A 226428-nucleotide genomic window follows, 5' to 3' on the forward strand; every position below is an offset into this window, starting at 1 on the left:
GCTTTCTCAGGTGGGAACGGTGTTTCGCGGCTCGGTCATCCAATGCTTTTACCCCAAGGTTGCCGGTTACCTCGAAAGCGTTGATGCGCTGCCGGTGCAGCCAGAGGTTCATCGCTGCCGGGTGTCCTCGACGAAGCACTGCTCCTCCGGGGAACGTAGGATGTGAGAACCGAAAGTATCTTCCCTGAAGTTGGGTGAAATTCAACATGGCCAGGTCGTTCAGTCTGTTGATGCCAATCTTCCTGAGCTCCGGCGAGGCCAAGGTAACCTCGACGCGCGCTCGCTTGTCTGTTTCCTCCAATGCCAGGAAAGTGCCGGCTCCTCGGTTCTGTTCGTCGATTGTCTTGTCCATCACTCTCCATCGGACTTCGGCATTCTTGGCGCCGAACTCGACTGTTCCATCGGAGAAGGGAGCTTGGACTGCTACCCCGAAACCGTCTAGCAGATGCAATACCTTGGGTCGCTGCCCCCAGACAGTTCTCGGTCGGTCAAGTGGATGCGCCAACAGATCCCGGCTCACAAGAAGATGGTTCGACAAAACACGAACCATGCGAGCGCGGGCTATGTGATCGGGAGTTCTGGGCGTGAAGTCCACACTGATCTCGATCCCGGCCACGCCAGGTTGTTCCGCGAAACCATATTTTGTCTCGATCGCGGCGACCGCCTTCAGAACCGCTGGTATGTCCGGCTCCTGTATGGTTATTCGGAAGCGTGACGAAGCATCGTTCTGCATGGGTAGGCAGTTGTGAATGCCGGGCAGACGGTCGAAATAGGCCTCAATATCGCGTTGGATCCACTGGAATTGCGTTGACCGATTTAGCTGCACCTCAACCATCAGCCAGTCGATAACCGCGCGTGTCGTGAATGTGCCGAGGTCTATCTCCGGTTCCAGGGACCACCGACCGGTAAATCGCTTCTGCGTCCTCGACAGATCCACCCATTGGTATTCCAGCGTTCCAAGAATACCCGGCACAGGCGTCTTTATCGTCCTCAGGGGCACCGAAAGCGCCGGCCGTGTGATGCTCATTTGTCATGTGTCCGCTCAAGAGACCGAATCAGGATGGCGCTCGCGGCCGACCCTCATCCCGGCCACTTACAGCTAGGTGATCCAGATGCAACCGCTAAACCTGAACGACATCACCAATGGATGGTGCATCATTGACTCGAGGATTCGCGCTGGCGCGATCCGTGGCAGGTTTGACGTAATGATAGTCTCCGGCAGGCGGCGCCTGCCTGTGGTCATCGCTGTCTGTTTTCGGCAGAGGAGGATAGGTCCTGGGGACGCTGCCGACACAAAGGGCATCCCCATGACGCCGTCCCGATTATTCTAGGACTTCACTGTCCCGGCGGAGAGCACTGTAATCAGCCGGGACTGATCATCCACCCCATACAGGAGGATCTGCGGCACCAACTCGGCGTGAACATAATGTAGGCGCGCTGGAAACGACCGTCCTCGGCGAGCGCGACAGTGGAGATATGCAGCATTGGTTCACCCGGCTCGGCAATCCCACCTCGTCGTATCGCCTCTATCGTGCCCGCCGGATTAGAACCGTGGCGCGATTGCAGATGATGCGCGGATATGTTTCCGCCGCTGGGAAGCAAGGGGTCCGACTCGAGATCTCCGCGAGGGGCACCTGTTCAGGCTGACTATCCAGGGTAATTGTGAACTGGCTGAGACCTTGGCCCGCATAGCCAGTGTTCCCACAACCTGCGCGGGTCTCAATAAGTTTACATCGGGAGAAAAAAGCGCTCAACCCGCCAAAAACGTAAACATCTGGGAAACTTAATGTTACGTTTCGGCAGAAATCCGCAACCATTTCGGATTTTATGACAACATTGGCGCAACCAAAGATGGTGATTTCGGCGCTTTTTAAGGTCAAAAGTTTACCTCTCTGTGCGGCAGGTAAACTTCGTCAACCACTATGTAAACATCCACCAATCGAAATGCTGCCAGGTGAATACGCGTGGAGCCCTTTCGCGTCTTTGGTTCATGTCCATTGAGGTGCAAGCTTCGCTGACGGAAATGAAATCCAGCCGGTCGATTGCGCGACCGATATGCACCTGCTTCAAACCGAGGCTCATCGTGCTGAGGCTACCGATAGGTGAGCTGCCGGGCATCTCTACCTCGGACGATTGAAGAGGCAGTATTGGCGCGAGCGGCAAGAATCAGGTCTCCGTTGAACAGCGTAGTCCCAAACCACTGCGCACTGGCGAGGCAGTAGCACCAGTAGACGACCTTCTGCTTTCCCGGCCGCGGTCTCTGCGTCTCCACAACTGCAGCGCTATAAAGAAAGCACACACACGCTGATGCAGGAGTTTCTAATATGAGCAATTTGTCGATCCAGGAATTTGTATCTGAGAGAGCGTTGATGATCGGCTTGAAGCCTGATGACATTGATGGAGAGGCAGGCTCCATTGCAAGGGTCCTGAGGTGGGTCCTCGATGGCAAGGCCAAGCTTCCGCTCGATCGAGTTGTCGATGCCGCGGATGCGCTGGCTTGTGATCCGAGGCAGTTGTTTCAGCATGCCCTGAAGCAGTTCTTCAACGACGAAGCGATCGACCTGTTCGAAAACATGATGGGTAGTGCATTGAGCACCGATGAGCTGGCGTGGCTGGCGGTCATCCGCAAGGCCGCCGGTGCTCGTATGAAGCCGCCGAGCTGGGTTGCTCAAGGTGTCATCCAGGCATTGCTTGCCGGTGGAACGCTTGTCGTCCCATCGGCAGAGAATCCGACGGCTGCGAATAGATAGCTGTCAAATCGCCTTTGGACGCTCCCCCTACTGACGCGTCAATGTGTGCCTCAGTAGGGACAATTCTACGCAATCGCTCAAAAAGGAAAAGTGCAGGTCGCCACCCGGATGCGGCGCTAAGTGTCGATACCGGTCTCACGATGCCGTTCCAACTGACTTAGGAAGCCTCGAATAAGACGATACAAAGTCTGCTGCCCCGCATCGGCCTGGTCGAGGCCCGCTCCGATCATCTGGAGTGCCGCGTAAAGCTCGCTCCAACTCATAACATTCAAAGTAAGACGATCGACAACCGATCGAACCGCAGCGCGTTCTTGAACAAACAAATGCTCGATCGATTTGGGCAAACCCTTTCGCCACTCGCGGTCGAGCCAAGTGCTTTCTATTACGGGGCCGTTGAGACCACATTTTTTCCAGTGACCTGCGATCGCGTTCTGTGGAACGATAAACATGAGCCCAAGATTGTCTTTTTCTCCGAACGCCAACTCCTCCCAAGCCAAGATTGCAGCGTATTTCGCAATCTGCTCGGGCCAGCTCGAAGACCGCAACTTGAGTTCGATCGCAACAGCTGAGCGTTCGCTGATGAATAGGCCGTCGTGTTGAGTGATATTTTCTGACTTGCCCCATCCGTAGCGGGCAGCAGTTTCTCTGCCTATACTCTCGAAGCTACCGGTGTCCTCAAATCCCAGCGGCTGCAGGAAGAGATCTCGAATGAGTGCGTCCGGCGCAATCGAAAATGTCAAATCGAATAAATGATTGAGTATTTCCTCGCTGCCCAGCAAATAGTCGCGAAGTTCATCCGCTTTTCGTTCGCGAGAATAGAGGGGTCCCGACGGATTTACCATTTCTTCTGGAATAGATACCCTTCCGCTCTCTCTGATCCAGTGACGTTGACTGATAGATCGATAGCCAGAGTAACGCGGCCACCAATATATCTGATCCAATATGTCCCAATATTTAGTATCCCACGCCATCATATACCTCCGGTCAGATCCAGGGTGTGGTCGCGCACGATCTGAAGCGTGACGTCGCCCAACTGCGCGGCAACCGAGCGCGAGAAGCTGTTATAGATCGGAGCAAGCGCTATTAGCCGCTGTATCTGGTCGGCGTTCTTGGTCTGACGTCCCAGATGCCGCAGGTGCTCCCCCGTCAAAAAAAATCCCCCGCAATGAAATCGCTGGGGCCATCGCAAACCTCCAATTTACACCAGAGATTCAGATTCATCACGTTTTGGGAAGCCCGTTAAGCGAATTCGCTGAGGGGCCGGTTAAGCTCTCGGCCCCGTGCTTCAATCCGGAACGCTCATTTGTGCTTGCCCGCTTCCCCTGCGTTTTCCGATATCCCGCAGAACTTATTGCATGAATTGAAGATCCTGCGTGGGATGTCCCGCAAGGGCGTCAGGAGTATCCGGCGCAACCAAAGAGCCAGTTAACTGCAATCAAAAGTAGGTCACGTGTGACCATCAAGCAGCTTGCTCCTCCTGAGCCAATATAGTTTGATGAACTTGGGTAAGGGGAAGTGTTCATGAGTATGAGATTTCAAGCTGTTGTCACCAGCGCTCTTTTGTCGCTCATTTTGGCTTGGAGTGCGTTGGCCGGCGAGAAAGTATTTGGGCCTTTCATTGTCGATGATGATAACGCTGGGGTCATCGCACTGAACGGCGAGATTGACATCAATTCCGGGTTGAGCTTTCGCCGCGCGCTTCAAGCGGCACCAAATGCCAGGTTGGTTACACTCAACAGCCCAGGTGGCAATGTGCAGATGGGCCTCCTGATAGCAGACGATATCCATCAGCGTAAGCTTGCCACATATATCCCGAAGGGCAGCAGATGCCACTCTGCGTGCTCTTTCGTTTTCCTAGCGGGCAACGAACGTAAAGTCGACGGCGAACTGGGCGTCCACCAGATATCCTCGGACTCGCCGGATCTTATTGGAGCGCAGCTGGCTATTTCGGACATAATCGAAGTTCTGAACCGGTTCGGAACTCCGATGGATGTGATGCACGTCATGTTCAAGACGCCGCCGGACGACATGCATGTCTTCACCCCTGAGGAAATCGAGCGGTATCAACTGAATCGTGCAGCAGATGAGCCTGGCGGCGCAACAGTGGTAAACGTCCCGGGACCGTCCGTGGCCGCGTCCAACTCTTCCACTGCGCCGGTCAACGCACCTATCGCGTCGGCTGAAATGCCACTGACTGCAGATCGTGCGCCAGTAACCAAGTTGTCTCCGCTCGAGGAGTTCACAAAACGACCGAACCGCATAGCGGTCTATGCCGGGCTGGATCTGTTTGGCGACGACATATCCTCGCTGCGCGTTGACGACGCTGGAGCGTGTGCAAACAGCTGTCTGGTCATGGATGGCCAGTGCAAAGCGTTCACCTTCAATGCAAACCCCAAGATAAAGAGGGGGCCGAACTGCTTCCTGAAATCCAGCACTGGACGTGCCGATGGCAATAGCGTCGCCTTCTCGGGTCGCTTCCTCAGTGCAGCCGAGGAAGACCCATCAAGCCTGACGCTCGGAACAATCGATCCTCAGTCGGCTCTCTACGACGATATCGACCTACCCGGTGGTGATCTGTCACGCCGGCCGGAACGCTCGGCGAGGACGCCCCTAGACTGTCGACTTGCTTGTATCGATGAGAAGAGCTGCGTCGCCTTCACTTACATCAAGCCAAAAAAGGAATGCTGGTTGAAAGGTGCGATCGGCACGCCGATGGTTGGTAGGGGCATGGTTTCAGGATTGAAAAAGCTGGAAACGTTCGCGCCAGCAAAAATCATCAGTCTGGATCAACAATGAAAAGTGGTAACATGAACGGTGGGTGGGAACGGCCGACGCTGACCCAGGTCCAGATAATCCAGTCGCTCGCTGAAGCGCTCTCCTGGTTTGAAAAGGAAATCGGATGGGGTGTTCGCCCAAGTGAGCTCAATCATTTGACCGGGCGTATTGGCGAACTTTAACGCGATGACAGAGAAATGACGCTTGCAGCGCTTGGCTTTGCACATATTTGTGACAAGTATGCTTCGAACTCGATAAATTTCCTACGATCTTCGCTCGAATTGTGAGGCGGCAGCCATGAATTTTTCAAGCCGCGCGCCAAAGCGATCGCCAAAGTCGTGAGCAAGCACACGCAAATCCCCACCCAGCGGGCCTAGGCCGGTCAGATGACACTCGGCAGTTTCTTCCGCCGACGGCCGAATTTCTTTTGCGCCGTGTTGCCACAAATACGCGTCGATCACTCGTTCACCGCTTAAAAGATGAAATGGAGCCGGAGCGTCTGAAAGCCAGTGGTTGACGTCGGTTGCCAGTGTTTCAAAACCTGCAAATTGCAGCCTTTTATAGAAATCAATCCCACGCTGCTTGGTGGAAAAAGGAACTGTTTGATGTCCTGTCGCACTGTTTTTTGTCTTGACGGCCCTTGCTGCATAACTATCAAACATAGTCCAGTGACGAGGGCTAACGAACCAAACCAGCTTTGTGACGCCTGAAACAAAATCGTTGTGAGTTACCGCTTCTTCTATTCGTTCTGGCGGGTTTAGTTCACTAACGATATTTAGGCATATCTCGAATTTCGATGAAAGATTTCCAGTGAAGTCACCCATATCAGAGTGGTGATTGATCAATGCTGCAATTCTTTCTGCAGCTAAATTATCGTAATTCCCGTGAGCGTCTTTACCAGAGCTTCGGATCCCTCGCGCAACGCCATAGTTCTTCGCAATAGATCGGACGCAGGCGCCGCTGAGCCTGTTGGCTTGCCGTGTCACCCGGCTGATATGCAGTAAGTCATAACTCAGCCACCAGCGGTGATATTGAACGAGTGCAAGCGCGGCCTTCGACAAAGACGTAGACTCCAAACTATCCCCCTTTACACTTTATCTGAGTGCCCCCGATCAAGGTCTCGGGAGAGTTTCGAATTTTCAATCACGCAATACTTGGCTTGACTACAAGTGCCTGTCCGCAGCTCGACCGCAAATTGTGTCGCAAATTTCTATTCGCTTTATTGCATTTGTCCAGATAATTTGCCGGCGCGCGGCGATTTGGTAAGATCGGCCTGCGGCTGATGCAAGGGATGAGCATAAATGACAACGTTGAGCTTGGCGCAGCTGGAAACCCATCTCTGGCGGGCGGCGGATATCCTGCGGGGATCGATCGATTCGGGCGATTACAAGCACTACATTTTCGGTCTTCTATTCTTCAAGCGCCTCTCGGATGTCTGGGAGGAAGAGTATGAGGAGCGGCTGGCGCGTTATCACGATGCCGATCTGGCGGCTGATCCCGATGAGCACCGCTTCGATATTCCCAAGGGCCATTTCTGGAAGGATGTGCGCAAGCACACGACCGATATCGGCACCCATCTGAACGCTGCCTTCCGCGCCATTGAAGACGCGAACATGAAGCTGCGCGGCGTCTTCCAGGATGTCGATTTCAACAACAAGGAGCGCTTTCCGGATGCCATGCTGGAAAAGCTGCTGCAGCATTTCGAGACCTACCGGTTGCGCAATGCCGATGTCGAGCCGGATGTTCTGGGCCAGGCCTATGAATATCTGATCGCGCAGTTTGCCGATGACGCCGGCAAGAAGGGCGGCGAGTTCTATACGCCGAAGATGGTCGTGCGGCTGATCGTCGAATGCCTGAAGCCGGACGAAGGCATGTCAATCTATGACCCGACCTGCGGTTCGGGCGGCATGCTCCTGGAGGCGGTGCATCATCTGGAGCGGCAGGGCAAGAACCCCAAAAGCCTGTCGCTGTTCGGCCAGGAGCGGAACCTTAACACCTGGGCCATCTGCCAGATGAACCTGTTCCTGCATGATATCGATGATGCGCAAGTGGCACGCGGCGACACGTTGCTGGAGCCGAAACACCTGACGGGCGACAGCGTGAAGGCCATCCGCACTTTTGACCGGGTGCTGGCCAATCCGCCGTTTTCGCTGAAAAGCTGGGGCCATGATGTCTGGTCGAAGGGCGATGTTTTTGGCCGCGACCGTTATGGCTGCCCGCCGAAATCCTATGGCGACCTTGCCTTCGTGCAGCATATGGTAGCGAGCCTCAAGGAAGACGGCATCTGCGGCGTGGTGCTGCCGCATGGCGTGCTGTTTCGCGGCGGGGCCGAGGGCAAGATCCGCGAGGGGCTGATCAAGGATGACCTGATCGAGGCCGTCATCGGCCTGGCACCCAACCTGTTCTACGGCGCGAGCATTCCGGCCTGTATCCTGATCTTGCGAAAACAGAAGCCGCTGCCACGGAAGGGCCAGATCCTGGTCGTCAACGGCGCCGCGCAGTTCGTCGAAGGCAAGGCGCAGAACTATCTGTCGGAGGCCAATGTCGCGACGCTGGCCAAGGCTTTTGGCGATTTTGCTGATGCCGAGCGGCTGGCGCGGCTGGTGCCGGTGAGCGAAATCGAAGCGAATGATTTCAACCTCAATATCAGCCGCTATGTGCATCTGGGCGAAGAGGCGGAGGAGGTCGATGTCGCGGCGGAAGTGGAAAAGCTGGTTGAGCTCCAGGCCGAGCGAGATGCGGCAGAAGCGCGAATGATGGGCTTTCTGCGGGAGCTTGGCTATGTCGCATGAGGTTCCGAGCGGGTGGATCGAAACTGAGCTTTCAAGCCGTTTGGATGTTAACTGGGGCGATACCTCGATCACAAAAGCGGCCTATACGGATGATGGTTATCTCACATTCAGTGCCAGCGGAGCCGATGGCAGGCTACCGTTTTTCCACTTTGATTCTGAGGCGGTCGTGGTGAGTGCAATCGGCGCTAACAGCGGTCGATGCTTTTTCGCGCGAGGAAAATGGAGCGCAATTAAGAACACCATAACCGTTATTGACGATGGACGAAGTGATAGCGACATCCTTTTCGCTTACTACCTGCTGAACAACAAAGACTCTTGGCCTGTCGACGGGGGCGCCCAACCTTTCATTGGATTGAAAAAGGCCCGTCAGATGAGGCACTTGTGGCCCCCACTCCACGAACAGCGACGGATCGCCGAAATCCTGTCCAGCGTCGATGAGGCCATTGCGGTAACGCGCGCGGTGGTCGAGCAGACCAGAAAGGTCAAACAGGGCGTGCTGGAACGCCTGCTCACCAAAGGCATCGGCCACACGCGTTTCAAGCAGACGCAGGTCGGGGAGATCCCGGAGGGATGGGACGTCGTTGAACTGCAAGGTGTTGCGTCAGTTCGCACTGGACTTGCCAAAAACAAGAAGGAGATCCCCGACGCAGTCGAGTTACCATATTTGCGGGTCGCCAACGTGCAGGACGGGTATGTTGATCTTTCCGATCTACAGACCATCTCCGTCAGCCGTGGCCAATTCGAGCGTTACAGCCTTCGTAAGGGCGACGTTCTGATGACTGAGGGCGGTGACTACGACAAACTGGGGCGGGGCGATGTCTGGGACGGCTCCGTCGAGCCGTGCCTGCATCAGAATCATGTGTTCGCGGTTCGCGCTGACCAGGAGCGACTTATCCCAGAGTTTTTGGCAACACTAACCGCGTCTCGAAGCGGTAAAGCCTATTTCCAGTCGTGCTCCAAGCGAAGCACCAACCTAGCCTCAATCAATTCGACACAGGTGAAGCAGTTTCCAGTCAGACTACCAGACCTCAGCGAGCAGTCCGAAATCGTTAGGATTTCAAAGTCGTTCGACGCCGCGATTTCGGTTGCGACCTCGAGGCTTAGCCAGCAGTTGCAGTTGAAATCCGCGCTCATGTCTGACCTCCTCACCGGCCGCAAGCGTGTCACCGACGCTCTTCCCATGGCAGCGGAGTAAGCGCCCCATGAGCCACGGCCCCGAATGGCATTTTGCCGAGCGTCCGACGATCGAGCATCTGAAGGCCATGGGCTATGGCTTCGTGGCACCGGCAGAGCACGCCACTCTTCGCGACGGCGAAAACCAGGTTCTGTTTCGCCCGCAGCTGATTGAGGCGCTGATGCGCATCAACGGGATCGACCGCACCTCGGCTGAGGCCGCCTATGGGGAGCTTGCGGCGATCAGCGACAACGAGGCTTGGCTGAAGGTGCTGCGCGGCGATTATGCCCGCAAGGTGACCGGCCAAGAGACGCGCCAGACGCTGCGGGTGATCGATTTTCTCGACACGGCCAACAACCGGTTTTGCGTGACGCATCAGTTGCGGGTGAAGGCGGAGAACACTCGCAAGCCTGATGTCGTCATTTATGTGAACGGCATTCCGCTTGTTGTGATCGAGGCGAAAAGCCCGCTCAACATCAAGGACAAGACCGGCGAGGCGTTCGAGCAGATCAGGCAATATGAGCAGGACATTCCGCGCCTGTTCTTCTCCAATGTCTTCAACATTGTGACCGATGGCGCCCTGGTGCTTTATGGCGCGACCGGATCCGGCTCGAAATACTACGCCTGTTGGCGCGATCCCTGGCCTAAGGTGGAGGGTGATTTCCCCGACACGCTCGCCAAGGGCCTCTGGTGCCTGCTGGAGCCGAACCGTCTGCTCGACCTGATCGCGCATTACGTCGTCTTCGAAAAGACCGAGACCGGCACGATCAAGAAGATTTGCCGCTACCAGCAGTTCCGCGCCGTCAACCGTATCGTCGAGCGCGTGATTGAGGGCAAGCATCGGCAGGGGCTGATCTGGCACACCCAGGGCAGCGGTAAATCGCTGACCATGGTTTTTGCCGCGCTGAAGCTGAAGACGCACAGGACGATCCAGTCCGAGGCGCTGACCAACCCGAACATTCTGGTGCTGACCGACCGGGTGGACCTGCACAGCCAGATCAGCGGCACCTTTGTCGCCTGCGGCCTGCCAAACCCGACGGCGATCGAGAGCATTAGGGATCTGCACGCGCTGATCCGCAGCGGCAAGGACGGACACACCGCGCTTTCCACCATCTTCAAATTTCAGGGCTCGAAGGAGGCGATTGCTAACTCGGAAAACTGGATCGTGATGGTGGACGAGGCGCACCGCACCCAGGAAAAGGATCTCGGCGCTTATCTGCGCGCGACGCTGCCCAACGCCCACTTCTTTGGCTTCACCGGGACGCCGGTGAAGAAGGACGACAAGAACACCTACGAGAACTTCGGCGTGCAAGGCGAAGGCTATCTCGACAAATATGGCATCGATGACGCCGTGGCCGACGGCGCGACCGTGCCGATCTACTACACCGGGCGCAAGACCGACTGGCATATTGATGAGGCCAAGATCGACATCCTGTTCGACACCTGGTTTGCCGAGCTGGACGACGACAAGCTCAACGAGATCAAGAAGCGCGGCGTGCAGATCGAAGATCTGGTCAAGCATCCGCGCCGCATTGAACTGATCGCCTACGACATCTGGACGCATTTCAAGCAATATGCCCAGCCTGACGGCTTCAAGGCGCAGATCGTAGCCATCGATCGCGAGGCGGTGATCCTCTACAAGCAGGCGCTGACCAAGGTCATCGCCGAAGACCTCAAGGCCGAGGGCATGGAGCCCGCCGAGTCGCTCGCCCGCGCCGATGCCATGTCGGCCTGCGTCTATTCGATCAACCAGGAAGACAGCAAGCCGAGCGAGGATGCGCACAAGCAGGCGATCCGCACTGAGCTGAAGGCGCATTATCTGGATGCCGAGGCCGAAAAGCTGGCGAAGAAGGCCTTTGGCCGCCAGGGCGACGATCCGCAGTTCCTGATCGTCTGCGACAAGCTGCTGACCGGCTTCGACTGCCCGATCGAGAGCGTAATGTATCTCGATAAGCCGCTCAAGGAACACGGCCTGCTGCAGGCGATTGCCCGCACCAATCGCGTCTCTGACGCCAGGAAGCGCAACGGGCTGATCGTTGATTACATCGGCGTCTCCGGCCATTTGGAGGAGGCGCTTTCCTCCTACCGCGCCGATGACGTGAAGAACGCCATGCGCGACCTAGACGATCTGCGCAACCAGCTGCGGGCAGCGCATTCCGCCGTCGCCGCGCTGATGAAGTCTGTGAAACGCAAGGCGAGCGACAAGGACGGACTGAAGGCGGAATATGATGCCTTCGTGAAGCTGCTCGGCACCGAGGACAAGTGGTTCGACTTCAAGGCTAAGGCGCGCAGCTTCATAGCGCTCTATGAAACGCTGAGCCCGGACCCGAGCGTTCTCGAGTTCACCACCGATCTGAAATGGGTCGCCAATTTCCTGCTCTATGGCACGCAGCACTTCGAAAAGCGTCAGGCCTTCGACCAGATGAACTACAGCGAGAAGATCCGCGAGATGCTGGAAAAGCATCTGGAAGCGACGGGTCTGAGCGTCACCGTGAAGCTGCGCCACATCACCGATCCGGAATTCTGGGAGGATTTCGATCCTGAGGGCAAGACCGAGGAAGACTTGATGACCGCAGCGATCCGTAAGACGACGGAGTTGCGCAAGACCGTCACCGAGCGGATTGACGACAGCCCGCACCAATACGGCAAGTTCTCCGAGCGCTTGCGCCAGCTTCTGGAAAAGCTCGAAAGCGCGCAGATCTCCTGGTCGGAGAAGTTGAAGGCAGCGGAAGAGGTGGCGAAGGACATCACCGCTGAGGACGCCGCGCATGTCGAAGCAGGCCTCTCTCCCGGCGCCTATGGCATCCTGCAGATCCTCAACGGCTTCACCTCGGGGCCGGAGGGTGAGGATTTGGCAATCCGATTGGAGGGGCTCTACACCAATCAGGTGACGGCACCGTTCGGCTGGTGGGAGAAGGATGGTTTGCGCCGGAGCTTGCGGCAGCAGGTGCGCTCCATGGCGCATGAGGCCGGCCTGACACAGCTCAGGGCGATCCCGGAAGAGGTCGAGGCCTACGCGCTCAAGCATTTCGCGGGGCAGTGACATGGCCGTCTATCGCATCGGCAGCCAAGAGATCGAATACACTCTGCGGCGATCGCCCAGGGCGCGCAAAGCGAGCCTCAGCGTCACGCCAAAATCCTTCGAGCTCCTGGTGCCGGAAGGCGCGACCGACGAGCAGATCGGCGCCGTGCTGAACCGTCGGCGCGCATGGATCATCGAAACCGTGCAGCACATGGCAGAACGCGCCAAGGCGCAGACACGCGTCTACCAGTTCGTGACCGGCGCCAAGATCCCCTATCGCGGCCGCATGACAAGGCTCACCATCGAACCCTTCGACGGCTCCCTGGTCGAGGTGAGTTACCGCAACGGTTTCCAGATCCGCAAGCCCGCCCACCTCTCGCCGGAGTCATCCGACACCATCATCGAGAGCGCGCTCCGTCTCTGGCTGAAACGCCGCGTGCGCGACGACGCCCGCGATTTTGTGCGCAAGCATGGCGAACGCCATGGGCTGAAGCCGCGCGGCGTGCAGGTCAAGGACCAGAAGCACATGTGGGGCAGCTGCGGCCAGGACCGGCAGATCAACCTCAACTGGCACCTGATCTTTGCACCGAAGCCTGTGCTGGAATACGCCGTGGTCCACGAGATGTGCCATCTGAAGCACCGCAACCACGAGCCGGAATTCTGGGACCTCGTCGGGCGCGTGCTGCCGGACTGGCAGGAGCGCAAGGCCTGGCTGGATAAGAACGAGCATATGCTGGGTTGGGAGAAGGTGGAGACGACGACGTAGTTCGATCGGCTGCAGGTGGTCGAGGTCCGATAGCATCCACGCAATTTAAATGGCCCGCAGTCTTCGCTGCGGACCTATGCATCGATTTGGCTTGGTCGTTCACGCGTTCTGCATGGCCTGCTTAAACTTCTCAAAATCAACCTTCAGGATGATTTCACGAAACTCGTCGAACTTGTCGGCAAGCCGCTTCTTGAGGATCGTTGCGGCCTTTGTCGCAAATGTCTCCATTTCCTGCTGCCGCTGCATCAGCTCTTCGGCAGCCCGCTGACTCCTTTGCGCCCTGGTCTTCTCTTCGTCGGCCAGCTTTTCACGCTTGCGATCCTTGCGGGCCTTCTTTGCGTTCCAACGATTTCTTTCTGCCGTGATGTCCTCATCGGATCTCCCTGCAGCCTGCAACTCTCTTTCGCGGGCACTCCAAGCCTTCGCTTCTTCCTGTTCTGCGCGCACCTGATCCCGCTTCTTCCGTTCTTCTCCCTTCGCGGATGCGAGGCGAGCTTCGATTTCCTTCTGCGAAGGTGTGGCGCCGGCTGCGATTTGATTTACGACGGACTGCCGCACCTCCAGCGGCGCGCCCTTTGCGGCAAGCTTGTAGACGGTGGCTGGTGGCAAGAGATCAACAACCTTGGGAGTATCGGCGAATGCTGCGGCCGCGTTCATGAAATTTTGCGCTGTTCGCTCGGACATATTGAAATGGAACGTCAGCCACGCGCCGAACTTGCCATGTCGGAGTTTCTCTTTAATTGCGATCAGGTCGCTTCCCGTGTCGATAATGCTCCCCCGCAGCCGGTCGCGGATCTTTCGCGCAGCTTCCTCTGCTTCTGCGGCAACAGCCTCCGACACACCGGAGTAGTCAAACCTGGTCTCCAACGTGTCCCTGGGCTCCGTCGCCTCGTCAGCTTTGGGGGCTGGTTCGATAGGCGCCAGCGCTATTTCCATCTCGATCACCGGGTTATTTCCGGAGAGATCAAAATCGTTGAGTGCAAGATCTTGAAGGTCGTAGCTGGTCATGTTCTGTGTTCCTGATTGTCGGGTAGAATTTGATAACCGCAATGGTTGCGGATTCGAGAAAAGGGTAGGCGTTCCCGTGCCAGAACCGAGGCGGTGGTCTGGTTGAAACTGGACACGCGAATAGGTTGGTCGAGTGTCGACCGCATGCTCAGGGTATTTGAGTAAGGAACCCGGCGTTCCCGGCGGGCGTTTCTAAGCGGGCGTCAATCCGCACCAACATTCCATTTTGGAAATGTCCATCGCACCTGAGTGTCGAGTTCAGTCAGCATCTTTTGAAGTTTTATGATTTGAGCAACTGCGCTTTTTCGCGCAGTTGCTTCCGAAAGGTCGGATTCCTCGATCTCGCGGATCCTGCTTTGAATCTCTGCGCGCTTATAGTCGTTGAGATCCTGGGTGAGGGTGCTGACCACGTCGCCGAGCAGATCGATAACCATTTCGGCTTTCCCGAGCGAGTTGGAGGCGAGCCGCTTCTGCCCTTCTTCGAGAGCATCGTCAGCGAGCGGCAGGAGCGGACCATCGTTGGAGAAATCCCACCAATTGTCGCCGAGCATCAAAAAGTGATCGCCAAATCCAGATCTATTCGTTTCACTAAAAAAGTCGGAAAGGGGTTTTACATACGTCGCCGCCGCCAGAGCATTCTCCGCAGCCTTTTTTGCTTGCTTCTTGCGTGCCCGCAGCTCGCGCATTCGTTCGGTCGATGTCTTTGTCATAGTGCGTCTCCTATAGCGTCACCATAGGGTGACAGTGACGGCGACGTCAATGGGCGAGCTGATTTTTTTATTCTCATCGAACGTGCATGAGTTTTTCCCAGGGATCCCATCAGCTTCAGCCTTTCCCCCTGACGGCTCAGTGCGTCTCCATGCGAGCGTTGATGCCTCGGTTCTGGCGCGCGGAATTTCCAGTCCACACGATGCAGAATCGCTGACCGCATCTGGGCCTGTGCGCCAGTCTGGCGCCTGGGCCAAGCGCATACCTAAACGGCAAAGAACGGCAGCCTATCAATGGCTTTCTTCTTGGCAATCACGGTGACGTCACCGTAGTCTTCCCCAGCAGTTCTCGATGCGTGACCAGCAATGGCATCCAGGATTCGGCTGTCTATCTCGACCTCCCGGCCGGTCGTCTTGAAGGCGTGACGCCATCCATGGTTCGGCGAAACTTCGTCAGGGATAATGCCTTCCTTCTGCAGCCAGTTTGAGATGCGCCCAGATACCGTTTGGGCCGGATCTGCCTTCCGTTTGCCGGCCATAACTGGATAGAAAAGTGGCCCAGATGGCGAGGTCTCTACAAATTCTAGAAATCCCTTATCAATGATTTGCTTGTGAAGTGGAACGTCCCGATACTGCCGTGTCTTTACCTTGCCAGCCTCGGGCGTGATCCGCATGACCGCAGTATCACCTTCCATCCGTATATCTTCTTTGCGCAGCTGCGTAATTTCAGAAATCCGGGCACCCGAAAAGGCGCAAAGGAGCGGAGCCCAGTTCTTCGCTGCACTCGTCTGCGGCTTTTCTTGTGTCTGGGGATTGCTCGATGGTTTCGGTTGGTAGGCGAGGGAGAACTTCAGGATCCGGGTAGCTTCGTCTCGCGTGAAGCCTTTGGGGCGGTTCAGCACCTTGGGCGCAACCTTTAGCTTTATGGTTGAGGCAGGGTTCTCGTCCAGTAGGTCGTTCGAGATGGCCCAGTTGAAGACCGCGTTCACGGCCGTCAGATAGACGTCTTTGACGGTGCGTGGAGATAGCGTCTTTATCTTGGTGTCTTTCCAGGCAACCAACGTCTTCTTATTTATCTTCCGCGCGTCCTTTGTTTTCGCGAAGGCAATGAGGTCTTCAATCACGGGCCTCCAGCGTTTCTCGGCCTCGGTCCCTTTGCCGTTTGCCTTCAATTCCGTGATGTAGCGATCGAACAGATTCCTCAATTCGACAGGCGGCAACTCGTCCACTTGGATCTCCGCCGCTACAAGCATCGGGCTGTTTGGTTGTCCGGTATAGTCTCCTTCATCGCGCTCGGCGGCGCGCGCAAGCGCCTCGAGCTCCGACCCACAAAGAGCCATTGCCAGCCCGCGCCATTCGGGTGTGCCCTGGCTTGCCGTTGTGTTTCCAAGTTGCGTGTATCGAGTAATACGTTGCCCAACGAGTGTCTCAAGCACACTGTCCGTAAGTCTGCCTGCTGCACCTTCGCGCAGCATTGCTACCAGTCGATCATCGATCCCGACGCTGGCATAGGCATGGCTCGTCTGACGAAGCTCGGAGTCGAAGGCCAATCGTTCATGGTAGTTTCTCAAGGCGATCTGATCGACCGGCAGTGGATACCGCCCATACTCCACTGGCTTGCCTTGCTGCAAGGCTGCTTTCTCTGCAGCTTGCAAGATCTTGAATCGCAACTGGGCTACTGCTGAGTAGAGCTTGGAAATGGCAATCTTGCGATCAGGACCTAACGGTTCGCGCAATTCGGTCCGATCGTTAAGGTAGGGTCTCAACGCATTCGGGATAACCAGTCGCGCAAAATAGCGACCGTCTCGATTCAACAAATGGCGTAGCTGGCGGGCCATTGAACTCTTCCATTCTGTAACGTCGTTTGTAACGGAAGAATGAGCATAATGCCCTGGAATGCAAGGGCTTCAATGATTTCAATGGGATGGAATGGTGCTGCTAGAGAGATTTGAACTCTCGGCCTCTCCCTTACCAAGGGAGTGCTCTACCCCTGAGCTATAGCAGCATCCGGCGAAGCGGACAGTCGTCGCTTCGGAACGAGGGGCCTATTGCCATAGCTTGATGGCGAGTGCAAGCCGCAAATCGAAATAGGTCTGCAAGATTTGTGTTTTGCACCGCTCAGCTTGCGAAGTCTCTGGCCAGGGATGCGGTTTTTCGCTATCAGGGCGGCATGAGCGATGATCAGAAAATCCCGGAAAACCAAGGTTTTTCCACCGCGGCCGCGAAAACCCCGCAAGGGGCGGCGGAAAACGGCGGCAAGCCGCAGCAACTGACCGAGGCCGATCATCGTCGTCTGCGGGCGGCCAAGAAGCTCAAGGAAAATCTCCAGCGTCGCAAACAGCAGCAGCGCGCGCGCCGCGCCGGCGAGGCCGATGATACCGATGGCCTGCCTGCCGCAAATTCGTCCAAACCTGCTGATTAAAGGCGAGTGTATGCGGCGAATTGAACCGCTGCCGCTTTTCGTCTAAACACCCATCCTCGCCATCTGGCGTCATCCCTTATTGTTCAGGAAAGGCGGGCTCTGCCCGTATCGTAGGCTTACATGGATCGCATCAGGATTGTCGGTGGCAATGAGCTCAACGGGATCATCCCGATTTCCGGCGCCAAGAATGCGGCCCTGCCGCTGATGATCGCCTCGCTTCTGACGTCCGATACACTGACGCTGGAAAACGTCCCGCATCTGGCCGACGTCGAAAATCTTCTGCGCATCCTCGGCAATCACGGTGTCGACGTCTCGGTCAACGGCCGCCGCGAACACCAGGACGGCTCCTATTCGCGCACGGTGCATTTCACCTGCCGCACGATCGCCGAGACCACCGCTCCTTACGAGCTGGTGTCGAAGATGCGCGCCAGTTTCTGGGTCATCGGACCGCTGCTCGCCCGCGAAGGCAGAGCGCGCGTCTCGCTGCCGGGCGGTTGCGCCATCGGCACGCGTCCGGTCGACCTCTTCCTCGAAGGCCTGGCTGCGCTCGGCGCCGAGCTTGAAATCGACAGCGGCTATATCAATGCAACCGCGCCGAAGGGCGGCCTGATCGGCGCCAACTACACCTTCCCGAAGGTTTCGGTCGGCGCAACCCATGTCATGCTGATGGCGGCCTCGCTTGCCCGCGGCACCACCGTGATCGGCAATGCCGCCCGCGAGCCGGAAGTGGTCGATCTCGCCAACTGCCTGATCGCCATGGGCGCCAAGATCACCGGCGCCGGCACCTCGACCATTACCATCGAAGGCGTGACCAGCCTGTCGGGCGCCCGCCACCGCGTCCTGCCGGACCGCATCGAGACCGGCACCTATGCCATGGCGGTCGCCATGACCGGCGGTGACGTGACGCTGGCCGGCACCGATATCACGCTGCTGGATACCGCCGTCGAGGCGATCCGCCGCGCCGGCGCCGAGCTGATCGCGGTCGACAACGGCATCCGCGTCATTGGCCATGGCAATGTCATCCGCCCGGTCGACATCGTCACCGAGCCTTTCCCCGGTTTCCCGACCGACCTGCAGGCGCAGTTCATGGGCCTGATGACCCGCGCCCAGGGTGTGTCGCATGTCACCGAGACGATCTTCGAAAACCGCTTCATGCATGTGCAGGAACTGGCCCGCCTCGGCGCCAAGATCACCCTGTCTGGCCAGACGGCGCGCATCGAGGGCGTGACGCGCCTGCGTGGCGCTCCGGTCATGGCAACCGACCTGCGCGCCTCGGTGTCGCTGGTCATTGCCGGCCTGGCCGCCGAAGGCGAAACCATGGTCAGCCGTGTCTACCATCTTGATCGCGGCTTCGAGCGCCTGGAAGAGAAACTCACCCGTTGCGGCGCCGTGGTCGAACGCATCAGCGATTGATCGGCCCCCAAGTCTTTTTGCCCCATTGCCCGGTTGCCACTGGACAAGCGGCAACCTATGTCAAAAGGATGTGAGGCAGTCGCAGGACGGACGCGGTCGCAAAGATCCGCCGCCTGGGGCTGCCGTTGATACGGGCAGGATGACATGACGGATTTGAAGCTTCTGGCGCTTGATACGGATGATCTCTCGATCATCTCCGCCCATATGCAGGATGCGGTGTTCAAGACCGGCGATCTGGCCTTTGCCCCGCGTCCCGGCCTGTTTTCCCTGACGGTCAATCGTTTCGTCTGGGAAAAGGCCGATGCTTCGGCCCGGGGATTGGTGAAGGGGGCCGACAAGGGTTATGAGCGCCATCGTGCGGTGCTTGGCTTCAAGCGCGTTTCGGCCGTGCGCTCGATCGGCTTTGACCGCAGCGGCGCCGACGAGGTCCTGTCGCTGCTGGCCATCCGCTTTGTCGCCAAGGGCGAGGGACCTGATGGCGTCATCGAACTGGTCCTGTCCGGTTCTGGCATGATCGCGCTTGATGTGGAATGCATCGAGGCACAGCTGACCGATACCGGCGGCGCCTGGGGCACGGGGTCCAGACCGGACCACAAGGCCGACTGACACGGATTTGACGGACGCGCCGGTTGGGATCTGGTGACGGGTCGCACGACATATTGAGAAGGAAGAGTGGGGACGTGGCAATCTGGCTGGATCAGGCATCAGGCGATTTCGAGACGCGCTTTGCCGCATTTCTGACGACCAAGCGCGAAGTCTCCGACGACGTCAATGATGTGGTGCGCAAGATCATCGACGACGTGCGCGCCCGTGGCGATGCGGCGCTCGCCGATTATTCGCTGAAGTTCGACGGCATCGATTTCGCTCAGGTGGCGATGCGTGTCACCGAGGCCGAGATCGCCGAGGCGACCGCCGGCATCGCGCCGGAACTGCTCGATGCCCTGACGCTCGCCGCCGAGCGCATCGAGCGCCATCATGCCCGCCAGATGCCGAAGGACGATATCTACGAGGACGCCATCGGCGTCGGCCTCGGCTCGCGCTGGACGGCGATCGATGCTGTCGGGCTTTATGTGCCGGGCGGCACGGCCAGCTATCCGAGTTCGGTGCTGATGAATGCCCTGCCGGCCAAGGTTGCCGGCGTGCCGCGTGTCGTCATGGTCGTGCCGGCCTCCGGCGGCACCATCAACCCGACGGTGCTGGCCGCTGCCCAGATCGCCGGCGTCACCGAGATCTACCGCATCGGTGGTGCGCAGGCGGTGGCAGCCCTTGCCTACGGCACCGAGACGATCGCGCCGGTCGCCAAGATCGTCGGCCCGGGCAATGCCTATGTGGCGGCCGCCAAGCGCCAGGTCTTCGGTACGGTCGGCATCGACATGATCGCCGGTCCTTCCGAAGTGCTGGTGATTGCCGACAGCGACAACAATCCCGACTGGCTGGCCGCCGATCTTCTCGCCCAGGCCGAACATGATCCGGGCGCCCAGTCGATCCTGATGACCGATGATGCCGACTTCGGCAAGGCGGTCGAAGACGCCGTCGAACGTCAGCTGAAGTCGCTGAGCCGCGCCGAAACGGCAGCGGCCAGCTGGCGTGACTTCGGTGCGGTGATCAAGGTGGACAGCATTGACGCCTCCGTGCCGCTCGCCAACCGCATTGCCGCCGAACATCTGGAACTGGCCGTGGCCGATCCCGAGCCGCTGATCAAGGCGATCCGCAATGCCGGTGCGATCTTTGTCGGCCGCCATACGCCGGAAGTGATCGGCGATTATGTCGGCGGATCGAACCATGTGCTGCCGACCGCCCGTTCGGCCCGGTTCTCCTCGGGTCTTTCGGTGCTCGATTATGTCAAGCGCACCTCGATCCTGAGGCTCGGTGCCGAACAATTGCGCCAGCTGGCACCGGCGGCCATTGCGCTGGCAAAATCGGAAGGCCTCGACGCCCATGCGCGTTCGGTGGCGATCCGCCTCAATCTCGAAGGGTGAGCCATGGCCGACGGCGTCTTCCGGCTCTGCGATGTTGTGCTGGACGAGACCATCGGCCGGTCGACCCCTGACGTCGAGCATGAGCGTGCGGTGGCGATCTTCGACCTGATCGAGGAGAATTCGTTCGAGCCGGCCGGCCATGCCGGCGGCCCCTACAAGCTTATGCTGTCGCTGGTCGACAGCAAGCTGGTCCTGTCGATCAAGACCGAGGCGGGTGCCGATGTCGCCACCCATATCCTGTCGCTGACGCCCTTCCGGCGGATCATCAAGGACTATTTCATGATCTGCGAAAGCTATTACGAGGCGATCCGCTCCTCGACGCCGTCACAGATCGAGGCCATCGACATGGGCCGCCGCGGCATCCACAATGACGGCTCGCAGACGCTGATGGATCGCCTGTCCGGCAAGATCAAGATCGATTTCGACACCGCGCGGCGCCTGTTCACGCTGGTTTGCGTGCTCTACTGGCGTGGCTGACGGCATGGCGCCGGACATGCAGGACGCGCCGACCGGGCCGGATCGACTGGACACGCCGGAGCATCGCCGGCCGGGCGCCATACTCTTTGTCTGCGGCATGAATGCCATTCGCTCGCCGATCGCCGAAGCGCTGGCCCGCGCGCTGTTGCCATCTGGCATCTATATCGCGTCTGCTGGCGTCAAGCGCGGCGAGCGCGATACTTTCGTCGATGCGGTGCTCGACGAAGAGGGCCTGAGCCTCGGTCGCCGCCAGCCGCAGACGCTCGACGACCTCGAGGACGATTATTTCGACCTCGTGGTGACGCTGTCGCCGGAAGCCCATCATGCAGCCCTGGAACTGACCCGCTCAAGCGCCGTCGAGGTGGTCTACTGGCCGACGCCGGATCCGACCGGAACAACGGGCACGCGCGAGCAGATCCTCGACGCCTACCGCGACGTGCGCGACCGGCTGAAACGCCATATCATCGACCGCTTCGTCGCCCGCTAGCGACAGTCGGGGGCCGGGCATCGAACGCGCGGCCGGCGCGCCTGCGCCAGTGATGACACGCAAAGCGCAAAGCATGGCTTCCCTTTGCCGGCCGATCGCACTAAAAGCCCTCAACGGCTGCGCGCGAAACAAATTCCAAAAGCCTGATCGACTAGGTTCACAAAGCCCCGGCGATTGTGTAGTTTCCGCGCACATTTTTAAGGGGGCTTGTGCCCCCAAGCTAAACTCAAGGAAGACAACCGCTCAATGGCTAAAGAAGAAGTCCTCGAATTTCCAGGCGTCGTCACGGAACTCCTGCCGAACGCAACGTTCCGGGTGAAGCTCGAAAACGAGCACGAGATCATCGCCCACACTGCCGGCCGGATGCGCAAGAACCGTATCCGTGTTCTCGCCGGCGACAAGGTGCTGGTCGAAATGACACCCTATGACCTGACCAAGGGCCGTATCACCTATCGCTTCAAGTAAGGCGTGACGGTCGGTCGCGAGGGGCCATGGAACTGAGACAGAAGCTGATACTGGCCTCCGGGTCGCCGCGCCGTCTGGACCTGCTCAAACAGGCCGGCATCGAACCTGCGCGCCTGATGCCGATGGATCTCGACGAGACCCCGCAGAAATCAGAGCATCCGCGTTCGCTGGCCCGCAGGCTTTCGGCCGACAAGGCGAAAGCCGCCCATGAGGTGACCCGACAGGATCTCGCCTGGAAGGACGGCTATATCCTCGCCGCCGATACGGTCGTGGCCGTCGGCCGGCGCATTCTGCCCAAGGCGGAATATATGGAAGAGGCATCGTCTGCCCTGCATCTGCTCTCCGGCCGCAGCCACTGGGTGTTTACCGGCGTCTGCCTGATCGCGCCCGATGGCAAGCTGCGCCAGAAGATCGTCGAGACCAAGGTCCGTTTCAAGCGGCTCTCCGGCTACGACATCGAGTGTTATCTCGCCTCCGGCCAGTGGCGCGGCAAGGCGGGTGCCTATGCGATCCAGGGCATTGCCGGCACCTTCGTGCAGAAACTCGTCGGTTCCTATACCAATGTCGTTGGCCTGCCGCTGTTCGAGACCATGCAGATGCTGGCCGGCGAGGGATATGACGTGCATGCCGGCTGGACGGAGGGTTGATCCATGAGCGATGACCAGACCCCGCGCATGGCCAAGGTCGAGCCGCTGCGCAAGGCGCTGCCATGCCCGGAATGCAAGCGCCCGTCTGCGCGCGAACACTATCCGTTCTGCTCGGACCGTTGCCGCAATCTCGATCTGTCGCGCTGGCTGAAAGGCTCCTACGCCATTCCGGTGGCCGAGGACGAATCCAAGGCGGACGAGGACGACTATCGCTGATCGCGATTTGCGCTACCCGCGCCCTTGTCGTGATCTCCTTGTTTGAATTGAATTTTCTGCGTTTTTCACATCTTCTTCAAAAAAGTGCCGCAAGGCGCTGGACATGGCCGAACAAGATGTTATAACCCCGCTCGCTCCCGGGGAAATACCCCGGCGGTTTCGACCAGAAACCGGCAGGCTTTGCCAAAAAGCCGAGATGCCCGGATAGCTCAGTTGGTAGAGCAGCGGATTGAAAATCCGCGTGTCGGTGGTTCAAATCCGCCTCCGGGCACCATTAAGTCTTTAAAATCATTGAATTTCTGAAAAGCTCTTTGAGCCCGCATGTGCTGGAAATACGCTAGCACACTCCGCAAAATTGCTCTTTTTCTTCGAGGCCCGTCGTGCCTTCTGCGGTTGCAGGTTGGCGCAGCTTTAAAGCAGGCGTGCTAGCAACGTAACCGATTTCGGAGAGCATCATGTTGCAGCGTGCGACGCAGCCTAAGCAGCCCTTTACCCTCTTTCAGCGCCCTGGTGGCACCCTCTGGTCAGTGCGGTTTTCCGCAGGCGGCAAGCAGGTTAGGAAAAGTCTCGAAACCGACAACCAAGATGAAGCGCATCATCGCGCATATCAGATATGGAGCGAGGCAAACTAACGGGTGAAGAACGGCCTCGCCGCGGTCGTACGCCCGTTTGAGCAGGTCGCTGAGGAGTTCATCAAGCTTGTCATCGCGGAAAGCGAGCGCGATGACCGCAGCGAATACCATCCGCGAGACTGGCCGTCAGTCGTTCGACGCTATCTCGTCTGCTTCTTCGGTAACAAGCCCATCGACACGATCCGCGAGCCGGATATCGAACGCTACGTGGAATGGCGGCGAACATACTGGACCACAGGGCCAGGCAAAGAGATCCAGTATATTCACTATGAACGCGGCGGAAAAATCCTGCGGCGTTCAGCAAAGCATGAAATCCCGTCGATCAGCCGCCAAAGGGGTGAGCTGACAATCGTGCGCGCTCTTTTCAAGCAGGCTCTGAAATGGGGGTATTGCCACGGGAATAGCCTGCCTAGATCTAGCATGAACGGCTTGCAAAGATTGAACACGCGTGCAAATATGCACGCGTGTTCAAAATGATATGATGGTGGTCCGGTGGAAAACTTGCATTATGCCGATACGCTTCAGGCTCGCGCCGACCTCTGCCGTGCGGTCATCCGCTCGGCCGGAGAACTGGTGCTGAAGGGCTTCTACGGCGACGCAGAGCGCAGCATGTCCATGAAGGGGCCGCAGGATTTCCTCACCGTGACGGACGCGGCTTCCGAAGCGCATATCCGTCGCATGATCGAACAACATTTTCCGCAAGACACATTCTTTGGCGAGGAGGGCGGTGGAGAGATCGGCGCCAGGGTCTGGGTCGTGGATCCGGTCGACGGCACGGCGAACTTCGCGCGAGGGATCCCGCATTTCTGCATCTCGATTGCCTATGTCGAGAATGGCCGGACTGAAATCGGCGCGATCTATAGTCCGGCCCTCGACGAACTCTATTTCGCGCGCCGTGGTGACGGCGCGACGTTGAACGGCAAGCCGATCCTGGTTGCTGGAACGCAGCGCTTCGATGCCGCATCGATCGAAATGGGCTGGTCGACACGGGTCGCGAACGAAACCTATCTCGGCGTCGTCAAAAATCTGCTCGATATGGGCACAAATGTGCGTCGCGCTGGTTCAGGCGCGCTCGCGCTTGCCTATGTCGCCGATGGACGTTCGGATGGTTACATCGAACTGCACATGAACTCGTGGGATTGCCTGGCCGGGCTGTTGCTGGTCAGCGAAGCCGGTGGCAATGTCTGCCCATTTTTCGAGATCGGCAGTCTAAGGGATGGGGGAGCTGTTCTGGCTGCAGCCCCGGGCGTTGCCGCCGGGGTCAGCAAAGCCTCTGCTATTCCTCTGGCCATTCTCGATGCGGCGGGTGAGCGGAAGGCCTCTTCGGTTGCATAGGCATGATTTGCAGGGAAACGGATGACGGTACGCAACTGCCGTGTGGAGGAATGGAATATGGATGGACCGGTTTACGCGCGACCCGCAATCAGCAAGATTGCCGAGGGGCTCGGACCGCATGATGCAACGCTTTACATCGGTGGCAGCGATGGGGCGCGGGACATTGGGCTGCTGCGCCGACACGGCATCACCACGGTCGTCAACTGCGCCGTCAATCTCGACATCAATCTGGTGCGGGATGCCGCCGAGGACGGCGATCTTTGCGCAACCGGCTATGGCGAGATCCGTTACTACAAGCTCGGCCTGATCGATGGCGAGGGTAGCCCCGATACGATGATGCTGGGGGCCTATTATATTCTGGATGGGGCGCTGCGGCAGACCATGCCGAAACGTGCGACTTATCCGTTTCCGGATGGTGGCAATGTCCTGGTCAATTGCCGCAGCGGCCGCAGCCGCTCGGTTTCGCTGGTGGCCCTGTACCTGCACAAGCAGCAGCCCGACCGCTATCCGACGCTCGATGAAGCCGTCGCTGTCATCCGCGAACGGCGCGAATTGCGTCCGGACGAGTGGTTCGAGACCCCGAAGCCGAGCCTTTACGAAGCCGCAAGGCGGGCCTCCGACTGGATCGACATGATCGAAGGCCGAAAGAAGTCCTGATCATGGCGCCACGAAGCTTTCCAGCCGTTGCCGTAATTGCTGATGCTCACTTCCATGATACCGGCGCCGATTTTGGTTTTGCCGGCATCAAGGTAGGCGGACACCACATCACCATGCGAAGCTGGTCCGATACGCGCCAGTCGACCCGCGTTTTCAACGAGAGCGCCGACGCGCTTCGTGCTGCGCTGGATCAGGTGGCGCGGCGCGGAATCCGCCATGTGGTGCTGCTTGGCGATTATACAGACGATGGCCAGCGGGCGACGACGGAAACGCTCAGAGGCTTGCTGCAAGCCCATTCGGATAGTCACGGAACCGCGTTTTATGCGCTGCCCGGCAATCATGATATCTTCGGCCCGGCAGGCCGTCATCATACGAAAGAATTTCTCGGCGAGGGAGCGATCAGCCTCTCGGTCACCAGCGACGCCGCCATAGCTGGTGAAAACATCATCGTCAGCGAAAACATGTATTGCGAGGGCTATCCACGCGGGCTGAACCCTATGGCGGCTTTCGGCTATTTTCGCCAGCCGGAATACCGGCATTGGGAAACGCCCTTCGGCGCAAGCGATGCGGTCGAGGACCGCATCTACACGGTCACGTCGCCCGATGGCCGCAATGCCTATAGCCTCATGGACGCTTCCTATCTCGTCGAGCCGGAGCCGGGTCTATGGCTGTTGATGATCGATGCCAATGTCTTCGAGCCACGTGACGGTAGCTTCGAACTGGGCGAGGAAGCGGCCTTCATCGACAGCACGGCCGCCGGCTGGAATGGCATGCTGCGCAGCAAGCGGTTCATTTTTGACTGGATCACCGGTGTCAGCCTGCGGGCGCGGAAACTGGGAAAGACGTTGCTTGCATTTTCCCACTACCCGGCGCTCGATCCATTCGATGGTGCGACCGGTGCCGAGGGCGTGCTCTTCGGCGAGACCAATGTCGTGCGTCGGACCCCGGTCAAGGCGGTCGGGGATGCCTTGATTGCGGCCGGGGTGACGGTTCATTTCAGCGGACATCTGCATGTGGAGGGCGTGACGCGTCGAGGGTCGTCCGACCGCTCTGTGACCAATATCGCGGTTCCCTCGCTCGTTGCCTTTCCACCTGCATTTAAGGTGGTTCAGGCGTCACAGCAGGAAATCAAGGTCGAAACCGTCGAGTTGTCCGCCTTGCCGGTCAATGAGCGGTTGTGTGAAGGATACTGTCGGGAAACCGAGGTCAGCCGGGAAAAGGCCGATCCGGCTTTCTCTGCCGGCGATTACGGTACCTTCCTGCGGCAGCACAAGCGAGCGCTCGTTCGCCACCGTTATTTTGTCAAGGAATGGCCGGCGGGCATCGTCAGGGCGATTGGCGACAAGAGCGTGGTCGAGATGATCGCGCCGCTCGTTGGCTCGAGCGGTGGAGTTGCAGCCGAGTTTGACGGCGCAGCGGACCTGCCGATGTTCGAGTTGATCGCCGATTGGTACTGCCTGCGACAGGGCGCGTCGCTGGCTTTGGCACATATCGAGCCGGAGAGATTGATCCTCTACCGCTCGCTGGCCTTGAGGCTTGGGCATGAACCGAGCACGCACGATGGTTCGCTTCCAAGCTTTCTCGGGATATTCTTCGGCGCACTCGGACTGTTTCTCGATCGTGCCGAAGGCGGTTCGGAATGCCTGACGCTTCCCTTCCCAGTGCTCGGGGATGTGGTGCCTGCATAATTGTCGACGTGAGGTAAGTGCATGCAATCGGCCATCGTAAGCATCAATCTGTTCGGCGCCGTCGCCTTGCTGCTCTTCGGCCTGCGCCAGATCAAGGACGGCATGTCGCGTGCGCTCGGTGCCAGGCTTCGGACCGGCCTTGCTGCTGGGACGCGCAGCGGGCCTCGCTCATTCGCCGCCGGTTTCCTCGCCACCGTCGCTTTACAGAGCTCGACTGCCACCGCCTTGATGGTTGCCTCCTTCGTCGAAAAGGACATGGTCGTGCCGGCCATGGCCCAGATCGTCATGCTCGGCGCCAATATCGGCACCGCTGCCACGGCCTGGATTGTTGCGCTGGGGCTCGGCTGGCTGTCGCCGCTTCTGATCCTGGCCGGCGTGGCATTGATGCGCATGGCCTCGGCTGCAAAGCAGGGAGCCGGAACCGCCCTTGTCGGTGTCGGTCTCATGCTCCTGTCTCTGCATCTCCTGTCTGCGGCAACCGATCCGATCCGCCAGTCTCCGGCACTCAATCTGTTCATTACCATGCTCGGCAATGCCTGGCCGGTTGCCTTGCTGTTTTCCGCAGCGCTCGCCGTACTTGCGTCCTCCAGCCTTGCCGTTGTCGTGTTGATCCTGTCGCTGGCGGCAAGCGGCGGCATCGAATCGAGCCTGGTGATCGTGCTCGTGCTGGGTGCCAATCTTGGCGGCGCGGTGCCGCCGGTTCTGGCCACGATGAAGGCCATGCCTGCGGCGCGGCGCGTAACGCTCGGCAATCTCATCATTCGGGCGATCGGCTGTGCCGCTGCCATGCCGCTTGCTAACTACGGTGCGCAGCTCCTCGATCTTCCATATTTCTCGCATCAGCAACTGGCCGTCGATGCGCATCTGATCTTCAATATTGCAGTAGCGCTGATCGCCTGGCCTCTGTCGCCCTACGTTCTCAAGCTGACGACGGCAATCCTGCCAGAGCAAAAATCGGCGGATGCCCAGCGCAGTTTCCTCGATGGTCATGACCTCGACGAGCCGGTCGCTGCCCTTGCCGGAGCCAGCCGGGAAGTTCTGCTGGTGGGTGACCTAATCGAGCGCATGTTACATCAGGCATCCGAGGCAATGCGCCGCAATGATCTGTCGCAGTTGAGCGAGATCAGCGCACTGGAAGGTCGCGTCGATCGTATCCAGCATGAAATCAAGGTCTTCGTTTCCAGGGTCGGACAGGGGCAACTGAGCGACCAGGACTATCGGCGATCAATGGATATCGTTGAGTATGCAATCAATCTCGAGCATATCGGCGACATCATCGAGAAAGGCATCCGCCCCGAGATCGCCAAGAAGGTGAGCCTCGGCCTGAGGTTTTCCGAGGACGGCCATGAAGAACTTGCACGTCTCTTCACCATCACGCTGGACAACCTGCGCATGGCGCAGACGGTCTTTTCCACCAAGAACTCCGACCTTGCCCGTCGGCTGGTCGAGGTGAAGGAAGAGGTGCGGCGGCTGGAGAAGCAATCATCGGCCCGGCATCTCCAGCGCCTGCGCGATGGCCTCACCGACAGCATTCAGACGAGTTCCCTGCATCTCGACATGCTGCGCGACCTGAAGAGGATCAACGCGCATATCGTCTCTGTGGCGCTGCCGATCCTTGACGAAAGCGGCCTTCTCAACGAAAGCCGCATCCGCCAGGTGGGCTAACGGGCTGTGGTCCGCTCCACCATGCTGACCGGTACGACCTGCAAGCGGGTTTCCGGTTCGTCGCTATCGAGCGCGATCAGCACCTTCTCCGTCAGCGCCTCGAACGATTGGGCAATCGTGGTCAACTGGTAGCTTTTCCAGCCGGCCTGGGGAATGTCATCGAAGCCGACGACCGAAAGATCCTGTGGCACGCGGCGCTTCATTTCCAGCCTCGCCGCGTCGAGAAAGCCGAGCGCCAGAAGATCGGTGACGCAGAAGGCGCCATCGATATCCTTGTCCTTCAACAGCTCGCAGCCGGCCTGGTATCCGCTCTCATAGCTCGTCGTTCCATTGGACCAGGCGACGACCTCTATGCCTTCTGTGTTCATGCGCTTGGTGAACGCATTGGCGCGACGGAGCTGTGCCGGCGTCTGGCTGCCGCTGGTCACGACGGCAACCTTCTTGCATTTTGCCGCCCGCAACCTGAGAGCGGCGAGGTCGGCGCCGTGAGAATCGTCGCTGAGGACGACATTGGTATCGGTGCGATCCACGCTCTGGTTGATCAGGATCAGACGCACGCCATTGGCAATGCATTCGTCGACGATCGAGGCGGGGGGTTCACCGGACAGGACGACGATCGCCTGGGCACGGAATTCGAACAAAAGCTCGATCAACGGCGCGATATCCTTGCGGGCATCGGCGGCATTGAGCAGAAGGCATTGGGACCCGCGCCGCAGCAGACCGAGGCTCAGCACATCGAGCTGCTTGGCAATGAAAGGCGAACTCAGATTGGCGCCGACCACACCGATCAGGTTGGAACGGTCATTGTTCAATCCCTGCGCCAGCCGATTGACGCGGTAGCCCAGCTCTTGTGCTGCCTTCAGCACCTTTTTGCGCACCGCCTTCGAAACACTGCCGCCGGCGGTGAAAGTCCGGGATACGGCCGAGCGTGACACGCCCGCACGCTTTGCGACTTCTTCCGCGGTAACAAATCCTCGGGCCATCAACTCCCCCTTATAATTCTTGTCCCATCACAGGCCACAAAGCTTGGATTTTTCCAATCCCCAAAATGTCGAAACAGGGTCGGGGCCGGTGAAAATTTCTGCAGCCGTTCGGTGAGCACCGTGCGCGCCGCGCTGCTTGTCACCCGGTGGTTCTCGCGTGAGCGACGGCATTTTCATACGGTCTGAGAACCGGTTGACCGCGCGTGCACAAAAATCGTAAGTCACGGCAAGAATAACATATGAAAATCATATGCTTATAATAATGACCGCGTGTGCATTTTTGCGATTGACAAAATGGACGTCACGATTGATCATCCATGTCATAGCCGGGTGAGATAGGGGTCTGATCCCGTTGAATTCGGTATTCACAGACGTCCTGACCGGGCGTTTTTGACGAGGCTGACGGGTCGGGAGTCCCGTCGGGAGGATTGAAGAAATTGCTGGTGTCTGATGGCGCTCAAGTCCGCTTTGCTGCGGCCTGGGCAAACGGCATTCGTGCGCCCTCAATCGAGCGGCGTCCGGCGTGGCAATGAATGGCCCGGGGAGGAATGATGGCTCTTCTAAGTGAAACTACAAATGCCGACACGCCGGCGCGTGGCGCCTCAAGCGCGCCATCGGCGTGGCAGACCTGGCGATACCGGCTGAAAATCGCGCTTCGTGAGCCGACGACATTGATCGGCGTCCTGACGGCTGTGCTGTTCACCTATCTGATCGTGGTACCGATCATCTCGATCGTTCTGGATTCGGTCAGGGTTCAGTTCGGCCATGAGCGTCGTCTGGGCAAGGACGTCGGCGATCTTACGGTCTACTATCTTGACCGGGCCTTCTTCTCGCCTGTCGCGACGGATCTGTTCTGGCGACCGCTGCTCAACACCCTCACTGTCGCGCTCGGCGCGATTTCGTTGTCTTTGGTGATCGGCACCGTCCTGGCCTGGCTGATCAGCCGAACCGACATGTTCGGCCGCCGCTGGTTCGCGACCGCGCTGATCGTGCCCTATATGCTGCCGGCCTGGACGTTTGCGCTCGCCTGGACAACGCTGTTCAAGAACCGCACCGTCGGTGGCCAGCCCGGCTGGTTCGAGGCCATCGGCCTGACGCCGCCGGATTGGGTCGCCTATGGGCGTTTCCCGATAACGATCATCCTGGCTTTGCACTACACGCCCTTTGTCATCCTGCTCTTCGGTTCTGCCTTGCGCCGTTTCGATTCCCAGCTGGAGGATTCGGCCCGCATTCTAGGTGCGCGCCGGTATCAGGTTGCCATCCAGATCATCATGCCGTTGATGCGGCCGGCGCTTCTGTCGTCCATGGTGCTGATCTTCGCGAAATGCCTGGGTGAATTCGGAGTTCCCTATGTTCTCGGCTTGCCGGTGAAGTTTGAGGTGCTTTCGACCTCGCTGTTCCGCAGCATCGCTTCGCGGCAGACGGGTGTTGCAGGCGTGGTGGCGGCCTCGATCATGCTGATCGGTATCATCACCCTGATGATCGATGCGCGATTGGTTCGCGAAGCCCGCCGGTTCGTCACGATCGGGTCCAAGGGTTCGATGAACCGTCAAAACCGTCTCGGCAAGTTGCGCCTGCCGGCAACCGGCTTTGCCGCTGCAGTGTTCATCGTCAGCGTCGCTATGCCACTGCTTACCCTCGTTCTTTCGACAGTCATGAAGGTGCCTGCGCGGTTTACGCTCGACAATTTCACCCTCGACTACTGGATCGGAACCGACCTGCACACGGTTGCCCTGCAGACGGGTATCCTGCTTAGTCCTGACCTCTGGGCTGCGGCCAAGAACACGATGATGATTGTCGGTCTTGCGTCGCTGGTCTCGGGTGTACTCGGCCTGCTGGTCGGCTATGTGGTCATCCGCACGCCGGTCCGCAGCCTGTCGATCTATCTCCGTCAAGTGACGTTCCTGCCATATCTCGTGCCGGGCATCGCCTTCGCAGCCGCTTATCTCTCGCTGTTTGCGGTCCCGCGCGGCCCCATGCCCGCACTCTACGGCACGGTGACGATCCTGATATTGGCGCTGATCGCCGACCAGATGCCCTATGCGTCGCGGGCCGGTATTTCCGCCATGACGCAGCTTGGCAAGGATCCGGAGGAAGCGGCCCAGATCGCCGGCGCCGGCTGGTTCCGTCGGATGATTTACATCGTGATCCCAATCCAGAAGGGCTCCCTGGTCACCGGCGTGCTGCTGCCGTTCATCTCGGGCATCAAAGGCCTCAGCCTTTTCGTGATCCTGGCGGTGCCGAGCACGGATGTCCTGACGACCTTTTCCCTGCGACTGGTCGACTACCATTACACCCAGGCTGCCAATGCCGTGGTGCTGATCATCGCCGCCATTGCCTATTTCGGCACGCTGTTGGCCCAGAAGCTGACACGCACAAATCTTGCAGAAGGACTTGGAAGCTGATGCCTACGATCAACCTACGTGGTGCACAAAAGAACTATGGCGTGAATGCTGCCAACGCGGTCGCCGATCTCGATCTGGAAATTCGCGATGGCGAGTTCATGTGCCTGCTTGGCCCCTCAGGCTGCGGTAAGACCACAACGTTGCGCATGATCGCCGGTCTGGAGAACCTGTCCGGCGGCGAGATCCAGGTGGGCGAGCGAGTCGTTGATTCGGTGCAGCAGGGCATCTTCGTGCCGCCCGAAAAGCGGGAGATGGGTCTGGTGTTCCAGAGTTACGCGCTCTGGCCTCACCTGACCATCGAGCGCAACACCGATTTTGGTCTGCGGTTGCGTAATCTGCCCAAGGCGGAGCGCGAGGCACGGGTCGAGCGTGTCATGCAGGCACTCGATATCGCCAAGTATCGCGACCGCTATCCCTCGCAGCTGTCAGGCGGCCAGCAGCAGCGGGTGGCGCTTGCCCGCATGCTGGCGGTCAATCCGGGTGTGCTTCTGCTCGACGAACCATTGTCTAATCTGGATGCGCGGCTGCGTCTGGAAATGCGTGCCGAGCTCAAGCGTCTGCACAACGAGTTCAAGACGACGATCGTCTTCGTCACGCACGACCAGTGGGAGGCCATGACACTGGCGACGACAATTGCGGTGATGAACGAAGGCACGTTGCAGCAGATGGGTACGCCAAACGATATCTATGATCGCCCGGCCAACCGCTTCGTCGCGGAATTCGTCGGTAGCCCGCCGATCAACATCCTGACCTTTGGCAAGCCGGGTATTTCCGACATTGCCGACAAGGCCGAAACCTATTTCTCGAAGAACTACCCGAAACTGCGCGGTATCGGCTCGATCGGCCTGCGCCCGGAAGCCATGGGTTATGTTGCTAAGCAAAAGTCCGTGCCCGAAGACAGTTTCAGCGCCGAGATGACGGTTACCGGGGTGTTGCCGACCGGTGGAAGCTGGATCCTCGAACTGAGGAGCAAGAACCATACGCTCTTCCTTACAACGCACGCATTGCCGCGCATCGACAGTGGCGAGCGGGTCTTCGTCCATGCGCCGCCGGAAGCCATGCATGTCTTTGACGTGCAGGGTCGGCGGATCAGTGAGGCGGACACGGTCCTGAGGAAGAATACCTACAACTAAAATCGACGAGTTCTGGACGCTTACTGAAGGAGGAGCAGTATGACGCGTGAAATGAAGGGTTGCATGGGCCGACTTTTGATGACGGCCGCGGTTCTGACGACGCTTGGAGGCGCGGTGAAGGCGCAGGAGCAGTTCAATCTCGATGCACTGGTCGAGGCCGCCAGGAAGGAAAAACCGATCACTGTCTATGACAGCACCGGCAAGATCGTCGAAATGGCGCAGAACTTCGCCAAGAAATACGGACTTTCCGCCGAGGGCTCGAAGGTCAAGGCGACCGCACAGCTCGAGATGATCATCCGTGAGGCGCGCGCCAACAACATCCAGGGTGACGTATCGATCATCAGCGATGCACCGGCTGCGATGGCCCAGCTCATCCCGCAGGGTTTCGCTGAAAGCTGGCTACCGCCGGATCTCGCCGACAAGATCCCGGCTGAATATCAGGCACCGCTGACGGTGGTGAACAGCGCCAATGTCTGGGCCTACAATACCGAGCTTTTCGAAAAGTGCCCGGTCAGCAACATCTGGGAACTGACCGAGCCGAAGTGGAAGGGCAAGGTCGCCATGCAGGACCCGCTCGGTAAGGCCTCCTATGTCGACTGGTTCAACCAGATGGCCAAGCACGGCGATGACAAGGTCGCCGCCGCCTACAAGGACCTCTACGGCAAGGATCTTGAGACCGGCGAGCAAAGTGCCACCGCGGCCTGGATCAAGGCGTTGGCGGCCAATGCGCCGCTCCTGACCGATGCCGATGCGGCGGCGGCGGAAGCCGTGGGTGCGCCTGGCCAGTCGGAGCCCTTCATGGGTCTGATCAGCTCGGCCAAGTTTCGCGACAACGCCGACAAGGGCATGAAGCTTGGCCTCTGCAAGGAGCTGAAGCCCTGGCTTGGCTGGCTCTATCCCGGCGTCGGGCTGATCACCAAGGGGACCGACAGTCCGAACGCGGCCAGGCTCTTCATCCACTACGTCATGACGGAAGAAGGCATCGCGCCGCAGGCGGCGGACGGGAAGATGTCTACCAACAGCGACGTCAAACTGCCGGCCAATGAGCCTTCCGGCATTGGCTCGGCCCTTGATCAGGTCCTGCCCTACAGCATGGCGACCGCCCTTGAAGACTGGGACGCGCGCGAAGACTGGCAGGATTTCTGGCGGATGAACTATCAAAAATGAAAAAGCAATCGGGAGCAAACACCATGACCAAAACCAAGCGGACGAAAACGGGCCGGCCTATCACAGCTGCTTGCGCTCTTGCTCTTGCCGTCACAGCGGGCTTTGCGGGCAGCGTCCATGCCGAGGAGGCGTTCAACCTCGATGCCTTGATCGAGGCTGCAAGGAAGGAGCCGCCGATCACGGTTTATGCCGTCACCGGCAAGATCGTCGATACAGCTCAGGCTTTCGCGGACAAGTACGGCGTAAAGGCCAGCGGCAAGAAGGTGAACGAGGCCGCTCAGATCGAGCTGATGATCCGCGAATATCAGGCTGACAACATCGTCGGTGATGTCAGCGTCGCGACCGACGTCGCCTCCGCCATGGGCGAACTCATCCCCCAAGGCATTGTTACCAGTTGGACGCCACCGGATCTCACAGGGGATATAGGCGAAAAACTTCGCGATCCGCTCGTTGTGGTCTCCGACCCGCATGTCTGGACCTACAACACCGAGAAATACGACAAGTGCCCGGTTACCAACATCTGGCAGCTGGCGGAGCCGCAGTGGAAGGGCAAGCTTGCCATGCTCGACCTGTTCGACAAGCCGCTCTATGCCGACTGGTTCAATCAGATCGAGACCCACCACGATGCTGAGGTGGCAAAGGCCTATGAGGCGCTCTACGGCAAACCGCTCGATATCAGCACTCAGACGGCGACCGCTGCGTGGGTCAAGGCATTTGCGGAAAATGCGCCTTTGCTCTCAGATTCCTCGACAGTTGCCGAAGCCGCCGGCGCGCCGGGGCAGGCCGATCCATTCTTCGTCATCACCTCGACGGCGAAATACCGCGACAATGAATCCAAAGGCCTGAAGCTCGGCCTCTGCTCGGGTGTACAGCCCTTCACCGGCTTTCTGTATCCGGGTTTTGGGCTGATCGCGGCGAAGACCAAGAGCCCGAATGCGGCGAAACTCTTCGTTCGTTACCTGATGACGGAGGAGGGCATCGCGCCGCAGACAGCGGATGGCAAGATTTCGGGCAATTCCAAGATCGGGCTTCCTGCAGATGAACCGTCGGGCATCGCCAAACATCTCGATGAACTGATGGCCTTCGACGCGACGACTGCTGCCGAGGACCTCGACAAGCGTGAGAGCTGGCAGGATTTCTGGCGGGTCAACTACAAGAAGTGAAGTCAGGGGCAGGTGGAGGCCTGCCCCTTTTTTTTCCTTGGGAGGGGAAGTCATGAATAACGGAAAACATCTACTCACAGTATTGATGGCTGCCGGCCTGCTGGCCAGCGCATCGGCCGGTGCCTTGCGCGCCGAAGAGGCTTTCGATCTCGACGCCCTGGTTGCCGCGGCAAAGGCGGAAAAACCGATCAACATCTATGACAGCACCGGCAAGATCGTCGAGATGGCCGAAAACTTCAGTGCGAAATACGGGTTGAAGGCAACGGGCATGAAGGTCTCGGCCAACAGCCAGCTCGAAATGATCATTCGCGAAAGCCAGTCGAGCAATGTGCAGGGCGATGTCGTGCTGATCACCGACGCGCCGGCCGCCTTGGCACAGCTCCTGCCGGAGGGCTTCGTCGAAAACTATCTGCCCGCCGACATGGCTGCGAAAATTCCAGCCGATCTCCAGGATCCGCTGGCAATTTCGACCAACGCCAATGTCTGGGCCTACAATACCGAGGCCTACGACAAATGCCCCGTCAGCAATATCTGGGAGCTGACCGAGCCCAAGTGGAAAGGCAAGGTCGCGCTTGTCGATCCGCTGACCAAGGGCAGCTACACGGACTGGTTTAACCAGCTGGAAACACATGGCAACGACCAGGTCGCGGCCGCTTACAAGGCGCATTTCGGCAAGGATATCAAGACGACGGAGAAAAGTGCCGCTGCTGCCTGGATCAAGGCACTGGCGCAAAATGCGCCGCTTGCCACGGATGGCGACGACCCGATTTCGGAAGCCGTGGGCGTCGCAGGGCAGAAGGAGCCCTTCTTCGGCCTGCTGAGCTCGGCCAAGTTCCGCGACAATGAGGACAAGGGATACAAGCTCGGCATCTGTGCCGACCTCAAGCCTTGGGTCGGCTGGACCTATATCAAGCTCGGCTTGATCGCGTCGAAGACACAGAGCCCCAACACGGCAAAGCTGTTCGTTCATTACATCCTGACGGAAGAGGGGATCGCGCCGCAGATGAAGGACGGCAAGGTTCCGACCAATACGGATATCAAGATGCCGGAGAACGAGCCGTCGGGGCTTGCCAAGATTTCCGACCGGCTTTTTGGCTACAGCTCGGCGACTGGCCTTGACGACTTCGATCGGCGTGAAGAGTGGCAAGACTTCTGGCGCGTCAACTATTCCAAATAAAACGCACCGGCGCGGTTTCGGTCGCGCCGGTCTCTTCATCGCTGTGAGGTAAGGAATTCCATGTCGACCGAAAAGTCCCCCGCCAGTTCGCAAGCCGTTTTTGAGCCTGCGCATGCCCGATCCCGGCGATTGATGGATCTGGCACAATCTGCGGCTCTCGCCGTTCGCGAACCACTGCTGGATGCCTTTCGCTCGGCCATGGTGGTGGATTACAAAGTGGACCTACATGATATCGTAACGGTTCATGACAAGCATGCTGAGGCTACGATCCGTGCTTTCATTCTCGAGCATGAACCCAATTCGGCAATCATGGGTGAGGAGGGGGGGCAGATTGGCGCCGGCGATATCCAATGGTATGTCGATCCAATCGACGGAACGGCAAATTTTGCCAGGGGACTGGCTTTCTGGTGTGTCTCGATTGCCGCCGTCGTCGACGAAGAAGTCGTTGCAGGCGCCATCTATGACCCCGTCGCAGACCTGATGTTTTCTGCCGATCTTGATACGGCCTATCTCAACGGCAAGCCAATACGCTCTCACGCGGTTGCTGATGAGACACAAGCCACCCTGATTACCGGCTATCCGGTCTCTCGCGACTTTCGTCTCGATGGGAGAGAGGTGGCACTTGCCAATATGGGGAAACTGGTCGAGACCTTCTCGACGTTGCGACGCCCGGGCAGTGCCGCGCTCAGCATTGCCCATGTGGCGGCGGGCTGGGCCGATGCTGCAGCGGGTTTCGGTGTCAACGCCTGGGACGTGGCGGCGGCAATACTGATCCTCAAGAAGGCCGGAGGCCGCTACGAGCCATTGACGCTTGGCAAGGTCGCTCCCGGCTCCCTGGACTATCTCTGCCCCGGATATATTGCGACTGGCGAGGGAGCAAATTATCCGCGGCTCGACCATGTCGCGCGCTCGATCTCCGAGAACCGCATCGCAAAGGCAGCCGACAGAAGGGTTCGCGATCTATGACTGGATCTGGTTCAGAACGGTTAGCTCCGGCCGAAAAAAATAGGCAGGAATTGCAAACGAATAGTCCGCAGGCGCCGGAAGATAGCCAACTGCCCAAGCTCAGTCTCATCTATGAGCGTCACCCCACCTATGGGGTGGATCTCTATATTTCCGGGAAGGAGGGGGCGGCCGACCTCGAATTGCTTCACAGTAACGGCATCACGACTGTCATCAACTGCGCCGTCAATCTCGACTTTAACTATGTGCGTCAGCCACAGGTCGTGTCCGATCATCAGGGCAGTGTCTATGGCCCGGGCGAGATCCGCTACTATAAGATTGGCCTGATCGACGGCGCGGGCAATCCCGAAACGCAGATGGTGGCCGCGCACTATATCCTGCGGGCTGCACTTGAGCAGGTCCTGCCGGACAAGCCGTCCTATCCGAGGCGCGAGCGGGGCAATGTTCTCATCAACTGTCGTGGCGGCCGCTCACGCTCCGTTGCGGTGGTGGCACTTTTCTTACACCTGACATTGCCGGACGAGTTCGCAACGCTCGACGCCGCTATTGCCCACGTCCGAAAGCACCGCGAGTTGCCGGAAAACGAGTGGTTCAAAGCGCCAAAACCGGTTCTTGCTGATGCTGCGCGCCGCGCTGCCGACTGGATCTGTATGGTTGACTCCGTTGCTCGCCCAAGCTGATTGGCTCGGTAAACGATGGTGTCATTTTCATGTTAATCCGCCGATCACAATAACAGGGCAATCCCTGAAAATGGGAAAAGCCAGTGCGCTGATTGCCCACTGGCTTTTTTCGTAAATTTTGGAAGTTATCGGGCGCTGGAAAGGTAGGTGACCTCTTCGTCGTCGCGCTGACGACCACCCAAGGCCGCTGCGGCCGAGGCGATGAATGCGCCGACCAGAAGCGACAGTGCTCCGAGCATCGCGGTTGTTGCACCAATCTGGCGCGCATCATCCGCAGTCTGCTGAGCCTTTACCTTGGCGTCGTTGATCTGAGCCAGCGTAGCATCGACGCGAGCGCGAGCCTCCTCAGGCGTCAGACCTGCACGCGACGCAACGATGGCGGCCATGTAAGCCTTGTCGGCTTCCGGCACTTCGCCTGCCGCTGCGCCGTTCACAAGGATGCGCGAGATCTCTGCAGCGGCCGAGCCGTCATCCGACTGGGCATTGACGCGGATTTCCTGCAGACGGAGCAGGGTATCGGTGAAGTAGCCCATGCTGCCCGCGCTATCGCCGTCGTCACTGGCCGCGGCAGCTGCAACGGTGGCTGTGGATGCAGCCGAGCCGACGGCTTGTGCGCCGGCACCGACCAGCGACGTAAATGCGGAACCCGCAAGACCCGCGACCACGACTGTGGCCAGAGCCCAGCTCATGAAGCCGTGGGCGGTATCACGGAAGAAAACCTCATCCGTGTGGATGCCGACCCATTTGGTGCGAAGCCGTCCGGTCAGATAGCCGCCGAGTGCCGAAGACAGCCACTGGACAACGACGAACCAGATTGCAGCGGTGACGCTGACTGCGGTGAAGGAGGCGCTTTCACCAGCCCATGGCGAGACCATGGTGAAGCCCACGCCCGCGCCCAACAGCAAGAGCAGCATTGTGGTTGCCGAGGCTGCGACCGCGCCGCCGATCACAGGACCCCATGCCAGAGCAGGGGAAGTGGATTCGATACCGATGTCTGAAGTGCCCGAACGATATGTTGCCATTTTAATCACCTCAGCGGAGGAAGAGCACAAGAAGGATTACGATGGGGAGTGGAATCCCCAAGAGCCAAAGAAGAATGCCGCGTCCCATATTTCTCTCCATTTTCCATGCAGTGTTGGTCGCCAGATAACAAACCTCTGACTGGAATGTTCCTCCATGTTTCATGGATTGAGTTCGGGTCATGGGGGAAAGGAACGTGGCAGATCCGAGAGGGGTCGGGTTCACCGAATTCGGATTCTGGACTTCTCGTCATCACTTCGGTGTCGAGCAGTCTCCGCCTGAAGACCCGGATTAAAGTTGGGCAGACTGCCGAGTGATGTGCTTCTGGCGACGGATGCATCTTGCCGATCCGGCCGTGATGAACCTCGCGTGCGTCTCGGTCATCCGGCTACCATCCCTTGCGATTGACGATCCGCCTTTGCTCCTCTTGGCGGATCGTCACCGTCATGCTTGCTCAAGCGTCTGGATAAGCATGCTATCGATCTGGGCAAGGGCAAACGCATACTTGCCCCAGGAGGCAGGATCGATCCGGTCTCTCTGATAAACGCGCCGGAGGACGTTGATGCCTTTTCGTGACCAGCAGCAGGCCTAGGTCCGGCTGCTCATGCGCCGTCTTGCAATCGCGCTAGAGGCATGTTTTCCGCCGCGAGGGCAGCCCCGGCCGAAAAGCTTCGATCTTGCCTTGAACGGCGCCCGTAAAATTGTCAGTAGCCCGCGAGGCACTGTTCGAACCATGGGCTGCATGTGGACATAAAAACCCCCGAGGCTGGCCCCCGAGGCTGGATGTCCAGCTATCGGGGGCCAGTGTAGTCATCTCGGCGACTATGCACCGTGATGATTTACTTGAGACGATCGATTACTCCGCGGCGAGTTGCTCCGGTCGCAAACGCAGGGCTGCTGCGCGGCGGTGGCCTTCCAGCTGTTCAGTGGCGCTCTGACGAACAGCGGCCGGACCGACTGCTGCGACACCGCGCTCGTCCAGCCACTGGTGCGTGGCGATCTTGACATAGGAGCCCACCCAAAGGCCCCCCGTATACCGACCGGCTGCCATCGTTGGCAGGGTGTGGTTCGTGCCGCAGCACTTGTCCGAGTAAACAACGCTTGCCAGTTCACCGATGAAGATCGAGCCGTAGTTGCGCAGTTTTTTCGCCGTTGCATGCGGGTCTCGCGTGTGGACCTGCAGATGCTCTGTTGCGATGAAATCCGAATAGGCGATCATGGTCGCTTCATCTTCGACGACAGTGACTTCGCCGTAATCCTTCCATGCGACACCAGCGACAGCGGCAGTTGAAAGCGTCTCAAGCTGCTTTTCGACTTCCTTGATGGTGTCTTCAGCAAGCTTGCGGTCGGTCGTGACAAGTCCAACGCGGGTACGGACGTCATGTTCGGCCTGGGCCAACATGTCCGTGGCAACAGTGGCCGGGTTTGCAGTTTCGTCGGCAACGATAAAGATTTCGCTCGGCCCTGCCAACTGGTCGATGCCGACCTGCCCGAAGACCTGGCGCTTGGCTTCGTTGACAAAAGCATTGCCCGGACCGACGATCTTATCGACTGCAGGAATGGTTTCGGTGCCGTAGGCCATGGCAGCAATGGCCTGGGCGCCACCGACGCGGAAGATGCGGTCTGCGCCTGCAAGGTGGCAGCCTGCGATCATCGCAGGGTGAGCATTCGGCGGAAGGCAGGCAATGACCTGGTCACATCCCGCGACCTTGGCCGGGACAATCGTCATGACCGGTGCCGATAGGAGGGGGTAGCGACCACCCGGGACATAACATCCGACGATTTCGATCGGGATGACGCGGTGGCCAAGGTGCAGGCCCGGGAGAGCCTCAATTTCCAGCGGAAGGATCGTGCCCAGCTGCGCTTCAGCGAAACGGCGTACGTTCGCGATGGCAAACTCGGTGTCTTTACGGGTTTGCGGGTCGAGATCGGCAACCGCCTTGAGCTTCTCTTCCTTGGTAACCTCGAAGTCCGAAACGTCGGCCTTGTCAAACGCGATGGAATATTCGCGGACTGCGGCATCGCCACGCTGACGGACATTCGCAATGATGTCCTTTACGGTCTTTTCGACCGGAGCCGTATCGGAGACGGCGTCCCGGGTCGGTTCCTTGATCTGGATAAACTTGCCTTTCAGCGCATCGAGACGCGACGTCATCAAAACCTCCTATGTGGGATGATCAGGGGGCAGCATCTTCCAACGGGCGCTGGCGGGCAATTGCCCACAAACCACCTGTTCATTATATTCACCATCGGGACTGGTGTTCTGCAGCGTCAGGTATGCCGGTGCAATTTCCGGTGCCATTGTCAGGCGACGAGATTAATTGGGGGAACTGACCGATGCCAAAGATTGGGAGCAAGCTTCGCGAACTTCGCCGACGTCGGGATCTGGGTGTTCGAGAGTTGGCAGCTCGCTCTGGCATATCGCATTCTACGATTTCACTAATGGAGCGCGACAAGATGAGTCCATCCGTCGACACGCTTGGAGCGGTCCTGGACGCGTTGGGAACAACTCTCCCTGGATTCTTTTCCGACCTGCAGTCGAGCCTTCCGTATTCTCCTTTTTATGCCGCAGGAGATCTTGTTGAGATTGGAAAGGTTGACACAATCTCCTACCGCGTGGTCGGGCTCGATCACCCGAATCGACAACTCTTGATGTTGCATGAGCGCTACGCTCCCGGCGCAGACACCGGGGAAGAGTTCTCCCATGCGGCTCAGGAGGCTGGCATGGTGCTTTCCGGTTTGGTTGAGATCACCGTCGGCAACCAAAAGAAAGTTCTGAAACCTGGAGACGGCTATTATTTTGATAGCCGACTGCCACATCGCTTCCGCAACGTCCACGACGGGCAAAGCGAAATTTTGAGTGCAATCACCCCGCCCACCTATTGAGGGCATGCAGCCGATCACCACTGGTGAGTATAGTGACCATGCCGGTTAACACCGCTTCCCAAAGTTTCGAAACGTGCTTTCCTAACGGTCGGTTGACAACACACAAGGGGAGCATCCGATGAATATCTTTAAAGCGACGATCATTGCATCCACCGTCCTGATGGCGGGCGGCTTCAGTGCGCAGGCACGTGATCTGACAGTTGTGTCCTGGGGAGGAAATTTCCAGGACGCACAGCGAAAAATCTTCTTTGAACCTTTCGCGGCTGAAACCAACAAGCCCGTTCTGGATGAGAGCTGGGATGGTGGCTATGGTGTTCTTCAGGCGAAGGTGAAGGCCGGCGTCCCGAACTGGGATGTTGTGGAAGTCGAGGCAGAAGAGCTGGCTCTCGGCTGCGCTGACGGCATCTACGAAAAGCTGGATTGGGACAAGCTCGGCGGCAAGGATGCCTATCTCCCGGCTGCCGTGAGTGAATGCGGCATTGGCAACATCGTCTGGTCCACGGGCCTGTCCTATGACGGCGAAAAACTGGCCGAAGGCCCGAAGACATGGGCCGACTTCTGGGACACCAAGACGTTTCCTGGCAAGCGTGGCCTTCGCAAGGGACCGAAATACGCTCTCGAATTTGCCTTGATGGCTGACGGCGTTCCCGTCGGCGAGGTGTATGACGTTCTGAGCAGTGAGGGCGGCGTGGATCGTGCCTTCAAGAAGCTCGACGAGCTGAAGGCTGATATCATCTGGTGGGATGCGGGTGCACAGCCACTGCAGCTACTCTCTTCTGGCCAGGTTGTCATGACCTCTGCCTACAACGGCCGTATCAGCGGTATCAACCGCACCGAGGGCAAGAAGTTTGCCTTCGTTTTCCCGGGTAGTGTCTATGCGATCGACAGCTGGGTCGTCCTGAAGGATAGCCCGAACAAGGACGCGGCCATGGACTTCATCGCTTACGCCAGCAAGGCTGAAAACCAGGCTAAGCTGCCGGAGTTCATTGCCTACGGCCTCCCGAACCTCGGCGCGACGAAGCTGGTGCCGGAACAGTTCCAGAAAGAACTTCCGACCACCGACGAGAACATCAGCGGTGCTACCGCGCTCGATGTTGACTTCTGGACCGACAATTCGGAAGAGCTGACGCAGCGCTTCAACGCCTGGCTCGCTCAGTAAGCACCGGTCCTTTCACGCCCGATATCCGTTGCCCATCTTGGGCAACGGAACATCCCCCGGATGTGTGTAGGTTGCGCCATTCAAACGAACGTAGGTCATGATGAGCGACGCGTTTATACATTTCGACAAGGTCAGCAAGGCGTTCGGCATCATGACCGTCGTCGACAATCTTGACCTGTCCATTGCCAAGGGGGAGTTCGTCAGCATGTTGGGCCCGTCCGGGTCCGGCAAAACGACACTTCTGATGATGCTGGCAGGCTTTGAAAGCCCCACCAGTGGTGCAATTTCGGTCGGTGGCAAGCGCGTGGACGCGTTGCCGCCCCATAAACGGAACATGGGTGTGGTATTCCAGAACTACGCACTGTTTCCCCATATGTCCGTCGTGGACAACGTCGCGTTTCCGCTCAAGATGCGCGGCGCTTCCAGGAGCGAAATTGTTGAGCGGGTGACGAAGGCTCTCGATATGGTTCAACTCGGCGCTTTCCATGAGCGCCGGCCAATCCAGTTGTCCGGTGGGCAGCAGCAGCGTGTTGCCTTGGCTCGCGCCCTTGTCTTCGAACCGGAAGTCGTCCTGATGGACGAGCCGCTGGGTGCTCTTGACAAGAAGCTACGCGAGCAGATGCAGATGGACATCCGAGACCTCCATCATCGCCTGGGTCTTACCATCGTTTTCGTCACTCATGACCAGACCGAAGCCCTGACGATGTCCGACCGGATTGCCATCTTCAATCACGGCAAGATCGAGCAGATCGGCGGCCCGTCCGAAATTTATGATCGTCCCAAGACACAGTTTGTCGCTGAATTTATCGGCGAGACCAATTTGCTTGGCGGCAAGGTGACCTCATTTTCCGGCGGTATGCTGAACGTCACGCTGGATGGCGGTCAGGCGATAAGGGTCGCCTCCGTCAACGGCCAGCAGCCGGGAAAGCACGTAAAAGTGTCTGTCCGACCAGAACGGATCGAGCTTGGTCCTTCCGGAGAGGGGCAGAACGAACTGAAGGTAAGGGTCACCGACATCGTGTACCACGGTGATCACCTTCAAGTTCGCGTGGATGGCGGAAGTCGCTCGTTTGTGGTCAGGGCCACGCGCAAGGCAATGGCTCCGGAAGTAGGGCAGGAGATCGTTGCGTCGTTCAGCCCCGAACAATGCTGGATCGTTGCATGACCCAGAATATGTGGCTCACCAAACGCGTCAAGTCCTTCGCGCTGATCGCGCCACTCGCAATTTTCCTCGTTTTCTTTTTCCTGGCTCCACTTGTCACGATGATGAAGACAGCGGTCTCCGATCCGGTCGCGGCGAGCGCTCTCCCGACGGTGTCGGCGGCATTGCAGGATTGGGATCGCGCAAGCATCCCGCCGGCTGAAGCACAAGAGGCTTTCGCGAGCGATATCCGGAATATCACCGATGACCAGCTTTTCGGTGATTTGGTGCGCCGCTTGAACAGTGCGAAGTCCGGTTTCCGCACGTTGATGACGAAGACGCGTAGTGCCGTTGCGGAAAGCCCGGAGCTTGCCGATCTGGTATCGGTCGATAAGCGGTGGAGCGATCCCGCTTTCTGGATAGCGATCCAGGATGCGGCCGGTGCCTCTCTCACGGACAGAAATCTCTTGGCGGCGGTTGATCTGGAGCGCGATGCGGGCGGCCACATCGTCAACGCGCCTGAAGGGACTTCGGCCAACCGTACCACGCTCATTCGCACCATGATCATGGCAGGCGTGGTGACCCTGTGCTGTATCGCTATCGGTCTTCCGTTTGCGATGGTTGCCGCGTCAACGACGGGTTGGAAGCGCCAACTGCTTCTGGGAGCCGTGCTTCTCCCACTCTGGACATCGCTCCTGGTCCGCACCGCTGCGTGGTACATCATTCTGCAGGACAATGGCCTGATCAACCTGACGCTGCAGACGCTTGGTTTGACCGATGGTCCCGTGCCCCTGATCTTCAATCGGCTCGGCGTGGTGATTGCCATGACCCATGTGTTGCTTCCGTTCATGGTACTGCCGATCTTTAGTGTCCTCATCGGCATTCCGAAAAATCTGATGCCTGCTGCTGCTTCGCTCGGCGCACCGCCGATCAGGGCGTTCCTTCTGGTACTGCTTCCGCTGAGCCTTCGCGGTGTCGTCTCCGGAGCGTTGCTCGTCTTCATGAGCGCCCTCGGCTACTACATCACGCCTGCACTCATTGGTGGCGCCAAAGACCAGATGATCAGCTCCGTCATCGCCTACTATGCGACCGGGGCCGCAAATTGGGGTATGGCCGGAGCTCTCGGGATCGTCCTTCTGGCCGCCACCATGATGCTCTATGTCGTTTACCTTCGCCTCTCCTCTGAGGAGGCGCGCCCATGAGAACGCTTCCCATCAGCAAGGCAGTGTTTGGAACAGCAGTCGTCATCTTTCTCATGGCTCCGCTGTTCGCGATCCTTCCGCTGGCTTTCACAGACAGTGTCTTCCTGAACTACCCGATCCCGGACTATTCATTCCGCTGGTTCCGCGAGCTGTTCACCGCCAACGCCTGGCGTCGGTCGATCATCAACAGCCTGTTGATTGGAACTGGAACCACAGTGCTTGCAACCATTCTTGGTACGGTTGCTGCTCTGGGATTGCGCGGCAATTCCGTCTCGCTCGTGTTCAGCCTGGTTCGAACTGTATTCCTGTTGCCGATGGTCGTCCCGGCGGTGGTGCTCGGGGTCGGTATGCAACTGATGTTCGCCCAGTATGGTCTCGCCAACACCTATCTGGGTGTCATCATCGCACATACAGTGATTGCGATCCCATTCGTGCTGGTGAACGTTACCGCTGCACTACAGGGAATTGACCGGCGCCTGGAAAACGCTGCGGCAAGTCTCGGCGCTTCTCCGACCGTCGTCTTGCGGCAGGTGACACTGCCGTTGGCCATGCCCGGCATCGTATCGGGTGCAGTTTTCGCATTCGCCACATCGTTGGATGAAGTCGTTCTAACACTGTTCGTCGCAGGACCAAACCAGCGGACGGTTGCCCGCCAGATGTTCTCGACGATCAGGGAAAACATCAGTCCCGCCATCGCTGCTGCTGCGTTCCTGTTCATCGTTGGAACGGTCGTCATCGCAGGCCTGGTCTTGCTGGCTCAAAAAAAGAGCCGGCGGGCATAGACATAGGTCGGTACGGACAATTTTTCCGACGGCTAGGCGCGATAAAATGTGCTCAATGATGGCGGGATTAGCCCGGCTGCCTGAAGGGGCGACCCTGGTCAGCCTATTGGGGCCAGCTCAACTACAGCGCAAGTGGTTGGGGCCTTTGTTTGAAGAACCATTATCAGTGGTGATTTAGAAGCGGTTTCAGAAATGCACTGTCCAAAAGCACTTGTGTGCCTATGCGGTGGTGTTCGATGAAGCCTGACGACGCGATGTCTTCCCGTTGCAACAAGGTGAGCAAGGTGGCTGCATAGCCAGTGGCAACCGACGTCAGGGCGTTGAAAGCGCCGTTTTTCTTATCCGGCGAAAAGCGATGACAGACCGTGCATTCTGTCGGCTGACGACCACGACTGCCACGCGCAGTGACCATCACCAGCAGAATGTCGTCATCGATGATCGGGAGGCCATTGCAAAGCAGCGATCGCATCATGTCCCGGCGGTTGCGAAGTCCGAGATCGTCAAGGAGGAAGCGCATGTAGTCGAGGTGGCCAGGATAGCGGATCGTTTTGACTGTGATGTTACCGGGCGAGAACTCGGAAAAGATCGAGAGGTCCTCAATTCCGCCTGCGGTGATGAATTCTTCATAGGCGACGCCATCGATGCTCAGAGTCCGGTAATCTTCGAGCGGTGACAAGGTGACGGCCTTTCCGTCGCGTATCGCGGCAGTCGGCCGCGTATACTCATCTATAAGACCGTCGACATTCCAGATCTGGCCGTAGCCAAGACGATTTGTGGGACAACGGGGAACGGCGCCGACACGAATGACCAAATCCGTGATCGCCGAACCTCTTTCCATAAGACCCCAGGCGATGTTCCCGACCAGACCCGGCGAAACACCGCATCCGTTGAAAATCGCACGACGGGTGGAGAGCGCTTGGAGAATGGCTTGTGTTTCGGGTCGAGCACCAGTGAAGTCCAGGTAGTGCACATCTGCCTGCGCGGCCGCATTCGCGACGGCCTTCAAGGCGCTTTCCGGGACAGCCGCGACGGCGACATCGCGCCCGGATAGCATCGCGCGCAATTCGTCGTTGTGACGGAACCGGCGCAACGCAACATCGATTTTCATGGCACGAAGCCCATCAAGCGCCTCTTCAGAGCGATCGATGACATCGACACGGAAGGCCGGGTTCCCTGCCAATGTGATGGCCAGTGCCGTACCGATACGGCCGGCGCCGAATATTGTCACTTTCAGTGGCGTCATCATGGTTCTCAGCTCTTAAAGCGTGTGACGAAACCTTGGAGCCGCGGATTTTGCGGATTGAGGATCACGTCTTCCGCGGTACCTGTTTCGGCGATGACGCCCTGATCGAGAAAAAGGATACGGCTTGCAACGTCTGCAGCGAATGCCATTTCGTGCGTGACGATCGCCATCGTCATACCCTTGTCGGCAAGTCCCCGAATGACGCTCAGAACCTCGCCCACGAGCTCTGGGTCGAGTGCACTCGTCACCTCGTCCAGTAGGAGCACTTCTGGTTCCATCGCCAGAGCTCTGGCAATCGCCACACGCTGCTTCTGCCCGCCGGACAAATGGTTCGGATAGGCAGCGTGTTTTTCGGCGAGGCCGACCTGCGCGAGCAGATCCATGGCCAGTTCCTCAGCCTCCCGTTTCGGGCGACCGCAGACGATGATTGGACCTTCTGTCACGTTCTGCAGCACAGTCTTATGGGGGAAGAGATTGAAATGCTGGAATACCATGCCAACATGTCGACGCAGCGTTCCAATCCCAATGTCCTCGCCCCTGTCACGAAACCGGTCGCCGACAGCTTTCTGGCGAAAGCGGATTGTGCCGCCGGTGGGGATTTCCATCATATTGAGGCAGCGGATGAAGGTGGACTTGCCCGATCCCGATGGACCGATCAGCGCGACCACTTCACCGCGTTCCAGGCTGAGGTTAAGCCCCTTGAGGACTTCCAGTGTACCGTAGCTCTTGCGCAGATCCAGCGCCTCGATGACGGGTGGGTTTGTCTTGGAGTTCTGTGTCATGTCCGTGCATCCGTTCCGTTTAGTCGCTGACTCTGAGACGTCGTTCGATCCAGTCTGCGGCTTGGGTGAGCGGCAGCAGCATCGCGATGTAAAGGCCGGCCATGAGAGTGTAGGATTCGAGCGGCCGGTACGTCTGCCCATTCACCACCGCCGCCATGTAGGCGAGATCTGCGACCGATATGACGGAAACCAGAGAGGTATTCTTGAACTGGATGACCGACTGGTTGATGAACGATGGCAGCACCCGCTTCATCGCCTGCGGCAGGATGATGCGATACATCGACTGCCACGGACTCATGCCGATGGCCGCGGCGGCTTCACGCTGTCCCCTGTCGATCGAAACGATCCCGCCGCGGAAGATCTCCGCGTAAAAGGCGCCGACATAGAGCGAGAGCGTCAGCATGGCCGCGAGACGGTTATCGATCGAGCCACCGACCAGCAGCGGAAAGGCATAATAGAACCAAAGCAGTTGTACGAGGAGCGGCGTACAGCGGAAGATTTCCTGGTAGACCCGGACGATACCGGACAGGATCCGCCAGCCGGAAAGCCTTGCAGCGCAGGTGAGAAAGCCGATCAGAACGCCGAAGAAGATCGAGCCGAAGGTGTATACCACGGTGATCCACAGACCCCACAGAAAGAGGTCCCAGTATTGCCATACGGAATGGAAGTCCCAGCTGTAGCTCATCGCCCACCTCCTGCGAGCATGGTCGCCCGGCTGGATGGGTGATGCCTGCTCCGGGGACACCGGTCTTCGTCAGTCCTGTTTGTCATTCTTGTTCCCCTAGTCTTGCGTCGGCCGCCGAACGAGGCCGAAGGCCGACGATGGATAGTCCTACGTCCGTTCGCCACGGACAATGCAAAGCTGATGCCGCCGCTTACCGCATTTCTTGGAAGGCGGACGAGGCTGAGCTGAAGCGGCTGAGAATGCCGGCGATCCGTTCGCGGTTGGCCGCCGATACCTGCACCATAGGCAGGCGCATTTCCGGTCCTGCGAGGTTGGAGAGCGCCAGCGCCGCCTTGACCGGTCCAGGATTGGATTCGATGAACATACCGTCGGTGAGCTCTGCGATCAGTTCATGCAGTGCAAGCGCCCGAGCCGTATCGCCGGCCTTCCAGGCTTCCACCAGTTGCACCATCTCGCGCGGCGCGACATTGGCTACGACACTGGTGACGCCGACAGCGCCGAGCGACAGGAAGGGCAGGGTAAGTCCGTCATCGCCGGAATGGATAATCAGGCGTTCGCCGCAGGCGGCACGCAACTGGGTAACGCGGCCGGCTGATCCACCGGCTTCCTTGATTGCGATGATGTTGTCGTGGCGCTCGAGCAGCTGTGCGCAGGTCTCCGACGCGATTTCCACGCCGCAGCGCCCGGGGACCGAATAAAGCATGACTGGCAGCGATGTCGCCTCAGCTGCTGCGCCGTAGTGCGCGGCGAGGCCCGCCTGGGTTGGCTTGTTGTAGTAGGGCGTGACGATCAGTACGGCGTCTGCGCCGGCCTGTTCTGCCCGTCTCACCTTGTCGATTGTCTTTTTCGTGTCGTTGGCGCCGGCGCCGGCCATTACCAGGGCGCGTCCGCCTGCCAGCGTCACAGTGCGGGCGATCAGCGCATCGGCCTCCTCGTCGGAAAGCGTCGCCGCCTCACCGGTCGTGCCGACCGGAACGAGGCCTGCTACACCGGCTTCGATCTGGCGTTCAACCAGCGCGTCATAGGCGGCCGTATCGACGACCCCGTCCTTGAAAGGCGTGATGAGGGCGGTGAATACGCCGTTGAAGCATTTGTGAAGATCCTGCATTGTCATGTTCCTCTCTAGTATCATCAATCGTTTAGGCTGTCCGCCAGGCAGTAGCGGCCTGCAGGACGAGGTCGGGAAATCAGCCATTGCGCGGCAGTGAGCGCTCCTTCGGCATAGGCTGCGAGTGTGTGCACGCGGTAGGTGAACACGCCCTTGGCCGAGCCCATGTCGAACCGGATCTCGTTCATGCCGGCCGTGTCTCCCTCGCGGCTGACGACGATCGCCGGTTCCGGCGCGGCAAAGCCCATGACCCGGCTTCGTGCTTCGAACACCTGGCGTGCCAGCTGGCGTGAGGTACCGGACGGTTCTGCCTTTTTGCGGGCATGGTAGGTCTCGCCGATGATCGCCTCGGCGTCCGGCATGCGCCGGGCGAAGTCCAATGCCGCCAATCGAAAGGCTTCGAAGCCATGGGCAAAGTTGGCGCTGACCAGCATCGGGCGATGGGCACAAGACACAGTCAGCCGCTTATCCTCCTCAGGTGTGAAACCCGTGGTGCCGATCACCATCGGGATTGCCGTGGTGCCGATTTCTTCCTGCAAGGCGAGGCTTGCGGCCGGGGTAGAAAAATCGATCATCACGTCGCAATGGCTCTTCATCGCCGCATCGGCCGGGCGGTATTCAATGCTGCCGCCGGCGACCGGGGTACCGACAAGGCGCGATCCGGGCGACACCAGTGCCGCCGCCAGTTCCAATCCCGGATTGGCGAGGATCAATTCGACCAGCCGGGTTCCGACCCTGCCCGATGCTCCCATGATGGCGACACGCATGACCACTCTCCTCAGTCGATCACGACTTTGGTCTCCGACATTTCCCGTAGCGCGATGCGAACACCCTCGCGGCCGAGGCCGGAGCGCTTGACGCCACCGAAGGGCACGTGTTCGGCGCGGAAATCCGGGCCTTCGTTGATCATCACGCCGCCGACGATCAGGTCGCGCGAGAATGTCTTGATCAGTGCATGGTCATTGGTGAACACGCCGGCCTGCAAGCCGTAGGCACCGGCATTGACCTCGGCGATCGCCGTCCTTGGGTCCGTGAAACTGCGGATTGCTATGATTGGGCCGAAGGTCTCGTCGGCGATGACAGGCGCGTCGACGGCAACCTCTGAGATGACGGTCGGGGCAAAGACCGTGCCGTCATGGGTGCCGCCGGTCAGCAGCTTGCCGCCATGGCCTGAAATGCTGGCATTGACGCGCGCGGCCACGGCCTCGGCCGCATCAAGATCGATGACCGTACCCATGTCGGTGTCGTCGCTCGATGGATCGCCGAACTCGACGGCGTCGACGGCGGCGAGAAGCTTCTCGGTGAAGACCTTCTCGATGTCCCGATGCAGGTAGAGCTTCTTGACCGCCGCACAGCTCTGTCCGGCGATCTCGAAGCGGTGGCCGATGGTGGTCGCTACGGCCTTGTCCAGGTCTGCGTCGGGAAGCACGAACAGCGGATCGTTGCCGCCCAGCTCCATCAGGCAGCGAATGAGCCCGCTGGCATTCTTGAGAGCAAGGCCCGCACCTGGCCCGCCGGTGAACGACAGAAGGTCGATCGGCGAGCGGGCCAGCGACAGGGCAGCATCTGCCGCGCCGTGCACGATCTGGAACAGGTCGGCCGGCCAGCCGGCTTTCAGCGCCAGTTCGCGCAAACGTGCTGCGGCAAGCGGTGCCTTGGGAGACGGTTTCGCAACCACGGCATTGCCTGCGGCAATCGCAGGCCCGAGCTTATGGCAAAGCAGGTTGAGCGGATAGTTGAAGGGTGTGATCGCTCCCACCACGCCGACGGGTTCGTAGGTTATCGTCGCCAGCCGGTCCGCGCCACCCTCGACGATCGCGCAGTGCAACGCTTCGCCGTCGAGGAAGGTGCCGGCATCGCCGGAGAGCTTCAGTGTGTTCTGGGCGCGGCGCACCTCGTTGCGCGCCTCTCGAATCGTCTTGCCCATCTCGCTGGAGATGATGCGCGCCAGGCTTTCGGCGTCTGCGGCAATCTCTGCTGCGAGCGCGTTCAGCAAGGCGCGGCGGACCGCCGGTGTCGATCGGCGGAATTCCCACTGAGCCGCCTTGGCGCGGATGACGGCGGCGGTGATCTCGGCGGTCGAGCTCACGGCAATTTCGCCGACCGGGGAACCGTCAAAGGGATTGCGGACCAGGATCGCATTGGGTGTATCAAGAGCCAGGCGCTGGGCTTGCGTCATGTCGGTAAACCTCGTCATTTGTTTTCTGTGTTTGTGGGGATGGCGCCGGTCAGCGCTGCGATGGAAACGGGACGCACCGGCCAGCGGCGACCGGTCAGGTCCTCGGGCGACGGCCCGGGCTTGCCTGGTTTCAATTCGGCCATCAGCGCGGCCGTATTGGCGGCGCAGAAACGCCCCTGGCAGGCGCCCATGGCAAAGCGGCCATTGTGCTTGACCTCTCGGCCGCTCAACCGATCCGGCTGGTTGCAGAGCCGCCGTAAGTCGCCGACGGTCTTTCCTTCGCAGCGGCAAAGGAGGGTTTCGTCCGGCAGGGATGAAAGCTGTGGTACGCCGTGGATCGGCGCAAAGAGAGCCGCCAGGGTCGCTTGCGCCATGCGGGCGCGTTTGATTTCTCGGCCAAGCTCTGCGCCGTCGCGGTTGCCCGACAAAAGGTCCGCGACGCTGCGGCCCGCGTGCCGTCCGTCCACCTCTGCGGCGAAGGCACCGAGCGCCTCGCGGCAATCCCCGGCCCTGACGATCAAAGGTCCTGACGTCGTGTCTGTCTTCTCTGTCGGCAGGCCGAAATCGTTCGGGCGAATGCCGTCATGCAGTCCGATCCGGTCCACTGTGATTTGATGTTGACTGCCATCGCGCCGTTGCAATACCGCCTGAAGGTTCTCGCCATGCCGATCGATCGCGACCAACTGTGTGCCGCGCATCCAGACGATGCGGCGGAGATACACGTCAGAAAGGTAGCCGACTGCCTCGCGCAGCAGGGCGACATGGCCGAGCATGGCAAATCCCGGTCCCATCCGCCGCAGGGGATCACCCGCCTCGACGAGCGCAACCGGCGGATTGCCGAGCCGTGTCATCTGCGCCGCGACCGCGATCAACAGCGGGCCACTACCCGCAAGCAGGATGCGACCTTGCGGCACCCGCCCGGTTTCCTTCATCATCACCTGCAGTGCGCCGGCCGTTGAGACCCCGGCTATCTGCCAGCCGGGCCGCGGATATACCTTTTCGACGGCGCCCGTAGCGAGGATCACAGCCTTGGGGCGCAATTGCTCGATCAGGCCGGTCCGGCGGTTCTCGATCAGCACCAGTCCGTCGCCGTCGACGCCGAGGAAAACCGAAGCGTGACGCACCGGGATGCGCGCCGCTGAAAAAGCGTCCGCAAGTGCCAGCCAGCGGGCCTTTGGCCCGGCGGCCTGGCTGATGGGGACGACACCCTCGATCGGCTGGCGATGGATAGCGCCACCAAGGCTTTCGCGCTGTTCGACGACTTCGGCCCTGTAACCGGAGCGAGCCACTTCAATCGCCGCCGCAAGTCCAGCCGGACCGCCGCCGATGACAACCACATCGGGCTCAGTCATGGTGTGCCTCCAGGGTTTCGGCTTGCATTCCTGCTTTAGCTGGCGTGATGCAGGCTTCGCGGACGATGCCGTCGACCCGCACGAGACAGCACTGGCAGGCGCCGATGCCGCAGAAATAGCGCGTCTCCTGGCCGAGCGTGTCGGGTCCGAAGGTGCGGATGCCGGCGGCGTCGAGTGCGGCCGCAATACTCTCTCCCACGCGGAAGGATATGCGACGTCCCATCCAGTCGAAGGTCTGCCCGGTCATGCGGCCGCTCCCTGGTTTGCGAACCGGGCCGGCGCGAAGCATGAAAGATCGAGATCAGGCTCCTCGCCGCAGAGCATCTGGACGATTGACTTTCCGGTGACGGGGCCAAGGCAGATGCCGTCGCCCTCGAAGCCGGTCGCCACATAGCCGTTCTCCAGGCCAGCGATCCGCCCGACCAAGGGCAGGCCATCGATAACGGCCGTGCGAACCCCGGCGAAGCTCCTCAGCAGCCTGACGCCGGCTAGGCCGGGTACGAGTGCAACGGCATCGCTTAGAATGCGCGACACCGCATCGATGTCGTTGGTCTCCCGACTGCCGAAATCCTCGCGTGTGCCGCCGATCAGGAACTGGCCTGTGAGGAGCGGGTCGATCACAAGGCCCAGCCCACGCGGCGGCGGCGCATGCCCGGCCTTCTGACTTCCCTTGCTGAGCAGGTAGCGTCCCGACATGATCGCGCCGCGCATGGACGCGTTGAGCATCGGTGCCCTTTCGGTCACCAGCAATTGACCCTTTCGCGGCGTGAGCACGCCGGTAAGACCGAGAAGTCGGGCCGATCCATTGCCGGCGGCGATCACGACCACATCGGCTGAGAGCGAGCCGCGGTTGGTTGCGATACCAGTAATGCGCCGCCCACCTTCTTCCAACAGAAGAGCTTCGACCCGCGTATCGCGGTCTACGGTAATGCCGGATGCGGTCAACAGCCGGTGGACAATCTGGTAGCCGATCGCATGGCCCTCGCCGTGTACCTCGACCGCCATCTTCGCTTGTGGCGAGAGGGCAGGGAAGTTCTGGCGCAGGTCGCCTTCGCCCAGCCTCTCCACCCGGACACCGGCACTGGCAAGAGCTACCGAATGGGCGTCCAGCACCGCGCATTCCTCGTCTGATGCCGCAACGATGAAGGTCGAACGGCGCTTGAAAGCGCCGGCAAACAGTCCTTCGTCAGCCAGTTCCCTGTAGAGTTTGACCCCCTTGAGCGCCGCGGCCATCATCGGACCCGGCCGCTTGCTGGCCACCGAGACGGCACCGTCGGCAGCCCCGGTGGCTTCCGCCGCTGGAGCCGACGCGTCGATCAGCCGGACGGCGATACCACGCCTCGCCAGGAAATAGGCTGTTGCGGCCCCGACGATGCCGGAACCGACGACAATGGCGCTGGATAGGGGACGGGATTGCATGATTTCGAGCCGGCCTTGTTGGTTGTCGACCAATATTGGCGTCGGCAGGGCTTGACCGTCGATACAAGATGACGGCCTTGCTTGTTCACGAAATTTGTATCCGCTGGAAAGTACCGACCCCTTAACAAAGAAGGAGGGGGACCCGCTTCATGGCCAAGATTAGCCTCACACTCATCCAGACCTTCTACCAGGTAGCACGTCACGGCTCGTTTTCCGGAGCGGCGCGGGATCTCAACCTGAGCTACCAGTCGGCCGCCAATCATGTGCGGCGGCTAGAGCAGATCCTGCAGGGGAAGCTTATCGATTCCGAGCAGGGGGCAAAGCGCATCTCGCTCACCCCACGCGGACGTGCGCTCTACAGCCTGCTCCATCCCGAACTGGACATCATGCTTGAGAGGTTGACCAAGCTGATCGAAAACCAGCGGTCATCGCTGCGTGTCGGCATGCCCCAGGCGATCTTCTTCTATCTGTTCCCAAGGGTGCTTTCCCGGTTTCGCGAGGCTTTTCCCGAAATGGAATTTGCCGTCTACGAGCGCGACACCGTTCTGGCCGAACTGGTCAAGAATGGCAGTCTCGACGTCTGCATTTCGGAACGCTACTTCGGCGACCCCGTCGTGCCGCAACGGCTGCTCGGAAGCTACAGGTTGAGCCTGGTCTATCCGCAAGCCTGGGGCGAGCCGCCCGAGCAGCAGGACATTCCCCTCTGGGCGGAAGGCCGTCCATTCATCACCTACGAGCCAGGCCAGACGCTGCGCAACCTGGCGGTCGACTTCCTTGGCCGAGACGGGGCGGTGGTCCAGCCGGCGGTATCCACATCCGGAAGTTCGAGCGTTAAGCGCTGCGTCGAGGAAGGTCTCGGCTTCTCGATTATTCCCTCCTGGTGCATTGGCCCGGAGGATGTATCAATCCGCAGCACCAAGCTAAGCAACCTGCCGGAAGTGCGCGTCTATTTCGGCAATGCCGGCTTCCTGCAGAAGCATCCCATGGTGCAACAGTTGTTCGAGGACTGCCGCCGCGAACTGGTCGGTCCGGTGCTTGATCCACCGCGCAGCAGTGAACTCGCGCTACCGCCTCTCTGACTGCGACATATAAAAAAGCCGATAAGTGGCTCGGACTCTCTAGCATTGTTCCTGCTCAATTCGCGGATAGGCTGATTTTCGGCCGGCAAAGCCCGCGCACGAGATGCTCGTTGCGCCGGGACACGGACAGCAAAGAATACCGGGGAACAAAGGAGAACCAGACCATGAAACTGCTTTCTAAGATCTGTGGCGCAGCAGCGATGGCGCTGTCGCTGCTGGGCGGCACGGCGGCCTCGGCCGGCACCATCGACGAGATCCGCGCCCGCGGTGTGCTGCGCATTCCCGCGATCCTCAACGAAACACCCTACTTCAATAAGGATCCTCGCACCGGCGAATGGCAGGGCTTCGTCATCGATATGGCAAACGACATCGCGAAGACGCTCGACGTCAAGCTCGAAGTGGTGGAATCCAGTTGGGCCAATGCCATCCTCGATGTCCAGAGCGGCAAGGTCGACATGGCCTTTGCTGTGACTGCCACGCCAGTTCGCGCCATGTCCGTTTCCTTCTCCGACCCGACCTATTACAACAGTTTCGTGCTCTTATCCGCCAAGGAGGAGTTGACGGGCAAGACTTGGACCGAACTCAATGATCCAAAGTTCACGTTCGCCGTCGACCTCGGTTCCGCGCAGGATCTGATCGCCCAGCAATATCTTCCCAAAGCCAACATCCTGCGCTTCAAAACGCGGGACGAGGCGATCGTTGCTGTCACGACCGGCAAGGCAGACGGGCTGGTCAACACGATGTTGAATGGCTTGGTCATTTCCAAGAAGGCCCCGACCGTCGGTGTAGTCAAGGTTCCAACGCCCATCCTGTCGACGCCATCCGTCATCGCATTGAATTACGGTGCGGATGAAACGTTCAAGAGCTTCGTATCCGCCTGGGCCGAATATAATCGGCGCATCGGCAACAACCAGACATGGATCGTGAAGAGTCTGGAAACCTTCGGCATTACACTGGAAGACATGCCGGTCGGCTTCGGTTTCGGCGGCTGATGATCCTGTCTGCGGCGTGATCAACCCTGAGCACGTGGAGAGCTCCGCCGACATTTGTCGAGACTGAAACAATAGAGTGGGCCGGAAATTGTTGCCGGCCCGCTTCGCATATCCGGGAAGGGAGTGACTGTCGCTCTTTTTGAAGTCGGGCGGCGGACCGAAGCTCGCATATTTGTTAAAAGGCCAAATGCGCTGGCTACGCAAAAGTCAGTTCTAGCTGACTGGCGCACGCGGGGGGCATGCTTCAGTGGCGGAGAAGGCAATATCATGCAAGGCAAATTCGCCTTAGGTCCTTTTGACAAGGTATGGCAGCCATATCTTCGCGGCTGCCAGAGCGAGGAATGCCGAGAAGGATTTTCGGGTCTTTTCGTATCGGGTCGCAACGCGACGGAACTGCTTGAGGCGGTTGAACATCCGCTCGATGCGGTTTCGATCCTTGTATGCCCGGAAGTCGCAGGGAGGTGGTTCTTCCGGTTGGCCCTCGGCGGAATGACTGGCCTGATCCGGTGGATCAGCAGTTCTTCGCGCAGGAAATCGCCGTCATAGCCTTTGTCGGCAAGGAACAGCCTCGGTTTGCCGACCGGTATCGCCAGCAGGTCAGGAACGGCGTCACTCACTCACGGTAAGGGGCGTTGTTCACATTGAGTGCTTTGGAAAGGCCCTCTAGAAGATCCAGTCCCGCTGGAAGAGAGACGCTCCGCTTGTTGATGTACACCCCATAATTGTCCAGAAATGTATGCACCGTGTCGTCGAAGAATGCGGCGGTTGTGTCTTGCGAGCAGATGGATTTTTTCAGACAAATGTCCAGCCATTTGAAGAAGTAAACCACATCCCTCACGCGTCCTATATTGGCGGGGTCCGCATCCACGCGGCGCGCGAAATTCTCCTGCAGGCGTATCTTGAGATCCGGGTTTTTAGCTGCGGCCTCAAGTTGGGCTCCCGGTACGTCCTGCATGAAAAGAAGGACGTTGCTGGCGAGGTCGTCGTAGCTTTTGCGGTAGCCTTCCTCCTGCCAAAAGGCCACCAGTTCGAGCGTGTATTTCTGCCGGTCTGCTTCCTTCTGGATGTTGTATTGCCAGATCGCCCACCCCGCTCCGACAATCCCGGCCAGTGTGAATATGCTGGACAGCATGCTCCAGATTGGTGCGGTCCGCCTTGCAAACGTGTTCAGGCTCAAGGTGCGCATTCCTTGATGAGGTCAAACGGCTTTCCAGGCGAAAGCTTGCCCGATAAAGGTACCACCAGTTTTTGCAGGCAAAGCAGGCTTCTCTCGTCCATGATGTAGACGGTTCTGAGGGGAGCTGACGCAGACGGATTTGGTTGCGCATCCGGCTCCAGCACAGGCATTTTCACGATGCCGCGATTTTCGCTGCCGTCGGTCCCCACACAATGCGAAAGATCGACGCTGGAATACTGGTCGCTCGATTGTCGAACCTCAGTGAGATACCGGCTGAAGTCTCTCAGGAAACACGCGGCAAGAGCGTTGTCGAGCTCTACGACCTCGTCGCAAACGTAGCATGCTGCATCGACCTCGCGCACGCCGTTCTGGATGATCAGAAATGCCAATGCCACCGAGAGCCTGAGTCTCGTCCGTCTAGAAAATTGCATAGTCTCCCACCACTCTGCTTCTCGTCATCCATGGAGTCTGCGTGCCGTCGGTCGCGTCGACGACGATGGATTTCACGCCGCGATAAAGTTCTGAGGCCTCGATCCGGCCATTCCTGTCCGTGTCGTAGTTGTGGCGATCCTCGCCAATCACCCTCACAACGGCGTTGGTAAACAGCCCGCCGGTCTCCCGGCGGGCAATCGATTCCTGCCTGCCCTTGGCAGCCGCAACGACCGTCACGTTCGAACCTAATTGCGTGAACCCCTTTGCAAGCTCGTCGTTTGTCGCGTTCGCATTCCCGCCAGCAGCACCCGAGTGACATGCGTCCAGCAACAGGGTGATGGATGCACGCGATGTCTTGAGCGCGCTCTGCAGCGCCTCGAAAGACAATGCAGTCTCTGCAAGCCTTTGAGGATCCGTCCCGGACGTTGCGAAGTAGAAGCGTCCGTTAGCATCCCGCAGCCCATGCCCAGCGAGGAAAAGCACGGCATGATCACCGTTCTCAAGGTCGGCGGTCAGTGCCAGAGCGGCAGAAAGGATCGCTTCCGGCGTTGCCGCACGATCCTTCGGTCCTTGCAGGAGCTCGAAGGGTGGGCTTGGTCCCTCTTTCTTGGTCAAGGCAGAAATGATCTGTCCGGCATCCCTCAGGGCATAGTTCAGCGATGGAAGGCTTGGATTCTCGTAGGTGTTGACGCCGATCGCGAGCACGCGCCCGACCGAACGCCTGTTTTTGGGCGGGCCCAGATCAATAGACACTGGCAGGCTCGAAAGGCCTTCTCTTGTCGTGGCGACCAGCGAAATCCACCTCGCATCCTTGAGCCTTTCGAATTCGAACGTGGATGCAAGTTCGTCACGGGCAAAACTGCGTGAAAGCTGTCCATCCTGGAAGACGGCAATGCTCGTCACCTCGGTATCGTCGAACTGAATATCAGCTTTGATCGAGCCCGAAGGGGTCGACATGATCGTGCCGGTCAGGCTCGGGGGAAGAGCGACGACCTCTTGTTCCTCGACGCTCATTGAGGTCCCGGCCAAAGTCAACTGGGCGAGACCGACCACCCGCCGTGCAGGTCCAAAGCGATCAAGGCTGTATTGCGCGTAGTGCCCCGGAAACTTCAAGTCGATGATGCTGGCAGCCTCTGCCGTCGCGTCGTAGTGAAAGTCTTTTGTCCATACCGCTATCTCGTCGTCCACGATCCGTCCTGAAAGCACTGGTTCTGCGTTCTTTGTGAGAGGATGGACATAGAAATTGCCGTCAGAGTTGAGTTGTAGCACATGCTGCCGGTCGGCAGTCAGCCAGGCATCCTGGAGAAGGTCGCCATTTGGCAGAGCCCCGCCGATCCAGGCGAATTCTTTCTTCCCCCGATCGACGAGGGCAATGGCGCCCTTCGCTGGTGCGACGCTGAGGATGAAATCGTCATCAGCCTTGATGTGGAACGAATTTTCGTACCAGAACTGGTGGATCGCGTTCTCGAACAGGAAGCCGGTCTCGACCAGGAATGCCTTGTCGCCTGCCGATGGAGGTTGGGAAAGGTCGATGACATAATAACCAGCATAGGCGCGCAGGCTGCCATAGGTCGCACCAGCCACGCAGTCTGACCTGGCGACCCATGCGGTTCCCTTCGGTGTCCGTACTGTCGACACCTCCACGACATCGCGTGGGACAAGGATCTTTCCTTTTTCCAACTTGCCATCGACAACGATATGTTCGCAGTCGGGAAGGCCGCTAGTATCCGCTTCGGGAAGCGACCAAGACGGTTTCCATCCCGCCATTTTCGCCTCCTTTTGCAGCCTCAGCATCGCCTTTTCGCTGGCTTTCAGGCGCGCATCTGTGTCGTAGGCGGAATGAGACTGGGGTCGATCTTTCTCGGGACGGAGGAGCTGTTCTCCGTCTGTCATTTGCGCGACCTCGATTCCGATGCGCGCCAGTTGCTCGGAAAAAATCTGCTCGACGGGTCGGCTGTTGCCTCCCAAGGCAAGAACCCCGTCATATCGGCCGTTCACGGGGCTTGCTGAGAGACCGACCCGCCTGAATATTGACAAGGTGTCGCTGAAGGGCTTTTCACGCGGCCCGTTGTCGCTCGATTCGCTCCAGTCTTCCCATTTGCCGGTCTGGACGAAGCCACCGGGCACATCGAATCCCAGAGCGAGTGTGACGGGCGCTAGGGTCCCTATTGATTGCAGCATCTGCAGGTTGGTATTGGCGTCGCTTCCGCCTTCGCTGCTATACCCGCCCTGAGCATCCGAGAGCAGCATATAGTTCGGATTCTGGAGGGCACCGATGCGATAGCCAAGCTTTCCCAGGATACTGAACACCGAGTTCTCGAGGTCGATGCTCACGCGGGTTGATTCAGGAGACGCAGTGCAGCAGGACGGGCCTGTCATCTGGCCGAGGATCTGCAACCCGTTGCCGAAGGTTGAGGCCAGGCTAACCGTGGCCCATGGAGACGTTGTTGTAAACGCAAAGCTGTCTCCGATACCCCAGGACAGCTCACCAAGATCTAACTGCGTCGTGGTGTTCCCGTCGACCATGTCGACAATGTCGATCTTCCCCCCTTCCTCAACGGCGATGAAACGATGTGTCGGAGATACCTGCAGATGCGAACCCGCGCGCTCTATGATCTCTGTGCCGGTCGCCGCGTCGAGGAGAAGGAACCGCTGTTCGCTCAGGAGGATCGTACGAGCAACTCGCTTGACATCGATCCGGTGCGTCAAACTTGCGCGCCCTTCCGGCGTGCCCAACACAATCTCGGCAGCCGCAGGCGAGACCTCAAACGAAAGTGTTTCGGTCTTGAGCGAAATCTCCTTCTCGCAGCCGCGCAGGTAGCCCACCAGTTCGATGGTCAGTTCGCTCGTCCCTGCCTCGAGCGGCACGATGCCGATTTTGCCTGTATGTCCCGCACCTCGGCTCGCGAGCGAAACCATCGCGCGTGTCTTGCCCGCACCGGCCTTTATCCCGAATGGGTTGGCCGCCTCGGGTCCCAGGGCAACATGACCAATGCCGGAGAAACGCACCCTGTCAGAGGACGAAATGATGAGCCATGCGGGAATTCGTTCAGTCAGTGTGTTTCCGCTCCATGCCACGGAAACGGCTCGCCCAGCCTGCGGCTGGCCTGTCTGCAAGCTCCAAGCAATGTCGGCTGAGAGATCTTTCAGACTTTCCTCTTCTGCAGAACAGCTGAGCCCGACGGGACGGGCCTTCTGACGGATACGGGTGTGGTAGGTGGGCATGCTGTCCGTCAGCCGCCAACCGACTTCGTCGGACAGTGTCGGTTCGGGCCCGCGGGTGGGAGGGGGTGCTAGCCTGAGCTTCTGCTCGGCCAACATGACCGTTACGGCGCCCCGAAACGGCGTCAACTGGCCGTCAGCCCGTTTCAGGAAGCAGATGTTTCCATTCAGGTTCAAGGTATAGGCGGTACACTGGTCGGTCGTCAGGCAAAATTTTGCGCATTCAGCCTGGGTAATTCCCCGCAGAGCCTGATCGGTCAATCCGGTGCGCAGATCTCCACCCGGAAGATCGGTGTTCGGCATTTCCTGCCAGCGCACCGTCATTTCGGGTTTGGGCGACGTTTCATCCGCCAGACGCTCGTATGACGTGTCCGACGGCGAGGTACCACTCTCCATATCGAATGCATTGGCGATCGTGCGTGCTGCCGGGCCAAGGTTGCGTTCTTGGACCTCCTTTTCGATGTGATCGGCATGCGCTTGCCGAAGAACGGTGGGGGCAGCCCAACCTCTGTCGCGCGCCCAGGCTGCAAGTGCCCGGCCTGTGGCTTGATCGAGGACTCCTGTGGGAGTGGTCTTCATATATCCCAGTTGCACCAATCCGGCCTGTACCCTGCCGATGACCGAACCGTCGGGGCTCTCCGCAGTTGTTGCACCGTTCGAAATCTCTGCCGTGGTTGTGCCGGCCTCTTGCTCAAGCGTATCGAGATGGGCTCGTCTCAGTGTCGTCGGCGGTTCCCAGCCCCGATCTCGCGCCCAGGCAGCCACAGCGTTCCATGTTGCGGGGCCTGCCTGTCCATCGACACCAGTCTTCAAGTAGCCCAGCGTCGCGAGCGCCTTCTGAAGGCGCAAAGTCTGCTGATCGTCGAGTTGGGATTGGAAAACCCGCGGCGAATCCTGCCGTTCGATCGGAATTCCGAAAACATTCCCGAGCAGCTCGGAAGCCGATTGCGCCTGCGCAGGCGCGCACCAGGTCACGAGGGCAAATAGTGCTGCGCATGCTCGGTACATTGGGGCGTCCATTGCGCGATGGGTTAACCAATAGTGAATGTGCAGACTCAATTGCAAATTCACAAGTACAATTTTAGGACGTGCTAGCGAGTGGCGAGCCTTTTGTACGCAAAGAACCCTAGGTTGAAGATTTTGCGTGAGAGGCCATGGCCGGCCGTGACGGTTATACGACATTTATTGCGGCGGTGGTGTCGAGCGTTTTGGATGGTGCGGCTGAGTGGGTGTCGCGTTGCTTGGCTGATCCAGTGACGCCGAGGCAGTTGCACGCCAATCGCAGAAATATGCGTTATAAATGACGCACGTTGATGCAGACGCATTGTGATGCGCTATAATGAATGTTAACGATTGTTGACGCGTCATGATGCGTTTTAGTCAACTCCATGCAAGAGATCGAACATGCCAGTCATCACCGTAGCAAACCCAAAGGGCGGGGCAGGGAAGTCGACAGCAACGCTGGTGCTTGCCACCTCCCTGGCGCAGCAGGGCGCAAGCGTCGTCATCCTTGATTGCGACCCAAACAGAGCGATCGAGGGCTGGAGGGCGGGGGACTCCAAGAACCCGGTCATTGTGGATGGGGGGATCAACGAAAGCTCGATCACGAGCAAGCTCGACGAATACCGCAAGAAGTTTCAGTTCGTCTTTGTCGATCTGGAAGGAACCGCCAGCCGGCTGATGTCACGCGCCCTTGCCCGGGCGCAGCTCGTGGTCATTCCCATCCAGGCCAGCCCGCCAGACGCAGAACTAGCCGCGCGCGCAATCCATCTCATTCAGGAGGAAGAGCAGGCGTTCGAAAAGACGATTCCATATCGAATCCTTTTTACGCGGACGTCGCCTGCGATTGCGACGAAGCTGGAACGTCAAATCACCTCCCAGCTGACTGCCAGCGACGTGCCAATGTTTCACAATCATCTGAACGAGCGCTCTGCGTATAAGGCTATGTTCTTCTATCAGCGTGATCTGAATGAGCTTGACCCTGGCGACGTCAATGGTTTGCCGGCAGCTCGGGATAACGCGTTCCGGCTAGCCGAGGAATTGGTCAATCTTGTCATCGATACGAGGGCAGCGGCATGAGTGGAAAGAACCTCGGCTTTGGCGGCAAGCTCGCCAACATCTCCCCTGACAGTGAGGATCCGGCCAAGATTTCAGATGCGAAGATCGATGAGGTCGGTCAGCGGCATGGATTTGTTGCCAGAGAGCCAGTCCAGAAGCTGACACGCCGCAAGCCGTCGGAGCCATCCGCAAACCTCAACATTCGGCCGCCGGTCACCACTTTCAACCGGTTTCTGGTCTTCTGCGAGCGAAACCGTATGTCCTATCCCGAAGCTCTCAAGGAGCTGATGGATCGCGCGGGTGTTTAGTGTCGTCAACTCAATCCTGAAACAATGATAGTGCGTCAACGTTGACGCACATTAACGCAGATGCGTTGAAAATCTACATTATCCTGCACGTATGGTGAACCGTTCTTTTACATTAGCGACGTCGACCTAAATACGCTCTCCGGCAGATCTAATTGTGATGTGCCGCCGGCATCACCGACCGTTTTACTCGAATGAGTTAGCGTAGAGCGTCTCGATCTGCTTGACCTCGGTATCGTGTAGAGCGGCAAACTCTTTTGTGCGCGCCCTCTGTGAGAGGCGACCGTTATTCTGGTTGAGAAACTTGTGCAGCAATTCGGCTTGGGCCATGGGCATATCGATGATCTCCTGAAGCCCGGCGGCGAAGAGATCAAAAGCTTGCAGGAAGCGAACTTCTTGCGGCAGGTCGTGATTCACAGTCTGTTCGACGCATTCGTAGAGAAAGGCCGCATGTGCCGTGGCATCGAAGTATCGGTAGAATGGCGCTGTGTCGTTGAGGACCTCAACGTTGCCAGCAGCCGTCGGACGCCATTCAATGAACGGCAGGAGGGGCGCCGACCACGATTCCAGGACGGCTCTGTAACGTTCGATGTTCCGCAGAATGACTGCGCTGACGGGGAAAACTAGACCTGGTGGGCTGTAGGATGCGGCGGCAAGCGCGTGGTGGATTAACCAGCGGTGTAGGCGGCCATTCCCATCCACATACGGGTGGATGTAAACAAACCCAAATGCCAGGCAGGCTGCGGCCACCACCGGATCCATCGTTCCGCGCGTCGCGCGCTCGGAAAACGCAATCAATCCGCCGACCAGGCTATCAAGATCCTCGTGTCGGGCGCTGACGTGATCGGGAATAGGCATGTTGGTGTCGCGGTCATGGACGCCGACGAACCCACCCTCATCACGAAGACCGAGGCGCACGAAGCGGTCGTCCCCGATGACGATCCGTTGAAGACGGTCGAGCTCTTCGAGACTGAGCGGTCGGACACCCGCCTGCGATATGGCCTGGCCCCAACGCGTCGCTCTTTGCCCGGACGGTCGTTCCCCTTCTATGGCAAACGAGGATTTTGAGTCGTTGAGCAGGATAAATGCAGCAGCGCGCGCGACCAGGTCCGGACGAACGCGTCCCATCGCCTCGCGCGCCCGCGCCCCAAGTGCCTGTTGCGAGAACGCGGCGAGATCTGCTGTTTTCCGCACTAGCGGGCAAAATGCAGGTGTGCCGGGAAGGTTATTCAATACCTTGTGTCGAGGTGACGGATCACCTTCGGTGAGACCATATTGCTGGTCCCGGTCGATGACCGGCACCATTCTCACTTTGCCAGGATCGGGAAGGTTGAGCTGTCGGCCTGTCAGCCATTCGTATAGGAACCAGAGGCGGCGGGCAAAGGCACCGGTCGGGGTCAGGCGTATGATGGCCTCGATCTCTTCAGGGCCAACGGTTTTGAAGAGAGCGGACAAGACCTGAAGGTCAATGCCTTCGTATCTGAAAGCGAAAACCAGATGTGAGCCAAGTGCCGGTTCCGGGCGATAGCGCGGCGTTTGCATCAGCCACGCCTCTGTTGAGGCCGGGTGGTGCCGCTCCGCAATCGCGGCCATTCGGGATGGTGCGGGCAAGATCAGGTCGTAGGCCGCGATGATGGCAGCATAACCCGCCGGTTCGCCGCGCTCAGGCAAGGGGCGCCCGTGAAAGTCATTCACACTCTGCGTAGGCCATTCACCCATCTGTTGTCCCGCGAAACTGGATCACTTGGCGCAGGCCCCTTCGTGAGAATCCATCACCGTCAGCGAAAACCTATCACCGATTATAAATTTTGTGAATTATATTCACTGAGCTAGGCGAAGTGCTCCATGAGAGGGCTTCGTGATGATGCGTCAATGTTGACGCGCGTCAAACACCGAAGTCAGGCGCATAATCACGCCGAACGACTTCTCGGCGCTCATCGCATACCGAGACGACGCATCTCCGCCTGCCAGTGTCCTCTGAGCTTCCGGGTCGTCGCCAAATGATCTCCAACTGATGTTGAATTTCACGCGTAGGACGCCCGTGGAGGGATGCCAAGGGTGATCCCGGCACATTCCAGGCCATTCGGAAAACGAAGTTCATCCTAACATAACCAATAATGACGACAATGCGTTCGACTGTGCTGGAGTAACTGAACGATGAAAAACATAGCCGTTTCGGGTGAGCACCTCGTTGCCCCTCAAGGGGACGAAGACATTTCACTCGATACCAGCGTTCTTCTCGAAGCGGCCTCCCGCTTGCGTGTAGCAGATCCGAACATCGCAGGGCGTGCGTTGTGGCTCGAGGCTATGGTGAACCACGTTCCGGATTTCATGTATGCAAAAGATCGCGATGGTCGATTTCTCTATGCAAATCGAGCCATTATCGAAGGCAACGATCTATCAAGCGTAGATGATATTATTGGACTGACAGACTTTGATCTTCATGGAGAAGCCGCCACCGATGCGCGCATATCCGAGATAGAACAGCGCGTCATGGAAACAGGCGAGCCAGATCTAGGATACGAGGAGCGCGCCATGCGCGGGGGCGGCGACCGTTGGCTGATGATGTCACGGGTGCCTCTTAGAGATAGCAGCGGCGCAATCATCGGCATTGTCGGGTCTTCGCGCGACATCTCGGCTCACAAGGCCTCAGAACGCCTGATGCGAGCGCAAAACCGCATACTTGAAATGATTGTTGGCTCGGTCGCTGTTCCAGAGTTTATGGACACGTTGGCTGAACTGATTGAAGAACTTGCCGAAGGCATCAGATGCGCAGCGGTCCTCTTTCCCCCGGAGGATGACATTCAGACCTTCAAGGCTCCAAGCGCGCCCAATCTGCAAACGCCGCTTTTCGAAGCTCTACCTTCGTTGTCTTCAAGGCCGAACCGTGAGGCGATGGCTCGACTTGCTTTTGAGAATAATGGTTTTTTATGCTTTGAAATTCCTTCAGCAAACGGAACCAATCATGGCTTGATTGGCATATCGTCGACGAAAAACAATCTCAACCGAAGTCTGAGCGAGTTTTTGGCGGGAGCGAGCCGTATGGCCGGGATCGCTATCGACCGCAGGCAGGCAGAAGAACAAATACGCTTTCTCGTTGTTCACGATGCGCTAACAGGCTTGGAGAACCGCATATCCCTCGAAGCAAGACTTCCAGGAATTCTCAAGTCTGCTGAACTTTTGTCACAAAAGGTGACAGTCGGCTTTCTTGATTTGGATAATTTCAAACAGATCAATGACACTTTCGGACACGCCGTTGGCGATGAACTCCTGAAGGAAGTAGCAGGAAGGCTTTCCCGCCTCACCACAGGGCATGACATTGTTGCTCGAATCGGCGGCGATGAGTTTGTTCTTGTCTTGCACGAACACAATCAAAGCTTTGATGATCGACTTCAGCGCATCAGAGCGACAGTTGCGCAACCTTTGACAATACAGGGTATGGATTTCAAGGTCAGTTGTAGCATTGGCGCTGCCTACTACCCCTCGCACGGTCTAATTGCGTCCGACCTTTTCAAGGCCGCCGATCTTGCGATGTATAAAGCCAAGGAAAATGGTCGAAACGCAGTTGAAACATTTTCGGAGGAACTCCTCGATAGCGCACGGCGGAAATTTCTTCGCGCCGAAGAACTGCGCAAGGCGATTCAAAACGATGAGTTTGTGCTTCATTTTCAGCCACAAATAGAATTGACAACTGGTCTTGTGTCAGGCGTTGAAGCGCTCGTCAGATGGAAACATCCATTGGAAGGCATATTGCCTCCATCCGAGTTCATCTGTCTCGCGGAAGAAACGGGCGTCATCGTCGAGCTGGGAGAAGTAGTCCTCAGGAAAGCCTGTCACCAAGCTAAAAAATGGAACATGAATGGCCGACGGCGCGTCCCGGTGAGCGTCAACATGTCGCCAAAGCAGTTTCAAAATGCTGGTGTGATTGATCATGTGAAAGCTGCGCTCAGTGAAAGCTGTCTGGACCCGTCACTCCTCGAAATCGAGATTACCGAAAGCTCAATCATGCGTGATATCGGTTCGGCCGCGGGCATAATGAAAGATCTGACCGATATGGGAGTCAATTTCGCAATTGACGATTTCGGAACAGGTTACTCGTGCTTGAATATGCTGAAAAAGCTCCCGTTCTCCCGTCTTAAAATCGATAGATCGTTTATCACGAATACACCAGACGATGAACAAGACTGTGCAATTGTCACCGCTATCTTAACCCTGGCGCGAAGCCTCAAGCTTCAAGTAGTGGCGGAGGGCGTTGAGACCATCGAGCAGGCGCGGTTCTTACATCTGGCGGGATGCGAACACGGGCAAGGCTATTTCTACAGCCGTCCCGTCTGTGATCTCACAATTGATGCGCTTCTGGACAACCAATATTAGTTCAGTTCTAGCCCGATCGTTGCAACCGGAAATATATGGAATGCACCTGATTTAGCAATCGCGTTGTGCGCTACCGGTTGCAGCACCGATGCGATCGACCTGAGCCTCAACGTAAGCGCCGTCTCCGCCCCATTGGATTGGCTATATTTTGAGGCTTGCTGCGTGTGCGAGAAGGTTTCCAGGACTAACTGGAGATTTGCATGGCAGAAGATGGATTTGTGGGTCGCTACGAAGTTGTCGAGCCGCGCCGGGGAAATCGGCGTTGGCCGGATGACGTTAAGGCTCGGATTGTAGCGGAAAGCTTTCAGCCCGGTGTTCGTGTTGTTGATGTTGCCCGTCGTCATGACGTTATAGCAAACCAACTTTCCAGTTGGCGGCGACAAGCACGAGATGGGGTTTTGGCCCTGCCTTTTGAGGCTATGCCGGGCCCTTCGGAGAACGGGGATGCCGAGCCTGCATTTGTGCCTTTGGCGATCACAGCGGAGCCGAGCGAGGCTGTGGGTGTTTTAGCGCCGCCGAAACTGCCGGAGGCGGTTTGCGCGGTCTTGACGCTGGAGATCGGCCCGGACGTTGTGATACGGGTTCCCGGTGACGTGCCGGTTGAACGTGTGGCGGCTGTGGTGCGAGCGATGCGAGGGACGGCATGATCGTCGCTGGCCAACGACTGCCGATCCTGATCGCGACGCGGCCGGTGGACTTCCGCTGCGGGCATCAGGCGCTGGCTTTGATGGTTCAAACCGAATTGAAGCTTGATCCGCATTCCGGGGTGACGGTGATCTTCCGGTCGAAGCGCGGGGATCGTCTGAAGATCCTGGTGTGGGATGGCACAGGAATGGTGCTAACTTACAAAATTCTTGAACATGGAAGCTTTGCCTGGCCCAAGGTGCAGGATGGGACGATGCGTCTTTCCAGGGGTCAATACGAGGCTTTGTTCGAGGGTCTTGACTGGCGACGGGTCATGGCGCAACGGGTGACTGCGCCATCGGCGGCAGGGTGAATATCCGGCTGTCTTTACATTGTTTTATTTGGCTTTTTCGTGCTGCCTTGCTATAAGGGCGCATGTCATCGCCCCTTGATCTCAGCCTGTTTCCGGACCTTCCGCCAGAGGTTGTCAAAGCCTTTGCGGCGATGCAGTTCGAGCTGTCAGTCGAGCGTGCTGCACGTCAGCATGAGCAGGCTGTGGTGGCCGAAAAGGACGCGTTCATCTTTGAGTTGAAGGAACTGATCGAGAAGCTTGAGGGGCAGGTTCACGACTATCGGCGCACGAAGTTCGGGCCGAAATCGGAAAAGCTAGATCCGGCGCAGATGGAACTGGCGCTGGAAGACCTTGAAACGGCGATCGCCGAAACACAGGCGCGGATCGCCGCCGTCGAGAAAAAGATCGAAGCCAGTACATCCGATCCGGAAAAGACCGCTCCTCGCAAGGAGCGGAAGGCCCGTGCACTGCCCGAACACCTGCCGCGGGTCGAGCGCGTGATCGAGCCCGAGAGCATCGCTTGTCCCTGCGGTTGCGGCAACATGGTCCGGATCGGCGAGGACCGGACGGAACGGCTCGACCGGGTCCCGGCGCGCTACGAGGTGATCGTCACGATCCGCCCGAAATACGCATGTCCCAAGGGTCGAACGGGCGTCGTCCAGGCCAGAACGCCGGCGCACCTCCTGGAAGGAAGCTGGCCGACTGAAGCCCTACTGGCGGAGATTGCCGTCTCCAAGCATTCCGAACATCTGCCGCTGAACCGGCAGGCTGAAGTCATGGCGCGACACGGGGTGCCGATCGACCGCACGGTGCTGGCCGATTGGATGGGGCGCACGGGCAGCGAAATCGCACCGGTGGTCGACCACATGGCCAAACGGCTGCTGTGGGAAAGCACGCGGCTCTATGTCGACGAGACAACAGCTCCGGTTCTTGATCCGGGGCGAGGTAAGACAAAGACCGGTTATCTCTGGGCCGTGTTGCGTGACGACCGCGGCTGGAATGGCTCCGCGCCGCCGGGCGTGGTGTTCCATTACCGGCCCGGGCGTAAAGGCGAATATGCCGCTGAAATCCTCGACGGGTTCAACGGGACAATCCAGGTGGATGCCTACGGTGGCTATTCGCACCTCGCCACGTCGGACCGGATGGGTGGCGTTCCCTTGAAGCTGGCTTTCTGTTGGGCACATGGGCGCAGAAAGCTGATCAAGGCCACGCCAAAGAGCGGATCACCCATCGTCGACGAGGCGCTCATTCGCATCGCCGCGCTATACAAGATCGAAGACAGTATCCGAGGCTCAGACCCCGAACATCGCCGGGCCGTTCGACAGGACCTGTCCCTCCCGCTGGTGGACGAGTTCTTCACCTGGCTCGCGGCTCAGGCTGTGCGTGTCTCACGCAAATCCGATCTCGGCATTGCCCTGGCCTATATGCTGAAACGACAGGATGGCTTTCGGCTGTTCCTTGATGACGGCTGCGTCGATATCGATTCCAACCTGGTGGAAAACGCCATCCGTCGCCCGGCCATGAACCGCCGCAACGCGCTCTTTGCGGGCCATGATGAAGGGGGGCGGAACTGGGCCCGGTTTGCCAGCCTGATCGGCACTTGTAAAATGAATGGCGTTGAGCCCTACGCCTATCTGTGCGACCTCTTCACCCGCCTTGCAAACGGCCACCTCGCCAAAGACATCGATGCCCTGATGCCCTGATGCCCTGATGCCATGGGCATATGCAGCGCGCATCAGAGCCTCACAATGAGCTCGTCAGATACTCTTCGGTGAGCTCATTTGACGGCCCGTAGATCAACCTCAGATCGCTGCAACCGAAAAATCTATGGGGCATGGACGTCGCATACGTCTTTTCGCGGGCCTGCGATGCGCGTAAAGTCGATGACGCTGAGGGACGATATTCCGTGTTGTGCCCGACGCCATTTCCGCGCTCGACCTCGAACCATCCGCTTACCTCAAGTTCCCGGACGGCGCGCTGAATGGTCTTGACGCTCTTGCCGGTCGCGTCGGCAATCGTTTGATAGGACGGCCACGCCTTCTCGGTGTGGCCGTTCAAATGCGTGGTGACGATGTAGAGCGCCACGGATCGCGCATTGTCGCTCAGATTCTTGTCGCAGCTGAGCTGCTGAAGCCATTGAAGCTTTACATCCCGAAATGGTCTCGTGCCGCTCATGCGTACCTCCCGTCACCTGCAAGGTGACGGGCGTTCGCCTGCAGGCACGCGGGCTGAGCCTTGCCAACCGCTCCTTGGCCCGTTACGGAGAAGGGATCGCGGATCTCATGAACTAGGTTTGACGTTTCTGACCTAAGCCCTTGAAATTCAATCAGACGTTTGACGCGGCTTTCGAGGTAAACTACCAAATTCTCGACAACAAAGTTGGATTGAAAATCCGCGTGTCGGTGGTTCAAATCCGCCTCCGGGCACCATTCTAAGCCTCGACGAAATCAATGCTTTGTAAGTTTGGGGTCAACAATGTTGCGTGCCAGAAGTCTCTACCGTTCGTCTGAGAGCCCTATGCCGGAAGGGCTGGTAGACTTTCCCAACCGATTAACGAGTAGGGACGACGCTTAAGGTCATCAGGAATAGGTCATGGACTTGTGTTGGAGCCCGTTGCCTGAGCGGCCTTGATCATCTCGGTCGCGTCAGCCAGATTAATCGCTTGGCGCATTTGGCGATCGAACATTTTGGACAAAGAGTTGGCTCGGTAAATTTGCGCAGCGGGGATAAGTGGAATTTCTGCCTGACTTCGGCTTAGATGCCGGGAACAGGTGCTATCATCACGAGACGACCGCGCCGGAATCATAGCCCGGCTTTCAAGGCGAAGGTGGGACTTGCCGCCATCAGGGGCGAGCAGAGAAGCGACTATGGATCCTTGTCGAGTGCCTGCACGCTTTCTTTTAATATGCTGACGAACTGACGTTGAATGGGCGTCGGCAGCCAGTTCGACCGGATGGAGATACCCTTTGTTGCCGGAGGAAAGCTTGGCGCCCATGGTAGGACAGCCAGCAGATCTAGCTGTTCGTCCATCTCGATCTCGTGACGACTGACCAGCGCCAGCCGGTTGCTGCATGCCAAGATTGCCCGGATGGTCGACATCGAACTCGTTTCGATTAACATGTTCGGTTGCCGGTTTTGCCCCTCGAACAACGCATCGTATTCCCTTCGCCGCGGCGTGCCTTGACCCGGTGCAATCCAGTCGTGGCTGAGGAGATCAGATTGCGTGATTTCGCTTCGTCGTGCGAGGGGATGCCCCGATCGAGCCACGATACAGTAGGGATCGGTGAACAGTGGAACTTCCGTGATTTCCATTTCCCAGTCCGGCCGGCGCAAAACGCCGAAGATCATGTCGATCCCGCCATTGCGAAGGCTGTTGAAGAGTATCCCATAGGGGGCGTTCGTCACGACGACCCGCGCTTTCGGAAAGCGTTCGGTCAAGCGCGCAATGGCCGCCCCGATCAGATAGGCTCCCGACATGGGGAGCGCGCCAATTAGGACTTTTCCCTCTTCAAGTCCATCGAGTGAACTGATTTCGTCCAACGCGGCATCCATCTCGCGCAGCGCTAGAGCAAGCTTGCGGGCGAGGTTGGCACCTGTATCAGTCATCCGCAGGCCAGCGGGAGAACTCGTGTAGAGTGGTTGTCCCACCAGTGCCTCAAGATCGCGGACTGTTCGATGAAGGGACGAGGTCGATATGCCGCTGATATGAGCTGCCTGGGAAAAGGTGGTGCTGACGGATATGGCGATCAGGCCTCGGACCTGCACGCTGGTAAGGTAACGTGCCCGTCCCGGTTCTCCGTTGGTAACCGAGATAAAGGCTGCATCGCACTGGTCGATGAAGCGTCGCACGCGATTGAGATAGACCTCTCCCGCGCGGGCTAAATAAGTACCCTTCTGGTGTCGTTCGAAAAGGTTGCGCCCGAGCGAGGCTTCTACCTTGGCTACGGCCTGAGTGACGGCTGGTTGCGAAAGACGCAGTTCCAGTGCTGCCTTTCCGATACTGGCGTGTCGGCCCACGGCCTCCACCGCCCTCAGATGGCGAAGGTTCGGAAGCGGCGTGTTGTCACCCGTCATGTTTGGTTCTGAGGCGATCGTCGACATGGATTTATTCAGCCTACATTATGGCTGGTGCGTCAAGATCCGGCCGCCGACAATCGTTTTGAGATTGAATTTGGTGATGTATTTCCTAATTTTATTAATATTTTTCAATATTATAGCTGATCTCGATCACCTGCCGTCACTTGGTGAATGCAATGGCGAGGATCAGCTTTCGAATGTGCTGAATCCCATTTTCTTATGCTGCGTAACGCAGTTCTAATTTGAAACTACCGCCCTTTGAGGGCTGACTGTATCGTGCCGGATGGGGAGTTCGGCAGGAGGAGTGTCCAATAGACTAAGTCAGGACTGGAAGCGGCTTTGCTGTTTCGCCCTGTAGGATTGAACCCGGTCGCTTGCAGGCGAGCCGGACTGTGGTTCTATGCCTCGGTTTGCCTCCTATCGCAGCCGGACAATGAATTGCCTGACTTCTCCGACCACTCGAAACTGCCGGTCACCGGCTTTAGACGACCGCAAGGAATCTGATGAGCGATATGAACACAAGTATCCGGGACACTTCGATCACAAGGTTAGCGAAATGGACGCTGGCGGCGGATCCGGCCTATGTTGCCGATCTTGCCCTGCGGCAAGCCGAATTGCTCACCCTTGATTCTGTCGCCTGTGCCTATTCAGCCCGAAATGCAGGAGCCCCGCGTCGGGTGGCGGGGATGATCGATGAACTGGGCAGCAAACCGGTCTGTACTCTGATTGGGCATTCCAGCCGAGGCTCAGTGCTGGATGCAACCTTTCTGAATTGCGCACTCGTCCGTTCGCAAGACTTCAACGATGTCCAGTTTATCCAGAAAGATGGCAAGCTGCATATCGGAGGACACTGCAGCGACGTTTTGGCGGCTGCCTTGGCCGTAGGTGAGGCGCAGGGCGCTGCGGGGCGCGATGTCCTCACTGCGATCATCATGGGATATGAGCTGTTCCGCCGCCTGCGCGACCTCATGCCGATGGACAGCGTCTGGGATGGAGCGAGTGCTGTGGGTGTGGTGGCTGCCGCGATGGCAGGCCGCATCATGGGATTGGACGACGGACAGCAAGCAAATGCCTTGGCTTTGGCGTTTGCGCGCTGCGCCACCCCCTCGATTGTCCGCTATGGCGAGCTATCTGGTGCGAAGAACATGGTGGGCGCGCTACTTGCGCGCGAGGGTGTTCAACTCACTCTTCTTGCAGCAAAGGGCATGACAGGACCGCAACAGGTTCTCGATCATCGCTGGGGCATGCAGGAGGTTTTTGATCCAGCGCTCGGCTTTGAGAGGCTTTGGGCCCCGGTGGACGACCTGTTCATTCTACGGTCGCACGTGAAGACCTTCGCATGCATTGGCACGGCCCAAGCCTCGGTCATCGCAGCGCTTAAGGCGCATCGAGAACTTGCGGGCCGCGTAGATCAGATCGAGGCGATAGACGTGATCATGGCTGACCTGCCGATCATCCGCAAACAACAGGCAGAGAAGCCACGTCTGACGCCTTCGACGCACGAGACGGCCGACCACAGCTTCACGTTCTTGCCGGCCGTGGTGTTGATGGATGGCGAGTTGACTGAGCGTCAGTATGAGAACGAACGCTGGGCTCAGCCTGCAACGCGAGCGCTGACCGCCAAAGTGCGGCTGTCGGTGTCCGAGGAACTGCGGGCGCGTTCACCAGAAGCGATGCCCTGTCAGATCCGTGTTCACCTGACTGGTGGGGAGACAATCGAAACCGAGTGCCTCCATCCGCCGGGCCATTCTTTCCCCGACAAGGGCCTCGCACGCACGCCGGTCGTGGACAAATTCAAGGAGGTAACGGGAGACCTCCTGACGAGCGAACGGCAGTGCCGGATTATCGAGGAATTGCTTGATCTGCGCAACAAGGCGACCGTCGCACCGACCATGTCGCTTCTGACTGCCTGAAATACCAACGGATACCGGCCTTCAGGCCGGTATCAACAAACGGGAGGAGAAAACCGTGAAACTGAAGCAACTTGCTACTGCTGCGACCATCGCACTGTCTGCCGCGTTTCTTTGCGCGCCGGCCTATGCCCAGACGGTTGAGGAATTCTACAAGGGTAATACCGTGACGCTAATGGTCTCGGCCGCACCGGGTGGTGGCGCCGACCTCTATGCCCGCGCCTTTGCGCCGTTCATGTCCAAGCATCTTCCTGGTAATCCGAATGTGGTCGTGACCAATGTGCCGGGCGCAGGCGGCCTGACGGCGGCGGCTCAGCTGCAGAACAGCGAGCCACGCGACGGTACGGTCATTGCGGCCTTGCAGAGAAACAATCTGTATCTACCACTTGTCTCGGCCGAGAAACTTGCTTTCGATCCGCGTGCTATAAGCTGGGTCGGCAGCCTGAACAAGGAAAGCTATGTCCTGATTACCTGGGAAAACACCCCGGTGAAAACACTGGATGACCTATTCGCCCATCCACTGACCATCGGCTCTACTTCGTTTAACAACGAGAACCGGACTTTCCCGGCGATGATCAACGAATATCTCGGCAGCAAGATGGAGATCATTCCAGGCTACAAGGGCAATGACGAGATCGCGCTCGCCATGGAGCGGGGCGAAGTGCAGGGCCGAGCCGTCACAACGACCAGCCTGCTGGGAGGCAATGACGCCAACTGGTTGGCTGAGGGCAAGCTGAATGTCGTTGCGCAGTTGGCGATGAGGCCAAACCCTGCGGTAAAAGATGTGCCGATGATCCTCGACCGCGTCACCGACCCCAAGGCACGCTCGGTCTTTGAATTCATGTTCCTGCCACTGGATGCCGGCCGTCCCTTCGCTGCTCCGCCCGAGGTCCCCGAAGATCGGCTAGCTGCGCTGCGTGCCGCATTCGAGGCAACGGCACAGGATCCAGGCTTCATCGCAGAGGTCGCCAAGCAGAATGCCACGGTTGAGATGATCCCAGGTCTAGAGATTCACAAGATCCTTGACGACCTCTATGCGACGCAGCCCGAAGTGCTTGATATGGTCAAGGGACTTCTTGTCTCGCGCTAGCACGGCCGACGCCACTTGCCGGGGCCTCGGCTCCGGCAGTTCAACTTACAAATTCGAATAGGACGAACAATGGACCCCGTCGAAAGTGTAAGCATGCTGGGCGCGGCCTGGGATGCGTTGACGATAATTGCGGATCCGATGCGCCTGGGCGTTTTGTTTCTGGCAGCGTTTCTGGGTGTGATCCTTGGGATTGTACCTGGTATCGGAGGTCTGGCCGGCACCGCTTTGCTCCTGCCCTTCACCTTCGCCATGGATCCCTATACCGCATTCGCGTTTCTTCTCGGTTTGGGCGCCACCACTTCAACGGGCGATCCCATACCCGCGATCCTGTTCGGTGTGCCGGGCGGGGCGGGATCTGCGGCCACGGTACTTGATGGCCTGCCGATGGCCAAGCGCGGTGAGGCCGGACGTGCGCTGAGTGCCGCCTATATGTCATCCTTAATGGGCGGATTGTTTGGTGCGGTGCTGCTGGGGCTTTCGGTGCCGGTGCTGCGACCGGTCATGCTATATATAGGTACGCCGGAAATGCTGGCGATATCGATCCTGGGCCTTTCGATGGTGGCGGCCCTGTCCAGCAGTACACCTCTGCGCGGGCTCGCGGCTGCGGCGATCGGGGTCATGATCTCGATGATCGGTTCCGAACCGCGGACCGGTGCTTTTCGATGGACCTTCGAAAGCCTGTATCTGTGGGAAGGTTTGCCACTGGTGCCAGTCACGCTGGGTCTTTTCGCATTGCCGGAACTTTGCGACATGATGGTCTCGCGTCACTCGTTGAAAGGTAAACCGCTCCAGAACGTGAACCTCGGCATTGTGCAGGGTGCCAAGGATTGTTTTCAGGAGTGGTGGCTTATTCTGCGCTGTAGCTGGATCGGCACTGCGCTGGGTGCCATCCCAGGTATCGGTGGTGCGGTCGTGGACTGGGTGGCCTATGCCCATGCCGCCAAGACCGTGAAGGGTGGGGCGCAAACCTTTGGAAAGGGCGACGTACGGGGCGTCATCGCCTCGGAGAGCGCAAATAATGCCAAGGAAGGTGGCTCGCTCATCACCACAATCGCGTTTGGCATACCCGGCTCTGCTGGCATGGCGATCATCCTGGGCGCTTTCCTGTCGCAGGGCCTCGTCCCTGGCCCCGATATGCTCACCAAGAACCTTTCGATTACCTATTCAATGGTCTGGTCCATCGCGATTGCAAACATCATTGGTGCGGGGCTCTGCTATGCTTTCAGTCCCCAGTTTGCTCGCCTGGCTACCTTGCGTTACACGCTGGTTCTGCCGGTCGTGGTCTGCATCATCTTCATCGGAGCCTACGAGGGGTCCCGCCAATGGGGTGATCTGGTGACACTGCTGGTCCTCGGCCTTGCCGGTTGGACAATGAAGCGTTTGCGCTGGCCGCGCGCGCCGTTGATCCTGGGTGTTGTTCTGGGCGACACGATCGAGCGGCAGCTGTTCATTTCGATCCGCCTCTATGGCGCCGACTGGTTGCTGCGGCCGTTGGTGGTGATAGTCCTCGGACTTGCTCTGATCGGCATTCTTCGGCCGGTGATCACCGCGCTTCTGGCTCGACACAAGGGCTGGGACCTTAATTTTGGATCGCCGAGGTTCTCGCTTGTTGACATTTTTCCCGTCGCTCTTCTCGCTGCAATGGCTTTTCTGTTCTGGAGGACCTCCGGCTGGAGCTGGTCTACGGCGCTGGTGCCGCAGATCGTAACCGGAGTAGCCTTCGTCGCCGTACTCGGCTCGCTGTGCAATGGGGTCTTGCGCAGGGGAATTACTGCACCCTCGGCGCTGGAGGAGGCGCGGGCCGGGGCAAGCGAGGCGATCCACATGGATCTTGTCGATGACAATGACGGATTGGCGACATCGGAAATCCTGCGTCGCGCATCGATGTTCGCTGGTTGGCTTCTGGCGTTCCTCGTCTCGATGGGTACCATCGGAATCCTTCCGACGATCCCGTTGTTCGTTGCAGGCTTCATGCGCTTCGAAGGGCGAGAGCGCTGGAGTCTCGTACTGCCGACGGCAATTGGGGTCACACTGTTCGTCTATCTCGTTTTCGACCAGCTCTTGACCATGAACTGGCCGCTGACATGGATCGGTCAGATGTTCCCCATTCTGCGTGTTATCCCGTCGGTTTGATCCCCAGACGGAATCGAAAATCGCATCCAAAAATCACGGCCGCATCCCGCGAGGGAGGCGGCCGTCACGCCGTGTTGTGTCGGCTATAGGCGCGCTTTTTTGAGTGGAAAATACATAAATATCAACGATCATTTGAAGGCGTTGTGTTTTTGCACTCTCATTTTCTTATGACCAGTGTCGCGCTTCCGATTGGCTTCAATTCGACACTCCCATTAGCTTGACGGTCAGGGAGAAGTGGCCGGACAAACCGGTACGACCAGTGGAGTGGCCGTTGGCTGCGCCAACGTTGCTGTCTTCGCTTCCGATGTCGAAACAACCGTCCGGCGTTTGCTGGGGCGCTTCCCGGAGTTCACTCCGGGAGCCGGGCCCGGCCGTCTGAGACCTATGAGGGAAAAAGGTCGAAAGCACATGGCGCAGCGAATTCACGATATCCATCCGCATGTGATCTCGGACGACGAGGTGGGCTATCCGCGCGCGCCTCTGGGGGGCAAGCAGTCGGACTGGTCCAAGGAGCACCATGTTACCATTGAGGCCATGGTCGCGGCGATGGACGAGGCAGGCGTGGTCAGCTCGGCGCTGGTCCAGGCGGCCTCCTGCTACGGATATGACAACAGCTATGTGGCAGAGGCTGTGGCCCGCTATCCCGATCGATTTACGGCGGTCGGCACGATCGACGTGCTTTCGTCGAATGCGGTTAATGTCATGGAGGGCTGGATCGCCAAAGGCGTTACGGGTCTGCGTCTCTATACCGGTGGCAGCAAACTGACATTCGACTTTTCCTGGTTGAACGACCCGCGTTCGTTTCCCGTCTGGCAGAAGGCTGGCGAGTTGGGGCTTCCCATTTGCGTTCAGTGCCGGATGCCGGCGTTTCCCACCGTGGTCGAAATGGCCATGCGCTTTCCGCAAACACGTATCATCATCGATCATCTGGCACGTGCTGACATTACGGACGGCCCGCCATACGCAGGCGCCCGCCCGTTATTTGAATTGGCGGACCATGCCAACATCTACCTGAAGGTGACGCCGCGCACCTTCGATCTTGCTGCGTCAGGTGCCGCCTCACCCGAGACGTTTTTCCCGATGCTGGTCGGTGTCTTCGGCGCGAAGCGCTGCGCCTTCGGGTCGAACTATCCCGCATCGGAAGGCACGCTTGCGGAGATCGTTGCCCGCGCAAAGCAAAATCTTGCCTCGCTCAGCGAAGCAGACCGGGACATGATCCTCGGCGGGACCGCTGAAATCCTTTACCCGCGCCTTGCATCAGCCGAGGCATGTTGATGGACAAGAACTACCCGGCCACCGGACCTGTGACGCTGACGACGCTTTTGGCCGATAATGCCAGCACGAAATCGCTGAAGACAGGGCGGATCGACAGCGATCTGGTGCGCTTCGACTATGTCGACTTCCCGCTGGTCTTCGATGGCTTCAAGCCGATGGTGCGCGAGGGCCGGTTCGATTTCGGCGAACTCGCGATCGTTACATTTCTGCAGGCGCGCCTCCTCGGTAAGCCTCTGGTGCTGTTGCCTGCCGTCATCGGCGCACGGTTTCAGCACCATTGCATCTGCTACGACGCGCATCGCGGCGTGATAGCACCCTCGGACCTGGAAGGGCGCCGGGTCGCGGTGCGTTCCTATACGCAGACCACCGGCGTCTGGGTGCGCGGTGTCCTTCAGGAGGAGTACGGCGTCGATACCGCTCGCGTAACTTGGGTGTGCTTCGAGGATTCCCATCTGCAGGAGTTTCGTGATCCGTCCAATGTTGTCCGTGCGCAAGAGGGCAAGACCCCGCTCGGGATGCTGCTCGCGGGTGAAGTTGATGCCGCCCTTCTGGGCAGCGACATGCCCGTCGATCCGCGTCTGCAGCCGGTCATCCCTGACCCCAAGACGACCGAACTGGACTGGCACCGGCGCACAGGCGTCATTCCGATGAACCACATGGCGGTAGTCCATGCCGATCTTGCCACGCAACGCCCCGACGCAGTTCGCGAAATCTACCGGATGCTGCTGGAAAGTCGCAACCGGGATACGCCGGCAGGAGGGGGAATGCAGATGCGCCAGTTCGGGTTGGAGGCCTTGCGGCCCTCGCTCGATGCGGCGATCCGCTTTGCCTTCGCCCAAGGCGTGATTTCGCATCCGATCGACGTGGATGAATTGTTTGACGATACGACACGCCTACTGGGAACGCAGGCGCAACTGCCCGCATGAGTGGGCGAGGCAGTCTGCACAAGGAATGGGAGGAGACAAAATGGCAAGACTTAACTCGGTGATCGGCGCTTTCGAGCAGGGACGCAAGGCGTTCGGCACGTTTGCACCGGCGGACATGGAATCGGCTCTATGGGTAACCGAGGCGCCCTATGACGGCGTCATCTATGAAATGGAGCATCGCCCCTGGGATCCTGCCCAGTTGCGCGATACGCTCCAGTGGATGATCAGTCGCAAGTCTATCGCGACCACCGGCGCGCCGGCCGTCACGCCCATCGTGCGCATTCCTGCCAACGGTGGCGAGATGAACCAGTTTCTCGCCAAACAGGCGCTGGATATGGGGGCTTTTGGTGTCGTCTGGCCGCATGTCAGTACCGCCGAGCAGGCCTATAACGCCGTTGCAGCGTGCCGTTATCCCCGACGCGAAACAGCCCCGCTGTTTGAACCGCAGGGTATACGTGGCGACAGTCCCAAGACGGCATCTCGTTTCTGGGGCATAGGAGCCGGTGAGTATTACCGCAAGGCCGATGTCTGGCCGCTGGCGCCGGATGGCGAAATTCTGGTGATCCTCATGATCGAGGACCTCGCTGGAATCGCCAACCTTGATGAGATGTTGACGAAGGTTCCGGGTATCGGCGCGGTGATGATCGGTGAAGGCGACCTTAGCCAGGAACTGGGCTATCCGCGCGAGTATGACCATCCGGAGGTGGTGGCGGCCATGGCCGAGATCGTTCGGATTTGCAAGGCACGCGGCATGCGGGTCGGCCATCCGCACGTTGGTTCGAAGAATGTCGAGAAAGTGCTGGCCGATGGCTTCGACCTGCTGCTAGCGGCGCCGGCGCGGTCTTTTTCGGCGCTCGAAACCGGACGCCGGCTTTCCGGTCGCGCCTGAGATCTCGAAGACGATAGAAAAGGAACTTTCCCGTGGCCGACACACTCCGCCTGACCATATCCGTCCGCAGCCAGGGTCATACCACGCCGTTGAAGGATGGTACCGTCACCCTCGACGGGATCGAATTCGAGTTCATCGACGTGGAACCCCAGATTGCCGCCTATCGCCGGATGGTGCGAGATCTGGAGTTCGACGTCTGTGAACTGGCGTCGACGACCTACTACATCGCCCGCTCTCATGGTGCCCCGTATACGGCGCTGCCGATCTTCTTCGAGCGCAAGTTTCACCACACCGGGCTCGTCGTCCGCCCGGATGCCGGCATCACGCATCCGAAGGATCTCGAAGGCAAGAAGGTCGGCGTTCGCGCCTATTCGGTGACAACCGGTGTCTGGACCAGAGGCGTGCTTCAGAACGAGTACGGACTCGATTGTTCGAAGGTCACCTGGGTCGTCGACGATGAGGAGCATGTGGCCCAGATGGGCCTGCCGGGCAATGTCATTCACGCTCACGACGGCCATTCTCTGGCGGATCTGATGGCGGCGGGGGAGCTGCAGGCAGGCTTCACCGCCAATGCCGGGATCGGGCGTGCCGGACCACCGACCGAGGGTTGGGCGGCCTCGGCCAAGCCGGTCGACAGCTATCCCGAATTGCTGCCTGACGGCAAAGTCGCGGAGGTGGAATGGTATGCGCGCACCGGCATCCTGCCGATGCATTCGACGCTCGTGATCCGTGACGAAATACTCGCTGCTCGCCCCGATGTTGCGCCCAAGATCTACAATGCCTTCCTGCAGGCAAAGGAGATCTACCTGGAACGCCTGCGCCTGGGCGAGGGTACCAGCAAACAGGACGAGGATCGCCGCAAGCTGATGAAGATAGTGGGCCCGGATCCGCTGCCCTATGGCCTTGCCTCCAATCGCCCCTCGATCGAGGCACTGAAACTCTACGCTGAACAGCAACAACTGATGGCCCGCGATGTGCCTGTCGACGAGTTGTTCATCGACGAAGCAGGCTTCTGAGCCCTTGCGCCGATTCAAGAGGATAAAGACATGATCATCGATTGCCACGGACACTACACTACCGCACCAAAGGCACTGCAAGGCTTCCGCGCCCGCCAACTCGAGGCGTTCAAGGCTAAGGTCGCTGCCCCTCACAAGGATGAGCTGGTGATTTCCGACGACGAGATCCGCTTGACGCTGGAAGACAATCAGGTGCGCCTCCAGCAGGAGCGTGGAACGGACGTCACGCTTTTTTCCCCCGGTGCCGGCAAGATGGCGCATCACGAAGGTGACGCGAAAGTGTCCCAGCAATGGGCGGAGGTTTCCAATGATCTCATCTACCGCGCGACGCAGATCTTCCCGAAAAGCTTTGTCGGCGTGTGCCAGTTGCCCCAATCGCCCGGTGTTTCGCCGGCCAATTGTGTTGCAGAGCTGGAGCGCTGCGTGACTGAGCTGGGCTTCGTCGGCTGCAACGTCAATCCCGACCCTTCGGGCGGCTACTGGACCGATCCGCCGCTGACGGATCGATACTGGTATCCGCTCTACGAGAAACTCGTGGAACTGGAGGTGCCGGCGATGGTTCATGTCGCCTCCTCCTGCAATCCGTGTTTCCACGGCACGGGCGCGCACTATCTTGCGGCCGACACGACGGCTTTCATGCAGCTTCTACTCTCGGATCTTTTTAAGGACTTCCCGACGTTGAAGTTCATCATACCCCATGGCGGCGGAGCCGTCCCCTATCATTGGGGTCGCTACCGCGGACTGGCACAGGATTTGAAGCGTCCGCCTTTGGCGGAACTGCTGCTGGACAATGTGTTCTTCGATACCTGCGTCTATCACGATCCTGGCGTGCAGCTTCTGACCAAGGTGATCCCGGTCAAGAACGTACTGTTTGCCTCGGAAATGATCGGGGCGGTAAAGAGTATCGATCCCGAGACCGGCCATCGCTTCGACGACACCAAGCGCTATATCGACAACGTGCCCTGGCTGACCGACGAGGATCGCCAAAAGATCTTTTACGAGAATGTGCTGCACGTCTATCCTAGGCTCGGCGTCGCGCTGGCGCGGATGAATGGCTGATCGCAAGGTTCGGGGAACACCATGATCCGCAGGTCAGCGAGCAGGATAAGGACGGCTTTTTCGGCGCTGAGCCACCGAAACTATCGCCTGATGTGGACGGGAACGCTGGTTTCCAACACGGGTGACTGGATGGATCAGGTGGCGCTGAACTGGCTGGTCGTTGCGACCACCGGTTCGCCGTTCCAGCTTGCTCTGGTCAACCTTTGCCGAGGCCTGCCAATCCTGCTCTTCGTGCTGGTCGGCGGAGCCATGGCCGATCGCCTGCCGCGCCGTCGGCTTATGATGCTGACCCAGGCGGCAGCCATGGCGCTCGCCATATTTCTGGCCGCGATGGTACTTTGGGGCGGCGCGCCGCTCTGGGCGATCCTTACTGTGGCGACGGGTCGAGGCATCTTTACCGCTTTCAACATGCCGGTCCGCCATTCGCTGATTTCCGAACTGGTGCCGAGGCACGATCTGCCGAATGCGATAGCGCTTCATTCCATGACCGTGAACCTGACCAAGATCATCGGCCCGGCGCTGGCCGGCCTGATCATTGCCACGCTGGGTACGGGCGTTTGTTTTGTTCTGAACGCGGCAAGCTTCGTTGTCGTGATCGGATCGCTTCAAGCGATGCGCTTTCCGCCCGAGCCGACACGCGCGCCATCACTGCCGCTCGGCCGAAGCATCGCCGAGGGCGTGGCCTATGTCCGTGGCGAACGAACAGTGCTGATGCTTGTGCTGATCGCCCTGGTGCCGACATTTTTTGGTCAGCCATATCTGAGTATCCTGACCTTGTTCGCCCATGATGTCTTCCAGATCGGACCGGAAGGGCTTGGCCTGTTGATGGCCTTTGCCGCAGGCGGCTCGGTCATCGGTGCCTTGGTGCTGGCAAGTCTGCCAGGGATAGCCGCGTCCGGTTGGTGGATGATGGCTTTTCTGATCGGGTTCGGAGCCATTCTCGTTGTGTTCGCAGCCAGCCCTTTCCTTGCCGTGGCGCCCGTCCTGTTGCTGGCTGCGGGTGCGTTCTACATCGCCTACAACGCGGCCAATAACACGATCCTGCAGATGCGGGTGCCGAACGAGGTGAGGGGGCGGGTTATCTCGATCCTCATGCTGAACCGTGGCTTGGTGCAGTTGGGTACCGCAGCAAGCGCGGGTCTTGCTGGTGTGATCGGCGCACGTTGGGCCTTGGCGATCAACGGACTGATCATTCTGGTCTTTGGAGCGTTGGTTCTCCTGCGGGAGCGGCGGATTACCGGACTGAATGGCGGAGACTAGGAGCCGCGGAAGCAAGAATGTGCCGCCGAAAGACGGGGGCCGAAGCGAAAATCTCGGAGGACGATTTATGCCACAGAAAAAAACAGCTCTAGTTATCAGCGCGCATGCAGCCGACTTCGTCTGGCGCTGCGGAGGGGCGATCGCCCTTCATGCGGACAAAGGTTACGAGGTTACCGTTGTGTGCCTCTCGTTCGGCGAGCGCGGCGAATCCGCCAAGCTCTGGAAGGAGCCGGGCATGACGCTCGACAAGGTGAAATCAGCGCGCCGCTTGGAGGCAGAAAAAGCCGCCAAGGCGCTTGGCGTACACAATCTCGTAAGCTTCGACCTGGGTGACTATCCGCTGCGGCTGACCGATGATGACAAGTATCGCCTGGTCGACGTGATCCGCGAGGTGCAGCCAAGTTTCATGCTGAGCCACTCACAATACGATCCTTACAACACAGACCATATGTACGCGACGCAGATCGCGCTCGAGACCCGCATGATCGCGCAGGCCTGGGGCCACAAACCGGGCCAGAAGGTTCTGGGTGCGCCGCAACTCTACCTGTTCGAGCCGCACCAGACCGAGCAGATGGGATGGAAGCCCGACGTTTTCCTCGACATCTCACCTGTCTGGGAAAAGAAGCGCGCAGCGATCGAATGCATGGAGGGACAGGAACACCTCTGGGATTACTACACGCGCGTCGCTGAAAACCGGGCCAATCATTACATGCGCAATTCCGGCGGCCAGTCGGGCGGCCGGGCGGCAAAATACGCGGAAGGCTTCCAGTCGATCTTCCCGCGCACCGTCGACGAACTCTGAGCCTGCAAGATTCCATTTGGACCCGAGGAAACCGCCATGATTGAGACGCAGACCCCCATCTATACGCTTCTTGCCGAATATGGAGTGACCCGCGCGCTGCGCAACGGAGAGGTGAACTCTAAGCTATTGCGGCTGGACTATGCCGACTACGACCCTTCAAATCTGGGTTTCAAGACGTTCGTCCGGGATGCAGCCTTCCAGGCCGGGGAACTGGCAATAGTCACCTTTCTGATGGCAAAGGCACGAGGTGCACCCCTGGTGCTGATGCCTGCTCCTATCTCCGGCCGCTTCCAGCACCATTGCATCGCCTACAACGCTGAAAACCGGGTGCTGTCGCCAAAGGATCTGGAGGGCAAACGGGTGGGCGTGCGCGCCTATACGCAGACGACCGGGGCCTGGGTTCGCGGTATACTGCAGAACGAATATGATGTGGACCTGAGCAAGATCACATGGGTCTGCTTCGAGGATGCCCATGTCGAGAACTATACCGAACCTTCCAACGTGACGCGTGGTAGCGAAGGGCAAAAATTGATCGACATGCTGCTCGACGGTTCGCTGGACGCGGCCATGCTGGGCAGCAACATGCCGGATGATCCGCGCCTGAAAACGGTCATCGTTGATCCGCAAGAGGCGGCAAAGGTCTGGTTCGAGCGCACCGGGGTTATTCCGCTGAACCACGTATTCGTGGTGCGCGAGGATCTTTCGAATGAGCGACCAGATCTCGTACGTGAACTCTACCGGCTCCTGAAGGAAAGCAAGGCCAAGGCGGGACTAAAGGGCCTAGATACAAGGCCATATGGGGTCGAGGCGAACCGCAAGACACTGGAAATGATAATTCTGTATTGCCGGCAGCAGGGATTGATCGACCGCGATCTCACGGTTGACGAACTGTTTGACGATGTGACGCGCACTTTGGAATAGGAACTTTGCATCCAGTCGTGGCAAGATGACAGAGGCGATGCCCAAATGTCCGCTGGGATGGATGGCGATGGCAATCGAGTAGGGAGGCAACGCCCAGGTGGCCCGGCGCATCGATCGGAAGAACAATGGTTGTCGGTTCGATCGGCGAAATCGGCACCCACGTCTACTTTCGACACCTTATTGGGCATTCGGCCGATTTAGGTGTCGAAGGTGCCTCGATTGTGAATTCTGGTCTTGCAACCGTAGGGCCGGAACTGTGCGAGTTCACTGCGGATAGCTCGAGTCTGCCTCAACCGGAACGTCGTCAATTCCACTGGTTCAATCACACGTAGAATAGAATCCTGACGGCGCTGATTTCAAGCGACACCACGGCTTTAACGCTTTGATCGCCTGGAGATGCCCAAAAGCAGTTAGCCTGTCACGTTGAGGTACACGGCGAAGAGCGAACGCGTGGCTGTAATGTAAAGGCGGTTGCGCTCCGGTCCTCCAAAGCAGACATTGCTTACTGTCTCGGCGATGAGGATCTTCCCGATCAGTTGGCCTTTGTGATCGAGGCAATGCACGCCATCGCCCGCACTGGTCCAAATGTGTCCTGCACTGTCTACGCGCAGGCCATCATACATGCCGCTTGTACATTCGCTGAAGACCCGGTCATTTTTCGGCTTGCCTTCCGGGTCGATGACGTAAGCCAAAAGGCGGGCGGGCTGAACACCGCTATCGACCACGAACAAGGTCTGTTCGTCACGCGAGAGAGTTAGCCCGTTCGGTTGCTTCAGATCGGTCACTATCGCTTCCAGGTTTCCGTTTCGGTCGAGCCGATAAACGTTGCTGCTTGCGATCTCGCTCTTCGCGAGTGATCCCTCATAAGGTGTGGAGATGCCGTAGGTCGGATCTGTAAACCAGATATTGCCTTTGCTGTCCGCAACCACGTCGTTGGGCGAATTCAGCCTTTTTCCCCCGAACCTATCGGCAAGGACCGTCAGGCTACCGTCGTGTTCCCGGCGGGTGACCCGGCGTGTCAGGTGCTCGCAGGAGATCACCCGTCCTTCGCGATCGAGCGTATGGCCGTTGGCAAAGTTGGACGGGGTTTCGAAGATTGCGACGGTGTCGTTTGCCTCGTCGTAGCGCAGGACACGATTGTTCGGGATGTCCGAGAACAGCAAATGGCGTGCCGCCGGCACATAGACCGGCCCCTCCAGCCAGCGTCCACCTGTGTAGAGCAGGTCGACATGCACATTCGGCAGAATCAGTGATTTGAACGCCGGGTCAACGATCTCGAACCAATCCGTGTAACGCATGCCACCCAAGCCCCCGACAAGATTAGAGTTTGTTCATCCAGCCGAGCCCCTCGCGGGTACCGGCGGTTGGGCGATATTCGCAGCCGACATAACCCTCGTAACCGATCGCATCGATCTCGGCGAAGATCCTGCGGTCGTCGAGTTCACCGCTCAGGGGCTCGTGGCGTTCGGGCACGGAGGCGATCTGTATATGACCGATGACCGGTGCCATCTGCCGGAGCGCCATGATCACATCGCCATGCAGGATCTGCCGGTGGTAGACGTCGAACTGCAGCTTCACATGGACCGCATCCATCTCGGAAATGAAGTCAACCGCGCGGTTGAAGTCGTTGAGGAAATAACCCGGCATGTCACGACCGTTGATCGGCTCGATGACGAGACCGATGCCGGCCTCGCCGGTGCGGTCGGTGGCGCGCTTCAAGTTGTTGCGATAGGTGGCAATCGCTTGCGGATCCGCCGCCGGCGCCAGCCCCGCCATCATGTGCAGAAGCGGTGTGCCGATGACTTTGGCATAGGCGATGGCCGTGTCCAGGGCAGCCGCGAATTCCGCTTCGCGTCCCGGCAGTGCTGCCATGCCACGCTCGCCTGCCAACCAGTCGCCGGGCGGCATGTTGAAGAGCGCCTGGGTGAGGCTGACCGCCTGACGGCGCTCGGCGACGACCTCCGCCGGATGGTCGTAGGGAAAGAGATATTCGACGGCCGTAAAACCGCAATCTGCTGCGGCCGCGAAACGGTCGAGGAAGGGCACCTCGTTGAACATCATCGACAGGTTGGCGGCAAACTTGGGCATATTCAGTCCTCGTCATCCATGCCGGGAAGCTTGAGGCCGGCAATTTTCGCAAGCAGGCGCGCAACCGAGCTGTCATCGTCACGGCCCATGCCGGCTGCCTCGGTCATGATGAAGAGCTGAAGGGCGGCACTTGCTATCGGCAGGGGGAACTTGGTCTGTCGCCCGATATCCGAGACGATGCCGAGATCCTTGGTGAAAATCGCGACCGCACTGTGCGGTGTGTAATCGCCTTCCAGCACATGCGGGATACGGTTTTCGAACATCCAGCTGTTGCCGGCCGACTTAGTGATCACGTCGAAGACCCTGGATATGTCGAGATCGAGGCTTTTGGCGAAGGTGATCGCCTCGCAGGCGGCGGCGATGTGGACCCCGGCCAGCAGCTGGTTGACGATCTTGAAGGATGAACCGATGCCCGGCTGTTCGCCGAGTTCGTAGACAGTACCCGCCATCCCATCGAGCGCAGTTCTTGCCGCGGCAAAGGCTTCCGGCGAACCTGAGGCCATGAAAGTGAGCTGGCCAGCATCGGCCTTCTTCGAGCCGCCGCTGATCGGACCGTCGACATAGAGCAGGCCCGCTTCTTCGACCCGGGCGGCAAAGCGCTTGGCTTCGGCCGGCGAGATCGTTGCGCAGGCGATCACGACACCACCGGGCTTCATCGCGGCGACGACGCCGTTCTCGCCAAAGAGCACGGTCTCCGTCTGCGCGGCATTGACCACCACGATCACGGCGACATCAGCGCCGGCTACTGCATCGCCCGGATTGCTGCCCGCGGTGCCGCCAGCGGTTTCAAGCGCTTTCAGGGCATCGGCACTGATGTCGAAGCCTCGCACCGCAAGACCGGCCCGCAGCAGCGAGCGGGCCATGCCGAGGCCCATGGAGCCGAGGCCGACGACGGCGACGGACGAAAGATGAGACATCAGCGGAAGCTCCTTTTGTAGCCACGGATCAAAAGCATGGCCAGAATGATGGCACCGAAAACGATCTGCCGGAAGGCTTCCGGCATCTGCAGCACCGAGAGGATCGAGGACAGAAGGGTGATGAAAATGGCGCCGACGATTGTGCCTCCATAACCGCCCTGACCGCCCATGATCGAGGTGCCCCCGATGACCACGGCGGTGATCACCGGCAGCATATAGGGGTCGCCCATGCCCTGATAGGCCTGGTTTGCATAGCCGGCGAGCAGGATGGCACCGATCGCTGTGAAAATGCCTGCCACGACGAAGGTGAGCGTCGTGACGAGCCGCACGCGGATGCCCGAGAGGTAGGCGGCCTTTTCCGAATTGCCCATGGCTATCAGATATTTGCCGTAGACGGTACGGTGCAGCAGGTAAAACATAAAGGCCATCACCACAAGCCAGAACAGGAAGGCGTTGGGTATTCCAAAACTACGTTCCAGCGACAGTGTGATCGATAGCGGTGGCGCCATGCCACGCGGCTTGAAACCACCGGTGAAGAAGACGACGGAGCCGACCAGCATCGAGTTCATCGCCAGCGTCCAGACCATGGAGGGCAGGCGCAGGAATGCGACGCCGATTCCGTTTATCAGGCCGATCAGGACGCCGGTCAGGAGCCCGATCGGGATGGCTAGGGAGGCGAGCGCCGGATCCTGCGAGCCCGCAACCGTCGTGGCGACGATGGCGATCGCCGTGATTGCGGCCGGCACCGAGAGGTCGATATGACCGAGCAGGATGACGAGCGTGGCACCGGCGGCAATGATGCCGAGGAAGGAGGCTATCTGTAGTTGCTGCAGCAGGTAGCCGGCGGTGAGAAAGGTCGGCAGGATGGTCCCGCCGGCAGCGAGCAGCAGGCCGCAGCCGATTGCAACGACAAGAACGGCTGGGTCGACGGGGAGGCTCGGCCGAGCAGGCCCGGAAATCACACGGTCGGTCATTGGGCGAACAACTTCAGTTTGTTGCGGACGCGCAGCACGCCTATGGAGCCGAAGGCAATCGCGAGCGCGAGGATAAGACCCTCGAAGAAGGGCTGGGCGAGGGGGGGAAGGCCGGAAAAGAACATCAGCGATGCAACGGTCTTCAATAGCATTGCACCGACTGCGACGCCGATCGCTGTACCGATGCCGCCGGCGAGCGAGACTCCCCCGAGCACGATCGCCGCGATCGAATTCAGTGTATAGGTCGGGCCGATGCCGGCGTCACCCGTCATGGTGACCATGGAGACATAGAGCCCAGCCATGCCGGCCATGAGGCCGCCGAGTACGTGGGCCGAGATGCGCATGAAAGTGGTGTCGATGCCGGTCAATTGGGCCGAGTGTTCATTTGCCCCGAGTGCCTTCAGCGCCATGCCGAAACTCGTCTTGCGCAGGACGATGGTGATGACGAGCACGGTCGCGACGATCAGGACGAGGGAGGTCGGGATCGGGCCGATCGCATAGGTGAAGGCATCCGAAAGCTCCGAATTGACCGCGCCGCCCGGTGTGGGCCTCAGATAAAGCGCGATGCCGGAATAGATGGCACCTGTGGCAAGCGTCGCAACGATTGGCGGGACATTGCCGAAGCAGACAAAGAGGCCTGTGAACAACCCGCAGGCCATGCCAACCAGAAGGACTGCTGCCATTCCAAAAGCGAGCGATCCGCCTTCGCCGGCAAGCACAAAGGAGGCCGCGACATTGGTGAGCGCCACAACCGCGCCGACCGAAAGATCGATCCCGCGTACCAGCACCACGAAGAACTGCGCGAAGGCGGCAAAGACCAAGAGCGCCGACTGGTTGGACCAGATCGTCAGTACATAGGTGGAAAGTCCCCTTGGATGAGTGGCGATATAGAGCACGAAAAGCGCCACGAAAGCGATCGTCGGAATGACGACCCGCAGGTTGCGTCGGATGTAGAGCGAGGTCATTGGACGGTCTCCGGCAGGGATGTCGGGGCGTTGAGCCCCATGGCAGCCGAAATCAGGTTTTCGGGAGTGAGCGCGTCGCCTGCAAGTTCCCTTGCGATCCGCCCACGGTAGAAGACCGCGACCCGGTCGCAGAGATGCACGAGTTCCTCGTAGTCGGTCGATTGCATCACGATCGCGATGCCCTGGCCTGCGAGGTCGGTGAGCAGGCGGTAAATCTGCGCTTTGGTCTTCACGTCGATGCCGCGCGTCGGGTCGAGCAAGAGCAGGCAGCGCGGACTGAGCGCTAGCCATTTGGCGAGCAGTACCTTCTGCTGATTGCCGCCGGACAGCGACATGACCGGATCAGACAGTTGCCCATAAGTCAGTTCGAGCCGTTCCAGTAGGTTAAGACAGCGTGCGTCGAGCGCATGTTTGTCTGTGTGAAGCCCGATGCCGGCGAGCCGCATGTTGTCGGCGATCGACAGAGGCTGGATCATGCCCTCCGTCTTGCGGTCTTCTGGCACCAGCGCAATGCCGATCTCCGGTGACTTCGACCGATGCGGGGAGCGGCGTTCGTAAGTCTTGCCGGCAAACTCGATTGACCCGCCGACACCCGAGAGCGTGCCGAAGATCGCTTCGAGAACGCGCTGCTGTCCCTGACCTTCGAGTCCACCCAATCCGTAAATTTCGCCAGGGCGCACTGTGAAGCCGACATCGAAGAGTTCACCGGACAGGGAAAGGTCCTTGACGGACAGAAGCGGTGCAACAGTTGCGGGCACGGTCGGGCGGGCCGGCGGAAAGAGCCGATCCATCGTCTCGCCGATCATAAGAGATACGATGCTCTGGTTATCGAGGCTGCCAGCCGGAAAGGTGCGTACATGCTGTCCGGCACGGAAGACCGAGATGGTGTCGGCCAGTGCCTCGACCTCGTGAAAGCGATGTGAAATGAAGAGAATGCAGCAACCGTCGTCGCGCAGCTTGCGGATGACGGTGAACACCTTCTGGACGGCGGAGGCGCCGAGTGCGGAGGTGGCCTCATCGAGGATGAGAAGCCGCGGTTTCTGGTAGAGCGCCTTGGCAATTTCTACCCGCTGACGGTCGGCCAGCGATAGCTCCTCCACGGGCGTATCGAGGGAAATGCTCTCGGCTCCGATCAGGTCGAGGGCTGCACGCGCCTCTTCGTAAGCCTTGGCCAACATGAAACCGAACCTTGTCTGCGGACGGGCCAGCGTGATGTTATCGCCGACCGAGAGCGTCGGCAAAAGCGACAGTTCCTGGAACATGCAGACGATACCGGCTGCCGACGCCTGCCGTGTTCCGGAAAACCGGGTGGTCCGACCTTCGAGCCGGATCTCGCCGGTGGTCGGCTGGATGGCTCCGGAGAGCAGTTTCATCAGGGTCGACTTGCCGGCACCGTTTTCGCCGAGGATGGCGTGGACGGAGCCCGGGCGGGCCGAAAAATCAACGGTCTTCAAGGCCTGGATCGGCCCATAAGACTTCGAGATCCCCGAAAGTTCGATGAGCGGAACTGACGTCATTCTGGCATGTCCTGGTATGATCCGGTCGGCGGCGCCTCAGAGGTCAAGCACCGCCGTCCGGCTGGGAGGATCAGGTATTGTCAGGGGTCTGGCCGAGCAACTCTTCCGGCGTGAAGACCGGGAAGCAGTTCGGATAACCGGTGGCCGTGTAGAATGTGTCCGGCAGGTTCGGGAAGTAATCAGTGGCTTCCTTCAGCTCTGCATTGTCCTTGTTCGGGATTGGCAGGAATACCTTCTGCGGTAGGGTATTACCCTCGAGCAGCGAGACGGCGGCTTCGAGGGCGACGGCCGACATGACCGGCGCCTGGGCGGCGGTGAGGCCCGGATATTTGCCTTCGGCGATCAGCTTGCGGGAGCCGTTGCCGGCGTCGCCACCGATCGGAACCACCGGATGACCGGCGTTCTTCATGGCGTTCAATGCACCAATCGTGCCTTCCTGGACCATGACGCCGTCGAAGTTGCCGTTGGTGGCAATCGCGTCGGCGGTCACCTTCTGTACGGTGCCGGCATCCCAGTTGCCAACCACCTGCACAACCTTCAGGCCTGGGTGCTTGTCGAGGACGGAGCGCATGCCGAGATGGTTGTCACGGTCGGTCGCATTGCCCGGTAGGCCGGAGACTTCGAGCACGCTACCCTCGACCTTGCCCTTGGCCTTCTCGATTTCGCGAACGACGGCTTCTGCCTTCATCGCGCCGAGTTCGAACTGGTTCTCGTTGACCTGCACGATGGCATCGGTATCGAGCACGTTGTCGAACGGCACGAGTACGGTGCCCGCCTGTTCTGCGCGCTTGATGACGGAGGAAAACGCGGTCGGGTTGACAGCGATGAAGGTGATCGCGTCGTAACCGGCGGCGATGAAGTTGTCGATCGCGGCAATCTGGGCGGCGCTGTCATTTCCGACAGAGACGACGGTGAATTCGGACAGCTTGGCTTTGTTTTCCGCACGCGCAGCCCAGGCCTTGGCGCCCTGGATGGCGGTCACGCGCCAGTCATTGCCGGCAAAGCCGTTGACGAAGGCGACCTTGTAGGGGCCATCGCGCTTTTCATACTTGATTACCTTGGCATTGTCGGGTGCTGCAGAGAAGCACTCCGGACGATGGGTATCCTCGGCGTGGACGACTGAGGCGAAACTGAAGGCGCAGAGCATCGCGGCCGACGCAGCAAGCGCGGCCTTGTTAAAGGTTCTCACGGTGAACTCCTCCCGAAGTGTAAATCTCCCAGAAAGCGCTAATCTCAGCGCTAACATAATTTTTTAAGCACATCCTCTAGCCAGGATCAAGCAAAATATGTTAGCGCTGAGATAAAGTTTGGGACGCCATCCTGGCGTACAGGATCCGGCGTCACTTTACGGTCCGATCATGCCGTGCGAGAGTGGGAGGAGAAGAAGCCGATGCAGCCGGATACGCCGACGCTGACCCATGTGGCCCGCATGGCGAATGTCAGTGAGAACACTGTGTCGCGGGTCATCCGCAACAAGGGTTCGATTGCGGAAGAGACTCGCCGGCGCGTGCTCGATGCCATCGATGCGCTTGGCTATGTGCCCAATCGTGCGGCCGGCTCGCTTGCCTCCTCGGCATCGCTGATCATTGGTGTGATCCTGCCCTCGCTGTCCAACATCGTTTTCCCCGAGGTGCTGCGCGGCATCCATGCCGGTCTGGCCGATACCCCCTATCAGCCAATGATCGGCGTCACCGATTACGACCTCGGCAAGGAGCAGCAACTCGTTTCCTCGCTTCTCGCCTGGCAGCCGACTGCCTTGATCACGACCGGCTTCGAACACACCGACGCCGCCCTAAGAATGCTTGAAAACAGCCGCATTCGCATTGCCGAACTGATGGACATCGACGATACGCCGATCGATCTCGCCGTTGGCCTTTCCCATCGCCGGGCCGGTCGCGCGACAGCCGAGCATCTCGTCCGTCGCGGGTACAGCCGGATCGGCTACGTCGGTCACGACTGGTCCGCCGACCGCCGCGCCCGGTCCCGCTATGAGGGGCTGTGCGAGGCGCTCTCGGAGGCTGGCCTGTCGCTGGCGATTGAAAAGCGTCATGACGGTCCCAGCTCGACGATTGCTGGTCGCGACACGCTGGCTGGGCTCCTGGCCGATGGCGCGATTGCTGATGCGGTCGTCTTCTCCAACGACGACATGGCGGTCGGCGGCTTTATGCATTGCTTGGGTGCCGCGATCCCGGTGCCGGAGCGGCTCGCCCTTTTCGGTTTCAACGGGCTAGAGATCGGCCAGGCGCTGCCGAAGCCACTGTCGACGGTGCGCTCGAACCGCTTCCTTATCGGGAAGACCGCGGTTGAGGCACTCCTGTCTCAGGCCGAGCGACCAACCAAGCCGCAGATCATCGACACCGGATTTGCCATCATCGACGGCGCGACGGCCTGACGGCGCGCGCCTTTACCGGAGACTGCCATGCTTTTGGGCGCGATTGCCGACGACCTCACCGGAGCCACCGACCTTGCGCTGATGCTGTCGCGGGAGGGCATGCGGACTATCCAGACGATTGGCATCCCCAAGGCTGAGCTCGATCTCAAAGACGTCGACGCCGTGGTCGTTGCGCTGAAGTCCCGAACCAATCCGGCAGGGGACGCCGTCGCGATGTCGCTCGAGGCGCTCGCCTTCCTGCGCGACGTCGGTGCCCAGCAATTCCTGTTCAAATACTGCTCGACCTTCGATTCCAGTCCTGCCGGCAATATCGGTCCCGTCACCGAGGCCCTGATGCAGGCGCTCGGCACGGGTCTGACGATCGTCTGCCCGGCGTTCCCGGCCAATGGCCGCACCATCTACAAGGGCCATCTCTTCGTCGGCGACCAGCTGCTTTCCGACAGTCCGATGCGCAACCATCCGCTGACCCCGATGACCGACAGCTCTCTGGTCCGCCTGATGGCCGGCCAGTCGCAGCTGAGGGTGGGGCTGGTGACCCGCGAGACGGTCGTCCAAGGACCCTCGGCAGTCGCCCAAGCCTTCGAGTTGGCCCGCGAAAAGGGCGAACAGGCGTTGGTGGTCGATGCACTGACCGATGCCGATCTTCGGATAATTGGCGAAGCGGCCGCCGGTATGGTCTTGATCACCGGTGGCTCCGGCATCGCGCTCGGCCTGCCGGAAAATTTCCGCCGTGCCGGTCTGTTGCGACCTGCCGGCGAAGAGGTCGTCTTTTCCGCGCCGGCGGGCCGGTCGATGATCCTCGCCGGGTCCTGTTCGGACGCGACCCGTGGGCAGATCAAGGCTGCAATTGCTGCAGGTATTCCGGCACTTAAGCTCGATCCCCTCGCTATCGCCGAAGGTCGTCTCCGGGTCGAGGAGGCCCTGATCTGGGCTCTCGCACAGTCGGCAGGGGTGCCACTGATCTATTCGAGCGCTGAACCGGACGAGGTCAAGGCCGCCCAGGCCGCCCTCGGTCGGGAGCGCGCCGGATCGCTGATCGAGCATTTCCTGGCTGAAATGGCACTCGGGTTGAGGGCCTCCGGTGTTCGCCGGCTGATCGTCGCTGGCGGCGAGACCTCGGGCGCAGTGGTCGGGGCCCTGGCGCCGGATGCCCTGTTCATCGGCCCGGAAATCGACCCCGGCGTACCATGGACGCTCACCCTCGGGCAAACAGAGCCGATGGCGCTGGCGCTCAAGTCCGGTAACTTCGGCGCACCCGATTTCTTCCTCAAGGCCTGGGACCTTCTGCCATGACCGCCATTCTCTCCGAGGAAACCCGCCTGCGCGACGAGATCGCCGAGGTCGGCAAATCCCTCTTCGATCGCTGCTTCACCTTCGGCTCGACCGGCAACATCAGTGCGCGGCTCTCGAATGGCGAAATGCTGATGACGCCGACCAATGCGTCGATGGGATCGCTTGATCCGGCCAGGCTATCGAAATTCACCGCCGAGGGCGTACATGTTGGCGGCGACAAGCCTACCAAGGAAGCCTTCCTGCACCAGTGCATGTATTGCGCGCGGGAAAGCTCGGGCGCGGTCGTGCATCTGCATTCGACCCATGCGGTCGCCGTCAGCATTCTTGAGGGGCTTGACCCAAACGACGTTCTTCCGCCGCTTACCGCCTATTATGTCATGCGTGTCGGACGCCTGCCGCTTGCGCCCTACTTCCCGCCGGGCGACGTGGCGCTTGCCGAAGCCGTTCGCGAAAGAGCGCGAGAAAGCCATGCGGTTCTTCTTGCCAACCACGGACCCGTCGTCGCGGGTAGAACCTTGCGCGAGGCGCAGTATGCCATGGAGGAACTCGAAGAGACATCCAAACTCTTCCTGATGCTGCGGGGCGAACGCACCAGGCCTTTGACATCGCAGCAAGTGGAAGCGCTGCGATGAGCGGCAGTCAGTCGCCCATCGCGACACTTTCGCCTCGTTCAACCTTCACACGCGCCCACCCACCCGGATCCTGGTTTCTCATGTGAATGACGGAAGTCCTGGATAGTTCACACCATCCCGAGATCGTCGAAGGAAGCGTGAAGAGCCCTGTCGAATATCGTAAGAGCCTCGGCCTGAACTTATGAAGCAGTCCAACTTTTTATCCGCACCCCTTACCGGGTCAGTTCTCAGTGGAAATCAACATAGATATCATATTGCCGATGATTTCAGTCGGGCTCGGGCCTACATCAGCGCGTCGGCGATCTTGACCAGATGAGCGACCGATGTTGCCTTCATCTTCCGCATCATGTGGCCCCTGTGAAGTTTCACCGTCGGCTCCGCAAGACGAAGCTCTGCCGCAATCTGCTTATTGAGTTTGCCGGCGATGACTAAGGTCATAATTTGTCGCTCACGCTCAGTAAGCGTCATGTATTTTGACCGAGTGGAAGCTTTCCCTGATTTTTCCTTTCGCCTAGCGGCGTCATCCGCAATCGCGCGGTTCACTGCTTCCAATAGGTCTTGCTCCCGAACCGGCTTGTTCAGCACGTCTATAGCGCCAGCCTTCATAGCCCGAACAGCCATTGGCACGTCAACATGGGCACTAATCAAGACGACGGACCGAGGAAGATCGCTTTTTGCTAAAGCTTCCTGAAACTCAAGACCGCTCTGGCCGGGAAGGCGAATGTCGAGGACGATACAACCGGCTTTTTCGGGATCGTCTGCGGCAATAAACTCTTTGACTGAGCCGTGTGTTTCAGCGCTGAGACCCACGGACTCGAACAGCCCCTTTAGGGCTTCGCGAACACTTTGATCATCGTCAATGACGATGACAGTAGGCCTCTTGTTCTTCCTGTCATCGATCAACGGCCGTATCCTCGAAGCTGGAGAGCGTGAATTTAAATGACGCTCCTTTAGGGAGGTTGTTTGTAGCCCAAATACGTCCGCCGTGCGCTTCGACGATGGACCGACAAATAGGAAGGCCCATTCCTATCCCGTCGGATTTTGTCGTATAGAAAGCCTCAAATATCCGGTGGAGGTGTTCTGGCACTATTCCCTGTCCCGTGTCGGAAACACTGACTTCGATATCTTCATCTTGCGTGCACCTGACACTGATGATCGCCTCTTCACCGGGTTGTGTAGCCTCGGCGCTGTTCATTATCAGGTTAAGAAGAACCTGTTGTAGCTGAGTGCGATCACCCAGGACATAGAGAGGATCAGACGTGAGATCCGTGACGACCTGCACTCCTCTGGATTGCAACTCTTCCCGCAAAAGAAACAGCACATCCCTCAGCGCTTTGTTGAAATCGGTCCTCTCCATCCGCAAGGGAGATCTCTGGGCCATCGCGCGTATGCTGGCAACAATCCCACCAGCGCGGTGCCCATCCTGCACGATTCGCTCTGCGGCCAGGCGGGCCTGTTCGAGATCCGTCTGTCCGTCCTGAAGCCAGCGCAGGCAGGTCCCGGCATTGGTCACAATCGCCATGAGTGGTTGATTGATCTCATGCGCTATCGAGACGGCCAACTCGCCGATAGTGGTCAACCGGGTAACGTGTGCAAGGTCGCTCTGGCTCTGACGAAGTGACTCCTCGGCGCGTTTACGATCCTCAATGTCGATAACAACACCATACCACCGAACAACGTTACCGTCCGCATCAAGCAGCGGGTTCTGCCGTAGGTTGAACCACCTGTATTCCCCGTCGGATCGTCTGATACGCGCATCTACCGGATCGGGGCGTTTCGTGGCAACGATCTCCTCCCAGCTTATGCGCATACGTTCGACGTCGTCGGGATGAAAAACGCGGTAAAATCCGTAGCCTTGAAGGTCTTCTATCTTAAGGCCTACGAAATCGATGAAGATCTTGTTCCAGTACTCCAGCTGCCCATCGGGCGTGCATGACCAGGCCATGGCAGGTATTGTATTGATTACAAGGTTGAGCTTGTGTTCGCTCTCCCTGAGTGCTGCCTCGCTGTTGCGAAGAGCGTTCTCCGCGCACTGCAAGTTTTCGATATCGATATTGACCCCAAACCAGCGCACGACACCATTGGCATCGGTGAGCTTTCGGCCAGAGAAATAGAACCATCGGTACTGTCCATCTCCACCGCGAATGCGCCCTTTCAGCTGAGTATGGTCCGAATGCTCAAGGTCTCTCTTCCAGATCTCCACCATCTCCGGAATATCATCTGGATGGTAGAGGTCCAGAAAGCCCCAGTCTAGGATCCGGTCGGCTGGCAGTCCCGCATAATCCAGCCAGCTCTTGTTGACAAAATCTGCACTTCCATCCGGCCGCGCAGACCAGACGAGGACTGGAAGCGAGTCGATGATGAGCCTCAGGTTGTGTTCGCTCGCCGCAAGCGCGGATTTCGTCTCCTTGAGCGAATCCTCCGCTTGTTTGCGATCCCCGATATCGAGAACGACACCGTACCATCTGACAACATTTCCTTCTGGATCGAGCCGAGGTCTTTGCCGAAGGCTACACCAGCGATAGTCCCCGTCTGCCCGCTTTATCCGCCCTTCGACTTCTTTTCCCGTTCCGGAAGTCATGATGCTTCGCCACTCTGTACCCAGATTATCGACATCATCGGGGTGGAAGAGGCGGTAGAAGTTCTCTCCTGCAATATCTGCAAGCGGCAAGCCGACGTATTCGAGGAAGTGCTGATTGGCAAAATCAAGCATTCCATCCGACGTCGTAGACCATGCCATCGCCGGAATCAGATCGATGATCGCGTCGGCGTCTGTGTGGTTTTCCAAGCTGTTCCCCTTTAGCTGCTCGTGTTGCCAGCACAGGGAAGAAACTACGCGTTTTCCAAATGTTGCGTTAGGCAAGATTGATAGACGAAGGTCTATTTTTGCAGTCCCTTCGTCTAGTCGAAAGGGACCTAGATCGCAATTGAGGGTGGGCTCAATCCGCCCTACACATGGGGTGAAGAGAGTGGTTGAGCGCCCGCATCAGCCGGGACACTCCTGATCACCGGACATGCTATTGCCCGCCGAACGGCTAACGCTATTGAGCGTTCTACGGGTAAATCAGTCAATCGATCCTATCTTGGAGTTCGCGTTGTGACCGTTAACCGCTACCGACCCATACCCAAGTCCGTCTCAATCGTTCTCGTGCACGGCGCTTTCGTTGATGCCTCGGGCTGGCGGAAGGTCTACGAGATCTTGTCGCGAGATGGTTATGAAGTCCTTGTCGTCCAAAACTCCGCGATCACGTTTGACCAGGATGTAGAACGTACGAGGGGTATGATTGCGGACGCGGCTCACCCGGTGGTGCTTGTTGGACATTCGTATGGTGGCGCCGTGATTACGGAAGCAGGGACCGATGAGAAGGTCCTGAGCCTCGTTTACCTGGCAGCCTTCGTCCCAGACGCTGGTGAATCTGTATTCGACTTGACGTTACAGGAGGTTCCCGGTGTGGAAAAGGCTCCCTTGCTTCCGCAGAAGGACGGCTTCTTTCGAGTGGAACAGGAGAAATTTCCGACGGCATTTGGCGCCGATATAGATCCTTCCGAAGCGCAGTTTCTGGCTGCTGCTCAGAGGCCGTGGGGACATGAGGCCGTGCAAGGCAAGATCTCTTCGCCAGCGTGGAACGCCAAGCCATCCTTCTACCTGCTCGCAACGGAAGACCGAATGATTCCAGCTCAAGCGCAGGCGGCGATGGCCGCGCGGGCAACAGCCAAGGTTGTCGAGGTTAGCAGTAGCCACGCCGTGATGTTGTCGCAGCCTGATGCAGTTGCAGCGCTCATCAGTGTCGCAACTGAGCCGGCTCGGCAGAACTGAGGCCGAGCATCAGCCGCTGGAAACACATCAATCACCAACCGGGGGATATCATGCGCAATTTTCTTATGCTGACAAGTTCAAAGGCACCACAAACATCAACGACCAAACCAGAGGAGAATGGCATGCCTCAGCTTTCACGCCGCGCCTTCGCTGGCGCCCTGCCTCTGGGTCTCGTCGGAGGAGCCCTTTTTAGTGGAAGCGTACTTGGTGACCTTACCGCCCAAGCGGCGACACCGAAAGCCGGTACGGTTCCTGTTGCAGCAACACCATTTGCGCAGATTCGCATCGGCCGGTTCACGGTGACGGCGCTGACGGATGGGTATGCCGATATGCCCTACGACTATTTTCCGGGACGATCTGCCCCTGAGGTGGAAAAGGCGGCGGGCGCACAGTTTACCGCCCGCCCAAGCGGAGTTCGGTTCCTCTTCAACCAGTATCTCGTTGAAGACGGCGAGCGCCGTATCTTGATCGACGCCGGTGCGGCAGGTTCAATCGGGCAGACCGGGCAGCTCCCGCAGGCGCTAGCCACTCTCGGTCTGAAGCCAAGCCAGATTGATGCTGTCATTGTCACGCACATGCACCAGGACCACATGGGTGGTCTGATTCTGGGCGGCAAGAACAACTACCCGGATGCCGAAGTCTATATCGATCGTCGCGACGTCATCCATTGGACCGACCGGGCCATGCGCAACGGTGCTCCCGATTTCCTGCAGCCCAGCTTCAAGATGGCCGAAGAGGTCGTACGCCTATATCCAAAGCTGCAAGCGATCGACGGGGAGCGCGAGATTGCGCCGGGTGTCTCGATCGTCGACCTGACCGGCCACACGCCCGGCCATATCGGTGTCCGGATCGAAGACGGCGGCAAGAGCTTGATCATGGTTTCAGACATGATTTTCCCGGTCGTTCATCCCGCCGCAACCGATGTGTTCTTCTTGTTTGAGCAAGACCGTGCCGCTGCGAAGGCGATGCGTGACCGCTTCTTCCCGCAAGCCGCTTCGGAAGGTGCGCTGATCGCCGCCACACATATGCCGTTCCCGGGGCTCGGCCGTGTGGCTTCTGATCGTGGGCAAATGCGCTGGGAAGTCGCCGACTGGGCCTTGCAGGACTGACCACTTGTGGATTGAGGCGGGCCGGCACTAAACAGTGATGCGGGCCTGCCTGAGTATGGAGTTTAGCATGCCGTATCATTTTCTTGAGGTCGCTGTGACCCCAAGTGTCAGCGCCGCTCAGGCGGATATGGGTGTGGACCAGATATGGCTGGGCGCTGACGACCGTCCGTCGGACACCTTCACCGAGAACGAGGTGGCTTTATCGCCTCACGTGACAGCTTCTATATAGCATCGGTGTCTGAAACAGGTTGGCCATACGTTCAACACCGTGGAGGAAAAGAGGGCTTCCTCAAGGTCATCGATAAGCAAACAATGGCGTTCGCCGACTATCGCGGCAATCGTCAGTATATCAGCGCCGGAAATTTCGCAGCCAACGACCGCGCCTGTCTGTTCCTGATCGACTATGTCCGACGGGCTCGGCTGAAAATTTATGCACATGTCGAGCGGCTGACGCTCGATGCCGACGAGGCACTCAAAGATCTCGTATCCGATCCGACCTACAAAGGCCGGGCTGAGCGGATATTCAAGCTTCGGCTAGAGGCATATGACTGGAATTGCCCACAGCACATCATCCCGCGCTATACCGAACAGCAGGTTGAACAGGCAGTGGCTCCTCTTCGTGCGAAGCTGCAACAATTGGAAGCAGAAAATGCGGCATTGAGAACACAGCTAGAAGGGATAACAAGATGACCGTCTCTCAGAGACCGCCACTTCCTCCGTTTACATCCGAAAGTGCCGCAGAGAAGGTTCGGCTTGCTGAGGACGGCTGGAACAGCCGTGACCCGGCCAAGGTCGTATTAGCCTACACAATGGACAGCCAGTGGCGCAATCGCGCAGAGTTCGTGGATGGCAGGGAGGCTATTGTCACGTTTCTTACGGAAAAATGGCGGCGGGAGCTCGACTACCGCCTGATCAAAGAACTCTGGGCCTTCGATGGCAACAGAATAGCCGTCAGGTTTGCATATGAGTGGCATGATGACAGTGGCAACTGGTACAGATCTTTCGGGAACGAGAATTGGGAGTTCGACGATAGTGGCCTGATGCGTAAGCGCTACGCCTGCATCAACGATTTGCCAATCCGAATGGATGACCGTCGCTTTCATTGGCCGCTAGGGCGCCGGCCAGATGATCATCCTGAGCTGAGCGAGCTGGGTTTTTAGTCGAAAGGTGTCTCCATCTCATTCGGCGCAAGGTAACAACGCGGGAGCCATTTTGAATTCGCAAATTTCAAAACGTTCTTTTGCAACAGAGGAAAAGGCCATCGAGCTTAAAGCCTTCGTCGACCTGCACAACGTTTCGCCGGAAAGTCATCAGCGATGAAGAGCACTTCGAATGCCTTCCCATCGACGGAGGATGCGCGATCTCTCTGCCGCGCACCTGAACTTCCTCCGTTGCATTCATGCGCTCCAGTTTCATTGGAAATACCTTAACTCGGTGTCCACGAAACCGGCAGTAGGCCAGATTGCGATTGCGAATTCTCCCACTGAACTGCGCAAGAGACGTGCCCAATGTCAGAACGTGTAGATTGAAATTCCGTCTTGCACGCCATTGAAGGGGTTCCCTGATACGGGTCTCATTGGCGATAAATTTCCCTCTTTTTATAGATAGGGAAACGCTCTTTAAGGAACTGAAAATTCAACGGTATTTCAGGAGGCTTTCGCTTCTTGTCCCGAAAGCTGCTCGGTTTCCCTGTGAAACGCCCAATATCAGGGAAACTGGAAGCTGAGACGGGTTCGCAGTCAACTGCGTCCAGCACCATTTTCATCTAAAAAGTGATCCCACAGTGCCCGACAACGGAAATAGTCATCCGTTGTCTGCCATCGGGTGTTCACAACACCTGTACCGATGTCATCAATGCCGTCGGCCGGTCACTTCCTCCCTTTCGTAAAGATTGCATTCAGCATTTGCCGGTAAAACTCTGTTAGCAATTTGTATCCGCGTTCCCGCCAAGCCAATGGTTTCCGGCTTGCGGGCCTGAGTGTTGAGTAGCTGTGCCATGCGTTTGAAGCTTGTCTCGTCGATTGTGATCGGCTGCCTTGTCCTTGGTGGATGCCGCGCGTCCGGCCCGGATGACGTCCTGCAGATCGGATCGAGACCGGTTCCGCAGGTCAATACCGCATCGATTCCGCAATCGCCCCCGCAAGGGATGGCCCCGCAGGCACCGGTACCGATGGCCGATGTGGCTTCGGAGATTGCGCCCGCGTCCGCCGTTTCGTCCGAGCCGCATCAACAAGCGCTCGCCTGGGCCGGACCCGTGCCGGGTGGCACACCGATGCCGTCGAGCACCATGACAGCCGGCATGCCGATGCCGAACGAGCGACCTGTCGCCATGCTCGCACCGGTGGTGCCGCCGATTCCCCAAGATCTGCAGCAGGATCTGCAAGAGGCGCCGCGTCAGAAGAGTGGCGCGGCCGGTCGTTCGCGCATCTACAGCCACCGTTTCAAGGATGCCAAGCCGATCAATTTCGGCAAGACCAAGCCGCGCGACTATCCGGTTCACGGCGTCGATGTCTCGCGCTGGCAGGGCGAGATCGACTGGGCGAAGCTGCGCAGCCAGGGTGCGAACTTCGTCTATATCAAGGCGACCGACGGTGGCGATCACCTGGACCCGATGTTCAAGAAGAACTGGAAACGCGCCAACGATGCAGGCATGAAGCGTGGTGCCTATCACTTCTTCTACTGGTGCCGGACGGCCGGCGAGCAGGCGGACTGGTTCATCCGCAATGTGCCGCGCGATCCCGATGCGCTGCCGCCGGTGATCGACGTCGAATACAATGGCGAATCCAGCTGCAAGCGCCGCCTCTCGGCGGAAACGGTCCGCGAGAAGATGCAGGTCTTCATGGATAAGCTCGAGCGCCACTATGGCCAGCGCCCGGTGATCTATACCGCGCCAGATTTCTACAAGGACAACCTGCGCAATGCCTTCCTCGACTATCCCTTCTGGCTGCGCGCCGTTGCCCAGCATCCGTCCAAGGTCTATCCGGGCCGCAAGTGGATCTTCTGGCAGTATTCCGGCTCCGGCCTGTCGCATGGCGTCAAGGAAAAGATCGACCTCAACGTCTTCCATGGTAGCGAGGAACAATGGCATCGCTGGTCCGGCCGCGGCGCGAGCTGAGATAGACCGTCCTGAGTCGCCCTGTCGCTAGGCGCCTTTCCCAGGTTCGACCACCGGAGGATTGCGGGTCTCGTCGGGATTGGGATTGGGCCATTCGTCCGGCAGAAGGTCCGGTGCCGGTTCCTCGATCGGCACATCCGGTATCCACCCCGGTGCGGGCATCGGCGGCAGATCCTCAGGTGTCGGGTTCGGTATTCCTGGCGTTGTTGTCATGGTCATCTCCTCGTGTGCGTGGGCGTGTTGCAATTGCCGCAAGCAAGTGCCGCAGCCTGTCCTGTATGCAATCCGCAACTGAAGACATTGGTTCCCGCCACGCTTCCGGTCAGGGGTCGCCCCCGTCTTTTTCACCGCCGGTCGTTGCCCGGTTTCCGCGCTACTGCCGCGGCTTACCCGAACCTCTCAGCGCAACGAGCCAAGCGCGCGCATATTGTCGCGAAGCCGGAATAAACGTCTGCGAAAAATAATTGCCCAGGCTCGGAACTCTTTGCCGCCGACAATCGTTTTTGAAAGACATGAGGAGGAGTTTGCCATGGCTCAGGTATATTGTGATATTGTTCCCCAGGCGAACGGCTGGGTTTTCGTCTCCGACGGCGTGCAGTCGGCTGCCTATCCCAGTTATCGCCTGGCGGTCGAAGCCGCCAAGACCCATACGGACCGGCAGACCGGCAAGCGTCGGACTTTCATCTTCCGCCAACAGGATCTGAAGGGTGGTATGCTCGAAATCGGCGCCATGTCGCAGGCTTTCGAACAGCGCGCGGCTGGTGCGGCGGGTCAGAAAGCGGCAGTGCAGAAATAACGGTTCGGAAACGGCAGTCTAGAATCTGATAAGATGCGGGTGAGTGAGGGGCGTTCCGGACGCGAACAATCGATTGCAAAACCACGGCTGCCGGCGCAGCCGTGGTTTTCGGCATACGTCGGCCGCCGCCGGTCACGGGGCCTCGTCGCTTGCAACAGTGACCGTCACCTTTTCCACGCCGGGCACAGACATGATGATGTCGACGGCGCGATCGATCTCGCGACGCGATGTGATCCGGCCGCCGAGCACGATCTCCGTTCCCCTGGCAACCACCGTCAGTTCGCTGGCATCGAGCCCTTGCGAGACGGCAAGCGCCCTGGCGGCGGCGATCTCCAGGCGCGCCGCACTCGGATTTTCCGTTTCGGTGACAGGTTTGTCGTCATGAAAGCGTTGCGGCTTGAAAACCATTGCGTTGATCCTCCATGTTTCAGCAGGTCAGATTTCACTGGGTCTAACGCGGCGCCCCGCTTTATGTTCGCTTGTTTGCGAATAAATCTGATCCGTGTTTGTCTGTGGCTGCAGCGTCTGCCCACGCCGGCGGTGGAGAGGCCCCGACCATGAAATTCCTGACCAGCTATCTCGGGCGGCTTTTTCCGACCGCGTCGATCGGCACCTATCTGGCGATGATGGCAGTGCTTTCGACCTTGCCCCTGCTCGGGTTTGTCGTTTTTCTGCTGCTCGAGCTTGAGCGGGGTCAATTCCAGGCTTTGAAGATCGAGACAGCCCAGGATGCGCAGACCGTCGGCCGCAATGTCGAGCGCGCAGTGTCGGACATGGCGACGACGCTAACATTGGTGGCCAATTCGGCCGAATTGCAGCAGGGCAATCTGGCGGCCTTTCACCGCCGCGTGTCGGAAAGCCTGAAAGGCAGCTCGCTCTATGTCCTGCTCGTCCGGGCGGACGGGGGCCAGCTGCTCAACACGCGTTTGGCTTTCGGTACCGCACTGCCGAGGATGTCCAACATAGCCTCGCTGCAATCGGCGCTGCGCTCCGGAAAAACCGAGCTGTCGCGCGTCTTCTACGGGGCCACCAGCAAGCGCTGGGTCGTCAACCTGACGATGCCCTTGCCGCCTGCCAAGGCGAATGATGCGGCAGCGGTTGTGCTCACGCAGGATGCCGCCAGTCTCGCCAGTCTGTTGTCGACGGACAACCTTCCCCCGGGCTGGACGGCCGGGCTATTGGATAGCGATGGCCGGGTCATCGTGTCCAGCGGACCCGACAACCGGCCATCCGGCGACCAGTTCGACCAAAGCTCGCTGGACCTGATGCATGGTGCCAACAACAGCCTGATCATCTACCGGGATGGCGTGCAGTATCTGCTCGGCTATTCCAAGGTCGCTGACGGACCCTGGAGCGTGGCGATCTGGGGACCGGTGGCGAGCGTCCAGGGATCCTTCGTCACCATCTGGAAAAACCTGCTGATCGGCAGCCTGGTATTCCTGGCGTTGAGCCTGTGCGTTGTTCTGACGGCGGCCCATCAGCTGCGTTCGGCCATCCGCAAGATCGCCGCCATGGCGGAACGCATCGGCCATGGCGACATCGTGTCGCCCGAACGCACCAAGATCCTCGAGGCAAACCAGGTGGCCTTTGCCCTGTCCAACGCATCCTTCGACCGTGCCCAGGCCGAGGAGCGCACGCATTTCATCCTGCAGGAGCTGGTGCACCGGACGAAGAACATCCTGTCGCTGGTCCAGGCGATGATGCGCCAGTTGGCGCGCGGAACCGACAATGTCGATGAATTCCAGCGCGCCGTCAGCGGACGTCTGGCCGGCCTGGCCCAATCGATCGAGGCCCTGGCCAAGCAGCAATGGGGCGGCATTCCCCTGTCGACCCTGGTCGAACTGCAGCTGATGACGGTCGTCGGCTCGACCGAGCGCGTCACACGGCGCGGGCCTGACCTGCTGGCCAATGCCAATGCTGTGCAGAATCTCGGCCTGGTCTTCCACGAGCTCGCCACCAATTCGGTGAAATATGGTGCGCTCTCTGTGTTGGAAGGCAAGATTGCCGTGGAATGGACAATCCTCGATGCCGAGTCAGACCAGCGCATGCTGGAAGTGACCTGGACGGAGATGAACGGCCCGCCGGTCAAGGAGCCCAGCAGGCGCGGTTTCGGTTCGACCGTGGTCGAGCGGCATGCCGCCAGCGCCTTTGGCGGCAAGGTCAGCATGGACTTCAATCCCGAAGGACTGCGCTGGTCGCTCGTGGCGCCACTTGAGGCTTTTGTCAGCAATTAGAGCAATTCCAGCAAAAGTGGGAACCGGTTTTGCGTCCGGAATTTCGTAAAAACAAAGAGATAGAGCATTGAAGGCGACACCGTTTTCGCCGGCAATGCTCTAGCCGTTCGGGTCACGCTGGAACACGCCGGGGACACGTGCGTGAATGGCGCAGCCGTCAAACCGGACTTTCTGACTGTCTTTCAGCCGCGTTGCGCTTGCGCCTGACGGCTGAGCGCATCGGCCCGGGCCTTGGCGGTCTCGAGGATCTGGCGGATCTCTTCGCTTTTTTCACCACCGCGGGCGATGCCCGCCGACGGGGTCAGCCCGGGATCTTCCGCGCCGTCGTGCATCATCACCTCTTCCTCCAGACTGCGCAGCAATTCGAGCGTGCTGTCGGGCCTCAGCAGCGCTGATGTAAGCAGCGAGATGAGTATCTCGCGATGAGCGTTCAGCCGCCCCTCGATCATCTGTCCGTCGAGCATTGAATTGTCGGTTTGCATCGGTCTCGCGCCTCTCTGCCACGCTGTGTGGCCTCCCATGATGCAGGGGAACAATGATGGCGGTCAAATGTTTCATCCGAAACCTGAAATAGTGGGCGAAAGGAGAACCTCATGGTTGATACGGCAGTTGAAACAGTCCGCGCTCCGCGCTGGCGCCGTCATAGCGACCCGCGCGACAGGCTGATCCTCGCCTTGTCCGCCCAGCTTGAAGCCGAACGGCACAAGCGGGAGGCCCTGCGTCTGGCGCTTCGTCAGGGCGCCGTGGATCAGGCATTGCTCGAAGCGATCGCCGAAGAACCCGTTGCGGCAAGCAGCGAGGAGATTGCCGCCCTGCAGCAGACTGTAGCGCTCCGCAACCGGACGTTGGGCGAAGACTATCGGCCAGAATTCTGGATGTGAATTGCGGCAAAAGAAGTAAGCAATAGCTTACTAAGGCGGGGCGATCAGAGGACCGATCGAACCCGGTTCTCGGTCAGGCGCGCATAGACGTCGGCATAACTTTCCGCGCTGCGATCCCAAGAGTAGTCCGCACGCATCGCCTGTAGCTGCATCCGCGACCACTGACGCCGGTCGCCAAAGGCATCGGCGGCGCGGCGCAAGGCATGACGCAGGCCCTCCGGTCGCACCGGGTGAAACTGGAACCCGGTCGCAGCCCTTGCCGTCAGTGCCGCGTCATTTGCATCGATGATCGTTTCCGACAGGCCACCAGTGCGTGACACCACCGGCACGCAGCCGTAACGCAGCGCATAGAGTTGCGTCAGCCCGCAGGGCTCGAAACGCGATGGCTGAATGATCGCGTCCGAACCGCCATGGATCTGGTGTGCCGTCTGCTCGTTGTAACCGACCGATACGGCCATTCTGCCGGGAAACCGGGCGGCTGTGGCTTTCAATGCGTTCTCGATGTCGTGGTCGCCCTGACCCAGCACGATCAGGCGACCGCCGCGATAGAGGATCTCATCCGCCACTTCGGCCAGCATGTCCATGCCCTTCTGCCAGGTCAGCCGGGTCACTGCCGAGAACAACGGTCCGTCGCCGGGCTCGAGCCCGAAGCGCTCCAGCAGCAGCGCCTTGTTGCGCTTCTTGTTGCGCAGCGTCTTGGTGTCATAGCGAAAGGGCAGGTAGCTGTCGGTGGCCGGGTTCCAGACATCGTTGTCGATGCCGTTGACGATGCCCTGCAGCCGATCGAGCCGCGCATTCAGCACGCCGTCCAATCCCATGCCGAAGGCTGGCGACAGGATTTCACGTGCATAGGTGGGGCTGACGGCGGTGATGTGATCGGCGGTCATCAAGCCGCCCTTGAGATAGCTGATATCGCCGAAATATTCGAGCCCATCGACCGAATAGGCTTCCGGCGGCAGCCCGATATAGGGCAGCAGCGTGGACGAGTATTGGCCCTGGAAGGCGAGGTTGTGAATGGTCAGCACCACGGGCACGCTTGAGCCGATATGGCGCATGTAGACAGGCGTCAGCGCCGCCTGCCAGTCATGGCAATGAACGAGGTCGGGTTGCCAGCCGGGCAGGGCACCCGCCGCAATCTCGGCGGCCGCGAGCGACAATACGGCAAAACGTTTCCAGTTGTCCGGGTGGTCGGTGCCGTCCTGATCCACGTATGGCCCGCCATCGCGTTCATAAAGCGCAGGCGCATCGAGCACGAACAGGCTCAGCCCGTCTATGTCGAGATGCCGCAGCATGGCCTTTTCGCCGAGCAGGTCGTCGAATGCCATCAAGGGCGGATGCTGTCGCGTCAGCGCCAGAAGCGAAGGATAACCCGGAACCAGCGTGTGGGTCTCGATGCCGAAGCGCTGCAACGCCTTGGGCAGCGCTCCTGTAACATCAGCGAGGCCGCCAGTCTTGACCAGCGGGTAGATCTCGGAGGTCACCGCAAGCACCTGCAGAGCCGCATGCGGGATGCCGCCCATGGTCAGGCGGGCCTGACCTTCGATCTGATGCGTCTCGCGCATGCGTTGGATGAATTGTGCCCGCCCCAGAGCGATGCCGATTTCCGCTTCGCCCATGGTCGTCATCCCTTGGGTGCTTTGACGGCTTTCACCAGTCGCGGCGGTTGTCGTCGTGCCGGGCGCGCGCCGCACGCAAGACTATCCTCGATCGCCGATGCCTGCGCTTCGGCTACACGCTGTCCGGCATTGTCGATCGTTCGGTCGGAAGCCGCCTGCAACATTTGCCAGTCCAGTAGCGCCGCATGCCAGTGATCGCCGTCACGGCCATGGGGACGGCCTTCTTGCTCCCAATGGAAATAGGCTCTGCGGGCAATCCAGTCATTGTCTTTGCCGGGGTCACTGTCGCTCATGGGTTCTCTCCGCTCGCCGCCGCACTCACCTGTCATCACGAACAGCCCAGCAGGCCGGACCCGCCGGAAGCGGGCCGAAGCCAGGCAATCCGAAGGGACTAACGGCGACCTCGTACTGCGTCGTTGTTCCACTTCGTCCAGTTCATGCGAGAGATAGACAAACGCTTAACGCCGGCGGTGGCAATCGGTTCCCGGCGCAGCGAGGGATTTGAACGACCTCAGATCTTGCCTGTTTACGACGTCTCCGCCCAGTCACGACGCGTTGCGCGGCTATTCGCTTGCATATTAGCGAAATCGGTTCCGCGGGCACCATTCATTAACCTTCAGGCAAGGAATTAACCATAATGATTGCTGGACACGTCGGAGTGGGACTTTTCCAAGTTTCCTTCGGGCATGACGCCGTCCCGTCGTACCGGTTTTGACCCGGTCTGTAAAAATCATGCAGGCAGTTCGACAGACGGCTCGCCATGAATGCGGATGGACCTCCAGACGTGGTCCATCACCTTGCATTCGCGTTTCGGCCACCGCTCCATCGCTCTGCCCAGAAGGGACGATCTCGTTCGAGATCGCGGCAATACGGGCATTATGGCAAGTCAGGTCAATCCGACGGAACGGACAACGGGAGCGCAGGCAGGCAGCCTGGGCGAACGCTTGCGTTTTGCCGGCCTTGATGACAGCCACCGCGAACTGCTGCGCCAGAACCGCCACCTGCTATCGCCGCAAGTGAAGACGGCACTGCGTGATCTCTTCCAGCGTCTCCAGACATTTCCCGATGCGTCGCGCGCCTTTTCCAGCGAGCGTCAATACGATCGTTTCCATGACCTCCTGTCCTCGCACTGGGATGTGCTGACGGATGCCCGCTTCGACGCGCTTTACGCCGAGCGGGTGAAGGTTCTTTCCGACAGCGAAAGCCGCATGGGCCTTGACCCAAGGTGGCACATCGCCGGCCACGCGGTTGTTCTCGAACATCTGCTGACGGCCGTGATCAGCGAAAATGCCGGCTCCGGGCTGCTGCCCTCGGCGCGCCGGCGCCAGCGCGAGGTCACCGACCTTGCCGGTGCGCTCGTGCGTCTGGTCATGGTCGATGTCGAAATCGCCGTCTCCCTGCGTTTCAACGAACTGCGCGTCAAGCACCACCGTGACATGGCGGCCCAGCGCGAGCGTGATCGTGCCGAGGTTGAAGCGGTTTTTGGTCCCATCATCGAAGGCCTGGCGGAGCGCGACCTGACCGTGCGTATCAGCGCCGATGTGCCGGACGCCTATGCCGACCTCGGCAGCCGCATGAACGAGGCGCTGGAACAGCTCCAGACCGCGTTTCTGGCATCAGAGGAAAAACTCACGCAGGCCCGCGGCACAACCGATGCCATGGTCTCCGCCGCACGCGACTGTTCGAGCGGCGCCGATGCCCAGTCCGAGCGGCTGGGCGAGGCGTCCCGTGCGCTGGATGCCCTGACATCCGACGTGCGCGGCAGCGCCGGCAAGACCAGGAAAGCAGAAGCCTCGGTGGCCGCCACCCGCCAGTCGGTCGAGGCCAGCGGCCTGGTGGTCGGTCAGGCGATTTCGGCGATGGCCGATATCGAGGCCTCCGCCGAACAGATCGGCCATATCATCGGCGCGATCGATGAAATTGCCTTCCAAACCAACCTGCTGGCGCTCAACGCCGGCATCGAGGCAGCTCGTGCAGGTGATAGTGGTCGTGGCTTTGCCGTTGTTGCCCAGGAAGTGCGCGCACTTGCCCAGCGCTCGGCCGATGCAGCGCGCGAAATCAAGACACTGGTTGCCACGACCAAGAACCAGGTCGTCGCCGGTGTCGATATGGTCGCTAGGACGCAAGGCGCCATTGCCGATATAGTCACCCAGGTCGGCGGCATCAGCGGCACCGTTTCCGAAATCGCCAGCGAGACGGATGCCCAGGCGACCGGCCTTGCCGGCCTGTCATCCATCGTGGCCGCTCTCGGCAGCGATGTCTCTTCAACCGCCGATCTCGCCCGCCGCTCCAGTGACAGTTCGGACGACCTGCACAAGGTCATCCTCGAGCTCGGCGAGACGATCCGCGAATTCCACATCGAACGTCAGGTTCGCCCGTCAAAGCCGGTCTCGTCGCGTCTTGCCGTTTCGCCGGCAGCCGCTTCGCTTGCCGGTCTGCGGAACCTTGACGCAAATGACATCGACAATACGCCGTTTGATGATGATTTCGGCTTTTCTGTCCAGATTGCTGGGCTGGGAGGATGAGGGGATTGTTTACCACCATGCGCTACACAAGAAGCTCAGGCGGCGAATGTCTCCGAACAAATGGTGGATTTCTCAACCGGTTACCGGCTGGACCGGCACGATAGCTGCGGCTGCGTGAAACAAGGAAAGAAATGATGGCAGTCAAGAAAGGCCAACAGAAGAGTTTGAAACTCGCGGCAGTGCTGGACCTCAACGAGGCCTCCAATCTGAAGGCGAACATTCTCTCCTTGCGCGGCGCCCCGCTCACCATCGACGCCTCCGGCGTCGAGCGCGTCGGCGCACAGTGTGTCCAGGTTCTGATGGCTGCGGCCAAGGCCTGGGAAGCTGACAAGCACCCCTTCTCTTTCGGGAAGGCCTCGGAGGCCTTTCTCAAGACCCTTCAACTGATTGGCGTGAACGTCGACCATCTGCTCGCTAAGGAGATTCGGCAATGAAGAAAAAAGTGCTTACCGTGGATGACTCCAGAACCATCCGAAACATGCTTCTGGTGACCCTCAACAATGCCGGCTTTGAAACCATCCAGGCCGAAGACGGCATCGAAGGTCTCGAAGTGCTCGAAGAGTGCAATCCGGACGTCATCGTCACCGACATCAACATGCCGCGTCTCGATGGTTTCGGCTTCATCGAAGGCGTTCGCAAGAACGAGAAATACCGCGCCATCCCGATCCTGGTCCTGACCACGGAAAGCGACGCGGAAAAGAAGAACCGCGCGCGCCAGGCTGGTGCAACCGGATGGATCGTCAAGCCGTTCGATCCGACCAAGCTGATCGATGCCATCGAGCGTGTAACCGCCTAAGCCGGGATTTTCTCCTATGGATATGAACGAAATCAAAGAGATCTTCTTCCAGGAATGCGAGGAGCAGCTTGCAGAACTGGAATCCGGTCTTCTGAAAATGAATGACGGGGATCGTGACCCGGAGACGGTGAATGCCGTGTTCCGCGCGGTTCACTCGATCAAGGGCGGCGCAGGTGCTTTCGGTCTGGATGACCTGGTAGCCTTTGCGCATGTCTTTGAAACGACACTTGATTGCGTTCGTTCCAACAAGCTGGAACCTGGCCCGGAAGTGATGAAGGTGATGCTCAAGTCGGCCGACGTACTGGCTGACTTGACCAATGCCGCCCGCGATGGTGGCAGCGTCGATGCGTCCCGCTCCAGCGGCCTGGTCAAGGAACTGGAAGCCTTGGCAAACGGCCAAATGCCGGCGGCCCACGCTGCTCCGGCGGCTGCAGCCCCTGTCGCCAAGGCACCGGCTGCATCAGACGACGGCTTCCAGCCTGTTCCCTTCTCCTTCGACGGTTTCGGAGAAGAAGAGGAAGCGGCCGCCCTGTCGAGCTTCGAGGTCAGCTTCAAGCCGCGTCGCGAGCTGTATTCCAAGGGCAACGAAGCTGCTCTCCTGCTGCGCGATCTCTCGCGCACCGGCGAAATGAGCATCAGCTGCATCATGGACGACCTGCCATCGCTTGATGACCTGGACCCGGAAGAAGCCTATTTCGCCTGGAAAATCCAGATCAAGCCGGAAAAGGGCGAAGAGGCTATTCGGACCGTGTTCGAATTCGCCGAATGGGACTGTGACCTCGAGATCAAGATGATCGAGACGGAACAAGCCAAGCCAGCCGGCGAAGAGCTTCCGATGATCCCTGTACCGTTCGACCTGTCGGCGCTCGACGACGGTCCGGAAATGGTCGCTGCCGAAACGGTCAATGCGGCTGTAGACGCTGCCGAAACCGCCACCCGCGTCAGCAAGCTTGCTGCCGCCAAGGCCGAAAAGAAGGAATCGCCGGCAGCCGCCGCCGCGGCCGCCGCTGCTGCCGCTGCCGCTCAGGCCAACAACGCCGCCGGCCAGACCATCCGCGTCGATCTCGACCGCGTCGACCGCCTGATCAACCTGGTGGGCGAACTCGTCATCAACCAGGCCATGCTGTCGCAGAGCGTCATCGAGAACGATGCGACCGGCACGTCTGCCGTCAACATGGGCCTCGAGGAGCTGCAGCAGCTCACCCGCGAGATCCAGGACTCGGTCATGGCGATCCGTGCGCAGCCGGTAAAGCCGGTCTTCCAGCGCATGTCGCGTATCGTCCGTGAAGTCGCCGACATGGTTGGCAAGTCGATCCGCCTCGTCACCGAAGGTGAAAATACCGAAGTCGACAAGACGGTCATCGACAAGCTGGCCGAGCCGCTGACCCACATGATCCGCAATGCCGTCGACCACGGCATTGAAAGCCCCGAGAAGCGCGCGGCCGCCGGCAAGGAGCCGGAAGGCACGATCAAGCTGACGGCGAAGCATCGCTCCGGCCGTATCGTCATCGAACTGGTCGACGACGGTGCCGGCATCAACCGCGAGCGCGTCCGCCAGAAGGCGATCGACAACGAGCTGATCGCGGCCGATGCCAACCTGACCGACGAAGAGATCGACAACCTGATCTTTGCGCCGGGCTTCTCGACCGCCGACAAGATCTCCGACATTTCCGGCCGCGGCGTCGGCATGGACGTGGTCAAGCGTTCGATCCAGGCACTCGGTGGCCGCATCTCGATCACTTCGCGTCCGGGCCTGGGGTCGACCTTCACCATGAGCCTGCCGCTGACGCTCGCCGTCCTCGACGGCATGGTCGTCACGGTCGCCGGCCAGACCCTCGTCGTTCCGTTGACGGCTATCGTCGAGACTTTGCAGCCGGAAGCGCGCAACATCCACTCCTTCGGCGCCAACCAGCGGCTGATCTCCATCCGCGACAGCTTCTGCCCGCTGGTGGATGTTGGCCGGATCCTGAATTTCCGCGGAACCCAGGCCAATCCTGTCGAAGGCGTGGCGCTGCTGGTTGAATCGGAAGGTGGCGGACAGCGCGCTCTGATGGTCGATGCTATCCAGGGGCAGCGTCAGGTCGTCATCAAGTCGCTGGAAGCGAACTACACCCATGTTCCGGGCATTGCCGCCGCAACCATCCTTGGTGATGGACGCGTGGCGCTGATCCTTGATGTGGATGCCGTCGTTGCCGCCTCGCGCGGCCAGTCCCTCAAGCAGGAAATGTCACTAGCAGTCGCAGGATAGTCTCATGTCGTATGCGGTCAGAAGCCTTGCAGAAGGAAATCGCGAACTCATCGCCTTCCGTATCGGAGAGCAGGAGTTTTGCGTGAACGTCATGTCGGTGCGCGAGATTCGCGGGTGGACCCCCGCGACTCCGCTGCCACATTCGCCCGGCTACGTTCTGGGGGTGATCAATCTGCGCGGCGTCGTATTGCCGATCATGGACCTGTCCGGACGCCTCGGCATGAAGCCGGTCGAGCCAAGCGCGCGCCATGTCATCATCGTGGTGCAGGTTCGCTCGAAGGTCATCGGTCTGCTGGTTGAGGCAGTCTCCGACATACTGACTGTGACTGAGGACAACATACAACCGACGCCGGAGATCTCCTCCGACCTCGAACGCCAATATGCCCGCGGCATTCTCGCGATCGACAAGCGGATGATCTGCTTGATCGAGCTTGGTGCTCTTTTTTCCGACGCCGAAAGCGAGGCTGCATGACATTTGCAATGAGTTCATCCAGGCAATCTGAAGACGAGGTCCTGGCCAGCGGCGAATACCCGCTGACCCGTCGCGACCTCAATGAGATCGCAGCGATGATCTATTCGGACGCAGGCATCGCCCTCAATGATTCCAAGGCATCTCTGGTCTATTCCCGGCTGTCCAAACATATCCGCAATCTCGGCCTGTCGGGTTTCCGCGCCTATTGTCAGCTTGTTGCCTCTCAGGAAGGGGCAGGGGAACGGCGCGAAATGCTCTCGCACCTGACCACCAACTTCACCCGGTTTTTCCGCGAGAACCATCACTTTGAACATCTCCGTGACGAGGTTCTCCCCGGACTGATCGCCCGGGCGAAGGCCGGCGGCCGCGTTCGTATCTGGTCGGCCGCGAGTTCTGACGGTCAGGAGCCCTATTCGATCGCGCTGACGGTGCTCCAGGCATTTCCGAATGCTGCCGACTACGACTTCAAGATCCTGGCGAGCGACATCGATCCCAAGATCCTCGCCATTGCCCGCCAGGGTGCCTATGACGAGCAGGCGCTTGAAACCGTTTCTCCCGCCATGCGCAAGCAATGGTTCAAGGAGACCGAAATCAACGGCCGCCGCAAGTTCCAGGTCGATGACCGTCTCAAGCGCATCATCACCTTCAACGAGCTGAACCTGATGTCGCAGTGGCCGTTCAAGGGCAATTTCGACGTCATTTTCTGCCGCAACGTCGTGATCTATTTCGACGAGCCGACCCAGGTGAAGATCTGGGGCCGTTTCGCCGGGCTGCTGCCGGTCGGTGGCCACCTCTATATCGGCCATTCGGAGCGTGTCTCCGGCGATCCGAAGAACGATTTCGACAATATCGGCATCACCACCTATCGCTATCTCGGCAAGCAGGGAGGGCGCAAATAATGGGCAATCCAGCACGCGTTCTCGTTGTCGACGACAGCCCGACCATGCGCGGCCTGATCACGGCTGTGCTCAGCCAGGATCCGGATGTCAGCGTTGTCGGCCAGGCCGGCGATGCCATGGAGGCCCGCGCCGCCATCAAGCAGCTGAACCCGGACGTCGTGACGCTCGACATCGAGATGCCGAACATGAACGGCCTCGAATTCCTCGAAAAGATCATGAAACTGCGCCCGATGCCGGTCATCATGGTCTCGACCATGACCCATCGCGGCGCGGAAGCGACGCTGGCGGCGCTCGAGATCGGAGCCTTCGATTGCGTCGCAAAGCCAGTGCCCGGTGATGCCCGCCCGTTCGGTGAACTGGCGGAAAAGGTCAAGGCTGCGGCCCGCTCGCAGCACCGTCATGCACCGGCTCCGCAGCTGCAGTCGCAAACGGCGGCCCCGGTCGCCGATTTCCGCGTTGGTCGCAAGATCGTCGCCATCGGGTCTTCGACCGGTGGGGTCGAGGCACTGATCGCAGTTCTGCAGAAGTTCCCGCGCAATTGCCCGCCGACGGTCATCACGCAGCATATGCCGCCGACCTTCACCAAGAGCTTTGCCGAGCGCCTGAACAGGCTTTGTGCCCCGGTCGTCGAAGAGGCAACCGATGGTGCAAGGCTTGAAATCGGCAAGATCTATCTTGCCCCCGGCGGCGAACGTCATTTGCAGGTGTCGAATGCGTCGGCACCCTGCTGCCGCCTGGTCGAGCGTGCCCCGGTCAACGGCCATCGCCCCTCGGTCGATGTGCTGTTTGATTCGGTTGCCGAACTGGCGGGTCGCAGCGCCGTTGGCGTGATCCTGACAGGCATGGGGCGCGATGGCGCCTCCGGCCTGTTGAAGATGCGTCACGCCGGTGCCCGCACCATCGGTCAAAACGAAAAGACCTGCGTGGTCTATGGCATGCCGCGCGTCGCCCATGAACTGGGCGCCGTCGAACATCAGCTGCCGCTTGGTTCCATTGGGGAGGAGATCCTCAAACTAACTGCCGCCCGAAAAGAAGGTATCGAATAATGTCCATAGCCGAAAAAATCAAAGTTCTGATCGTCGACGATCAGGTCACCAGCCGCCTCCTCCTGTCGGACGCCCTGACCCAGCTTGGCTTCAAGCAGATCACGGCAGCCGGCGACGGAGTTCAGGGAATGAAGGTCATGGAGCAGCAGCCCCATCATCTGGTCATCTCTGACTTCAACATGCCGAACATGGATGGCCTTGGCCTCCTTCAGGCTGTTCGCACCAACCCGAACACCAAGAAGGCAGCCTTCATCATCCTCACCGCACAGGGCGACCGTGCGCTGGTACAGAAGGCCGCCCAGCTGGGTGCCAACAACGTGCTCGCCAAGCCTTTCACCATCGAAAAGATGAAGGCCGCGATCGAGGCCGTATTCGGAGCATTGAAATAAAATGATCGAGGACAGGGCAGCTAAACGCGTCCATATCATTCAGGGCGAGTGGAAGGTGAGCGACGACCCGAATGTGGTCCTGTCGACGATCCTTGGCTCGTGCGTGGCTGCCTGTATTCGGGATCCGGATGCGGGAGTGGGAGGTATGAACCACTTCCTGCTTCCTGGCTCGGCTGTCCCTGGTGCCGGTGGTGGCGACGCTACCCGTTACGGGGTCCATTTGATGGAGCTTCTGATCAACGGCCTCCTGAAAAAGGGGGCACGCAGGGATCGATTGGAAGCCAAGATCTTTGGCGGCGCGAAGACGATTGCGACGTTCTCCAATGTCGGCGAACAGAATGCAGCGTTTGCCACCCAGTTCCTGCGCGACGAAGGGATCAGGGTGGTCGGCTCCTCCACGGGCGGGGACCACGGCCGCAAGCTTGAATTCTGGCCGGTCGGCGGCCGCGCCAGACAGTATCCGCTCACAGGCGCGGAAACCCAGAAGACGGTCGCGCTTGAAAGGCGTCCGGCTCCTGTGTCGAAGCCGGTGGAAAGTTCAATCGAGTTTTTCTAGTACTGGAAATCGGATGCAAAACGAAAACAAAGCCGACGTCGCAGGCCCCGAGGAAGCGTTGCCGGAGATCCTGATGCGCATCGTCAGCGAACTGCATGACGTTGCCTATCTGATCGAGCGGGTCGAGCCACAGCTTTTGGAACTGGGCGGTTCAAAAGTGCTGGAATCCTCCGACAGCATCAAGGTCCTGCAGGGCATCGACCTCGCCGTACAGAAGACCCGCGGGCTTGCCGAGTTCATCGATACAATTACCGGATCGATTCCGTCGGCCTGGATGATCGACATGACGACGGCCCTCAGCCTCGTCAAGCTTGCCGAAATGCAGAAGACCCTGGGCGCCGGTTTACGCCATGGCCATTCCCAACCGCTCAGCAAGGCGGCTGGCGACTTCGACTTCTTCTAGCGTGCCGCCTGTTTGTCAGGCATCCTTCTTTCCACTGGCTAAGCCGAAATGAATTCGGCATTTCAGCCTCGCGAAACTCTCGCACAAGTTTCGCTTTCTATGGTCTCGCCAAGGGCAAAAGCCCTCAAACCTTTCTTTATGATGGTGCGAGACAGAATGAATCTGTTAAATCAATTACTTCAGGTGCTGAAGAACTTCGGGTCGTTAGGCCAGACGAAGCTTTTGGCCATGGGCGGTGTAGCCCTTGTTTCATTCGCAATCATCATTGCCGGTGCTCTTTACGTCAACAAACCGGCCCTCGAGACACTTTATGTGGGTCTGGAACCGGTCGATTTGAACCAGGTCAGCATTGCGCTTGCCGAATCAGGTCTGAATTTTGAAGTCGGGACTGACGGTGCGAGCATTCGTGTTCCCGTCGGCATGACCAGCAAGGCCCGTCTTCTGCTCGCCGAGCGCGGCCTGCCCAACAGCGCTAATGCCGGCTATGAGCTTTTCGACAATGTCGGTTCGCTGGGCCTGACCTCCTTCATGCAGGAAGTGACACGTGTCCGCGCTCTGGAGGGTGAAGTCGCACGCACCATCCAGCAGATCAGCGGCATCGCAGCCGCCCGTGTGCATATCGTCATGCCCGACGTCGGCAATTTCCGCCGCGGTGAACAGAAGCCGACAGCATCCGTAATGATCAGAGCGGCCTCCGACGCGGGCCGCAAGTCCGCCGCCTCCATCCGCCATCTTGTCGCATCCTCGGTGCCGGGCCTCGACGTCGAGGACGTCACGATTCTGGATTCGACCGGCCAGCTCCTGGCATCCGGCGACGAAACAGGCGGCGCCGCAACGCGCTCACTCGGCGTTGTGCAGTCGGTACAGCAGGAAATCGAATCGAACATCGACAAGGCGCTTGCGCCGTTCCTCGGCATGGACAACTTCCGTTCCAGCGTCACGGCCCAGCTGAACACCGACAGCCAGCAGATCCAGGAGACCATCTACGATCCGGAATCGCGGGTTGAGCGTTCTGTCCGTGTCACCAAGGAAGCGCAGAAGTCCCTGCAGCGCCAGTCGGATACGGCGGCAACTGTCGAGCAGAACATTCCCCAGGCAGCCCCGGAAAGTGGCGGCGCGGGTCCTGAATCCTCTGACGAGCAGGACAAGAAGGAAGAGCAGACCAACTACGAAATCAACAGCAAGACCGTAGCGACTGTTCGCAACAGCTACACGCTCGAAAAAATCTCCGTGGCGGTCGTGGTCAACAAGGGCCGTATTGCCAAGATGGTCGGAGAACCGGTCGACCAGGCCAAGATCGATGCCTATCTCGCAGAGATGCAGAAGATCGTTTCTTCGGCCTCCGGCCTTGATGCAGCGCGCGGCGACGTCGTCACGCTGACGGCGATGGATTTCCTCGAGAACCAGCTGCTCGAAGAATCCGCAAGCGGCCCGGGCATCATGGAAATCCTCAGCCGCAATGTCGGCGGGATCATCAACTCGCTTGCTTTCGTCGCCGTCGCCTTCCTGATTGTCTGGATGGGGATCCGTCCGATGGTCCGCAGCGCAGGCGTTGGTGGTGGTGCTGCAGCTTTGACCGGCGATATGGGCGAGCAGGCCGCAGGGCTCGAACTACCCGACTTCTCGCCGGCGCTTGGCGGCGGTGCAGGAAGCTCGCTCATGGACGGCTTCGGCTCCGACTTCGGCTTCGACAGCACCGACGACCTGCTCACCCTCGACGACGACGCAGGTGGTGGCTTCAACCGCCGCGTCAAGGAAGGTCCCGAGCGGCGTCTGTCGCGCATGGTGGAGCTTTCCGAGGAGCGCGCTGCCAAGATCCTCCGCAAATGGGCTGTGGAAAACGCGGCTTGAGGAAAATCGGCTAACAAAACGCAAACCGCGCCCACCGGCGCGGTTTTTGCGTTATGGTCGCGGCGTGGCAGTATTACAGCACCATGTCTCCAATGGGCTCCTCTCTTTAATTGGGGATGTACCGTGACTGGTTGTGATCTTTGACTATTTATATTTTAAAATGAACATGATTCGTTAGGCCCGTGAGATGAGGGCAAGCGTTGAGTCGGGTTCAGCCGGTGAAATGCGCCTGTGTATCTTCTCGTTGGGATGTCACGTCCTCGAAGGGGCAACACTATATGGATGCCGAGCTGACAACGGAGGGATCAGGAAGCAGAGTGCGCTCACCCGCACGTGCTGAGCCTCCGCAGGGCTCGTCTTCCAGGGAGATCCTGATCCATAAATTGGCGGCGCCGGGGCAGTCCGGTGATCTCGCCCATTGCTTGCGCATGCTGACCGAATATCTGGGCGCGACGCACTATCTTCTGGCGCGCTACGATCTGGTGCAGGAAGACGGCCTTGATTTCGTCGTGGCGTCTGACTGGCCATTCGATCTGGTCCGTCGTCTGGATAGCGAACTGGCCACAACCTATTCGCAGTCGACCGAACTTGAGAAATGCATGTCGGTGCTGCAGCCGAAATACAATCTCCTGCCGGATGATGTGCATGTGCTGGACGGGATCAGCCGCCAGTATTGCTCGATCACCCTGAATGTCGGGCGCACGCGCCTGGCCCTGATGCTGCTGTTCCCGCAGGACCACGTTCTCGCCGCCGACCGGCTGCGCGAAGTGGGTCTGCTGATAGGCTACGTTGTCGGCCTGTCGGTCAGCAAGGGTCAGAAGAGCGACCGTGATTTCGAGCTGACCGAACGTGAGCTGGAATGCCTCTTCTGGATTGCAGAGGGCAAGACCAGCGATGAAATCGCCACGATTCTGGGGATCTCGCGCAACACGATCAACAATTACATCACCAGCGTCATGCGCAAGACGGCAACAAAGACGCGTTCTGAAGCGATCGCCTATGCGGTCAGAAACAATCTCGTCTGAGGGGGCGGAATGGGGCATCAAAACAGACCTGGCGGTTCTACTCTTGAAGATGCGACCTGGTCCAGCCAGCGCCCTGTCACGTCCCGCACCGATATCTTCCCGAAGCTTGTCTCGCTCCAGCGCTCGCTGAATGCCCGCGGCTTTGCGGCGTTCCGCGTCGCCGGCGCCAGCCTGCCGCACAAGCGTCGTCTGGATGCGGAATACGAGAACTGGAGCTCAGGCCTCAGCAGCGGCCGCGACGCCTTTGTCGCTGCCTATGGCGACACGCTGCTCGGCCATATCGAGGCCTCGACACTGCCGCTCATGTGGTGCGCCGACGACGAATCCAGTTTCATCGAGGCTTCGGATTTCACGCCGTTCACCACCCAGGTCGATGCCCGCCTGCTGCCGTATTCCGGCATTGCGTTTCCGGTGCGTCTGGGCGCCGTGGGAAATGGCTACATCGTCTTTCCGACGGCCGGCGGCGCGGATCTGCCGGGCGAACTGGTGCTGTCCGTGCATAGCCGCTGTTATCAGGTGATGACCGATATCCTGTCGCTCGATGAGCGCAAGGCGATGACATCGGAGACCCTGAGCGAGCGTGAGATCGCCTGCCTGCAGCTGGCCGGCGATGGCCGTATCAGCGAAGAAATCGCCGAGAGGCTGGGCCTTTCGGTCCATACCGTCAACGCCTATCTCGGTTCGGCAACGATCAAGCTGGATTCGGTCAACCGCATCCAGGCGATCGCCAAGGCGATCCGCCTTGGCTACATCACCTAACCGTTTTCCCAAGGAATTCAGCCGTATAAGGGCATGGCCTGTGCCTTGACGAATCGGGCTTCGCGCAGCCGTTGCTCAAGCATGCGTGTATTCGCATTCGGGTCGCCGGCCGTCTCATGAAACGCGATATGGTTGATCTCCAGGCCTGCTGTCTCGTTGGTCAGGGTCAGCTGCGCGTAGATCGTGATGTCGCGCGGCTTGATCTCGAGGTCGAGCACGATCTCCGGCGGACCGCCCCATTCGAGCCGATACTCTCCGCCCGAGCCGAAATTGACGGTGCCTGGATGAAAATAGAGTTCGGCGGCCGAAGAAACGAGATCTGCAATATTCCCGTAAAGTTCAAAGCGTAAAAGTGAAATGAGATCGGCCGCATCGAGCAGGCGCATCTCGCTTGCGACGGGGCTGATGGCTTCTGCCACAATACGTTCACGCTGGGTGGTGTAAGAGCACTTTTTCATAGTGGCTAGCGTATCCGTCTCTTGGGGGCCTTCGACGCGTAGACTCGGTGTACGAGTTCGGCGACGGCCTTATAAAATAACGACGGGATCACGCTATCCACTGAGACTTGCGCAAACATGGAGCGGGCGAGGGGCGGATCTTCAAATATGGGAATATTGTGCTCGCCGGCGATTTCTCGGATCTTCAGCGCAACGAGGTCCTGGCCCTTGGCAACCACGACAGGCGCCTCGTTCTCTTCACGCACATAGCGCAGCGCCACGGCAAAGTGGGTCGGGTTGGTGATCACCAGCGTGGCGCGCGGCACGTTGGCAATCATGCGCCTGCGCGCACGGTCACGAGCGATCGAGCGCTGCCGCGCCTTGACCACCGGGTCGCCCTGGGACTGCTTGTGTTCGTCCTTGATTTCCTGCTTGCTCATGCGCAGCTGTTCGTACCAGTGGTACCGCGTCCAGAACACGTCGACAGCCGCCAGCAGCGCCGTGGCCAGCAGGATGATGATCAGCATTTTTTTGATGATAATGGCGAATTTGACGAAGATCGTCTGCGGATCGGAGAACATCGAATCGATCACCGCGTAGTAGTCGTTGCGCAGCGCAAAGACCATGATCACCGAGACAATGACGATCTTGAACAGGGATTTGCCGAACTCGACCATGCCCGGGCCGCTGAAGATGCGGCTCCAGCCCTTGGCGAGTGAGATGCGGTTTGCCTGGGGGGTGATTCGGTCGAGCACGAAGGTCGGCAGATGCTGGACGATGCTTGAGCCGGCGCCCAGCACCATGAACAGGATGAAGGCCGGCGCCAGCAGCGCACCGATTTCCCAGCCGAGATGTGTGAACAGCGAGACGACATCGGTTGCCGTTCCCAGCCTCCACTGGTCGGGTCGCTCGAACAGGTCTTTCAGCGTTTCGCCTAGCCGGCCGATCCCGCTTGGTAGGAAGAAGACAAGGTAGAAATAGAAGCCCAGTGTGGATGCAAAAAGCGCGAGTTCACGCGAGATCGGGACATTTCCCTTCTCGTACGCATCGCGCACCTTTTTCTCGGTAGGATCTTCGGTTTTGCTGTCTTTATCTTCATCGTCAGACATGACCGTCGCCGCCCTTCAGACCGGTAGAGGCATCCACTGCCCGTATGATGAAGTCGGCGCCGTCGAGGCGCGCCGGCCGGCCACGATCATCGCGCCCGGCTGAAACGTAACCGCCCGCCGATTGCTGTTCAATCGGCGGGCGGCGATTTGTCGGGTTTTCAACAGAGGCGCAGGTTTAGGCCGCCTGATTCTCGCCTTCTGTCTCCTTGAGCTGGATCTGCCCGGCATTGGCGAGGCGAATCGCTTCCTGCGCCACGGCGCGGCGGGCGATGGCGATCTCGCGGGGATTGATCCCCGTGGTGCCGGACTGCAGGTCCGATTCGATCATGCGGCGCGAACGTGGGCTGATCGATGCCAGGACGCATTCCTTGATCTCGGTGCTGGCGCCGCGAAGCGCCATCGTGAGGATGTCGGCGGAGATGTCGTTGAGCAGCAGAACGCGGCTGCGCTGCGGCATGGCGAGCAGATCCTCGAACAGGAAGATCTTCGGGCGAACCTTGTTGACCGATTCCTTGCTGATCGATTCCAGCGAGGTGAGCAAGGTATCGACTTCGTTCTTTTCCAGTTCGTTCATCAGTTCGGCAACCTTCGCCGAACCCGTCGAATTGCGGTCTGCGTCGATCTCGGCGATCAGGTCGTGGACCCGGTTCTCGATGATCTGCGCCGCCTTCGGGCTGACATTCTTCAGGTTGACGGTACGGTTCATGATATCCGCGCGACGGCTGTCCGGCAGCTTGAGGAGCACCTTGGCGCCGAACGAGGAGGGCAGCATCGACAGGATATAGGCGACCGTCTGCGGATGTTCGCGCATCAGGAACTTGGCGATGAAATCGGGCTCGGCATCCTGCAGGCGATCCCAGATCGACGCCTCGAAGGCCTGGAAGGCGGTGCGGCGGCCGAGAAGACCGTCGACTTCTTCCGGCGTCAGGCCTTCCTCGAGAATGCTCTCGATGGCCTTGGCATTGTCCATCAGGCCCGCACCTTCGGTGAACAGGTCCTCGAATTCGTTGACCAGCCCCAGCAGTTCATCCGGTGGGATGGTGCGCAGGGTCTGAGCCGATGCGATGATTGTCTGCAATTCCGCCTGGGTAAAATACTTGAGCAGCTTGCCGGCAACGCCCTTGCCCATGGCCAGCAGCACGGCGGCTGCCTTATCGGCCTGGGAAAGCGGTTTGCCGGTTAAGGGGCCGCCAAAATCGTCAAAGTCCATCATGGTCTTGTCCTCTCTGGCCCATCATGGGTCAGGATGTCTTGGTCGCCATCACTTCGATCAGTTTTACACCGAAGCGGGTGTCGTCATTTTCGAGAACGGTGATCTCGCCGCGCGCAATGCGCCGGCCGTTCACCATGATCTCGACGGGCTCGCCGATCTTCTTGTCCAGCGCGATAATGGCGCCTTCCTCGAGATTCATAAGCCCCGAAACCTGCATGCGGCTGGAGCCGAGCACGATCTGGACCTCGATCGGGATGTCCATGATCAGGTCGATATTGGCGCTCAGGCCGCTGCCCGGTTCCTGGACGCTGCTCGGAGCGCTGTCGAAAGACGAATCGCCACCGAAGCTGTCGCCACCAAAGCTCGATCCGCCGAACGCATCATCGGTACCGAAAGCATCGCCGGTCCCCAGGTCGCTGGTCGCGGACGATCCGCCGAAATCGGATTCGAAAGCTGCCAATGGGTCGCTGGAACCGCCGAAATCGCTGAGGTCCACGCCGAAGTCGGAGCCGATGTCCGGGAGGGTGCCTTCGGCATCTGCTTTCAGGACGCCGCGCAGGTCATCGACTGCCATGTCGAAATCCGCATCGGAACCCGGCATCGCCAGAGCGTCTTCTTCCGTCTTGGGGGTCTTTTTCGTAGCCATGGATTCATTATTCCTGTTGAAACTTGCCTCAAGCTGCCGTGGGTCGTGTCACGGCCGAAAATGCTTAGCTCATCAAATGTCTTAGAATTTCATCTTCGCTGCTCACATTGTCTTTGACGCGCACGGTGTAGCGGTCGCCAGCACGACCGAATTCGCAGCGATACATCTCTTTGCCATTGGCACTGACGTCGACCATGACATCGCCCTTGTCCTGGAACGGAATGACATCGCCGGCGACAAGCCGCGAAATGGTGTTGAGTGTCAGTGTTTCCAGGCGGATCTTGGCTTCCAGCGTCACCTGCGAGCGGCGAACCTGCTCTGCGATCTGGTCCTGCCATTCCTTGCGCGTCCGCGAAGACTGGTTCTTCGACTTCGGCACGGTGACGACCGTTTTCAGCAGTGCCTTCTGCGGAACCACCAGGTAGAATTCCGAAGAGACGGTGCCGAGCGTGACGCCCATCTTGATCGTCACGGCATATTCGTCGACATGGTCGTCTTCCGGCTTCGGCCGGTCCTCGGCATTGTGCGCCTTTTCGATCAAGGGTTCGAAGCCGCCCGGGGCATTGACGCCCGAGCGCAGCACGTTGCCGATCTTGTCGAACACCATGGTCGAGAGATCGAGCTCGATCTGCGACAGTGGCCTCTCAATCGGCTCCTGGATCGTTTCGGGAATTGCACCGAGCAGATTTTCCATCAGTGTGATGATAAAGCTGTTGCCGCAGGCCATGATGAAATTCGGCGACCAGTTGCGCAGCTGGGTGTCGACCAGCGCGACATTGTCACCCAGATCGGCAATCAGGTCGTTCATCAGGCCGCTTTCGAGACCGTTGAAGTGAACGTCGATGTTAAGCCCGGTCTCACTGTGGAATACGTCGGGCAGGAACTCGATATACAGATGGCCGAAGTCGGCACAGAGTCGCTGTAGCGACTTCGCATCGCCGAGCCCGCCGGTCAGACGCGCCAGAAGCGCTCGGTCCATAGGTGGCAAGGACGTATTCTCTGTGTTTGCTTTGCTCATGATCAAGCCGCCTTGCTTTCACCGCCGCCGCCGGGATTCATCATTTCCTGCTCGACCGCGTCGATAGACGGACGCTCGTAGGACGAGATGGTCTTGCGGCCATATTCGAGTGCCACCTGCGGAACCGAGCCGTTCATGTAGGCAAGCAGGGTCTGCTTGACGATGATATACAGGCGGTGCTGCTTGGTGCGGACCATCTTGATCTGCGAGATGATCGGGTTGCAAAGGCAATAGGACAGGAAGATGCCGAGCATGGTGCCGACCAGGGCGGCGCCGATCAGGCCGCCGAGAACTTCCGGCGATTCGTTGATCTTGCTCATCGCCTTGATAACCCCGAGAACGGCGGCAACGATACCGATGGCCGGGAAGCTGTCGCCCATCGCGGTGATGGCGTGATAGGGCTTCATCTTGTCATAGAGGATGGTGTTGATTTCTTCGTCCATCAACGCCTCGATCTCATGGCTACGGGCGTTGCCGATGATGATCAGGCGGACATAGTCGCAGATGAAGGAGGTCAGTTCCTTGTTCTTCAGCAGGTTGGGCGCCGCCGTGAAGATGCTGGATTCCTCCGGGTTGTCGATATGGGCTTCGATCTCGTTGCGCGACTTGGTGCGCAGGTCGCGCATCAACGAGTAGAGCACGCCGAGAACGTCGAGATAGGCGCGTTCCTTCGGCACGGCATGCTTGAACGCTTCGCCGATCGCCTTGCCGGAATCCTTCACCACTTTCATCGGATTGGCCATGATGAAGCCGCCGACGCCGGCGCCGCCGATGATCATCAGCTCGAAGGGCTGCACCAGAACGTCCAGGTGACCGCCCATGGCCATGAATCCGCCGAGCACGCAGCCAATCGTAATTACAAATCCGATGATGATATTCATTTTGCCCGCACCTTGCCCGCACCTGAACGTTATTTTTCAGGTTCAGCGATACGGCCCGTGCCTTGCGTGAAGCTGAATCAAAACCGGCATGGCACGCCTTCTGCGACCATTTTTGCTGAGGCCGCTCACCAGACAGCTTCGCGCAAGCCATTTGCCGCAAGAAGAGCGCTGACGGACGCAAGCATCCCGTGGTCCGCGCAGTCGAGATTGTCGTTTTCGTATGATCAGCCAGCCTTCCAATCGACCTGAGCGCAATGCGCCTTATCGAGCGGGCAAGACCCTGGCACTGAACGAGATTTTTGGCGGCGCCCGGAGTATGTCTGCCCCTTTTCGTGTCCGGTTCGACCCGTGTCAGGTTGAGCCCATGGCGTTCTTTTATCTCTGATGCTCGGAGGCAAATGACATGCAATCCGGAATCTACGTCTCGCTATCCTCGCAGATCGCGCTTGAGCGTCGTCTGACCACCATCGCCGACAACATGGCCAATGTGAACACGGTCGGCTTTCGCTCGACCGAGGTGAAGTTCGACGAGGTGCTGAGCAAGACCGGCAATGACCTGAACGCCAAGATCGCCTTCGTGTCCCAGGGCAACGACTATCTGTCGACCAAGACCGGCGAACTGTCGCAGACCGGCAATGTGCTCGACTTTGCCATCAAGGGGGACGCCTGGTTTGCCATCGATACGCCGATCGGCCAGGTGCTGACGCGCGATGGCCGTTTCACCATGAAGGACACCGGCGAACTGGTTTCAACCAAGGGTTTCTCGGTACTGGATGCCGGCGGTGCGCCGATCCAGCTTAACCGGGCCGGTGGACCGCCTGAAGTGGGCGCGGATGGCGCGATCATGCAGGACGGACGCCAGGTGGCGAAGCTCGGCGTGTTTACCGCCGACGTGCGCAACGGCTTCCTGCGGTATGAAAACAGCGGCGTGACCACCGTGGATGCGCCCCAGGCCGTTGTCGACAATCCGGAGGTCTCTATCATGCAGGGCTATGTCGAGAATTCCAACGTCAATGGCATTGGCGAGATGACCCAGCTTATTCAGGTCAACCGCGCCTTTGAAAGCGTCAGCGCGCTGATCAGCGGCAGCGAGAGCTCGATGAGCGAAGCGATCAAGATTCTCGGCGGCAGCGCCTGATCCTGAGATTGGAATGTCATGGCCCAGCCTGAGAACGAAACCTTCGTCTTTTCACCCAAGCTCAGCCAGCTGGCGGCGCTGGCCACCCGTTATGCCAAGCCTGAATATTCGGTGACGCATGGAGGCCATGTCAGGACGATTGCGGCGGGCCACTACACGGTGACCGGCCTGTCGCGCCATGTACGGCTTGGTGAATTCGTCGCCCATCGCTCGGCAACCGGCGTGCATCTGGGTGAAGTCGTTCGCGTCGAGCCGGATATCGCCTATGTCTGCCCGATCGAACCGGGTGAACCGATCGGCATCCATGACGTCGTCATCCGCAAGGGCGCCTTCCGCATCGCGCCCGATGACAGCTGGTGCGGGCGCACCATCAACGCCCTGGGCGATCCGATCGACAATGGGCCAGGCCTGTCGCCGGGCCACGAACGCCGTCCGATCTCCACCACGGCGCCACCCTCGATGACGCGCAGGCGCGTCGATCAGGGCTTCCGCACCGGCGTCAAGGCGATCGATATCTTTTCTCCACTCTGCCTCGGTCAGCGTCTCGGCATTTTTGCCGGCTCTGGTGTCGGCAAATCCACACTTCTTTCGATGCTCGCGCGTGCCGATGCCTTCGACAAGGTGGTCATCGCCCTGGTCGGCGAACGTGGTCGCGAAGTGCGCGAATTCATCGAGGACACGCTCGGCGACAACATGGCCAAGTCGATCGCGGTTGTCGCGACCAGCGATGAAAGCCCGATGCTGCGCAAAATGGCGCCACTGACAGCCATGACAATTGCCGAGCATTTTCGCGACAAGGGCGAAAACGTCCTGTTCATCGCCGACAGCATCACCCGCTTTGCCCATGCGATCCGCGAAGTCGCGACCGCAGCCGGCGAACCCCCGATCGCTCGAGGCTACCCGGCCTCCGTCTTCACCGAACTTCCGCGCCTTCTGGAGCGTGCAGGTCCAGGTGCTGAAGGTGCCGGAACGATCACCGCGATCATCTCGATCCTGGTCGACGGCGACAACCACAATGATCCGATCGCCGACTCGGTGCGTGGTATTCTCGACGGTCATATCGTGCTCGAGCGTAGCCTTGCCGACGAAGGCCGGTATCCGCCGATCAACCCGCTGACCTCGATTTCTCGTCTGGCGCGCAAGGCCTGGACAGGCGAGCAGGAGAAGCTGGTCTCGCGCCTGAAGGCGCTGATCCATCGTTTCGAGGAAACACGCGACCTGCGCCTGATCGGCGGCTACCGGAACGGCAGCGATCCCGATCTCGACATGGCGATCAAGCAGGTGCCGGTGATCTATGAAATTCTGAAACAGTCGCCGGGCGACAAGCCCTCCAACGATGCCTATGCGGACCTCGCCGGTGCACTGAAAGCGGCAGCCGGCGGCGGGCAGGGCGGAGCGAGGCAGAGGGGATGACCATGACCGATTTTGACGCCGATGAACCCGTAGCACCGATCAGGCCGGCGGCAATTCGCCGACGTGTCTCGACTGTTGACAGGATGCTCGCGGCGACTGGCGTGGCGCTGGCCTGCGCGGCCGCCTTCTTCCCGTGGTATGTCTTCTTCAACGAGGAGAAGTTCGGTGTTCGCGTTGCCGACTGGCAAAGCACGCGTGACCTGCCGGAAGGACCGGGCCGCAATGTGTTCAGTGTGTCGCCGTTGGCTCTGATCGACAATGACGATGAAAATACCGGCGAGGGCAGCAATCCCCCGGCTGTCGATCAGATCGTCACGGCGACCGTGCCGACGCTTGGCAAGGAGCGTCCGCAGGGGTTGGATGTGCCTGCCGCACAGCCATTTCCCGGCCAGAGCGGTTTCCGCCTGCTGCATGTCGCCAACGGCCGTGCGCTGATCGAGGACGGCGGCACCATGTTCATGGTGCGCGTCGGGTCCATTCTCCCCGACAACAGCCGCGTTGCGACGCTGGAGCAACGTGACGGAAAATGGGTCATCGTGACCTCCAAGGGCGATATATATCAGAACAACTAAACTTGTGTGGGTGGGGCAAGTCCCACGCAAGATTACTGGCCTAGGCTCCGAGGGGTAAAAAGACGGAGTAACGCCCATGAACCCCATCCAGTTGTTCGCGCTGGCTTCCCGACAGGCCGAATGGCTTTCGGTACGTCAGGAGGTTGTGGCAGGCAATATCGCCAACGCCAGCACGCCCAAATACCTGGCTAAGGACATCACCCCGTTCAGCGCAGTGCTGGACAACACGGCGATGGTTCAGCACATGGCCGTGACCCAGCCCGGTCATATGGCGTCGAACGATATCAGCGCCGACAATATCGACATCGAGGAATCCGAACTCAACGACGAGATCGGTATCCAGGAATCGGGCAACTCCGTCGCGATCTCTGAAGAATTGTCCAAAACCGGCGAGATCAAGCGTCAGCATGAGCTGAACACCTCGCTCATGAGTTCCTTCCATCGCATGATGTTGATGACGGTGAAACGCTAATGACCGATCCTTTAAGTGCTGCCCTGAAGATTGCCGGCAGTGGTCTGGAAGCTCAGTCCACCCGCATGCGCATCGTTTCGGAAAACATCGCCAATGCCCGGTCGACCGGCGATACTCCTGGCGCCGACCCCTACCGACGCAAGACCATCACCTTCGGCAGCGAGCTCGACAAGGTGTCTGGCGCGCAGGTGATCGAGGTCGAGAAGCTTGGCTTCGACAAGTCCGATTTCATCGAGGAATACGATCCGGGCAATCCGGCTGCCGATGAACGCGGCATCGTCAAGATGCCGAACGTCAATGTCCTCATCGAAATGGGTGACATGCGCGAGACCAACCGAACCTATGAAGCCAATCTGCAGACCATCAAGCAGACCCGCGACATGATTTCCCAGACCATCTCACTTCTGAAGGCTTCGCAATGATCGATTCCATTTCCGGCGTAAGCGCATTTTCCAAGTCGATGGGTCTGGATTCGCTGACCACCGAACTATCCACATTCGACCTGTCGACACAGGGTGTTGCGACCGCCGGTCTGACGCCCGGCATGTCGACGGGCGAGACATTTCTCTCGACCCTGAACAGCATGGCCACCGAAGCAGTCGGCAACCTGAAGCAGGCCGAGCAGACCTCCTTTGATGGCATTACCGGCAAGGCGAACACCCGCGAGGTTGTCGACGCCGTGATGTCGGCCGAGCAATCGCTGCAGACGGCGATCGCCTTCCGCGACAAGATTGTCAGTGCCTATCTCGAAATCACGAAGATGCAGATTTAGTAAGCAGGGAACGGACACATGAGAGCTCTTGCCATCGCAGCAACAGGTATGGACGCCCAGCAGACGAATCTGGAAGTCATCGCCAACAACATCGCCAATATCAACACCACCGGCTTCAAGCGCGCGCGTGCTGAATTCACCGACCTGCTGTACCAGACCGAACGCGCCCAGGGTGTGCCGAACCGCGCCAACCAGGCGATCGTGCCGGAAGGTGCCAATATCGGCCTTGGCGTGCAGACAGCCGCCGTCCGCAACATTCATACCCAGGGCGAACTGACCCAGACCGGCAACGAACTGGATATGTCTCTGGTCGGCCGTGGCTGGTTCCAGGTCGAATCGCCGGATGGCACGACCCTCTACAGCCGCTCGGGCGCGTTCAACATGAATGCCGAAGGCCAGCTGGTCACCATCGACGGTTATCTCGTCACCCCGCAGATCACCATCCCGCAGGATGCCAGCGAGGTTGTCATCAGCCGCACAGGTCAGGTCCAGGCACGCATCGGCAACGATTCCGACTATACCGACCTCGGTCAGCTGACGATCGCAAACTTTGTCAACGAAGCCGGCCTGAAGCCGCTCGGCGACAACCTGGTGGCCGAGACGGCAGCCTCCGGCGAAGCGATTGTCGGCGTCCCGGAAGATCCGGGCTTCGGCTATATCAAGCAGGGTTATCTTGAGTCTTCCAACGTCGATTCCGTCAAGGAAATCACGGACATGATCTCGGCGCAGCGTGCCTACGAGATGAATTCCAAGGTCATTCAGACCGCCGACGAGATGGCTCAGATCGTCAGCAAGAACCTGAAGTAAGGCAACTGGAGGCAAACATGAAGTTTCGCCGGAAAATCGGGAATGCAATCCGGGCCGTGGCACTTGCCGCAGCATCCGTCATTGGCTTCGGCGCCTGCGCAGCGTTTGCGCAGGGAACCGCTGTTGTACCCACCCAGATCATCTATCCCGGCGAGACCATCTCGGCCGCGCAGCTCAACGAGGTTGAGGTGACCAACCCCAACCTGACCGGTGATTATGCACGCACCAAGGCGGAAGTTGTCGGCATGGTATCGAAGCGCACGCTTCTGCCGGGCCGCACCATTCCGAGCAGCGGCCTGCGTGAAGCCTTCGCCATCAAGCGCGGAGCCAGCGTTCGCCTGACTTTCGCGATTGGCAACATGGTGATCAGCGCCGCCGGCACGCCCATGGTCGATGCCACGGTCGGCGAGGTCATCAAGGTGCGCAACATTGATTCCGGCACGATCGTTACAGGCACGGTCATGGCCGATGGGACAGTACAGGTGATGGCGAAATGAAACTGTTTGCATCATCACGGATTGCCCTGTGTGTCCTGGCTCTGGTGCTGGCACCGTTTGAGCCCGCCATCGCGGCCAATTCGCGTATCAAGGATATCGCATCCCTGCAGTCGGGACGGGACAACCAGCTGATCGGCTATGGCCTGATCGTCGGTTTGCAGGGCACTGGCGACAGCCTGCGCTCGTCACCATTCACCGATCAGTCGATGCGCGCCATGCTGCAGAACCTCGGTATCTCGACCCAGGGCGGCCAGTCGAATGCCAAGAACGTCGCCGCTGTCATGGTCACGGCAAACCTGCCGCCCTTTTCCAGCCCCGGCAGCCGCATCGACGCCAATGTCAGCTCGCTTGGCGATTCCACCTCGCTGCGTGGCGGAACGCTGATCATGACCTCGCTCACCGGCGCCGATGGCCAGATCTATGCCGTCGCCCAGGGCTCGGTCATCGTGTCCGGGTTCAACGCGCAAGGCGATGCTGCGTCGGTGCAGGAGGGCATCACCACGTCCGGCCGTGTCCCGGGCGGTGCCATCATCGAGCGTGAACTGCCGTCCAAGTTCAAGGATTCGGTCAACCTGGTGCTGCAGCTGCGCAATCCCGACTTCACCACCGCGCTGCGCATCGCCGACACGATCAACGCTTATGCCGCAGCCAACTACGGCGCACCGATCGCCGAGGCCCGCGACAGCCAGGAAGTCGTTGTCCAGAAGCCGCGCACGGCCGATCTCGCCCGCCTGATGGCGGATGTCGAAAACCTCGTGGTTGCGACGGATTCACCAGCCAAGGTCGTGATCAACGAACGCACGGGAACGATCGTCATCGGCGCCGAGGTGCGTGTCTCGCGCGTCGCGGTGAGCTACGGCACGCTGACGGTCCAGGTGACCGAGACGCCGCAGGTCATTCAGCCCGAGCCATTCTCGCGCGGCGAAACAGCGGTGCAGGAACAGACCGATATCATCACGCAGAAGACAGGCGACAAGGTCATGATCGTCGATGGTCCTGATTTGAGAACCCTTGTCAGCGGCCTCAACAACATCGGCGTAAAGCCGGACGGCATTATCGCCATCCTCCAGGGCATCAAGTCCGCCGGTGCCCTTCAAGCGGAGCTTGTCCTGCAATGACACAGTCCAGGCATTTTCTCTCGCTGCCTCCGGTCCTGCGCAACGGCCTGATCGTTGCTGCCATCGCCGTGCTGCCGGTCTTTGCCGACAATGCCGTCGGCCAGCAGCAGGCGGTGAACCCGAGCGACGCCGAGATCCAGCAGTTCTGCACGGGGATCGCCGATGCCGCGCGCGACCAGCGCTATCTGCTGCAGAAGCAGGAACTGGAAAAGCTGCAGGCGGATGTCGATAGCCGAATCGCGGTCCTCGAAACCCGCCGGGCCGAATACGAAGACTGGTTGTCGCGCCGCAACGCGTTCATGAAGCAGGCCGAGGGCCAGCTGATCGAGATCTACAAGAAGATGGCGCCTGATGCGGCAGCACCGCAACTTGAGGAGACGAATGTCATCCTCGCGGCTGCGATCATCATGAAGCTGCCGGCGCGCCAGTCGAGCCTCATCCTTACTGAAATGCAGCCGGACAAGGCAGCCAAAGTCGCCGCGATCATGTCCAGTGCCGGTGATTCCACTACGTCGAAGGATCCATCATGAACAAGCGTTCCCCGGCATTGCTGGCCGTTCTGTTTCTTGCCGGCTGCCAGAGCCAGACCGTCAAGGAAATCGGCAATGCGCCCGCGATGAGCCCGATCGGATCCGGCCTGCGCTTCAGCCAGACGCCGCAGATGGCGCTATATCCGAAGCAGCCGCAGGCAACAGCCAGCGGCTATTCGTTGTGGAGCGACAGCCAGTCGGCTTTGTTCAAGGATGCCCGCGCCCTCAACGTTGGCGACATCCTGACAGTTAACATCCAGATCAACGACAAGGCATCGTTCGAGAACGAAACCGATCGAAGCCGGACCAATGCGAGCGGCCTTTCCTGGTCGACAGCCGTCGATCTGTTCGGCAACGAGATTCCGGCGACCACCGGCGACCTGAGTTCCGGTTCCGACACCAGCACCCAGGGCAAGGGATCGACCGAGCGCTCGGAAAAGCTGACCCTGCTGGTTGCAGCCGTCGTCACCGGCATCCTCGAAAACGGCAATCTGCTGATCAGCGGCTCGCAGGAAGTTCGCGTCAACCACGAGATCCGCATTCTCAATGTTGCCGGTATCGTGCGACCGCAGGATGTCGATGCCGACAACACGATCTCCTACGAGCGCATCGCCGAGGCTCGCATCTCCTACGGTGGCCGCGGTCGCCTGACCGAAGTGCAGCAGCCGCCCGTCGGCCAGCAGGTAGTCGATCTGTTCTCGCCGTTCTGACGGCGGGAACAAAAGACAGAGTAGGAACGGCAAGGTCCGATGGAACAAAGCGAAGAGCCCACAGGCAAGAAGAAATCCGCCCTCATGACACTGCTCGTGCCGCTGGTCGTGCTGACCGTCGCCGGCGGCGGCGGCGGTTGGGTCATCGGCAATATGCTGGCACCACAGGTGAAACTGTCGGAAGATGCAGCAAAAGCAGCTGAGGCAGCGCCGGCCGCCGGCCATGGCGAGGCCAAGAAGGAAGAGGGACTTCCCAAGATTGCCACCGAAGCCAATGGCATCGTTCAGCTGGAGCCGATCACCACCAACCTGGCATACCCATCGGAAAACTGGATCAGGCTGGAACTTGCGCTGATGTTCAACGGCGCGCCCGACGTCAAGATTGCCGAAGACGTGCATCAGGACGTCATGACTTATCTGAGAACGGTCTCGCTGCAACAGGTCGAAGGACCGCGCGGCTTTCAATATCTCAAGGATGACATCCAGGAGCGTGTTGACCTACGCTCCGAAGGGCGCGTATCGAAGGTGATGTTCAGGACGTTTGTCATCGAATGATTCGATTTATCCTTGTTGCCGCTGTCATGATGATGGCGCCGGAAATTGCGCACGCGCAGCAGTTTCCGACGGAGATCTTCAATACGCCGATCGATGGGTCGGTGGCGGCATGGATTATCCGTACCTTCGGTCTGTTGACCATCCTGTCGGTTGCCCCTGGCATCCTGATCATGGTCACCAGCTTCCCGCGTTTCCTGATCGCCTTTTCGATCCTGCGCTCGGGCATGGGGCTTGCAACAACCCCCTCCAACATGATCCTCACCAGCATGGCGCTGTTCATGACCTTCTATGTCATGGCGCCGACCATGGATCAGTCCTGGCGCACCGGCGTCCAGCCGCTGTTGGCAAACCAGATCAACGAGGCCGAGGCGGTGGCCCTGATCGCCGAGCCATTCCGCACCTTCATGACGGCCAATACCCGTGACAAGGATCTGCGGCTGTTCGTCGATATCGCCAACGAACGCGGCCAGGCCACGGTCACGGGCGACAAGGTCGACTATCGCGTACTCGTTCCCGCCTTCATGCTGTCGGAAATCCGGCGCGGCTTTGAGATCGGATTTCTGATCGTTCTGCCCTTCCTCGTCATCGATATGGTGGTCGCCACCATCACCATGGCCATGGGAATGATGATGCTGCCCCCGACGTCGATTTCGCTGCCCTTCAAGATCCTGTTTTTTGTCCTGATCGATGGCTGGAACCTGCTCGTCGGCAGCCTTGTGCGCTCCTTCGTCTAACGCTTAGAGAATTGTTTACCACTTCCCTTGCTGCGTTGTTTACCAAGGATTTATCCAGCTTTACCGATCCCTAATTTGTTAAGGTGTTGGCAATATTTGACGGTCAGTTTGGTCCTCACACGAAGGGTCTGGTAGACGAAAAATTCGCTACCGAATGGCATGATGCCGAACTGTCGTAGCCGGTAATTTCCAGTCCGGTATGTCCCCAATAGTATCTTGTTTTAAGGGACAAATAACATGGCCAGCATTCTGACCAACACCAACGCTATGTCTGCTCTTTCCACGCTGCGTTCGATCTCTTCCAACATGGAAGCGACACAGAACGCGATCTCCACGGGCAAGAGCGTTGCATCTGCATCCGACAACGCTGCTTACTGGTCGATCTCGACCACGATGAAGTCCGACAACATGGCTCTCGGCGCTGTCTCCGACGCGCTCGGCCTCGGCGCTGCCAAGGTTGATACTGCCTATGCCGGTATGGACGCAGCAATCGACGTCGTCACGGAAATCAAGGCCAAGCTCGTTGCCGCCAAGGAACAGGGCGTCGACAAGGAAAAGATCCAGGAAGAAATCTCGCAGCTTCAGGACCAGCTGACTTCGATCGCTGAATCCGCTTCGTTCAACGGCCAGAATTGGCTGGCGAATGAAGGTGGCGACGTGACTGTCATCACCGGCTTTGTTCGCGCTGCTGACAACACGGTTACGGTTAAGTCGAGCACGATCACGCTGGACGACACCAACATGCTGTTCAGCGCTGACGCAGCTGGCGTTATCGATGAAGCAACCGGTATCCTGGGCGCCAACGGTACTGCCTCGTCGTCGAGCATCGTCGGCTTCGAAATCGACAACGACACCGACTCCGACACGCTGGACAACCTGCTTACCGACGTTGAAACCGCTCTGACCAGCATGGTCAGCGCCGGCGCGACGCTCGGCTCCCTGTCCAGCCGTATCGATCTGCAGTCTGAGTTTGCTGACAAGCTGTCGGACGCAATCGAAACCGGTATCGGTCGTCTCGTCGACGCCGACATGAACGAAGAATCGACCCGCCTCAAGGCCCTGCAGACCCAGCAGCAGCTGGCGATCCAGGCTCTGTCGATCGCCAACAGCGACTCGCAGAACATCCTGTCGCTCTTCCGTTAATCGCAAGAACGGGCCGGCCCGTGAGGGCCGGCTAGACTATCCCGACGCCGATATGCCTTGGTGGCTGACCAGAGGCGCGCGAAGGGAAAGCTTTACTGCTCGGAGGCTGAACTGGGTAAGTGGCTACGGAGGTCGCGTCTGGAAACAGACGCGGCCTTTTCGTTTTATTAAGCATTTTTTGTTACGCGCGCGTGCACGCGAAGATTGCATTTTTTTGTCGCAATCAGCCGCCAGATCGAATTGCCTTAGTCCTTCGTTAACCAACATGCGTTTATCTGAATGCATCGAAGGGGCGAGCTAACCATTCAAATTCAGCCGGTTAGCAGGCATGACGCTGTGCGCTTCTACCGGTGATACCGGAATGCCCTTCCTATTCAGCCATTAAGGGGCACACACCTATGACGAGCATTTTGACAAACGTCGCCGCAATGTCGGCACTCAGCACCTTGCGCAGCATCAGCAGCGGCATGGAAGAAACACAGTCGCGCGTTTCCTCCGGCGAGCGCGTCGGTGAAGCGTCTGACAACGCAGCTTACTGGTCGATCGCAACGACCATGAAGTCCGACAACATGGCCCTCTCGGCTGTCTCCGACGCCCTCGGCCTCGGCGCTTCCAAGGTTGATACTGCCTATGCCGGTATGGACGCTGCCATCGACGTCGTGAAGGAAATGAAGGCCAAGCTGGTAACGGCGACTGAAGAAGGCGTCGACAAGGCCAAGGTTCAGGAAGAAATTTCTCAGCTGCAGGAACAGCTGATGTCGATCGCAGAATCCGCTGCATTCAGCGGCGAGAACTGGATTGCCGGCGACGCTGCCGACGTGACCGTCGTTTCTGGCTTCGTCCGTGATGCCAACAATGCAGTTTCCGTAAAGACCACCACCTACACGCTCGACGATGCAGCTGACGGCACACTGCTGTTCGGTGGCGACGGCGCAGGCGGCATCGACGACACGACCGGTGTTCTTGGCACTGCAGGCGGCGCGACGATCGCAGTATCTGTCTACGAACTCGACATCAGCACATACGACGGCACCGAAATGGCCGAAGCTCTGAGCCTCGTCGACGAAGCTCTTGCATCGATGACCAGCGCTGGCGCCGAGCTTGGCTCGATCTCCACCCGCATCGAACTGCAGGAAGATTTTGTCGGCGCTCTGTCGGACTCGCTCGACAGCGGTATCGGCCGTCTGGTTGACGCTGACATGAACGAAGAATCGACCCGCCTGAAGGCTCTGCAGACCCAGCAGCAGCTGGCTATCCAGTCGCTCTCGATCGCCAACTCTTCTTCGGAAGTCATCCTCTCGCTCTTCCGTTAAGCCTAGGCTTTCGGTCCACAGCAAGATCGCAATTTTGGAAAGCCGCCCTCCGGGGCGGCTTTTTTTTACATCGTCAAATTGCGTTAACCATGCATTAACCATGTCCGGTTTACATGAAGGTCAAGTAACGATGGATTAACCAAAACGAAGAAACGGTTAATAGCATTAAGCAAGACCATCGTTCCCGGACAGACCGGGATGTCCCAGAAACTAGCCATTTTTAGGGGACGCGCAAGTGACCAGCATTTTGACAAACAACGCAGCTATGACTGCACTTCAAACCCTTCGTTCTATTGATTCCAGCATGGAAGACACACAGGCGCGCGTATCGTCTGGTCTCCGTGTCGGCACGGCGTCCGACAACGCCGCCTATTGGTCGATTGCGACCACCATGAGATCCGACAACATGGCACTCTCGGCCGTGCAGGATGCACTCGGCCTCGGCGGCGCCAAGGTTGATACGTCCTATGCCGCGATGGAAAGCGCCATCGAAGTCGTCAAGGAAATCAAAGCCAAGGTCGTGGCGGCAACCGAAGAAGGTGTCGACAAGTCCAAGATCCAGGAAGAAATCGACCAGCTCCAGGAACAGCTCCGTTCGATCTCCGAATCAGCAAGCTTCAGCGGCGAAAACTGGATCGCCGGCGATGCCGGACCCAAGACCGTCGTCTCCGGGTTTGTCCGGGATTCGAACGGCGCTGTCATGGTGAAGACCACAGAATACACATTGGATGATGCTGCCGATGGCAACCTGCTGTTCGGCGGCGACGGTGCCGGCAATATCGAGTACACCACGGGTATCCTTGGTACGGTGTCAGCGTTCACCACTGTGGGCGATGTCTCTGTAGATACCTTGGACATCACTGTCTTTGACGATGCTGACATGGCTGTGAATATGCAGGAATCTCTCGACCTCGTCGAAAATGCCCTGCAGAGCATGACGAGCGCGGCCGCTGAGCTCGGTTCGATCTCCATGCGCATCGAACTCCAGGAAAACTTTGTCAGCACTCTCACCGACTCGATCGACTCCGGTGTCGGTCGTCTCGTCGATGCCGACATGAATGAGGAATCGACCCGCCTGAAGGCCCTGCAGACCCAGCAGCAGCTCGCCATCCAGTCGCTGTCGATCGCCAATACCGCTTCCGAAAGCATCCTGACTCTCTTCCGTCAGTAAGGGCGCCTTGGCTAGGGGCGACTTCGTCCCGCGCTGACAAGTCGGATGTATTCGGTATGAACCGCACCCAGAAATGGGTGCGGTTTTTTTGTGCCTTGCGTGAGGCTGGCCGGATATTGCGGTTTTGCGCCGAAGCGGATTTCCGACCTTGCCAAATCGCGGTCGCGTTTGTTAACTGGCACCGTTAACGATTTGTTAATGGTTACGGGGACCAGCGGTATGCTGGTCTGCATGATGCCCCTCCGTTGCCACCGGTATGTCTCCGGCCTTTTGGATTGACGATTAAGGGCACTTCAATGACCAGCATCATGACCAACGCCGCCGCTATGGCGGCACTGCAGACTTTGCGCTCGATCGATACGAACCTGGAAACCACCCAGAGCCGCGTCTCCTCGGGCTATCGGGTCGAGACGGCGTCGGACAATGCCGGCTACTGGTCGATCGCCACCACCATGCGCTCCGATAATGCGGCATTGTCGACTGTCGCCGACGCGCTGGGTCTGGGTGCCGCCACGGTCGATACCGCCTACACCGCGCTCGACAACGTCATCGAGGTCATGTCCTCGATCAAGGCCAAGCTGGTCGCCGCAAGCGAGCCGGGCGTCGACAAGGAAAAGATCAACGAAGAAATGAAGCAGCTGAAGAACCAGCTGGTTTCCGCGGCCCAGTCCGCGTCCTTCTCCGGTGAGAACTGGCTCTACAATACCAATGTCAACGAACTGGGCACCAAGCAGGTTGTCTCGTCCTTCGTTCGCGGTGCCGACGGCAGCGTTCAGGTCACCACGCTGGATTTCGACACCGCGGATTCCGTCCTGATCGACACGGAGGACGCAAGCCGCGGCTTCCTGACCAAGGCCATCGATGCGGATGCACTGCTTCCGACCCCGACGGGCACGGCGCGCGAATATTATCTTCTCGATGTCGGCTCCGTCGTGCCGCCGACGGGCGATCCGATCGAGATCGACAATGACACCGATACCGCAGCGCTCTCCGACATGATCAGTGTTGTCGACGATCTGATCAGTCAGCTGACCGACGCCGCCGCAACGCTTGGCGCGATCACCAGCCGTATCGAGATGCAGGATAATTTCGTCTCCAACCTGATGGACGTGATCGACAAGGGTGTCGGTCGTCTGGTTGATGCCGACATGAACGAGGAATCGACCCGCCTGAAAGCCTTGCAAACCCAGCAGCAGCTCGGCATCCAGGCGCTTTCGATCGCCAACAGCAGCGCAGAAAAGCTGCTCACCCTGTTCCGCGAGTAAACGCAAGCCTCAGCAGCATGGCCAGACACGCCATCGATACGACAGTCCCCTTTTGGGCCGCGCGATCATCCAGGCGCGGTCCTTCGCATTCATCCTCGCGCAAGTTTGAAACCCTAGCTTCGGCCAAAGCACGCGTGGGCATATGCGCCCGCGACCGGCTCGATCCGAAGGTGATCTCGACATTGGAAGTGATGATGCTGCGCGTTCGGACATTTTTGAAATTCAGTCTGCTTGAGATTGATGACCGTTCACCCGGACCGGTCGTCCTCGCCGATGGAGGCGATCGCCGATGAGCATGCCATTGACCCGTCTTTTGAAGGATTTTTCGGCGCCTCCCGCGCCGACGCCTTCGTTGTCGGCACAGTTTGACGCAGCGGAGCCGGATCCGTTCGACATGGATTTTCCCGCCTTGCCGGAACCCGTGCCGGTTAATCTCGATGCGGAGCGCCGCGAGGCCTATGCCGACGGGCATGAGGCGGGTGAAAAAGCCGCCGAAGAACGTTTCGAAGTCGATCGCCAGGCGATGGACGTTGCCCATTCCCAGGCGATTGCCGAACTCGAAGCCCGGCATCGCGACGAGATGTCGAAGGCATTGTCTGAAAAGCTCCCCGCCATCATCAACGAACTTTCGCTTGCGATCAGCGATCAGGTGGCGGTCGCTCTTGCTCCGCTGTTTTCCGACGCGGTGGCAGAAAAGGCCGTCAGCGACCTCGCACATCTGTTGAAAACGGCAATCAGCGCCGGCGAGGCCGGGGTGATCGAGTTGCGCGGGCCAAAGGCGCTGTTTGCCATGTTGTCGACCCATATGCCGGAACATCTCGGGCTATTGCACCATGTCGAGGCGGACGATCTGGATCTGTCCGCAGAATTTGCTGAGGCCGCTCTGGTCACGCGTATATCGGCCTTTACGGCCAGCCTCAGGAAGGTGATCGGATGAGCGACGAGAATCACCATCACGGCAAGAATGAAATCATCATCATCAAACGCCATGGCGGCGGCGATCACGATGGCGCCCATGGTGGCGCCTGGAAGATCGCCTATGCCGACTTCATGACGGCAATGATGGCATTCTTCCTCGTCATGTGGCTGGTCAATGCTGCAAACGAAGAGACCAAGGCCTCCGTTGCCAGCTATTTCAATCCGATCAAGCTTTCGGACGAGAAGCCGACCGAAAAAGGCTTGAAGAAGCCCGTCGATCAGGCAGAGGGCGAGCAGAAGCAGGAACGCTCCAAGGTCGAGGCCGACGAGCAGACCGTCGGTGCGGCCGCTGCGACCGGCGAGGACCAGACGGCAACCTCCGGCGACCAGGCGAACTACTCCGAAGCCGACTTCTTCGAAAATCCCTATTCCGTTCTGGCCGAAATCGCCCAGGAAGTCGGCCAACAGGCCAATGTCAGCGCCAAGGGCGAGGGCGGCGCCTCCGATTCCGGTCCGTCGACGGGTGCCCAGGGCGGCGAAGCCTATCGCGACCCCTTCGATCCGGACTTCTGGACGCAGCAGGTTCAGACGGCCAACACACCGGTTGGCAAGCCGACCGATGCAACGACGCCGGCCGAGCCGCAGACAGCAGAAATCCAGCCACAGCAGGAACCGGCAGACCCGACGACACCGGATCAGCAGGTGGCGCTCGTCGTGCCTGGACAGAAACCTCAGCTGCAGCCGGATATAGCCAAGGAAGCCAAGCCGGACGAGGGCAAGACCGAACAGCCGCAGGATGGCAAGACCGAAATGACGGCCGAGGCCGATCTTGCGGTCCAGCAGGCATCGGCCGACAGGCTGAAAGCGCAGATCGAGGCCGAGATCGGTGGGGTATCCGGCAAGCTCGCCGAGGGCCTGATCGTAACCCCGGCTGAAGGCGGCCTTCTGGTGACGCTGAGTGACCAGAGCGACCAGCCGATGTTCAGCGTCGGCTCCGCCGTGCCGCAGCGCGAAATGGTTCTGGCAATGGAGAAGATCGGCAAGCTGCTTCAGGCCCGGCCGGGGTCGATCATTATCCGTGGCCATACGGATGGTCGCCAGTTCAAGGGCAGCGAAAATGACAATTGGCGCCTTTCGATGGCGCGTGCCCACAGCGCCTATTACATGCTTTTGCGGGGCGGTCTGACGGAAGATCGCGTCCAGCAGGTCTCCGGTTTTGCCGATCGCCGGCTGCAGGTGCCGGATGATCCGCTGGCCGACGCCAATCGACGCATTGAAATCCTGATTCAGGCGGAGCAGGGATAATGACGCTCCGCAGGGTATCCATCTCGCTTCTGGCTCTCGCTTCGCTTGTCGGACTGGGCAATGCCTCGGCGCGTGCCAACGACATGGATACCATCCAGCCTTTCCAGATGCTGCGCTCGTTGCAGTTCGTGCAGGACACCGTGGTTCTGGGCGATCACTCGGCTGCCGAGATGCAGCGCTTCATGCTCGGAACCATCGACGAGCGCCTGCGCGGCGCCGATCCGGCGATCTTCGACGATCCGCGCAATGTCGATGCCGCGCTTATCTACGCCATGAGCGGTGGTAACCCGGCAACGCTGGAATTCCTCGTCGCGCGTGACATCAACGGCAATTTCGACAATCGAATTACCGATAGCCTGCGCAAGTATCTGAGCGGCAAAGGCACGCTGATCGCCAAGTCCCTGGGTGAGATCAGCAAGGAATATCGCAACACCGATCTCGCGCCTTATCTTGCCCTGGTCGCCGGCAATGTGACGATTACGCGCGACCCTGTCGATGCGTTGAAATTTTACGACTGGGCACGCCTGACCGCGCCCGGCACGATCGTCGAGGAGGCGGCCCTGCGTCGCTCGCTGGCGGTCGCTGTCGATGCGAAGATTGTCGACAAGGCGGGTGGCTACGCCAATCGTTATGCGCGGCGCTACCTCTATTCCCCGTATGCGAGCCAGTTTGCCGATCTCTTCGTCCAGCTTGTCGTTGAGCACTATGATGTCATCAAGCAGGAAGATATCGAGGCAACGCTCGGATATATGGACAATGATCGCCGGCGCGAGGTCTATCTTCGCATTGCCCGCAAGGCGGCGATTGCCGGGCGCAAAGATCTGACCAAAATGGCCGCAGACCAGGCCAGGGCCTTGTCTGGAACAGCGGAAGGCTCCGACGCACTGGCCAATCTCTATGGCAGCCTCGCCAGCATCTCGACGGAAAATGTCGATGACGCCATGCAGGCGATCATGAATATCCCAGCGGAATCCCTCTCGCCGAAGGATCTCGCACTGCGCCGGGCAGCCGAAGCCATCGCCAAGGAAGTGCTACGCAAACCGGAACCACCGCCTGAAAGCCTGACGCAAGCCAGCGCTAATACAACCGTTGCGAATGCAGATGCAGGCGCTATGGCCGCGGGAGAGGATGATGCGGAGTTGCAGGATCCGACAGCGCCACCGACCCCTGCCGCCGCGCCGCAGCCGCAGCCGCAGCCCGTTTCAGCGGAGGCTGACGCCGCCAATGCCGCCAGTCTCGACCCGGCGGTTCGTACCTTTGTTGACACCGGGCGCTCCAAGCTGGATGCGATCGATGATCTTCTCAAGCAGGAAGGCCCCTGACCATGATGGATGCATATACCGCCCCCAGGATCCCGACAACGGATACTGCGGCCTCCCATGCGACATCGGGCGGACGCGCCGATAAATCCGGCGAAGGTGGCTTTTCCGAAGCGCTTTCGAGCTCGGGCCGCCAGGGGCAGGGCGACACGAAAGATAGCGAAGTGCAGGCTGACGAAGGGTCGGGCAACGAGCACGGCGATGTCGCCGCGCCAGAAACCGGACGCTCCAAGCGTCCGATCATCGATCTGTCCCAGGCAAGCCTGCTGAAGCCTGTTTCGGCGGAGGCAACGTCTGCCGCTGCCGAGCAGCTTGATCCGGAGACCGTGGCTGTCGACGGCAAGGACAAGACCAAGGTGAAGGCTCATGTCGAGACGGACGGCAAGGCTTCGTCGCTCGACGAGCAGCAGCTTGCGGCGCTTGTGAAGAGCGGCGGTCTGAAGGCTGCTGCTTCGGATGGTGCGAAAACCACAGAGGCGGACAGCGACGTTTCGGCGACCGAAGATGGCGTCTCGGCGGACGGGAAGAGCGCCGATCTCGGGGATGTCCTGTCGCTGCTGACAACGGGGGCTGGGACGGAACAGGCCAATGGCCAGTCAATCGCGCACAACGCCGTGGAGGGCAGCAAGACGATCATCGACGGCCATGGCGAACAGATGGTCGAGGCGCTCACTGCCAACGGCGTCTCTGCCGGTGACGGCGAGACCGTCGGCGCTGACGGCAGCGAAAGCGATCAGTCATTCCGCTTCGTGCGTGCCGATGGCAAGGGCCAGTCTGTCACTCTGAGAAGCGAAGCCGCCCAAACCCTCAGGGATGATGGCGAGCCAGCATCCTCGACTGTAGAAACGGTCACCGTCATCGATGCGCGCCGCTTCCTGGCACCGGTCTCGAGCAACAACGCCGCTTCGATCACGGCGGCCATGGTCGGCGATAGCGAGTGGATCAGCGCAATGTCGCCTGGCTCCGAACTGGCCAACGCGGCAACCCAGTCCAGTCAGGGCAAGGTGGTCAACACCCTGAAGATCCAGATGAACCCGATCGAGCTTGGCAGCGTCACCGCGACGCTGAAGCTGACGGGCGAAGAACTTTCGATTCAATTGACCGTCGAGAACCACGCAGCACTGCAGAAGCTGACCAAGGATCAGGACGAGATCCTGAAGGCATTGCGCGCACAGGGGCTGACCGTCGACCAGGTGCAGGTTAACATTCAGGTCGCGCCCGCCGACCGCAGTGCCGATAGCCAGAGCAGTGGCAATGGCCAGCAGAATGGTCAAGCGACGGGACAGCAGGCGTCCGATCAGTCGGGACGGCAGGCTGGTGGCGATCGTCAGACGCGCGGTGACGCTGCGAGCGACAGGGTGAGGACAACGGATGACAGGACGCTTCAGCCAGCTGGCAACCAGGGTGTTGCCGATGACAGCACTCGTCCTGATCTCATTTACATCTAGCGCCTCGGCCAGTGTCGGCATCTGCGAGCGTGAAATCAGCGCTGCTGCGGCAAAATATGGGGTGCCGGAAGGCATCCTTTATTCCGTCGGCCTGACCGAAACCGGTCGCAAGGGATCGCTTCAGCCCTATGCCATGAATGTCGAAGGTCGGGCGATCTATTCGGGCGACATGAACGAAGCGCTTGGCGCGTTTCAGGTGGCGCGCGGGCAGGGAGCCAAGCTGATCGACGTTGGCTGCATGCAGATCAACCAACACTTTCATGGCGATCAGTTCACCTCCGTCCAAGCCATGTTCGATCCGAAAAAGAACGTCGAATACGCAGCCCGCTTCCTCAGCAAATTGCACAATCGGCACGAGACCTGGACGATGGCGGTGGCCCGATATCATGCCGGACCGAACAATGACCCGGCGCAAAAGCGCTATGTCTGTCGAGTTATTGCCAATCTCGTCGCCACGGGCTACGGCACCTGGACGACCAATGCGCGTCAATTTTGCGGTGAATAGCAATCTTTGGTTGTTTGACAGCCACATTAGTGCCGATTTGTTAATTGTGGCAACACTGCGGACAAATGGGGCAAAGCAAGAGCTTGCGCGAAGCTTGCGTTAACTTTTCCACTAAAAAATAGTGCGCAATAGTGGGTGTAGCCACTATATATAGATCAAATCGGCACCAATTCGTTAATCAATTATTAATATCTATCATTAACTTTCGCCAGTTGTCGCTGAATCCCTCGATTCGTACCCATAGTGCATCGAAACACCACACTGATTCGGAGGCGGCTGAATGATCGTCGTGGTTGATGAGCGCGAGCTCGTGAAAGACGGGTATACTTCTCTATTTGGACGGGAAGGGATTCCATCCACCGGATTTGATCCGGCGGAATTCGGGGAATGGGTCACTACGGCGGCTGATTCCGACATTGCGGCAGTTGAGGCTTTTCTGCTCGGTCAGGGCGAAAGCACATTGGAACTGCCACGGGCAATCCGGGATAGAACCCAGGCACCGGTGATCGCGGTCAGCGATCAGCCGTCCCTGGAGGCGACCTTGGCCCTGTTTGATTGCGGCGTCGATGACGTCGTACGCAAGCCGGTCCATCCTCGCGAAATCCTGGCACGGGCAGCGGCCATTCGCCGTCGTCTGAAGGCAATTTCCAACTTCACCGAGATCGGACCTATCCGGGTCTTCTCAGATGGGCGCGATCCGGAAATTTCCGGCGACGTGTTTCCTCTGCCGCGGCGCGAGCGTCGCATCCTGGAATACCTAGTCGCAAATCGCGGTCGGCGCGTCTCGAAGACCCAGATCTTCAACGCCATCTACGGCATTTTCGACGAGGAAGTCGAAGAGAACGTCGTCGAAAGCCATATCTCCAAGCTGCGCAAGAAGCTTCGCAAGAAGCTCGATTTCGACCCTGTCGATTCCAAGCGCTTCCTTGGCTACTGCATCGACTGGAGCTGAGGTCGCAACCTGCGGACCTGTGCGTGCGTGAGGCGGCTTGTCGGATGAATTTAAACGACAACCTGTATGTCATACAGCCTCACGCAAGGCCCATCTCCTAGGCTCCGTAATGACTACCGAAGCGAGGATTTTAATATGAGCCTTTACGGAACAATGCGAACCGGCGTGTCCGGGATGAATGCCCAGGCGAACCGCCTTGGCACCGTCGCCGACAACATCGCGAATTCCAGCACTGTCGGCTACAAGAAGTCGTCGACCCAGTTTTCATCGATGATTTTGCCAAGCACGGCTGGCCAGTACAATTCCGGTGGTGTCGAAACGGATGTCCGTTACTCGATCTCCAGCCAGGGTACGTTCAGCTACACCACATCCTCGACGGACCTTGCCATCAACGGCGACGGCTTCTTCATCGTCTCAGGTGAAGACGGCGTTGAATACCTGACCCGCGCCGGCGCGTTCACACTGCAGGACGATGGCTCGCTGCAGAACTCCGCCGGCTACACGCTGATGGGTTACGAATACGATTCCGCCGCCGATCCGACGATTGTCGTCAATGGTTTCGACGGCCTGTCAGAAGTCAACCTGTCGGGTTCCGGCATCTCCGCAGTCGCTTCGGACACGGGTATCCTGGCCGTCAATCTGCCGAATACGGCTGTGGCAGGCGACACGAAAACCACCTCGCTCAAGGTTTTTGACAGTCAGGGCACAAGCCGCCTGGTCACCTTTACCTACACAAAGTCGGCAACCGACAATGAGTGGGACGTCGTCGCCGTCGATCCCGATGGCAACAATATCCTGAGTGAGACACTTTCGTTTGATGTCGACGGCCAATTGACATCAGGAAGCGATCTGACGCTAACCGGTTTCACCATGGGTGGCGCTGAAGTTCCTGACATCGCGCTGAGCATTGCTGGCACCACGCAGCTTGCTTCCGACTTCTCCGTTCAGAACGGTAAGGTCAACGGCAACGCGGCCTCCAAGGTCAAGGGTTATGAAATCGACGATACAGGTGTGGTCTCGGTCGCTTATGAAAATGGCGACCTGGTGCCGACCTACCGCGTGGCGCTGGCCAGTGTGCAGAGCCCCGACAACCTCAACCCGGTTGCCGGTAACCTTTACACCCAGTCCAACGACTCCGGTGTGGTGGTCATGGGCTATGCCGGCTCGAGCGGCTTCGGCAGCATCATCTCCGGCGCACTCGAAGACTCCAACGTCGACGTGGCTGAAGAGCTCACTGCGATGATCGAATCGCAGCGCAACTACACTGCAAACTCCAAGGTATTCCAGACCGGCTCCGAATTGATGGAAGTCCTGGTCAACCTGAAGAGATAGTCCGAAAAAGTTAGGGTAGCCTTATGTCGCTTGCATCATCGCTTGGCACTGCTCAGGGAATTTTCCGGAACACGGGGCAACAGACCTCCGTGCTCACGACGAACATCGCCAATGATGGAAACGAGAACTACGTAAGGCGCCAGGCTGTCGTCACCAACACCGTCTACGGTGCGACGATGGTCCAGAACGAACGTTCGCAGCAGATGGCTCTGCTGCGACAGTTCTCCAGCGCGACGTCGCAGCAGAGTTCGCAAGGCACACTGTTGGAAGGGTTGGAAACGATCTCCAGCGCGCTTGGCGGCAATGACTACGAACTGTCGACGTCGACCTATCTTGCCAATCTGCAGAGCAGCCTGCAGTCCTTCGCAGCGGCACCGGGTGAATATGCGCTCGCATCCACCGTTGTCACCGATGCGATCGATGTTGCCAATTCGCTGAACAATGCGACGGCTTCGACCCAGCAGCTGCGCGCCGACACCGACGCCCAGATTGCCGAACAGGTCGAGAGCCTGAACAAGCTGCTGGCCGAGTTCAAGACGGTCAACGACTCGGTCATTCGTCTGACGGCAACCGGTGGCGAGCCGAGCGATTATCTCGATCGCCGCGATACGCTGGTCAAGGAGATTTCCGGCATCGTCGGTGTCAGCATCAACATGCGCGAAAACAGCGACATGGTGCTCTACACTTCGGACGGCACCACGCTGTTCGAGACCGATCCGCGTGAAGTCACATTCGATCGCAAATATAATTACGATGCATCGGTTACCGGAAATTCGATCTATATCGACGGAACGCCGGTCCGTGCCGGCGTTGGCGGCAATACCGACGGGCAGGGCACCCTGAGCGCGCTGGTCCAGCTGCGCGATGTCATCGCACCGACGTTCCAGGTGCAGCTCGACGAAGTTGCACGTGGCCTGATCGAGGCTTTTGCCGAAACCGATCCCTCGGCCGGTCAGCCGGATGCTCCGGGCCTGTTTACCTGGTCGGGTGGCACCACACTGACATCCGGCACGGTCGAGCCGGGTTTGGCCGCCAAGATTACGGTCAATGATGCTGTGCGATCGGATGCCGGCGGCGACCCGACACTGATCCGCGATGGCGGCATCAACGGAACGGATTATGTCCACAACACCGCCGGTGCCTCGGGCTACACCGACCTGATCAATACCTATGTCGACGCCATGTCCGCCGACCGTGATTTTTCGGCAGACGCCGATCTGACCACGACAACCAGTCTGTTGTCCTTCGCCAGCGACTCCATCGGTTGGCTTGAAGAGTATCGTTCGACTGCCACCTCGGCAGAGGAAAACAAGAGCGCGCTTTACGAGCGTACCTATCAGACATATTCGTCGAAAACGGCAGTCAGCCTCGACGAAGAACTTTCCATGCTGCTCGATGTTGAGCAGTCCTACAAGGCCGCAGCCAAGCTCGTCTCGACAATTGACGAGATGCTGGAAGCCGTGCTGCAGATGGCGGGATAATCCAGGATGTCGACCTCGAACGTATCGAATATCTCCATACAGACGTCCATGCGGCTCACCATCCGGCAGGCCCAGACCGATCTGCTGCAGGCGCAGCAGGAGGTCAGCACGGGGTACTTTGCCGATATCGGCGCCGAACTGGGCAGCAAGACATCGACGGTGATCGATCTCAATCGCGAAAGCCTGCGGCTGTCTTCGATCCTCAGCAACAACAGCATCGCAACCCAGCGGCTGTCGGCCTCTCAGGAAGCCCTGAGCCAGATTGCCAAGGCTGCCGAGGAAATGAACCAGTCGTTGATCACGATCTCGGGTTCGACCAATACGGATACGATCGGCACGACGATCGGCACGGTCAAGAGCTCGCTCGACACCATGACCGACATGGCCAATTCGGCCATCAACGGCGAGTTCCTGTTTTCCGGCATCAACACGGATGTGCAGCCGCTCGCCGACTACGATGAAACATCGGCAGCCAAGGTCGCTTTCGACAATGCCTTTACCGGTTACTTCGGCTTTGCGCCGACCAGCACGGCTGATACGGCGACGATCGTTGCCGAAGGCGGTGCGCCGAGCATGGAAGACTTCATCGCCAACGTCCTGGAGCCGATGTATTCCGGCGCCGACTGGACGACCGACTGGTCGAGTGCTTCCGATGAGGTCATGACGAGCCGGATTACGCAGTCGGAAACGGTCAACACCTCTGCGTCTGCCAACGAAAACGGTTTCCGCTACTTCGCGCTGGCCGGGGTCATCACCCAGGAACTGATGAACATCGGCGCGCCGGCCGATGCCGTCACCGTGGCGATCAATTCGGCGATTGACTACACCGGCAAGGCCATCAGCGGGATCAACAAAACCAGATCCGAGCTGGGTCTTTCGGAAAACCGGATCGAGAAGGCTGATTCCTCCTTGCAGATCCAGGTCGACATCATCGAGACAAGTCTGTCCAGCAAGATCGAAGTCGATGCCTACGAAGCGTCGACGAAGGTCAATAGTCTTCTGGCAATGGTTGAAGCGTCCTACACGCTGACAGCCAAGATCCAGGCGCTGAGTCTCGTAAATTACCTTTGATGATCAAAGGGACTGAGTAAAACTGAAGGGCAAATGAATGTACCAGTTTTCATACGCCGAAATCATGGAAGATGGGGTGGCCGACGCGAAGGATCGCGAGCGTCAGGCCCTGGATCGGACGATTGATTTGCTGCGGGCGGCTGCACTGAAGGCCAGCTATTCGCGCGAGGCGATTGAAGCGCTTTACTACACACGACGGGTCTGGGTCCGCTTCATTGAGGACCTGCAACATCCCGAAAATCAGCTGGCTGTCGAAGTTCGCGCCAATCTGATTTCCATCGCGATTTGGATTTTGAAGGAATGCGACCGGATCAGGAAGCGCCAGTCAGACAATTTCCAGGGCATCATAGACGTGACAACCATCATTAGGGATGGACTTAAATGAAGAGCACTTTGCGCATCTCGCTCAAGTCGGGCGAACGGATCTTTATCAACGGAGCGGTTCTTCGCGTCGACCGCAAGGTTGCTCTGGAGTTCCTCAATGACGTGACTTTCCTGCTGGAAAATCACGTTCTGCAGCCCGACCAGGCCACCACGCCTCTGCGTCAGCTCTACTTCATTGCGCAGATGATGCTGATCAATCCGGAAGGCCGCGAACAGTCCATGGCGATGTTCCGCAAGTCGATCATCATGCTGTTGAACTGCTTCCAGAACGAGGAAATTCTGGCCGAACTGAAGCGTGTCGATGCGATGGTTTCGTCCGGGCGAGCCTTTGACGCGCTTAAGGCAATACGCTCGCTTTATACGGTCGAGGACCGGATTTTGAGCAGCGAAGAGATGAGCCCGGCAACGATCGAGCAGATTCGCAAGGAGATCGCACCATGGCGGTAGATGCAGTCAGCAGCACGACAAGTGCCACGACGACAACGACGACGACTGATACCTCTGCCTCCAGCGCTTCGGCGTCTGCCTCGCTGGACTACGAGAGTTTCCTGAAGCTCCTGATCGCGCAAATGCAAAACCAGGATCCGACCGATCCGATGGATGCCAGCGAGCAGATCTCGCAGCTGGCCACCTTCTCGCAGGTCGAGCAGACGATCCAGACCAACTCGAACCTCGAGACACTGATCACCGGCAACGCCCTGACCAACGCCTCGAACTATATCGGCAAGACCATCACAAGCGCTGACGAGAAGACCACCGGCGTCATCGAATCGGTTCGCGTCTATTCCGACACCATGGTTGCCACGACCACGGACGGTGACGAGATACCGATCACTGTCGGCGTTCGTGTCGGAGAGCCGCCTGCCGCGGATACGGATACGGATACCGAGACGAGCGACACCTAAACTGCTAAGCCTTCCGGAGTGGAGGGAATGATTCGCCGCTCCGGAAGGACACCGTCTCATGAATGAGGCTGACGCACTCGACATTATGCAGGCTGCCATCTGGACAATCCTGATGGCATCCGGACCCGCGGTTGCTGCCGGCATGATTGTCGGTGTGGTGATCGCGCTGATCCAGGCGCTGACCCAGGTCCAGGAAATGACCCTGACTTTCGTCCCGAAGATCCTGGCAATCCTGATTACCATCGGCATCACCGCCCCCTTCGCCGGCGCGCAGATTTCCCTTTTTGCCAACATGGTTTTTTCCCGCGTGCAATCGGGTTTCTGATCGGATCGCCTAAGCGTCCGGACGCTTCCTGACACCCTCGCGCAAGCTTCGCCTTCTATATCTGTTCCCGATACTGCCCGAAGCCCTGGCTTCAGGATGACTTCTCATGAAGAGATGGAACGGAAATGGCGCAACCTCCTGCAATCGTAATTCCGAAGGTCAGTCCGAGCGGACGCGATATTGGCTTTGCTCTCGGTATCACCCTGATCCTCGGCATTCTGTTCCTGCCGATCCCGCCGTTCCTGATCGACATGGGACTGGCCTTCTCGATTGCCTTCTCCGTGCTGATCCTGATGGTCTCCCTGTGGATCCAGCGGCCGCTCGATTTCTCGTCCTTCCCGACCATCCTTCTGATCGCAACCATGATCCGTCTGTCGCTCAACATCGCGACGACGCGTGTGATCCTGTCCCACGGTCACGAAGGTCATGACGCTGCCGGCGGCGTGATCGCCGGTTTCTCCACCCTGGTCATGGGCGGCGACTTCGTTATCGGTCTGATCGTCTTCATGATCCTGATCACGGTCAACTTCATCGTCATCACCAAGGGTGCCACGCGTATCGCCGAAGTCGGCGCCCGCTTCACCCTCGATGCCATCCCCGGCAAGCAGATGTCGATCGATGCCGACCTGTCAGCCGGCATCATCGACGAAAAGGAAGCGCAGTTCCGCCGCAAGGAACTGGAGCAGGAAAGCTCGTTCTTCGGTGCGATGGACGGTGCCTCGAAATTCGTTCGTGGCGACGCCATCGCCGGCCTGATCATCACCGGCATCAACGTCTTCGGCGGTATCATCATCGGCTATTTCCGCCATGGCATGGAAATCGGCGAAGCCGCCGACGTCTTCGTCAAGCTGTCTGTCGGCGACGGTATCGTCTCGCAGGTTCCGGCCCTTATCGTTTCGCTGGCAGCCGGCCTGCTCGTCTCGCGCGGCGGCACACCTGGCTCGACAGACCAGGCCGTCATCAACCAGCTGAGCGGCTATCCGCGCGCGCTGTCGGTTGCCGCCTCGCTGATGTGCGCCCTGGCGCTGGTTCCGGGCCTGCCCTTTATACCGTTCATGGCGCTTGGCGGCATGATGGCTTTCGGCGCCTGGTTCATCCCGCGTCAGGTCGAAGCCGAAAACAAGGTCAAGCGCGACCAGGAAGAAAAGAAGGTCATCCAGAACAAGGAAGCCGAGAAGGACTCGGTCAAGTCGGTCCTGAAGACCGCCGAGATCGAGCTCGCGCTTGGCAAGCTGGTCTCGACCCGCCTGCTCGGCGCCCATCAGGAACTGGCGTTCCGCGTCGGCAAGATGCGCAAGAAGTTCGCCAGCCAGTACGGTTTCGTCGTGCCGGAAATCAAGGTCACCGATGATATCGCCATTCAGGACAAGTCCTACCAGATCCGCATCCATGGTACGACGATCGCATCGAATGCGCTGCGTGTCGGCGAAGTGCTCGTGGTTACGGGCTCCGGCCGCAAGCCGAAGGTCCCCGGCGACGAGATCCGCGAACCCGCTTTTGGCATGCCGGCCGTCTCCGTCCTGGAAACCTTTACCGAGGAACTGAAGCGCGAAGGCTTCCACCCGATCGACAACGTCTCGGTCGTGCTCACCCATGTCAGCGAAGTCATCCGCAACAACTTGCCGCAGCTTCTCTCCTACAAGGACGTCAAGATCCTCATCGATCGCCTCGATCCGGAATACAAGAAACTGGCCGACGAAATCTGCTCGTCGCACATGTCCTATTCCGGTCTGCAGGCGGTCTTGAAGCTTCTGCTGGCTGAACGCGTCTCGATCCGCAACCTGCATTTGATTCTCGAAGCCGTGGCAGAACTTGCGCCGCATGTGCGCAAGACCGAACAGATCGTCGAGCATGTACGGGTGCGCATGGCCCAGCAGCTCTGCGGCGACCTGACCGACAACGGTGTCCTGCGCGTTCTGCGCCTCGGCTCGAAGTGGGACCTCGTTTTCCACCAGGCGCTGAAGCGCGATGCCAAGGGCGAAGTCGTGGAGTTCGACATCGATCCACGCAGCCTCGAAGAGTTCAGCGAGCAGGCGAGCCAGGTTATCCGCGACTTTATGGACCGCGGGCTTCCTTTCGTGCTTGTCACGTCGCCGGAAACACGGTCCTATGTCCGCATGATTATCGAACGCTTGTTCTCCACGCTGCCGGTTTTGTCTCACGTCGAACTGGCCAAGGGCATCGAAATTAAGATCCTGGGCTCCATTTCATGATAACAGACCCGGAAGGGACCGTTCTGGCGTTGTTTGCGGTTTTCTGCCGCATTGGCGCCTGCATGATGACCTTGCCGGGTTTTTCCTCCGCGCGCATTTCGATGACGATCCGGGTGTTGCTATCCGTCTCGATGTCTCTGGCGCTGCTGCCGATCCTGTTCGATACGGTCTATCCGCGCGTCGCGGGTGGCGGCTACACCTACATCCAGCTGATTGTCGCCGAAGTGCTGATCGGCGCGATGTATGGCCTGGTTCCCAGGCTTTACGTGCTTGGTCTGCAATTTGCCGGATCTGCCACGTCCATGGCCATCGGCTTCAATTCGCCGGGTGCTGCCGATGTCATCGAAGACACCAGCGAAAACCAGCTGACCAACCTGATCAGCTTTGGCGGCTTGCTGCTGCTTTTCATGCTGGATTTCCACCATGTGGTCTTCCGCGCTCTGGTGGAATCCTATTCGGTCATGCCATTGGGTGGCTTTCCCGATACCCAGAAGATGCTGATCACGCTGAGCGACACGCTGTCCAAGACCTTCATGCTGATGTTGAGGCTGGCAAGCCCGTTCATCATCTTCGGTCTGATGTTCAACGTCGGCGTCGGCCTGGTCAACAAGCTCGCGCCGCAGATCCCGATCTTCTATATTTCCACGCCTTATCTGCTGATTGGCGGACTGCTGCTGGTCTATTTCTCCATCGCGGCGATGGTCATGCAGTTTGCCCAGTCTTTCCCGATGATTTTCGACTTCTAGTGCAATTCCAGCAAAAATGGGAACCAGTTTTGCGCAAGGAATTGAGTAAAAACAAAGAGATAGAGCATTAGAGGCGACTCCGTTTTCGCAGAAAATGCTCTAGGTCGCGCCAGAGGACCACCAAATGGGACCGAAAAAGCAGTCCGAAAAACTGAAACGCCTGGTCGCCGTGCAGCGTCACATGGAACGCATGGCGGAGAGCGATCTCAGCACGACCGCGAAACGCATCGAGGAAAACACGGTCTCCATGGATTCGGTGATGGATGCCATCGGTTCGCTGGAACCGGTGCACCGGCTGTTTGCGCAAAATTATGCGGATCGCTTCGATCGCCTGTCGAACTCGGACAAACAGCTCCGCGGCCTTCAGCAGGTTCAGGAGATGAAGGTCATGCGCGAACGCGCCAAGGGTGATCGCCTGGAAGAGAACATGAGGGAGGCCCGCGACCACGAGGATCGCGAAGCCGATGACAATTCCATCTATGATCTGATCGATCTGCAGTTCGCCACACCAGCCTCCAGCAAGCTTCACGAGTGATAGTCGCCCCGAACACATATCGAGGATGTCATCGTGGCCATTTCCCCTCCGAGCGATCTCGTGCTGGACGTTGTCCGCGCGGCTGATCCGTCGCAAGTTGCTGCAGCGCAGGAAAAGCTCAAGACGAACCGGGCGAACTTCCTGGCAACCAGCCTTGCCGAAAAGGGTGCAGGCTTTGGCAACGCTGTTGAGATCCTGAACAAGGCCAGCACTGCCGACGCGCGTGCAACCGCCGCAGACAAGGCCGAAAGCAGCGAGCCGCCGAAGATCTACCGCGACTTTGAAGCGGTTTATCTGACCAATTTCGTCCAGTCGATGCTGCCGGATGACAGCGAAGAAGTCTATGGCAAGGGCAATGCCGGCGAGATGTGGAAGAGCATGATGGCCGAACAGATGGGTTCGGTGATCGCGGATTCCGGTGGCATCGGCATCGCCCAGCAGATGTATGACGAAGCACTTGCCCGTACCCGCGGCCAGGACACTGCCAATGCCAAGACGGACGAAGCTGATCGAAGCCGGGCTTTGAGCTGGGTGACCGATCTTGAACGGCGCACGCTCGGCGCCTCTGCCGAAACCAAGTCCGCACAGTAATTAGAATGCTTTTTTGAGGTGACATGATGGAAGTTGTTTCGAGCGAATACCGTGTGAAGACGGTTCTTGGTCGTCTGGAACGCATTATCGACAATGAAAACGAGCGGATCGGCAAGGATCGCGAATTCGATTTCAAGGTGTCGAATGCCCACAAGAGCCGTTGCCTCTATGAACTGACCATGCTGTTCAGAGAGACGGATCCGCGCGAAATCGCCGTCAACTATGTCGAGCAGATGCATTCGCTGAAGAAGAAGCTTGCGCTCAATGTGCGCCGCGTCGAAGCGCATATGAACGCTGTGCGCGCCGTTGCCGATCTCCTGAAGAATGCCGTACGCGACGCTGATGGCGACGGTACTTATTCCCAGGAACAGTTCCTTCTGCATAGCGAGTTCTGATGGGAAAGTTACTGGCCGTTGGTCTGTGGGTCTGCATCGTCACGCTCGGCGCCGTCTACGGTGCCATCAGCCTGGCGACGGCCCCGGCTGGCCCCAGCGAAGAGGATCACAAGGCCCCGCTTGAACTGGTCAAGGGCGAACCGATCACCATTCCGGTCATTTCGGATGGTGGCGTGTCGGGCTACTTCCTCACCCGCGTGTCGTTCATGATGGATAAGGCGAAGATCACCGGCGTCGAGCTGCCGATGACCGAACTGATGACCGATGAGCTGTTCACCCTGCTGATCGGCAACAAGATGGTCGATCTTGCCAATACCAAGGGATTTGATGTCGCGGTCTTCCGCGAGAAGATCAAGACCGACATCAATGCCCATCTCGGCGAGGGTTTCGTCAGCCAGGTGCTGATCGAGCAGCTTGACTACGTCTCCAAGGAGGTTGCCCGCAAGGCAGCCGATGGCGACAGCCGTGGGCCGCTGGATGCGACCGTTATCGTCGAAGGCGAAAAGGTCGAGGAGCCGGCAGCCGGTTCGGGCCACTGAACCGCCCGCTCTCGCATTGGCCACAGATTGAAGACAGGAGGGTGCAATCCGGATTGCCCCTCCTGTTTTGCATTGCGCGAACCGATCTCGTTGCCGCAACTCTTGCAAAATGCCGCAATTTGACAGCATAGGACGGAGACAGGCAAACGGCGCCGGGTCGATGACGCTAGCTTGTCGAAACGTGAGGCGAGGGCGAGAGACAGTGACGACGGTGATTGATGGAAAGGCAGCGGCCGCATCGGTGGTCGAGGCGGTAACCTCTGCAGCAGCAGTCCTTGAAACGCGCGGCCATCGCAAACCAGGCCTTGCCGTCGTGATCGTCGGCAACGATCCGGCAAGCCATGCCTATGTCGGCGCCAAGAGCAAGATGGCCAAGCAATGCGGCTTCAATTCCCTCCAGCATACATTGCCTGAAGACACGTCTCAGGACGATCTGATGGCGCTCGTCGCGTCTCTCAATGCCGATCCGACCATTGACGGCATCCTCGTCCAGCTTCCGCTTCCCAAGCCGTTGAACTCCGATCCGGTGATCCAGTCGATCCTGCCGGAAAAGGATGTCGATGGTCTGCATGTGGTCAATGCCGGCAAGCTGGCGATCGGCGATACGAAAACCGGTCTGGTCTCCTGCACGCCGGCCGGCGCTATGATCCTGGTGCGCCAGGTGCATGGATCCGATCTGTCCGGCCTCAATGCGCTGGTCATCGGCCGCTCCAACCTGTTCGGCAAGCCGATGGCCCAGCTTCTGCTGGCTGCCAATGCCACGGTGACGATCGGTCACTCGAGGAGCCGCGACCTGCCGGCTTTGGCACGCGAGGCCGACATTCTGGTGGCCGCAGTCGGTCGCCCGGAAATGGTCAAGTCCGACTGGGTCAAGCCCGGCGCGACGATCATCGATGTCGGCATCAACCGGATCGCGGCGCCTGAGCGCGGTGAAGGCAAGTTCCGCCTCGTCGGCGACGTGGCCTTTGCCGAGTGCAAGCCGGTTGCCGCGGCGATCTCGCCGGTACCGGGTGGCGTCGGTCCGATGACCATCGCCATGCTGATGGCAAACACCGTGATTGCGGCCTATCGCGCAGCGGGCGAAGCGGCCCCGACATTCTGACGTCGCTCGCTCCGGCGATCAGTCTTTCGCCGGAGCCGGTCCTGTCGAGGACCTGACGACCAGGTCGACCTTCCACAGCTCCTGCAATGGCGGCTGCATCTCCGGGCCGCTGTGGATCATGGCGATCAGCCGCTCGGCAACACGCTTGCCGGCCTGGCGCAGGGATGAGCGTGTCGTTGTCAGCGGGACGCTGAAATTCTCCGGCTTCAGCAGCGGCAATTCGTCATCATGGGCGATGAGCGACACGTCGACCCCGAGTTTCAGCCGGGCTTCGTTGAGCGCCCTGACGGCACCGAGCGCCAGTACAGTGCTGGCGCAGAGCACGGCTGTCGGCCGCTGCGGTCCGCCGAGGATTTCCTTCATGCCGCGATAGCCCTGTTCGTCGCCCATGAATGTGTTGCGGATATGGGTGGGGTCCAGGATCAACCCCTGTTCGGCAAGGGCCTTTTCCGTGCCCTGTTTGCGACGCAAGGCAAAGTCCAGGTCGGCCGGGCCGTTCAGCAGTGCGAAATGCCTGTGCCCAAGCTGCAACAGGAAACGCGTCGCATCATAGAATGCGCCTTCGTTGTCGACATCGAGAAATGGGTAGTTTGCCGTGCGCCCGGAGGATCGTCCATGCACGATGAAGGGCAGCGACAGGGACTGCGCCATGGTGATGCGCGGATCGTTCTCGCGCATATAGGCCAGATAGTAGCCATCGACGCTGCCGCTGGCCACCAGCCAGCGGATCGCTTCCTGCTCGTCTTCCATTCGCGCCGGCATGATGACGAAGTGGAAGTCGTGTTCGATCGCGACCTCCGCCAAGCCGCCCTGAAACTCGGCAAAATGGATATCGGAGGCATGATCGGGCGAAACCGGCATGATCAGGCCGATGGATCCGGCTTTGCCGGTGGCCAGGCGCTGGGCAGCCCGGTTGGGCCTGTAGCCGGTCTCCTTGGCCGCCTTCAGCACGCGTTGACGGGTTTCCTCGTTGACCTCGGGGTAACCGTTGATGGCGCGGCTGATCGTCGTTTGCGACAGGCCGAGCATGAGCGACAGTTCTTTGAGATTCACGGCAGGCAATTCCTCTCCCTCGCTGGGAAACCACCGGTTCTTCCTCCCTCCGGCATTTCAAAGCGCTTCGACTATGCCGCAGTTTTCGCGTGGGCGACAAGTGCGAACTTGCCATATTTGCGCGCACCTGCACCATTTTAGGATGCGCTTTGCGACTATTTGGAGCAAATTTGCGATAGCGCTTGACTCCTCGGGGATCGGAGTGGGATGACTTGTAGGCCAAAGCGCTTTGAGGAAGGGGCTTTCGAGCCAATGGACGTTTGGCCGTCCATATGTGATGGGAGGTATATCACATGAAGAAACTGTTTTTGATCACGGTCGCTGCCGCAGCACTGGCTGCTGGCATGACGTCTGCCGCCGAATTGAAGTTCAAGCCGGGCGAGGACGCGAAATTCAATTGGGCGAGCTTTGAAGAGTTCAAGAAAGCCAATGATCTCAAAGGTCAGACGCTGACCATCTTCGGACCCTGGCGCGGCGAAGACCAGGCTCTGTTCGAGAGCATCTTTGCCTATTTCGAGGAAGCCACGGGCGCAGACGTCCAGTATTCCTCGTCCGAAAACTATGAGCAGCAGATCGTCATCGACACCCAGGCCGGCAGCCCACCGAACATTGCCATTCTGCCGCAGCCGGGCCTGATCGCCGACCTCGCATCCAAGGGCCATCTGACGCCGCTGGGCGACGAGACCAAGAACTGGTTGCTTGAAAACTATTCCGCCGGCCAGTCCTGGGTCGATCTCTCGACCTACAAGGGCAAGGACGGCACGGCTGCCCTTTACGCACTGCCCTACAAGATCGACGTGAAATCGCTGGTCTGGTACGTGCCGGAAAACTTTGAGGACGCCGGCTATGAAGTGCCCAAGACCATGGAAGAGCTGAAGGCGCTGACCGAGAAGATTGTCGCGGACGGTGGCACCCCGTGGTGCATCGGCCTTGGTTCGGGCGGTGCGACCGGCTGGCCGGCAACCGACTGGGTCGAAGACATGATGCTGCGCACGCAACCAGCTGATGTCTACGACAAGTGGGTCACCAACGACGTCAAGTTCAACGATCCGGCCGTCATCGGTGCGATCGAGGAATTTGGCTGGTTCGCCCGCAATGACAAGTTCGTCGATGGTGGCGCCAAGGCCGTGGCTTCGACCGACTTCCGCGACAGCCCGAAGGGTCTCTTCGGCGCCCCGCCGAAGTGCTATCTGCACCATCAGGCTTCGTTCATCCCGTCCTTCTTCCCTGAAGGCACGGTTGTCGGCGAAGATGCCGACTTCTTCTACATGCCGCCTTATGCTGCCAAGGCCGACCTCGGCAACCCGGTGCTCGGCGCCGGAACGTTGGCGATGATCGCAAAGGACAGCCCCGCTGCCCGCGCCTTCATCGAATATCTCAAGACCCCGATCGCGCATGAGACCTGGATGGCGCAGTCGAGCTTCCTCACCCCGTTCAAGGGTGCCAACAAGGAAGCCTATGCCAACGCCCCGATGGCCAAGCAGGGCGACATTCTCCTGAATGCCACCACATTCCGCTTCGACGGTTCCGACCTGATGCCCGGCAAGATCGGCGCCGGCGCCTTCTGGACCGGTATGGTGGATTATTCCGGTGGCAAGTCTGCGGAAGATGTGACCGGCGAGATCCAGAAGGCCTGGGACGCCCTGAAGTAATTCTCTCCGAAGAGGGAGTATCGCCGGGCTCGTGCAAAACGAGCCCGGCGACCGATACAAAAATGCCTGCGGTCCGGCGCCATTTGCCTATGGCGAGGGGGACCCCGTAAAGGGAGGGAACGCAAGTGGAACAGCTATTCTTTGCATTAGTGACGATCGTCATCGGTGTCGCGGCAGCCATAGGCTACTTCTATGGATCCAACCTGCTGCTCGACATGATCTTTCCGTCGCGCATCGCGGACACGACCCGCGCATCCGAAAACCTGCGCAAGGCGGCGCTGATCCGCCCCTGGCTGTTTCTCGGACCAGCCCTGATTTCACTGGCGGTCTATCTGGTCTACCCGCTGTTTTCCTCGGTGGTCTATGCGTTTCTCGACCGGTCCGGCGAGAACTATGTCGGGCTCGCCAATTTTCGCTGGATGTTCCAGGACGGCGAATTCCGCCAGTCGATCTACAACAATCTTCTCTGGCTGATCGTCGTTCCGGCCGCAGCCACGCTGTTCGGCCTGATCATCGCCGCGATGACTGACCGCATCTGGTGGGGCAATATCGCCAAATCGCTGATCTTCATGCCGATGGCGATCTCCTTCGTCGGTGCATCGGTCATCTGGAAGTTCGTCTATGACTACCGCGATGCCGGTTCCGAGCAGATCGGCATCCTCAATGCCATTGTCGTGGCCTTCGGCGGCGATCCGCAGATCTGGATCGCGCTGCCGTTCTGGAACAACATCTTCCTGATGGTCATCCTGATCTGGATCCAGACAGGTTTCGCCATGGTTCTGCTGTCGGCAGCGCTGCGTGGCATTCCGGAAGAAACCATCGAGGCTGCGATCATCGATGGCGCAAATCCCTGGCAGATCTTCATGAAGATCAAGGTGCCGCAGATCTGGAACACGATCGCGGTCGTCTGGACCACGATCACCATCCTCGTCCTCAAGGTCTTCGACATCGTCCTCGCGATGACCAACGGCCAGTGGCAGACACAGGTTCTCGCCAACCTGATGTTCGACTGGATGTTCCGCGGCGGCGGCGATTTCGGCAAGGGTGCCGCCATCGCAGTCGTCATCATGATCATGGTCGTGCCGATCATGATCTGGAACATCCGCAATGCCCGCCGCGAAATGGAAGGACACTGAGATGCACGCCACCAAGCTTTCGCCGCTGACGATCGTCGTCAATCTCACCGTCCTGCTATTAGTCGCGCTCTGGACCCTGCCGACCGCCGGTCTGCTGATCTCGTCCCTGCGTGACAAGGACCAGATCGTCGCTTCCGGCTGGTGGACGGCGCTGACCACATCCAGCCAGAACGCCATCTACCGGGCGCCGCCTGCCAGCGCCCAGGTCGAGGAAAATGGCCAGTTCGTCATCGCCGGCAATGTCTTCGACGGCAAGGGCGGAACCGTCAGCGCCTTCGGCGTCAACATCAACAAGCCTGCCGATTTCGAACCGGGCGCGGTTGCCGAACGCAATGACGGCAGCAAGCTGACGCTGCAGGAAAACGGCGATTTCCGCCTGGAATCGCCCAAGGCATTTGAAGGTTCACGCGGCGACCGCATCTTCTTCACCTCGGCCGTCCCGCCGCGGTTCACGCTGGAGAACTACCAGACGGTGCTGAATTCCGAAGGCATCGGCAAGTCCTTCATCAATTCGCTGACGGTGGCCATTCCGTCGACCATCATCCCGATCCTGGTTGCTGCCTTTGCCGCTTACGCACTCGCCTGGATGAAATTTCCGGGCCGCTCCATCCTGCTTGCGGTCATCGTCGGCCTGCTCGTCGTGCCGCTACAGATGTCGCTGATCCCGCTCCTCAAGATGTACAATGGCGTCGGTGCCTTCTTCGGCGTGCCGGCCAAGGGATATGTCGGCATCTGGCTGGCGCATATGGGCTTCGGCCTGCCGCTCGCCATTTACCTGCTGCGCAACTACATCGCCGGCCTGCCGCGCGAGATCATGGAATCGGCCCGCGTCGACGGTGCCTCCGATTTCGAAATCTTCATCAAGATCGTCCTGCCGCTGTCCTATCCGGCGCTGGCATCATTTGCCATCTTCCAGTTCCTCTGGACCTGGAACGACCTGCTGATCGCGATGGTTTTCCTCGGTTCAGGCGACAACGAACTCGTCCTGACCGGACGGCTGGTCAACCTGCTCGGGTCGCGCGGCGGCAACTGGGAAATCCTGACGGCATCCGCCTTCATCACCATCATCGTTCCGCTCTGCGTCTTCTTTGCCCTGCAGCGCTACCTCGTCCGGGGTCTGCTCGCTGGCTCGGTCAAGGGCGGTTGAGCGCACGAAGCTTCACTGACATGCACAAGGACCTATCATGAGCTCTACGACGCAATCGATGCTGACGGCCGACAAGGACTGGTGGCGGGGTGCGGTGATCTACCAGATCTATCCGCGCTCCTACCAGGACAGCAATGGCGACGGCATCGGTGACCTCAAGGGCATCACCGCGCGCCTGCATCATATTGCCGAACTTGGCGCCGATGCGATCTGGATCTCGCCCTTCTTCGCCTCGCCGATGAAGGACTTCGGCTACGATGTGTCGAACTATGTCGACGTCGATCCGATGTTCGGCTCGCTGACCGATTTCGACGGGCTGATCGCCGAGGCCCATCGCCTGGGCATCCGCGTTATGATCGATCTCGTCATGTCGCACTCGTCGGATCAGCATCCGTGGTTTGTCGAAAGCCGCTCGAGCCGCGTCAATCCGAAGTCGGACTGGTATGTCTGGTCGGATCCGAAGCCGGACGGCACGCCGCCGAACAACTGGCTGTCGATCTTTGGTGGGTCGGCATGGCAGTGGGATCCGACCCGCATGCAATATTACATGCACAACTTCCTGACCTCGCAGCCCGACATGAACCTGCACAATCCGGAAGTGCAGGACGCGCTGCTCGCCGCCACCCGCTTCTGGCTGGAGCGCGGCGTTGACGGCTTCCGTCTCGACACCATCAACTTCTACTTCCACGACAAGGAATTGCGCGACAATCCGGCGCTCGCCCCGGAGCGCCGCAATGCCTCGACGGCACCGGCGGTCAACCCGTACAATTTCCAGGAACACCTCTACGACAAGAACCGGCCGGAAAACATTGCCTTCCTCAAGCGGTTTCGGGCACTGCTCGACGAATATCCGGCGATTGCCGCCGTCGGCGAAGTGGGCGACAGCCAGCGTGGTCTCGAGATCGTCGGTGAATACACCTCCGGCAATGACAAGATGCAGATGTGCTACGCCTTCGAATTCCTGGCGCCGGAACCGCTGACGCCGGATGTGGTCAGGCAGACGCAGATCAATTTTGCCGCGGCAGCCCCGGAAGGCTGGGCCTGCTGGGCATTTTCCAACCACGACGTCGTCCGCCACATCAGCCGCTGGGGCGCTGACGTGCTCGACCGGGACACCTATGCCAAGATGATGTCGGCACTGCTGCTGACCCAACGCGGCTCGGTCTGCATCTATCAGGGCGAAGAACTTGGCCTGACCGAGGCCGACATTGCCTTCGAAGACTTGCAGGATCCTTATGGCATCCAGTTCTGGCCCGAATTCAAGGGGCGTGACGGTTGCCGCACGCCGATGGTCTGGGACAATCATGCGGCACAGGCCGGTTTCTCGACAGCCGCCAAGACCTGGCTGCCGATCCCGGTGGAGCATGTGCTGCGGTCGGTGAACACGCAAGTCGGCAAGGACGAGACGGTTCTCGAGCATTACCGCAGGTTCCTGTCGTTCCGCCGCAAGCATCCCGCCTTTGCCAAGGGCGATATCGAATTCCACGCGGCCGGCGATACACAGCTGGCCTATACGCGATCCTTCGGCAACGAGACGCTGCTCTGCCTGTTCAACATGAGCCCGGAGGCGAGCGCAATTGCGCTTCCGGCCGGCGAATGGGTGGCGCTCGATGGCCATGGCTTCACAAATGAGATGAACGGCAACCACGTAGAATTGCCGGCATGGGGCGCGTATTTCGCGCGTCATGTCTAAAAGGGGAGGAAGACAATGACGGGCTTGGTTCTCAAGGATATTCGCAAGGCATACGGGCAGGTCAAGGTTCTGCACGGGATCGATCTCGACATCAAGCAGGGCGAGTTCATCGTCTTTGTCGGGCCGTCGGGCTGCGGGAAGTCAACGCTTCTGCGCATGATTGCCGGCCTTGAGGACATTACCAGCGGTGAAATGCTCATCGATGGCCAGCGCGTCAACGATATCCCGCCCTCCAAGCGCGGCATCGCCATGGTATTCCAGTCCTATGCGCTTTACCCGCATATGACGGTCTACGACAACATGGCGTTTGGCATGCGCATTGCCGGCGAGAGCAAGCAGGAGATCGACCGGCGCGTGCGTGCGGCAGGCGACATCCTCCAGCTCGGCCCCTATCTCGACCGCCTGCCGAAGGCGCTGTCCGGTGGCCAGCGCCAGCGCGTCGCCATCGGGCGCGCCATCTGCCGCGACCCGAAGGTCTTTCTCTTCGACGAGCCGCTGTCGAACCTGGACGCGGCCCTGCGCGTCGCCACCCGCATCGAGATCGCCAAGCTCAACGACAGCATGCCGGACACGACGATGATCTACGTCACCCATGACCAGGTCGAGGCAATGACGCTTGCCGACCGGATCGTCGTGCTGTCTGCCGGTCGCATCGAGCAGGTCGGCCCGCCGCTCGAACTCTACGAGCGCCCGGCAAACCTCTTCGTCGCCCAGTTCATCGGCTCTCCGGCGATGAACATCATGCCGGCAACCATTGCCGAAGCCGGTCAGGCGACCACGTTGAAGCTCAAGGATGGCAGCACGGTCGCTGTCGATATTGCGACGCAGGCCACCGAAAAGGGCAAACCCGCAAGTTTCGGCGTTCGCCCTGAAGACATCGCGATTGCCGCCGGTGACGAATATCTCTTCGAGGGGCTGGTCGATATCGTCGAAGCGCTGGGCGAAGTGACGATGCTCTACGTCCAGGGGCCGGCCGACGACGCGCCGATCGTCGTCAAGCTACCGGGTATCGTCGATGTTAAGAAGGGCACGAAGCTGCGCTTCTCCGCAGACAAGTCGAAGCTGCACCTTTTTGACGCAGCCGGGCAGACCTATCGCCGTTGAATACCGGTTTTCGGAGTGTCTTCGCCTCGTCGAGGATTAAGGCCCTGTTAGCCGTAGTTGCGACAGGGCCCTTTTGCACCCAGGAATGAGCCGCCAAAAATACCGACTGTTAAACTGTCACTGCTAGCTTTTTGCTCATAAGAACGGACAAAAAATAGGGACAGGAACAATGGCAGCGCCAAGTGGTTCTCATTTTCTGAAAAAGGAAGAATCCTTCATGTACGACCGGGAAAACCGGTACCGCATGGAAGATACGATGAACGCGGGACGTCTCGAATATACCGAGAACGGCATGACGCATATGGCCGCGCGCCGTTGCGACGTCGTCCGCATCTCGATGAGCGGGGCGATCATTTCGCTGATCACGCAGGTCAATCTTCCCAAGCAATTCTACTTCGACATTCCGGATGCACGCATCAACAAGATCGGCAGCATCCTGCTGAAGACGTTTTCCAACAATACCGCCGAGATCCGCTTCCTGCGTCTGCTGACCCAGAAGGAACTCGACCGTATCTTCGTCTTCTCCACCCATCCGGCACACAGGGACCGCGTGCTCGACGTTCGCAGCTGGTAAGGCCGCTTCTTTCGTTTCGTGATCGAAGGCCGGTGTGGCGCAAGCTGCACCGGCCTTCAGTTTTTCTGACTGGACATCGGCTGCAAAGCTCATGATTCTCCCGACCAAACACAGGGAGAATAATCAATGTCGGAACAAAAGGTTGCCATCGTCACTGCCGGCGGAAGCGGAATGGGAGCAGCCGCTGCCAAGCGGCTGGCCGCAGACGGCTTCAAGGTTGCGATCCTGTCGTCCTCCGGCAAGGGCGAGGCATTGGCGCAGGAACTCGGCGGGATCGGCGTCACCGGCTCCAACCAGTCGAATGACGACCTCAGGCGCCTGGTCGACAGCACCATGTCAACCTGGGGCAGGGTCGACGTTCTGGTTAACAGCGCCGGCCACGGTCCACGCGCGCAGATCCTCGAAATTACCGATGAGGACTGGCACAAGGGCATCGACGTCTATCTGCTGAACGTCATCCGCCCGACCCGTCTGGTCACGCCGATCATGCAGGCGCAGAAATCGGGCGTGATCATCAACATCTCGACGGCATGGGCCTTCGAGCCGAGCGCCATGTTCCCGACCTCGGCCGTCGCGCGTGCCGGGCTCGCCGCCTTCACCAAGATCTTTGCCGATACCTATGCGGCTGAAAACATCCGGATGAACAACGTGCTTCCGGGCTGGATCGACAGCCTGCCGGCCACCGAAGAGCGCCGCGACGGGGTGCCGATGAAGCGCTATGGCACGAGCGAGGAAGTCGCCGCAACGGTCGCATTTCTGGCCTCTTCCGGGGCGGGTTATATCACCGGCCAGAACATCAAGGTGGACGGTGGCCTGACGCGCGCAGTCTGAGCTTTTGCGCGGCGCATAACTGGTGATGCACCAGATTTTGGCGGGATGGATCGAATTTCATCCCGCCATGTGACAAGAAAGATCGGCGCGTAAACCTCTTGGTTACCAAACTTCTTCATTCTTTAGGGCATCCGACAGCACGGGATCTCCCGCTGTCTGACCTGTAAGCGTGTTGGCATCGCCGTATTGATGCCATGTGTGTTCGGTAGCGAGTAACAGTATGGCGTCCTCGACAAAGTTGGTGTCCGGTGGCAATGCGACCGCCGTTGTGAAGACAAAGTCGCGCAGCAAGAAGCGCGGCTCCAGCATGCCGACCATCATGGGCATCGGTCTTGCTTGCGGCTTCTGGGCCATGGCCACCCTTGCAATCGTCAAGGGCCTGTCCAGTTCGGCCATCGAAGCACCCGTTCTGATCGGCCATTCGCTGCCGCGACCCACATTGGCGCTCGCCCAGCCTCTGGCCCCACGCCCGATTACCACGGCCAGCATGCAGCATGCCGCGCTCGAAAAGATGCGTGCCCGGTTTGCCGATGCGATCGCCGCGACCGATCATCTTGGCCTGCTGATGTTGCCGGCCGCCATGCGGCTGGCCGAAGTCGACAAGTCCGATCGCCTCCTGCTTGCCCGGATCGAGAGCTTCACCGATCCGCAGGCCATGGCTGTCCTGCGAGACGCGCTGGTCGAAGCGGAAGCGACCCGCCAGCAGGCTGGTCTTGCCACAGCGGCCCATGAACGCCGCACCGCCGCCGATGACATTGATCCGGTGATGACCGCCTCCATTCCCGTAGCCGCCGGCACAGCGGCGACAATGGCACTCGGCTATGCCGCTCCATCGACGGCCGCTGACGTGGTTGCCTCAGCCGACCCGCGCGAGGAGCCATTCGTCGAATTGTTGTCCGAGCCGGACATGGACCACGATGCCCTGCCGGATGATGGCCCGATACCGGGCGCAAAGCCGAAGCCCAAGGCCGTCCTGGTAGTGCCGCTGAGCACGGAGACGCCTGCAGCGCCGGCCAAACCGAAAAAGACCAAGACGCTGTCCAGCATGCTGGCCTATGCCAAGCCGGACAATCCGATCACCACCGATGATGGTGCCGGTGGCCTGTTCAGCCGCAAGTCGAAACTCCCGGGTGCCGGCAGCCGGATCGCGGTCTACGTGATCGACGAGGCCGTCGTTCACATGCCGAACGGCGAAAAGCTCGAGGCCCATTCGGGACGCGGCCACATGCGCGACAAGCCGAAGTTTGTCCACATGAAGAACCAGGGGCCCACCCCGCCGAATGTCTATAACCTGCGCATGCGTGAATCCCGCTTTCATGGCATCGAGGCGATCCGCATGACCCCGGTCGGCGATTCCAGGATGTACAATCGCGACGGCTTCCTGACTCACACCTATCTGCTGCGGCGACGAGGCGACAGTTCCGGCTGCGTCGTGTTCGAGGACTACAATCGCTTCCTCAATGCCTTCAAGCGCGGCAATGTGAAGACGCTGGTCGTCGTGCCAAGCATGCGCGAACTGCCGAAATACATGGCGATGCTCTAGCGGTTTCTGCCTTCGTCGTGACCATTCATGCCCTCGACCGTCCCGGTCGGGGGTATTTTTGTTGGTGGCAAGCCTGATGGAAAGCGCGGCTCGGCGCCGTGCTGGTCATCGCACTGCCATACGGCATTTAGCGGCCGATAAAAATTGTGCACTATTTAATTGATGGCAATTGACAGGCGCGCAAATCTGCGCAATATCTATTGCGCACAAACAAATCGCACACAAACAAAAGAGCAGCCAAATGTCGGATCGAAACTCAACTGCACTCTCCCTCACCCGCAGGGACGCCCTCGTGGCCGGAACGGCATTCGCAGCACTCGCTTTGGTGAATGCCCCGGCATTCGCAACCCCTTCATTCGCTTCTAGCAACCCAGGAGATTTGACCATGAGCAGCATCACCACCAAGGACGGCACAAACATCTTCTACAAGGACTGGGGTTCCAGAGACGGTCAGCCTGTCCTCTTCTCGCACGGCTGGCCGCTGTCGTCGGATGCCTGGGATGCGCAGATGCTGTATTTCGGCCTGCAGGGCTACCGGGTCATCGCCCATGATCGCCGTGGCCACGGTCGTTCGGACCAGCCCTGGAACGGCAATACGATGGATCAGTATGCCGATGATCTGGCCGAACTGATCGAGAAGCTCGACCTGAAAGACATCGTCATGATCGGCCATTCGACCGGCGGCGGCGAAGTGGCCCACTATATCGGTCGCCATGGCTCGGCCCGTGTTGCCAAGGTCGTCCTGGTCGGTGCCGTGCCGCCACTGATGTTGAAGACGGACGCCAATCCGGAGGGTGTGCCGATGGAGGTGTTCGACAGCATTCGTGCCGGTACCGCAAACAACCGGTCGCAATTCTACTACGACCTGACGCTGCCCTTCTACGGCTTCAACCGCGAGGGCGTCACCGTCAATGAAGGCTTCCGCGAGAGCTTCCGCCTGCAGGGTCTCGCTGGCGGCATCAAGGGCCAGTACGACTGCATCCGGGAATTTTCGGAAGTCGACTACACCGACGACCTGACATCGATCGATAAGCCGACGCTGATCATCCACGGCGACGACGATCAGATCGTGCCGATCAAGGCAACGGCTGAAAAGGCTGCGAAGCTTGTCAAGGGTTCGGTCTTCAAGGTCTATGAAGGCGGCCAGCATGGTCTGGCCCAGTTGCAGGCGGACAAGTTCAACGCCGATGTCCTGGGTTTCATCCGCGGCTGAGCTAATGCAAAGATCCTTCTCCCTCAACGGGGAGAAGGATCAATTGCGAAGGGGAGGCGGGTGAGGGGCAAGCGTCGAACTCGGGACGCGCTGAACTCGTACCCCTCACCCTGACCCTCGCCACCCCAGCAGGGCGAGGGATCGCTTTGTCCGGTTTACATCACCGGCATTACGGTAATCGCACGCACCGGCATATCGACCCCGGCGAGCATGCCAGCCTTGGTGGCGGCACCTGTTTCCAGATTGACCGTGTAGAGGCTGTTGTCGGCGACCAGCCAGGCGGTATTCTTGCCTTCACCGGTAGCCTGGATGTCGAAGGCATAGGTCTTCGGCATGCCTTCGATGCCCAGCTTGCCGATCGCCTTCAGCGTGCCGTCATTCGGCTTGGTCTGCTGGATCAGCGCACCGATCGTCGCATCGATATTGTACATCGCCGTCTTTTCCGGCTTGCCCATCGAATTGGTATAGGCGGCCGCCACTGTGTTCGGCGCTTCGCCCTTGTGCATGTCGCCCTCTTCGAAGACGAGATTGCCATCGACGGTGACGGCACCGGTGTCCGGATGGACGCGATAGTTCGTGGTGCCGGTCATGTAGCGCAGGCGATCGGCGGCCGGGTTGAAATTGACGACCACCGGCGCCTCGCCGATCGTCAGCGGCTTGTCCATCTTGGCAACTTCGGTGGCAGCACCGGTTGCGGGGTCGATCGTGACGATGACGCTGTCTGCCGTCACGCCGACAATGGTCTTGGTGCCCGGGCGAAAGTCGAGGCCGACCAGTTTGGTCACACCGGTCACGTCCATCGTTTTTGTCGCATCCGGCTTGTCGGTGTCGAACATCACCAGCGTCTTGTCGCCGGCAAGCCCGAGCGCAGGGGCTGCATGCGCGGAAAACGCGGTGAGTGCGGTTGCGGCTGTCAGGGTGAGGATGCTCAAGGTCTTCATGGTCTTCTCCCGAATTGAATGGATCCGGAACACGCCGGAATGGCGCCTCCTGAACCCTAGACACGCGGGCGCTGCACTTTGGATGCAGCGAATTCAGATTTATTTTTGCATCCAAATCGTCTGCTGCCGTGTCTCATGCGTAGAAGGGATGAACACATGGGATTGATCGGGCATACGGATCGTCGGCATCACGGCGCGGGTAACAAGACTTGCAATCGCCCGCCGCGCCGCTACGCTTTGAAAAGACGACAAGAAGGAGTTCGGATGGAGGATCCGCAACAGCGGCTGGAGACGGCGCTGAAGGCGTGTGCTGCCGGGGACCGCAAGGGACTTGCCGTGATCTATCACAGCGAGGCCGCGCGCATGGTGACGGTCGCCGAGCGCATTCTGCGCCGCCACGATCTGGCCGAGGAGATCGTCCAGGAAGCCTTCCTGCAGATCTGGCAGAAGGCCGGGCAATATAGTCCCGAACGCGGTTCCGCCCGCGGCTGGCTCTATGCCGTGGTCAAGAGCCGCTCGCTCAATGCCATCCGCGACGGACGGCGCGAGGAACTGACCGATACGGAAAGCCTGGAACGACTGCAGGACGAGGCGCAGGATGGCCTGTTTGCCGATCTGTTCGACGATCTCGATCAATCGAGCCGCCTTCGCGCCTGCCTGTCGCGCCTGGACGCCTTGCGCCGCAAGACCGTGCTGATGGCCTATGTCTCGGGCTACAGCCACGGCGAGATCGCCGGTCGGTTGAAACTGCCGCTCGGAACGGCCAAGGCCTGGATCCGCCGCTCTCTTCTGGCATTGCGGGAGTGCATGGCATGACCGACCCATTGAACATCGATGAACGCGCCGATGCCTATGTGCTCGGCCTGATGGACGAGACAGATCGCCAGGTGTTCGAAGCGGCCCTGGAAGATGACACCGCTCTGCAACGGGCCGTCGGTCTTGCCCGCGACCGCTTCCTCGAACTCGATCTGGCCGGCAGGGCAACGAGCGTGTCAGCAGATCTGTGGACACGTATCGAAACCCGGCTGAAGGTGCCGGATGCGGTGCCAGCTATGACAGCGGACGAACAGGCCGCGGCGTCCGTCGACGTACCGGCGAACGACAATGCAATCGGTGCACTCGGCCGCTGGAAGCGCGTGGCATTGTCGGCAACGGCAGCCTCGGTCCTCCTGCTTGCCGGCCTCGCCTATACCCTGACCAACCAGCCTGATCCGCAGGTCATCGCCATCCTGATGAACGATGCCGGCCAGCCGGTGGTGATGATCGAGGATTTCGGCAATGATGCCGCAAGGGTCACGCCGCTGGTCGATGTCGACGTGCCCGCCGATCGCTCGCTGCAGGTCTGGACGCTGCCGTCGAAGGACTTGGGACCGGTCTCGCTGGGCGTTCTCGACAGCTGGCGCACCGTTACGGTGGAAGGTCCTCGGCTGCCGGGGCCACAGGAGGCGCAGCTTTATGAAATCACCGTCGAACCGCTGGGTGGCTCTCCGACAGGCCGGCCAACAGGCCCGATCCTCGGCAAAGGCTTTGCCAAGGTGCCGCGCTGAGATTGGCGTGATTTAAATCGCTACCGGTGTCACAGCGCTCAAGCCTGTCTGTCGCCAGACAGACGAGCAGGCCGGATCGGGCCTGCTCGATGATCTGTCGGTATCTAGAACAGCACGCTTGCGCCCTGGTCTGCAGGTCCGGCGATGCGGCGGAAGCTGGCAAACAGTTCGCGGCCCATGCCATACTCGTTTTCGTCCAGATTGACGGTTACGGCCGGTCGCGCGGCAAATTCGCCGGGATTGACCAGCACTTCGAGCGTGCCGGCGACGGCGTCGAGACGAATGATGTCGCCATCCTTGATCTTGGCAATCGGGCCGCCATCGACGGCTTCCGGTGTCACATGGATGGCGGCCGGCACCTTGCCCGATGCACCTGACATGCGGCCGTCGGTGACCAGTGCCACCTTGAAGCCGCGATCCTGCAGCACGCCGAGCGGCGGGGTCAGACGGTGCAGTTCCGGCATGCCATTGGCGCGCGGTCCCTGGAAGCGCACGACCGCGATGAAATCGCGCTCGAGCTTGCCGGCCTTGAACGCCTCCTGCAGTTCCTGCTGGTCGTTGAACACGATCGCCGGCGCTTCGATGACATGGCGCTCTGGCTTGACGGCGGAGATCTTGATCACCGCCTTGCCGAGCGAGCCGGTCAGCATCTTCAGGCCACCATTCGACTGGAAAGGCTTGTCGAATGTCGTCAGCACCTTCGGGTCGGCGCTTGCCTCCGATGACGGCTCGCGCCTGACGGTGCCGTCGTCGGCAAGTTTAGGGTCTATGGCATAGGCGGTGAGGCCCTGGCCATAGACCGTGCGCACATCGTCATGCACATATCCGGCCTTCAGCAACTGTTTGATCAGGAAGCCCATGCCGCCGGCGGCGTGGAAATGGTTCACGTCGGCAAGTCCGTTCGGATAGACGCGGGCGAGCAGCGGCACGATGTCGGACAGTTCGGAAATGTCTTCCCAGGTCAGCTTGATGCCACCCGCCCGCGCCATGGCGAGCAGATGCATCGTGTGGTTCGTCGAGCCGCCGGTCGCATGCAGGCCGACCACGCCATTGACGATCGAGCGCTCGTCGATCATCTCGCCAGCCGGTGTGAACTCGTTGCCAAGCGCCGTGATTGCCAGCGCCCGCTTGGTCGCTTCCCGGGTGAGTGCGTCGCGCAGCGGTGTGCCCGGATTGATGAACGATGCGCCGGGCAGGTGGAAGCCCATGATTTCCATCAGCATCTGGTTGGAATTGGCCGTGCCGTAGAAGGTGCAGGTGCCGGGGCCGTGATAGGACTTGGATTCGGCTTCCAGCAACTCCTCGCGGCCGACCTTGCCTTCGGCATAGAGCTGGCGGATGCGCGACTTCTCGTCATTGGGAAGACCTGTCGTCATCGGACCGGCCGGCACGAAGACCGCCGGCAGATGGCCGAAGGTGAGTGCCGCGATCATCAGTCCGGGCACGATCTTGTCGCAGACGCCGAGATAGACGGTGGAATCGAACATGTTGTGGCTAAGCCCGATGCCGGCGGACATGGCGATCGCGTCGCGCGAAAACAGCGACAGTTCCATTCCGGGCTGGCCTTGCGTCACGCCATCGCACATCGCCGGAACGCCGCCGGCCACCTGGGCCACGCCGCCGACTTCGGCCGCTGCCTTGCGGATCTGTGCCGGATAGGTCTCGAACGGCTGATGCGCCGACAGCATGTCATTGTAGGAGGTGATGATGCCGAGATTGGGGACGATGTCGCCGGCAAGCGCCGCCTTGTCCCCGGGGGAACAGACGGCAAAGCCATGGGCGAGGTTGCCGCATGACAGTGTCGAGCGGTGCACACCCTTGGTGATCGCGCGGCGTGTGCGCTCGAGATAGAGCTCCCGGGTCGGCTTCGACCGTTCGACAATGCGCTTGGTAATGGCTTCGATACGGCGATCTGCACTCATCGGATGTTGCTCCTCAACTGGGCGCGAGCGCCTTGGGCACGCATCGCGCGGGGGGCCTCGACAGGCCCGAAAGTTCATCGTCTTGTCGTTATAAAGCCCCTGCCGGTCTCCTCAACCGGCAGGGCAGGGCAAGCCTCTCAGGGCGCCCAATAGATGTCGGGTGTCGTCGCCGCCCGTTCAAGTACGGCCCGGATCGGCATGTCGGCTTCGTCCGAGCCAGACAGTGCCTTGTCCAGCACCGCCTTCTTTTCAGCACCTTCGATATGCACCACCAGCAGGCCCGCATCGTACAATGCCGAGAATGACAGGGTCAGCCTTGCCTCGCCGGCGCCCGGCGCTTCCATGGTCATCACCCGGCGCGGCTTCGAAAGATCGAGCGCTGCCGCCAGATGATCGCCGCCTGGGAAAAACGAGGCCGTGTGGCCGTCGGTGCCCATGCCGAGAATAGCAACGTCAAAAGGTTCGGTCATGCCGGGCACGATACCGGATGCAGTGACTGCGGCATCCTCGATCGTTGCTTCCGGACGATAGAGCGGCACGAATTCGGCCGATACCGCTTCGTTTTTCAACAGATGCGTCGCGACCAGAAGATGGTTGGACCGCGCATTGTCTGCCGGCACGAACCGTTCGTCGACCAGCGTGATCTTGACCTTCGACCAGTCGAGTTTTTGCAAGGACAGAGCCTCGAAAAAGGCTTTCGGCGTCGAGCCGCCGGAGACGGCAAGCGTCGCCTCTCCCTTGGCTGCAATCGCTGCGGAAAGGGCTGAAGCGACGCGCGCGGCCAGCGCTTCAGCCAACGCCGATCCGGTCTCGAATGTATGCATGTGATGCGCCATCGCGATCCCCGGCCTCAGTCGTTTTCGTGCCAGGTGCGACCGTCGCGCTCGATCAGCGCGATGGCCTGGCTCGGACCCCAGGTGCCGGACGTATAGCCCTGCGCCTTCTGGCCAATTTCTTCCCAGGCTTTCAGGATCGGGTCGACCCAGTTCCACGCCGCCTCGACTTCGTCGCGGCGCATGAACAGCGTCTGGTTCGAGCGGATGACGTCCATCAGCAGGCGCTCATAGGCGTCCGGATTACGGACTTCGAAGGCCTGGGCAAAGCTCATGTCGAGCGATACATGGCGCAGGCGCATGCCGCCCGGACCCGGATCCTTGATCATCAGCCATTGCTTGACGCCTTCGTCCGGCTGCAGGCGGATGACCAGCTTGTTGGCTTCTATGCGACCGGCGCCCTCGCCGAAGATCGAATGCGGGATCGGCTTGAAGGCGATGACGATCTCGGACATGCGGCTGGCAAGACGTTTGCCGGTGCGCAGATAGAAGGGAACGCCCGCCCAGCGCCAGTTGTTGATCTCGGTCTTGATGGCAACGAAGGTCTCGGTGTCGGAGGCCGCCTCCAGCTCTTCCTGGTAGCCGTTGACCGGGCCACCGGCAGAGGCGCCGGCGCGGTACTGGCCGCGCACGGTACGTTTCTCGACATTGGCGCCGGTAATCGGCTTCAGCGAGCGCAGCACCTTCAGCTTCTCGTCGCGCACAGCTTCGGCGTCGAGCGAGGAGGGGGCTTCCATGGCCACAAGGCAGAGCAGCTGCAGGATATGGTTCTGCACCATGTCGCGCAGCGCGCCGGCCTTGTCATAGTAGGTGACGCGACCTTCCAGGCCGACGGATTCGGCAACCGTGATCTGCACGTGATCGATATGGGCGGAGTTCCACAGCGGCTCATAGAGCGCATTGGCAAAGCGCAGCGCCATCAGGTTCTGCACGGTTTCCTTGCCGAGATAGTGGTCGATGCGGAAGATCTGCTCTTCCTTGAACACCTTGCCGATCGTGTCGTTCAGCGCCTGGGCGGATGCGAGGTCGCGGCCAATCGGCTTTTCCACCACGATGCGGGTCGACTTGGTGATCAGCTTGTGATCGCGGATCTTGTCGGCGATGTCGCCGAAGATCGACGGGGAGACAGCGAGATAGAAGGCGCGCACGATGTCCTTGCCGGCGTCGAGCAGGGTCTTCAGCTGCGGCCAGCCCTGATCGGACTTGGCGTCGACCGCGACGTAGAAGATACGGGCGAGAAATTTCGCCAGCTGCGCTTCGTCGAGTTCCTCAGCCTTGAGGTGTTCCTTCAATGCGGCGAGCGTGTACTGACGATATTCGTCGTCGGTCATAGCCGTGCGCGAGGCCCCGATGATGCGCGTCGGCTCGGTCAGCTGGCCGGCCAGCTGGCGATGATAGAGCGCTGGCAACAGCTTGCGTTCGGCAAGGTCGCCGGTGCCGCCGAAGACGACATAGTCAAAAGGTTCAACGGGGATGATCTGGCTGCTCATACGGCGTCTCTCACTCGAAATTCATGGCTAGGTTTGTAATCTAATCGATTTAAAAAAGCCAGAGCCCGAATGAAAATCTCTGCTGCAGCGCAACGCCGCAGTCGGATTTCAGAACCTGTCCCGCAGCGCATACCAGGTCAGCGCCAGGAACAGAAGCGGGCTTCTGAACCGTGCACCACCGGGGAAAGGCGGGATCTTGAGTTGTTTGAGCAGGTCCAGTTCACTCGAGTTTCCGGCAATCGAATCGGCGTACATTTTGCCTGAATAGTTTGACAACATCACGCCGTGTCCGGAAAATCCGCCAATCGACGTGACGCCGGGCATGACCTCGCGGGCAAAGGGCTTGCGCGGCAGCGTGATGCCGACCGAGCCGCCCCAGGCATGGGTCATCTCGATGTCTTTCAGGGAAGGGTAGATCTCGGCGATCTGACGCCGGATATGGGTGGAGATGTCGCGCGGACTGTCCGAGGTATAGGCCTCGCGGCCGCCGAACAGCAGTCGCCCGTCCTGGCTCTTGCGAAAATAGCGCACGACGAAGCGGCTGTCGGCGACGGCCTCCGAGCCCGGGATCACATCCGGAAACTTGTCGAGCGGCACGGTTGCGCCGATGAACGAGCGGATCGGCATGACGCGGGCCGCCGTCACCGGTTCCAGATTGCCGATATAGGCATTGGTCGCGATCAGCACCTTGTCGGCGGTAATCGTGCCCTTGGGCGTATCGATCATCGTCTTGCCGCCGTTCTGGCGGATGGCCGTGGCCGGCGTCATCTCATGGATGCGCGCGCCGGATCCTGCTGCCACGCGCGCCAGCCCGATCAGCATCTTCAGCGGATGGATATGGCCGGTGCCGGTATCGCGCACGCCGCAGAAATAGCGCTGCGAACCGAGCCGTCGAGCGGTCTCGGCCTGGTCCATGAAGCTGACATGCGGATAGTTGTAGCGGGTCGCCAGGATCTCGGCCGAGCGACGATAGTCGTTCTCGTAGCTCTTCTTGTGCGAGACATTCATCTGCCCCGGCATGTATTCCATGTCGATGCCATGGGTGCTGGCAAAATCGAGCAGATGCTGCTTGGCATTTTCGGCCATGTCGAACAGCGCCTTGGAGCGCTCGTAGCCGAGTTCATCTTCCAGTTCGTCCGGCCAGGCGCGCTGGCCGGTGCCGAGCTGGCCGCCATTGCGTCCCGATGCGCCGTCGCCGAAGCGATGGCCTTCGATCAGCACGACCGAGACGCCGCGCGTCGCCAGATGATAGGCCGCCTGAAGGCCGGTATAGCCGCCGCCGACAATGGCGACATCGGCGGTGGTCGAGCCGTCAAGCGCCGGATATTCCGGCCGCTCCCCGGCACTCGCCTGATACCAGGACAGGCCGGGTGCGATAGGACTTTGCCATGCCATGAACCGCGCTCCTCAGACGTTCAGGAGAAGGAATTCGCGTTCCCACGGGCTGATCACCTGCATGAAGGTCTCGAACTCGCCGCGCTTGACCCCGGCATAAAGGCCGATGAACTCGGCGCTCAGGACTTCGGCCAGCGCATCGTCCGATTCCAGCTGCGACACGGCTTCCAGCAGGCCGCGCGGCAGATCGACGGAACCCTCGTTGGCGGTACCTTCGGAGGCTGCCGTCGGTTCGACCTCCTTCAGGATGCCGAGCAGGCCGCAGCCGAGCGAGGCGGCGAGCGCCAGATAGGGATTGCAGTCGGAGCCGGGCAGGCGGTTTTCGATGCGGCGGGCAGCGGCATCGGACACCGGCACGCGGAAGGCCGTTGTGCGGTTGTCATAGCCCCAGGCATTGTTGACCGGTGCCGACATGTCGGGCGTCAGGCGGCGATAGGAGTTCACATAAGGCGCCATCATCACCAGCGCCTTGGGCACGAAGCTCTGCATGCCGCCGATGAAGTGGAAGAATTCCTTCGACGGCGATCCGTCCGGATTGGAAAAGACGTTCTTGCCGGTCTCGATATCGACCACCGACTGATGGATATGCATCGCCGATCCAGCCTGTCCCTGCATCGGCTTGGCCATGAAGGTCGCGTAGATGCCGTGTTTGAGGGCGGCTTCGCGGATCGTGCGCTTGAACAGGAAGACCTGGTCGGCAAGCTCGATCGGATCGCCGTGGCGCAGGTTGATTTCGAGCTGTGCCGGACCCTCTTCATGGATCAGCGTGTCGATCTCCAGGCCCTGCTTTTCCGAGAAGTGATAGATGTCATCGATCAGTTCGTCGAATTCGTTGATGCCGGCGATGGAATAGCCCTGGCCGCTGACGATAGCGCGACCTGAGCGGCCCTTTGGCGGATGCAGCGGATAGTCCGGGTCGTCATTGGTGGCAACGAGGTAGAATTCGATTTCCGGTGCCACGACCGGCTTCCAGCCGCGATCCGAATACATGCGCACCACGTTTTTCAGCACGTTGCGTGGCGTATAGGGCACGTCCTCGCCAGTCGAGCCGACGATGTCGCAGATCACCTGCGCCGTCGGATCGGTCTCCCACGGAACGACGGACAGCGTCGAAAGGTCGGGAACCAGCTTCAGATCGCTGTCGCGCGGCTCGTAGCGGAAATTGCCCGTTTCCTCTGGATATTCACCGGAAATCGTATGGCGATAGAGTGCCGACGGCAGCGCCAGAGACGTGTTGGAGGTGAACTTCGACGACGGCATCATCTTGCCGCGCGGCACGCCGGCAAGATCGGGCGTGATGCATTCGATATCCTCGATGCCGCGCGCCCGCAGCCAGCCGGCTGCTTCTTTCCAGCTGCTGACGCCACGCATCGATCTGGGGTCCGGGGGGATGCTCGCCTTTTTCTTTGCCGCGCCTTGGGGTCTCAGCATTGTCTTTTTAGGAGGCATGTCTCACCGGGTTCGGATTGTTGATGCAACCATCATAACCAGACTTTGCCAATTGGCGAGGGGGGACCGTTGACTTTGACGGCCCGATCGAAAAGACAGGCGGTGAACGCGGATCGGGAGCCGGATATGGCCAAGCAGTATGATGTCGCCATCCTTGGCGCAGGCGCGGCCGGCATGATGGCCGCGATGACGGCGGGCCGGCGCGGCCGTTCGGTTGTCATCCTCGACCACGCAAAGGCGCCGGGCGAAAAGATCCGCATCTCTGGCGGCGGCCGCTGCAACTTCACCAATATTCATGCCGGTCCGAAGAACTATCTGTCGGACAATCCGCATTTCGCCAAGTCGGCGCTGGCCCGCTATACCCCGCATGATTTCATCGCCATGGTCGATCGCCACAAGATCGCCTGGCACGAGAAGACGCTCGGCCAGTTGTTCTGCGATGACAGCGCCAAGGATATCATCCGCATGCTGCTCGAAGAGATGCGGGCCGCCCATGTCGACCTGAAGCTTTCGACCACGATCGATACCGTCGAACATGGCATCGATGGTTTTCGCCTGCCGACCTCGGAAGGCACGATCATCGCCAGGTCGCTGGTTGTCGCCTGTGGCGGCAAGTCGATCCCGAAAATGGGTGCGACCGGATTTGCCTATCGCATCGCCGAGCAGTTCGGCCTGACCGTTACCGAGACAAGGCCGGCCCTGGTGCCGTTGACGCTGGAGCCGAACCTGCTCGCCGATCTGGCCGAACTCGCCGGCGTGGCTGTCGACGCCGATATCCGTCATGGCAAGACGAGTTTCCGCGAAGCGATGCTGTTCACCCATCGAGGTCTCTCGGGGCCGGCGATCCTGCAGATCTCCAGCTACTGGCGCGAAGGCGACGAGATCATCTTGTCGCTGGAGCCGGATGTCGCGGTGCTTGAAGGCCTGAAACAGGCGAGGCGCGAAAACGGTCGGCAAGCGGTCCAGACCGTGCTTGCCCAGCACCTGCCCAAGCGCCTGGCTCAGTATATTGCCGACAGTTTGAAGCTCGACAGGCCGCTGGCCGACCAGTCCGACAAGGCGCTGGCATCCGTCGAGCAGCATCTGCGCCGCTGGGTGATCAAGCCTGCCGGCTCGGAAGGCTATCGTACGGCGGAAGTCACCCTCGGCGGTGTCGATACCCGCCATCTGGATAGCCGCACGATGATGGCCAGGGACGTGCCGGGCCTCTATTTCATCGGCGAATGTGTGGATGTCACCGGCTGGCTGGGCGGCTATAATTTCCAGTGGGCCTGGGCATCCGGTTATGCGGCGGGCGAAAGCCTCTGAAGTTGCAAAATCGGCGGGCTGGCGGCGCCAAACTCTTTTGCATAACGATCCACGCAAGCTTCACCTGATAATTCAGCACTTGTTAACATGCCTCCGCCATCCTGAAGGAATGCCGGAGCGGTGACCATCAGGGATCCGTGACATGAGGTCGGGCCGGCAAGCCCGAAAAGGCATGCTTCCTGTCGAGTGGCCCACTATGAGGACAGCGCTGATGAACAGACATGATCGCAAACCCCGCGCCATTGCCATTGCCCGCACGCGTGACACCGACCGCGACCGGCTGCTCCATATCGCCATTCTCAGCGCTTACGCGGCAAGCGCCCTGGCAGCGCTGGCCATCTGCCTGATACACTGATCAGGTCCAGGGCAAGATGAACGGCCAGCCGGCAAGCAAAAGCCCGGCTGCTATGCTCGCCGGATACAAACTCCTTTGCAACGATGTGACAAGCGCAAGCTCTGTCGTGCAGGCAATCCCGCGCTCGCGTCGGCTGTCGCTTGGTCGCGGCATGGATCTGTGAACCTCTGATGAAGCGGTCCCGTTCTCTCACTTAACTTCGTCTTGATACTTTTGTTGCACGCTTTTCCTCGGAGACTTGCCGAAAAATCGCTGCGCACTGTTTCAGGTTGCGCGACGATGGATTGCAGGCAGGGAGGAAGTCGGCGCGCAAGCGTCGCAATTGCTTGGAGGAAGCAAGTTGATCGATCGTATTTTGTCGCGTTTTTCGATATCGACCAAGGTCATGGCCTTCGTCCTGCCGTTCGTGTTGTCGATCACGGCCGTCGGGCTGATGGGCCTTTATGCCTCCGGCATGTTGCAGCAGCGCATGGAAATCTCCAACGGCACCATGCGGTCGCTCAATGGCTTCCGCAATGTCAACGCAACGATGGCCCGCTTTCTCAGCGAAACGTCGGAGGAAACGCGCGCGGCTGTTCTTGCCGAACTGTCTGCCCAGCAGGGCACACTTCAGGTCAATGTCACTGAAATCGGTGCGGACGGCGTGGGTCGCAATTTCCTCGATGAAGCGATTGCCGGCACCGGCGCTATCAACCAGAAGATCGACAGCCTGTGGCAATTGCATCAGGCCGAAGTGCAACTCGCGTCCGGCATCAACGAACACCTGAAAGGCTTGATGGCCCAGCAGATTCGCGTCTCCGACGAGGCGCAGAAATTGCAGCGCGCCGTGGTCTCGGGCGAAAACGATGCGAAGAGCGCCCTGCGCGAAGCCGATCGCCTGACCGCCGCTGCCAATTTCATGGCCACGCTCGCCAGGGACTATTTCGCCGCCGGCCTGCCCGAAGCGCAGTTCCCGGTTCTGCAGAAGGCGCTGCCCGAACTGGTCAAGACCCAGCGCAAGATTGCAACCGCCCTGCCGCCGCAGCACAAGGATCTGGGTAAGACCCTGCAGGCAACCATTGCCGAATTGAAGGAAAAGCTGGCCGCCGGCGATACGAGCCTGGAGGCCGGCCGCGCCATCGGGCCGGTCATGGCAAAATTCCGTGGCTATGAAACCATCCTGCGCGCCAGTGCGATGGAAAAGAACGCGCTCGCCGTCAGCCGCTTTGCCGCCGTCGAAACCAGCGCCGTGCAGGCCGCCGACGTCCTGTCGGGCAGCCGCATGCTGATCGCCGATGTCTATGACCTGCGCCTGATCACAGCAGGCTTCCTGATGGCCAAGGATGACAAGGCGCGCGATCCGCTGCTGCGCCAGATCAAGCTGGTCAGCGACAATCTCGCCGTGCTCGGCGGCAGCATCGCCGACAAGGCATTTTACGAGAGCCTTGTCGCTGCAATCACCCCGCACCTCGCAGGCCTGACAGCTGATAGCGAGACGCTGGTCAAATCCAGCGCCGACCGCATTGCAAGCTATGCCGAAGCCAGCAGGACCATGGATACGATCTGGGCTTCGCTGACAGCCTTTGCCGACCTTCAGAAGGATGTGGCGGGCACGGAAACCCAGGAAGCCAACCGTCTTTCGATCTCCACCATGGTGGCCGGCGTTATTGTCGCCATCATTGGCGGCTTTGCGCTTGTGCTCACCTTGCAGCGACCGATCGCCCGCATCACCGCAACCATGCAGCGTCTTGCAGAAGGCGACCTGGAAGCCGGTATTATTGGCGACAAGCGCGGCGACGAAATCGGCGCCATGGCCCGCGCGCTCGGTGTCTTCAAGATCAATGCCCATACCAAGATCGAGATGGAGGCGGAACGCCAGCGCGAGCAGCAGGAGGCCGAAGCCGAGCGCCGCCGCAATGACGCCGACAAGCGGGCACTGGATGCCGAGATCGACCACGCCGTGACGAAGCTCGCCCAAGCGCTGGAACGCCTTGCCAATGGCGATATTTCCTTCGAGATCGAGGGCCGCTTTCATGGGCGCCTCGAAACGCTGCGTACCGATTTCAACCTGTCGCTTGCCCGACTGCGCGACACCATGCGCCAGATTGCCGGCAATGTGGACATGATCCAGAACAACGGCCGCCAGATGGCGCAGTCCGCCGTCGACCTCGCCCGCCGCACCGAACAGCAGGCGGCATCGCTCGAAGAGACGGCGGCCGCCGTCGACGAGATCACCGTTGCCGTAAGGTCTGCGTCGGAACGCGCCGAGCGCGTCAATGGCGTGGTGCGCGACGCCAAGAAGAATGCCGATGAATCCGCCGTGGTTGTCGGCAGCGCGATTTCGGCCATGGGCCGGATCGAGGAGGCCTCGGGCCAGATTTCCAGCATCATCGGCGTGATCGACGAGATCGCCTTCCAGACCAACCTGCTGGCGCTCAATGCCGGTGTCGAAGCTGCCCGTGCCGGAGAGGCCGGCAAGGGCTTTGCCGTCGTTGCTCAGGAGGTTCGTGAACTGGCCCAGCGCTCGGCAGGTGCCGCCAAGGAGATCAAGGGCCTGATCAATCGCTCGGCCCAGGAAGTCGCAAGCGGCGCGACCCATGTGCAGCAGACCGGCGAGGTCCTGTCGCGCATCGGCAGCCAGATTTCCGCCATCAGCGAACATGTCGAGAAGATCGCCGAAACCAGCCGTGAACAGTCCGGCGCGCTGCAGGAGGTCAATGGCGCGGTGTCGCGCATGGACCAGATGACCCAGCAGAATGCCGCCATGGTCGAGGAAGCGACAGCCGCGACCCAGGACCTGTCGGGTCAGACCGATGCGCTCCGCGATCTGCTGCAGCAGTTTCGTATCGAGGCCGAGCGAGCCGGGGCATCAAGAGCGGCGTAAGGCGCAAAAGGATCATGAACGTATCCTGGGCGCCACTGCGGCCGGTACTTCTCCCATGGGGAAAGCCGGCTGCAGGCGCCAACGCACGCGGAGAGGCGCAGAGAGGTAATGTGCCGGATTGTATTCATCGCTAATGCAAGCAGAAGGCGATCAGGCAGTTGGCAAAAACTAAAAGTTGACAATGCCGGTACGCTTGCCTATATCGGGCCTGTCGATATTTTGCTTGCTGAGCTTTGGTTACCGCGCTTTTTCCAATCGCGCCCTGAACGAACCTTCATTTCAAAATTCGCTACCACCATCCGCAGCGCTTCGGCACTGTGGTTATTCAATACTGCTATGAAAGGGTTCATCATGATCACCGGCACAGTAAAATGGTTTAACTCCACCAAGGGCTTCGGCTTCATCCAGCCTGACAATGGCGACGCTGACGCGTTCGTTCATATCTCTGCCGTCGAGCGCGCCGGAATGCGCGAAATCGTCGAAGGCCAGAAGATCGGCTTCGACCTCGAGCGCGACAAGAAGTCGGGCAAGATGTCTGCTTGCAACCTGCAGGCTGTATAATCGGAAACTGCTTTCCTTTGACCGCGGATGTACCGGCACTGTCGAAAGCAAGTTTACCCAGGGAGGTCAGGCTGATTGCCTGGCCTTTTTTTGTTGCAATCCATCGGATCGCCGTTAGGCCTATCTTGATTGCTGGCTGGCAAGACCGTGCCAAAACATCGGGATGAGCTATGAATGATGCGAAGACTGTGACTGGTTCGAACACTCCATCATCGCTGGAGCCGCTGGGCTGGTCTGATTTTTTCAGCCTGCAGGTGACGCCGGACGAAATGGAATTGGCGCCCCGGCGCATTTCTTCCGTTCATCGTGCACGCCTTGAGGCGATCAATGCCCATGGCCCGGTGGAGCTTGAGATCGGATCGAACGTCAACACGGCAGACTTCGCCGTGGGCGACTGGGTTCTGGCTGATCCCTTCACGCAGATGCTGGTCCGCCGCCTCGACCGCCGGACGGTTCTGCAGCGGCGCACCGAACTCAAGCACGGCCAGCAACTGGCCGCTGCCAATGTCGACACGCTGTTCATCGCCACCTCCTGCAACGCCGATTTCAATCCGGCACGGTTGGAGCGTTATCTGATCATGGCCCATCAGGCGGGAACTGTGCCGGTGATCGTGCTGACCAAGGCCGACACGGTCGCCGATGCGGACAGCTATGCGCAACAGGCAAGAGCCTTGCAGCGCGATCTGTCGGTCGTTGTCCTCAATGCCAAATCGGCAGATGCGATTGCAGCGTTGAAGCCCTGGTGCGGCGCAGGCCAGACGGTTGCGCTGGTCGGTTCTTCCGGCGTTGGCAAATCGACACTGGTCAACACGCTGGCCGGATCCGACAGTCTGCAGAAGACCGGTGGCATCCGCGAATATGATGCGCAAGGCAGGCACACCACGACGGCGCGCTCGCTGCATGCCATCGCCGGCGGTGGCTGGGTAGTCGATACACCTGGCATCCGTACCCTTTACGTCAGCGATATTTCCGACGGCCTCGAAGCCCTGTTCGGCGACATCACCGATCTGGCGGAGGCGTGCCGCTTTCGCGACTGCACCCATGTCCACGAGCCGGGCTGCGCCGTGCAGGCGGCGGTCAAGGCCGACACGCTCGATGCGGACCGTCTGGAGCGCTGGCGCGGACTGCTGGAGGAAAGCCGCAGCCGCACACCGGTGCAGACAGGACCGCGCGGAAACAAGAGTGTGCGCAAGAACAAATACTGACGACACTAGGCAATCGGTGCCTTCGTTGAAGGCGCCACGGGATGGACGAACCATGCGGGCGGACATGCAGACGCGGCCGTCCAGACCTCATCCTTGAAAAGACGCAGCCTCTTCCCACATAGAGAACACGTCGAGGCGGCCGCCTGCGCAGACATCGCAGGCAGATTGGGCCGGCCCGTTCCTCACAATTCTACACGACTTCAACTGGCTTCGGCGTCCCGCCAAAGCCCGCACGAATGGAGACTTTCATGTCCGATAAAAACACAAGCGCTGAAGCAAAGCCCTACGAGCCGATCGCCTTTGCCAAGAAGCATCGTATCTCGGTCGAGGATGCCAAGGTGATCATCGAAAAGCACGGCGCCGATCGCAAGTCGGCCGACAAGGAAGGCCGGCGCGTCAGCGTCTGACCCGAGTAACCGTCTCCGCGCCAGCCTTTCCGGCGCGGAGACGATCCAGGCTATAACGTGAGCGGTTGGTGACCAATGATGCCGGCAGCCTCACTCGGCCGGTTGCCCGTCACGGCACCAGCAACATTCTGCGGACGGTAATTCGTCGGTCTGTTCCGGCCTCTTGGCGGTCCACGTCCTCCGCAAGCGCCCCCACCAGCTTTCCCGGTATGCCCGGTAGAATTCCTCTTCGCGCAGGCGCGGGTTTCCGGCGTACCGCTCCCGCATCATCTCGAATGCCATCGCCGCATAGATCTCCACCATGACGGATCTCCTCTTTTTCAATCCATCACCCCATCTATTCGACAAATTTAGCTCCATAAACATGAGATAATGCGCTATGCGTTTCATCTATGAAAAACATAGCGTGGGATTCCTATCAGCTCTTTCTCCAGGTCGCGCGTTTGGGTGGCCTGACGGGCGCGGCTTCCGCCAGCGGCTTGAGCCCCGCCACCATCGGCCGTCGCATGCTGGTGCTGGAGGAGGATCTGGGCCGACCGCTGTTTCACCGCAGCCAGACCGGCTACACGCTGACCGGCGACGGCAAGGCCTTGCTCGATCATCTGGGTGAACTGGAATCCGCCTCGCGCAAGGTCGATATCTGGCGACGCGGCACAGCGTCCGATGCCCTGGTACGGATCGCCGTCGGCACCTGGAACGGCTGGCTGCTTGCAGAAAACTTCCCGGCCATTCGCCAGGAACGCGATGCCTTTCGCATCGATCTCTTCATCGCCGAACAGCGCGCAAGCCTCGCCCATCGGGAAAGCGACATCGGCATGCGCGCCTTCGAGCCGGAAGAACTCAACCTGGCCACCTCGCTGGTCGGGGAGGTCGCCTATGCGCCTTTCCGGGCCCGCAACACCGTCGATGCCGGACCGGAGCGCTGGCTGGCCGTTGATCGGGAAAACGCCATTTCCGCCTATCTGCGCTGGCCGCATGAGCATCTGCCGGGACGGATCATCGCCACGGTCAACAGACCGCGCTCGCTGCGAGATCTGGCGCTGGCGGGTGCAGGCATCGCCGTGCTTCCCTGCTTTGTCGGCGATCTGGAGCCCAGGCTGCAAAGGGCAGGCGAGGAGATCGTTGAATTGCGGCACCGTCAGTGGATCGTGATGAACAACGACGACCGCCATCGCCCAGAGATCCGCACGGTGGTCGACCGCATGAAGACTCTGTTCAAGGCGCATCGGGAGCTATTCGACGGGACGAGGTCTCGGCGCGGCAGCTGATGGGATCGCCACGACTTGGTCCTGGCTGAGTGGTGGGCCGACATTGTAGATGTGATGGGCGAGGCTCAGGGAATCGAACATGGGCGTCTGCACCTGGTGGAGCGCGACGCCGGCATTGAAAAAGCCTTCAATCTCCAGAGCCGGCTGGAAAACAAGCAGCATACGGGCCTGATCCGTTAGGTTGCGAAAGGTGTGAGGCACCATGCGCGGCCCGAAGAGTGAATCGCCGGGGGAAGCCCTCAGCAACCGGTCACCGAGCTGAAACAGGAATTCGCCTTCGAGTACCATGAACCACTCGTCCTGCAGTTCGTGGTAGTGCAACGGTGGACCGCCGGCCCGGTCTCGAAATGTGTCGATGATGCACAGGTTGCCCTGGGTATCACGCGCTGACACCTTGCAGTCGAAGCGGCCATTGAGAAATCGCACCGGCGTCTCGAACCGGTCGCGGCCGAAGCCAACCATCATGCCGTGTTGATCCTGCATATCCATCGTCTCAGCTCCGCGGCGAGAGGGCGCTACATGCAACAGGCGTAGAATAACGCGTAAGCATTTCGCCGTCAAAGCGGGTTTGTTGTGCCAGCCCTAACCAAAAAGCCCGCACAACGACCGTCGCTCCTCCCCCGAGGCGATCCTTGTGCGGGCAGCCGTTCCGGAGGTCAGGGCCGGACGGTATTGTGGAGTTCGGATCAGGCGGCGTGGGCGCCCTGGGTCACGATGACCGGGATCAGCAGGTCGCCCCAGTTGCCGTCGCCACCATGGTGGCGGGCGGAGCGGACCAGTTCGACGGACACGCCGGCATCGACGGCCTTCATGATCGAATGGTTCAGGCGGTGCAGGTCATTGGCCAGCATGCGGATCATCGCCTGCTGATCGGTGCTCATGGCCGATGACTGTTCTTCTGCGCGTTCTTTGACTCGGGTCTGCGGGGTCATGGTATTCCTCCTCTTGTATTTGGGGTTGTTGAATGTTGGCATGTTCGGTCTAGAAGCCCCTCCCAAATTCTCCCCACAAAGGGGTGGGAGGGGTCTTTCCTTATTCCGCCGCCGGGCGGAACTGATCGTGTTCGGTGGATTCGCCCATCGCCGTTGTCGAGGACTGGCCGCCGGAAATCGCCAGCGATACGGCATCGAAATAGCCGGTGCCGACTTCGCGCTGGTGCTTGGTCGCGGTGTACCCGTTGACCTCGGCGGCAAACTCCGCCTGCTGCAGCTCCGAATAGGCCGACATCTGGCGATCCTTGTAGCCGCGCGCCAGTTCGAACATCCCGTAGTTCAGCTGGTGGAAGCCGGCCAGCGTGATGAACTGGAACTTGTAGCCCATCGCGCCGAGTTCCTTCTGGTACTTGGCGATCGTCGCGTCATCGAGGTTCTTCTTCCAGTTGAACGATGGCGAGCAATTGTAGGCGAGCTTCTTGCCCGGATGCACCTTGTGCACCGCCTCGGCAAACCTGCGGGCCTGCTCGAGATCCGGCTTGGATGTCTCCATCCAGATCATGTCGCAATGCGGTGCATAGGCGATCGCGCGGGCAATGCACGGCTCGATGCCGTTCTTCACCTGGTAGAAGCCTTCCGCCGTGCGACCGGCATCGTAGTCGACGAAGGGCCGGTCGCGCTCGTCGATATCGGAGGTCAAAAGCTTTGCCGCTTCAGCATCGGTGCGGGCGATGATCAGCGTCGGCGTGCCCATGACGTCGGCGGCCAGACGCGCCGCAGACAGGTTGCGAATATGCGCCTGCGTCGGGATCAGCACCTTGCCGCCGAGATGGCCGCATTTCTTTTCCGAAGCCAGCTGGTCTTCATAGTGAACGCCGGCAGCGCCCGCCTCGATGAACGCCTTCATGATCTCGAAGGAGTTGAGCGGTCCGCCGAAGCCGGCCTCCGCGTCGGCAACGATCGGTGCAAACCAGGTTTCGACCGAAAGGCCATTGCCTTCCTGGGTTTCGATCTGGTCGGCGCGCTGCAGCGTCTTGTTGATCCGCTTGGCCAGCTCCGGTGCGGCATTGGCCGGATAGAGCGACTGGTCCGGATACATCGACGAAGCGGTATTGGCATCGGCCGCAACCTGCCAGCCGGAGAGATAGATCGCCTTCAGGCCGGCCCGGACCATCTGCATCGCCTGGTTGCCGGAAAGCGCGCCGAGCGCGTTGACGAAATCCTCCTCGTGGATCAGCTTCCACAACCGGTTGGCACCCATTTCCGCGAGCGAATGCTTGATCTCGACCGAGCCGCGCAGACGCTTGACGTCTTCGGCGGTGTAGCTGCGCTGGATGCCGTCATAACGGCCCTTCGGTGCGTTCGGAACGAGATTGTAAAAATCAGTCATTGTCGTCTCCCTTTCATTCCTCGATGCGAACTCGTCGTCAATTTTGCTCGCCTTTGATGTGACTAGATTTACATCGCGCCGCACAAGTCGGCTAGAAAAAACATGAAATCAACGTGTTGAAAGAGGTTAGGCTGTCTTGTCTTTGACAGGGCTGCGGTGTAAATTTGTAAATACTGTAAATTTGAAACGGGAACGGATGTTGTCGGAATTTGTAAAGGGGCGGATGAATGGCTGAGAACAAGATCTTTGCCGGCCCGCGTGTCCGGCGCATTCGCAACGGTCTGGGCCTGACCCAGACGGCCATGGCAGAGGCGCTGGAAATCTCGCCCTCCTATCTCAATCTGATCGAGCGCAACCAGCGTCCGCTGACGGTCCAGCTGCTGCTGAAACTGGCATCGGTCTACAAGGTCGATCTCGACGAGCTGCAGGGCGAGGCGGGCGGCACGGCGAGCCAATTGCGCGAGGTCTTCGCCGATCCGCTTCTGTCTGGCGAACTGCCGGGCAATCAGGAACTGATCGAGATTGCCGAAGTCGCACCCAATGCGGCAAACGGTATCGTCAAGCTTTACCGCGCCTATCGCGAGCAGGCCGCGCGCCTGACCGATCTCGCCGACCTTCTGGCCCGCGAAGGTCATGAGACATCCTTGTCGGGTGCCAGACTGCCGATCGACGAAGTGCGCGAGGTGATCGAGCGGCGCGCCAATTTCCACGCCCGCATCGAGGATGCCGCCGAGGCCTTCCACGCGGCCCTCGGATTGGTCGCTGGCGATGATCTTGCGGTCGCACTGAAATCCTGGCTGAGAAACAAGCACGGCATCGTCGTGCGGGCCCTGCCGGTGCAGACCATGCCGTCCTTGCGCCGGCGCTACGACCGCCATTCCATGCGTCTGTTTCTGTCCGAGCGGCTGTCCGCCTTCGACCAGTTGCGCGAAGTGGCGATGGAAGTCTGTCTGCTGGCGTTGAATGACGAGATCCAGGCGGCGCTGGAGGATCTGGCCCTGACCTCCGGCGAGGCCAAGCGGCTCGGGCGGTTCGAGCTGGCGCGATATGCCGCCCATGCGTTGATGATGCCTTACGGTGCCTTCCTGGCGGCGGCCCAGCGCGCCCGCTATGATGTCGATGTGCTGCGCGCCCGCTTCAATGTCTCGTTCGAACAGGCGGCCAATCGCCTGACCATGCTGCAGCGACCGGGTGCGCAGGGTGTGCCGTTTTTCATTCTGGAAGTGGACAATGCCGGCAATCGCTTCCGCCGCAGCGGCGCGCAAGGTTTTCCTCAGGCAAAATTCGGCGGCCTGTGTCCCAAGCTCAACATCCATGTCGCCTTCGCCCAGCCGTCCCAGCTTCTTGTCGACCATGTCCAGATGCCGGATGGCGCCGGTTTTCTGACGGTCTCGCGCACGCTGGAGGGCCCCCAGGCGGGGTTCGGTGAACGGGTGAGACGCACGGCATTGCTGATCGGTTGCGACATCGCGCAGGGCGACGAGGTGGTTTATGCGGATGCTGTCCGTTCACCGGTGGTTGCACCTGTTCCGATCGGCACGGCCTGTCGGCTGTGCGAGCGTTCGGGCTGTCTGTCGCGGGCCGAGCCACCTTTGACGCGCCCGCTCGGGCTCGATGAAATGGTCACTGGCTTGAGCGCCTTCGATTTCCAGTAATTCCGGGCAGGCCCAATATTGCCTTAGCAACTGCGAAGAATTTCGCTTGTCGCCCGTCCAATTCCTTTCTAGTCTCTTAAAAAAACAACGGGAATGGCATGGGGGACCATCGGTCTCCAGGCTGGAACAGGAGAAAAAATGAAGGCTCATTTCATTCGTACAGCGTCGGTGGCCCTCGCGACGATCTTCATCGCATCGGCTGTCCAGGCGCAGGAGCGCGTCGTCCACGTCTACAACTGGTCGGATTATATCGATGAGTCCGTCCTCGAGGAATTTACCAAGGAAACCGGCATCAAGGTCGTCTACGACGTCTTCGATTCGAACGAATTGCTGGAGACCAAGCTGCTGGCCGGCGGCTCAGGCTACGATGTCGTCGTGCCGACCGGTCCGTTCCTGGCTCGCCAGATCACCGCCGGTGTTTTCCAGAAGCTCGACAAGTCCAAGCTGCCGAACCTCGCCAACATGTGGCCGGATATTTCTGCGCGTCTGGCCAAGTACGATCCCGGCAACGAATATGCCGTCAACTACATGTGGGGAACGACCGGCATCGGCTTCAACACGGCCAAGATCAAGGAAGCGCTTGGCGCCGACTTCAAGATCGACAGCTGGGATGCGATCTTCAAGCCGGAAAACGCTGAAAAGCTGAAGGCCTGCGGCATCAACATCCTCGATGCCTCGGACGAGACTTTCGCGATTTCGATGAACTACATCGGCAAGGACCCGGACAGCAAGGCGACCGCCGACCTCGAAGCCGGTGGCGCAGTCTATTCTCAGATTCGCCCCTTCGTGAAGACCTTCAACTCCTCGTCCTATATCGATGACCTCGCCAATGGCGACATTTGCGTCACGATCGGCTGGTCTGGCGACATCCTGCAAGCCAAGGCGCGCGCGGAAGAAGCCAAGAACGGCGTCGAGATCGAATATGTGATTCCGAAGGAAGGCACATACATGTGGTTCGACAACCTGGCGATCCCGGCGGATTCCAACAATGTCGCCGAAGCACATGAATTCATCAATTATCTGATGAAGCCGGACGTGATTGCCAAGGCGTCGAACTATGTTCAGTACGCCAATGGCAACCTCGCCTCGCAGGCCCTGCTCGACGAGGCGGTGATCAAGAATCCGTCCGTCTACCCGACCGAAGAGACCGTCAAGAAGCTCTTCACGATTTCGCCTTACGGGCCGAAGGAGCAGCGGGTGCTCAACCGGGTCTGGACCCAGATCAAGACCGGCAGCTAACGGTCAGAAACACCAGCCGGGCGCCTCAATCGCCCGGCTTTTTCTTGTGGGGCCAAAACAAGAAGCCGGAACAGCAAGCAAGCAAAACAAGCAAGAACAACAAAACAGTCGGGATCGGGCGATGGCGAAATCTCTGGGGCCAGTTAAGCGTAAATTCTCACCTTGGACCGATCCGGACGCGGTCCCCTTCATCCGTTTTGAAAATGTCACGAAGCGCTTCGGTGATTTCGTTGCGGTCGACAATCTGACGCTCGATATCTACGAGCGCGAATTCTTCTCGCTGCTGGGACCGTCGGGATGTGGCAAGACCACGCTGATGCGCATGCTGGCAGGTTTCGAACAGCCGACATCGGGCCGCATCCTGCTGCAGGGCAAGGACCTGTCCGGCACGCCGCCCTACAAGCGCCCGACCAATATGATGTTCCAGTCCTACGCGCTTTTCCCCCATATGACGGTCGAAAAGAACATTGCCTTCGGCCTCGAGCAGGACAACCTGGCCAGGGGCGAGATCGACGCCCGCGTTGCCGAAATGCTGAAACTCGTCAAGCTCGACCAGTTTGCCAAGCGCAAGCCGAACCAGTTGTCCGGCGGCCAGCGCCAGCGTGTGGCGCTCGCCCGTTCTCTCGCCAAGCGGCCGAAGGTGCTGCTGCTCGACGAGCCGCTCGGCGCGCTCGACCGCAAGCTGCGTGAGGAAACCCAGTTCGAGCTGATGGATATCCAGACCAAGCTTGGCCTGACCTTTCTGATCGTCACCCATGACCAGGAAGAGGCGATGACGGTATCCGACCGTATTGCCGTCATGGACAAGGGCATCCTTGTTCAGGTCGCGACGCCGGCCGAGATTTATGAGGCGCCCAACTGCCGCTATGTTGCGGACTTCATCGGTGACATCAACATCCTCGAAGGCAAACTTCTCAGCCGCGATGATGCGGCGGGCAGGGACACCGTCAAGGTCGATTGCGAGGGCATCAGTGTGGCCGTCGAGCAAAGCTGCGCAGCGACGCCCGGCGATGCTGTCGCCTTTGCCATCCGCCCCGAAAAGGTGCGCATCTCGCTCGATCAGCCGGTCGATATCTCGACCAATGCCCTGCATGGCGAAGTCTGGGACATCGGCTATCTCGGCGATTTCTCCGTCTTCATCGTCAAGCTGGATGATGGCCGCATGTTCCGTGCAGCCCAGGCCAATGTCGCCCGTCTGGTCGACCGGCCGATCACCTTCGGCGACATGGTGTGGCTGTCCTGGTCGGCGGATGCCGGTCTTGTCCTGACCCGCTGAGGAGGCGAAAATGGCCGAACCAGTCACAACAAACAAACCCGACCCGGCCCGATGGCTGGTGGTGCTGATCCCGTATCTGTGGATGGTGCTGTTCTTCGTCGCGCCCTTCCTGATCATCGTGAAGATCTCGCTGTCGGACACGGCGATCGCCATGCCGCCCTACACTCCGGTGTTCGAGGGTTTCGCCACGATCCGGGACTATCTCTCGCAGCTGGATTTCGAGAACTATTTCTTCCTGCTCGAAGATCCGCTCTACATGAACGCCTACCTGTCTTCGCTGCGGATCGCGAGCATCTCGACGCTTCTGCTGCTGCTGATCGGCTATCCGATGGCGCTGGCCATGGCGCGCGCCTCCGTCACCATCCGACCGACTTTGCTGATGCTGGTCATCCTGCCATTCTGGACGTCGTTCCTGATCCGCGTCTATGCCTGGATCGGCATCCTGAAGCCCGAGGGCCTGCTGACCATCGTCCTGCATTGGCTGGGTCTGATGGACCCGAACGATCAGGTGCAGATCTTCCGCACCGAGACGGCCGTGTTCATCGGCATCGTCTATTCCTATCTGCCCTTCATGGTCCTGCCGCTCTACTCGGCGCTGGAGAAGCTCGACGGAACGCTGCTCGAGGCCGCAAGCGATCTCGGTTGCCCGCCGTGGAAGGCCTTCTGGAAGATCACTTTCCCGCTGTCCATCCCGGGCGTGATTGCCGGTTCGATGATCTGCTTCATCCCGATCACCGGCGAATTCGTCATCCCGGATCTCTTGGGCGGCGCCGAAACGCTGATGATCGGCAAGACGCTGTGGACGGAATTCTTCGGCAACCGCGATTGGCCGCTGGCCTCTGCTGTCGCCGTTCTGCTGCTGCTGATGCTGGTCGTGCCGATTGCGATCTTCCAGAACCAGCAGCAGAAAGCGTGAGGGGAGGGTGCCACGATGAAATCCGGTAAGTTCGACGCAACCATCCTCTCCATCGGTTTTGCCTTTCTCTACATTCCGATCCTGATTCTGGTCATCTACTCGTTCAACGATTCCAAGCTCGTCACCGTCTGGGGCGGTTTCTCGCTGAAATGGTATCGCGAGATGTGGTCGAACGCGGGTCTGATGGATGCGGCCTGGGTGACGCTTCGGGTCGGTCTGCTCAGTGCCTCGCTCGGCACGGTGCTCGGAACGCTGACGGCACTGGCGCTTGTGCGCTATGGCCGCTTCCCCGGCCGCCTGCTGTTTTCCGGCATGGTCTATGCGCCGCTGGTCATGCCGGAAGTCATCACCGGCTTGTCGCTGCTACTGCTGTTCGTCGCCGTCGGCGTCGATCGCGGCCTGGTGACGGTGATCATCGCCCATACGACATTCACCATGTGCTACGTGGCGATCGTCGTGCAGTCGCGTCTTTTGACCTTCGACACCAGCCTGGAGGAGGCAGCCCAGGATCTCGGCTGCCCGCCGGTCAAGACCTTCTTCAAGATCACCCTTCCGCTGATCCTGCCGGCGGTGGTGTCCGGCTGGATGCTGGCCTTCACCCTGTCGCTGGATGATCTGGTGATCGCGAGCTTCACCACCGGGCCGGGTGCAACGACGCTGCCGATCAAAATCTATTCGCAGGTGCGCCTCGGCGTCACGCCGGAAATCAATGCCGTCTGCACCATTCTGATCGGCATCGTCACCATTGGCGTCATCATCGCGTCGCTGACCACCAAGCAGCGCGAACTGCAGCGCCAGCGCGACGAGCATGTCGCGGCACGGGCAACCTGATAGCCGCTGCGAATAATGCCGCCATGCCTAATCGCGTGGCGGCAAGAGAATGTAGGTGATCAGCCAGAGCGGCAGCACGATCATTGCGCCAAGCAACATGCGCGGGGCGGCCCAGCTGAACCCGGCGATCATCGCCGCGTAGATCTCGTCGGGCGTGACGCCGAAATAGTCGAGAACGGCTCTGGGCGAGAGCCCGAAAAACGATAGGAACGAGCCGGCAATCAGCGACGCCAGCGCGATCTTGATCAGTCCCGATAACAATCCCCGCAACGTCCGTTCCCCCAGACACGCTTGATTCGGTCTATCTTAGCGACTGCCGAAACAATAGGAAGCGGTGGGCCTGTTCGCTTACGGCGCGGGATTGGCGGGCAGACGTGGCGCGACGGATGGAGACGGGGCATTCGGCACCGGAGAGATCACCGGATCTGACCAGACACCGCCGATGAAGAACGACAGAGGGCCGTCCGCATTTGCACCACTTTCATCATTCGGGGTCAGCTCACCCCTTAGCGCCAGTGCCTGGCGGGTGAAGGGCGCAATCCCGCTCAGTGTCAACGTATCGCTGCTGCCGGAAATCTGGGCCTTTTCGATTTCGGCCGACCCATGATCGAAGCGCGCTGTGAGGTCGAACTGCTTGAAGGCGAAATCCTCATCGCCCGCAGCGCTGAGCTGAAAATAGGCGTGCCCCTTTGCCATGGCCCGAAGACCGTCAGCATCAAAATTGCGCAACACGCCGTCATCGGCGCGAAACCGCAGCGTACCCGACATGGTCTCAACACTTTGCCTGAGCCCGCCATCCGGTTCGCCGTTCGGCAGGCGTGCCACCAGATCGACCGAGGCCTGACCCGCCGGCACGGTGCCGTCCAGTGCCAGTCCCTCCATCAGGCGTTCGACGTCGATATTCTCGAGAGACAGGCTGAGGTCCGCTTCCTGGCCAGCTGCGGAGTCCGGGCGGGAAAACCGGGCGCTCAGCGAACCTCCGAGAAATGCCGCATCGCCGATCACCAGCTTCAGGCTGTCACCCTTGCCGATCAGGCTGGCGCCAAGACCGGTGAGTTCGAACGGTGCCAGTGTCGCGGTGCGTGCCGATACAGTCACATCGAAATCGATCCAGTCGACAAAACCTGGCAACCGGGCTTCCGCCTTGTCGTCTACTTCGATTTCGAGACCGCGCAGCAATCCGGCAAGGTCGAGCCGGTCAAGCGCAAGCGTGCCGTTGACAGTTGGACGCGCCTGGTCTGGCTGCGTCAGCGCGAGGAAACCGTCACCGCTATTGCCGTTGATCTGGAAGGACAGGTCTTCAAATCGCAGTTCATTGTCGGCCGTCACGAGATTTGTCTTCAGTGAGGCGGTTTGCCATTCCTCGCTGCCGGCAAGACGAAGGCCGCTGAAAGCGGCAAATGCCGGGAAATCCGCCGCATTGAACTCGAGACTGCCGTCGCCGAGCCGAGCCTTCATCAGGTTCGCCTTGCCCTGGAAGCGGCCGCTGAGACCTTTGACATCAACCCCGAGAACCACATCCGCCACATCGCCGCCGATCAGCATCAGGGGCGAATCTGTCTGGATCTGCAAGGTGACTGGACGGCCCTCGAAGCTCAACGATGCCTTGGCATCGAAAGCACTGGACAATCTTGGCCAGTCGATATCCGCCTGGAGGCCCTGGACGACGAATTCCCGCCCTGATGCCTCGTCGACCAGCGTGACCTCGCCATCGACCACCTGCACGCTGTCGACCGCGGCATCTAGGCTGGGATCGATTGCCTGCTGTCCGGCATCGTTGCGGTGCGCGTCGCGTACGGCCGCCGTCAGCCTGCCTTCGTTGCTCCAGTCGAGCTTGCCGTCCTTGTCGCGCTCGATCCTGATCCTTGGATGGACAAATCGAAATTCTGAAAATTGTGGTTGTCCACGAATGGCGCTGTAGAAGCCGAACGAGGCCGACAGTGCATCGATTTCTGCCAGCAACTGGTCGCTGCCGCCTTCGCGCTTGTGTACGCTGACTTCGGTCAGCGTCACCCGAGGTTCCGGCCAGAAGCTGATCACGGGCGGCCCGTTGATCGTCACATCATGCCCTGTCCATTCGCTGACTGCCGATCCGATCGCCGAGCGCACCAGGCTACTGGAGATCAGGTGGGGCGCCGCGATCCGAAGCAGCACGGAAGCCAGGATCACGCTGGCGGAAACCACAATGACGAGCCGCAGCAACCGGCGCCGGCGCCGACCGGGCTCTTTCCTGCTGTGCAGTTTTTTGCTCATCCGGATTTCGGACATTCAAGATCCTTGAGGCGGTGGCGCGTCCAGCCGTGATTGCCTAGTCTCGCCCGATACAGGAATTGGCGGAGCCGTGCAAACAGCAGGGCTGGCCATCCTTTATATTGCGATGCGGTATGATATACACATCGACCATGTGAGGAGGATTGCATGACAGATACTATGCCCCTTTGGACGCCGTCGGAAGCCTTCAAGGCATCGGCTCCCATGACGGATTTCATCACCTGGTGCGGCACGCGCCGCGACAAGCCGTTTGATGACTATGATGCATTCTACAACTGGTCGATCAGCGAGCGTGGTCCGTTCTGGTCGGCACTCTGGGACTATTGCGACGTCAAGGGCGACAAGGGCAGCATCGATCTGGTCGATGGCGATGTCATGCTCAAGGCACGGTTCTTTCCCGAAGCCCGTCTGAACTTTGCCGAAAACCTGCTGGCAAGGGCCGGCGATGGCGATGCCCTGATCTTCCGGGGGGAAGACAAGGTTTCACAGCGCTGGAGCTGGCAGCGACTGACCGCGACGGTGTCACGCCTGCAGCAGGCCTTGCGCGACCTCGGCATTTCCGAAGGTGACCGCGTGGCGGCCATGATGCCGAACATGCCGGAGACGATTGCGCTGATGCTGGCCGCGGCCTCGATCGGGGCGATCTGGTCGTCCTGCTCGCCGGATTTCGGCGAACTGGGCGTGCTCGACCGTTTCGGCCAGATCGAGCCGAAGCTGTTCCTCGCCTGTGACGGCTACTGGTACAATGGCAAGCGCCAGGACGTGGCCGACAAGGTTAAGGCCGTGTCGGAAAAGCTGGCCGTGCCGGTCCTGATTGTGCCTTATGCCGGTGATGCACCGGCGCTGGCCGCATCCCTTGCCGACGGTCGCACATTCGATCAGTTCATCGCGCCCTATGCGGTGAAGGACATCGACTATGTTCGTCTGCCGTTTGCGCATCCGCTCTACATCCTGTTTTCCTCGGGAACCACGGGCGTGCCCAAATGCATCGTGCATTCCGCCGGCGGCACGCTGCTGCAGCACCTGAAGGAGCAGCGCTTCCATTGCGGACTTTCTGCAGGCGACAGGCTGTTTTATTTCACCACCTGCGGCTGGATGATGTGGAACTGGCTGGTTTCGGGCCTGGCCTGCGGCGCAACGCTCTGCCTCTACGACGGTTCGCCCTTCCATCCGGACGGCAATGTCCTGTTCGACTATGCCGCCGAGGAGAAGTTCGCCATCTTCGGCACGTCGGCGAAATATATCGACGCTGTTCGCAAGGGCGGTTTCACCCCGAAGACGACCCACGATCTGTCCAGCCTGCGCCTGATGACATCGACCGGCTCGCCGCTGTCGCCGGAGGGTTTTTCCTTCGTCTACGAGGGCATTCGCGACGATGTGCAGCTTGCCTCGATCTCCGGCGGCACCGATATCGTTTCCTGCTTCGTGCTCGGCAATCCGCTGAAAGCGGTCTGGCGTGGCGAAATCCAGGGACCCGGCCTCGGCCTCGCCGTTGACGTCTGGGATGACGAGGGCAAACCCGTGCGCGGCGAAAAGGGCGAACTGGTCTGCACAAAGGCCTTTCCCTCGATGCCGGTGATGTTCTGGAACGATCCGGACGGCGCCAAGTATCATGCGGCCTATTTCGACCGCTTCGACAATATCTGGTGCCATGGCGACTTCGCCGAATGGACCGAGCATGGCGGGCTGGTCATTCACGGTCGCTCCGATGCGACGCTCAATCCGGGCGGCGTGCGCATTGGTACGGCTGAGATCTATAATCAGGTCGAGCAGCTGGATGAAGTCGCCGAGGCGATCTGCATCGGTCAGGACTGGGACGACGACGTGCGCGTCATCCTCTTCGTCCGGCTGGCGGCCGGGCTCCGTCTTGACGAAGCGCTGGACAAGAAGATCAAGACCAAGATCCGCACCGGCGCATCACCGCGCCATGTCCCGGCAAAGATCATCCAGGTGGCCGATATCCCGCGGACCAAGTCAGGCAAGATCGTCGAACTTGCCGTGCGCGAAGTTGTGCACAACCGGCCGGTGAAGAACAAGGAGGCGCTGGCCAACCCTGAGGCCCTGGATCTCTTTGCCAACCTGCCGGACCTGAAAACCTGACACATCTGATCCGGATCGGAGCATCTGGCTGGGGTGCACCCCCTATTTCTGGGGTAGTGGCGGGGTGCCGCCCGTTAGGGATCTGTTAAGAGGCAGTCGGCATAGATGAGGGCAACTTGGAGACGCACGATGACTGTGCGGTGTGACCCTGACCGGGGTCTGAAAACATGATGTTGATAGCCTTCTATCTCCGGTTCAACAGCATCAATTTTTTGGGCGGCATTGGCCGCCCTTTTTTTATGTCCGGACGAGGGAAGCCTGACCGTCAGTTGCGCGCGTCGAGCGAGCGCGAGACCAGGATCACCGGGATCAGACCTGCCAGGATGATGATCAGGGCGGCAACGGAACTGTCCTGCGCCATGCCGCGCGAGGCATCCTCGTAGACGAGGGTCGCCAGCGTGTTGAAGTTGAACGGTCGGAGCAGGATCGTCGCCGACAATTCCTTCAGGGTTTCGATGAAAACCAGCAGCGCAGCGGTAAGGACCGCGGGCCTCAGGTTGGGCAGTAGCACTTCGCGCAAGGTTTGCAGTCCGGAGCGGCCGAGCGTGCGCGACGCCATGTCGAGATGCGGCGAGAGCTTCTGGAAACCGGCGTCTATGGTGCCTTCCGCCATGGTCAGGAACCGCACGGTATAGGCATAGACGATGGCAAAACCGGTGCCGGACAACAGGAGCCCGGTCGAGATGCCAAGATGCGCGCGCAGGAAGCCGTCGATCGCATTGTCGAACGCAGCAAGCGGGATCAGCACCCCGATGCCGAGCACGGTGCCGGGGATGCCATAGCCGAGCGAGGCAAGCCGGCTGGCGCCGGTCGCAAGCCGCGAGCGGTCGCTGCGGGCCGCGTAGGACAAGACGAAGGCCAGGATCACCGTTAGGAGGGCGGCAGACGAGGAGACCAGCGCGGAGTTCCACAGCGCCTTGATCAACCGCGGCTCGAGGAAGCCGTCGAGGCGGCGCAGCGCAAAGCCGCCCATGACGACAACGGGGATGACGAAACCGACCAGGATGGGGATGATGCAAAACAGCGCGGCCAAAAAGCCTCGCGCGCCGAAAAGCCGCAGCCGCACCGCATCGGCAACGACGGACGTGGTCTTGTGGCTGGCAAAACGCTGGCGTTTGCGCGCATGACGCTCGACCAGCAGCAGCAGCACCACGAAGATCAGCATGACGCAGGCGATCTGCGCCGCACCCGCCAGGCTGCCGCGGTTGAGCCAGGTATCGAAGATCGAAAACGTCAGCGTCTGCACGCCGAGATATTCCACAGCCCCGATATCGTTCAGCGTTTCCATCATCACCAAAGTCAGGCCGATCATGATCGCCGGCCGTGCCATCGGGATCTGGACCTTGGCAAACACCCGCAATGGCCCGGCGCCCAGCGTGCGGGCGACGTCGGCCGCGGCTCGCCCCTGCATCAGGAACATCGAGCGGCAGGCGAGATAGACGTACGGGTAGAGGACTGCCGACATGACGAGCACCGCGCCGCCCAGCGAGCGCACGTCGAAGAAACTGTAGTCCCGCGCGGTCCTGAAGCCGAAGATCGTGCGATAAAGCGTCTGCACCGGACCGGTAAAATCGAGGAATTCCCCGAAGGCATAGGCCGCCAGATAGGACGGGATGGCGAGCGGCAGCACCAGAGCCGGGGATAGCCAGCGGCGAAGAGGAAAGTCGCAAGCCGCCACCAGCCAGGCGGTCCCGATGCCGAAAAGTGCTGTCACTGCGCCGGTCAGGACCAGCAGCCAGAGGGTCTGGAGACCGGCGCGCGGCACGACGTTCATCAGCATATGCTGCCAGTTCTCGACGTCACCGGAAAAGCCGATGACGAAGATTGCGGCAATCGGCATGAACACGACGGCGGCAACGACCAGGGCCGCCTTGGTGGCGGCGCCGATCCTGCTGCGGGCGGGTTTCATCCGAGGGGTGGCGACCGGGCGCGCGTCAGAGGCCAATCTGTCTGTCCTTGCGAAAGCGAAACTGGGTTTTCTCTAGCCGAAAGGCCGCGCAAAGGAAACGGGCACCTCGGCGGCACGGCCCTCTTGCCCGGTCTTCAGTTTTTGGCCGAGGCCAGGCTTTCGCTGATTAGCCGAACACCAAGCGCACCCATGACGGCGCCGGCTGCACGGTCGATCCAGCGTTTGAAGCGCAGATACACGGCCTGTGAGCGCTTGGCGGAAAATGCCAGCGCGACGATAGCGTACCAGCCGGCTTCGACGAGGAAGATCGACGGTGGCAGGATCAGCAGCACGGCCGCAGGCGGGTTCGCCGGCATCAGGGCGGCAAAAATGCTGGCATAGACCACGGCGGTTTTCGGATTGCTGATCTGGGTTGCGAACGCGATTGCCAGGCATTGCCGGGCCGAGCGGCCGTCATAGGCGCCGGTTCCGACATCGGCGAGCGGCTGGCTGGCACCCTGCCAGATCCGGATCCCCAGATAGACGAGATAGACGCCACCGAGAACCTTGAGCGTCAGATAGAGCCAGGCCACCTGCTGCAGGAGTGCGGTCAGCCCCGCGAGTGCAAGCGCTGCAAAAAGCGCACCGCCCAGGCCCATGCCAATGGCGGCTGCCAGACCGTGCAGGCGAGAGCGCGCGACGGAGAGGCGTGACACGAGGATGAAACTCGGTCCGGGGCTCATCGCGCCGATCGCGATGGCACCGAGAATGCTGAACAGCGTGGCGGTCATGGTGAGGGTCATGGGCGCAGTCCTTCTGTCGGAGGAATTGCCCAGGCGCGCGGCGGTCGGTTGATCCGCGCTCCCCGATGGGGCTCCATCTTGTTGCGCCAGTCACGCGGATTGCGAAGTATTTCCCCGATCTCGCCCGATTGCAAGATGCGCCCGTCTCAGTCGGCCAGCACCCGTGGCGATGGGAAGCTCACTTCGACCAGCGTGCCTTCGTTCGGCGCAGACGAGATGGCAAAGCTGGCGCGGTTGGCGTCGACCATGGCCTTTGTCAGCGGCAGGCCGAGGCCGGTGCCGTCGCCGCGGTTGCGCGGGCTGCCTGTCGAGACCTGGCGGAAGGGCTTCATCGCCTGTTCCAGTTCGGTCCGCGACATGCCGATGCCCGTGTCGCGGATCCTCAGCGCCACGCTGCCATTGGCTTCATATGCCGTCGAGACGATGATCTGGCCGCCGGACGGGGTAAACCGGATGGCATTGGCGAGGATGTTGAGCACGATCTGCTTGATCGACCGGCTGTCGGCGACGACGCTCGGCACGGCCTGTGAAAGCGCAGTGCGAATGATCACCCGCTGGCTGTTGGCCTGCGGTTGGATGATCGACACGGCGGCCTGCACGGTCTCGTTGAGGCCGACGGCGGCGAAATCGAGATCCATTTCGCCGGCTTCGATCTTGGAAATGTCGAGCAGGTCGTTGACGATGTCGAGCACATGGCGGCCGGACCGGACGATGTCATGGGCGTATTCGCCGTAACGCGGATGGCCGACCGGGCCGAAATGCTCATTGGCCATCATGTCGGCAAAACCGATGATCGCATTGAGCGGTGTGCGGATTTCGTGGCTGACCCGGGCGAGGAAGTCGGTCTTGTGGGCATTGGCGGTTTCGGCTGCACGCTTGGCATTGCGCAGCTCTTCTTCCGTGCGCTTCCACTGGGTGATGTCGCGGATGACCACGCAGAAACCGTTCGACGAGGTCAGCTTGCCGATCGTCATGAACAGCGGCAGGAAGCCGCCGGAGGCCTCGCGGCCGATCACTTCGCGACCGTCGTTCAACACGCTCGCCACGCCATGGCCGGCAAGGCCGCTCAGATAGTCGAGGATCGACTTCTGGCTTTCATGGGCAAACAGCATGACAAACGGTTTGCCGCGCGTTTCCAGGTCGTCGAAATTGAACAGGGCGCTGGCGGCCCGGTTCATCGAGCGGATATCGCCATCGGCATCGAGGATCACCACGCCATCGGTCGCGGTCTCGAGGATCGAGCGCATTTCCTCGACCTCGACCCGGAGGCGAGCAGCCTCTCCGGCCTGGGCCGCCGTCATTTCCGGCTGGGCAGGCGCCGGGCGGGCTGCTTCCGGCTGCACGATCAGCGCCAGCATCAGGGCGCTTGCATCATCGAACCGTACCGACTGCAGCCGCGCGGTGACCGGCACCAGCGTGTCGTCGGCCCGCACAGCCACGACCCGGCCAGCCTGGTCACCGCTGGCGTCGAGATCCTGGCGCTGGATCAGCGCGTCGAGGCCACCGGATTGTTCGAGTTCGTCCAGCGAGGCATAGCCGGTCAGCGAGAAGAATTCCGGATTGGCATGGATCAGCCTGTCGCCGACATGCACAAGCAGCGCCACCGGCATCAGGTCGACGATCTCGGCCGTCAGGCTTTTTTCACGTTTCAGCGGCAGGCCTTCAAGCAGTGGTGCTGCCGGCTGCGCGCGCTCTTCACGCGGCGCATCGGATTGGTCTGCCGGTGTCGAAGATGGTGTTGTTGTTACTGTTCTCGACGGCATTTCTGCGGTGGCCGCTGCCGGGACTTCGGCAGCATCGGGCTCCGGTGCGGTGCCGCTCGTCTTTGCCTGCAGGCTTTCACTCAGCGATTCTTCGACCTTGGCACGCAGGCCCATCGGATCGAGCTTGCGGCCGATCTCGCGGAATGCGGCCTGCTCGCCGGGGGAAAGGCCGTCACGGTTGCGCGTGCGGTGCTCTTCCAGTTGAACGATTTTCTCCGGTCTGGCGACGGGCCGAACCGGCTCCATGATGCGCAGCACCGGCGGCTCGACGGAGCGGAACGGAGCCGACGGGATCAGGCTGAGCGGCTTTGTCAGGTCCTCGACATCGACATCGGTCTCAGGCTCAATCGCCTCGTGTGCCGTGTCTCCCGCTGGAAGATCATCCGCATTCTGATCGTCGGGCGTGTCGCCATCGATCTCACCGGCTTTCGCCAGTTCCTCGACCGCGTCGTCCGCCGCCTCGGCTTCCACGAATTCTGCTGGGGCCTCATCGAGCGCTTCGGCCTGCGTTTCGAGAAATTCCGGCGTTTCGTCGGCGAACCGGTAGGCGCGGAACTCGTCCTCGTCTTCCTCTTCCTCAACGGTCGTTTCAGGGGCAGCGCTCGCAAACACCGCCGGTGCATCCGCAACGACTGCGGCCTCGGGTACTTGCGGCACGAAGGTCAGGCCGGTGGCATTCGGATCTTCGACAGCATCGCCGACCCGCACGATGCCAAAGCCGCGGAAGCCGTCGAAATCGCGGTTGCGCGTATAGGTCGGCAGGGCGGCCAGATCGACGGGTACCATCAGGCTGGTACCTTCGGCTGGCCAGTAGATCGTCTTGCCGGACCAGGTGTCGCGTTTCTTCAGCAGTTCGCCGATCTTGCCGTCGGGATCGAGATTGAACAGGGCGGCGAGATCGGAAAAGGCAACGCCGTTGATATCGGCCGCATGTGGACCGACGGCCTCGGCAAATTCGCCGGAGACCTCGCTGAAACGGCCCTCCGCATCGATCTTCCAGACAAAGCGCGCGGCGCGGCGCTCTCGCGAGAAAACGAAGGGATCGTCCTGCGACGCAAGCGTGTCTTCGGTCGCGACGCCGGCTTGAGGCTCGGTCTTGTCGACAAGCGGCGGTTCGGCCGCAATCGGCTCGCCCGGCAGATCCGCCGGTGACGGCACGAAGACTTTATCATTCGACGCAAGTGCCCCGGAATGCTCGGCCGTTTCCACGGCTTCCGCAAAGGCGGCCTCCTCGCGCGACGCGTCGTCCGCCGCGATCTCCGTCGCCAGGTCGACCGGCGGCGCGTCTGCCGGGTCGACTTCGGTGCGCACTTCGGTGTCGCTTCCCCCGTCGCTTGCCGTCTCGCTTGCCATGTCGGCAGCCTCGTCGCCGGTCAGCGGCTCTGCCTGATCCTCAGCAACACCCTCGCCAAGATCGTCCACGACGGCCTCGGCCTGCGCATAACCTTCTGCCTCGATCTCCTCGGCAGGCATGTCGGATGCCGCATCGCCAATAACTTCGCCAACACCATCATCAGCGGTCGTCGCTTCCGCCGGCGCCGCATCGTCGCCCGACAGTTCATCGCCATAGCTCTCGACCGAGCCGAGCGCGTCGGCTGCAATATCCTCGGCCGAGACCTCGATTTCCTCGATCGTGCCGATCGCGGCAATCACACTGTCGAAGGGTGCCGAGGCAAAGCCGCCGGTGTCGGTGGCCGCAGGCAGCGCCTCGATGGCCTCGGCGCGGGCGGTCTCTTCGCCCTTGTCCGTGGCAAGGTCTTCCGCTGGCATTTCTGCATCCACCAACGGGGTCGCCTCAACCGGTTCGAATACCTCTGTGCCGGCCATCTCGTCTTCGGCCACGTTGTCGCTGGCCACGTCGTCGCTGGCCATGTCCTCGCTGGCCATGTCTTCGACAATCGCCACAGTCGCTGGCGCGACGGGTTCGTCGATGGCTGGCTCTTCCACAGGAGCGACCGCGACAACCGGCTGCGCCGGGGCGGGCTCGGAAGCGGTAAGATGCTCCACCACCGTCTCTTCGACGACGGCAGCCTGCGTCACTGCAGCCTGCACCACCTCTGCCTGCACCACCTCTGCCGGCGCAGCAGGTTCGGCAAAGTCGGCGCTCGGATCCATCTGGCCGAGAATGGTCTCGACGGCAAACAGCAGATGCAGCGCCGGCTCGTCCGAGATCTTGCCGATCGCCGCCGGCAGATAGCCACGCCCGGTCGGGATCGGCCGCTTGACCAGCCGGTCGCTTTCGCCCGATGTCAGCTTGACCAAAGTCCGGGCGGTATGCGGGGTAATGCCGAGGGCGGCGAACTGGCCGGACGAGGCGACCACCTGGCCGTCGCCGTCAAACACCGCCATATGCGTATCGGGATCGTCGAAGCCGGCCATCAGCTCCTGCGCCAGATCCACGAGGCTGGCCGGCTTGCCGATTGGCGGGATCGCCACGAGCACGACTGGCTCGCCGCGCCGGATCTCGACGAGTTCGGCCACGGCCGTCACCGGCACTTTCTGGAAGCCGGAGGTGATGCGCAGCATCAGGCTGCGGCTGTCGCCGGTCTTGACCAGTTGCCGCGCCGCCGCCTCGATCTGGCGAAACGTCACGTCGCTGCGGTTCGGCCCTTCCTCGAGAAAATCATAGATCGAGGCGCTGCCGAAGAAGCGCGCGCCGGCGCCATTGGTCCACAATACCCGCTCCAGCTTCGGCGAAAACACCATCAGCGCTTCGCCGCGCGAAAGCCGCGGGCGGATCTTGTCGTTTACGGCGACATCGATGAATGGGTATTGGGCTGGCATCAGCGGACCTGTCGTTTCCATTGCCTTCAGGCACAAATTAACAGATTTTTAATAGCTAGCGAGGCCCCCGGGGTCCAGCAATGCGGTTTTGTTTCGGAAGGTAAGGTTAATCCGCAAGCATGTTCGAGCCGAAAATTTCATATTGCACTGCACAAAAATATTGCAATGCACCATCGTCGATGCTATATCAGCAATATCAGTGCAAAAGAGGGGTCCGCAAAAACCCCACCAGATGAGGAAATGCGATTATGACCAAGGATGTATTCTCTTTCACCGCCTTCGATCCGTCCAAGATGCAGGAAAGCCTCCGCGACTTCGCCGAAAAGGGCGCAGCCCAGTCGAAGGACGCCTACGCCAAGCTGAAGACCGCGACCGAAGAAGCCACCAAGACGGTTGAAGCCACCGTGCAGACCGCCCAGGCCGGCACTGTCGAAATCGGCCTCAAGGCCATCGACGCGCTGCGCACCAATGCCGAAATGTCGCTCTCGCACATGGAAGCGCTGCTCGGCGTCAAGTCGGTTGCCGAACTCGTCGAACTGCAGACCTCCTTCATCCGCAAGCAGGCTGAAGTGACGGTCGAACAGGCCAAGTCGATCCAGGAAACTGCCAAGAAGGTCGCCGAAACCGTGACCAAGCCTGGCAAGGAAGCCGCTGAAAAGGTCATGTCGACCTTCAAGGTCGCCTGATCCACGCATAAGGCGCGATAATCGCCTGAAATAATTCTGAAGGGTCGGGCTTATGCCCGGCCCTTTTCACATCCCCCAGCCTTTTTAGCATACCCAGTCCTTTTCACAGACAATGCAGAAAAGGCTTGAAAAAGATTCCGTCTGCTCGTATGTGACCCCTCGACGGCGTCAGCGACGCGGTCATGTGCGGTTGTAGCTCAGTTGGTTAGAGCGCAGGTTTGTGGCACCTGAGGTCGGAGGTTCAATTCCCCCCAACCGTACCATTTTTCCCCGTTATTCATATGGTGTCAGCGGTTATGACGTTGAAGCTTGCGGCGCGAAATCGAAATTTACGGATTGCTCACTGCCTTTGAAAGCCCTGATGTCTCGCGTTGGTCTCCATAGTAAACCTAGGCGGATGATTGAATCCGTGCGACCTGCGGCACCAATTCGTAGATAATTTTCAGATCGACTTCAGAAAGGCCCACTGTGAGGTACGAGGAAAAGATACTTCGCGCACTAGTGGGGTGAGAGTCGCGAAGCTTCACAGTGAGCGTTTTGGTGTTTAGCTGGGAAAACATCCCGACGTGGCCGAAATAATTCGGGTGGCAGCGTTCCGAGAGACGGTGGTAGTGATCTGCAACACCTTTCAATCTGTGATCCAGTCTTGTGATCTCTGTTAGAATATTGGTGCTTTGAAGTTCGGGGCTGTCAGCCAAAATATCCTTATCTCGTGTCGAAAATGTCATCTTGTCGCAGGTCGCATTTAGAGATGACACGTCCTTATTCGCTACCATTTTTTCTGTTTGGTGTCGCAGTGTCGAAATGACGGCTTCTGTTTCAATTAGCGCGCGTCCGCTTAGGATCGCCCCCAGGTCGTTGCTTCCATTCCAGCAAATACACAGCGCATCGGCTAACTGAACCACCCGGTGCTGTAGTGACTGAGAAAGTCGAAATAGCTTCCAGGCGAGCTTCGACTGGGCGAAAATTCCCGAGACATTAATTTCGATTGCCCGTTCATCTGCTAGTCTCTGTAAAGCTGAATTGGTGGTCGCGACCTGTTCTTTGTCGTCCGCCTCAAGACGGCGATCCCATACGAGGCTCACAGGATCTCGCAGCGCTACCAAGTTAACCGTCCTTTCAACGCCAACCCCATCCCCGCTATCAGCCAGCCAACCACCCCAGTATCTGAAAATCGCATCCTACAATCTACGGAGCATTAGCCGCATCATGACGATCTCTCAGGGGTTGTCTACGTCAGCAAGCTGAACCGCATCGAGTTTGCCGGAGTCCATATTTCCTAATACCACCACCAACGAAAAACCCCGCCATGTTTCCATGACGGGGTCCCAAAACCTCACACATCCGCCAGCCGCTTACGCAAGTGTGACGTCCTTCACCCAGCCATGGCTGTCGGCGACCGTGCCGCGCTGGATGCCGGTCAGCTGGTTGCGCAGCTTTTCGGTTTCCATGCCGGTGCCGGCATTGCCGATGACAAATTCGCCGCCGGCATGGCGGACCGTGCCGATGGCGGCGACCACGGCGGCCGTGCCGCAGGCGAATGCTTCGCGCAGCTTGCCGCTGGTCGCGTCATTCTGCCATTCCTCGAACGAATAGGGGCGCTCGACGACATTGAGGCCGTTTTCGGTCGCCAGCTTGATGATCGAGGCGCGGGTGATGCCGGGCAGGATCGTGCCTGCGAGCGGCGGGGTGACCACGCTGCCGTCATTCATCACGAAGAACACGTTCATGCCGCCCAGTTCTTCCACCCAGCGATGCTCGGCGGCATCGAGGAAGACCACCTGGTCGCAGCCGCGCTTGGTGGCTTCGGCCTGGGCCAGCAGGCTGCCGGCATAGTTGCCGCCGCATTTGGCAGCCCCGGTGCCGCCGGGACCTGCGCGGGTAAAGTCTTCCGAGACCCACAGCGTCACCGGCTTGCCGCCGCCCTTGAAATAGGGGCCGACCGGCGAGGCGATGACGCAGAAGATATACTGGCGCGACGGGCGCACGCCGAGGAAGGTCTCGCTGGCAAACATGAACGGGCGCAGATAAAGGCTGCCTTCGCCCTCCGGCACCCATTTGGCGTCGATCTTCACCAGCTCTTCGACGGCCTTGAGGAACAGTTCCTCCGGTACATCAGGCATCGCCATGCGCGCGGCCGACTTGTTGAAGCGGCGGGCGTTTTCTTCCGGGCGAAACAGGGTGATGCGGCCGTCGGGCGTGCGATAGGCCTTCATGCCCTCGAAGATTTCCTGGGCATAGTGCAGAACGCTGGCCGCCGGGTCGATCTGGAAGGGCGCGCGCGCCTTGACCTCGGCCGAATGCCAGCCCTTGTCGATGTCCCACTGGATCACGGTCATATGGTCGGTAAACAGCGTGCCGAAGCCGAGATTTTCAAACGCCTTCAGCCGCTCGGCTTCCGCCATCGGATGGGCATTCGGCGTGATCGTGAAGTCGAGCAATGCGGTATCTGTGGTCATGGGGAGCCTGTGCTGGATAATTCGACAATGCCTTTGGCCATGCCCGCATGCTGCGACATGATCCGGAAGCCGTGGTTTGTGCGGTTCCGGGCGGTTTTGTCAACTGAAACCCGCAGGTGCAGCGCAGCAATTGCGCGCCGATGCCAGCGTGCGGATCATGCGACAAAGGCGGTTAGCAGAAACCAAAGCCCGCAGGCCGCAATCACCCCGCCAAGCCCGCGCACCAGCCGGCCGGCAAGCAGCGGCTTCAGGCCGTAGCCGATGCCGATGCCCAGCACATGGATGACACCGGTCGAGACGACGAAGCCGACGGTAAATGCCGCGGGATCGGTGGCGCGCGGCACCAGCACGCCATGCGGAATGCCGTGCAGGACGGCGAAGACCGAGACGAGCACAAGCGCTGCCCATTCCGGCGCCTTCCATTCGACGGCGATCACCCCGCCCAGCACCAGCACCGAGACCGCGATCCCGATCTGCACGATCTCGGTCGGCAAGAGGCCGAGCATGCCGAGCACGCCGCCGATGCACATGATCAGCGGAAAGGTCGCCGGTAGCGACCACACCGAACGGCCGCCCATCTGCGCGCCCCAGAGCCCGACGGCGAGCATGGCGAGGAAATGATCGGGACCGGCCAGCGGATGGCCGAAGCCGCTGCCGAAGCCACCGAGCGGCCCGTCCATCACATGCGCTTCGGCCACAGAGGGCAGGGCAAAAAGCAGAATTGCCGGCAGCAGGCCGGTCAGGACGGAGGGGCATGTCGTGTGTCGATGCGGGCGGTTCATGATTGTCTCCGGTCGAAGGCGGGTGGGCGCCTTTACGGTTTTTATCCGCCCCTTGCTCTACCGTCATCGGCGATTCGGTTATAGTGGTGACGAAGCCACGATGCGCTGCCGCCGCCGTCCCGATTTTGCCTCAAAGCTGCATTTGTGCTGTGATGGCACCAAGCGATCCGAAGCAAGGCCTGCAAATCGCGGCGCGGTTTTGTGTCCCGAATTGCGTAAAAACAAGAAGATAGATCACTGCAGGTAATTCTGGTTTCAACCGAAGCGCTTTAATCCACCGTCTTTCCACCGTTTGGAGACCGAATTGATGTCGAGCCAAGTTTCTCGCTCCCGCCTGTCCATCCTGGCCACAGCCGCCGTCCTTGTTGCCATGCCGGGTCTGGCAGAGGCACATATCCTGACCGGTGAGGCGGGCGGCTTCCTGCATGGTTTCGAACATCCGCTGTCGGGTCTCGATCATCTGCTCGCCATGTTCTGCGTCGGTCTCTGGGGCGCGCAGATGGGTGGCCGCTCGGTATGGTCGCTGCCGATCGCCTTTCCGCTGATCATGGTCGTTGGCGGCATCATGGGCATCGCTGGTCTGCCACTGCCGGGCGTCGAAAGCGGCATCGCGCTGTCGATCGTCGTTCTGGGCGCAGCCATCGCTCTGGTCTGGCGCCCGCCGGAAATTCTCGCCCTGCTGGTCATCGGTGTCTTTGCGGTCTTCCATGGTTATGCCCATGGTGCGGAATTGCCCAACGCTACCGATCCGGCCGATTATGCCATCGGCTTCGTCGTCGCCACCGGCCTGATCCATCTGGCCGGCATCGCCGTCGGTCTCGGTTTCCAGCGCCTGCGCGAAGGCAATCTGTCGCGCGCGCTCGGCGGGCTGATCGGCATTGGCGGCCTGTATTTCCTCGTCGCCTGATGCGGTTCGCCCGGATGTGAATGGCGCAAATGGGGCAGATTTTACAGATGGCGCAAAAATCGGGCTGGGTGCTGCTGGCTGTCGGCGGTGCCTGCCTGCTGGTGTCGCTGGCGCTCGATCTTGCCGCCGGCCGCAGCTGGCTTCTGGCCGGACTGTGCACGGCTGAACATCTGCTGCCGCTGCTCGGGCTCGGCCTGCTGATCGGCCAGCTGCCTCGCCGGACCAGATCGGCGGCTGTCCTGCTGCTGGTCGCCGGTGCCTTGTTCGGGCTGGTCTTTCGCGAACACGTCTATCTGTTGATTGCGCCGATCCCCGGGGCTGCAGCCAATCTGTTCCTGACCGGACCGCTGGCCTGCGTGCTGACCGGATTGGCATTGGTTCTGCCACGCCCGGCACGGCCGCATCTGGCTTTGCCGCTGATCCCTGTTGTGGCCGCCGCCATCGCGATCGCGACGCGACTTGGCGACCCGGTTCTCTCCGCGCCGCATTATCTGCCGGCAGCGCTCCTGGCGCAGCTCTGGTTCATCGCCGCCATCGCGTTTCCTGTTGCGCGGTTCGACCCGCCATGGCTGACAATCGGCAGTCGCATCGTCGCCAGCTGGATGATCGCCATCGGCCTGCTCTATGGCGGCGCCTATCTGGCTGCCAAGGACAAGAGCCTGACGCCGCCACCCTTTGCCGTGCTGCAAGGCGAGGGTGCTCTTGCCGGATTTGAGCCGGTTCTGCCGGCGCTCGACAAGGCGGGAGGCACCCCGTGATACGCAACATCAAAGGTAACGTGAAAGGCACTATGGGGCCTGGAATGAAACGTCCGGTGAAACATCGCGCTGTCGCGGGTTTGTTGTTCGCAACCGCGAGTGTTTTTTGCGCAGCACCGGCATTGGCCCATCCGGACATGGCGGTCACGGCGCGTGTGCTGTTCGACATCCGCGCCGGCCGGCTGACCGGCATCGCGCAATTGCTCGCCTTCGATGCGACGACCAGCGCAAGGCTTCTCTCCCGCGTCGATACCGATCGCGACGGCGCGCTGGATCCGCAGGTGGCGCAAGCGCTGGCCAACGAGATAACGACCAGCCTGGAGGCGCGTGGCTTCTTCACCGAAATACATCTCGCGGGCAGGCCCGTGGCGCTCGCCGCACCCATCGCCACTGATGCAAGGTTGGAGGGCGGGCATCTCGTGCTGAGCATGGCCTTTGCCATTCCCGGCACGGCGACGCTGCAGGATGGCGCGCGGCTGGAGCTGATGCTGCGCGACCGCGACCTGACGCTCGCCTTTCGCTTCGCGTCGGATCAGCCGCTGATTGTGCGCGGCGATCAAGGGCATTGCACCACGGCGATCGCGCCGAAGCCGGATGCGGCCTATTTCGGCGGCCTGGTCACGCCGGATGTGGCCGTTCTGATTTGCCGTTGAGATCTCAGCAGAAAATTGCCCGGTCCGCCTCGACTGCTTCCTGCAGGAACTGCACCACAGCGCGCACGCGCGCCAGGTCACGCGCGCTTTCGTGATAGGTGGTCCAGTAGGCGCGTTTCAGGCTGATCTCCGGCAGCACCCGGATGAGCGTGTCATGCTGGCGGGCGATATAGCTGTGCAGAATGCAGATCCCCGCACCGGCCAGCACCGCCTCGGTCTGGCCGATCGCTGACGAGATCTCGAAGCCGGCATTCCAGTCGCGCATCACTTCGCCGGTAAAGTTCAGCGATTGGGTAAAGATCAGGTCCTCGACATAGCCGATGCGCCGATGGTGTTTCAGGTCTTCGGTCGTCTGCGGCAGGCCGTGGACCGCCACATAGCTGCGGCTGGCATAAAGCCCCAGCGTATAATCGGTGAGATGCCCGGATACCAGCCGGCCCTGGTTCGGTCGCTCTAGAGTGACCGCAATGTCCGCCTCGCGCTGCGACAGCGAAAACGACCGCGGCACCGGCACCAGCTGGATCTTCAGTTCGGGATGCTGCTCGATCAGCTTGCCCAGTCGCGACGCCAGGAAAAACACGCCGAAACCGTCCGGCGCCCCGATCCGCACCGTGCCGGCGACACGGGCATCCGTGCGCCCAAGCCGCGCCTGCACCTCCAGCATCTCGGTTTCCATGCGCTCGGCGGAGGCGAGAAATGCCTCGCCCTCGGCGGTCATTTCGCAGCCATTGGTGCGGCGGATGAACAGCCGCGTCTTCAAGGCTTCCTCGAGCGACGTCAGCCGGCGCGACAGGGTCGCATGGTTCAGGCCAAGCCGGCGGGATGCCGCCAGGATCTGGCCGGTGCGCGCCACCGCGAGAAATATCCGCACATCATCCCAGTTCATCGCCTAGCCCATCTTGGTGCGCAGGAGCACCGGGTCAACCTCGACAAGGCGCAGCGCCTTGACCATTCCGGATGTCAGGCTCTTGTATTTGAGAAAATGCGGCGTTTGCAGATGTGCCTCGTAGTCCTTTTGACTGGCATAGACTTCGAGGATGCGGATCTGCGCCGGGTCATCCCTGAGAGCGACCGCATTCAGCATCAGCACGCCCGGTTCCATGGCTACGGAAGCCTCGATCTCCTCGGCAAGCAGCGGGCGATAGGCCTCCAGCTGGTCCGCTTCGATCTCCAGTTCGGCCATTCTGACGATTGGGGCAGGGTGCGCTTCGATCATGTCACGGTTCCGGCAATCAATGTGCTTGCGTCAATTTTTGCACAACAGACGCCAGTTTCATAGCGTCGACGTGTTGAATTTGAAGCGCCTGTCGCCGATCGGGGATGTCAAATTCTCCCCCATAGAATGCCGCTTGACGCTTCTGAACGTCATATCACCGCCCTGGACCCGACAAATCGGGGTCCAGCCCGAGAAGCGCCATACGGGTTTCGAAACCGTCGGCGATGTCCGACAGCCGGATGGTCGCAAAGCGCGAAAGCAGCAATTCTTCCGCCGCGCGCCTGGCATCCTCCAGCGCTTCGTTGACCGCGATCTCGACCAGACAACCGGCATGGTCGGAGGAGGAAACGAGACAGAACAGGTCCGGCCGCTCCAGCGCATCATAGACGTCGAGCAAGGTAATGTCGTTGAGTGCTCTGGTCAGCCGCCAGCCGCCGCCATGGCCCTTTTCCGACTGCACGTATCCGCGCTCGCGCAGGCCCGCCATCGTCCGGCGCACGACGACGGGATTGGTGTTGAGCATCTTGGCGATCATCTCCGATGTCATGCTGTCGGCATGGCGGTCGAGATGGATCAGCACATGCAGCATGCGCGACAGCCGTGTGTCACCTCGCATCGGTCTATCCTCCTGGGCCCTGGATGTATCAGTTAGCGCAAAGCACCTTATGCAACAAGCGGAGTTACATCACTTGACCGCAAGCACTTCCGTAACTTATGAAAGTACGTAACTTGAAAAGATACGTGAACAGGAGTTCAATCATGAAATTCGATGCTATTGTCGTCGGCGGAAGCTTTGCCGGCCTGTCCGCTGCCATGCAGCTCGTGCGCGCCCGAAAAAATGTGCTGATGGTCGACGCCGGTCGTCCGCGCAATCGCTTCGCCGCGACCGCGCATGGCTTTCTCGGCCAGGACAATCGCCGCCCGGCCGACATTCGCGCCGACGCACTGGCCCAGCTTGCCCGTTACCCGACATTCACCCTTTGGCAGGACGAGGCGCTGAAGGTCGAGCGCCGCATCGGCGGTTTCCGTCTCGTACTGGCCGAACATGAGGTCGCCGAAAGCACGGTCATGATCCTTGCGCTCGGCGTCGAGGACACGCTGCCGGCAATCCCGGGCCTTGCCGAACGCTGGGGCCGTACAGTCCTGCATTGCCCTTACTGCCATGGCTTCGAGATCGGTGGCGGCCCGATCGGCATCCTTGCCTCGTCGCCGCTTGCCGCGCACCAGGGCGGGCTTCTGCCGGACTGGGGCAAGACCACCATGTTTGTCGAGTCGGGCGTGACCTTTGATGAGGAGCACGTGGCGATGCTTCTGGCCCGCGGCGTTAAGATGGAAAACGAACGTGTCGTCGAACTGCTGGGCGAGGGGTATGGGCTCCGTGGTGTGCGCCTTGCTGACGGACGCATGGTCGAGGTCCATGCCCTGTTTGCCCAGTCAAGGGTTGCCATTGCCTCGCCACTTGCCGACCAGCTTGGGCTTGAGTTGGATGAAGGACCGCAGGGTTTCCACATCAAGGCCGAGATGGGCCGCACCAGCGTGCCCGGCGTCTTTGCCGCCGGTGATGCGGCGAGCCCGATGCACAACGCCACCCTTGCCAGCGCCGCCGGTGTCATGGCTGGCATATCGGCCCATCGGGCGCTGATCGAGGCGGCCTTGTGGGGGTGATAGGACAGGAGCTACGATTTACGCACAACGGGTGCGTAAATCATCGCGTTGATTTGTCAAAATCAAAGCGCATACTGCCTCCATAACAATCAGGAGGACACCCATGTATCAGGTAGGCCATTTCATCGGCGGCAAGCATGTCGCCGGCACCTCGGGCCGCAAGCAGCCGATCTACAATCCGGCAACCGGCGAAGTGCAAGGCGAAGTCTCGCTGGCCAGTGCCGAAGAACTGAACGCCGCTGTCGACAACGCCAAGGCCGCCCAGGTCAAGTGGGCAGCCACCAATCCGCAGCGCCGCGCCCGCGTGTTCATGAAGTTTGTGGCACTCCTCAACGACAACATGGACAGCCTCGCCGAGATCCTCTCGCGTGAACACGGCAAGACCATCGAAGACGCCAAGGGTGATATCATCCGCGGTCTCGAAGTCTGCGAATTCGTCATTGGCATCCCGCATCTGTCGAAGAGCGAATTCACCGAAGGCGCCGGCCCGAACATCGACATGTATTCCATTCGCCAGGCTGTCGGCATCGGCGCCGGCATCACGCCGTTCAACTTCCCGGCGATGATTCCGATGTGGATGTTTGCGCCCGCCATCGCCTGCGGCAACGCCTTCATCCTGAAGCCGTCCGAGCGTGATCCGTCCGTTCCGATCCGCCTCGCCGAACTGATGATCGAGGCAGGCCTTCCGGCCGGTATCCTCAACGTCGTCAACGGCGACAAGTCGGCTGTCGACGGCATCCTGACCCATCCGGATATCTCCGCCGTCTCCTTCGTCGGCTCGACCCCGATTGCCCGTTATGTCTATGGCACGGCCGCGATGAACGGCAAGCGCGCCCAGTGCTTCGGCGGCGCCAAGAACCACATGATCATCATGCCTGACGCCGATCTCGATCAGGCCGCCAACGCCCTGATGGGTGCCGGCTACGGCTCGGCCGGCGAACGTTGCATGGCGATCTCGGTCGCCGTCCCGGTCGGCGAGGACACCGCCAACCGCCTGATCGAAAAGCTGACCCCGATGGTCGAATCCTTGCGCATCGGCCCCTATACCGATGACAAGGCCGATCTTGGCCCGGTCATCACCAAGGAAGCCCGCGAGCGGATCCTTGGCCTGATCGACAGTGGCGTCGAGGCGGGCGCAAAGCTCGTCGTCGACGGCCGAGATTTCAAGCTGCAGGGTTATGAGAACGGCAATTTCGTCGGTGGCTGCCTGTTCGACAATGTCACCCCGGACATGGACATCTACAAGACCGAGATCTTCGGGCCGGTCCTCTCGGTCGTTCGCGCGAAAACCTATGAGGAAGCCCTCGACCTGCCGATGAAGCATGAATACGGCAACGGCGTCGCGATCTACACCCGCGACGGCGATGCAGCCCGTGACTTCGCTTCGCGCATCAACATCGGCATGGTCGGCATCAATGTGCCGATCCCGGTTCCGCTTGCCTATCACTCCTTCGGTGGCTGGAAGTCCTCGTCCTTCGGCGACCTCAACCAGCATGGCACGGATTCGATCAAGTTCTGGACCCGCACCAAGACGGTCACCTCGCGCTGGCCGTCCGGCATCAAGGATGGTGCCGAATTCGTCATGCCGACGATGAAGTAACTGCGGCGATCCAGCCAGGAACCTGAAAAGGGGCGGGGAGTATTCCTCGCCCCCTTTTCTTGTCGGCAATAGGAGACTGCATCACGCGGGCGGTGTCATCGCGCACTTGAGAATGTGTTGTCGCCGTGGTTTGAACGGCGGTGGGCGGGCCGGTCGGGGGACCGGTGGCGCCTGGACCAGGATCATTTGAGGGACATTTCATGCAACAAGCAGTCTTCGGACGGGCAGCCAACCTGAAGCGTGGCGATTTCCGCGGCAGCGCCGGCGAGTATTTCGGTATCTGGATCGTCAACGTTCTTCTGACGATCGTCACTCTCGGCATCTATTCGGCCTGGGCCAAGGTCCGCCGCAATCGCTATTTCTACGGCAACAGCTATGTCGACGACCATTCGTTCGAATATCACGCCCGTGGCCTGCAGATCTTCATCGGCCGCTCCATCGTCTTCGCCTATATCATCCTCTACAATATCGTCCTGACATTCATGCCGTTCGTCGGCATCGCGCTCGGCGTGCTGATGCTTCTGCTTCTGCCCTGGATCGTCATGCGCAGCCTGCGCTTCAATGCGCGGGTCACCAGCTATCGCAACATTCGCTTCGATTTTACCGGCAAGACCTGGGGCGCCTTCGTCGCCATCATCATCGGTGGTGTCGTCGCGCTGTTTTCGCTGGGCATTCTGGCGCCCTTCGCCAGCCGCTGGCTCTACCGCTACATCTTCAACAACCTGCGTTATGGCGATCGTCCCTTTGCCGCCGATCCGAAGATCGGCAGCCTTTACCGTGTCTGGCTTCCGGCTTTCCTGATCATGCTTGTCGGCATGGCACTCGGCACCGGCCTCGGCCTGCTCGCCTATTTCGCAACGTCTGACGGCGCCTCCTTCGGTATGGACGATGAACCTGCACTCCAGATCGTGATGGCGATCTATGGCGCGGTGATCCCCGCCTTCCTGCTGATCGGCGTCGCCGCGATCTTCTACCGCGTCGGCGTGCGCAATGTCGTGATGAACGCGACGACGCTCGACACCCGCCACCAGCTGTTTTCCGATCTCGGCCGGCTGCGTTATTTCTGGATCCTGGTGTCGAACTTGATCGTCTCGGTCGTGACCCTCGGCCTGATGCGACCATGGGCCGCCGTTCGCGAACATCGCTATGTCGTCACCCATTCGGGCATTGTCGTCGATGGAGAACTGGGCGAGGTTGTCTCCTCCATCCAGCAGTCCGGTTCTGCCGTGACCGCGGAATATCTCGATCTCGAAGGCTTCGATTTTGGCTTCTGACCCCATACGCATTGCAAGCGGCCGCTGGCATCCGCCGGGTTCCAGTCTCGCCTCTCCGGCGGGACTTTTGGCGACGGGCAAGACGCTGCTTGTCAAACTCGATGGTGAAGCGCGCGATCCGGTCGCGGTCAACGATCTGTCGCGCGTCGATGTGTCGGCTCGCGTTGGCCGCATCCCGCGCCGCATCACCTTTGCCGATGGGTCGCTCTTCGAGACCGAAGACAATGATGCGGTCGACCTCTGGCTCCGCAGCCACCAGAGCATCGGCTTCGTCCATGAACTGGAGCGTTTCCATCCGCGCCTCATCGGCGTCGTGCTGGCAATCTTCCTGTTGGCCGGGCTGATCTATCGTTTTGCCGTGCCGGCTCTGGTCGAGGTCGCCGTTCTGGTCACGCCGCCCGTCGTCACGCAGTGGATGGCAAGCGGTACACTGATCTCGCTCGACAAGACGGTGTTCAGCGAAAGTGATTTGCCGGAGGCCAAGCGCCGCGAAATCAGCGATGCCTTTGCCAGTGTCGCCACTGTTTCGGCGCGCGGTGTCGACAGCTACAAACTGAATTTCCGCCGGGGTGGTCCGATCGGCGCCAATGCCTTTGCCCTGCCGGATGGCTCATTGGTCATCACCGATGAACTGGTCGAACTGGCGGCCGGCGATCTCGACATGATCACCGGCGTGCTTGCCCACGAAATCGGGCATGTCGAACGGGAGCACTCGCTGCGCCAGCTCTACCGTGCGGCAGGAACGGCCGGCCTGATCATGCTGATCGCCGGCGATATCGGCAGCGCTGGCGAAGACATCATGACCAATGGCGCGGCCCTGCTGGCGCTATCCTATTCGCGCGATGCCGAGAGCGAGGCTGACCGTGTGTCGGTCGAGCTGATGACCAAGGCCGGTCGCGACCCGGCGGCGATCAATCGCTTTTTTAGCCTGATCGAAGAAAAATTCGCGATCGACAATGACAGTTCGTTCCTGTCCACCCATCCCGGCACCGGCGAGCGCCGCAAGGCGATAGAAGACTATGCGAAGGAGATCGGCGGCATGTCGCCCTGAGGGGAGACACGAGTGGCACGTAAAAAAGGCCGGCACATAAAAAAGGGCGGCCTGACGGGCCGCCCTTTTTCATTCTGGACATGGTCCGCAGCTTAGTTGCTCGGGCCTTCGTTGAGGCCGACCTTGTCGACCAGTTCGGAGGCCACCTTGCGGTTGGCGGCGACATCGGTCAGCGCCAGGCTGTCGGGCTTGATCGTGCCGAAGCCGACGACGATGTCGGAAGGCTTGGCCTTCGGGCTGACCGGATATTCGAACACCTTCTCGGCATAAATGCCCTGCGCTTCATCCGAAGCGAGGAATTCCATCAGCTTGATGGCATTGTCCTTGTTCGGCGCATTCTTGGCGAGCGCCATGCCCGACACGTTCACATGCGTGCCGCGATCGCCCGCGTTCGGGAAGAGCACCTTGATGGCGGCAGCCCATTCCTTTTCCTCGGGATCCTTCTCGTTGGTCAGCATCAGGCCGACATAATAGGTATTACCGAGCGCGATGTCGCATTCGCCGGCCATGATCGCCTTGGCCTGGCTGCGGTCATTGCCGTCCGGCTTGCGGGCGAGGTTCTGCTTGACGCCGGTCAGCCATTTTTCGGTGTATTCGGCGCCATGATGGGCCACCATCGAGGCAAACAGACCGATATTGTAGGAGTGCTGCGCGTCGCGCATGCAAAGCTTGCCCTTCCACTTCGGATCGGCAAGCTCTTCATAGGTGATCGTGTCTTCCGTCACGCGTTCTTTGGAGGCATAGACGACACGACCGCGGGTTGTCAGGCCGAACCAGTCGCCATCCTTGTCCCGGTACTGCGCCGGGATCTGGGAGTTGATCCGCTCGTCATTGAGCGGCTGGGTCACGCCGCCTTCCTTGGCTTCGGTCAGGCGGGCAATGTCGACGGTCAGGATCAGGTCGGCTGGCGAATTGGCGCCTTCGGCCGCGATGCGCTCGACCAGGCCCTTGTCGAGGAACAGCACATTGGTCTGGATGCCGGTTTCCTTGGTGAACGTGTCCATCAGCGGCTGGATCAGCTCGGGCTGACGGTAGGAATAGATGTTGACCTCGCCATCGGCGAGCGCGGCGCCGGCCGTCATCGACAGCGCGGAAACAGCGCTCAGCGCAAGGCGGGTGAAGTGGGTTTTTGCCATTGTTTTGCCTCCCTATTAGATTACTTGATCGTCATATTCATAAATTGCCTCCGCCTGTCAATCACGCTAGGCTAGGCTCACGATCACGTGAGTTCAGAACTTGAGTAATTTGGAATTGTTCAAAACTACAAAAGGCGCTATATAAGGGCCAAGTGAAACTGAGGAATCATGCATGCGTTTGACAAAGCAGACAAATTACGCAGTGCGCATGCTCATGTACTGCGCTGCGAACAAGGAAAACCTGAGCCGGATCCCGGAAATTGCCAGGTCTTACGGTGTGTCTGAGCTCTTCCTGTTCAAGATTCTACAGCCTCTGAACAAGGCCGGTC

Annotated in this window: 213 protein-coding genes, 3 tRNA genes, 2 pseudogenes and 1 riboswitch (2 of these 219 running past the window's edge); of the genes and pseudogenes, 147 read left to right on the forward strand and 71 right to left on the reverse strand. The window is 59.8% G+C overall.

All coding sequences use genetic code 11. The annotated features are described in order from the left end of the window. On the reverse strand, nucleotides 1–1027 hold the 5' portion of the coding sequence (locus GVK95_RS02675; protein ID WP_159946322.1) for a hypothetical protein. It extends 170 nt beyond the left edge of the window; the window shows 1027 of its 1197 coding nt (coding positions 1–1027); its start codon is at nucleotides 1025–1027; the stop codon falls past the left edge of the window. 1297 nt (nucleotides 1028–2324) lie between these two features. Between GVK95_RS02675 and GVK95_RS02680 the strand changes: the two genes are divergently transcribed. Then, nucleotides 2325–2750, forward strand: a complete 426-nt coding sequence (locus tag GVK95_RS02680; protein ID WP_159946324.1) for a hypothetical protein — start codon at nucleotides 2325–2327, stop codon at nucleotides 2748–2750. A 116-nt stretch (nucleotides 2751–2866) separates the two neighbouring features. Here GVK95_RS02680 and GVK95_RS02685 read toward each other — a convergent pair whose 3' ends face one another. Beyond that, nucleotides 2867–3721, reverse strand: coding sequence for a hypothetical protein (locus GVK95_RS02685; RefSeq protein ID WP_159946326.1), 855 nt, complete (start codon nucleotides 3719–3721; stop codon nucleotides 2867–2869). After that, entirely contained in the window at nucleotides 3721–3900 is a 180-nt protein-coding gene (locus tag GVK95_RS02690; protein WP_159946328.1) for a hypothetical protein, read from the reverse strand. The genes GVK95_RS02685 and GVK95_RS02690 overlap by 1 nt, the downstream gene beginning before the upstream one ends. Before the next feature lie 371 nt (nucleotides 3901–4271). On the opposite strand from GVK95_RS02690, the gene GVK95_RS02695 reads away from it, so the two are divergent. Then, entirely contained in the window at nucleotides 4272–5546 is a 1275-nt protein-coding gene (locus GVK95_RS02695; protein ID WP_244618627.1) for a PAN domain-containing protein, read from the forward strand. Between the two features lie 242 nt (nucleotides 5547–5788). On the opposite strand, the gene GVK95_RS02700 is transcribed toward GVK95_RS02695, so the two are convergent. Beyond that, a complete protein-coding gene (locus GVK95_RS02700) occupies nucleotides 5789–6586 on the reverse strand; it encodes a hypothetical protein (RefSeq protein WP_159946330.1) in 798 nt (265 codons plus the stop codon). Between the two features lie 240 nt (nucleotides 6587–6826). Here GVK95_RS02700 and GVK95_RS02705 point away from each other — a divergent pair, with 240 nt between their 5' ends. From GVK95_RS02705 to GVK95_RS02720, 4 genes are read left to right on the forward strand one after another with little or no spacing between them, the layout of a single operon-like run. Continuing rightward, nucleotides 6827–8317 (forward strand): type I restriction-modification system subunit M, encoded by a 1491-nt coding sequence (locus GVK95_RS02705; RefSeq protein ID WP_159946332.1) that lies wholly within the window; start codon nucleotides 6827–6829, stop codon nucleotides 8315–8317. After that, nucleotides 8307–9512, forward strand: coding sequence for a restriction endonuclease subunit S (locus GVK95_RS02710; RefSeq protein WP_159946334.1), 1206 nt, complete (start codon nucleotides 8307–8309; stop codon nucleotides 9510–9512). Before GVK95_RS02705 ends, GVK95_RS02710 begins: the two co-directional genes overlap by 11 nt. A gap of 7 nt (nucleotides 9513–9519) precedes the next feature. Beyond that, entirely contained in the window at nucleotides 9520–12534 is a 3015-nt protein-coding gene (locus GVK95_RS02715; RefSeq protein ID WP_159946336.1) for a type I restriction endonuclease subunit R, read from the forward strand. 1 nt (nucleotide 12535) lies between these two features. Beyond that, the gene (locus tag GVK95_RS02720; protein ID WP_159946338.1) at nucleotides 12536–13279 is read left to right on the forward strand and encodes a SprT family zinc-dependent metalloprotease; all 744 of its coding nucleotides are present in this window, start codon (nucleotides 12536–12538) and stop codon (nucleotides 13277–13279) included. A 99-nt stretch (nucleotides 13280–13378) separates the two neighbouring features. Here GVK95_RS02720 and GVK95_RS02725 read toward each other — a convergent pair whose 3' ends face one another. The 4 genes from GVK95_RS02725 to GVK95_RS02740 all read right to left on the reverse strand — a co-directional run bounded on the left by GVK95_RS02725 (nucleotide 13379) and on the right by GVK95_RS02740 (nucleotide 16999). Next, nucleotides 13379–14287 (reverse strand): DUF3102 domain-containing protein, encoded by a 909-nt coding sequence (locus GVK95_RS02725; protein ID WP_159946340.1) that lies wholly within the window; start codon nucleotides 14285–14287, stop codon nucleotides 13379–13381. A gap of 203 nt (nucleotides 14288–14490) precedes the next feature. Then, complete coding sequence (locus GVK95_RS02730; protein ID WP_159946342.1) at nucleotides 14491–14997, reverse strand: hypothetical protein; 507 nt, start codon at nucleotides 14995–14997, stop codon at nucleotides 14491–14493. Between the two features lie 263 nt (nucleotides 14998–15260). Beyond that, nucleotides 15261–16832 (reverse strand): tyrosine-type recombinase/integrase, encoded by a 1572-nt coding sequence (locus GVK95_RS02735; protein ID WP_159946343.1) that lies wholly within the window; start codon nucleotides 16830–16832, stop codon nucleotides 15261–15263. Nucleotides 16833–16924: 92 nt separating this feature from the next. Next, nucleotides 16925–16999 (reverse strand) — tRNA-Thr (locus GVK95_RS02740). 165 nt (nucleotides 17000–17164) lie between these two features. On the opposite strand from GVK95_RS02740, the gene GVK95_RS02745 reads away from it, so the two are divergent. The 15 genes from GVK95_RS02745 (at nucleotide 17165) to GVK95_RS02815 (ending at nucleotide 29077) form a co-directional block, all read left to right on the forward strand. Further along, nucleotides 17165–17416: a hypothetical protein gene (locus GVK95_RS02745; protein WP_159946344.1), complete on the forward strand. Its 252-nt coding sequence runs from the start codon at nucleotides 17165–17167 to the stop codon at nucleotides 17414–17416. A 120-nt stretch (nucleotides 17417–17536) separates the two neighbouring features. Beyond that, entirely contained in the window at nucleotides 17537–18829 is a 1293-nt protein-coding gene (gene murA, locus GVK95_RS02750) for a UDP-N-acetylglucosamine 1-carboxyvinyltransferase (protein WP_159946345.1), read from the forward strand. Between the two features lie 144 nt (nucleotides 18830–18973). After that, entirely contained in the window at nucleotides 18974–19435 is a 462-nt protein-coding gene (locus GVK95_RS02755; RefSeq protein ID WP_159946346.1) for a DUF2948 family protein, read from the forward strand. 74 nt (nucleotides 19436–19509) lie between these two features. Next, nucleotides 19510–20808 (forward strand): histidinol dehydrogenase, encoded by a 1299-nt coding sequence (hisD, locus tag GVK95_RS02760; protein ID WP_159946347.1) that lies wholly within the window; start codon nucleotides 19510–19512, stop codon nucleotides 20806–20808. A gap of 3 nt (nucleotides 20809–20811) precedes the next feature. Beyond that, nucleotides 20812–21285: a UPF0262 family protein gene (locus GVK95_RS02765; RefSeq protein ID WP_159946348.1), complete on the forward strand. Its 474-nt coding sequence runs from the start codon at nucleotides 20812–20814 to the stop codon at nucleotides 21283–21285. Nucleotides 21286–21301: 16 nt separating this feature from the next. Then, nucleotides 21302–21772, forward strand: a complete 471-nt coding sequence (locus GVK95_RS02770; protein ID WP_159947448.1) for a low molecular weight phosphatase family protein — start codon at nucleotides 21302–21304, stop codon at nucleotides 21770–21772. Nucleotides 21773–22018: 246 nt separating this feature from the next. After that, the gene (gene infA / locus GVK95_RS02775; protein ID WP_004435948.1) at nucleotides 22019–22237 is read left to right on the forward strand and encodes a translation initiation factor IF-1; all 219 of its coding nucleotides are present in this window, start codon (nucleotides 22019–22021) and stop codon (nucleotides 22235–22237) included. A 26-nt stretch (nucleotides 22238–22263) separates the two neighbouring features. Then, nucleotides 22264–22884: a Maf-like protein gene (locus GVK95_RS02780; RefSeq protein WP_159946349.1), complete on the forward strand. Its 621-nt coding sequence runs from the start codon at nucleotides 22264–22266 to the stop codon at nucleotides 22882–22884. Between the two features lie 3 nt (nucleotides 22885–22887). After that, nucleotides 22888–23100, forward strand: coding sequence for a DNA gyrase inhibitor YacG (gene yacG / locus GVK95_RS02785; RefSeq protein WP_159946351.1), 213 nt, complete (start codon nucleotides 22888–22890; stop codon nucleotides 23098–23100). Between the two features lie 198 nt (nucleotides 23101–23298). After that, nucleotides 23299–23374 (forward strand) — tRNA-Phe (locus GVK95_RS02790). A 361-nt stretch (nucleotides 23375–23735) separates the two neighbouring features. Beyond that, on the forward strand, nucleotides 23736–24209 hold the full coding sequence (locus GVK95_RS02795; protein ID WP_159946353.1) for a hypothetical protein: 474 nt from the start codon (nucleotides 23736–23738) through the stop codon (nucleotides 24207–24209). 15 nt (nucleotides 24210–24224) lie between these two features. Beyond that, entirely contained in the window at nucleotides 24225–25067 is an 843-nt protein-coding gene (locus GVK95_RS02800; RefSeq protein ID WP_159946355.1) for an inositol monophosphatase, read from the forward strand. Nucleotides 25068–25124: 57 nt separating this feature from the next. Next, nucleotides 25125–25724 carry a dual specificity protein phosphatase gene (locus tag GVK95_RS02805; protein ID WP_159946357.1) on the forward strand — a complete coding sequence of 200 codons (600 nt, stop codon included), beginning with the start codon at nucleotides 25125–25127 and terminating at the stop codon, nucleotides 25722–25724. Between the two features lie 2 nt (nucleotides 25725–25726). Further along, a complete protein-coding gene (locus GVK95_RS02810) occupies nucleotides 25727–27412 on the forward strand; it encodes a metallophosphoesterase (RefSeq protein WP_159946359.1) in 1686 nt (561 codons plus the stop codon). 21 nt (nucleotides 27413–27433) lie between these two features. After that, complete coding sequence (locus GVK95_RS02815; RefSeq protein ID WP_159946361.1) at nucleotides 27434–29077, forward strand: Na/Pi cotransporter family protein; 1644 nt, start codon at nucleotides 27434–27436, stop codon at nucleotides 29075–29077. Here GVK95_RS02815 and GVK95_RS02820 read toward each other — a convergent pair. Further along, the gene (locus GVK95_RS02820) at nucleotides 29074–30060 is read right to left on the reverse strand and encodes a LacI family DNA-binding transcriptional regulator (protein ID WP_159946363.1); all 987 of its coding nucleotides are present in this window, start codon (nucleotides 30058–30060) and stop codon (nucleotides 29074–29076) included. The genes GVK95_RS02815 and GVK95_RS02820 overlap by 4 nt on opposite strands. Nucleotides 30061–30611: 551 nt before the next feature. On the opposite strand from GVK95_RS02820, the gene GVK95_RS02825 reads away from it, so the two are divergent. The 7 genes from GVK95_RS02825 to GVK95_RS02855 all read left to right on the forward strand — a co-directional run bounded on the left by GVK95_RS02825 (nucleotide 30612) and on the right by GVK95_RS02855 (nucleotide 38748). Then, nucleotides 30612–32465, forward strand: a complete 1854-nt coding sequence (locus GVK95_RS02825) for an iron ABC transporter permease (protein ID WP_007607927.1) — start codon at nucleotides 30612–30614, stop codon at nucleotides 32463–32465. Continuing rightward, the gene (locus GVK95_RS02830; RefSeq protein ID WP_159946365.1) at nucleotides 32465–33598 is read left to right on the forward strand and encodes an ABC transporter ATP-binding protein; all 1134 of its coding nucleotides are present in this window, start codon (nucleotides 32465–32467) and stop codon (nucleotides 33596–33598) included. The genes GVK95_RS02825 and GVK95_RS02830 overlap by 1 nt, the downstream gene beginning before the upstream one ends. A gap of 39 nt (nucleotides 33599–33637) precedes the next feature. Continuing rightward, nucleotides 33638–34765, forward strand: a complete 1128-nt coding sequence (locus GVK95_RS02835; protein ID WP_159946367.1) for an ABC transporter substrate-binding protein — start codon at nucleotides 33638–33640, stop codon at nucleotides 34763–34765. 23 nt (nucleotides 34766–34788) lie between these two features. Then, the gene (locus GVK95_RS02840; RefSeq protein WP_200844189.1) at nucleotides 34789–35928 is read left to right on the forward strand and encodes an ABC transporter substrate-binding protein; all 1140 of its coding nucleotides are present in this window, start codon (nucleotides 34789–34791) and stop codon (nucleotides 35926–35928) included. Nucleotides 35929–36013: 85 nt separating this feature from the next. Next, the gene (locus tag GVK95_RS02845; protein ID WP_244618657.1) at nucleotides 36014–37105 is read left to right on the forward strand and encodes an ABC transporter substrate-binding protein; all 1092 of its coding nucleotides are present in this window, start codon (nucleotides 36014–36016) and stop codon (nucleotides 37103–37105) included. A gap of 60 nt (nucleotides 37106–37165) precedes the next feature. Continuing rightward, entirely contained in the window at nucleotides 37166–38071 is a 906-nt protein-coding gene (locus GVK95_RS02850; protein ID WP_159946371.1) for an inositol monophosphatase family protein, read from the forward strand. Then, the gene (locus tag GVK95_RS02855) at nucleotides 38068–38748 is read left to right on the forward strand and encodes a dual specificity protein phosphatase (RefSeq protein WP_159946372.1); all 681 of its coding nucleotides are present in this window, start codon (nucleotides 38068–38070) and stop codon (nucleotides 38746–38748) included. The genes GVK95_RS02850 and GVK95_RS02855 overlap by 4 nt, the downstream gene beginning before the upstream one ends. A gap of 125 nt (nucleotides 38749–38873) precedes the next feature. Here GVK95_RS02855 and GVK95_RS02860 read toward each other — a convergent pair whose 3' ends face one another. Together GVK95_RS02860 and hisD (GVK95_RS02870) are read right to left on the reverse strand one after the other, a co-directional pair. After that, nucleotides 38874–39770, reverse strand: a complete 897-nt coding sequence (locus GVK95_RS02860; protein ID WP_159946373.1) for a hypothetical protein — start codon at nucleotides 39768–39770, stop codon at nucleotides 38874–38876. Between the two features lie 854 nt (nucleotides 39771–40624). After that, the gene (hisD, locus tag GVK95_RS02870) at nucleotides 40625–41923 is read right to left on the reverse strand and encodes a histidinol dehydrogenase (protein WP_159946375.1); all 1299 of its coding nucleotides are present in this window, start codon (nucleotides 41921–41923) and stop codon (nucleotides 40625–40627) included. A gap of 182 nt (nucleotides 41924–42105) precedes the next feature. On the opposite strand from hisD (GVK95_RS02870), the gene GVK95_RS02875 reads away from it, so the two are divergent. The 5 genes from GVK95_RS02875 to GVK95_RS02895 all read left to right on the forward strand — a co-directional run bounded on the left by GVK95_RS02875 (nucleotide 42106) and on the right by GVK95_RS02895 (nucleotide 46938). Continuing rightward, the gene (locus GVK95_RS02875; protein WP_159946376.1) at nucleotides 42106–42654 is read left to right on the forward strand and encodes a cupin domain-containing protein; all 549 of its coding nucleotides are present in this window, start codon (nucleotides 42106–42108) and stop codon (nucleotides 42652–42654) included. Between the two features lie 118 nt (nucleotides 42655–42772). Further along, on the forward strand, nucleotides 42773–43813 hold the full coding sequence (locus tag GVK95_RS02880; protein ID WP_159946377.1) for an ABC transporter substrate-binding protein: 1041 nt from the start codon (nucleotides 42773–42775) through the stop codon (nucleotides 43811–43813). A 100-nt stretch (nucleotides 43814–43913) separates the two neighbouring features. Further along, nucleotides 43914–44978: an ABC transporter ATP-binding protein gene (locus tag GVK95_RS02885; RefSeq protein ID WP_200844216.1), complete on the forward strand. Its 1065-nt coding sequence runs from the start codon at nucleotides 43914–43916 to the stop codon at nucleotides 44976–44978. An 8-nt stretch (nucleotides 44979–44986) separates the two neighbouring features. Then, nucleotides 44987–46156, forward strand: coding sequence for an ABC transporter permease (locus GVK95_RS02890; RefSeq protein ID WP_244618658.1), 1170 nt, complete (start codon nucleotides 44987–44989; stop codon nucleotides 46154–46156). Further along, nucleotides 46153–46938, forward strand: coding sequence for an ABC transporter permease (locus GVK95_RS02895; RefSeq protein ID WP_159946380.1), 786 nt, complete (start codon nucleotides 46153–46155; stop codon nucleotides 46936–46938). Before GVK95_RS02890 ends, GVK95_RS02895 begins: the two co-directional genes overlap by 4 nt. Nucleotides 46939–47101: 163 nt before the next feature. On the opposite strand, the gene GVK95_RS02900 is transcribed toward GVK95_RS02895, so the two are convergent. From GVK95_RS02900 to GVK95_RS02940, 9 genes are all read right to left on the reverse strand, one after another. Then, nucleotides 47102–48184 carry a saccharopine dehydrogenase C-terminal domain-containing protein gene (locus GVK95_RS02900; RefSeq protein WP_244618628.1) on the reverse strand — a complete coding sequence of 361 codons (1083 nt, stop codon included), beginning with the start codon at nucleotides 48182–48184 and terminating at the stop codon, nucleotides 47102–47104. A 5-nt stretch (nucleotides 48185–48189) separates the two neighbouring features. Beyond that, a complete protein-coding gene (locus GVK95_RS02905; protein WP_159946382.1) occupies nucleotides 48190–48963 on the reverse strand; it encodes an amino acid ABC transporter ATP-binding protein in 774 nt (257 codons plus the stop codon). Nucleotides 48964–48982: 19 nt separating this feature from the next. Then, nucleotides 48983–49648, reverse strand: a complete 666-nt coding sequence (locus GVK95_RS02910) for an amino acid ABC transporter permease (RefSeq protein ID WP_159946384.1) — start codon at nucleotides 49646–49648, stop codon at nucleotides 48983–48985. A 190-nt stretch (nucleotides 49649–49838) separates the two neighbouring features. After that, on the reverse strand, nucleotides 49839–50756 hold the full coding sequence (gene dapA, locus GVK95_RS02915; protein ID WP_159946386.1) for a 4-hydroxy-tetrahydrodipicolinate synthase: 918 nt from the start codon (nucleotides 50754–50756) through the stop codon (nucleotides 49839–49841). 23 nt (nucleotides 50757–50779) lie between these two features. Continuing rightward, entirely contained in the window at nucleotides 50780–51523 is a 744-nt protein-coding gene (locus GVK95_RS02920) for a dihydrodipicolinate reductase C-terminal domain-containing protein (RefSeq protein ID WP_159946388.1), read from the reverse strand. 11 nt (nucleotides 51524–51534) lie between these two features. Further along, complete coding sequence (locus GVK95_RS02925; RefSeq protein WP_244618629.1) at nucleotides 51535–52953, reverse strand: aldehyde dehydrogenase family protein; 1419 nt, start codon at nucleotides 52951–52953, stop codon at nucleotides 51535–51537. After that, nucleotides 52950–54287: an FAD-dependent oxidoreductase gene (locus GVK95_RS02930; RefSeq protein ID WP_159946390.1), complete on the reverse strand. Its 1338-nt coding sequence runs from the start codon at nucleotides 54285–54287 to the stop codon at nucleotides 52950–52952. The genes GVK95_RS02925 and GVK95_RS02930 overlap by 4 nt, the downstream gene beginning before the upstream one ends. Then, on the reverse strand, nucleotides 54280–54534 hold the full coding sequence (locus tag GVK95_RS02935; RefSeq protein ID WP_159946392.1) for a 2Fe-2S iron-sulfur cluster-binding protein: 255 nt from the start codon (nucleotides 54532–54534) through the stop codon (nucleotides 54280–54282). The genes GVK95_RS02930 and GVK95_RS02935 overlap by 8 nt, the downstream gene beginning before the upstream one ends. Beyond that, nucleotides 54531–55706: an FAD-binding oxidoreductase gene (locus tag GVK95_RS02940; protein WP_159946394.1), complete on the reverse strand. Its 1176-nt coding sequence runs from the start codon at nucleotides 55704–55706 to the stop codon at nucleotides 54531–54533. Before GVK95_RS02940 ends, GVK95_RS02935 begins: the two co-directional genes overlap by 4 nt. Nucleotides 55707–55855: 149 nt before the next feature. Here GVK95_RS02940 and GVK95_RS02945 point away from each other — a divergent pair, with 149 nt between their 5' ends. Then, complete coding sequence (locus GVK95_RS02945) at nucleotides 55856–56785, forward strand: LysR family transcriptional regulator (RefSeq protein WP_159946396.1); 930 nt, start codon at nucleotides 55856–55858, stop codon at nucleotides 56783–56785. Between the two features lie 164 nt (nucleotides 56786–56949). Further along, nucleotides 56950–57777, forward strand: a complete 828-nt coding sequence (locus GVK95_RS02950) for a transporter substrate-binding domain-containing protein (RefSeq protein WP_159946398.1) — start codon at nucleotides 56950–56952, stop codon at nucleotides 57775–57777. A 285-nt stretch (nucleotides 57778–58062) separates the two neighbouring features. Here GVK95_RS02950 and GVK95_RS25165 read toward each other — a convergent pair whose 3' ends face one another. The 4 genes from GVK95_RS25165 to GVK95_RS02970 all read right to left on the reverse strand — a co-directional run bounded on the left by GVK95_RS25165 (nucleotide 58063) and on the right by GVK95_RS02970 (nucleotide 63616). Beyond that, nucleotides 58063–58200 (reverse strand): hypothetical protein, encoded by a 138-nt coding sequence (locus tag GVK95_RS25165; protein WP_244618659.1) that lies wholly within the window; start codon nucleotides 58198–58200, stop codon nucleotides 58063–58065. 190 nt (nucleotides 58201–58390) lie between these two features. Then, on the reverse strand, nucleotides 58391–58954 hold the full coding sequence (locus GVK95_RS02960) for a hypothetical protein (protein ID WP_159946400.1): 564 nt from the start codon (nucleotides 58952–58954) through the stop codon (nucleotides 58391–58393). Beyond that, nucleotides 58951–59343, reverse strand: coding sequence for a hypothetical protein (locus GVK95_RS02965; protein ID WP_159946402.1), 393 nt, complete (start codon nucleotides 59341–59343; stop codon nucleotides 58951–58953). Before GVK95_RS02965 ends, GVK95_RS02960 begins: the two co-directional genes overlap by 4 nt. A 28-nt stretch (nucleotides 59344–59371) precedes the next feature. Further along, a complete protein-coding gene (locus GVK95_RS02970) occupies nucleotides 59372–63616 on the reverse strand; it encodes a caspase family protein (protein WP_159946404.1) in 4245 nt (1414 codons plus the stop codon). A gap of 396 nt (nucleotides 63617–64012) precedes the next feature. Between GVK95_RS02970 and GVK95_RS02975 the strand changes: the two genes are divergently transcribed. Both GVK95_RS02975 and GVK95_RS02980 read left to right on the forward strand, forming a co-directional pair. Continuing rightward, nucleotides 64013–64687 carry a ParA family protein gene (locus GVK95_RS02975; RefSeq protein WP_159946406.1) on the forward strand — a complete coding sequence of 225 codons (675 nt, stop codon included), beginning with the start codon at nucleotides 64013–64015 and terminating at the stop codon, nucleotides 64685–64687. Further along, on the forward strand, nucleotides 64684–64974 hold the full coding sequence (locus GVK95_RS02980; protein ID WP_159946408.1) for a hypothetical protein: 291 nt from the start codon (nucleotides 64684–64686) through the stop codon (nucleotides 64972–64974). Before GVK95_RS02975 ends, GVK95_RS02980 begins: the two co-directional genes overlap by 4 nt. Nucleotides 64975–65157: 183 nt before the next feature. Here the strand turns inward: GVK95_RS02980 and GVK95_RS02985 are convergent, their stop codons facing one another. After that, nucleotides 65158–66690, reverse strand: a complete 1533-nt coding sequence (locus GVK95_RS02985) for a Fic family protein (RefSeq protein ID WP_159946410.1) — start codon at nucleotides 66688–66690, stop codon at nucleotides 65158–65160. Between the two features lie 438 nt (nucleotides 66691–67128). On the opposite strand from GVK95_RS02985, the gene GVK95_RS02990 reads away from it, so the two are divergent. From GVK95_RS02990 to GVK95_RS03005, 4 genes and pseudogenes are all read left to right on the forward strand, one after another. Next, on the forward strand, nucleotides 67129–69345 hold the full coding sequence (locus GVK95_RS02990) for a GGDEF and EAL domain-containing protein (RefSeq protein ID WP_159946412.1): 2217 nt from the start codon (nucleotides 67129–67131) through the stop codon (nucleotides 69343–69345). A gap of 200 nt (nucleotides 69346–69545) precedes the next feature. Continuing rightward, the gene (locus tag GVK95_RS02995; RefSeq protein WP_159946414.1) at nucleotides 69546–69992 is read left to right on the forward strand and encodes a transposase; all 447 of its coding nucleotides are present in this window, start codon (nucleotides 69546–69548) and stop codon (nucleotides 69990–69992) included. Further along, nucleotides 69989–70342, forward strand: coding sequence for an IS66 family insertion sequence element accessory protein TnpB (tnpB, locus tag GVK95_RS03000; RefSeq protein WP_010975401.1), 354 nt, complete (start codon nucleotides 69989–69991; stop codon nucleotides 70340–70342). Before GVK95_RS02995 ends, tnpB begins: the two co-directional genes overlap by 4 nt. A 62-nt stretch (nucleotides 70343–70404) precedes the next feature. Then, nucleotides 70405–72073: pseudogene (locus GVK95_RS03005) on the forward strand (IS66 family transposase). On the opposite strand, the gene GVK95_RS03010 reads toward GVK95_RS03005, so the two are convergent. Then, on the reverse strand, nucleotides 72065–72496 hold the full coding sequence (locus GVK95_RS03010) for a helix-turn-helix domain-containing protein (RefSeq protein ID WP_280178057.1): 432 nt from the start codon (nucleotides 72494–72496) through the stop codon (nucleotides 72065–72067). The pseudogene GVK95_RS03005 and the gene GVK95_RS03010 overlap by 9 nt on opposite strands. A 690-nt stretch (nucleotides 72497–73186) precedes the next feature. Beyond that, on the reverse strand, nucleotides 73187–74422 hold the full coding sequence (locus tag GVK95_RS03020) for a LysR family transcriptional regulator (RefSeq protein WP_159946420.1): 1236 nt from the start codon (nucleotides 74420–74422) through the stop codon (nucleotides 73187–73189). 479 nt (nucleotides 74423–74901) lie between these two features. Here GVK95_RS03020 and GVK95_RS03025 point away from each other — a divergent pair, with 479 nt between their 5' ends. The 11 genes from GVK95_RS03025 (at nucleotide 74902) to GVK95_RS03075 (ending at nucleotide 87679) form a co-directional block, all read left to right on the forward strand. After that, nucleotides 74902–76311, forward strand: coding sequence for an MmgE/PrpD family protein (locus GVK95_RS03025; protein WP_159946422.1), 1410 nt, complete (start codon nucleotides 74902–74904; stop codon nucleotides 76309–76311). Between the two features lie 55 nt (nucleotides 76312–76366). Then, nucleotides 76367–77398, forward strand: coding sequence for a tripartite tricarboxylate transporter substrate-binding protein (locus tag GVK95_RS03030; RefSeq protein ID WP_159946424.1), 1032 nt, complete (start codon nucleotides 76367–76369; stop codon nucleotides 77396–77398). Between the two features lie 69 nt (nucleotides 77399–77467). Further along, a complete protein-coding gene (locus GVK95_RS03035; RefSeq protein WP_159946426.1) occupies nucleotides 77468–79531 on the forward strand; it encodes a tripartite tricarboxylate transporter permease in 2064 nt (687 codons plus the stop codon). A 408-nt stretch (nucleotides 79532–79939) separates the two neighbouring features. After that, the gene (locus GVK95_RS03040) at nucleotides 79940–80806 is read left to right on the forward strand and encodes an amidohydrolase family protein (RefSeq protein WP_159946428.1); all 867 of its coding nucleotides are present in this window, start codon (nucleotides 79940–79942) and stop codon (nucleotides 80804–80806) included. Then, complete coding sequence (locus tag GVK95_RS03045) at nucleotides 80806–81732, forward strand: phosphate ABC transporter substrate-binding protein (protein WP_159946430.1); 927 nt, start codon at nucleotides 80806–80808, stop codon at nucleotides 81730–81732. The genes GVK95_RS03040 and GVK95_RS03045 overlap by 1 nt, the downstream gene beginning before the upstream one ends. A 40-nt stretch (nucleotides 81733–81772) precedes the next feature. Then, nucleotides 81773–82621, forward strand: a complete 849-nt coding sequence (locus tag GVK95_RS03050; RefSeq protein WP_159946432.1) for an aldolase/citrate lyase family protein — start codon at nucleotides 81773–81775, stop codon at nucleotides 82619–82621. Nucleotides 82622–82653: 32 nt separating this feature from the next. Next, nucleotides 82654–83637: a PhnD/SsuA/transferrin family substrate-binding protein gene (locus GVK95_RS03055; protein ID WP_159946434.1), complete on the forward strand. Its 984-nt coding sequence runs from the start codon at nucleotides 82654–82656 to the stop codon at nucleotides 83635–83637. A 30-nt stretch (nucleotides 83638–83667) separates the two neighbouring features. Continuing rightward, nucleotides 83668–84696: an amidohydrolase family protein gene (locus tag GVK95_RS03060; protein ID WP_159946436.1), complete on the forward strand. Its 1029-nt coding sequence runs from the start codon at nucleotides 83668–83670 to the stop codon at nucleotides 84694–84696. 21 nt (nucleotides 84697–84717) lie between these two features. Further along, nucleotides 84718–85956, forward strand: a complete 1239-nt coding sequence (locus GVK95_RS03065) for an MFS transporter (protein WP_159946438.1) — start codon at nucleotides 84718–84720, stop codon at nucleotides 85954–85956. 67 nt (nucleotides 85957–86023) lie between these two features. After that, entirely contained in the window at nucleotides 86024–86758 is a 735-nt protein-coding gene (locus tag GVK95_RS03070; RefSeq protein WP_159946440.1) for a PIG-L deacetylase family protein, read from the forward strand. Between the two features lie 36 nt (nucleotides 86759–86794). After that, a complete protein-coding gene (locus GVK95_RS03075) occupies nucleotides 86795–87679 on the forward strand; it encodes an ABC transporter substrate-binding protein (RefSeq protein ID WP_159946442.1) in 885 nt (294 codons plus the stop codon). 410 nt (nucleotides 87680–88089) lie between these two features. On the opposite strand, the gene GVK95_RS03080 is transcribed toward GVK95_RS03075, so the two are convergent. From GVK95_RS03080 to GVK95_RS03110, 7 genes are all read right to left on the reverse strand, one after another. Then, the gene (locus GVK95_RS03080) at nucleotides 88090–88977 is read right to left on the reverse strand and encodes an SMP-30/gluconolactonase/LRE family protein (protein WP_159946444.1); all 888 of its coding nucleotides are present in this window, start codon (nucleotides 88975–88977) and stop codon (nucleotides 88090–88092) included. 22 nt (nucleotides 88978–88999) lie between these two features. Beyond that, nucleotides 89000–89767 carry a 2-oxo-tetronate isomerase gene (otnI, locus tag GVK95_RS03085; protein WP_159946446.1) on the reverse strand — a complete coding sequence of 256 codons (768 nt, stop codon included), beginning with the start codon at nucleotides 89765–89767 and terminating at the stop codon, nucleotides 89000–89002. Between the two features lie 2 nt (nucleotides 89768–89769). Then, the gene (gene ltnD / locus GVK95_RS03090) at nucleotides 89770–90684 is read right to left on the reverse strand and encodes an L-threonate dehydrogenase (RefSeq protein WP_159946448.1); all 915 of its coding nucleotides are present in this window, start codon (nucleotides 90682–90684) and stop codon (nucleotides 89770–89772) included. Continuing rightward, nucleotides 90684–91658, reverse strand: coding sequence for an ABC transporter permease (locus tag GVK95_RS03095; protein WP_159946450.1), 975 nt, complete (start codon nucleotides 91656–91658; stop codon nucleotides 90684–90686). The genes ltnD and GVK95_RS03095 overlap by 1 nt, the downstream gene beginning before the upstream one ends. Next, nucleotides 91655–92623 carry an ABC transporter permease gene (locus GVK95_RS03100; RefSeq protein WP_159946452.1) on the reverse strand — a complete coding sequence of 323 codons (969 nt, stop codon included), beginning with the start codon at nucleotides 92621–92623 and terminating at the stop codon, nucleotides 91655–91657. The genes GVK95_RS03095 and GVK95_RS03100 overlap by 4 nt, the downstream gene beginning before the upstream one ends. Beyond that, nucleotides 92620–94140: a sugar ABC transporter ATP-binding protein gene (locus GVK95_RS03105; protein ID WP_159946454.1), complete on the reverse strand. Its 1521-nt coding sequence runs from the start codon at nucleotides 94138–94140 to the stop codon at nucleotides 92620–92622. Before GVK95_RS03105 ends, GVK95_RS03100 begins: the two co-directional genes overlap by 4 nt. A gap of 70 nt (nucleotides 94141–94210) precedes the next feature. Further along, entirely contained in the window at nucleotides 94211–95329 is a 1119-nt protein-coding gene (locus GVK95_RS03110; protein ID WP_159946456.1) for a sugar ABC transporter substrate-binding protein, read from the reverse strand. Between the two features lie 201 nt (nucleotides 95330–95530). Here GVK95_RS03110 and GVK95_RS03115 point away from each other — a divergent pair, with 201 nt between their 5' ends. The 3 genes from GVK95_RS03115 to otnC are packed head-to-tail and all read left to right on the forward strand — an operon-like array spanning nucleotide 95531 to nucleotide 98457. After that, nucleotides 95531–96532, forward strand: coding sequence for a LacI family DNA-binding transcriptional regulator (locus GVK95_RS03115; protein WP_159946458.1), 1002 nt, complete (start codon nucleotides 95531–95533; stop codon nucleotides 96530–96532). A gap of 27 nt (nucleotides 96533–96559) precedes the next feature. Continuing rightward, nucleotides 96560–97825 (forward strand): 3-oxo-tetronate kinase, encoded by a 1266-nt coding sequence (otnK, locus tag GVK95_RS03120; RefSeq protein WP_159946460.1) that lies wholly within the window; start codon nucleotides 96560–96562, stop codon nucleotides 97823–97825. Further along, nucleotides 97822–98457, forward strand: a complete 636-nt coding sequence (gene otnC / locus GVK95_RS03125; protein WP_159946462.1) for a 3-oxo-tetronate 4-phosphate decarboxylase — start codon at nucleotides 97822–97824, stop codon at nucleotides 98455–98457. Before otnK ends, otnC begins: the two co-directional genes overlap by 4 nt. A gap of 282 nt (nucleotides 98458–98739) precedes the next feature. Here the strand turns inward: otnC and GVK95_RS03130 are convergent, their stop codons facing one another. Together GVK95_RS03130 and GVK95_RS03135 are read right to left on the reverse strand one after the other, a co-directional pair. Further along, a complete protein-coding gene (locus tag GVK95_RS03130; protein ID WP_159946464.1) occupies nucleotides 98740–99360 on the reverse strand; it encodes a response regulator in 621 nt (206 codons plus the stop codon). Further along, entirely contained in the window at nucleotides 99350–101245 is a 1896-nt protein-coding gene (locus tag GVK95_RS03135; RefSeq protein WP_159946466.1) for a PAS domain-containing sensor histidine kinase, read from the reverse strand. Before GVK95_RS03135 ends, GVK95_RS03130 begins: the two co-directional genes overlap by 11 nt. A gap of 309 nt (nucleotides 101246–101554) precedes the next feature. On the opposite strand from GVK95_RS03135, the gene GVK95_RS03140 reads away from it, so the two are divergent. The 5 genes and pseudogenes from GVK95_RS03140 (at nucleotide 101555) to GVK95_RS03160 (ending at nucleotide 106498) form a co-directional block, all read left to right on the forward strand. Beyond that, the gene (locus GVK95_RS03140) at nucleotides 101555–102274 is read left to right on the forward strand and encodes an alpha/beta hydrolase (RefSeq protein ID WP_159946468.1); all 720 of its coding nucleotides are present in this window, start codon (nucleotides 101555–101557) and stop codon (nucleotides 102272–102274) included. A 122-nt stretch (nucleotides 102275–102396) separates the two neighbouring features. Then, nucleotides 102397–103383, forward strand: a complete 987-nt coding sequence (locus GVK95_RS03145; RefSeq protein WP_159946469.1) for an MBL fold metallo-hydrolase — start codon at nucleotides 102397–102399, stop codon at nucleotides 103381–103383. A 67-nt stretch (nucleotides 103384–103450) separates the two neighbouring features. After that, nucleotides 103451–104073, forward strand: a pseudogene (locus tag GVK95_RS03150) (pyridoxamine 5'-phosphate oxidase family protein). Further along, nucleotides 104070–104543, forward strand: a complete 474-nt coding sequence (locus tag GVK95_RS03155) for a nuclear transport factor 2 family protein (protein ID WP_159946470.1) — start codon at nucleotides 104070–104072, stop codon at nucleotides 104541–104543. The pseudogene GVK95_RS03150 and the gene GVK95_RS03155 overlap by 4 nt, the downstream one beginning before the upstream one ends. An 836-nt stretch (nucleotides 104544–105379) precedes the next feature. Then, the gene (locus GVK95_RS03160) at nucleotides 105380–106498 is read left to right on the forward strand and encodes a GH25 family lysozyme (protein ID WP_159946471.1); all 1119 of its coding nucleotides are present in this window, start codon (nucleotides 105380–105382) and stop codon (nucleotides 106496–106498) included. A 27-nt stretch (nucleotides 106499–106525) separates the two neighbouring features. On the opposite strand, the gene GVK95_RS03165 is transcribed toward GVK95_RS03160, so the two are convergent. Further along, nucleotides 106526–106711, reverse strand: a complete 186-nt coding sequence (locus GVK95_RS03165; RefSeq protein ID WP_159946472.1) for a hypothetical protein — start codon at nucleotides 106709–106711, stop codon at nucleotides 106526–106528. Nucleotides 106712–107027: 316 nt separating this feature from the next. Here GVK95_RS03165 and GVK95_RS03170 point away from each other — a divergent pair, with 316 nt between their 5' ends. Beyond that, a complete protein-coding gene (locus tag GVK95_RS03170; protein WP_159946473.1) occupies nucleotides 107028–107294 on the forward strand; it encodes a hypothetical protein in 267 nt (88 codons plus the stop codon). A gap of 132 nt (nucleotides 107295–107426) precedes the next feature. Here the strand turns inward: GVK95_RS03170 and GVK95_RS03175 are convergent, their stop codons facing one another. Then, complete coding sequence (locus tag GVK95_RS03175) at nucleotides 107427–107702, reverse strand: BON domain-containing protein (protein ID WP_159946474.1); 276 nt, start codon at nucleotides 107700–107702, stop codon at nucleotides 107427–107429. A gap of 149 nt (nucleotides 107703–107851) precedes the next feature. Between GVK95_RS03175 and GVK95_RS03180 the strand changes: the two genes are divergently transcribed. Next, on the forward strand, nucleotides 107852–109528 hold the full coding sequence (locus tag GVK95_RS03180) for a sensor histidine kinase (RefSeq protein ID WP_159946475.1): 1677 nt from the start codon (nucleotides 107852–107854) through the stop codon (nucleotides 109526–109528). Nucleotides 109529–109710: 182 nt separating this feature from the next. Here the strand turns inward: GVK95_RS03180 and GVK95_RS03185 are convergent, their stop codons facing one another. Next, a complete protein-coding gene (locus GVK95_RS03185; protein ID WP_159946476.1) occupies nucleotides 109711–110010 on the reverse strand; it encodes a hypothetical protein in 300 nt (99 codons plus the stop codon). 111 nt (nucleotides 110011–110121) lie between these two features. On the opposite strand from GVK95_RS03185, the gene GVK95_RS03190 reads away from it, so the two are divergent. Then, nucleotides 110122–110409, forward strand: a complete 288-nt coding sequence (locus GVK95_RS03190) for a hypothetical protein (protein WP_159946478.1) — start codon at nucleotides 110122–110124, stop codon at nucleotides 110407–110409. Between the two features lie 44 nt (nucleotides 110410–110453). Here the strand turns inward: GVK95_RS03190 and glgA are convergent, their stop codons facing one another. Next, entirely contained in the window at nucleotides 110454–111905 is a 1452-nt protein-coding gene (gene glgA, locus GVK95_RS03195; RefSeq protein ID WP_200844217.1) for a glycogen synthase GlgA, read from the reverse strand. A gap of 125 nt (nucleotides 111906–112030) precedes the next feature. Continuing rightward, on the reverse strand, nucleotides 112031–112318 hold the full coding sequence (locus GVK95_RS03200) for a DUF2934 domain-containing protein (protein WP_159946482.1): 288 nt from the start codon (nucleotides 112316–112318) through the stop codon (nucleotides 112031–112033). Nucleotides 112319–112795: 477 nt separating this feature from the next. Between GVK95_RS03200 and GVK95_RS03205 the strand changes: the two genes are divergently transcribed. From GVK95_RS03205 to GVK95_RS03265, 13 genes are all read left to right on the forward strand, one after another. Continuing rightward, entirely contained in the window at nucleotides 112796–114550 is a 1755-nt protein-coding gene (locus GVK95_RS03205; protein WP_348532443.1) for a globin-coupled sensor protein, read from the forward strand. Nucleotides 114551–114684: 134 nt separating this feature from the next. Beyond that, the gene (locus tag GVK95_RS03210) at nucleotides 114685–114984 is read left to right on the forward strand and encodes an STAS domain-containing protein (RefSeq protein ID WP_007604187.1); all 300 of its coding nucleotides are present in this window, start codon (nucleotides 114685–114687) and stop codon (nucleotides 114982–114984) included. Continuing rightward, nucleotides 114981–115346 (forward strand): chemotaxis response regulator CheY1, encoded by a 366-nt coding sequence (gene cheY1, locus GVK95_RS03215; protein ID WP_159946484.1) that lies wholly within the window; start codon nucleotides 114981–114983, stop codon nucleotides 115344–115346. Before GVK95_RS03210 ends, cheY1 begins: the two co-directional genes overlap by 4 nt. Before the next feature lie 16 nt (nucleotides 115347–115362). Further along, entirely contained in the window at nucleotides 115363–117594 is a 2232-nt protein-coding gene (locus tag GVK95_RS03220; protein WP_159946486.1) for a chemotaxis protein CheA, read from the forward strand. Nucleotides 117595–117598: 4 nt separating this feature from the next. Next, complete coding sequence (locus GVK95_RS03225; RefSeq protein WP_159946488.1) at nucleotides 117599–118066, forward strand: chemotaxis protein CheW; 468 nt, start codon at nucleotides 117599–117601, stop codon at nucleotides 118064–118066. After that, nucleotides 118063–118965 carry a protein-glutamate O-methyltransferase CheR gene (gene cheR, locus GVK95_RS03230; RefSeq protein ID WP_159946490.1) on the forward strand — a complete coding sequence of 301 codons (903 nt, stop codon included), beginning with the start codon at nucleotides 118063–118065 and terminating at the stop codon, nucleotides 118963–118965. Before GVK95_RS03225 ends, cheR begins: the two co-directional genes overlap by 4 nt. Continuing rightward, nucleotides 118965–120011: a protein-glutamate O-methylesterase CheB gene (gene cheB, locus GVK95_RS03235; RefSeq protein WP_159946492.1), complete on the forward strand. Its 1047-nt coding sequence runs from the start codon at nucleotides 118965–118967 to the stop codon at nucleotides 120009–120011. The genes cheR and cheB overlap by 1 nt, the downstream gene beginning before the upstream one ends. Further along, nucleotides 120011–120400, forward strand: a complete 390-nt coding sequence (locus GVK95_RS03240) for a response regulator (protein WP_007604199.1) — start codon at nucleotides 120011–120013, stop codon at nucleotides 120398–120400. The genes cheB and GVK95_RS03240 overlap by 1 nt, the downstream gene beginning before the upstream one ends. Nucleotide 120401: 1 nt before the next feature. Then, on the forward strand, nucleotides 120402–120956 hold the full coding sequence (gene cheD / locus GVK95_RS03245; protein ID WP_159946494.1) for a chemoreceptor glutamine deamidase CheD: 555 nt from the start codon (nucleotides 120402–120404) through the stop codon (nucleotides 120954–120956). A gap of 13 nt (nucleotides 120957–120969) precedes the next feature. Continuing rightward, on the forward strand, nucleotides 120970–121359 hold the full coding sequence (locus GVK95_RS03250) for a hypothetical protein (protein WP_159946496.1): 390 nt from the start codon (nucleotides 120970–120972) through the stop codon (nucleotides 121357–121359). Nucleotides 121360–121515: 156 nt separating this feature from the next. After that, nucleotides 121516–123210: a flagellar basal-body MS-ring/collar protein FliF gene (gene fliF, locus GVK95_RS03255; RefSeq protein WP_200844191.1), complete on the forward strand. Its 1695-nt coding sequence runs from the start codon at nucleotides 121516–121518 to the stop codon at nucleotides 123208–123210. A gap of 317 nt (nucleotides 123211–123527) precedes the next feature. Beyond that, a complete protein-coding gene (locus GVK95_RS03260) occupies nucleotides 123528–124235 on the forward strand; it encodes a helix-turn-helix transcriptional regulator (RefSeq protein ID WP_159946500.1) in 708 nt (235 codons plus the stop codon). Nucleotides 124236–124244: 9 nt separating this feature from the next. Next, nucleotides 124245–124994, forward strand: coding sequence for a helix-turn-helix transcriptional regulator (locus GVK95_RS03265; RefSeq protein ID WP_007604209.1), 750 nt, complete (start codon nucleotides 124245–124247; stop codon nucleotides 124992–124994). Nucleotides 124995–125011: 17 nt separating this feature from the next. Here the strand turns inward: GVK95_RS03265 and GVK95_RS03270 are convergent, their stop codons facing one another. The 6 genes from GVK95_RS03270 to motA all read right to left on the reverse strand — a co-directional run bounded on the left by GVK95_RS03270 (nucleotide 125012) and on the right by motA (nucleotide 130298). Next, the gene (locus GVK95_RS03270) at nucleotides 125012–125452 is read right to left on the reverse strand and encodes a hypothetical protein (RefSeq protein ID WP_159946502.1); all 441 of its coding nucleotides are present in this window, start codon (nucleotides 125450–125452) and stop codon (nucleotides 125012–125014) included. A gap of 5 nt (nucleotides 125453–125457) precedes the next feature. Then, a complete protein-coding gene (gene flhB, locus GVK95_RS03275) occupies nucleotides 125458–126540 on the reverse strand; it encodes a flagellar biosynthesis protein FlhB (protein ID WP_159946504.1) in 1083 nt (360 codons plus the stop codon). A 175-nt stretch (nucleotides 126541–126715) separates the two neighbouring features. After that, the gene (gene fliG / locus GVK95_RS03280) at nucleotides 126716–127753 is read right to left on the reverse strand and encodes a flagellar motor switch protein FliG (RefSeq protein WP_159946506.1); all 1038 of its coding nucleotides are present in this window, start codon (nucleotides 127751–127753) and stop codon (nucleotides 126716–126718) included. A 28-nt stretch (nucleotides 127754–127781) separates the two neighbouring features. Continuing rightward, nucleotides 127782–128399, reverse strand: coding sequence for a flagellar motor switch protein FliN (fliN, locus tag GVK95_RS03285; RefSeq protein WP_159946508.1), 618 nt, complete (start codon nucleotides 128397–128399; stop codon nucleotides 127782–127784). Nucleotides 128400–128463: 64 nt separating this feature from the next. Further along, nucleotides 128464–129417, reverse strand: a complete 954-nt coding sequence (locus GVK95_RS03290) for a FliM/FliN family flagellar motor switch protein (RefSeq protein ID WP_159946510.1) — start codon at nucleotides 129415–129417, stop codon at nucleotides 128464–128466. 2 nt (nucleotides 129418–129419) lie between these two features. Next, nucleotides 129420–130298: a flagellar motor stator protein MotA gene (gene motA, locus GVK95_RS03295; RefSeq protein ID WP_007604216.1), complete on the reverse strand. Its 879-nt coding sequence runs from the start codon at nucleotides 130296–130298 to the stop codon at nucleotides 129420–129422. Nucleotides 130299–130701: 403 nt separating this feature from the next. Between motA and flgF the strand changes: the two genes are divergently transcribed. From flgF to GVK95_RS03375, 16 genes are all read left to right on the forward strand, one after another. Beyond that, nucleotides 130702–131436: a flagellar basal-body rod protein FlgF gene (gene flgF / locus GVK95_RS03300; protein WP_159946512.1), complete on the forward strand. Its 735-nt coding sequence runs from the start codon at nucleotides 130702–130704 to the stop codon at nucleotides 131434–131436. Between the two features lie 18 nt (nucleotides 131437–131454). Next, nucleotides 131455–132849 carry a flagellar protein export ATPase FliI gene (gene fliI / locus GVK95_RS03305; RefSeq protein ID WP_159946514.1) on the forward strand — a complete coding sequence of 465 codons (1395 nt, stop codon included), beginning with the start codon at nucleotides 131455–131457 and terminating at the stop codon, nucleotides 132847–132849. A gap of 2 nt (nucleotides 132850–132851) precedes the next feature. Beyond that, nucleotides 132852–133421, forward strand: a complete 570-nt coding sequence (locus GVK95_RS03310) for a flagellar protein (protein WP_159946516.1) — start codon at nucleotides 132852–132854, stop codon at nucleotides 133419–133421. Nucleotides 133422–133497: 76 nt separating this feature from the next. Continuing rightward, the gene (flgB, locus tag GVK95_RS03315) at nucleotides 133498–133893 is read left to right on the forward strand and encodes a flagellar basal body rod protein FlgB (protein WP_159946518.1); all 396 of its coding nucleotides are present in this window, start codon (nucleotides 133498–133500) and stop codon (nucleotides 133891–133893) included. Continuing rightward, entirely contained in the window at nucleotides 133893–134315 is a 423-nt protein-coding gene (flgC, locus tag GVK95_RS03320; RefSeq protein ID WP_159946520.1) for a flagellar basal body rod protein FlgC, read from the forward strand. The genes flgB and flgC overlap by 1 nt, the downstream gene beginning before the upstream one ends. Then, nucleotides 134312–134665 (forward strand): flagellar hook-basal body complex protein FliE, encoded by a 354-nt coding sequence (locus GVK95_RS03325; protein WP_159946522.1) that lies wholly within the window; start codon nucleotides 134312–134314, stop codon nucleotides 134663–134665. Before flgC ends, GVK95_RS03325 begins: the two co-directional genes overlap by 4 nt. A gap of 18 nt (nucleotides 134666–134683) precedes the next feature. Next, nucleotides 134684–135472 carry a flagellar basal-body rod protein FlgG gene (gene flgG, locus GVK95_RS03330; protein WP_007597103.1) on the forward strand — a complete coding sequence of 263 codons (789 nt, stop codon included), beginning with the start codon at nucleotides 134684–134686 and terminating at the stop codon, nucleotides 135470–135472. A 17-nt stretch (nucleotides 135473–135489) separates the two neighbouring features. Then, complete coding sequence (gene flgA / locus GVK95_RS03335; RefSeq protein WP_200844193.1) at nucleotides 135490–135969, forward strand: flagellar basal body P-ring formation chaperone FlgA; 480 nt, start codon at nucleotides 135490–135492, stop codon at nucleotides 135967–135969. Further along, entirely contained in the window at nucleotides 135966–137087 is a 1122-nt protein-coding gene (locus tag GVK95_RS03340) for a flagellar basal body P-ring protein FlgI (protein ID WP_159946524.1), read from the forward strand. Before flgA ends, GVK95_RS03340 begins: the two co-directional genes overlap by 4 nt. Further along, entirely contained in the window at nucleotides 137084–137617 is a 534-nt protein-coding gene (locus GVK95_RS03345) for a MotE family protein (RefSeq protein WP_159946526.1), read from the forward strand. The genes GVK95_RS03340 and GVK95_RS03345 overlap by 4 nt, the downstream gene beginning before the upstream one ends. Continuing rightward, complete coding sequence (gene flgH / locus GVK95_RS03350) at nucleotides 137614–138327, forward strand: flagellar basal body L-ring protein FlgH (protein WP_159946528.1); 714 nt, start codon at nucleotides 137614–137616, stop codon at nucleotides 138325–138327. The genes GVK95_RS03345 and flgH overlap by 4 nt, the downstream gene beginning before the upstream one ends. Before the next feature lie 39 nt (nucleotides 138328–138366). Further along, a complete protein-coding gene (locus GVK95_RS03355; protein ID WP_159946530.1) occupies nucleotides 138367–138882 on the forward strand; it encodes a flagellar basal body-associated FliL family protein in 516 nt (171 codons plus the stop codon). Next, entirely contained in the window at nucleotides 138879–139616 is a 738-nt protein-coding gene (gene fliP, locus GVK95_RS03360; RefSeq protein WP_159946532.1) for a flagellar type III secretion system pore protein FliP, read from the forward strand. The genes GVK95_RS03355 and fliP overlap by 4 nt, the downstream gene beginning before the upstream one ends. A 237-nt stretch (nucleotides 139617–139853) precedes the next feature. Then, nucleotides 139854–140759, forward strand: coding sequence for a flagellin (locus GVK95_RS03365; RefSeq protein WP_159946534.1), 906 nt, complete (start codon nucleotides 139854–139856; stop codon nucleotides 140757–140759). Between the two features lie 398 nt (nucleotides 140760–141157). Beyond that, nucleotides 141158–142072, forward strand: coding sequence for a flagellin (locus tag GVK95_RS03370; protein WP_159946536.1), 915 nt, complete (start codon nucleotides 141158–141160; stop codon nucleotides 142070–142072). Between the two features lie 235 nt (nucleotides 142073–142307). Next, nucleotides 142308–143243, forward strand: coding sequence for a flagellin (locus GVK95_RS03375; protein ID WP_159946538.1), 936 nt, complete (start codon nucleotides 142308–142310; stop codon nucleotides 143241–143243). A gap of 11 nt (nucleotides 143244–143254) precedes the next feature. Here the strand turns inward: GVK95_RS03375 and GVK95_RS03380 are convergent, their stop codons facing one another. Continuing rightward, complete coding sequence (locus GVK95_RS03380; RefSeq protein ID WP_159946540.1) at nucleotides 143255–143476, reverse strand: hypothetical protein; 222 nt, start codon at nucleotides 143474–143476, stop codon at nucleotides 143255–143257. Between the two features lie 63 nt (nucleotides 143477–143539). On the opposite strand from GVK95_RS03380, the gene GVK95_RS03385 reads away from it, so the two are divergent. From GVK95_RS03385 to folD, 21 genes are all read left to right on the forward strand, one after another. Next, entirely contained in the window at nucleotides 143540–144508 is a 969-nt protein-coding gene (locus GVK95_RS03385) for a flagellin (RefSeq protein WP_159946542.1), read from the forward strand. A gap of 289 nt (nucleotides 144509–144797) precedes the next feature. Beyond that, on the forward strand, nucleotides 144798–145445 hold the full coding sequence (locus tag GVK95_RS03390; RefSeq protein WP_159946544.1) for a GTPase: 648 nt from the start codon (nucleotides 144798–144800) through the stop codon (nucleotides 145443–145445). Beyond that, nucleotides 145442–146731 (forward strand): MotB family protein, encoded by a 1290-nt coding sequence (locus tag GVK95_RS03395; RefSeq protein WP_159946546.1) that lies wholly within the window; start codon nucleotides 145442–145444, stop codon nucleotides 146729–146731. The genes GVK95_RS03390 and GVK95_RS03395 overlap by 4 nt, the downstream gene beginning before the upstream one ends. Beyond that, a complete protein-coding gene (motC, locus tag GVK95_RS03400; protein WP_159946548.1) occupies nucleotides 146731–148053 on the forward strand; it encodes a chemotaxis protein MotC in 1323 nt (440 codons plus the stop codon). Before GVK95_RS03395 ends, motC begins: the two co-directional genes overlap by 1 nt. A 2-nt stretch (nucleotides 148054–148055) precedes the next feature. After that, entirely contained in the window at nucleotides 148056–149498 is a 1443-nt protein-coding gene (locus GVK95_RS03405; RefSeq protein ID WP_159946550.1) for a flagellar hook-length control protein FliK, read from the forward strand. Continuing rightward, nucleotides 149464–150003 (forward strand): lytic transglycosylase domain-containing protein, encoded by a 540-nt coding sequence (locus GVK95_RS03410; protein ID WP_159946552.1) that lies wholly within the window; start codon nucleotides 149464–149466, stop codon nucleotides 150001–150003. The genes GVK95_RS03405 and GVK95_RS03410 overlap by 35 nt, the downstream gene beginning before the upstream one ends. Nucleotides 150004–150283: 280 nt before the next feature. After that, complete coding sequence (locus GVK95_RS03415) at nucleotides 150284–150955, forward strand: winged helix-turn-helix domain-containing protein (RefSeq protein WP_007597131.1); 672 nt, start codon at nucleotides 150284–150286, stop codon at nucleotides 150953–150955. A 135-nt stretch (nucleotides 150956–151090) separates the two neighbouring features. Next, entirely contained in the window at nucleotides 151091–152287 is a 1197-nt protein-coding gene (locus tag GVK95_RS03420; RefSeq protein ID WP_159946554.1) for a flagellar hook protein FlgE, read from the forward strand. A 23-nt stretch (nucleotides 152288–152310) separates the two neighbouring features. After that, complete coding sequence (gene flgK, locus GVK95_RS03425) at nucleotides 152311–153768, forward strand: flagellar hook-associated protein FlgK (protein ID WP_159946556.1); 1458 nt, start codon at nucleotides 152311–152313, stop codon at nucleotides 153766–153768. A 6-nt stretch (nucleotides 153769–153774) separates the two neighbouring features. Next, on the forward strand, nucleotides 153775–154839 hold the full coding sequence (locus tag GVK95_RS03430) for a flagellar hook-associated family protein (RefSeq protein WP_159946558.1): 1065 nt from the start codon (nucleotides 153775–153777) through the stop codon (nucleotides 154837–154839). Nucleotides 154840–154876: 37 nt separating this feature from the next. Next, complete coding sequence (flaF, locus tag GVK95_RS03435; protein ID WP_007597135.1) at nucleotides 154877–155224, forward strand: flagellar biosynthesis regulator FlaF; 348 nt, start codon at nucleotides 154877–154879, stop codon at nucleotides 155222–155224. Continuing rightward, the gene (flbT, locus tag GVK95_RS03440) at nucleotides 155221–155670 is read left to right on the forward strand and encodes a flagellar biosynthesis repressor FlbT (protein WP_159946560.1); all 450 of its coding nucleotides are present in this window, start codon (nucleotides 155221–155223) and stop codon (nucleotides 155668–155670) included. Before flaF ends, flbT begins: the two co-directional genes overlap by 4 nt. Beyond that, a complete protein-coding gene (gene flgD / locus GVK95_RS03445) occupies nucleotides 155661–156128 on the forward strand; it encodes a flagellar hook assembly protein FlgD (RefSeq protein ID WP_159946562.1) in 468 nt (155 codons plus the stop codon). Before flbT ends, flgD begins: the two co-directional genes overlap by 10 nt. A 58-nt stretch (nucleotides 156129–156186) precedes the next feature. Beyond that, nucleotides 156187–156453: a flagellar biosynthesis protein FliQ gene (gene fliQ / locus GVK95_RS03450; RefSeq protein ID WP_007597140.1), complete on the forward strand. Its 267-nt coding sequence runs from the start codon at nucleotides 156187–156189 to the stop codon at nucleotides 156451–156453. A 125-nt stretch (nucleotides 156454–156578) separates the two neighbouring features. Beyond that, entirely contained in the window at nucleotides 156579–158666 is a 2088-nt protein-coding gene (gene flhA / locus GVK95_RS03455; protein ID WP_159946564.1) for a flagellar biosynthesis protein FlhA, read from the forward strand. Continuing rightward, on the forward strand, nucleotides 158663–159412 hold the full coding sequence (gene fliR / locus GVK95_RS03460; RefSeq protein ID WP_159946566.1) for a flagellar biosynthetic protein FliR: 750 nt from the start codon (nucleotides 158663–158665) through the stop codon (nucleotides 159410–159412). Before flhA ends, fliR begins: the two co-directional genes overlap by 4 nt. A gap of 124 nt (nucleotides 159413–159536) precedes the next feature. Next, nucleotides 159537–159947, forward strand: coding sequence for a hypothetical protein (locus GVK95_RS03465; RefSeq protein ID WP_159946568.1), 411 nt, complete (start codon nucleotides 159537–159539; stop codon nucleotides 159945–159947). A gap of 33 nt (nucleotides 159948–159980) precedes the next feature. Continuing rightward, entirely contained in the window at nucleotides 159981–160538 is a 558-nt protein-coding gene (locus GVK95_RS03470; RefSeq protein ID WP_159946570.1) for a rod-binding protein, read from the forward strand. A gap of 26 nt (nucleotides 160539–160564) precedes the next feature. Next, nucleotides 160565–160933 (forward strand): hypothetical protein, encoded by a 369-nt coding sequence (locus GVK95_RS03475; RefSeq protein WP_007597150.1) that lies wholly within the window; start codon nucleotides 160565–160567, stop codon nucleotides 160931–160933. After that, nucleotides 160933–161472: a hypothetical protein gene (locus GVK95_RS03480; protein ID WP_159946572.1), complete on the forward strand. Its 540-nt coding sequence runs from the start codon at nucleotides 160933–160935 to the stop codon at nucleotides 161470–161472. The genes GVK95_RS03475 and GVK95_RS03480 overlap by 1 nt, the downstream gene beginning before the upstream one ends. 202 nt (nucleotides 161473–161674) lie before the next feature. Then, complete coding sequence (gene folD, locus GVK95_RS03485; RefSeq protein ID WP_159946574.1) at nucleotides 161675–162574, forward strand: bifunctional methylenetetrahydrofolate dehydrogenase/methenyltetrahydrofolate cyclohydrolase FolD; 900 nt, start codon at nucleotides 161675–161677, stop codon at nucleotides 162572–162574. Nucleotides 162575–162592: 18 nt separating this feature from the next. On the opposite strand, the gene GVK95_RS03490 is transcribed toward folD, so the two are convergent. Then, entirely contained in the window at nucleotides 162593–163627 is a 1035-nt protein-coding gene (locus GVK95_RS03490; RefSeq protein ID WP_159946576.1) for a substrate-binding domain-containing protein, read from the reverse strand. 293 nt (nucleotides 163628–163920) lie between these two features. Here GVK95_RS03490 and GVK95_RS03495 point away from each other — a divergent pair, with 293 nt between their 5' ends. The 9 genes from GVK95_RS03495 to GVK95_RS03535 all read left to right on the forward strand — a co-directional run bounded on the left by GVK95_RS03495 (nucleotide 163921) and on the right by GVK95_RS03535 (nucleotide 174520). Next, complete coding sequence (locus tag GVK95_RS03495) at nucleotides 163921–165279, forward strand: ABC transporter substrate-binding protein (protein ID WP_159946578.1); 1359 nt, start codon at nucleotides 163921–163923, stop codon at nucleotides 165277–165279. A gap of 125 nt (nucleotides 165280–165404) precedes the next feature. Next, nucleotides 165405–166415 carry a sugar ABC transporter permease gene (locus GVK95_RS03500; RefSeq protein WP_159946580.1) on the forward strand — a complete coding sequence of 337 codons (1011 nt, stop codon included), beginning with the start codon at nucleotides 165405–165407 and terminating at the stop codon, nucleotides 166413–166415. A gap of 1 nt (nucleotide 166416) precedes the next feature. Continuing rightward, complete coding sequence (locus tag GVK95_RS03505; protein WP_159946582.1) at nucleotides 166417–167562, forward strand: carbohydrate ABC transporter permease; 1146 nt, start codon at nucleotides 166417–166419, stop codon at nucleotides 167560–167562. Between the two features lie 37 nt (nucleotides 167563–167599). Further along, nucleotides 167600–169255, forward strand: coding sequence for an alpha-glucosidase family protein (locus tag GVK95_RS03510; protein ID WP_159946584.1), 1656 nt, complete (start codon nucleotides 167600–167602; stop codon nucleotides 169253–169255). Between the two features lie 15 nt (nucleotides 169256–169270). Further along, on the forward strand, nucleotides 169271–170359 hold the full coding sequence (gene ugpC, locus GVK95_RS03515; RefSeq protein WP_159946586.1) for a sn-glycerol-3-phosphate ABC transporter ATP-binding protein UgpC: 1089 nt from the start codon (nucleotides 169271–169273) through the stop codon (nucleotides 170357–170359). Nucleotides 170360–170528: 169 nt separating this feature from the next. After that, on the forward strand, nucleotides 170529–170933 hold the full coding sequence (locus GVK95_RS03520) for a hypothetical protein (RefSeq protein WP_081593121.1): 405 nt from the start codon (nucleotides 170529–170531) through the stop codon (nucleotides 170931–170933). A 126-nt stretch (nucleotides 170934–171059) separates the two neighbouring features. Next, nucleotides 171060–171764, forward strand: coding sequence for an SDR family oxidoreductase (locus tag GVK95_RS03525; RefSeq protein WP_159946588.1), 705 nt, complete (start codon nucleotides 171060–171062; stop codon nucleotides 171762–171764). 220 nt (nucleotides 171765–171984) lie between these two features. Further along, nucleotides 171985–173307: a DUF2778 domain-containing protein gene (locus GVK95_RS03530; RefSeq protein WP_159946590.1), complete on the forward strand. Its 1323-nt coding sequence runs from the start codon at nucleotides 171985–171987 to the stop codon at nucleotides 173305–173307. Between the two features lie 385 nt (nucleotides 173308–173692). Further along, entirely contained in the window at nucleotides 173693–174520 is an 828-nt protein-coding gene (locus GVK95_RS03535; protein WP_159946592.1) for an alpha/beta hydrolase, read from the forward strand. Nucleotides 174521–174675: 155 nt separating this feature from the next. Here the strand turns inward: GVK95_RS03535 and GVK95_RS03540 are convergent, their stop codons facing one another. Further along, a complete protein-coding gene (locus GVK95_RS03540; protein WP_159946594.1) occupies nucleotides 174676–175461 on the reverse strand; it encodes a DUF4394 domain-containing protein in 786 nt (261 codons plus the stop codon). Nucleotides 175462–175725: 264 nt separating this feature from the next. Between GVK95_RS03540 and GVK95_RS03545 the strand changes: the two genes are divergently transcribed. Then, nucleotides 175726–176277, forward strand: coding sequence for a sigma-70 family RNA polymerase sigma factor (locus tag GVK95_RS03545; protein WP_159946596.1), 552 nt, complete (start codon nucleotides 175726–175728; stop codon nucleotides 176275–176277). Continuing rightward, nucleotides 176274–177008, forward strand: a complete 735-nt coding sequence (locus GVK95_RS03550; protein ID WP_159946598.1) for an anti-sigma factor — start codon at nucleotides 176274–176276, stop codon at nucleotides 177006–177008. Before GVK95_RS03545 ends, GVK95_RS03550 begins: the two co-directional genes overlap by 4 nt. A gap of 104 nt (nucleotides 177009–177112) precedes the next feature. Here the strand turns inward: GVK95_RS03550 and edd are convergent, their stop codons facing one another. From edd to GVK95_RS03575, 5 genes are all read right to left on the reverse strand, one after another. Then, nucleotides 177113–178930: a phosphogluconate dehydratase gene (edd, locus tag GVK95_RS03555; RefSeq protein WP_159946600.1), complete on the reverse strand. Its 1818-nt coding sequence runs from the start codon at nucleotides 178928–178930 to the stop codon at nucleotides 177113–177115. A 137-nt stretch (nucleotides 178931–179067) separates the two neighbouring features. Beyond that, complete coding sequence (pgl, locus tag GVK95_RS03560) at nucleotides 179068–179766, reverse strand: 6-phosphogluconolactonase (RefSeq protein ID WP_159946602.1); 699 nt, start codon at nucleotides 179764–179766, stop codon at nucleotides 179068–179070. Nucleotides 179767–179780: 14 nt separating this feature from the next. Continuing rightward, nucleotides 179781–181253, reverse strand: a complete 1473-nt coding sequence (gene zwf, locus GVK95_RS03565) for a glucose-6-phosphate dehydrogenase (RefSeq protein WP_159946604.1) — start codon at nucleotides 181251–181253, stop codon at nucleotides 179781–179783. A gap of 108 nt (nucleotides 181254–181361) precedes the next feature. Then, entirely contained in the window at nucleotides 181362–182648 is a 1287-nt protein-coding gene (locus GVK95_RS03570; protein WP_159946606.1) for an FAD-binding oxidoreductase, read from the reverse strand. A 12-nt stretch (nucleotides 182649–182660) separates the two neighbouring features. Continuing rightward, nucleotides 182661–184097, reverse strand: coding sequence for a glutamine synthetase family protein (locus GVK95_RS03575; RefSeq protein ID WP_159946608.1), 1437 nt, complete (start codon nucleotides 184095–184097; stop codon nucleotides 182661–182663). Nucleotides 184098–184223: 126 nt separating this feature from the next. Here GVK95_RS03575 and GVK95_RS03580 point away from each other — a divergent pair, with 126 nt between their 5' ends. From GVK95_RS03580 to GVK95_RS25010, 6 genes are all read left to right on the forward strand, one after another. Next, nucleotides 184224–185405, forward strand: a complete 1182-nt coding sequence (locus GVK95_RS03580; protein WP_159946610.1) for an NAD(P)/FAD-dependent oxidoreductase — start codon at nucleotides 184224–184226, stop codon at nucleotides 185403–185405. Between the two features lie 211 nt (nucleotides 185406–185616). Beyond that, nucleotides 185617–185760 (forward strand): hypothetical protein, encoded by a 144-nt coding sequence (locus GVK95_RS03585; protein WP_159946612.1) that lies wholly within the window; start codon nucleotides 185617–185619, stop codon nucleotides 185758–185760. 385 nt (nucleotides 185761–186145) lie between these two features. Further along, nucleotides 186146–188623, forward strand: coding sequence for a HAMP domain-containing methyl-accepting chemotaxis protein (locus GVK95_RS03590; protein WP_200844218.1), 2478 nt, complete (start codon nucleotides 186146–186148; stop codon nucleotides 188621–188623). Between the two features lie 351 nt (nucleotides 188624–188974). Beyond that, nucleotides 188975–189184 carry a cold-shock protein gene (locus GVK95_RS03595; RefSeq protein WP_007597196.1) on the forward strand — a complete coding sequence of 70 codons (210 nt, stop codon included), beginning with the start codon at nucleotides 188975–188977 and terminating at the stop codon, nucleotides 189182–189184. Between the two features lie 170 nt (nucleotides 189185–189354). Continuing rightward, entirely contained in the window at nucleotides 189355–190389 is a 1035-nt protein-coding gene (gene rsgA / locus GVK95_RS03600) for a ribosome small subunit-dependent GTPase A (RefSeq protein ID WP_159946616.1), read from the forward strand. Between the two features lie 248 nt (nucleotides 190390–190637). Then, complete coding sequence (locus GVK95_RS25010; RefSeq protein WP_200844194.1) at nucleotides 190638–190796, forward strand: hypothetical protein; 159 nt, start codon at nucleotides 190638–190640, stop codon at nucleotides 190794–190796. 90 nt (nucleotides 190797–190886) lie between these two features. Here GVK95_RS25010 and GVK95_RS03605 read toward each other — a convergent pair whose 3' ends face one another. Continuing rightward, nucleotides 190887–191099, reverse strand: coding sequence for a hypothetical protein (locus GVK95_RS03605; protein WP_159946618.1), 213 nt, complete (start codon nucleotides 191097–191099; stop codon nucleotides 190887–190889). 89 nt (nucleotides 191100–191188) lie between these two features. Here GVK95_RS03605 and GVK95_RS03610 point away from each other — a divergent pair, with 89 nt between their 5' ends. Further along, nucleotides 191189–192064, forward strand: coding sequence for a LysR family transcriptional regulator (locus GVK95_RS03610; RefSeq protein WP_159946620.1), 876 nt, complete (start codon nucleotides 191189–191191; stop codon nucleotides 192062–192064). On the opposite strand, the gene GVK95_RS03615 is transcribed toward GVK95_RS03610, so the two are convergent. The 3 genes from GVK95_RS03615 to aceA form a co-directional block, all read right to left on the reverse strand. Further along, nucleotides 192029–192553: a cupin domain-containing protein gene (locus GVK95_RS03615; protein ID WP_159946622.1), complete on the reverse strand. Its 525-nt coding sequence runs from the start codon at nucleotides 192551–192553 to the stop codon at nucleotides 192029–192031. The genes GVK95_RS03610 and GVK95_RS03615 overlap by 36 nt on opposite strands. A 197-nt stretch (nucleotides 192554–192750) precedes the next feature. After that, entirely contained in the window at nucleotides 192751–192996 is a 246-nt protein-coding gene (locus GVK95_RS03620; protein ID WP_007597203.1) for a hypothetical protein, read from the reverse strand. Between the two features lie 100 nt (nucleotides 192997–193096). Continuing rightward, on the reverse strand, nucleotides 193097–194386 hold the full coding sequence (aceA, locus tag GVK95_RS03625) for an isocitrate lyase (RefSeq protein ID WP_159946624.1): 1290 nt from the start codon (nucleotides 194384–194386) through the stop codon (nucleotides 193097–193099). A gap of 227 nt (nucleotides 194387–194613) precedes the next feature. On the opposite strand from aceA, the gene GVK95_RS03630 reads away from it, so the two are divergent. The 5 genes from GVK95_RS03630 (at nucleotide 194614) to GVK95_RS03650 (ending at nucleotide 200303) form a co-directional block, all read left to right on the forward strand. Continuing rightward, nucleotides 194614–196041 (forward strand): XRE family transcriptional regulator, encoded by a 1428-nt coding sequence (locus tag GVK95_RS03630; RefSeq protein ID WP_159946626.1) that lies wholly within the window; start codon nucleotides 194614–194616, stop codon nucleotides 196039–196041. Nucleotides 196042–196179: 138 nt separating this feature from the next. Next, nucleotides 196180–197280 carry a polyamine ABC transporter substrate-binding protein gene (locus GVK95_RS03635; RefSeq protein WP_159946628.1) on the forward strand — a complete coding sequence of 367 codons (1101 nt, stop codon included), beginning with the start codon at nucleotides 196180–196182 and terminating at the stop codon, nucleotides 197278–197280. Nucleotides 197281–197401: 121 nt separating this feature from the next. Continuing rightward, entirely contained in the window at nucleotides 197402–198556 is a 1155-nt protein-coding gene (locus GVK95_RS03640) for an ABC transporter ATP-binding protein (protein WP_159946630.1), read from the forward strand. 10 nt (nucleotides 198557–198566) lie between these two features. Then, the gene (locus GVK95_RS03645; RefSeq protein WP_159946632.1) at nucleotides 198567–199472 is read left to right on the forward strand and encodes an ABC transporter permease subunit; all 906 of its coding nucleotides are present in this window, start codon (nucleotides 198567–198569) and stop codon (nucleotides 199470–199472) included. 15 nt (nucleotides 199473–199487) lie between these two features. Next, nucleotides 199488–200303: an ABC transporter permease gene (locus tag GVK95_RS03650; protein WP_159946634.1), complete on the forward strand. Its 816-nt coding sequence runs from the start codon at nucleotides 199488–199490 to the stop codon at nucleotides 200301–200303. Between the two features lie 27 nt (nucleotides 200304–200330). Here the strand turns inward: GVK95_RS03650 and GVK95_RS03655 are convergent, their stop codons facing one another. After that, a complete protein-coding gene (locus GVK95_RS03655) occupies nucleotides 200331–200573 on the reverse strand; it encodes a DUF6460 domain-containing protein (protein WP_159946636.1) in 243 nt (80 codons plus the stop codon). A 78-nt stretch (nucleotides 200574–200651) separates the two neighbouring features. Continuing rightward, nucleotides 200652–202556, reverse strand: coding sequence for an AsmA family protein (locus GVK95_RS03660; RefSeq protein WP_159946638.1), 1905 nt, complete (start codon nucleotides 202554–202556; stop codon nucleotides 200652–200654). A 165-nt stretch (nucleotides 202557–202721) separates the two neighbouring features. Here GVK95_RS03660 and GVK95_RS03665 point away from each other — a divergent pair, with 165 nt between their 5' ends. Beyond that, nucleotides 202722–204674, forward strand: a complete 1953-nt coding sequence (locus tag GVK95_RS03665; protein ID WP_159946640.1) for an acetoacetate--CoA ligase — start codon at nucleotides 202722–202724, stop codon at nucleotides 204672–204674. 265 nt (nucleotides 204675–204939) lie between these two features. Here GVK95_RS03665 and GVK95_RS03670 read toward each other — a convergent pair whose 3' ends face one another. The 3 genes from GVK95_RS03670 to GVK95_RS03680 all read right to left on the reverse strand — a co-directional run bounded on the left by GVK95_RS03670 (nucleotide 204940) and on the right by GVK95_RS03680 (nucleotide 211912). After that, complete coding sequence (locus tag GVK95_RS03670) at nucleotides 204940–206583, reverse strand: iron ABC transporter permease (protein ID WP_244618660.1); 1644 nt, start codon at nucleotides 206581–206583, stop codon at nucleotides 204940–204942. A gap of 134 nt (nucleotides 206584–206717) precedes the next feature. After that, nucleotides 206718–207365: a LysE family translocator gene (locus GVK95_RS03675; RefSeq protein ID WP_159946644.1), complete on the reverse strand. Its 648-nt coding sequence runs from the start codon at nucleotides 207363–207365 to the stop codon at nucleotides 206718–206720. 20 nt (nucleotides 207366–207385) lie between these two features. Then, a riboswitch (ZMP/ZTP riboswitch) is annotated at nucleotides 207386–207469 on the reverse strand. Nucleotides 207470–207511: 42 nt separating this feature from the next. Further along, nucleotides 207512–211912: an ATP-binding protein gene (locus tag GVK95_RS03680; RefSeq protein WP_244618631.1), complete on the reverse strand. Its 4401-nt coding sequence runs from the start codon at nucleotides 211910–211912 to the stop codon at nucleotides 207512–207514. Nucleotides 211913–212160: 248 nt separating this feature from the next. Here GVK95_RS03680 and GVK95_RS03690 point away from each other — a divergent pair, with 248 nt between their 5' ends. Next, a complete protein-coding gene (locus GVK95_RS03690; protein ID WP_159946646.1) occupies nucleotides 212161–212598 on the forward strand; it encodes a phasin in 438 nt (145 codons plus the stop codon). Between the two features lie 186 nt (nucleotides 212599–212784). Next, nucleotides 212785–212861, forward strand: a tRNA-His gene (locus GVK95_RS03695). A gap of 126 nt (nucleotides 212862–212987) precedes the next feature. On the opposite strand, the gene GVK95_RS03700 is transcribed toward GVK95_RS03695, so the two are convergent. The 3 genes from GVK95_RS03700 to GVK95_RS03710 all read right to left on the reverse strand — a co-directional run bounded on the left by GVK95_RS03700 (nucleotide 212988) and on the right by GVK95_RS03710 (nucleotide 215839). Next, a complete protein-coding gene (locus GVK95_RS03700) occupies nucleotides 212988–213704 on the reverse strand; it encodes a hypothetical protein (protein WP_159946648.1) in 717 nt (238 codons plus the stop codon). A 249-nt stretch (nucleotides 213705–213953) separates the two neighbouring features. Beyond that, nucleotides 213954–215057, reverse strand: a complete 1104-nt coding sequence (locus tag GVK95_RS03705) for a branched-chain amino acid aminotransferase (protein ID WP_159946650.1) — start codon at nucleotides 215055–215057, stop codon at nucleotides 213954–213956. Nucleotides 215058–215212: 155 nt separating this feature from the next. Next, on the reverse strand, nucleotides 215213–215839 hold the full coding sequence (locus GVK95_RS03710; RefSeq protein ID WP_159946652.1) for a HupE/UreJ family protein: 627 nt from the start codon (nucleotides 215837–215839) through the stop codon (nucleotides 215213–215215). A gap of 307 nt (nucleotides 215840–216146) precedes the next feature. Here GVK95_RS03710 and GVK95_RS03715 point away from each other — a divergent pair, with 307 nt between their 5' ends. From GVK95_RS03715 to GVK95_RS03725, 3 genes are read left to right on the forward strand one after another with little or no spacing between them, the layout of a single operon-like run. Beyond that, a complete protein-coding gene (locus tag GVK95_RS03715) occupies nucleotides 216147–216746 on the forward strand; it encodes a HupE/UreJ family protein (RefSeq protein ID WP_159946654.1) in 600 nt (199 codons plus the stop codon). Nucleotides 216747–216793: 47 nt separating this feature from the next. Continuing rightward, nucleotides 216794–217504, forward strand: a complete 711-nt coding sequence (locus GVK95_RS03720) for a hypothetical protein (RefSeq protein WP_159946656.1) — start codon at nucleotides 216794–216796, stop codon at nucleotides 217502–217504. A 44-nt stretch (nucleotides 217505–217548) separates the two neighbouring features. Continuing rightward, nucleotides 217549–218157, forward strand: a complete 609-nt coding sequence (locus GVK95_RS03725; RefSeq protein ID WP_159946658.1) for a DUF1007 family protein — start codon at nucleotides 217549–217551, stop codon at nucleotides 218155–218157. A gap of 4 nt (nucleotides 218158–218161) precedes the next feature. Here the strand turns inward: GVK95_RS03725 and GVK95_RS03730 are convergent, their stop codons facing one another. The 3 genes from GVK95_RS03730 to GVK95_RS03740 all read right to left on the reverse strand — a co-directional run bounded on the left by GVK95_RS03730 (nucleotide 218162) and on the right by GVK95_RS03740 (nucleotide 219989). After that, on the reverse strand, nucleotides 218162–219043 hold the full coding sequence (locus GVK95_RS03730) for a LysR family transcriptional regulator (protein WP_159946660.1): 882 nt from the start codon (nucleotides 219041–219043) through the stop codon (nucleotides 218162–218164). Between the two features lie 3 nt (nucleotides 219044–219046). Then, complete coding sequence (locus GVK95_RS03735) at nucleotides 219047–219373, reverse strand: antibiotic biosynthesis monooxygenase (protein WP_159946662.1); 327 nt, start codon at nucleotides 219371–219373, stop codon at nucleotides 219047–219049. Between the two features lie 154 nt (nucleotides 219374–219527). Further along, complete coding sequence (locus GVK95_RS03740; protein ID WP_159946664.1) at nucleotides 219528–219989, reverse strand: Rrf2 family transcriptional regulator; 462 nt, start codon at nucleotides 219987–219989, stop codon at nucleotides 219528–219530. A gap of 143 nt (nucleotides 219990–220132) precedes the next feature. On the opposite strand from GVK95_RS03740, the gene GVK95_RS03745 reads away from it, so the two are divergent. From GVK95_RS03745 to GVK95_RS03760, 4 genes are all read left to right on the forward strand, one after another. Next, entirely contained in the window at nucleotides 220133–221038 is a 906-nt protein-coding gene (locus GVK95_RS03745) for an NAD(P)/FAD-dependent oxidoreductase (RefSeq protein WP_159946666.1), read from the forward strand. Between the two features lie 103 nt (nucleotides 221039–221141). Further along, entirely contained in the window at nucleotides 221142–222638 is a 1497-nt protein-coding gene (locus GVK95_RS03750; RefSeq protein ID WP_159946668.1) for a CoA-acylating methylmalonate-semialdehyde dehydrogenase, read from the forward strand. A 200-nt stretch (nucleotides 222639–222838) separates the two neighbouring features. Then, nucleotides 222839–223912 (forward strand): YjgN family protein, encoded by a 1074-nt coding sequence (locus tag GVK95_RS03755; RefSeq protein WP_159946670.1) that lies wholly within the window; start codon nucleotides 222839–222841, stop codon nucleotides 223910–223912. Continuing rightward, the gene (locus tag GVK95_RS03760; protein WP_159946672.1) at nucleotides 223902–224963 is read left to right on the forward strand and encodes a M48 family metallopeptidase; all 1062 of its coding nucleotides are present in this window, start codon (nucleotides 223902–223904) and stop codon (nucleotides 224961–224963) included. The genes GVK95_RS03755 and GVK95_RS03760 overlap by 11 nt, the downstream gene beginning before the upstream one ends. Before the next feature lie 92 nt (nucleotides 224964–225055). Here the strand turns inward: GVK95_RS03760 and GVK95_RS03765 are convergent, their stop codons facing one another. After that, entirely contained in the window at nucleotides 225056–226045 is a 990-nt protein-coding gene (locus GVK95_RS03765; RefSeq protein WP_244618661.1) for a Fe(3+) ABC transporter substrate-binding protein, read from the reverse strand. Between the two features lie 226 nt (nucleotides 226046–226271). On the opposite strand from GVK95_RS03765, the gene rirA reads away from it, so the two are divergent. Continuing rightward, nucleotides 226272–226428 carry the beginning of an iron-responsive transcriptional regulator RirA gene (gene rirA / locus GVK95_RS03770; RefSeq protein ID WP_159946676.1) on the forward strand. 347 nt of this gene lie beyond the right edge of the window, so 157 of the gene's 504 nt are visible here — the first part of the coding sequence; its start codon is at nucleotides 226272–226274; its stop codon lies beyond the right edge, outside the window.

The organism is Rhizobium sp. 18065 (assembly GCF_902706095.1).
Classification (GTDB): domain Bacteria; phylum Pseudomonadota; class Alphaproteobacteria; order Rhizobiales; family Rhizobiaceae; genus Allorhizobium.

What these genes read in the sequence shown, in the direction of transcription:
- GVK95_RS02945 (WP_159946396.1), top strand. Translation starts at nt 55,856, where the DNA reads ATGGCCAAGATTAGCCTCACACTCATCCAGACCTTCTACCAGGTAGCA.
- fliG (WP_159946506.1), bottom strand. Translation starts at nt 127,753, where the DNA reads ATGATGGACTTTGACGATTTTGGCGGCCCCTTAACCGGCAAACCGCTT.
- GVK95_RS03570 (WP_159946606.1), bottom strand. Translation starts at nt 182,648, where the DNA reads ATGGCATGGCAAAGTCCTATCGCACCCGGCCTGTCCTGGTATCAGGCG.
- GVK95_RS02840 (WP_200844189.1), top strand. Translation starts at nt 34,789, where the DNA reads ATGACCAAAACCAAGCGGACGAAAACGGGCCGGCCTATCACAGCTGCT.
- GVK95_RS02990 (WP_159946412.1), top strand. Translation starts at nt 67,129, where the DNA reads ATGAAAAACATAGCCGTTTCGGGTGAGCACCTCGTTGCCCCTCAAGGG.
- GVK95_RS03020 (WP_159946420.1), bottom strand. Translation starts at nt 74,422, where the DNA reads ATGTCGACGATCGCCTCAGAACCAAACATGACGGGTGACAACACGCCG.
- GVK95_RS02825 (WP_007607927.1), top strand. Translation starts at nt 30,612, where the DNA reads ATGGCTCTTCTAAGTGAAACTACAAATGCCGACACGCCGGCGCGTGGC.
- GVK95_RS03465 (WP_159946568.1), top strand. Translation starts at nt 159,537, where the DNA reads ATGGGACCGAAAAAGCAGTCCGAAAAACTGAAACGCCTGGTCGCCGTG.
- GVK95_RS02680 (WP_159946324.1), top strand. Translation starts at nt 2,325, where the DNA reads ATGAGCAATTTGTCGATCCAGGAATTTGTATCTGAGAGAGCGTTGATG.
- GVK95_RS03270 (WP_159946502.1), bottom strand. Translation starts at nt 125,452, where the DNA reads ATGAAAAAGTGCTCTTACACCACCCAGCGTGAACGTATTGTGGCAGAA.
- GVK95_RS02905 (WP_159946382.1), bottom strand. Translation starts at nt 48,963, where the DNA reads ATGACACAGAACTCCAAGACAAACCCACCCGTCATCGAGGCGCTGGAT.
- GVK95_RS02930 (WP_159946390.1), bottom strand. Translation starts at nt 54,287, where the DNA reads ATGACTGAGCCCGATGTGGTTGTCATCGGCGGCGGTCCGGCTGGACTT.
- flgH (WP_159946528.1), top strand. Translation starts at nt 137,614, where the DNA reads ATGAACAAGCGTTCCCCGGCATTGCTGGCCGTTCTGTTTCTTGCCGGC.
- motC (WP_159946548.1), top strand. Translation starts at nt 146,731, where the DNA reads ATGACGCTCCGCAGGGTATCCATCTCGCTTCTGGCTCTCGCTTCGCTT.
- GVK95_RS03615 (WP_159946622.1), bottom strand. Translation starts at nt 192,553, where the DNA reads ATGGATATGCAGGATCAACACGGCATGATGGTTGGCTTCGGCCGCGAC.
- GVK95_RS03410 (WP_159946552.1), top strand. Translation starts at nt 149,464, where the DNA reads ATGACAGCACTCGTCCTGATCTCATTTACATCTAGCGCCTCGGCCAGT.
- GVK95_RS03100 (WP_159946452.1), bottom strand. Translation starts at nt 92,623, where the DNA reads ATGACCTCGCTCTACATCCGACGCAACCTGCGGGTCGTCATTCCGACG.
- flgD (WP_159946562.1), top strand. Translation starts at nt 155,661, where the DNA reads ATGGCGGTAGATGCAGTCAGCAGCACGACAAGTGCCACGACGACAACG.
- GVK95_RS03605 (WP_159946618.1), bottom strand. Translation starts at nt 191,099, where the DNA reads ATGGTGGAGATCTATGCGGCGATGGCATTCGAGATGATGCGGGAGCGG.
- GVK95_RS03430 (WP_159946558.1), top strand. Translation starts at nt 153,775, where the DNA reads ATGTCGACCTCGAACGTATCGAATATCTCCATACAGACGTCCATGCGG.
- GVK95_RS03185 (WP_159946476.1), bottom strand. Translation starts at nt 110,010, where the DNA reads ATGCAAACCGACAATTCAATGCTCGACGGACAGATGATCGAGGGGCGG.
- GVK95_RS02815 (WP_159946361.1), top strand. Translation starts at nt 27,434, where the DNA reads ATGCAATCGGCCATCGTAAGCATCAATCTGTTCGGCGCCGTCGCCTTG.
- yacG (WP_159946351.1), top strand. Translation starts at nt 22,888, where the DNA reads ATGAGCGATGACCAGACCCCGCGCATGGCCAAGGTCGAGCCGCTGCGC.
- GVK95_RS03765 (WP_244618661.1), bottom strand. Translation starts at nt 226,045, where the DNA reads ATGACGGCCGGCGCCGCGCTCGCCGATGGCGAGGTCAACATCTATTCC.
- GVK95_RS03735 (WP_159946662.1), bottom strand. Translation starts at nt 219,373, where the DNA reads ATGATCGAAGCGCACCCTGCCCCAATCGTCAGAATGGCCGAACTGGAG.
- GVK95_RS03535 (WP_159946592.1), top strand. Translation starts at nt 173,693, where the DNA reads ATGAGCAGCATCACCACCAAGGACGGCACAAACATCTTCTACAAGGAC.
- GVK95_RS03720 (WP_159946656.1), top strand. Translation starts at nt 216,794, where the DNA reads ATGGCGCAAAAATCGGGCTGGGTGCTGCTGGCTGTCGGCGGTGCCTGC.
- flbT (WP_159946560.1), top strand. Translation starts at nt 155,221, where the DNA reads ATGAAGAGCACTTTGCGCATCTCGCTCAAGTCGGGCGAACGGATCTTT.
- GVK95_RS03060 (WP_159946436.1), top strand. Translation starts at nt 83,668, where the DNA reads ATGATCATCGATTGCCACGGACACTACACTACCGCACCAAAGGCACTG.
- GVK95_RS03715 (WP_159946654.1), top strand. Translation starts at nt 216,147, where the DNA reads ATGTCGAGCCAAGTTTCTCGCTCCCGCCTGTCCATCCTGGCCACAGCC.
- GVK95_RS03710 (WP_159946652.1), bottom strand. Translation starts at nt 215,839, where the DNA reads ATGAACCGCCCGCATCGACACACGACATGCCCCTCCGTCCTGACCGGC.
- GVK95_RS03750 (WP_159946668.1), top strand. Translation starts at nt 221,142, where the DNA reads ATGTATCAGGTAGGCCATTTCATCGGCGGCAAGCATGTCGCCGGCACC.
- GVK95_RS03390 (WP_159946544.1), top strand. Translation starts at nt 144,798, where the DNA reads ATGAGCATGCCATTGACCCGTCTTTTGAAGGATTTTTCGGCGCCTCCC.
- GVK95_RS02780 (WP_159946349.1), top strand. Translation starts at nt 22,264, where the DNA reads ATGGAACTGAGACAGAAGCTGATACTGGCCTCCGGGTCGCCGCGCCGT.
- GVK95_RS03290 (WP_159946510.1), bottom strand. Translation starts at nt 129,417, where the DNA reads ATGAGCAAAGCAAACACAGAGAATACGTCCTTGCCACCTATGGACCGA.
- dapA (WP_159946386.1), bottom strand. Translation starts at nt 50,756, where the DNA reads ATGCAGGATCTTCACAAATGCTTCAACGGCGTATTCACCGCCCTCATC.
- GVK95_RS03545 (WP_159946596.1), top strand. Translation starts at nt 175,726, where the DNA reads ATGGAGGATCCGCAACAGCGGCTGGAGACGGCGCTGAAGGCGTGTGCT.
- GVK95_RS02710 (WP_159946334.1), top strand. Translation starts at nt 8,307, where the DNA reads ATGTCGCATGAGGTTCCGAGCGGGTGGATCGAAACTGAGCTTTCAAGC.
- otnC (WP_159946462.1), top strand. Translation starts at nt 97,822, where the DNA reads ATGACCGCCATTCTCTCCGAGGAAACCCGCCTGCGCGACGAGATCGCC.
- GVK95_RS03690 (WP_159946646.1), top strand. Translation starts at nt 212,161, where the DNA reads ATGACCAAGGATGTATTCTCTTTCACCGCCTTCGATCCGTCCAAGATG.
- GVK95_RS03045 (WP_159946430.1), top strand. Translation starts at nt 80,806, where the DNA reads ATGGACAAGAACTACCCGGCCACCGGACCTGTGACGCTGACGACGCTT.
- GVK95_RS03175 (WP_159946474.1), bottom strand. Translation starts at nt 107,702, where the DNA reads ATGGTTTTCAAGCCGCAACGCTTTCATGACGACAAACCTGTCACCGAA.
- GVK95_RS03035 (WP_159946426.1), top strand. Translation starts at nt 77,468, where the DNA reads ATGGACCCCGTCGAAAGTGTAAGCATGCTGGGCGCGGCCTGGGATGCG.
- GVK95_RS03050 (WP_159946432.1), top strand. Translation starts at nt 81,773, where the DNA reads ATGGCAAGACTTAACTCGGTGATCGGCGCTTTCGAGCAGGGACGCAAG.
- GVK95_RS03665 (WP_159946640.1), top strand. Translation starts at nt 202,722, where the DNA reads ATGACAGATACTATGCCCCTTTGGACGCCGTCGGAAGCCTTCAAGGCA.
- fliI (WP_159946514.1), top strand. Translation starts at nt 131,455, where the DNA reads ATGGCCCAGCCTGAGAACGAAACCTTCGTCTTTTCACCCAAGCTCAGC.
- GVK95_RS03580 (WP_159946610.1), top strand. Translation starts at nt 184,224, where the DNA reads ATGGCCAAGCAGTATGATGTCGCCATCCTTGGCGCAGGCGCGGCCGGC.
- GVK95_RS02950 (WP_159946398.1), top strand. Translation starts at nt 56,950, where the DNA reads ATGAAACTGCTTTCTAAGATCTGTGGCGCAGCAGCGATGGCGCTGTCG.
- GVK95_RS02910 (WP_159946384.1), bottom strand. Translation starts at nt 49,648, where the DNA reads ATGAGCTACAGCTGGGACTTCCATTCCGTATGGCAATACTGGGACCTC.
- infA (WP_004435948.1), top strand. Translation starts at nt 22,019, where the DNA reads ATGGCTAAAGAAGAAGTCCTCGAATTTCCAGGCGTCGTCACGGAACTC.
- GVK95_RS02735 (WP_159946343.1), bottom strand. Translation starts at nt 16,832, where the DNA reads ATGGCCCGCCAGCTACGCCATTTGTTGAATCGAGACGGTCGCTATTTT.
- GVK95_RS02925 (WP_244618629.1), bottom strand. Translation starts at nt 52,953, where the DNA reads ATGACGAGGTTTACCGACATGACGCAAGCCCAGCGCCTGGCTCTTGAT.
- zwf (WP_159946604.1), bottom strand. Translation starts at nt 181,253, where the DNA reads ATGAGCAGCCAGATCATCCCCGTTGAACCTTTTGACTATGTCGTCTTC.
- GVK95_RS03670 (WP_244618660.1), bottom strand. Translation starts at nt 206,583, where the DNA reads ATGAAACCCGCCCGCAGCAGGATCGGCGCCGCCACCAAGGCGGCCCTG.
- GVK95_RS02805 (WP_159946357.1), top strand. Translation starts at nt 25,125, where the DNA reads ATGGATGGACCGGTTTACGCGCGACCCGCAATCAGCAAGATTGCCGAG.
- ugpC (WP_159946586.1), top strand. Translation starts at nt 169,271, where the DNA reads ATGACGGGCTTGGTTCTCAAGGATATTCGCAAGGCATACGGGCAGGTC.
- GVK95_RS03420 (WP_159946554.1), top strand. Translation starts at nt 151,091, where the DNA reads ATGAGCCTTTACGGAACAATGCGAACCGGCGTGTCCGGGATGAATGCC.
- GVK95_RS02835 (WP_159946367.1), top strand. Translation starts at nt 33,638, where the DNA reads ATGACGCGTGAAATGAAGGGTTGCATGGGCCGACTTTTGATGACGGCC.
- GVK95_RS03725 (WP_159946658.1), top strand. Translation starts at nt 217,549, where the DNA reads ATGAAACGTCCGGTGAAACATCGCGCTGTCGCGGGTTTGTTGTTCGCA.
- rsgA (WP_159946616.1), top strand. Translation starts at nt 189,355, where the DNA reads ATGAATGATGCGAAGACTGTGACTGGTTCGAACACTCCATCATCGCTG.
- GVK95_RS03165 (WP_159946472.1), bottom strand. Translation starts at nt 106,711, where the DNA reads ATGACAACAACGCCAGGAATACCGAACCCGACACCTGAGGATCTGCCG.
- GVK95_RS02720 (WP_159946338.1), top strand. Translation starts at nt 12,536, where the DNA reads ATGGCCGTCTATCGCATCGGCAGCCAAGAGATCGAATACACTCTGCGG.
- GVK95_RS25010 (WP_200844194.1), top strand. Translation starts at nt 190,638, where the DNA reads ATGTCCGATAAAAACACAAGCGCTGAAGCAAAGCCCTACGAGCCGATC.
- GVK95_RS03080 (WP_159946444.1), bottom strand. Translation starts at nt 88,977, where the DNA reads ATGCGTTACACGGATTGGTTCGAGATCGTTGACCCGGCGTTCAAATCA.
- GVK95_RS03065 (WP_159946438.1), top strand. Translation starts at nt 84,718, where the DNA reads ATGATCCGCAGGTCAGCGAGCAGGATAAGGACGGCTTTTTCGGCGCTG.
- GVK95_RS03610 (WP_159946620.1), top strand. Translation starts at nt 191,189, where the DNA reads ATGAAAAACATAGCGTGGGATTCCTATCAGCTCTTTCTCCAGGTCGCG.
- GVK95_RS03595 (WP_007597196.1), top strand. Translation starts at nt 188,975, where the DNA reads ATGATCACCGGCACAGTAAAATGGTTTAACTCCACCAAGGGCTTCGGC.
- GVK95_RS02860 (WP_159946373.1), bottom strand. Translation starts at nt 39,770, where the DNA reads ATGGCAACATATCGTTCGGGCACTTCAGACATCGGTATCGAATCCACT.
- GVK95_RS02920 (WP_159946388.1), bottom strand. Translation starts at nt 51,523, where the DNA reads ATGCGTGTCGCCATCATGGGAGCATCGGGCAGGGTCGGAACCCGGCTG.
- GVK95_RS03355 (WP_159946530.1), top strand. Translation starts at nt 138,367, where the DNA reads ATGGAACAAAGCGAAGAGCCCACAGGCAAGAAGAAATCCGCCCTCATG.
- GVK95_RS03675 (WP_159946644.1), bottom strand. Translation starts at nt 207,365, where the DNA reads ATGACCCTCACCATGACCGCCACGCTGTTCAGCATTCTCGGTGCCATC.
- GVK95_RS02995 (WP_159946414.1), top strand. Translation starts at nt 69,546, where the DNA reads ATGGCAGAAGATGGATTTGTGGGTCGCTACGAAGTTGTCGAGCCGCGC.
- GVK95_RS02705 (WP_159946332.1), top strand. Translation starts at nt 6,827, where the DNA reads ATGACAACGTTGAGCTTGGCGCAGCTGGAAACCCATCTCTGGCGGGCG.
- flgF (WP_159946512.1), top strand. Translation starts at nt 130,702, where the DNA reads ATGCAATCCGGAATCTACGTCTCGCTATCCTCGCAGATCGCGCTTGAG.
- GVK95_RS03645 (WP_159946632.1), top strand. Translation starts at nt 198,567, where the DNA reads ATGGCCGAACCAGTCACAACAAACAAACCCGACCCGGCCCGATGGCTG.
- GVK95_RS02695 (WP_244618627.1), top strand. Translation starts at nt 4,272, where the DNA reads ATGAGTATGAGATTTCAAGCTGTTGTCACCAGCGCTCTTTTGTCGCTC.
- GVK95_RS03105 (WP_159946454.1), bottom strand. Translation starts at nt 94,140, where the DNA reads ATGACGTCAGTTCCGCTCATCGAACTTTCGGGGATCTCGAAGTCTTAT.
- GVK95_RS02845 (WP_244618657.1), top strand. Translation starts at nt 36,014, where the DNA reads ATGGCTGCCGGCCTGCTGGCCAGCGCATCGGCCGGTGCCTTGCGCGCC.
- GVK95_RS02755 (WP_159946346.1), top strand. Translation starts at nt 18,974, where the DNA reads ATGACGGATTTGAAGCTTCTGGCGCTTGATACGGATGATCTCTCGATC.
- cheB (WP_159946492.1), top strand. Translation starts at nt 118,965, where the DNA reads ATGGGCAATCCAGCACGCGTTCTCGTTGTCGACGACAGCCCGACCATG.
- GVK95_RS02875 (WP_159946376.1), top strand. Translation starts at nt 42,106, where the DNA reads ATGCCAAAGATTGGGAGCAAGCTTCGCGAACTTCGCCGACGTCGGGAT.
- GVK95_RS02885 (WP_200844216.1), top strand. Translation starts at nt 43,914, where the DNA reads ATGAGCGACGCGTTTATACATTTCGACAAGGTCAGCAAGGCGTTCGGC.
- GVK95_RS03310 (WP_159946516.1), top strand. Translation starts at nt 132,852, where the DNA reads ATGACCGATTTTGACGCCGATGAACCCGTAGCACCGATCAGGCCGGCG.
- GVK95_RS03265 (WP_007604209.1), top strand. Translation starts at nt 124,245, where the DNA reads ATGGGGCATCAAAACAGACCTGGCGGTTCTACTCTTGAAGATGCGACC.
- otnI (WP_159946446.1), bottom strand. Translation starts at nt 89,767, where the DNA reads ATGCCCAAGTTTGCCGCCAACCTGTCGATGATGTTCAACGAGGTGCCC.
- GVK95_RS02890 (WP_244618658.1), top strand. Translation starts at nt 44,987, where the DNA reads ATGTGGCTCACCAAACGCGTCAAGTCCTTCGCGCTGATCGCGCCACTC.
- GVK95_RS02820 (WP_159946363.1), bottom strand. Translation starts at nt 30,060, where the DNA reads ATGGCCCGAGGATTTGTTACCGCGGAAGAAGTCGCAAAGCGTGCGGGC.
- murA (WP_159946345.1), top strand. Translation starts at nt 17,537, where the DNA reads ATGGATCGCATCAGGATTGTCGGTGGCAATGAGCTCAACGGGATCATC.
- fliN (WP_159946508.1), bottom strand. Translation starts at nt 128,399, where the DNA reads ATGGCTACGAAAAAGACCCCCAAGACGGAAGAAGACGCTCTGGCGATG.
- GVK95_RS03740 (WP_159946664.1), bottom strand. Translation starts at nt 219,989, where the DNA reads ATGCGAGGTGACACACGGCTGTCGCGCATGCTGCATGTGCTGATCCAT.
- GVK95_RS03225 (WP_159946488.1), top strand. Translation starts at nt 117,599, where the DNA reads ATGTCGTATGCGGTCAGAAGCCTTGCAGAAGGAAATCGCGAACTCATC.
- GVK95_RS03525 (WP_159946588.1), top strand. Translation starts at nt 171,060, where the DNA reads ATGTCGGAACAAAAGGTTGCCATCGTCACTGCCGGCGGAAGCGGAATG.
- GVK95_RS02940 (WP_159946394.1), bottom strand. Translation starts at nt 55,706, where the DNA reads ATGCAATCCCGTCCCCTATCCAGCGCCATTGTCGTCGGTTCCGGCATC.
- GVK95_RS03240 (WP_007604199.1), top strand. Translation starts at nt 120,011, where the DNA reads ATGTCCATAGCCGAAAAAATCAAAGTTCTGATCGTCGACGATCAGGTC.
- motA (WP_007604216.1), bottom strand. Translation starts at nt 130,298, where the DNA reads ATGAATATCATCATCGGATTTGTAATTACGATTGGCTGCGTGCTCGGC.
- aceA (WP_159946624.1), bottom strand. Translation starts at nt 194,386, where the DNA reads ATGACTGATTTTTACAATCTCGTTCCGAACGCACCGAAGGGCCGTTAT.
- GVK95_RS03220 (WP_159946486.1), top strand. Translation starts at nt 115,363, where the DNA reads ATGGATATGAACGAAATCAAAGAGATCTTCTTCCAGGAATGCGAGGAG.
- GVK95_RS02895 (WP_159946380.1), top strand. Translation starts at nt 46,153, where the DNA reads ATGAGAACGCTTCCCATCAGCAAGGCAGTGTTTGGAACAGCAGTCGTC.
- GVK95_RS02745 (WP_159946344.1), top strand. Translation starts at nt 17,165, where the DNA reads ATGAGCGATGATCAGAAAATCCCGGAAAACCAAGGTTTTTCCACCGCG.
- GVK95_RS03250 (WP_159946496.1), top strand. Translation starts at nt 120,970, where the DNA reads ATGCAAAACGAAAACAAAGCCGACGTCGCAGGCCCCGAGGAAGCGTTG.
- GVK95_RS03745 (WP_159946666.1), top strand. Translation starts at nt 220,133, where the DNA reads ATGAAATTCGATGCTATTGTCGTCGGCGGAAGCTTTGCCGGCCTGTCC.
- GVK95_RS03620 (WP_007597203.1), bottom strand. Translation starts at nt 192,996, where the DNA reads ATGACCCCGCAGACCCGAGTCAAAGAACGCGCAGAAGAACAGTCATCG.
- GVK95_RS03115 (WP_159946458.1), top strand. Translation starts at nt 95,531, where the DNA reads ATGCAGCCGGATACGCCGACGCTGACCCATGTGGCCCGCATGGCGAAT.
- GVK95_RS02980 (WP_159946408.1), top strand. Translation starts at nt 64,684, where the DNA reads ATGAGTGGAAAGAACCTCGGCTTTGGCGGCAAGCTCGCCAACATCTCC.
- GVK95_RS03395 (WP_159946546.1), top strand. Translation starts at nt 145,442, where the DNA reads ATGAGCGACGAGAATCACCATCACGGCAAGAATGAAATCATCATCATC.
- GVK95_RS03510 (WP_159946584.1), top strand. Translation starts at nt 167,600, where the DNA reads ATGAGCTCTACGACGCAATCGATGCTGACGGCCGACAAGGACTGGTGG.
- GVK95_RS03170 (WP_159946473.1), top strand. Translation starts at nt 107,028, where the DNA reads ATGGCTCAGGTATATTGTGATATTGTTCCCCAGGCGAACGGCTGGGTT.
- GVK95_RS03680 (WP_244618631.1), bottom strand. Translation starts at nt 211,912, where the DNA reads ATGCCAGCCCAATACCCATTCATCGATGTCGCCGTAAACGACAAGATC.
- GVK95_RS03380 (WP_159946540.1), bottom strand. Translation starts at nt 143,476, where the DNA reads ATGCAGACCAGCATACCGCTGGTCCCCGTAACCATTAACAAATCGTTA.
- GVK95_RS03585 (WP_159946612.1), top strand. Translation starts at nt 185,617, where the DNA reads ATGAACAGACATGATCGCAAACCCCGCGCCATTGCCATTGCCCGCACG.
- GVK95_RS02850 (WP_159946371.1), top strand. Translation starts at nt 37,166, where the DNA reads ATGTCGACCGAAAAGTCCCCCGCCAGTTCGCAAGCCGTTTTTGAGCCT.
- flgK (WP_159946556.1), top strand. Translation starts at nt 152,311, where the DNA reads ATGTCGCTTGCATCATCGCTTGGCACTGCTCAGGGAATTTTCCGGAAC.
- GVK95_RS03495 (WP_159946578.1), top strand. Translation starts at nt 163,921, where the DNA reads ATGAAGAAACTGTTTTTGATCACGGTCGCTGCCGCAGCACTGGCTGCT.
- GVK95_RS02935 (WP_159946392.1), bottom strand. Translation starts at nt 54,534, where the DNA reads ATGACCGGGCAGACCTTCGACTGGATGGGACGTCGCATATCCTTCCGC.
- flgB (WP_159946518.1), top strand. Translation starts at nt 133,498, where the DNA reads ATGAACCCCATCCAGTTGTTCGCGCTGGCTTCCCGACAGGCCGAATGG.
- cheR (WP_159946490.1), top strand. Translation starts at nt 118,063, where the DNA reads ATGACATTTGCAATGAGTTCATCCAGGCAATCTGAAGACGAGGTCCTG.
- GVK95_RS03365 (WP_159946534.1), top strand. Translation starts at nt 139,854, where the DNA reads ATGGCCAGCATTCTGACCAACACCAACGCTATGTCTGCTCTTTCCACG.
- flgC (WP_159946520.1), top strand. Translation starts at nt 133,893, where the DNA reads ATGACCGATCCTTTAAGTGCTGCCCTGAAGATTGCCGGCAGTGGTCTG.
- GVK95_RS03730 (WP_159946660.1), bottom strand. Translation starts at nt 219,043, where the DNA reads ATGAACTGGGATGATGTGCGGATATTTCTCGCGGTGGCGCGCACCGGC.
- GVK95_RS02970 (WP_159946404.1), bottom strand. Translation starts at nt 63,616, where the DNA reads ATGTACCGAGCATGCGCAGCACTATTTGCCCTCGTGACCTGGTGCGCG.
- GVK95_RS02715 (WP_159946336.1), top strand. Translation starts at nt 9,520, where the DNA reads ATGAGCCACGGCCCCGAATGGCATTTTGCCGAGCGTCCGACGATCGAG.
- GVK95_RS03075 (WP_159946442.1), top strand. Translation starts at nt 86,795, where the DNA reads ATGATTGAGACGCAGACCCCCATCTATACGCTTCTTGCCGAATATGGA.
- tnpB (WP_010975401.1), top strand. Translation starts at nt 69,989, where the DNA reads ATGATCGTCGCTGGCCAACGACTGCCGATCCTGATCGCGACGCGGCCG.
- GVK95_RS03530 (WP_159946590.1), top strand. Translation starts at nt 171,985, where the DNA reads ATGGCGTCCTCGACAAAGTTGGTGTCCGGTGGCAATGCGACCGCCGTT.
- GVK95_RS03145 (WP_159946469.1), top strand. Translation starts at nt 102,397, where the DNA reads ATGCCTCAGCTTTCACGCCGCGCCTTCGCTGGCGCCCTGCCTCTGGGT.
- flhA (WP_159946564.1), top strand. Translation starts at nt 156,579, where the DNA reads ATGGCGCAACCTCCTGCAATCGTAATTCCGAAGGTCAGTCCGAGCGGA.
- GVK95_RS03340 (WP_159946524.1), top strand. Translation starts at nt 135,966, where the DNA reads ATGAAACTGTTTGCATCATCACGGATTGCCCTGTGTGTCCTGGCTCTG.
- fliP (WP_159946532.1), top strand. Translation starts at nt 138,879, where the DNA reads ATGATTCGATTTATCCTTGTTGCCGCTGTCATGATGATGGCGCCGGAA.
- GVK95_RS03210 (WP_007604187.1), top strand. Translation starts at nt 114,685, where the DNA reads ATGGCAGTCAAGAAAGGCCAACAGAAGAGTTTGAAACTCGCGGCAGTG.
- fliR (WP_159946566.1), top strand. Translation starts at nt 158,663, where the DNA reads ATGATAACAGACCCGGAAGGGACCGTTCTGGCGTTGTTTGCGGTTTTC.
- flgG (WP_007597103.1), top strand. Translation starts at nt 134,684, where the DNA reads ATGAGAGCTCTTGCCATCGCAGCAACAGGTATGGACGCCCAGCAGACG.
- GVK95_RS03640 (WP_159946630.1), top strand. Translation starts at nt 197,402, where the DNA reads ATGGCGAAATCTCTGGGGCCAGTTAAGCGTAAATTCTCACCTTGGACC.
- GVK95_RS03520 (WP_081593121.1), top strand. Translation starts at nt 170,529, where the DNA reads ATGGCAGCGCCAAGTGGTTCTCATTTTCTGAAAAAGGAAGAATCCTTC.
- GVK95_RS03755 (WP_159946670.1), top strand. Translation starts at nt 222,839, where the DNA reads ATGCAACAAGCAGTCTTCGGACGGGCAGCCAACCTGAAGCGTGGCGAT.
- GVK95_RS03475 (WP_007597150.1), top strand. Translation starts at nt 160,565, where the DNA reads ATGGAAGTTGTTTCGAGCGAATACCGTGTGAAGACGGTTCTTGGTCGT.
- GVK95_RS02880 (WP_159946377.1), top strand. Translation starts at nt 42,773, where the DNA reads ATGAATATCTTTAAAGCGACGATCATTGCATCCACCGTCCTGATGGCG.
- GVK95_RS03040 (WP_159946428.1), top strand. Translation starts at nt 79,940, where the DNA reads ATGGCGCAGCGAATTCACGATATCCATCCGCATGTGATCTCGGACGAC.
- GVK95_RS03480 (WP_159946572.1), top strand. Translation starts at nt 160,933, where the DNA reads ATGGGAAAGTTACTGGCCGTTGGTCTGTGGGTCTGCATCGTCACGCTC.
- GVK95_RS02810 (WP_159946359.1), top strand. Translation starts at nt 25,727, where the DNA reads ATGGCGCCACGAAGCTTTCCAGCCGTTGCCGTAATTGCTGATGCTCAC.
- ltnD (WP_159946448.1), bottom strand. Translation starts at nt 90,684, where the DNA reads ATGTCTCATCTTTCGTCCGTCGCCGTCGTCGGCCTCGGCTCCATGGGC.
- fliQ (WP_007597140.1), top strand. Translation starts at nt 156,187, where the DNA reads ATGAATGAGGCTGACGCACTCGACATTATGCAGGCTGCCATCTGGACA.
- cheD (WP_159946494.1), top strand. Translation starts at nt 120,402, where the DNA reads ATGATCGAGGACAGGGCAGCTAAACGCGTCCATATCATTCAGGGCGAG.
- GVK95_RS03205 (WP_348532443.1), top strand. Translation starts at nt 112,796, where the DNA reads ATGGACCTCCAGACGTGGTCCATCACCTTGCATTCGCGTTTCGGCCAC.
- GVK95_RS02855 (WP_159946372.1), top strand. Translation starts at nt 38,068, where the DNA reads ATGACTGGATCTGGTTCAGAACGGTTAGCTCCGGCCGAAAAAAATAGG.
- GVK95_RS03705 (WP_159946650.1), bottom strand. Translation starts at nt 215,057, where the DNA reads ATGACCACAGATACCGCATTGCTCGACTTCACGATCACGCCGAATGCC.
- GVK95_RS03660 (WP_159946638.1), bottom strand. Translation starts at nt 202,556, where the DNA reads ATGAGCAAAAAACTGCACAGCAGGAAAGAGCCCGGTCGGCGCCGGCGC.
- GVK95_RS03540 (WP_159946594.1), bottom strand. Translation starts at nt 175,461, where the DNA reads ATGAAGACCTTGAGCATCCTCACCCTGACAGCCGCAACCGCACTCACC.
- GVK95_RS03200 (WP_159946482.1), bottom strand. Translation starts at nt 112,318, where the DNA reads ATGAGCGACAGTGACCCCGGCAAAGACAATGACTGGATTGCCCGCAGA.
- GVK95_RS02985 (WP_159946410.1), bottom strand. Translation starts at nt 66,690, where the DNA reads ATGGGTGAATGGCCTACGCAGAGTGTGAATGACTTTCACGGGCGCCCC.
- GVK95_RS03550 (WP_159946598.1), top strand. Translation starts at nt 176,274, where the DNA reads ATGACCGACCCATTGAACATCGATGAACGCGCCGATGCCTATGTGCTC.
- GVK95_RS03405 (WP_159946550.1), top strand. Translation starts at nt 148,056, where the DNA reads ATGATGGATGCATATACCGCCCCCAGGATCCCGACAACGGATACTGCG.
- flgA (WP_200844193.1), top strand. Translation starts at nt 135,490, where the DNA reads ATGAAGTTTCGCCGGAAAATCGGGAATGCAATCCGGGCCGTGGCACTT.
- GVK95_RS02730 (WP_159946342.1), bottom strand. Translation starts at nt 14,997, where the DNA reads ATGACAAAGACATCGACCGAACGAATGCGCGAGCTGCGGGCACGCAAG.
- GVK95_RS03630 (WP_159946626.1), top strand. Translation starts at nt 194,614, where the DNA reads ATGGCTGAGAACAAGATCTTTGCCGGCCCGCGTGTCCGGCGCATTCGC.
- GVK95_RS03575 (WP_159946608.1), bottom strand. Translation starts at nt 184,097, where the DNA reads ATGCCTCCTAAAAAGACAATGCTGAGACCCCAAGGCGCGGCAAAGAAA.
- GVK95_RS03345 (WP_159946526.1), top strand. Translation starts at nt 137,084, where the DNA reads ATGACACAGTCCAGGCATTTTCTCTCGCTGCCTCCGGTCCTGCGCAAC.
- GVK95_RS02770 (WP_159947448.1), top strand. Translation starts at nt 21,302, where the DNA reads ATGCAGGACGCGCCGACCGGGCCGGATCGACTGGACACGCCGGAGCAT.
- cheY1 (WP_159946484.1), top strand. Translation starts at nt 114,981, where the DNA reads ATGAAGAAAAAAGTGCTTACCGTGGATGACTCCAGAACCATCCGAAAC.
- GVK95_RS03635 (WP_159946628.1), top strand. Translation starts at nt 196,180, where the DNA reads ATGAAGGCTCATTTCATTCGTACAGCGTCGGTGGCCCTCGCGACGATC.
- GVK95_RS02830 (WP_159946365.1), top strand. Translation starts at nt 32,465, where the DNA reads ATGCCTACGATCAACCTACGTGGTGCACAAAAGAACTATGGCGTGAAT.
- GVK95_RS02685 (WP_159946326.1), bottom strand. Translation starts at nt 3,721, where the DNA reads ATGGCGTGGGATACTAAATATTGGGACATATTGGATCAGATATATTGG.
- GVK95_RS03190 (WP_159946478.1), top strand. Translation starts at nt 110,122, where the DNA reads ATGGTTGATACGGCAGTTGAAACAGTCCGCGCTCCGCGCTGGCGCCGT.
- GVK95_RS03095 (WP_159946450.1), bottom strand. Translation starts at nt 91,658, where the DNA reads ATGACCGACCGTGTGATTTCCGGGCCTGCTCGGCCGAGCCTCCCCGTC.
- GVK95_RS03650 (WP_159946634.1), top strand. Translation starts at nt 199,488, where the DNA reads ATGAAATCCGGTAAGTTCGACGCAACCATCCTCTCCATCGGTTTTGCC.
- GVK95_RS03025 (WP_159946422.1), top strand. Translation starts at nt 74,902, where the DNA reads ATGAGCGATATGAACACAAGTATCCGGGACACTTCGATCACAAGGTTA.
- GVK95_RS03010 (WP_280178057.1), bottom strand. Translation starts at nt 72,496, where the DNA reads ATGAGCGGCACGAGACCATTTCGGGATGTAAAGCTTCAATGGCTTCAG.
- GVK95_RS03505 (WP_159946582.1), top strand. Translation starts at nt 166,417, where the DNA reads ATGCACGCCACCAAGCTTTCGCCGCTGACGATCGTCGTCAATCTCACC.
- hisD (WP_159946375.1), bottom strand. Translation starts at nt 41,923, where the DNA reads ATGACGTCGCGTCTCGATGCGCTGAAAGGCAAGTTTATCCAGATCAAG.
- GVK95_RS03370 (WP_159946536.1), top strand. Translation starts at nt 141,158, where the DNA reads ATGACGAGCATTTTGACAAACGTCGCCGCAATGTCGGCACTCAGCACC.
- GVK95_RS03180 (WP_159946475.1), top strand. Translation starts at nt 107,852, where the DNA reads ATGAAATTCCTGACCAGCTATCTCGGGCGGCTTTTTCCGACCGCGTCG.
- flaF (WP_007597135.1), top strand. Translation starts at nt 154,877, where the DNA reads ATGTACCAGTTTTCATACGCCGAAATCATGGAAGATGGGGTGGCCGAC.
- GVK95_RS03325 (WP_159946522.1), top strand. Translation starts at nt 134,312, where the DNA reads ATGATCGATTCCATTTCCGGCGTAAGCGCATTTTCCAAGTCGATGGGT.
- GVK95_RS02900 (WP_244618628.1), bottom strand. Translation starts at nt 48,184, where the DNA reads ATGATGACGCCACTGAAAGTGACAATATTCGGCGCCGGCCGTATCGGT.
- fliF (WP_200844191.1), top strand. Translation starts at nt 121,516, where the DNA reads ATGAATCTGTTAAATCAATTACTTCAGGTGCTGAAGAACTTCGGGTCG.
- GVK95_RS03385 (WP_159946542.1), top strand. Translation starts at nt 143,540, where the DNA reads ATGACCAGCATCATGACCAACGCCGCCGCTATGGCGGCACTGCAGACT.
- GVK95_RS03070 (WP_159946440.1), top strand. Translation starts at nt 86,024, where the DNA reads ATGCCACAGAAAAAAACAGCTCTAGTTATCAGCGCGCATGCAGCCGAC.
- GVK95_RS02725 (WP_159946340.1), bottom strand. Translation starts at nt 14,287, where the DNA reads ATGACCAGCTACGACCTTCAAGATCTTGCACTCAACGATTTTGATCTC.
- GVK95_RS03160 (WP_159946471.1), top strand. Translation starts at nt 105,380, where the DNA reads ATGCGTTTGAAGCTTGTCTCGTCGATTGTGATCGGCTGCCTTGTCCTT.
- GVK95_RS02765 (WP_159946348.1), top strand. Translation starts at nt 20,812, where the DNA reads ATGGCCGACGGCGTCTTCCGGCTCTGCGATGTTGTGCTGGACGAGACC.
- flhB (WP_159946504.1), bottom strand. Translation starts at nt 126,540, where the DNA reads ATGTCTGACGATGAAGATAAAGACAGCAAAACCGAAGATCCTACCGAG.
- otnK (WP_159946460.1), top strand. Translation starts at nt 96,560, where the DNA reads ATGCTTTTGGGCGCGATTGCCGACGACCTCACCGGAGCCACCGACCTT.
- GVK95_RS03590 (WP_200844218.1), top strand. Translation starts at nt 186,146, where the DNA reads ATGGCCTTCGTCCTGCCGTTCGTGTTGTCGATCACGGCCGTCGGGCTG.
- GVK95_RS03415 (WP_007597131.1), top strand. Translation starts at nt 150,284, where the DNA reads ATGATCGTCGTGGTTGATGAGCGCGAGCTCGTGAAAGACGGGTATACT.
- edd (WP_159946600.1), bottom strand. Translation starts at nt 178,930, where the DNA reads ATGAGTGCAGATCGCCGTATCGAAGCCATTACCAAGCGCATTGTCGAA.
- GVK95_RS03155 (WP_159946470.1), top strand. Translation starts at nt 104,070, where the DNA reads ATGACCGTCTCTCAGAGACCGCCACTTCCTCCGTTTACATCCGAAAGT.
- pgl (WP_159946602.1), bottom strand. Translation starts at nt 179,766, where the DNA reads ATGGCGCATCACATGCATACATTCGAGACCGGATCGGCGTTGGCTGAA.
- GVK95_RS02975 (WP_159946406.1), top strand. Translation starts at nt 64,013, where the DNA reads ATGCCAGTCATCACCGTAGCAAACCCAAAGGGCGGGGCAGGGAAGTCG.